The following is a 230686-nucleotide window of genomic DNA, read 5'->3' as shown; positions in this document are numbered from 1 at the left end:
AGAAGCCTACCCCATGGCGGGCCTTGTAAAGCTCCCAGCCCACCAGCAGCACCAGGGTCACAAAGTAGAGGGGGTAGACGCGGGTCAGCCGCAGCCAGAGAAAACGGCCATAGCCCAGGGTGCGGGGTGTGCGGCTGAAGGTCTCACCGTAGACGTGGGCCAGCACCAGGCCGCTCAAAATAAAGAAGAGATCGACCCAGAGGTAGCCGTTCTCGATGAGTTGGGTGTGGCCGGCGATCGACTCCATCCACTGGGGAAAGAGCAGCAATCGGGCATGGAACAGCACCACCATCAGGGCAGCTATGCCCCGCAGCGGCGTCAACAGCGGCAATGATTGATTCATATCGGGATCCCTTGCGATGTTCAGCTTGGCCTGACATCGATTTTGTTGTTGTGCTGGGGCATCGAGCCTGATGCCCCAGCAGCCTGGACTCATGCTGGCCACAGGCGGGATCACCCTACCTAAAAGAGAGTCATACGGGTGTGATTTTCGTCATAAATATGCGTTTCTTACGCAAAAATAGCCAGCTGTATGGGTGCAAGATCAGGGGCAGTCGTGGGGATCTAGACTAGGGATGTCGTCCATCTGATCGCAAGGAGCACGCCCGATGAAACTCTATGCCCATCCCTTCTCATCCTACAGCCAGAAGGTGCTGATCGCCCTCTACGAGAATGCCACTCCGTTTGACTATCAGAACCTCGAAGATCCGGCGGCCAACGCCGAGCTTGCCGCCCTCTGGCCGCTCAAGCGCTTCCCCGTGCTGCTGGATGACGGGCGCTGCATCCTAGAGAGCAGCACCATAGTCGCGCATCTGCAGGCGCACCATCCGGGCCCCATCAGCCTGATCCCGGCTGGCGATGCGGGTCTGGAGGTTCACATGCTGGATCGCGTCTTCGACAACTATGTGATGACGCCCATGCAGAAAGTGGTGTTGGATGCGCTGCGCCCGCAGGCCGAGCGCGATGGCTATGGCGTGATGGAGGCCCGTGAGCTGCTCGACCAGATCTACCCTTGGCTCGATCAGCGACTCGAAGGGCGTCGCTGGATCGCCGGCGATGGCTTCAGCCTGGCCGATTGCGCTGCCGCCCCCTCGCTCTTCTATGCCGACTGGGCCCATGAGATACCGCACTCCCACACCAGACTGAGGGCCTACCGTGCTCGCCTGCTGAGCCGGCCCTCTGTGGTGCGCGTCGTGGATGAGGCGCGGCCATTTCGGCACTATTTCCCGCTGGGGGCGCCGGCCCGTGACTGAGCCGGGTGCTTGAGCCCGACAGGTCTGCTGCCGACCCAGAGATGATGTGCAGCCGAAATGGGGGAATGGCCGGGATCAGGAGAGGGGGAAAACTGATTTATGCAGCAGAGTGATTTTCGATGCGATATATGCCGATATTTCCCCGAGGATTTTCCAATATTGGTGATTTTATTTTCATATTTTTGCATAAATAAAAGATCGGTCAGGTTCCCCTAGGTGGGCTGAGTGCCATTCCCTGGGTGGATGCTGTGAGCACAGAGCTTGGTTAAAGGGCTGGAAACGCACGCTAGAGGGATGGCAGCGGCAAGCCGAGGAGAGGGAGTGAGCGGCGTTATCTCTTTGGAGTACAGCGCAAAAAAAGGCCCGCTAGCGATAGCGGGCCTTTTGATGACTGGCTTGCCGGACCAAGCCCGGGCCTGGAACCGGGGGCAAGGGGCGGCCAACTCTGCGGCGGCTCTTAGCGAGCGCGCACTACCAGACCCTTGAGGTAGAAACCTTCCGGATAGGCTGTGCCGATCGGGTGATCGGAAGCCTGGGACAGGAGCTCCAGGATCTGGGCATCGCGACCGGCGTCCAGCGCCGCATCGGCCACTATCTTCTGGAACAGGCTCTGCTCCATCAGGCCGGAGCAGGAGTAGGTCAAGAGCACGCCACCCGGCGCCAGCAGCTGGAACGCCAGCATGTTGATGTCCTTGTAGCCACGGCAGGCACCCAGCAGCTGGGCCTTGCTCTCGGCAAACTTGGGCGGATCCAGCACTATGACGTCGAACTTCTCACCCTTCTCGCGGTATTCGCGCAGCAGCTTGAACACGTCGTGACGGATGAACTGGGTGTTGGAGATATCCAGCCCGTTCAGCTCGGCGTTCTGGCGGGCCATATCCAGCGCAGTCTGGGAGAGATCCACGTTGACCACTTCCTTGGCGCCACCCTTGAGGGCATAGATGCCAAAGCCACCTGTGTAGCTGAAGCAGTTGAGCACCCGCTTAGCCGAGGTGTATTTGGAGACAGCCTGACGGTTGTCGCGCTGATCCAGATAGAAGCCGGTCTTGTGGCCGTTGCGGATGTCCACCAGGATCTTGACGCCGTTTTCTTCGATCACCACAGGCTCGGTCGGGGTTTCGCCATGGATGACGCCGGTGCGCTCTTTCAGCCCTTCCTTCTTGCGTACCGCCACGTCGGAGCGCTCATAGATGCTGCATTCGGGGTAGAGGGTACGCAGCGCCTGAGTGATCAGCTCGCGCTGGAACTCGGCACCGGCGGAGAGGATCTGGCACACCAGGAAATCGGCATAACGGTCTATGGTCAGACCCGGCAGGCCGTCGGATTCGGCGGCGCACAGGCGATAGCCGGTGAGGCCCTGACGCTTGATCAGCGGATCCCGGGACTCCTGGGCATATTTGAGGCGACGCAGGAAGAAGTCGAGATCGACTGTCTCCTCTTTATCGAAGGTCCAGACCCGGGCACGGATCTGGGAGCTGCCTGACCAGGCACCACGGGCGAGCCATTTGCCATCGTTGGCGTAAATCTCGACGGTATCGCCGTCAACGGGGTTGCCTTCAACCCGCTCAATCCCCTTGGAGAAGATCCAGGGGTGACGGCGCAGCAGGGATTTTTCGCGGCCTTTGACGAGATAGATGAAAACGCTCATGGGTGTTTGCCGATGGTAAAAAGAAAAGGGGCCACATTCTATGTGCAATGGGGCGGCTAAGCCAGTCTTTGCTGGTATATGACGGACGTACTCAAGTTGCTCTTGGATAACGGCCGGGCATCGGTTCTGCAAGGTTTGAAGAATCTCAATGTTGGCGTTTCACACGACTTATTTTGTTGGCTTTGGTTGGTTGTGCTTGTTTTGTGTTCAATGTATTTTTTTAAATGCACAAAATATAACCAAGTTAGTGTTTTTATCTTTTCTTTGTGTGATTTTCTTTAAAGAGTCATTTGGTAATGTCGATAGAGGGGAAGACCATTTTGAATCTTTCCACTTATCGAGCTGTCCATGTCCCTCTCCATTGCCACCAATGTTTCCGCCCTCAGCGCTTCTCGCCATCTTGGTCAATCATCGAGCACACTGGACTCGGTATATCGGCGGCTCTCATCCGGATTGCGCATCAACAGCGCTGCCGATGATGCGGCCGGCTTGCAGATCAGCAATCGCCTCACCAGTGAAGTAAACGGGACCAATACGGCTATTCGCAATGCCAATGATGGGATCTCGGTGATCAACGTGGCCGATGGTGCGCTCGATGAGTCGGTGAACCTGATGCAGCGGATGCGCACCCTGGCACTGCAGTCAGGAAGTGGTGCCAACACGGCAGAGGATCGCGTGGCCTTGAATGCTGAATTCAAGCAACTGCAGTTGGAGATGGATCGGATTGCCACAGGCACCCGGTTTGCCGGACAGGATCTGCTGGCCGGGAGCTATAAAGGCATCTTCTCGGTCGGTGCTTATGCAGGACAGAATACCGTCATTACCGATATCAATGCCCAGACCAAAAACCTGGGCGAAATGGAGTGGCAGGCGCGCAGTCCGGCAGGTAGCAAGCCGGGGGCGTATGACATTGCTGATCTCAAGCTTTCATCTCAGCCTGTCACTCTCAACGGCGTGACCTTTGACAAGGATTATTCCACCCTGGAAGCATTCGTGGCAGATATCAATGGCACCACTTTCCCCAATAATCAGGGGCCGGTAAAAGCGCAACAACTGCCATTTTCAGTCGCCTCCGCAGTCGATTTATCCGCCCTGCCATCCTATATCGATGTGGCGGGTCACTCTGTGGATCTGACTACCGGCATTGATATGACGGGTTGGGATCCGGTCAATCCTACGCCCGAAAACAGCGATTTGATGAGGGAGGTGGTTCGGCGTATCAACAATACTGCGCAATCGGCAGGTCTAGGCTTTTATGTGAGTGCCTCCAACAATAGCAATCCCGCCAGTAATGCATTGACCATGTATAGCTCTCAGGGCAGCAGCCTTGCGCTTGCAAATGGCACAACGCCACCTCCGCAGCCAGCACCACCGGCGCCTCCAATTATCAGCAATCCTTCTCTGAGCACTCTGCTACCCGATGTCACCCCCACGACCTATATTGGCCAGATGGAACTGCACTCATCAGGTGACAAGTATTCCAATATCGATATGCAAGGATCTAGCTTGAATGCACTGGGTTTTTATCAAGCAGACAAGAAGAAATATACCGTTGATAATATTGATGTTTTGAATGATGAGAACGCCAGCAGAGCCATCAAGACGCTGGATGCGGGCATGAAACAGCTGGGTGTTCAGCGTTCGCGACTCGGCGCCCAGGCCAATGCGCTGGATTCACGGGTGCGCAATCTGGCCAATGCCAATGAGAACCTCGGTGCCGCCCGCTCAAGGATCCGGGATGCCGATATGGCAAGTGAGTCGGCTCGTCTGGTACGTACCCAGATTTTGCAGCAGGCCAGCTCGACCATATTGAGCCAAGCCAACAGTCGGCCCAATATGGCACTCAGCCTGCTGCAGTCATGACCATCAAGTCGACATGGATGGACTCTGCCGCTCTGCAATCAGTTCAGCGGAGTGCCGTGTGTCCATAGCAGAGCATTGTGAAGTATTGACTTGATGCTGAAACAACAGAGGCCATCCATGGGATGGCCTCTGTTGTTATTCCACGGAATGTCAGATCTTGAGCCCCTTCAATGCCTGGGCCAGCTCGGTGGCGGTGGCCTTGAGGCCGGCTGTGCCGGCCACAGAGGCGCTGGCAGATTCCTCTACCTGGCCCGCTTCGTGGCGCACCTGATCCAGGTTGCGGGAGATCTCCTCGGCGACCGAGCTCTGCTCCTCGCTGGAGGTGGCTATCTGGGTGCTCATCTCCAGCACGGCATCGCTATGGTTGCTGAGCTTGTCGATGTCGAGCCCCACTTCGCTGATCAGCGCCTGGCTGCTGGCGGCGCGGCCAACTGTCTTCTCCATGATGTCGTTGAGGGCACCTGTGCCTGCCTGCAGCTCTTCGATCATCTGCTGGATCTCCACCGTGGCTTGCTGGGTGCGGCTGGCGAGGGTGCGTACCTCGTCCGCCACAACTGCAAAGCCGCGACCCTGCTCGCCGGCGCGGGCCGCCTCGATGGCGGCGTTGAGTGCCAGCAGGTTGGTCTGCTGGGAGATGGCGTTGATGACGTTGACCACCTCGTTGATGCGATTGGCGTTGTGGGTCAGCCGCTCGACGGCGCCTGAGGCGTTGCCTATCTCGTCGGCCAGGGTGCGGATGGCGGCTATGGTGCGAGCCACCCGCTCGGCGCCGTTGGCCGCCTCTTCGCTCGACTGGCGCGTCTGCTGCAGGGTGTCGTTGGCGTTGCGGGCCACTTCACGAATGGCGGCGGACATCTGCTCCATGGCGGCGGCCAGGGAGTCCATGTGCTGGCGCTGGGAGCGGGCCATGGTTTCCCCTTCGCTGGCGTGATCGCGAAATTCGTCGGCGGCCATGGTGAGCGCCTCGGCGGATTCTTCCACTAGCTGTACTATCTTGTGCTGGCGGTCGGTGAATCTGTCTATGCTGCCCGCCAGGATGGAGAACTCGTCCCGCACCGGGAAGAAATTGAGGCGGAAGGTGAGATCCCCGTCGGCCACGGTCTGCAGTGCCTTGTTGGTGGAGTAGAGGGCGCCGGAGACAAAGGTCATCAGGTAGTGGGTGATGAGGGCCAGCAAGGCTGCCAGCACGGCGATGATGGTGAGGGTGGTGCCCTGGCCGTCCCACATGGAGTAACGCCCCGCATCCAGGCTGCCGGTCACGAAACCGGCCTGACCTGCGCTGGCGCTGAAACGGTAGTGGTCGCCCTGCTGGCTCAGGCCGGCACTGCCGGTCGGGCTGAGGATGAGATCGGCTGGCAGGGTGAGGCTGGCGTGCTGGCTTACCAGCTGGGCGCTGGTCTTGACCCTTTGCTTGAGTTGATCCAGCCGAACCTGCATCTGCTGATCATGAGCGTCGGCCAGCAGGTACCCGGTGAGCAAGGCGATGAACAACAGAGGGCACCAGAAGGTGATGAGAAATTTTTCGCTGATCGTGAGGTGAATGAGATAACGGTCAACCCACCGAAACTTTACTTCTTTCATAATGGTATTGCGTCCTGCAAGGGGAAGAGAGTGTCGCGCTCATTATCGCCTTGGGGGGAAATTTCTTAAGGGGAAGGTGTGAGAAATGGGAGAGCAATCGTTTGTCGTGCGCGTCTGGGGTCAGGTGCAAGGGGTGGGATTTCGCTACTTCACCCGGGAGCGGGCGCTGCAACTGGGACTGCGCGGCCACGCCTACAATCTGGAGGACGGATCGGTGGAGATCCTGATCTGCGGGCCCGAGCACGGGGTGCAGATGATGCTGGGCTGGCTGGAACACGGGCCGCGCACCGCCGAGGTGACCCGGATGGAGTATGAAGAGGCGCTGCCGCCCAAAGGGAGTGGCTTTCATACCAATTGAGCGGAGTGAAACCGCCATGCCACGCATAAAAACGGGAGCCATCGGGGCTCCCGTTTGTGCATGTTGGCGTCAGCCGGCCTGGGCTGCGTCGGCGATGGCCTGGGTCTTGGCCAGCACGGCCTGCAGGGCGGGGCGTTTGGCCAGACGATCCCGATAGGCGGCCAGCTTGGGGGGAATGGTCTGCTCGAAGCGGGTGGCCCACATCAGGGTATGGGCCAGCAGCAGGTCCGCTATGGTGATCTGCGCCCCCAGCAGGTAGCCCTGCTCGGGCACCCAGGACTCGGCGATGGCCGCCGCCTTGTCGAACTCCCACTTGGCGGTGGGGAAGATGGCTGGCAGGCGCTGGGGCTCCGGCAGGGCAAACTTGTGCTTGCCTATGGTCCACAGGGGTTGCTCCAGCTCGCAGGTGATGAAACTGACCCACCGGGCGTGCAGCGCCGAGGCCTGCGTCCCTCTGGCAGGCAGCCAATCCGGGCCATAGACTTCGGCCAGGTACTGCATGATGGCGGCGGATTCGGTCAGCACGAAGTCCCCGTCTTTGAGCACCGGCATCTTGCCGCTCGGGTTCAGCGCCAGAAACCAGTCGCTGCGATTCTCGCCCTTGGCGAAGTCGAGAAACTGAAATTGCCACGCCACGCCCAACTCTTCCAGTAACCAGGATATGCGCAGTGCTCGACTGACTGGGGTTCCGTATAAGGTGATCATGCTTGCTCCTTGCCTGATGGTGGGTGGGCCCATGTGCGACCCGAGGTGAACAGGCAGTCTAGGTAAATTGCGCGGTGGCAACAAGCCCATATGGGAGTGCTGACGATGGGGTGCAGCTGCCATGCCGTGGGAAAAGGGGGATAAAAAAAGAGAGGCCCGATGGCCTCTCTTTTCATGGGGGTTGCAGCCAGCGCGCTTACTTGACGCGCATGCCTGGCTGGGCTCCTTCCTGCGGCTCCAGGATCCAGAGATCCTTGCCGCCCGGGCCTGCGGCCAGCACCATGCCTTCGGACATGCCAAAGCGCATCTTGCGCGGCGCCAGGTTGGCCACCATCACGGTCAGCTTGCCTTCCAGATCTTCCGGGTTGTAGGCGGACTTGATGCCGGCGAATACCTGACGGGTTTCACCGCCCAGATCCAGTTGCAGTTTGAGCAGCTTGTCCGCTTCCGGCACGGCTTCGGCCTTCTTGATCAGCGCCACGCGCAGATCCAGCTTGGCGAAATCCTCATAGGAGATGGTTTCACTGATGGGGTCGTCTGCCAGCGGGCCTGTCACTTTCGGTGCCTGCTCCTTGGCCAGATCTTCCTTGGAGGCCTCGATCATGGCTTCAATCTTGGCGGGCTCGATGCGAGAGAACAGTGCCTTGAACGGGGTCAGCTGATGGTGGGTCAATGGCAGGGCGACGCCATCCCAGGTGAGGGTCTCGCCCAGGAAGGCCTCGGCGCGCTCGGCCAGCAGCGGCATGACCGGCTTGAGGTAGGCCATCAGTACGCGGAACAGGTTGATGCCCACGGAGCAGACTGCTTGCAGCTCGGCGTCTGCGCCTTCCTGCTTGGCCAACACCCAGGGGGCTTTCTCGTCCACGTAGCGGTTGGCCTTGTCGGCCAGCGCCATGATCTCGCGGATGGCGCGGCTGAACTCGCGCGCTTCATAGGCATCGCTGATGGAGGCGCTGGCATTGGCGAATTCGGCGTAGAGCTCGGGCTCGGCGCAGGTGGCAGCCAGCTTGCCGTCGAACCGCTTGGCGATAAAGCCGGCGTTGCGGGAGGCGAGGTTGACCAGCTTGTTGACCACGTCGGCGTTGACCCGTGCCACGAAGTCATCCAGGTTCAGGTCCAGATCGTCGATGCGGCTGTTGAGCTTGGCGGCGTAGTAGTAGCGCAGGCACTCAGGATCCAGGTGATTCAGGTAGGTGGAGGCCTTGATGAAGGTGCCCTTGGACTTGGACATCTTGGCGCCGTTGACGGTCACATAGCCGTGCACGTTGACCTTGGTCGGCTTGCGGAAACCCGCGCCTTCCAGCATGGATGGCCAGAACAGGCAGTGGAAATAGGCGATGTCCTTGCCGATGAAGTGATAGAGCTCGGCGGTGGAGTCTTTCTTCCAGTAGCTGTCGAAATCGATGTCGCCGCGCTTGTTGCACAGGTTCTTGAACGATGCCATATAGCCGATGGGGGCATCCAGCCAGACGTAGAAGTACTTGCCCGGTGCGCCCGGGATCTCGAAACCGAAGTAGGGGGCGTCGCGGGTGATGTCCCACTGCTGCAGGCCGCTCTCGAACCACTCCTGCATCTTGTTGGCCATCTCTTCTTGAATGGCGCCGGAACCGCGCACCCAGCCGGCCAGCCAGGTTTCAAACTGCGGCAGGTCGAAGAAGAAGTGCTCTGAGTCCTTCATCACAGGCGTGGCGCCCGAGACGGCAGATTTCGGATTTATGAGCTCGGTCGGGCTGTAGGTGGCGCCGCAGCTGTCGCAGTTGTCGCCGTATTGCTCCGGAGACTTGCACTTGGGGCAGGTGCCCTTGACGAAGCGATCCGGCAGGAACATGGATTTTTCCGGATCGAACAACTGAGTGATGGTGCGACCCTTGATGAAGTCACCGGCTTTCAGACGACCGTAGATCAGCTCCGCCAGCTCGCGGTTCTCGTCGCTGTGGGTGGAGTGATAGTTGTCAAAGCTGATGTTGAAGCCGGCGAAGTCGGTCTGGTGCTCTTTGGAGACGGCGGCGATCATCGCTTCCGGGGTGATCCCCAGCTGTTGTGCCTTGAGCATGATGGGGGTGCCGTGGGCATCATCGGCACAGATGAAGTGCACCTGATGGCCGCGCATTCGCTGATAACGAACCCAGATATCGGCCTGGATGTGTTCCAGCATGTGGCCAAGATGAATGGAGCCATTGGCATAGGGGAGGGCGCAGGTTACCAGCATTGTACGAGGATCAGTTGCCATATAGTCGTTCTTGATGTGCTTGTTGGGATGATACAGTGCCGTGCATGTTACCCGAATTGGGGGTAGCCTGCCTAGGGTTGTGGCGCTGTCCGCCCTGGTGCTCGCGCTGGTTGGCAAGCAGGCAAGCCACTGATTTGTGTGCGGTAACCGTTCACCTCAAGATAATGACAAGATAATGAGGAGTTAATGGTGATTGATTCAGTAAAACAGATCCTGGCCGAATTTAAGCCGACAGGGTGGGGCAAGGATCTGGTTGCGGCCGGGTTTGTGCGCAGCGCAGCGCTGCAGGGGCAAAGCCTGACCATCAGGCTGGTGTTGCCCTTTGCCGGGCGTTCCCTGTTTGAGCAGATCAAGCAGGACTTCGATGCCCGGTTGCGCAGCGCCACCGGCGCTACCCGCATCGACTGGGTGTGTGACATAGAGGTGGCCAGCCTGCCGCGGGCGCAAGGGCTGGCGGCGGTGCAGGGCATTCGCAACATCCTGGTGGTCGCCTCAGGCAAGGGCGGGGTGGGCAAGTCCACCACGGCCGTCAACCTGGCGCTGGCGCTGCAAAAGGAGGGGGCGCGAGTCGCCATTCTGGATGCGGACATCTATGGCCCCTCCATTCCGACCATGATGGGCACGGTCAAGGAGCGCCCCGTCAGCCATGACGGCAAGCTGATGGAGCCTGTGATGGCCTGCGGCCTCAAGAGCAACAGCATTGGTTATCTGGTGGACGAGCAGGATGCCACCATCTGGCGCGGCCCCATGGCGAGCAAGGCGCTGGCCCAGATCCTGCACGAGACCCGCTGGGGCGAAGTGGATTATCTGGTGGTGGACATGCCGCCAGGCACGGGTGACATCCAGCTCACCCTGGCCCAGCAGGTGCCGACCTCGGCGGCGGTGATCGTGACCACGCCGCAGGACGTGGCGCTGACGGATGCCCGCAAGGGGGTCGCCATGTTCAACAAGGTCAATGTACCCGTGCTCGGCATCATAGAAAACATGAGTTATCACGTCTGCAGCGCCTGCGGTCATCACGAGCCCCTGTTCGGTACCGGCGGCGGCCAGAAGATGGCGGAGCAGTATCATGTGGCACTGCTTGGTCAGTTGCCGCTGCACATAGATATCCGCCAGCACATGGATGATGGCTGCCCGACCGTGTTCGGCGCACCGGAAGGAAGCCTGGCTCAGGCCTATATGAAACTGGCTCGTCGAGTGGGTGCCGAGCTCTATTTCAGCGGTAAACCGATTGCGACCCCCCTTTATACGATGGCGGTGGATGAATAATCGGCTGTCGTGTGGTTGAGGTGGATTTGAGGGTGGGCATGGCTCACCCTTTTTTATATAATGGATCGGTTTAAACAATCCCCACTGCTCTTCTCTTTAGGTATTTTCAATGTCTGATACTCAACATTCGTGTGTGATCATCGGTATTGCTGGCGCATCCGCGTCCGGCAAGAGCCTCATAGCCCAAACCATTTATGAAGAGCTGGTGGCCGAACTGGGCGCGGGTCAGATTGGTGTGATCACCGAAGATTGCTACTACCGTGATCAGACCCACCTGACCATGGAAGAGCGGGTCAAGACCAACTATGACCACCCCAATGCCCTGGATCACGATCTGCTGGTACAGCACCTGAGCCAGCTGGTGAAAGGCGACGCGGTCAACATTCCCCAGTACTCCTACACAGAGCACACCCGCATGAGCGAGGTGACCCCCTTCGCCCCGCGCCGGGTGATCATTCTGGAAGGGATCCTGCTGTTGACCGACAGCCGCTTGCGGGATCTGATGGATGCCTCCATCTTCATGGATACCCCGCTGGATATCTGTCTGCTGCGCCGGCTGGTGCGTGACGTGCAAGAGCGCGGTCGTACCATGGATTCCGTGCTCAAGCAGTATCAGAAGACGGTACGTCCCATGTTCCTGCAGTTTATCGAGCCTTCCAAGCAGTACGCGGACGTAATCGTGCCACGCGGTGGCAAGAACCGCATCGCCATCGACATGCTCAAGGCGCGTATCCGCCACATGTTGATTGGTTAAGATGAAACAAGCCGGGTGATGCCCGGCTTTTTTAAATGAACATTTTGTCAGGAGAGTCGCCCAATGCGCCTTTGTGATACCGATATTGAACGTCATCTGGATGAAGGCAAGATCGTCATTGAGCCAAGACCCGGTGTTGAGCGGATCAGCGGCGTCAGCGTCGATGTGCTGCTGGGCAACGAGTTTAGAGTGTTTCGCGATCACACGGCCCCCTATATCGACTTGAGCGGCCCGAGCAGCGAGATGGCCGACGCCATTGATCGGGTGATGAGCGACGAGATCCACATCGCGGATGGGGAAGCCTTCTATCTGCACCCGGGCCAACTGGCACTGGCGGTGACTTATGAATCCGTTACTCTGCCGGCCGACATCGTTGGCTGGCTGGATGGCCGCTCCTCTCTGGCCCGTCTCGGCTTGATGGTGCACGTCACCGCTCACAGGATCGATCCGGGATGGTCCGGTCGCATCGTGCTGGAATTCTACAACGGCGGCAAGTTGCCGCTGGCGCTGCGTCCCAAGATGAAGATAGGCGCACTGAACTTCGAGATGCTCTCCGGGGCAGCGGCACGTCCCTACAACAAGCGGGAAAATGCCAAGTACAAGAGCCAGCAGGGCGCCGTTGCCAGCCGTATGAATCAGGATTGAGATCGGCGGTGCGTGATCCGGTCGACAGCGGATCCGGTTGCAATCTGTTAAACAAGAGGGCGCCACTGGCGCCCTTCGCCGTCGGATTTGGGCGGCAAGGCAAGATGGGACGGGTGTGATGGGGCAGGGGAGTGGCTTGCTTTTGCTTGCCCTTTGTACAGATGTCGCGATTCTGTCGGTCGAAAACTGACGGTGACGCCGAGCAAGATCCGGTGCCTCCGGGCGATATCGTGATGAATTGTTCCCGTTTGGAGACTGTTTTTGTCAGCTTGGATCTGTTTAATTAATCATGGACAAGCCGCATGATTGCTGGCTCTAAGCTATTTTTTGAGAGAATGCTCTTTTTTTTTCTTACTGAAATATTTCAACAACGGGTATGGCGCAACCAGCCTTCTGGCATAATCCGCCGCAACTCATAAACAGGTTCGTTTTTATGTTTGAAATGTTTAGTGGTTTGGGTTTGTTATGGTCAATCGGTTTGGTATTGGCCGTTTTTTTTGTGTTGGCCTATGAATTCATCAATGGCTTTCACGATACCGCCAACGCGGTAGCAACGGTTATCTATACCAAGGCGATGCCGGCTCACCTGGCGGTCGTCGCATCCGGGATCTTCAACTTTTTTGGCGTCATGTTCGGCGGTCTGGGCGTAGCCTATGCCATTGTCCACTTGCTGCCGATTGATTTGCTGTTGGGCATGGATTCCACCCAGGGTTTGATCATGGTGTTCTCCCTGCTGTTTTCCGCCATTGTCTGGAATCTGGGGACCTGGTTCCTGGGCATTCCGGCCTCCAGTTCTCACACGCTGATCGGTTCCATCCTGGGGGTGGGCGGTGCCTATGCCTGGCTCAACCATCAGCCGCTGACTCAGGGTATCAACGTCGCCAAAGCGATCGACATCATGCTTTCCCTGATCATCTCCCCGACCGTCGGCTTTGTCGTGGCAGCCCTGTTGCTGTTTGCCATGAAGCGAGTCTGGCTGGGCAGCAAGATCCACAAGACCCCGGAAGAGCGCCTGCTGGTGGACGGCAAGAAGCATCCGCCGTTCTGGGCTCGCCTCACTCTGGTCGCTTCCGCCATGGGCGTGAGCTTCGTGCACGGCTCCAACGATGGCCAGAAGGGCATCGGCCTGGTGATGCTGGTGCTGATCTGCATGGCACCCGCCTATTTCGCTCTGGACATGAACAGCCGCTCCTACGATCTGGATCGCACCCAGGACGCCAACCAGCGCATCATGGAGATCTATCAGCGCAACCATGAGCAGGTTGCTCATGTGGTGGACTTCAAGGTGCCTGCTCAGGCCCAGGAAGAGCTGATGACCCATTGTGCGGCGAATGGCGCACTGCAAGCCATGGCAACCCTGGACAATCGTCTCGGCCAGGTACGGACCTATGAAGAGCTGGATCTGACCGACCGTCGTGAAGTGCGCCGTCTGCTGCTGTGCATCGACGATACCGCGCGCAAGGTCTCCAAGCTGCCGTTGCCGGCCAAGGAGCTGACCGATCTGGCCAAATGGCGCAAGGATCTGACGGCGACCGCCGAATATGCCCCGACCTGGGTTATCGTCTCCATCGCACTGGCGCTGGGTTGCGGTACCATGGTGGGCTGGCGTCGCATCGTCTACACGGTCGGCGAGAAGATTGGCTCCACCGGCATGACGTACAGCCAGGGGATTGCTGCCCAGATCACGGCGGCAGCCTCCATCGGTGTTGCCAGTTTGACCGGTATGCCCGTCTCCACCACCCATATCCTCTCCTCTGCGGTAGCGGGGACCATGGTGGCGAACAAGTCAGGCCTGCAGAGCCAGACCATCAAGACCATATTGATGGCCTGGGTGCTGACCCTGCCGCTCACCATGCTGCTCTCTGGTGGCCTGTTCCTCATCAGCCACCACCTGTTTGGCGGCTGATAGCAGCGCAAACTCAGACATTGACGAAGGGCCTACGGGCCCTTTTTTCATGTCCGCAGATCCCGCGCAGCCCCGTTCTTTGGCTGGGAGAGTACAGATCATCTGGCCCGGACAGACGGGCAGGAAGAGAGTCGATGACTTGTTTCTTATGCTGTTTACTCTTTATATGCCATCAAACTTGCAATGTTAAACACATAGCAACACAGATTGAGCGAAGTGAATAATCCAGCCTACTCAACGACTGTCTACAGCAATAGCGGCGTCAAACCCGGATACTGTGCTGTTTGCTATCCGTTGCAAGACATAAGGTCTTGCTCAGTGTTTGATAGGGATTGAAGCGGGGAGGCGAGAAGGCGGCAACCTGTCATTCTGTTGTCTGTGCTTGGCGCTGCGCGCGGGAGCGTTGTCACCTGGGGCAAGCCGAGCTGATGGGATGACTAGGATATCTCTCCAGGCCAGGGCGCTATTCATTGACGGATACCGTCACAGGGCATGGACAACAAGTCTGACGGGCACACAGGGTGACTCATCAGCAGCAGGGGGATAAAGGACGAGATCTTGGCTTGGGTCACCAGTGGCTCGGATGTGACAGAGAGAGGTAACCAGGCGTTGCAGCTTATTGGGCCGTACAGAGGGCGACTCTCTTCTTGTATTGGTGGACGTGGAAGGAGAAGGAGTGGCTCTGGTGACAAGAGAAAAGCGATGGGGGAAGGCTGGGAGTCAGTGACTCGGTTAACACCCGAGCCCAAACGGAAGATAAAAAAAGAGCCACACAGTGTGTGGCTCTTTTCCATCAGGCTAGCTGGCTGGCAATCAAGGACGACCAGCCGGGCTGGTTGCCACGTTGACAGCAGCCGTGCTGCCACCATGACGACCAGAGCTTGTCACGTCATTGCGCACCAGCGGTGCCTGCTCGACAGGTGCCTGCGCAGGCAGGGCGGGTGCCGCAGCCGGCGTTGCCATCGGGGCAGAAGCCTTGCGGGCACCGGCCAGCAGACCGGCGCCTTTCTTGGCCTGGTTGACCACGGGCGCAGCGACGGCAGCGGGTGCTACCGGCTCGGCCTGGGCAACAACCACGGCTGCGACTGGCTCGGCGACCACGGCCGCAACAGGTTCAGCAACCTGGGGTGCTGGTTCAGCTGCAGGTGCGGCTTCCACGACAACGGGGGCAACAACCTCGGCAGCCGCCTCGATGACAGGGGCCACAGTCGCAACGACGTCGTCAGCAGGTGCGACAACGACGCTCGCTTCGGCAACCACGTCTGCGACAACCGGCTCGGCAGCCACAACAGGGGCAGCTTCAACAGGGGCAGCTTCAACAGGGGCTTCGGTCACGACGGGGGCGGCGATCGCCACGGCTTCGGCTTGCTCACGGGCTTCCTCGGCAACGGCTTCCACCACCACATGCTCGGTCAGTGCAGCAGAGGCTTGTACGGCGGCGGCAATGGCTTCGGCGCTCGGGATTGTGATGACGGGCACAGCCGGCTCTTCCACTTTCACCTGAGCCGCATCAGCCTGGGCTGCCGTGGTCAGGATAGGGGTGTCTGCTTGCTGCTCTTCATCATCGCGCTGACTGCGGGCATCTTCGTTGATGCGCTTGCGACGCTGACCTTCGATACGCTGGCTGCGCGGCGTACGACGGGAACGACGCTGGCCGTCGGCCTGTTCGTCACTCTGTTCCACTGTGTCAGCGGCATCGGCCACGGCAGCAACCGGCTCATCAGTCGGCTGGGCAGCAGGGTTGCTGGCCGGGACATCGGCACGGATCTGCTTGCGCAGTTGACGACGTTCGCGGCGCTCGGCGACTTTCTGCTCTTTTTCCTGCTGGGGCTCGGCACTGACGACGGCAGTTTCAACGGTTTCTACCGCTTCAACGACCAGCTCGGCACGGGGCTCACGCGGTGCACGGGGCTCACGAGCCGGACGCGGGGCGCGCGGTTCGCGTTCCTGACGAGGTTCGCGGGGCTCACGTTCCATGCGCTGTTCAGTGCGCACTTCACCGCGGGCTTCACGTTCCTGACGGGGCTCACGCTCTTGACGCGGTTCGCGTTCTTTACGCGGACGACGATTGCGGTTCTCACCACCCTCGCGATTGGCCGCGCCTTCGCGCTTCTCGCCGGCTTCCGCCGTGTTGCGGTTGCTGCGGTTGTCGTCGCGACGGGGACGCTGGCCACGGCCACGGTTTTCATCACGCTGGTGACGATGACCTTCATCCTTGCGCGCTTCCCGCGGCGCAGCCGGTTTCTCGGCAGGGGCCTTGACGTCGCTTGGAGCGGCATCGCCGGCAAACAGACCCGAGATGGCCTTGAACAGCTTGCCAAACAGGCCCGCTTCGGCGGCAACCTGCGGCTGTGCCGCGACGGGCGCAGGAGCAGCAGGGGCGGCCGGTTGAGGAGCCTGGACGAAGCCTTGCAGCAGCGGTTGCTCGCGTTCGATCACCTGAGCCTGCTTCGGCTGGTAGACCGGCTTGGCAATCTCGGTTTTCAGCTCATAGCTGGCCGCTTCCGGGATCTCGTTCTGACGAATGCGGGTCACTTCGTAGTGCGGGGTTTCCAGATGCTGGTTCGGAATGATGTACAGACGTACTTCATTACGCTGTTCCAGACTGGCGATGGAGGCGCGCTTCTCGTTGAGCAGATAGGCGGCAACATCGACCGGCACCTGAGCATGAACCTGCTCTGTGTTGTCCTTCATGGCCTCTTCTTCGATGAGACGCAGGATGGACAAGGCCAGTGATTCGTTGTCACGGATGACCCCTTGACCCTGGCAACGGGGGCAGATGTGGCTGCTTGACTCGTTGAGGGAGGGACGCAGACGCTGGCGGGACATCTCCAGCAGACCGAAACGGGAGATCCGGCCCAGCTGGATGCGGGCGCGGTCCTGATGCACGGCTTCACGCAGACGGTTTTCCACTTCGCGTTGATGGCGAACTGGTGTCATGTCGATGAAGTCGATGACGATCAGCCCCCCCAGGTCGCGCAGACGCAATTGACGGGCAATCTCGTCGGCCGCTTCCAGGTTGGTTTGCAGCGCCGTCTCTTCGATATCGCCGCCCTTGGTGGCGCGGGAGGAGTTGATATCGATGGAGGTCAGTGCTTCGGTCGGGTCTATGACTATGCTGCCGCCGGAGGGCAGGCGCACTTCGCGCTGGAAGGCCGACTCGATTTGGCTCTCAATCTGGAAGTGGTTGAACAGGGCAACTTCACCCTTGTACAGCTTCACGCGGTTGAGGAAATCGGGACGAACCAGCTCGATGTGAGCACGGGCACGTTCAAAGATGACAGGGTCGTCGATCAGGATCTCGCCGACATCGCGACGCAGGTAGTCACGAATGGCGCGCACGATCACGTTGCTTTCCTGGTGGATAAGCACGGGGGCAGTACGGTCCTGTGACGCCTTGTGGATGGAGTCCCAGTGGTTGAGCAGAACGTTGAGATCCCATTCCAGCTCTTCCGGGGATTTACCCACACCGGCGGTACGTACGATGAGACCCATGCCGTCCGGCACTGTCAGGCCGCTCAGGGCTTCTTTCAGTTCTGTCCGTTCATCACCCTCGATGCGGCGGGAGATACCACCGGCACGGGGGTTGTTCGGCATCAGCACCAGGTAGCTGCCGGCCAGGCTGATAAAGGTGGTGAGGGCTGCACCCTTGGTGCCACGCTCTTCCTTATCGATCTGGACGATCACTTCCTGGCCTTCGCGGACCACTTCTTTGATGTTGGGACGACCCTGATAGGAGTAACCGGAGGGGAAGTAATTGCGGGCGATCTCCTTCAATGGCAGGAAACCGTGACGCTCGGCGCCATAGTCGACAAAAGCAGCTTCGAGACTGGGTTCTACGCGGGTGATTTTACCCTTGTAGATGTTCGCTTTTTTCTGCTCGTGTCCCGGACTTTCAATATCCAAATCGTAGAGCTGTTGTCCGTCAACCAGCGCTACGCGCAACTCCTCTTCCTGAGTCGCGTTGATTAGCATTCTTTTCATTGAGTTCTCGTTATTTTGTCATTTTGATTTCCTCCACAGGATCCTGCCGGCGCCGGCCTCGGGTCTTCAGCATACTTGGGCAACCTCCCGGTTGGGGTATGCATGAGGCGCAAACTAAGGGCGCTCTGGTTCGGCCTTCTCGAGAAGGCATGAATTAAGGATGCCGGTGTGGAGACAAATAATCGGTTCTGTTTGTGTTCTCCATGCGCTGTACCTCGCACCCGGGAACCGTCATGTTCTTATATACACGGTGTTTCGGGATTGGGTGGCATAAATTTTGGCCACTTAGTACAAGGCTTGAACACAATGACAAAACCTTGTTTATTATCCCATTTAAACCACTTTTATAGCAAGGCGCCATTTTTCAACAAAGCATGCAGCCAAGGGCCGCCGGCAGTGTTAAAATCCGCGCCATGACACAGATACAACAACAAGTGCAGCTGCTCACCATCGAAGCTGAGCATGAAGGGCAGCGCATCGACAATTTTCTCAAGACTCAGCTAAAGGGCGTCCCCAAGAGCCTGATTTATCGCATCCTTCGAAAAGGGGAAGTGCGCGTCAACAAAAAGCGCATCAAACCGGAATACAAGCTTTGCCCAGGCGACGAGGTGCGGGTTCCTCCCGTGCGGGTTGCCGAGAAAAACGAACTGCCCTCGGCCAACCTCGGCAGCATCCAGCGTCTGGAGAGCCAGATCCTGTTTGAAGACGACGCCATGATAGTGCTCAACAAACCGTCCGGCATGGCCGTGCACGGTGGCAGCGGCTTGAGCTTCGGCGTCATCGAGGGGCTGCGCGCCTTGCGCCCGGATGCCCGCTTCCTGGAGCTGGTACACAGGCTGGATCGCGATACCTCAGGCGTACTGCTGGTTGCCAAGAAGCGCAGCGCCCTGCGCAGCCTGCACGAGCAACTGCGAGTCAAGACCATGCGCAAACAGTATCTGGCGCTGGTGCGCGGCCAATGGCAGCCCCACGTCAAGGTGGTCAATGCGCCGCTGCGCAAGAACGATCTGCAATCCGGTGAACGTGTGGTGCGGGTCAGCAGTGACGGCAAGCCATCGGAAACCCGTTTCCGCATCGCCCGTCAATTTGCCGAGGCCACCCTGGTCGAGTGCAGCCCGATCACCGGCCGTACCCACCAGATCCGGGTGCATACCCAGCATGCCGGTCATCCCATCGCCTGTGATGACAAGTATGGGGAAGCGGCCTTTGACGAGAAAATGCGCAGCCAAGGGCTGAAACGGCTGTTTTTGCATGCCTGGAAGCTGAGCTTTACCCATCCGGTCGACGGCCGCGAGATGCAGGTGGAAGCCCCGCTCGCGCCTGAACTCGACAACTTCCTGAACAAGCTGGCTCGCTGATGAAGACGGTCCGACTCGCCATTTTCGACTGGGACGGTACCCTGATGGACTCGGTGGGCCGGATTGTCGCCTGCGTCGCGGGGGCGGCTCGCGATTGCGGCGAGCCAGTGCCCACTGCGATAGAGACGCATCAGATCATAGGGCTCAGCCTGGAGGTCGGCATTCCACAGCTGTTTGCGCTGGCGCCGGGGGGCGAGCGGGCCAACGCCCTGATCGCCCGCTATCGTCACCATTATGTGCATGACGACACGCCCAGCCCGCTGTTTGTCGGGGCGAGCGAGCTGCTGCACCACTGGCACGGGCAGGGGATAGCGCTGGCAGTGGCCACCGGCAAGTCGCGCCGTGGCCTGGATCGGGTGCTGGATGATACCGGACTGCGGCCGCTGTTTGCCGCCACCCGTGGCGCGGACGAGGCCAACTCCAAACCCGATCCCTTGATGCTGACGCAAATTCTGGATGAGCTGGGCATTGCCCCTCACCAGGCGGTGATGATCGGTGATTCCATCCACGACATGGCGATGGCAGAGGCGCTGGCCATGCCGCGGATCGGGGTGAGCTGGGGCGTGCACGACAAGCACAGGTTGCAGGCACATGATCCGCTTGCCGTCGTCGATACCATGGATGAGCTCAAGCGGTTGCTGGGCTAGCCTTGCTACATGTCTGATGAAGAGATGACAAAACGGGAGCCTTGGCTCCCGTTTTTCATTGCTGGCATGTCACCCCATCAGGGCAGGGCGAGGCCATGGCGCGCCAGCAGCTCGATCAGGCCGATCAGCGGCAGGCCGATCAGGGCGTTGGGATCGCGCCCCTCCAGCCTCTTGAACAGCACTATCCCCATGCCTTCACATTTGAAACTGCCCGCGCAATCAAGGGGCAGCTCAGCCTCGACATAGCGGCGAAGGGCAGCCTCATCCAGGGTGCGAAAGTGCACGGTGAAAGGCTCCACCAGCTGCTCGGCCCGGCCGCTGGCGGCATCCAGCACGCACAGGCCGGTATGAAAGGTGACGCTGCGGCCTTGCGCGGCCATCAGTTGTTCCACCGCCTTCTCCACAGTGCCCGGCTTGCCCAGGATCTGGCCGTCGCAGACACACACCTGATCGGACCCTATGATCAGTCCCTGATCAAACCGGTCGGCAATGGCGCTTGCCTTGGCAAGGGCCAACCGCGCCACCAGCACCTCGGCCGGTTCGCCGGGCAGGGGAGACTCATCCACCTCGGGGGCCGCGCATTCAAAAGGAAGCGCGAGTTTTTCCAGCAGGGCTTTGCGATAACGGGAAGTGGAGGCGAGGATCAGCTGTGTTGGCATTGTGATGTCCTGGTTCGATGCGGTCAGGCGCAGATGGTATCGCCACGCCGTGAGCCGGGCAAATACCTGATGGGATTTTCGTATTTGGCATGATCTGCTGGTATCACAGGGTTCATCCCGTGTGGCCGCAGTGCGAAGGGCGTGCAATTGCCTCCGGTTTCCAGATTGGAAAGTGTCGCTATCGACTCATTCATCGGCCTCTTCCCTATAGTGGCAGGCTTATCCGACTGTCATGCCCTGGGTGGGCGACAGTCCCCTGCTGCTGGAGTTGTCATGCGTCCCTACCTTGTCTGCTGTTTCTTGATGATCACCCTCTACCCGGTGGGCATAGATCTCTATCTGGTCGCGCTCCCCCAGATCGGGGTCGCGCTGGAGGCCAGCGCGGCGCAGTTGCATACTGCGTTTTCAGCCTATCTGTTTGGCATGGCCGCTACCGTGCTGGCGGGCGGGCTGCTGGCCGACCGATATGGCCGCAAGCCGGTGATCCTGGGGGGCGCCCTCATCTTTGTGCTGGCCTCGCTGGCTGCCGGCGGCGCCGACTCGATCACGGCATTTCTGCTGGGTCGCATCGGTCAGGGGATAGGGGCCGGCACCCTCTATATCATGACCTTTACCGTGCTGCGGGATGTGCTGGCGCCGGCCAGGCTGGCAGCTGTCCTGTCGATGATCAACGGCGTCATCTGCGTGATCCCCGTGCTGGCGCCGCTGCTCGGTTATCTGATCCTGGCCCGCTTCGACTGGCCTGCGATCTTCCAGGCCATGGCCCTGCTCGGCGCCGTGGTGGCGCTGGTGACCCTGCTCTGGCTGCGGGAAACCCGCCCGGGGGAGGGCAGGCAGACAGTTTCCCATTCTGCCGAACGCCTTGGATTTTTGCGCACGAGACAGTATCTGTGGATGTGCGGCCTGACCAGTACCGGCATGACCTGCATCCTGACCTATGTCAGTACCTCACCCATGATATTGATGACGGGGATGGGGCTGGATACCGCAGGTTACGCCGAGATCATGATGGCGATGGCCGCGATCAGCATGATCACCTCTTTTCTCAATCCCGTGCTGATCCGCCGGTGGGGCAAGGAGAGGGTGCTGGCCTGGGCCCACGGCGCCTTGGGGGTGGCACTCTTGTTGCTGCTGGCCTCCCGGCAGGAGGCACTGTTGATGGCGCTGGCCCATGATGGTTCCTCGCCGTTGTGGGCGCTCTGGCTGATCCGTCTTGGCTTTGCCTTCGTTTGCATCGGTTTTTCCGCCAGCTTCGGCATCGCGATGGGCGAGGCCCTCGCCAGTTGCCGGCACCAGATCGCCCTGGCCAGTGCGACCCTGTGCATCATTCAGATAGCCAGCTCGGCGCTCTATATCTGGCTGATGGGCTGGCTTGGTCTTGCGCCCCTCCTGTTGCTGGCTTATTCGCTCCTCCTCGCCGTGCTACTCTATCTCGCCTTTCGCATCATGGGGCCTGTGGCCGACCAGGTGCCCTGCGATCCCCAGTCCGTGGAGAAAATCTGATCATGCGCCCCCTGGTCGAACTCGATCTCAATCTGTTGGTGGTCTTCAGGCTGTTGTTGCAAGAGCGCAGCGCGACCAAGGCGGCCAAGCGGCTCAATGTCACGGCGCCGACGGTCAGCAAGGCGCTGGCTCGCCTGCGCGACTGGTTTGATGATCCGCTCTTTATCCGTACGCAGCGGGGACTGGAGCCCACCAATCTGTCGCTGAGTCTGGAAGAGGAGCTCAAGGAGTGGTTTCAGCTGTCGGGCAACATAGCCTCCCTCTGCGGCAACGCTATACCGGAAGGGGCAGCCTTCAGACTGGTGCTGGAGTCCCCCTTTTACATCAGCTTTCTCAACAGCCTGCCCATGGTCATCTACGAGAAGTACCGCAAGTCGACCATCAAGGTGATGAATTGGGATCACCACTCCCTCAGCGACATCATCAATGGCGATGCCGATCTTGGTTTCTGTGCTCGCGAGACGCACCCCAGCTCCTTGGCCCGGGTCAACCGCCTGCCTTATTACATCGATCACGAGGTGTTGTTCGAAGACAGACCCGTGGTGTTTCTGCGCAAGGATCACCCCCTGCTGGCCCGCAAGTGGAGCCTGGACAATTTTCTCGCCTACCCCCATGTGAGCGTGGTGTGGGAGGCCAGCGATGCCTGGGCGCTCGACAGCCTGCTCGATGATGAGGGACTCAGCCGGCGGGTGCCGATCCGGGTCTCCAGCTTCGAGCAGGCGCTGCACATTGCCGCCCAATCCGCCCACGAGCTGATAGCGGTCGTGCCGTCCTATTGCGCCAGCTATGCCAGCTTGCATCACGACAACCTGATCTCCTTGCCACTGCCGCTGGAAGAAACGCTGTATCGCCAGCTCGACATCGCCTTTATCCTGCTCTGGCACAAGCGCAACAACTACAACACCAAGGTGCTTTGGCTGCGAGACGAGATAAAGAGGCTCTATCACGAACACATGGGGGAGCCCGGCTAGCCACCATCTGCCCGGGACATGTCGGCCCGCCAGCAGACAGACCGCCCTGCCAGCCGAAAAGCGGCTATAAGCATAAGCAGGATCAGGCGAGGGCATCAGATGACGAGACATGGAATATGGCTGCTGTGGCTGCTCTGTTTGCCGGCATGGGGACAAGGGTGGCAATTGCAAACGGGGGAGGCCGGCATCTTGTTATGGACCCGCGCCCACCCACCGGGGACATTTCTGGCCCTGCGCCTGGAAATGAACGTAGCGGCGCCCCCATCCGCCCTGCTGGCCGTGCTGCGCGATACTGCCCGTCATCAGGAGTGGCTGCCCCAGAGCCTGGAGGTGCGCGTGCTGGCAAAGCCGGCGCCCGATGAAGATCTGGTATATACCCGCTTGTCGGCCCCCTGGCCGGTGCAGGAGCGAGAGCTGATCACTCATTCCCGCCTGCGGCGCAGTGCCGATTGCAGCCTGAAACTGACGGTATGGGCGGCGCCCGATGCACTGCCACCCCATCCGGGGCGAGTGCGGATCCGGGCCAGTGAAGGGCGCTGGGAGGCATTGCCACAACTGAACGGCACCACCCTGGTGCGTCTTGAAACCTACACCAACCCGGGCGACAGCCTGCCGAGCTGGCTCGTCAATCCGATTGCCGCCCAGGCGGCACTGGACAGCTTTCGAGCCATTCGCCGGCTGATGGAAGCCGTGCCACCCCAACCTTGCGCTTGTGCGCGGCAACACTCTGCTGGCAAGTGGCATTCATGCCAGGTTCTTCCTTGAGGTTTGCCCTTGATGGGTATTCTCCCGGCTTAAGCCGGGGCGTTTTTAAATATTATCCTTATCAATAATCTTGCATGTGTCTTTCACTGCCAGACCATCAGGGTAAATAGTGTGTCGCTCATATCTAGGTCATGAAAAACGGTATATAGCGCCAACCTCATGATATTTATCATACTTCTTTCATTCCCCATCTTTATCTGCATTGTGTCAGACAAGTCTTTGTCAGTTGTTTTGACCGGGGCGGGAATATCACGCATGAATAAATCATTCTCGTTAATTTTCAGTTCAGGTTTTAACACCTTTTTTACCTTATCGTCATTTCTGGCACCAATATCTCCATCCGTTACAAACGAATGAAGAGCCAATGGCAAGGAGGCTAATATAGCCACCCTCAAGAAACAGGATCTTTCTTGCCGTGCTAGTCACCATCTGACCATATAAGGATATATCATGAAAAAATTACCTATATTTGCGGCCCTGCTGTGCTTGTCACTGGGCACTATGGGCGGCGTGGCGGCTGATGAGGCGCAGCCTGCGGCCGCTCCGGCGGCGATGGACGCGCTCAGTGCCGCGGCTGCGCAGACGCCAAGAGACTTTGTGAGTCTGACGCTGATGAATCAGAGTTCCCGTGCCAGTGCCTATATTGAAAGAGGGCATTTATGACACCAGAGATGTTCCTGCGGGAAGCTCCACCTTTATATCTTATCCTCGGGGGACCTATATCAGTACCCTGCGCGCCACCGATGGGGCAATAGGTTATGCCCATTGTGCCCCGGTTCTGCTGGATGCGAGTAAAACGTCATTCATGAACCTTGAAACCCACTCTTGTTATACACAGTGATGGGTATCGATGACATGTCATGCGCCAGCACTGCTGGCGTATTTAATCTAGGGTGGAGGTTCCCGATAATGTCCTGGCGTCAGCCATGACATGTAATCAGAACAGTTGATATAACATATTCCCCATTGCAGTCATATGAGGGAGTTACTTCTATTCCATCTTCACCAAATATTGACTCTGCCCTTGCTGACCGTGATAACGCCCTTATTTTCAGAAGGCTCAATATCGTTAATCGGTGGCTGGATATAAGAGCCTGCTGGTAACTACAGGGGACGTGAATGAAAAACGGTCATGACTTGGCATGAAAAGCATCTGTGAACCGACATCCTCTCGCAGTCACATCGGTGCCTCGGTCGATCGCAGGGGGTTGGAGTGAGATAGCTGAGTTGGCTTTCACGCTGAACGCTGCCGCCAGACAAACATGGCCAGTGGTCAGCAGACATTGCCTGCGGATTGCCGCGGCGAATGAAAGGGAGTGGGAGCATGTGGCGGTCATATGACGACAAGACTTCGGATTACGCACTCTTGAGGGGGCAGCAGAGACAAGGTCAGTGAGACCGCGGCACACTCGATATGTGCCGAATGCAGGCAGGATCCTGTGTAGGATCCTCAGGTTTATGGCATAATCAGCCACCGATGAGAACAAGTCCCGGCATCTCAGGGACTTGTATGGTTAAAATCATCGGCGGTAAGGACTTTTTCCTTTGACTATCAGTTGTTGGACCTATAATATTCGCGCCCTATGCAAAAGGTGAAGTTGCCCGTTAAGGTTGATCCAGTCCGTAATGCCTTGAAGCTGCTCGACTATGTCGGGATAGTGGAAAAGTCGCAGATGCCCAGGCTGGAGGCATCAACCGCAGGCTTGCAGAGTGATGTCGATGTATCACTGCACTTTGGCAAAGATGTCCAGAAGTTGACCGTTATGAAAGGCACTGCCCATGCCAAGGTTGACCTGGTTTGCCAGCGTTGTGGAGATACATTCGAACACCTTTGTGAAGCTGATTTTATCTACACTCCGCTGTTTGAAAAAACAAACGAGGAAGAACTGCCGGAAGCTTATGAGCCCATTGAGTTGGACGAAAACGGCGAGATAGATCTTCATCAAATCCTGGAGGATGAACTCATCCTCTCGTTGCCTCAGGTGGCGATGCATCCGATGGATGCTTGCCCGCGTGGTAACATGGAGATGACTTGGGGTGATATCGAACCTGCTGATGAGCGGCCGAATCCCTTTGCAGTTCTTGAAGAGCTTAAACGTAAGTGAATCTAGGAGTTAGCCTACAATGGCCGTACAACAGAACCGTAAAACCCGTGCCAAGCGTGGCATGCGTCGTTCACACGATGCGCTGACCAGTGCAGCTCTGACTGTTGATCAGACCAGTGGTGAAATTCATCGTCGTCACCACGTGACTGCCGATGGTTTCTACCGCGGTAAAAAGGTAATCGCTTAAGGATTGCCTTTGTCTACGCAAACTGTCGCGCTAGACATAATGGGGGGAGATATTGGCCCCTCGGAAACAGTGCCTGCCGCCGTGCAGGCACTGTCTCTTTTGCCCCAGTTAAAACTGATCCTGGTCGGTGATCAGCACCAGACTACCTCCTTGTTGCAGCAACATGGCTTGCTGACTCATCCTCGCGTTCGTTTCGTGCATGCATCCCAGGTGGTTGGCATGGGCGACAAGCCGATCGTGGCGCTGCGTACCCTGAAAGACTCCTCCATGCGGGTTGTGCTCAATCTGGTGAAAGCCGGTGAGGCCGATGCCTGCGTCAGTGCCGGCAATACCGGTGCCCTGATGGCCATGGCCAAGTGCGTGCTCAAATCCCTGCCCGGCGTCGACAGACCCGCGCTCATCAAGGCGCTGCCGACCTTGGGCGGCAAGCGTACCGTGATGCTGGATCTGGGGGCGAACGTGAGCTGCGATGCCGATACCCTGCTGCAATTTGCGGTGATGGGCTCAGTGGTGGCCGAGAAGGTGGAAGGCATCGCCTTTCCCCGGGTCGCCTTGCTCAACGTGGGGGAGGAGGAGATCAAGGGCAACGATCTGGTGCGTCACAGCGCAGAGCTGCTGCGTCAGTGCAGCGCGCTCAATTTCGTCGGCTTCGTCGAGGGGGATCGCATCTTCAGCGGCGAGTGCGACGTGATTGTCTGCGACGGTTTTGTCGGCAACGTTGCCCTCAAGACGGCGGAAGGTGTGGTACGGATGATGGCCCAGCTGGCCGGATATCCCCGCAAGAAACGCAGTTTTCTTGGCCGTATCGCCGGATTTATGTTCAAACGACGTTTTTCTTACCTGAACCCCGACCAGTATAACGGCGCAAGTCTGTTAGGATTGCGCGGCATTGTGGTAAAAAGCCATGGGCGGGCCGAACGGCGCGCTCTGTGTAATGCGATCCTGCTGGCCGCACAAGAGGCCAAGCATCAACTTCCATTGCAAATAGCAGATCGCCTTGAATCTGTCTTTTCCGACAGGGATCTATAAGAACTCTATGCATAGCAAAATTCTGGGTACTGGCAGTTATCTGCCGAGTTCAGTGCGTACCAACGCCGATCTCGAGCAAATGGTTGAAACCAGTGATGAGTGGATCGTGGAACGTACCGGGATCCGTGAACGCCGTATTGCCGGTGCCGACGAAACCGTCGCCACCTTGTCTCACCAGGCCGCCCTGCGCGCCCTGGATGCTGCGGGTCTGACCGCGGCCGATCTCGACATGATAGTGCTGGCCACCACCAGCGCCGAGAACGCCTTCCCGGCCGCCGCTTGCGAGTTGCAGGGGCTGCTCGGCGTGCCCGGCATCCCCGCCTTTGATGTGGCGGCCGCCTGCGCCGGTTTCACCTACGCACTCTCCATCGCCGATCAGTTCGTCAAGTCCTGCGCCGCCCGCCATGTGCTGGTCGTTGGTGCCGATGTGCTCTCCCGCATGTGCGATCCGCAAGATCGCGGCACCATCATCATTTTCGGGGATGGTGCCGGCGCCGTGGTGATTGGTGCCAGCGAGACGCCAGGGATACTGTCGACCCACCTCCATGCCGATGGCCGTTATGGCGATCTGCTCAAGCTGCCGCAACCCCGTCGTGGCATGCCGGGAGCCGAGCTCGAAGCCTACATGTATATGAAGGGCAACGATGTGTTCAAGGTGGCGGTAACCCGTCTGAGCGAGCTGGTGACCGAAACCCTGGCCGCTGCCGGTGTCGAGCCGAGCGAGCTCGACTGGCTGGTGCCGCACCAGGCCAACTTCCGCATCATCAGCGCGACCGCCAAGAAGCTCGGCATGAGCCTCGACAAGGTGGTGCTGACCCTCGACAAGCACGGCAACACCTCTGCCGCCTCCGTGCCCATCGCCTTCGATGAAGGGGTGCGCGACGGCCGGATCAAACCGGGTCAGCTGGTGCTGCTGGAGGCCTTCGGCGGTGGTTTTGCCTGGGGCTCGGCGCTGGTTCGCCTCTGATCTTCAGCGGGATGGGGTCCTGCACCATCCCGCGACCGATTTCGTTTTCGTCTTACCTTAAAGGAATCAATGATGACCCAATTTGCCATTGCCTTCCCGGGACAAGGCTCCCAAACCGTCGGCATGCTGGCCGAGCTGGCCGAGCAGCACGCCGTGATCAAGGAAACCTTCGCCGAGGCGAGCCAGGTGCTGGGTTATGACCTGTTTGCCCTGGTCATGGATGGTCCGGTTGAAGATCTGAACAAGACCTGGCGTACCCAGCCGGCGCTGCTGACAGCCTCCGTCGCTCTGTGGCGTTTGTGGCAACAGCAGGGTGGGGCAACCCCCGCCGTCATGGCCGGTCACAGCCTGGGGGAATATTCCGCCCTGGTGTGCAGCGGTGCCTTGGCCTTTGGCGACGCGGTCAAACTGGTTGAACTGCGTGGTCTGGCCATGCAGGAAGCGGTGCCGGAAGGCACAGGCGCCATGGCCGCCATCATAGGTCTGGACAACGAGGCCATCGCCGCCAACTGCGAAAAAGCGGCGCAAGGTCAGGTCGTGTCCCCGGTCAACTTCAATTCCCCGGGCCAGGTGGTGATCGCCGGTCACAAGGAAGCGGTTGAGCGCGCCAACATCTTGATGAAAGAGTCTGGTGCCAAGCGTGCGCTGCCGTTGCCGGTCTCCGTACCCTCCCACTGCGCCCTGATGAAACCGGCGGCAGAAAAACTGGCGGCTGCGCTGGACGGGATCGAGATCAAGGTTCCAACCATCGCAGTCATCAATAATGTCGACGTGTCCTGTGAACAGGATCCGGCCGCCATCAAGCAGGCCCTGGTGCGTCAGCTGTTCAGTCCGGTCCGTTGGTCCGAGACGGTGGAGCGGATGGCCAATGAGGGTGTCACCCTCGAGATCGAGATGGGGCCGGGCAAGGTATTGACCGGGTTGGCCAAGCGCATCGACAAGCGCGTGGAAGGCATTCACGCCAACGATGCCGCCTCTTTCGAGCTGGCGCTGGCCCAGTCCAAGTAAACAGGAGCAGATCATGAGTTTTACCGATAAGGTTGTGTTGGTGACAGGTGCCAGTCGTGGCATCGGCCGGGCGATTGCCGAAACATTTGCGGCCCGTGGCGCAAAAGTCGTCGGCACTGCGACCAGCGAGAGCGGCGCAGAGGCGATCAGCGCCTATCTGGGCGAGCAGGGTTGCGGCATGGCACTGAACGTGACCAGTCCGGAATCCATCGAAACTGTCTTTGCGGCCATCAAGGCACGCTTTGGCGAGATCGACATCCTGATCAACAATGCCGGCATCACCCGCGACAACCTGTTGATGCGCATGAAAGATGATGAGTGGAATGAAATCATCGACACCAATCTCACCTCACTGTACCGTCTGAGCAAGCCGGTATTGCGCGCCATGATGAAGAAGCGTCATGGCCGGATCATCAGCATAGGCTCAGTGGTCGGTACCATGGGCAATGCGGGCCAGGTCAACTATGCCGCCGCCAAGGCGGGCCTGGTTGGCTTTACCAAATCGTTGGCACGGGAAGTGGCATCCCGTGGTATCACAGTGAATGCGGTTGCGCCCGGTTTCATCGAGACCGACATGACCCGTGCCCTGAATGACGATCAACGTGCCGGCATCATGAATCAGGTGCCTGCTGCCCGTTTGGGCGATCCAAAAGAAATTGCCGCAGCTGTGGTATTCTTGGCGTCTGATGACGCCGCCTATATCACTGGCGAAACCCTGCATGTTAATGGCGGGATGTACATGGTGTAATCAATTTGTCGTGAGATCTGTTCAAATTTGCGATAGTACGCCGAAGTTTGGCGAATTTCGTGGTTTGACCAGCGGCAAGCTACTTGCAAACTCACGTCAATTGAATAAACTACCCCAACCAGACGCAATAGCGTATTTTTAAAGGAAAATTCAGGTCATGAGCAACATCGAAGAACGCGTAAAGAAAATCATCATCGAACAACTGGGTGTTAAAGAGGAAGACGTTAAAAACGCTGCCTCCTTCGTCGACGACCTGGGCGCTGACTCTTTGGATACCGTTGAACTGGTAATGGCGCTGGAAGAAGAATTCGATACCGAAATTCCTGATGAAGAAGCCGAGAAGATCACCACTGTTCAAGCGGCTATCGATTACATCACCGCTAATCAGGAATAAGTTCCTGTTCTGAAAGAAGCGGCCCAAGGGCCGCTTCTTTTATGTTTACCCCTTTCAAAATAGCTCTCGGAGACTAGCTCAGTGTCAAAACGCAGAGTCGTGGTGACCGGCCTGGGGATGCTTTCCCCGGTGGGCAACACTGCCGAATCCAGCTGGCAAGCCCTGCTCAACGGGCAGAGCGGCATTTCTCCCATCGAACACTTTGATGCCAGCGAGTTTGCGACCCGTTTCGCAGGCCAGGTCAAAGAGTTTGATCCCGAACAGTACGGCATCAACCGCAAAGAAGCCCGCAAGATGGATCCCTTCATCCAGTACGGCGTGGCGGCGGGGATCCAGGCACTGGATGACTCGGGTCTGGTGATCAACGAAGAGAACGCAGAACGGGTTGGCGTGGCCATAGGTTCCGGCATCGGCGGTCTGGGTCTGATCGAACAGAACCACAGCAGCCTGATCAACGGTGGCCCGCGCAAGCTGAGCCCCTTCTTCGTACCGTCCACCATCATCAATATGGTGTCCGGTCATCTCTCCATCATGAAGGGACTGCAAGGCCCCAACATAGCCGTGACCACAGCCTGTACTACGGGTACCCATGCCATCGGCATGGCCGGCCGCATGATCGCCTACGGTGATGCGGACGTGATGGTGGCCGGTGGTACCGAGAAAGCCTCCACCCCGATGGGGATGGGCGGTTTCGCGGCGGCCAAGGCGCTCTCTACCCGCAACGACGAGCCGCAAAAGGCAAGCCGTCCGTGGGACAAGGATCGCGACGGTTTCGTGCTGGGTGATGGCGCCGGTGTGCTGGTACTGGAAGAGTACGAACACGCCAGGGCCCGTGGCGCCAAGATCTATGCCGAGCTGGTTGGCTTTGGCATGAGTGGCGACGCCTATCACATGACGGCACCGCCCGCTGACGGCAACGGTGGCGCCCGCGCCATGAAGAACGCCATCAAGGATGCCGGCATTGCCCCCGAGCAGATTGGTTACATCAATGCTCACGGCACCTCCACCCCGCTAGGGGATGTGGCCGAGCTGCGCGGCATGAAGCAGGTGTTTGGCGAGCATGCCAGCGCCCTGATGATCAGCTCCACCAAGTCCATGACCGGCCATCTGCTGGGTGCGGCTGGTGCGATCGAAGCCATCATCACAGTGCTGGCGCTGCGTGATCAGATGGCACCGCCCACCATCAATCTGGACAACCCGGATGAAGAGTGTGATCTGGATCTGGTGCCTCACGTGGCCAAAGCCGGTCACTTTGAGTATGCGCTCTCCAATTCCTTCGGTTTTGGTGGCACCAATGGCTCACTGATCTTCAAACGCGTATAATTCGCCCCAGGGCGGACAGTATGGGCCCGATACGTCAGTATCGGGCCTTTTTTATCGGAGGGATCCTTTTGCTTATCAATGGAATGCAGACAGATGCTGTGTCCGCCAGGGATCGTGGGCTGGCCTATGGGGATGGTCATTTCACCACCATGCTGATCAAGCATGGTCAGGTTGTCTGGTGGCCGGCCCATCTGGCGCGCCTGCAGCAGGCCAGTGTCAGACTCGGGTTTGCCGAGATGGACTGGTCAACCCTGACCCGCGAGGTGGCGCAGCTTGCCGCCGGCCAGACGCAGGCTGTCGCCAAGGTGATGCTGACCCGTGGCACAGGTGGCCGAGGCTATGACGGCAGCGACTGCCAGACGCCGACCCGGATCGTCTCCCTTGCGGATTACCCGAGCCACTATCAGGGCTGGCAGCAAAACGGTATTCCACTGCTGGTTTGTCAGCAACGGCTCGGTGACGCTCCCATGCTGGCCGGACTCAAGACCCTGAACCGGCTGGAGCAGGTGTTGCTGAAAAGCGAACTTGCGGCGCGTTCGGGAGTCGAAGGTATAGTCTTGAACAGTCGCGGATTTCTGGTAGAAGGTGTCAGTGCCAATCTGTTTTGGCGCCGTGGCAAGACGGTGTTTACACCGGATCTTTCTCACTGCGGTATTGATGGCATCATGCGGCGACACGTGATGGGGATGCTAAAACAGATGAGTATTGAACTGCGTGTCGTGGAGGCTCCGTTGGAGTCACTGTGGCAGGCCGAAGAGGTATGGCTGACCAATACCCTGATGGGCATAGTGCCGGTGAGCGGCATCGGGGATACCCAGTATCCCAGCCCGGTATTGATCCGCCGTTTACAGGAGCGTTTGGTCATTGAAGTTTAATCGGCTTTACACCCTGCTCGCGGGCGCGGCACTGACAGTTGCCGTGGCCGGGGGCTATGTACATTACAAATGGCAGCAGGTGGAGACGCTCACCAACAAGGGGCCGACGCGCCTCTTTACCGTCGAGAAGGGAGCCCACGCGGCGCGTTTGATCGCCGAGCTGGGGGAGGGGGAATCCAGCCCCTGGGCGGTGCGACTCTGGCTGCGAGGCCATCCCGAGCTGGTTGCCATCAAGTCGGGCACCTATGAAATCAAGGAAGGGGCGCCACTCAAGGAGACCCTCTCCCTGTTTGCCTCCGGCAAGGAGTTTCACTTCAGCCTCACCTTCGTCGAGGGTTCCCGTTTCGAGGATTGGCTGAAGCAGCTCTCCGGCGCGCCCTATCTGGAACGGCTGACAGTGGAGCAATCTGAAGCCGACCTGGCCCAGGAGCTTGGCATCGACAATGGCAAGCTGGAGGGCTGGTTCCTGCCGGAAACTTACGCCTATACCACCCATGCCAGTGACATCTCGATCCTGCGTCGTGCCTATCAGGACATGAGAGCTTTCCTGCAACAGAGTTGGGACAATCGCCAGGCCAATCTGCCCTACAAGACCCCTTATGAGGCGCTGATCATGGCCTCCATCATCGAGAAAGAGACGGGTCAGCCAGACGAGCGGGCGCAGATCGCCTCCGTGTTCGTCAACCGCCTGCGCCTTGGCATGAAGCTGCAGACAGATCCCACCGTCATCTACGGGGTCAAGGATCGTTACGATGGCAATATCCGCCGCAGCGATCTGACGGACGTGAATCCGTACAACACCTATGTGATCGACGGCCTGCCGCCCACGCCCATCGCCATGCCGGGCAAGGCTTCCATCGAAGCAGCGCTCAACCCCAAGTCGACCGACTATCTCTATTTTGTCGCCAAGGGGGGCGGTGCCCACTATTTCTCCAAGACCCTCGATGAACACAATCGGGCGGTTCGCGAATACATATTGAAGAAGCCCTAATGTCTAAATTTATTGTGATTGAAGGACTGGAAGGGGCAGGGAAGAGCTCCGCGGTGCGTTATGTCACCGATTATCTGCAACGCCACGGCATAGACCAGATCGAATGCACCCGTGAGCCGGGGGGAACCCCGCTGGCCGAGCGGATGCGTGCCATCGTCAAGGAAGTTCACGACGAGCGCCTCACCATAGAAGCCGAGTTGCTGCTGATGTATGCCTCCCGGGTGCAACTGGTCGAAACCCGGATCAAACCGGCACTGGCTGAGGGTCGCTGGGTGGTGGGGGATCGTCACGATCTCTCCTCCCAGGCCTATCAGGGCGGCGGGCGTGGCATAGATGCGGGGCTCATCGGTGCCATCAAGCAGGCGGTGCTCGGTGACTTCAAGCCGGATCTCACCCTCTATCTCGATATCGATCCTGCCCTTGGTTTGCAGCGTGCCCGTCATCGCGGCGAGCTGGACAGGATCGAGCTCGAGCAGCTCAGCTTCTTCGAGCGCACTCGGAGCCGTTATCTCGAACTGGCCGCCAGGGATGATTCCATCCGGGTGATCGATGCCGGACAAACCCCGGATCAGGTCAAAGCGGCCATCGAGAAAGTATTGGCCCACTACCTGAAAGATGATCCCTCATGTATCCCTGGTTGATCCCGGACTGGCATGCCCTGAGCCAGACGGCCCAGGCCGGTCGGCTTGGCCATGCCTGGCTGCTGCTCGGCGATCCAGGGCTTGGCAAGGAGCAGCTTGCAGAACGATTGGCGCGCTTGCACCTCTGCCAGCAACCGGATCGGGGGGAACCCTGCGGCCAGTGCCACTCCTGCCAGCTGCTTGACAAGGGTCATCACCCGGATCTCGGCACCCTGCCTGCTGACAGCAAGACTATAGGGGTCGAGGCCATTCGCGAGATCTGTGCTCGCTTGCAGAACTCGGCCCAGCTCGGCCGTGGCAAGGTGGTGATCATCCCGGATGCGGAGCGCATGACGGAGTCAGCCGCCAACGCCTTGCTGAAAACCCTGGAGGAGCCGGCCGGCGACAGTCTCTTGTTGCTGATCGCCTCCCAGGTTTCCCGTCTGTTGCCCACCATTTTGAGTCGCTGCCACAAGCATGTCTGCCAGTTGCCGACGGAAGGTGAGACGGTTCGCTGGCTGGCCGAGCAGGGTCATCAGGCCACATTGGCCCAGGTGCGGATCTGTCAGGGGGCCCCGCTGCGGGTGCTGCGCTACATCGACGAGCAGCAGGACGGCAAACGTCGGGAATTGCTGGAGAGTTTCGTCTCCCTGTCACAGACCCCGACCCGGGCCACCCATGTCTGCAGCCAGCTGGCGGATGAAACCCAGGTCAGACTGCACTGGTTGCAGCTGTTCTTGTGCGATGCACTCAAGACTCAGGCCGGCTGTGGTCATCATCAGCTGGCGATGCCGGATCTGGCGGCCCTCAGCCAGCAGTTGGCCGAAGGCAACTCCAGCGAAAAATTGCTGGAGGCGGAGCAGCAGCTCGTGGCGCTCAAGGCCGCCTGCCAACCTGGCCAGCTCTCCAATCCCACCATTCATCTGATGAACTGGCTCAGCCGCTGGTTATAACACTGACAAGACGCAAAGGTTCTTTATGTTACTCGTTGATTCCCATTGCCACCTCGATCGCCTCAGCTATGGCAGCAAGCAGACCGACATGGCCGATGTGCTGGCCAAGGCCGCGCAGCAGGACGTGGGATACTTTCTGTGTGTGAGCGTCACCCAGGCACAATTCCCGACCATGCTGGCGGCGATCGCCCCTTATCCCCAGGTGTTTGCTTCCTGTGGCGTGCATCCGCTCAATCAGGAACCCGGTGTCGATGCCGAGCTGTTGCTGACGCAGGCCAGCGATGAAAGGGTGGTGGCCATAGGGGAAACCGGGCTCGACTACTTCTACTCGCCGGAAAACAAGGAGGTACAGCAAGCCTCCTTCCGCGAACATATCCGGGTCGCCCGCGCCTTGAACAAGCCGCTGATCATACACACCCGTGATGCCCAGCAAGATACCCTGCAGATCATGCGTGAAGAGGGCGCCGACCAGGTGGGTGGTGTGTTGCACTGTTTCACCGAATCCCTGGAGATGGCCCAGGCCGCCATGGAAATGGGCTTTTATATTTCCATTTCCGGTATAGCGACCTTCAAGAATGCGTCCGCGCTGCAAGCCGTGGTCAAGGCGTTGCCGCTGGCGCGCTTGCTGGTCGAAACGGACTCTCCCTATCTTGCCCCCGTTCCTCATCGGGGGAGGGAGAACGAACCCGCCTTCGTACGCGATGTTGCCCAATTTGTTGCCGACCTTCGCCAGATCCCGCTGGCCGAGCTGGCGGAAGCGACAAGTCACAACTTCTTCGAATTGTTCAAGTTAGCAAAAAAATAGAAGACGAGGCCCCGGATAACGGGGCCTCTTAATTTCAAATCTTCCGCATACTTCCCCTCATCAGCATTGCCTACGCCAGCTGTTATCTCTCACTCACATGAATGTCAGCGCAATGCTATGGCTGATAAACAGGCAATTAAAAATGATGTTGCTGCAGGTGATCATCGAGGTTCAAAGGGTTTAATCAAGGCCTCTATAAGTATCGATAATATTCATTATCGATACTTGATGTATATGAAGGATCCTGTAAGATCCTCCTAAACTTCATATTGAATCATAGGCTTACGTGGCTTATCCGACCCTTGCTCCCTCCGCTCATCAGTCATTACAGACTGTGTTCGATCCTCAGCTCAATAGCCGGGCGAGACGCTTCTTGCGCAGTGCCAAGGCGGATTCAACCCTCAATGCCTATCAGGCTGACACCCGTATCTTCGTGTTCTGGTGCCAGCTGCATGGGCTGGATCCACTGCAAACCACCCATCACGACATCATGAACTTTCTGGCAGATCAGGCCGATGGCATATTGGCGGACTGGGTCTGGCTGGACAAGGAAGAGGGCAAGGGGGAACTGCGCAACGGCGAGCCTCGCAAACCTGCGACCCTGGTGAGGCGACTAGCCGGGATCCGCTACGCCTTCAAGCAGAAGGGCATCCATCCCATGCCGACCGAACATGCCGAAATCAAGGAGATGATGCGCGGCATAGTGCGCCTTGGCGATAACCGCAAGCGCAAGACCGGGGCGCTGACCCTGCAACCCTTGGCCAGGGTACTCGATGAAATCGATACTTCCAGTCTGGCCGGTTTACGGGATCACACTCTGCTGCTGTTGATGTTCAGCGGGGCTCTGCGCCGCTCGGAGGCGGCCAGAATCGAGGTCAGCGATCTCAATTTTGTGGGGCAGGGGATCCGGCTTCGACTCAAGCCGAGCAAGCATCAGCTCCATGAAACCGAGATAGCGCTCATACCCGGCAAGCAATATTGCCCTGTCTCGGCGCTGCACTCCTGGCTTAAAAAAAGCCGGATCGGCGAGGGGGCGCTGTTTCGTCGCATGAACCGCTGGGGTCAGCTTATGTCGGAACCCCTCGGTCCCCAGGGGATAAACCTGATGATCAAGCGGCGCACCGGCCAGGCCATCGACGATCTCTATGTCAGTGGTCACAGCCTGCGACGGGGATTCATCACCTCGGCCGTCACCGCCGGCAAACCCATGAACAAGATCATCGAGGTGACTCGCCACAAGGATATGCGTACCCTGCAGGAGTATTTCGACGACGCCCATAAATTCTCCGATCACGCACTGGATGGATTGTTGTGACACAGGTCTTCACTGTTTCTGATGTTATGAGGATGGAGAGCCCGATGTGTTCTCCGCTGCTCTTGATGACACAAAGGAAAAGAATGTCCAGATGTTCGATATCTGGGTAAAATTAGATAGGCAGCGCATCGTCATTTTAAACATCAAAGAGTAGATATGAACATTAATGATTACATAAGTAAGGGGATGTTCAAAAACTCCTTGGGCAACCATCATACATTTCCACTTTGCATTTCGGTTTGCAAATTTGATGATTTATCCAGATTTGAAGAGGTAAATATCGAAGTAGACCAAGCGGGTTGTATCACTCAATATCGTGAACCGCGCATATTTCAAGCAGGTTCAATCAGCAAAACGATTTTTTCATTGGCCGTCATGAAGCTTGCTACTCAGGGGATTCTCAATCTGGATGCTGACGTCAATCAGTATTTACGTAATTGGCAACTTGAAGACCTGAATGATAAAAACAGCACGGCAACTATCCGTCAGATACTGAGTCATTCTGCTGGAATTTCTATCACCAGTTTCCCTGGATATAACCTGACAGCCCCACTACCAGAATTGATCAACATTCTTAATGGAGAATACCCGGCAAACACGGGAAAAGTTGGCATCATTGGTCAACCAGGACAGTCATTCCAATACTCTGGTGGTGGAACTACCATTGCACAGAAAGCCGTGATGGATCTGTTGCAACAAGATTTTCCATCATTGATGCGTGCTCTCATTCTGGAACCAACCGGAATGAATAACAGTACCTATCAACAGTCATTGCCATCCGAATTAAGCGAAAAGATGACAATAGGACATGATATTAATGGTCATCAAGTAACAGGTGGATATCATATTTACCCTGAAATGGCTGCGGCAGGGTTATGGAGCACAGCCCTGGACTTAGCTACCTTGGGTATGGAAGTGATCAACACATTACAGGGGAATCCCTCCACACTTGGCTTATCCCAAGATACACTGGAGTCAATGGTTCAACCCCAGACGCCGGATATATCCGAAGATTCATTTGTTGGCTTGGGTTGGTTTTGTAACCAAAAGAATGGCAATTTATGTCTCAGTCACGCAGGCCAAACAGAGGGATTTATTGCACAGCTGAGTTTAATCCCGAGAGAAAATAAAGGAATTTCGATTATGATTAACTCCCTCGATGGCTGGCCAATGGTCCAGCATTTGCTCACTGATTTGGGATTTAGCCCTGCATCAACCTGAATCCGCTTACATTCCCATAGGGGGGGAATTTAGCAACAGACCTTCAAGGTCAGGCCCTTGTTCAAGCCGGAATGAGCACAAAACACAGAGCCGTGATCTGGCCGGTTGCCTCATCCATAAACGTAGGTGAACACCCCTTCAAGATGGGTACAAGCAGTCATCCTTGATGATAGAGGGTAGACCTACAGCGCAACTTCAAATCAACCCAATAGGGAGATTACAATCTGGGGCTGACAGATACTGTCAAAAACTAATTGAAATGTCGTGAATTCCGTCAAATAGAAATGTCATAGAATAGAGGAAGTGCTGAGTAAAGAGTCACGACAACAGAAGTATAATGAAGGGCCACAGGAGTCTCACAATTTTGATCGCTCGCGCGGAATTTTTACAATGCAAACCAACGCTACTTGCTGTGCTAACATTTATACATTAAATTCATTTGGAACTGAGCGAGAGCAAACATGCACGAATTCATAAAGCTGATAAAATCACGTTCAGATGAACATGGCATAGCATTTTCTCGTATACATGACCTTCCTGGCTCTATGATGTCGATTCTTAGGCAGGAACTTGATTCTTTAATTAGGGTTCTTTATCTGTTATCTATATCAGATCTAGAAGAAAGAAATAGACTCATGGAATGCACCGTTAGCGGTAAGCAATGGAAAGTTTCTACACCAAAAGGGAAGCTGAGAAAAGTTACTGATGCTCAGATGGTCGAAATATCAGATAAATTTGGTGGTTGGGCTAGCTCTGTCTATCGATTTGGCTGTGCCTTTATTCATCTTTCGAACTTTCATGGCTATAATGCATCAAATCCACTTACGACTCTTACCACAGAGGAAAGACATAAAATCCTTGACCATATGCGTCGTTATCACCACGGCCCTGAATCGGATAATCCAAATTTTCAAGAGCTATCGAGTTATTTTCCTAGGGTATTTGAGAAGATCAAAGACAATTTGGAATGCTACCTAGAGCTCTTGGCTGAAGGAGCCCCGACTGAGGATGTTTTTTGAGTGTAGGAAAATATGAAAGAAGAGTTTACCCCATTCGAGCCCGCTGATTACTTGATCAGCGAAGCTGAAAGAACAGCCTATCTCAACGCAGCTATTGAGGAAGAAGACCCCTATTTACTCACTTTCGTCCTCAGTGATATAGAAGAGGCCAGAGGCAGAGATGAACCAACGTAAGTGATGAGTGATACTTACGTCGCCGCTCTTACAAAGGGCTATCGCTCTCATTTTTGTAATAGGTCTGGACTGCGGCTTCGACGTTATTAACATATCGCTGAATCTCATCAACGGTATACATCAAAAACCGTTCATTCATGAGTACATAGTTTAAGTAATTAACTGATATGCCTGCATTTTCCGCCTCAGCCCTGCGTATCGCTCGTAGTAACCTTTTCTGACGATCATTTTTCTTACTTTTTGTAGTAGATATACTTTTATAATCATAAGCAACACCATCACTATGTGCCATTACATTTCTAATAACTGTAAGATGATCTACATCTGCAATATTTTCACCACCAATGACTTCCTTTAAAATAAAGTGAGTCTTCTCAATCACCCCACCTTTCATTTCTCCTGTATATCCAGATAGTTTTTTCATAAGCTCTAAGCATTTCCCCATACGGTCTTCAAAAAGGCCAAATATAGTAAGAAATGCTGAGCGTCGAGTGAGCTGGGTGATTAAATGTATGTATTCTGATTTGACTTCATCATAGTCATGACCAATACATGAACCACATGTGTAATACGTCTGCATAAATTCGTAATTTATACCATACTCATTCGTGACTTCATCCGAATATTTCCCTTCCATGACAGCACCAGGCAACTCAGCCTCTTTAATAGCCAGTTCCACATTCCTTTCGGCCTGCTCAGCAAGCATTTTCATGATTGCAACTGACGAGGTGGTTTCCCAAAGATGGATAAAAATAGGAAATGTAAGCCTTGCCATGTCTGCATCCTTTATAAAACCATCCCAATAACGGGGTACATAATACTCTATTTTTGAGTCCGCTGTTGCCACAGACAAACAGCTGCCGCGACGGCTGGCGAAGGGGGGTCATTCCGTGGGCCGGTGATCTGTGGCCTTCCTCGTTTCCGTTTTATCAGTTTTGGAATAGCTTCATCATTCGCAATGTCTGCCAGCTCTGGCCTATCTGATTGCGCCTCCATCCGTTCACCGCTGACTTCCATCAGCGCCTTGTAATACTGCTCTTCTCCTAGCCTATTGGGTTTTACCTTATCAGGATGTGGCCCACGCCTCCGGTTCGTCGTCGGGCTGGCTGGCAAGCTGCGTGAGCGCACATCATCGCGCATGGTTTGCACTTCCTGCGCCATTTGCAGAACATGGCCAAGCCGCTTGTTATCGACAATGGCCCCCTGATTCACAGGCGCTAAATGATCATTGATGTAGTATTCCAGGAGCTCACCCTCTGGCCCACGTAACTCAACCCGATCATCGCAATAGTGGTACACCATGATTTCTCGACCGATCAGGCGGCGCTGGGCGGGGGTATCGAGCAGCAGGTATTGCACCTTGTCATACTGGGTCGTAAGCCGCTTGGATACCTGTCTCGGCTCCTTCCAGATCAGCGTGTGCTCCAGATCGTCCTGTGGGCCTAAAGGCCGATGCACATCCAACTCATGTAAAGGGGCTTTACCGAAACGCTGGTTGTAATCAACGATGAAGCCCGGTAGCCATGCGTTGGCATCGTTAATCGAGCTGATCCCCGCCAATCTCAACTCCTTGACCAACCTGTCCTGCAAGGTCAAGTGTGCTCGCTCTACGCGGCCCTTGGCCGCACTGCTGTGTGCACAGAAGCCATCGATGTTGAGATCGTTCAGAGCGCGGGCAAACTGTGTTTGTCCCTCTCCTCGTACCGATTTGTGATTGACCCTGAACACGCTGGCTTTGTCGCTGTAAAATGCCAGCGGCCTGCCGTGAGCTACCAGGTGATCGCGCAGTGTACCAAAGTAGGCGAAGGTAGACTCGGAATGTACAAAACGCAGAGCGGTGATCTGGCTGGTCGCATCGTCCACAAACACGATGGCGGTACAGGCTGGGGCCCGCTCTTCAAACCAGCGATGATCACAGCCGTCAATTTGGATAAGCTCACCAAAGCAGGCTCGCCGATAGCGAGGTTGTTGGATCCTTGGGAGACGCTGCCGACGCGGCACCCACAACCCCAGATCGATCATCATCTGGCGAACCGTGCCGATGGCCAGATGGATGCCATGTAGCTCAGCCAACTTCTCAGCGGCTAATGTTGGCCCAAAATCAGGGTAATGCTGTAAAATGAGCCGTCCGGCACGCTCCTTCACACCAACGGGCAGCTGATGATTGCTGGGCTTGCCAATATGTTGTGAACGCAGCCCCGGTGGCCCGGATAACTTATACCGATCGACTAATCGGTAAATTTGGCGAACGGATAAGTCCAACCGCTGGGCCCCGATGCTTGCTGTTAGATGGCCATCCACGATTGCTTGGATAGTCTTGAGCCGGTCGATTTCTCTCATGCTAAACCAGATCTCGTTGCGTCTCATCAGGGATGCCCTTGGCATGGTCGGTAACTAACCAGCTTAGCAACCCAGAGTGACACTTCAATTTGTCTTAAACATGACATTACTACTTAACGCTTACACACCAACCGCGCTTATGCATTTTTTATGTTAAATTTCATCTTGTTGATCTGATGATATATTTATCGCGCTTTGCCAAGATTCTCGATGAGAGGGGAGAGTCCTCTTGTTCAGGCAACAATGCGCCACAGGTTAGAGATAACAAACGTTAAAGAAGAAAATTGCAAGGTCATATGAGCCAGGAAATAAACGTGAATGAGGCCCAAGAGGCGACCCCGTACAACAATGCCGAGCGGCAGCGCCAACATGTGAAGCGTAAACAGGAAACCCACAGCCGGTTGCAGTGCTGGATCAGCAATCGTCACGCAGAGCGGCTGCAGGCGTTGGGGTTGCACCTCGAAGACAGTCAGGCTTCGCTCATCGAGCAGGCGATCGATCTGCTCTATCAACATGAGCTGTCATCCCAACCCCAGGTTGAGCAAGAGATGGCTGAGGCACTCGAGTGAGAGACGGGAAACTGAACGTGCGGACATAAAAAAAGCCAGGTACGAATTCCTTGTACCTGGCATAGGGGAATTGGCTCCTTGCAGAGCCGTGCGCTAACTGGTGTTCGGATAGCCTTAAGCTTAGACAAGGCTCAAGGCTTTTCAAGATCCGAGCAAAAGTTCAACCCGAGTGTGGGTTTTCAAGACTCGATCAGACGCGAGTCATCACGCACTCAGGCGCCGAACAGATTGTTGTCGCGCACCAACTCGCGGGGCAGGGCATTCTTGACCCGGCTGCCAACCCATTTCCCCATGCCCAGGGTATGACCCTGATAACGAACTATCACCTCACCCGAGCCGGCTTCCTGCGCTGGCCAGACATCCCGCCCCATCATGAACTCCCGTGCATTGGCGCTGTCGAGTTCGATAATTCCGAGCGTGGCCTTGTCGCCATAGGCCAGCGCCCACTCATGGGTGAGGCGATAACCCTTCTTGAAGGTCTCCGCCAGCTTGATGCCGATGCGATCGAACCGCAGCTTGCCTTGCACCTGCCCAAACAGGTGAGGGAACAGCCAGATCTCGTCATTGCGACCAAACAACTGCCCCAGGGGGGCCACACCAAAATTGGCTTCAATCTCGCGCAACATGGGCTCGGCCTCTTTGGCCGGCAGGGGCGAGAAGGGGAACTTGCCGAGTTTGCCCGGCTTGAACATGGTGTTGGGCACAGAGTGATGCTTGCGCAATCTGGCGGCGAAAAAGCCCTCACTGTCGAAGATCTGGGGCCAAACGTGCAGATATCCTTCGGGTGTACAGGCCTGCTCCGCATGGGGGAACAGGTCGGCCAGCGAGTCAACGCTCAGGGCATCGCCGAACTTGTCCAGCAAAGACTGACAGACCGCCTGGTTCTCCTGTTCGCTCAAGGTGCAAGTGGAGTAGACCAGCACGCCACCGGGCTTCAGGGCATGAAAGGCGCTCTCCAGCAGCCCTTGCTGCACGGCCGCAATCTCATCGATGCTCTCGATGCTCCAGTTGCGCAGGGCGTCTTCATCCTTGCGTACCGTTCCTTCGCCGGAGCAGGGGGCGTCGAGCAGTATGGCGTCGAAGGTCTCCGGCAACCACTGGCCAAACACCTTGGCATCGAAGTGGGTCATGCCCACATTGGTCACGCCGCAGCGCTGAATGTTGGCGCTGAGCACCTTGAGCCGGCTGCTGGAATATTCATTGGCAACCAGCATGCCCTGGTTGTTCATCAAGGCCGCGATCTGGGTAGTCTTGGAGCCGGGGGCGGCGGCGGCGTCCAGCAGCATGCCATCCCGCTTGACCTGAGCGCTGGCAAATAGCGCCGTCACCGGCAGCATGGAACTCGCTTCCTGGATATAGAAGAGGCCACTCAGGTGTTCCGCGGTATTGCCAAGGGGCACGCTCTCGTCGCTGCGACTCAGCCAGAAGCCGGTCTCGCACCAGGGTACGGGCTCAAGCTGCCAGCCCAGCGGTTGCATCTGTTCGACAAATGCGGGCACCGAAATCTTCAGGGTATTGACCCGTATGCTGCGGCGCAGTGGGCGCCGGCAGCTGGCCACGAACGCATCCATGGTGAGATGCGCCGGCATGATGGCCGCAATATGGTGCAAGAAGTGATCGGGAAGGTAGGTATTGTCGTGCACTGTGCCGTCTCGCTGACCCAAAAAGAGGGGCGACATCTTATCACAGGGCCAGGAATATTCTTAACGGCCAATGAGAAAGGGGGAAATGAACAAGCCCGACACAGGGCCGGGCTTGAAACAAGTGAGAAGATCAGGGCTGGATGCGAGGACTCCACTCCTGCCACTCCTTCTCCGCCTTGCCATACAGCGGGTAGCTGTGGCCGGCCTTGACGGTCGACCCCATCTCCCGCTCCGGGGTATTGAAGGCGATGCCGCCCGCCAGCAGGCTCTGCACTGTTTCCACCTCTATGGTGCCGCCGGTCAGGCCTATGTCGGCCTTGACGCCGGAGACATTCCAGAAGCGGGTGTTGGCCCGCACCAGATGGACATATTCCTTGTCGACATTCACCTCGATCAGCACCTCGCTGCCATCGCGCGCCAGCGCGACCCCGGTGACGCTGCCCACCACCATCTTGCGAAACAGCAAGGGGCTGCCGACACTCAGGCCATTGACCGAGGGGCTCTTGAGGGTCAAGGCCAGACCAACCGGACCACTCTGACTCAAAGGGAAGCGATCCTTGCCGGCTCCCTGACCTGGCTGAGCCTCCACGAAGGCCCCCTTGATCAGGGTGTCGAGGTGGGCGACGCCGCCCAGCCCCAGCTTGGCCTGCACCAGAGTGAAGCGGGCGCCGGATTGCAGGAATCGCTCGGCATACTGCCCCTCCAGCTCGGCCTTGAAGATAACCTGACCCAGCGACGGCTCCAGCTCGATCTGCTCAATCTTGCCGATGTCGACCCCGCGATAGCGGATCGGGCTGCCGAGGCCCAGACCCGGGTTGCTGTCGGCTACCAGGGAGAGGCTGCGCACTTTCGCCTTGGCCTGCTCCTTGCTGTCAAACAGCTGGTGACTGCTGCGGCCGGTGCCGAGTCGATCGAACTCGATGGCGCCGCGCAGCAGGGTGGCCAGATTGCCCACCTTCACCTGCACACCATCGACCCGCACCCGGGTATCCAGCGCCGGTTTTTTCCAGAACTGCGGCTGTTGTGAGAGCAGGGGGGCATAGACGCCGTCGATTTCGAGCTCGATCTCGACCCCTTCCTTGGCGGCGCGCAGCTGCTTGACCTTGCCAGCTTCCAGCCCCAGATAGAGCACGGGGGAGCCGATGCCGATGCCATCGGCCTGTTCGGCTTTCAACAACCAGCGCTGGGGCTTGGCGTCCCGGGTGCCGAGCAGAGCCAGCTCCTGACTCGGGTAGAGACGGTTGATCCGTTCGCCGCTCGCCGCCTGCACCAGCTTGATGCCGCCGCCGATCCAGGCGCTGGCCGGACTGGTCTCCACCTTGATGCCGCTGAGATCGGCATCGATCTGCAGCGGCGCCGCCCGATAGAAGCGGGCCCGTGCCAGCAGATGCTGATACTGGCTGTTGACCACCAGGGCGACGCTGGCATTGCCCCTGGCATCCAGGGTCAGCTGGCTGATCTGGCCGACCTGCAGCCCCTTGTACCAGAGCGGCGCCCCTTCATTGAGCCCCGCCAGATCGTCGGCCTGCAGAGTGACCCGGGTGCCACTGACCTGATCCTTGCTGCTCAGTGTCATGGCCTTGACCCTGTCGCCTTCCACGTAGTCGAGGCGAATGGCCGGGCCGGCCAGCAGGCGATCCGCATGCTTGAGACCGGCCGCACCGAGGGAGACAGTCTCCCAGACGAGGCGGCTGTTGCCGGTGATCCTAAATGCCTGTTCAGGGTTGATCAGCGCCGTCACCAGCCGACCCTTGTCGGTCAGACGAATGGGGTCAACCCGGCCGATTTCGATCCCTTCATAGAGGATGGGCATCCCCTCCTTGATGGGCAGATCACCGGCCACTATGTCGATCCGCTCGCCACGGGCCGCTTCGGCCAGCCCCTTGTAGAGGACAAAGGTCTGGCCTTTCTCCGGCTCGGGGGAGGCTTTGGGGGAATCAAACGCTATGCCGCCACTCAGTATGGAGGTGAGGCTGCCGGCTTCCACATTGACCCCGGCCAGGCTGAAGGAGCCCTTGATGCCGCTGATGTTCCAGAAGCGGGTGTCGGCCTTGATGAGGTGTTCAAAACGCGGCTCGATCACCAGATCCAGGATCACGTTCTGGTTGTCCTGGCCAAGGCGGGTGTTGATGACGCTGCCCACCTCGATGCCGCGGAAATAGAGCTTGGCGCCGATGCCGACCGATCCCAGCGAATCGGCGGTCAGGTGCAGCATGCGCCCCTGTGCCTGATAGCCGGGGGGAGGGCCGTCCAGCGCATCGAACTCCTCCTCCAGCGGGTTGTTGTCCCGACCGGGTTGCAGGTTGATGTAGTTGCCGGAGACCAGGGTATCCAGGCCTGAGATCTCGGTGAGCGAGGCCTTGGGGCTCACCAGCCAGAAGTCGGAGCCCTTGCGGATCAGCGGCCGGGCCCGGCTGTCAATCTTGGCCAGTACGGCTATCTTGCGACCGTCCGCGGCCAGCTCCAGCTCCTGCACCACACCGATGGCCACGCCCTGATAGCGCAACTGGGTCTTGCCCGGCAAGATACCGTTGCCCTGGGCAAAGTTGATGCGAATAAGTTGGCCACTGCTCGCAAACTGCTGGTAGATGAAGCCACCCGCCAGCAAGAGGGCGATAACGGGCAACAACCAGACTGGCGACAACCAGCGACGCTTCTCAATGACGGGTTCAGCCCCGATCATACCGACTCCTTAATTGGCTGAGATAAACAGCAGTTCAGATACATAGTCCCCCGCGCTTTGCCTTGTGACAGCGCAGGCGGTTATTCACCATTCGGGCATCCACAGACAGGCGGGATGCGTGTTCAACAGGCCATCAACGGGCCGCCTTGTCCCATAGCAAGCGGGTATCCAGCATGCGGGCCGACATCATGGTCAGTACCACCACACCGGCAAACGCCGTGGCGCCGGGCCCAGCCCGCACATTGAGCAGCACGCCGCGATCCACCAGGGCCACCATCAGCGAGATGACGAACAAATCCAGCATGGACCAGCGGCCGATGAAGTCGATGATGCGATACATGATGAGCTGGCGCTTGCGGCGCACCGGCTTGCTCCGCTGCAACTGCCAGCAGATCCAGCCCAGCCCCAAAATCTTGCCCACCGGCACTATGATGCTGGCGGTCAGCACTATGGTGGCGATCCCCGACATCTTGCTGCGATAGAGCATCATGATACCGCTGAAGATGGTGTCGGACTGCAATAATCCCTTGTTGTAGAAGTGGGTGATGGGCAGCAGATTGGCAGGCAGCAACATGAAGGTGGCCAGCGCCAGCAAACCCCAGGACCAGGCCAGGGAGTGGGGGATGCGCACCTGCAACCGGCTGTGGCAACGGGGGCAGACGCTGCCCGCCCGATAGCGCACCAGCAGGCCGCAGGTGTGGCAGCGGCACAGCCCCAGCTCACGGGCGCTGGTCTGGGACATGATCAGGCTCCTCCAGGGGTACGCGCTCCCAGTAGGGGGCGGGATCGAACAGGATCAGCAGCGTCATGTTGAGCAGCATCAGGATCCCCAGGCTCAGCAAGCCGCCGCCGAGGCGCACATCGGCGATGTCGATCAGCTTGAACAGGGCGACCAGCAGGCTGACGATGTAGACCTCCAGCATGGCCCAGTGACGAAACACCTCCACCGCCTTCAAGGTCGGCGCCAGTATGTGCCAGCGCTTGGCAAGGCCGGAGGCCAGCGCAAAGATCCCCAGCAGCAAACCCACGGGTGCCAGCACGGCGCACCAGAACACCAGTCCCGCCACCCAGAATTCGTGCTCGACCATCAGCACCAGAATGCCCTTGAGCAAGTTCGCATCCGAGTTCACCCCGGCCAGGCGCAGGTAGATGAGCGGTTCGAAGAAGGCGGACGGCAGCAGCAGGAACCCCGTGATGGTCAGCGCCATCAACTGGGAGGGGCGAAAGGCGTAGCGTCCATACAGATGCTGGTGACAGCGGGGACAGTGAGCGTGGCGGCGCAGAGGCAATAACTTGCGTTCGATCAGCAAGTCGCAAGCCGGGCAGACGATCACGGGATTGGGATCCGACATTACGATTCAACCTGTTGAAGGAATTGGTGAAATTTACCCTAAAACCCGCGTCCTGTCTTGCCTGGCGCCGTTCTGCCACGAAAGTATGATTGACGTTAACGTAAACGTGATATTAGATAGTCGAACCAGACAAATGAAAGGAGTCATGATGTCCAGCCTTACCCCCTCGGCAGGTCTGCGGTTTCGCACCGCCCTTGCCAACGAACGGCCACTGCAGATCGTCGGCACCATCAATGCCTACATGGCCCTGATGGCCGAGCGTAGCGGCTTTCAGGCTATCTACCTCTCCGGCGCCGGAGTGGCCAATGCCTCCCATGGCCTGCCGGATCTCGGCATGACCTCCCTCAACGATGTGCTGATCGACGCAGAAAGGATCACTGCGGCGACCAAGGTGCCTCTGCTGGTCGACATCGACACCGGCTGGGGCGGCGCCTTCAATATCGCCCGCACCATTCGCGCCTTCGAACGCGCCGGAGTGGCCGCCGTGCACATGGAAGATCAGGTGGCCCAGAAGCGCTGTGGTCACAGGCCCAACAAGGCGGTGGTCTCGCAGGAGGAGATGTGCGATCGCATCAAGGCGGCGGTGGATGCCCGTGAGAATGGCGAGTTCGTCATCATGGCGCGCACCGATGCACTGGCGGTGGAGGGGATAGGCCCGGCGCTGGAGCGCGCCGCCGCCTACGTGGCCGCCGGGGCCGACATGATCTTCGCCGAGGCGGTGACCGAGCTCGGTCAGTATGACAGCTTCAAGCAGGCCGCCGGGGTGCCCATCCTCGCCAACATGACAGAGTTCGGCAAGACAGATCTGTTCGACAAGGAGGCGCTCGCCGCCCACGGCGTCGACATGGTGCTCTACCCGTTAAGCGCCAGCCGGGCGGCCAATCAGGCCGCGCTCAACGTCTACCAGCACATTCGCCAGGATGGCCACCAGAGGGCCGTTGTGGACACCATGCAGACCCGGGAAGCCTTGTATGACTTTCTCGGCTATCACCATTACGAGCAGACACTGGATCGTCTGTTCACATCCAGGGATTAGGAGGCAAGGTTATGGGACAACAGAAGCCATTGGGCGGCGCCGGCCTGCGGGGTCAGAGCGCAGGGGAGACCAGCATCTGTACCGTGGGCAAGAGCGGTACCGGGCTCACCTATCGCGGCTATGACATTCAGGAGCTGGCAGACGGCGCCCAGTTCGAGGAGGTCGCCTATCTGCTGCTCAAGGGCGAGCTGCCCAGTGAACAGCAACTGCTGGACTACAAGCGCGAGCTGCGTCGCCTGCGCAGCTTGCCCAAGGCCCTGCTGGAAGTGCTTGAGCTCATTCCCGCCAATGCCCATCCCATGGATGTGCTGCGCACCGGCTGCTCCATGCTCGGCGATCTGGAGCCGGAAGAGGGCTTCGAGCACGAACATGAAGTGGCCGATCGCCTGCTGGCCGCCTTCCCTGGCATATTGATTTATTGGTACAAGTTCAGTCATGAAGGGGTGCGCATCGCGCTCGATACCGACGAGGAGTGCATCGGTGGTCACTTCCTTGCCCTCTTGCACCAGAAGGCCCCGAGCGAGCTGGAACGCCGGGTCATGCACGTCTCCCTCATTCTCTATGCCGAGCACGAGTTCAACGCCTCCACCTTCGCGGCCCGGGTCTGTGCCTCGACCCTGTCCGATCTCTTCTCCTGCGTGACCGCCGCCATCGGTACCCTGCGCGGCCCGCTGCACGGCGGCGCCAACGAGGCCGCCATGGCGATGATCGAACCCTGGCAAGATGAGGTTCAGGCCAGGGGCGAGCTGCTGGCAAAACTCGCGGCCAAGGAGAAGATCATGGGCTTTGGCCACGCCGTCTATCGCACCTCGGATCCGCGCAACGTCATCATCAAGGCGTGGTCGGCCAAGCTGGCCGAGGCGGTGGGGGACACCCGCCTCTACCGCGTCTCCTGCGAGGCGGAGAAGGTGATGTGGGAGGAGAAAGCGCTCTTCCCCAACGCCGACTTCTTCCATGCCAGCGCCTATCACTACATGGGGATCCCGACCAAGCTGTTCACCCCCATCTTCGTCTGCTCGCGGGTCACCGGCTGGTGCGCCCACGTGATGGAGCAGCGCGAGCACAACAGGATCATTCGCCCGAGCGCCGATTACATCGGCCCGGCCCCCCGTCATTTCGTCTCTTTGCAACAACGATAAGATGCAGCGCCCTGCCATCGTAGACATCCACCACGACCCGGCGCTTGCGCAAGCAGGCCTGTGTGGTCATGTGTCGGCGATGGCGGCCCAGCCGCTCGTCACCTCCTTCTATTCACAACAACGATAAGGAAATCACGATGTCCGCCAACGTCGACGTCAACCACAGACCCGAACCCGATCAGGTGCTGGTCGATATTGCCGATTATGTCTGCAGCCACCCCATCACCAGCCAGGCCGCCCTCGATACCGCCCGCTACTGCCTGATGGATACCCTGGGCTGTGGCCTCTTGGCCCTGCGCTTTCCCGAGTGCACCAAGCATCTGGGCCCCATAGTCGCGGGCACCACTGTGCCCCATGGCGCCCGGGTGCCCGGCACCCAGCTCTGCCTCGATCCGGTCAAGGCGGCCTGGGACATAGGCGCCATCATCCGCTGGCTCGATTACAACGACACCTGGCTTGCCGCCGAATGGGGCCACCCCTCCGACAACCTGGGGGGCATTCTGGCTACAGCCGACTGGCTGTCGCGCACTCGCGTGGCCGAGGGCAAGGCGCCGCTCACCATGGCCGATGTGCTGACGGCCATGGTCAAGGCTCATGAAATTCAGGGAGTGCTGGCGCTCGAGAACTCCTTCAACCGGGTCGGTCTCGATCACGTGGTGCTGGTGAAGGTCGCCAGCACCGCAGTGGTGACCCATATGTTGGGCGGGAGTCGGGATCAGGTGATCAATGCGGTCTCCCAGGCCTGGGTCGATGGCCAGAGCCTGCGCACCTATCGCCATGCGCCGAACGCCGGGTCGCGCAAGAGCTGGGCGGCCGGGGATGCCACTTCCCGCGCCGTGCGTCTGGCAATGATTACCATGAGCGGCGAGATGGGCTATCCCGGCGTATTGAGCGCACCCAAGTGGGGCTTCTACGACGTGCTGTTCAAGGGCAATCAGTTCGCCCTGCATCAGGGCTACGGCAGCTATGTGATGGAGAACGTGCTGTTCAAGATCTCTTACCCCGCCGAGTTTCATGCCCAGACCGCCGTCGAGTGCGCCATGAAACTGCATGGGGAGGTGAAAGGGCGGCTCGACGAGATCGACCGCATCGAGCTCACTACCCACGAATCGGCCATTCGCATCATCAGCAAGGTCGGCGCCCTCAACAACCCGGCGGACCGGGATCACTGCCTGCAGTACATGGTGGCCGTGCCGCTCATCTTCGGGCGCCTCATTGCCGAGGATTACGAGGATGGCATAGCGGCCGATCCCCGCATCGATGCGCTGCGCGCCAAGATGGTGGTGCAGGAAGAGAAGCGCTACAGCCGCGAATACCTGGAGGCGGACAAGCGGTCGATTGCCAATGCCATCCAGGTCTTCTTCAAGGATGGCAGCCACAGCGCCAAGGTAGAGGTGGAATACCCGGTCGGCCACCGCCGTCGTCGGGAGGAGGGAATACCGCTGCTGGTGGAAAAATTCCAGCACAACCTGGCCACCCGTTTCCCGGCCAAACGGGTACACGACATCCTCGCCCTCTGCCAGGATGGCAAGAAACTGGCCGCCACGCCGGTCCACGCCTTTATGGACTTACTGGTGATTTGACCTGTCTCTTATCGACAAACCGCGATAAACGAGAAGCGGGCCATTAGGCCCGCTTTTTCATGTCTGCATGGCTCCCGAGGTCAATCCAGCACTGTGCTGTCACCCGCCAGCAGCGCCTGCATGATGGCGCTTTCCCGGCTGGCGATGGTTTCCAGAAACTCGTTGGCCCGCCCCATCTGATGGCAGACCCGATAGCCGCGCTCGACAAACGAGAAGAGCTCGCCGAGCCCTGCCAGATGGGCCGGTCCCGAGATCAGCTTGAGAGTGGTGCCGAGGAAAGGCTTGCGGGCCAGCCTGTCCAGGGTGAGCCCCAGCTCGGTGACCAGGGTTATCTGATGGGCGCGCCGCTCGGGTTCGCCCACCTCCCGATAGGCGAGGGCATACGCCTCTGCCGTCAGCCGATGGATGGCCCCACTACGGCGCAGCGCCACCACCATCAGGTAGTCGAGCTCCTCGGAGAGGGCATCGAGCTCGATCGCCTGCGCCAGCACCTTGAGGCCGGACTCCGGCAGCAATCGCTCGGCGGTGGGCATGACCCGCATCACATCCGCATCGCGGCGGGCGCAATCCCCCGGTCCGTAGAGATCCGTCAGGAAGAACTGTGCGGCCGGCCCGTAGCGTTTGCTCTGCAGCAGATCGCCGTGGGTGCGGCCCAACCGATCCGCCTGCCACTGGCGCAAGCTGTCCCTGTCTTGTTGATCTTCCGGGTGGGTACGCATCTGTTCGCGCAGGGAGGCAACCCGGTTGAGCTGGCGATAGAGCCGCCCCAGGGTACTCTCGTCGTCAGCTTCTGGGTCATCGGCTATGTGTGTTTCTTGGGTCATATGCTGCTCTCTGGTGACCTGCACCGAATGGCCTGACGGCCAGATAAAACGAGGGCATGAACCCTGACAGGGAAGCGGAACTGCCACTCGGGTACGCCTTTGCCTGTCAGTGTAACGCGAGCGGGAATGAGGAGAAATGCATGGAGCATTTACTCAACCGGCTTTGTTAAGTGAGTCCCAATTATGTTGCAAATGGCTTTCACTTGTTTGATTCATATGTTTAATATCAATAAATATTGTCACCGCTCAGAGAGTTAGCATGTTTCTATACGATCCCCTTGTCGGCAGCAGCCTGTCGACCATCAAGGTCAACCGCCAGCATCCCCTGGGATTGGCGGGGGCACGGCTCGCCGCCGAAGCCATAGCGCAGGACATGAGCGAAGAGTACGAACTCGACTGTGAGTGGGAAGATGAGGAAGAGACCCGGCTGATGTTTCGTGGCGCCGGGGTCAATGGCTTTCTCTGCCTGACCGACAACAGCCTGCAGCTGGAGGTGCGTCTCGGCCTGATGCTGCTGCCGGTACGCAGCGTGCTGGAGCAGGAGATCCTCGAATATGTCGATCATCGTCTGCCTTGTCCCAGTCAGGGATAACCCGAGCGGGAATTCAACATTCACCCAATACAGTCGCCGAAATAGCAGGGAGTTCGTGTTCCTGTATATTAACTGAACGAAACGCATCCTCCGGATAACCATATTTCGGGAGGATGCGAGCGGGCGGATTATGTGTTCTGCGATGCAATGTTCACGGCGCTACGTGTTGTTCTGCTCCGGCAGAAAGAATTAATCGAAGCGTATTGGCACCAACATATACGACACCTGTTTGTTCGCCATCGAGTATTTGGTTTTCATGAGAAGGGCGCGGACAAATAAGCGAAACGGTAGGGAAAATACCATGTCACCCTGTGAACTTATCTCCTGTGTCGATACCGCCTGGCTGCGGATGGACAGACCCAACAATCTGATGCAGATCGTCGGTGTACTGATGTTTGACGGTCAGCTGGATGAAACCCGACTGCGAGAGAGCCTGCTGCACACAGTACGGGTACAACCGCGCTTTGGGCAGAAAGCCTGTCTGGAGGGGGGCGAATATTACTGGCGCACCGATCCCGACTTTGATCTCGACCTGCACCTCAAGCGGGTGATCCTGCCGGGCAAGGCCGGCAAGGAGGAGCTGGAGCGGCTGGTGGCCGATTTTGCCTCCACCCCGCTCAACCACCAGCGCCCCCTGTGGGAGATGCACCTGGTGGATACCTCTCTCGGCGGGCAGGCGCTGGTGGTGCGTTTCCATCACGCCATGGGGGATGGCTTCTCCCTGGTGCGAGCCATGCTGACCATGATGGACGAGAGCCCGATCTCGGCCCCCAGACCGCAACCCGAGCCGGTGGCCAACGACGACAGCGACGAGGATCACGATCATCAGGGCAGCCGCCTGCTGCGAGCCGGGCTCAAGCTGACCGGCACCCTTTGGTCCAAGTATGTCGAGGTGCTGACCCATCCCACCAAGGCGATGGATTACCTCAAAACCAGCCGGGACGTGACCGCCGAGCTCTACACCATAGCCACCCTCTCCGACGATGCCAAGACCCGGCTGAAGGGGGAGACAGGCAGCACCAAGCGGGTAGCCTGGTCTGAGCAGATCCCGCTACCGGACGTGAAGGCGGTGGGACGGGTGCTCGGCTGCTCGGTCAACGATCTGCTGATCGCCGCGACCGCAGGGGCGTTTCGCCACTATCTGCTGGCGCAGGGGGACGAGGTCGATGGCGTCGAGATCCGCGCGCTGGTGCCGGTCAACATGCGCGCGCCCGACGACAAGGGGGCCCTTGGCAACCGCTTCGGGCTGGTGGCCCTGGACCTGCCCATCGACATAGCACACCCGCTGCAGCGGCTCCATGCGGTACGGGATCGGATGCAAGCGCTCAAATCCTCCCTGCAACCGGCCGTGGTGCTCAACCTGCTGGAGGTGATGGGCATGGCCCCCAGGGCGGTGCAGCAGCAGGCCATCGACATCCTCTCGGCCAAGGCCAGCGCCGTCATCACCAATGTGCCCGGCCCCCAGCAGACCCTCTATCTGGCCGGTGCCCGCCTGCGCCAACCGCTGTTCTGGGTGCCTCAGGCCGGTGACATCGGGGTCGGCGTCTCCATCCTCTCCTATGACAACAAGGTGCAGCTCGGCCTTATCACCGACAAGAAGCGGGTACCGGACCCTGATCTCATTGCTCTGCGCTTCGCCGTGGAGTTCGAACAGCTGCTGTTGCTGGTGTTGATGGAGCCGGACTTGCTCTACGATCCCGAGATGCTGGATCAGCTGCTGCACGGCTGAACCGCTCAGGCATGCCACCTGACATGAAACAAAGAGGCCAACCCGGGGGTTGGCCTCTCTCATTGCGCAGCGCCGCCGGACTATTCGTCCTCCAGCTCCTCACGGGCGGCTTCCACGTCGAGCCGCTCCATGGCATCCAGCGGCTCGCATTCGGCCGCCTCGCCGTAGAGCGCCTCGGCGGCCGCCATCTTGCTCTTGCCATGCATCATCACCATGGCATTGGCGTACTCCATGCGAGCGATGGCGGAGTGGGGGATGATGGCCAGCGCCGCCTTGAAGTGGCGATCAGACTCCTCTTTTTTGGCGCCATAGGTGATGCCACCTATCATGGCCCCCAGCTTGTCGATGATCTCGGCGTGCCAGGCACCGAAGGCGATGTGGGCTTCCGCATGGTCGGGGGCCAGCGCCAGCGCCTTTTCCAAACTGGTCTTGATCTTGTCACCTATGCCGATGGATAACGCCTTGGAGACAGAAATCACCTGGCTGTAACGGCCCAGTGCCAGGGCGTGAAAATACCAGGCGTTGACGTTGTCGGGCTGACGCTTTTGCAACTTCTCGGCGTTGCTGGCGGCCAGCTCGAATGCTTCCCGCTTGGCATACTTGTCATCCAGCAGGTAGCTGGCGTGGATCACCAGCGCCTTGTTCGCCACGTTGAGGCCATCCTCGCCGGCGCCCAGACCCAGGGCGACGGCCCGGGCGAAATCACCGGCGTGATAGGCCCGCCAGGCTTCCTGTACCTGCTCATCTTCCGGCCAGGGTTCGGCATCCCCCTGGTGCAGGCGATCCCAATGCTGCTCAAGGCGCTCCCCGGCATAGTCATAGGCCGCCTCCGGCCAGGGGAAGGGGGTGAAGTCGGACAAGTTGGGTTGTGAAGTGGTCATATGATTCTCCCTGTTAAAAACACAATCAAAAACACAGTTCTGTTAACCCGCCGTCGTGGCGGGCTGGTAATGGGTGGCGATGGCATCCAGATGGGCGCGGGCATTTGGCCGCAGGCGAGGGGCCACCAGCTGCATCACCTGAAACACCCCCAGGGCTATGTCGGCATCCGCACGCGGGTGCAACGCCCGCTGATAGGAGATCCAGAAAGTGCCCACCAGCGCTATGTTGGCCGCCAGAGCGCCGATCTGGGCGTCGCTGCCCAGCAGCAAGCCACTGCCGGACAGGCTGTGGCAGATGGCGGCGGCAGTCAGCTCCTTGCGCCTCAGCAGAGCCGAGAAGCGCAGCTCCACCTTGTGGTTGCCACTCATCAGGGTGCTGATGTCGTAGTAAAAGAAGCGATACTTCCAGATGAGCTCGAACATCAGGTGCAAGAAGAACCAGATGTCTTCCGTCTCGTCCAGCGGGGGGGTGACAGTGTCGAGCAGATGGGCCATCTCCTGTTCGAACTCGCCGAACAGGGCGTTGACTATTTCCTCCTTGTTATGGAAGTGGTAATAGAGGTTGCCCGGACTCATCTCCAGCTCGGCCGCGATGGCGGAGGTGGTGACGGTCGGCTCCCCCAGCAGGTTGAACTGGGCGAGGGCGGTGGCCAGGATGCGATCCCGCGTCCGCCGCTTGGGTTTGCGGTCCATGCTACTCCTTCGATTGGCGACGACCCTTGCCGCCATAACGGTGGGTCAGCCAGTGCTGCAACTGGGTCAGTGAGGCATCCAGCGCCGCTACCGAGCCGGTGCCCGGGGTGAGCAGGGAGCGCTGTTCATCGGCCAGTGCACTCAGATCAAGCTCCAGACCATGCCTGGCGAGAATGGGGCCAAGCTCGGCCCGTCGCTGCCACAGATCCCGGCGGGTATGCTGGAAGGCGTGCTCGCACAGACGGCGGCGATCCCGGTAACTGAACACATTGGTGAAGAACATCTTGCTATCGGCCGGAGAGGGCTCGAACAGCAAGGCGTCGGCCTGTGGATACTGGTGCTTGTAGCGATCCATGCCCACGTGCATGCGCGAGTGGATGATGGCGCGAAAGGTCTGGGCCAGCACCACCGGCAGGCCGCTATCCACCAGGCTGGCGGGGTGTTCGCTGGCCAGCCCTGCATCAAACGGCACCAGCGGATTGATGCAGAACACCAGATCGGCCCCCTCTTGCAGCGCCACCGAGGCGTGCAGCGTCTTGATCAGGGCCCCGTCCACGTAGTAGCGACCGTTGATCAGCGACGGGGGAAACAGACCGGGCAGGGCGGCAGAGGCTTGCACCGCCGCCGAGATGGGCACCTGATCCAGCCCCGGGCTGCCAAAGGCGACCGCGCGGCCGGTATCGAGCTCGGTGGCGATGACGAACAGACGGTTCTTGAGTTCACGAAAATCGTTGCTGCGGCCCCGGCGAGAGAAGAACTGGGTCAGGATCCTGTCCACCCCGCGACTGTCGAACAAGCCGGTCGGGATCGCCTTGGACAAGCCTTGCAAGGAGCCGAGCAGGCTCTTGTGCCAGGGGGCGGAGAGGTAATCGGCCAGGCACTCCCAGGCCAGTGGCGGCAAGGAGGAGAGCCGCTTCGCGTATTCACCGAAGGCGGGGCGCAGCAGGGTGGAAGGATCGAAAAATTCACCGCTGTCATCGCTGAGCAGGATCCGCACCAGCTTGTCGGGGGAGATGCCATTGGCCAGCGCAGAGGCGATCACGGCCCCCGAGCTGACCCCCACGTAGATGTCGGCCTGCTCGAAACGCAGCCCCTTGATGCTGTCAGCCAGGGCGGCGCAGGCTCCGATCTCGTAAATCCCTCCCAGAGGTCCACCTCCGGCGAGGGCAATCGCAATCGTGCTCATGACATGGCCTCCCTTCTCAAGCAAAACCGGCCCAGCAAGAGGGCATGGGCCGGTGGGTTATGACGCAAGGCCAATCAGGCGTTGCTTGTCAGATCAGGAGAGGGCGGTCTCGCCTTTCTCCTTGACCTCTTTCACTACGCTCTCGACCTCGGTCGCCAGCGCCTTGACCTCTTCCTTCACCTTGGCGATGGGGGCGGCAGTGGCTTTCTTCACCGGTGCCTTCTTGACAACCGGTTTCTTGGCGGCAGTCGCGGCGGCGGGTTTGTGCTCCGCGGCCGGCGCGTCCTCTTCATCCTGCGCATCGATGAGTTGTTGCACCACCTCGGTCAGCTCGGCCATGCGCTTGGAGAGCTTGTCGATGTCCTTGCGGGTCGGGATGCCGAGGCTGGCGACGGCACGGGCCACGCGATCCTCGAACACTTGCTCCAGACGGCCCCAGGTACCCGTGGTCTTGTCGGTCATGGCAGCGATCTTCTCATCTGCGCTCTGACGGGTACGAGTCTGCAATGCCTCGCCTTCCTGTACCAGGGCTTCGAAGATCTTGCCCCCTTCCTCTTGCGCCTTGGCATAGGCGCCCAAGCCCGCCAGCCAGATCTGCTGGGTGGATTCCTTGATGGTCGAGGTGAGCTGGTTGTCGGTCACCGAGCTTGCCAGCGCTTTCAATTTCTTGGCCATGATTGTTTCCTTACTGGTGAGTGGGATATAGGTAATGACAACAACCTTGGTACATTCGTTGTGGCATTACTGAGCTTTCATCCTCAGTCTATGGAGAAAAAATAGAGGGTTCTACCTAATAACGGAACAGGCAGTCGTGGTAATTTTGGTCTGGGTCACGAAGATGACGTTCAAATGAATATTTCCATTTGAAGCGTGATATATCTAACAGCAACTAACAGCCCAATCAGTAAGGGAAATAAATACCATGGACTATTTCATCACGGGGGGCAGCGGTTTTATCGGCCGCCGGCTGATTAAAAAACTGCTGCAGCGCCCAAATAGCCGGGTGCATTTCTTGATGCGCGCAGCCCATCTTGAGCGGGTACCCGATCTGCTGGCCTACTGGGGGGTCGACGCGCAGCGCGCCATTCCGGTTGTCGGGGACATGACCCATCCGCAACTCGGCGTGAGTGTGGCCGAGCAGGAGCCGCTCATCGGCCGGATCGATCACTTCCTCCATCTCGCCGCCATCTATGATCTCAACGCCAAGGCAGGCATTCAGCAGCAGGTCAATGCCGAGGGTACCCGTCAGGCACTGCAACTGGCCGAGCGACTCGGCGCCCGCTGCTTCCATCACTGCAGCTCCATAGCAGTGGCCGGCCTGTTCGACGGTCTGTTCAGGGAAGACATGTTCGATGAGGCCGAACACCTCGACATGCCCTATTTCCAGACCAAGCACGAGGCCGAGGGCATAGTGCGCCAGGAGAGCACCATCCCCTGGCGCATCTACCGACCCGGGATAGTGGTGGGGGATGCCAATACCGGCGAGATGGACAAGGTGGACGGCCCCTATTACTTCTTCAAGACCATCCAGAAGCTGCGCCGCATGCTGCCGCCCTGGATGCCCGCCATCGGGGTCGAAGGGGGGCGCATCAACCTGGTGCCAGTCAACTTCGTGGTGGATGCCATCGATCACATCGCTCACCTGGAGGGGGAGGACAACAAGGCGTTCCACCTGACCGACTCCCATCCGATGCGGGTTGGCGACATGCTGAGCACCTTCTCCCGCGCAGCCCATGCGCCCGAGCCCGCCATTCGCATCAATGCGGCCCTGTTCAGCTTCATTCCCCGCCATCTGATGACCATGCTGATGGCGCTGACGCCGGTGCGGCGCATTCGCGATGCGGCGATCGCCGATCTCGGCCTGCCCAAGGACATCTTCCGGCTCATCAACTATCCCACCCGCTTCGACAACCGTGAAGCCCAGCGGGTGTTGAAAGGGACCGGCATTGAGGTGCCCCCGCTGCACAGCTATGCCTGGCGGCTGTGGGATTACTGGGAGCGTCACCTCGACCCCGAGCTGTTCATCGATCGCACCCTGCGCGGCCGGGTCGAGGGCAAGGTAGTGCTGATCACCGGCGCCACCTCCGGCATCGGCAAGGCTACCGCAAGAAAGCTGGCCGAGGCGGGCGCAACAGTGCTGACCATTGCCCGGGACGAACACAAGATTGCCGAAACCCAGGCCGAGTTTGCCGAGCAGGGCTTGACCCTGCAGGTCTATCAGGGGGATCTGGCGGATCTGGCGCAGGGGGAGGCGATCACCCGGCAGATAGTGGCCGAGCATGGCGGGGTGGACATCCTCATCAACAATGCCGGCCGCTCCATCCGCCGCGCCATAGAGGACTCTTTCGAGCGCTTCCACGATCTGGAGCGCACCATGCAGCTCAACTACTTCGGCACCCTCAAGGTGATCATGGGGGTGCTGCCCACCATGATCGAGAAGAAGAAGGGCCACATCATCAACATCTCCTCCATCGGGGTGTTGACCAATGCGCCGCGCTTCTCCGCCTACGTCGCCTCCAAGTCGGCGCTCGACGCCTGGGTGCGCACCGCGGCGTCCGAGTTTGCCGACAAGGGGGTCAACTTCTCCATCATCAACATGCCGCTGGTGAAAACCCCCATGGTGGCGCCGACCAAGGTGTATGAGCAGGTGCCCATGATGACGCCGGAAGAGGCCGCCGATCTGGTGTGCGACACCATCATCAACAAGCATGTGCGACTGGCCACCCGGCTCGGGGTGTTCGGTCAGGTGATCCATGCCCTGGCGCCGCGGGTGGCCCAGGTGATCATGAACACCAGCTTCCGCACCTTCTCGGATCCCAAAGAGGGCGGCGAGTCCAAGGCCTCTGCGGATCAGATGGCGGTATCTACCCTGATCAAGGGCATTCACTTCTGATTTGAGGAAGCATTCGATAAACCGGGGCCTGAGCAATCAGGCCCTTTTCGTTTGTGGCTGGGAGCGGGCAAGCAGGGTCAGCAGCAGGGCCGTGGTACGGCGCGAGTAGATGAGGGAGAGGTGGCCAAGGGCGGCGAGCTCTATGTCCTCCATACCCTCCATCCGCTGACGGGACTGGGGCAACACGAAGTTGTCATGGCTGGTGCGCACCGAAATCCCGGGTACGCACAGCGGCACGGCGGCGAAACGTTGCAGCCAGCCGGAGCCCGGCTCCATCTCCCGTGCGTTGTCTCCCAGGCCAAGGGTAGCCAGCTGACTACCCTGATGAGGGGTCCCCAGGGTGATGAGTTGCGCCACCTTGCCACCACCGGCCAGAGCCAGGTAGTCGCGGCACACCAGCCCGCCCATGCTGTGGCCGATCAGCACCAGCTGAGCGGCGCCGGTGGCGGCCAGCACCTCGTCGATACGCCTGGCCAGCAGGGGGACCATGTCATCGAGATGACCGAAGGGAGGAGTCAGGGTCACGGTGGCAACCACGTGGCCGGCGGCTTCCAGGCGGGCGCGCTGCAGCCGCCAGATCCCGCGACTGCAGCCGTAACCGTGTACCAGCAGCAGCGGCAGGGGGGACGGGGTGAGCCTGTCCGGCGCCATCAGCAGCCGCTCAAACGGCAGCAGCCAGGTGAAGGTGAGCAGGTAGGCGAACATCTCCCGGATCACCATGTGCAGCCAGGCACGCAGACCGATGGCGGGGACAGGGTAGAAGCGGGAGAACCCCCAGGTCAGCAATACCACCAGGCAGCGCAGCCCCAGCAGCGCCAGCACCACAAATAGCAGGGAGAGCAGGGGAGAGAGACCAATGACCAGATGAGCGATGCCCCCGAGGAGCGTCACTTCAACCAGCAGCAGTATGAGCAGTTGTCTTGTGATCGTCATGAGCCCATCATCCGACTTGCGTAAAGCGGATGTCAAATGACCCTTTCATCAATGTGATAACGGCCGCGTAATCGGCCCGACCACCATGATAAACGCCCGTTGGACAGGGTTATTTGCAATACTGTATATCCGTACATATACTTGTGGTCACTATCATGAGGAGGACGCCACTATGGCCGTTGAGATCAAATATGTTGTCGTGCGTGGGGGAGTGGAGAAGATGACCTTTGCCAGCAAGAAAGAGGCGGATGCCTATGACAAGCTGCTGGATACCGCCGATGAATTGATGACCCTGCTGGCGGGGGCACCTGTCGCCCTCGAACCCGAACAGCAGGAGAGCCTGGCCTTCTACCTGGCCGAACAGCGTGATGTACTGCAAAACGTGCTGCGCGGTGGCAAGGGGCAGGGGAGTCCCAAAGAGGAGCCCCAAAAGACGGCAGAGAAGAGCGATGCCGACAAGCCCAAGGGGAAATCCCTCAAGAGCGTAGCCTGAGGGACGGGGGAGAGGCGTCAGGTTGACATTATCCTCATGGCGCCTTCGCAAACCATTCACATATTGAGCATTAAAAATCATTTTTACGGCTATTTACTCCGAGAATTTTCCAACCATCGTGCATATCCATTGAATAATGCCATCATGTTGTGCACACAGGTTGCAACGGACGATTCAATCTCACATATACCCGGATTGTCAGTCACACAGTGATGCCGATAACCCCATTTATCGGCATCAGCTTTTGAGCGGGGCTGCCGGCCTCCATTCCATGAACCAAGCAAGCACCACCATGACCTCTATGTTACTTCCGCCCGCCATGCCGCTGTTTGATGGCCTGGCTCACCTGGAGGCGGGCAATCCCCAGGTCAACCAGTATCTGGCCAACCTCAGCCTGAACGACGTGCCCGATGCGGGTCTCGTCTACGAACTGGCGGTCGACTGGCTGCTGGAACAGCGCCACAACGAGAACAACTACAAGACCTACCGCAGCGAGTTGACGACGTTTCTGCACTGGTGTTTCAGCGAGCTGGCCATCAGCCCGAAAGATCTGACCCGGCGCATCATGATGCGCTACCTCGACTACTGCCAGGCGCCGCCAGAACCGCTGATTGCCTACCGCAACGTTGCACAGTTCATCCTCGACAAGGAGTGGGGAGAGCGGCTGCCCAATCCCTTGTGGCGACCCTTTCTCGGCAAACGGGAACTGGGCCGCGAGCTGCCATACCGTCTGAGCGAGCAGGCAATGAAGACCAAGCTCGCCATCCTGTCGGCCTTCTTCCAGTTTTTGATCCAGGAAGAGTACATGGACAGAAATCCGGCTCTGCTGCTGCAGCGAGTCAAGCGACCGGTCCAGCAGGAGCCCGATGATCAGGGCCAGGCCTTCAGCGAGTTGCAATGGTCCTACGTGATGCAAGCCGCCGACCGGCTGGCAACCGAATCACAAGATCAGCACGAGCGCAGCCGCTTCCTGATAAGCCTGATGTACGCCTGTTATCTGCGCATCTCCGAGGTGGCAGCCAGACCCGGTTTCACGCCCGTCATGGGCCAGTTTCGTCGCGACGGAAAAACCGGCGTCTGGGGGTATTACATTCCACGCAGCAAGGGTGGCAAGCGGCGCACAGTGGCGGTATCCCATGCCTTGCTGGAGGCTCTCGAACGCTATCGCATCTTTCTGGGATTGTCGCCATTGCCGGCACCCAATGAGCAGACGCCGCTCTTTGTACGCCACAAGGCCGCTGCACACGGCCGGGAACAAGGCGAACTTAATGCCAATCTCGGGATCCGCCAACTGCGTGAACTGGTCATGACGGTCATCCAGACCGCAGCGAACCTGGCTGAGCAAGACGGCTTTACCCAGGACGCCGCCGAGATGCGCAACCTGACCCCGCATTCCATTCGCCACACCGGCATTACCCACGACATCAATCTCAACGGGCGGCCGCTATCCCATGTGCAGGCCGATGCGGGCCATGACAGCATAGACACCACCTCAAAGTATCTGCACACCGGCAACAGCGAACGCCATGAAAGTGCCAACCACAAACCGCTGGATCGGTTGCACGAATGAACGGGCAATGAGTGAGAGATAACAATCAAGATGGCATGCTCAATGGCCAAACCCAATAGCGAGAATCTCCGGCCTGATAAGCCCGGACCTGGCACCTCGCTCAGCCCAATAAACCACAACCGCGCATAATGTATATTATGTTAAATATGATATCTTGTTTCCTGTTCCCACTAATTGAACTGTGTATAATGGAAACAATTGATCCTATCTCCGACCGGATGTCTTAAGTGGCTGAATTAACATCAGAACAACTAAAACCCGCTTTTGCGATTGAACAGTTACCTGCCCTCAGCGAGATCGAACCCATACCCTTCGCCGCCTTGCAACCCAGAGCCATTTCCGGCATCAAGCGTCTCGCCAGTTTTGATGGCGACTGCCCGGTCATGCTGCTCAACGGTTTCCCCGGTGCAGATTATGAAGGTGTGTGTCAGACGCTGATCGCCGCCTCCAATGGCAAGGATGGTGATCTGTTCGATCTCTGTTACACAGAAAACCTGAACAACCCGTTCAAACCTATCTGGTTGCGTCTGCAGCCCGGCAGCGGCGTCGAATTTTGTGAAATGGTTGGCGAGCTGCTCAAGCTGATGAGCCACCATCTGGATGCCGAGCGCCTGGTCACCCGCATCATGCGTAAGCAGAACAACGATCCCAAGATAGATGACTTCCTCTCCGATCTGGCGGCCCATGTGGCCCAGGGACTCGAGTTCCAGCATCCCGTGCTCATCAACCTGCTGATCCATCATGAAGAGCAGGAAGCGCCCGTGATTTATGGCCGGGATCTGAATTGGGATACCCTGTTCGGCTCCATCAATTATCAGACCGAGCAAGGCTCTGTGTATGCCAACCAGCATCTGCTGGAGCCCGGCCTGTTGCGCCAGGCCAACGGTGGCTACCTTATTCTGCAACTCGACGAGTTGCTGGATCAGCCCCACCTCTGGTTCAAGCTCAAGAACGCCATCCAGAAAGGCGAGCTGGACTGGAACGCCTATCAGGAAGGCAAGACCCTGACCCCCTTCTTCACCCCCGAAGCGACCCCTATCCGGCTGAAGCTGATCCTGGTTGGCGATCGCCTCGAAGTGGCCGAGTTCCAGATGCTGGACAGAGACATGTCCGAGCGCATCTTCCTGCGAGCGGATCTGGTGTCAGAGGTCAATATTGAGGAAGACTTGCCAGAGTTCCTGCAATACCTCGCCTGGATCCGTGAACGCTGGGCTCTGCTGGACTTCACCCCTGCCGCCATTGCGGCCATCTGCCGTCACGCCAGCCGCCTGTGTGATCATCAGGAGTGGCTCTCTTTGTCCGAGATCCAGCTTGGTGCCATCATGCGCATGGCCGACAGCCTGGCCCGCGAGATGGAAGCCGAAACCGTGACTGATGAGCATATCCGACTCGCCCTGGAAGAGCAGGACTACCGCCTCAACTACCTGGTGGAACAGTCCGATCAGGGCGTCATCGATGGTCAGATCCTGCTGCAGACCGATGGTGAAGAGATTGGCCAGATCAACGGCCTCTCCGTCATCCAGGTCTCGGGCCACCCCTATGATTTCGGTGAACCGGTGCGCCTCACCGCGACCGTGCATCTGGGTGATGGCGACGTGGCGGATATCGAGCGCAAGGCCGAGCTGGCTGGTCATATCCACGCCAAGGCGATGATGATCATCCACGGTTATCTCTCCAACAAATTTGGTGCAGAGAACCCCTCGCCGCTTTCTGCCAATCTGGTGTTCGAGCAGTCCTACCACGAGATCGATGGTGACAGCGCCTCCCTCACCGGCCTGTGTGCCCTGCTCTCCGCCCTCGCCCGCCAGCCCATCTATCAGCACTTTGCCGTCACCGGCGCCGTCGATCAGTTCGGCAATGTGCAGGCGGTGGGTGGTGTGAACGAGAAGATTGAAGGCTTCTTCCGGGTGTGCAAGATCCATGGCCTCAATGGCAAGCAAGGCATACTGCTGCCAGGCACCAATGCCCAGCAGCTCAACCTCTCCGACGAGGTGATTGCCGCCGTCGCGGCGGGTCAGTTCCACATTCATCCGGTGGATCATGTGGAAGAGGCTATCGAGTTGCTGACCGGCTGCGTGGCGGGTGAACCGGATATGCCGGATACCCTGTTCGGCCGAATTCAGCAGCGCCTGGATGAACTGAATGGCACAGCGTTCAAGGGTGGCTTGCTCCGTCGCCTGCTGGGCCGGTTGTTCAGCTTGTAATAAAAGAAGAGATCGGAGTTGTTTAGCGCACAAGTGTACGCTAAATTGGCCCGGCTTTGACCCATATGAAGGATAAACAGCGTGACCCTAGACAATACCGCCATTGATGCCCGCCTTTCCCTGTGTGAACAAGGCAAAGACTCGTTTACCCGTGAAGAGCTGCTTGCCTGCAGCCGTGGCGAATTATTTGGTGAGGGTAACAGTCAGCTGCCCGCCCCCAACATGTTGATGATGGATCGCATCGTCAAGATCAACGATAACGGTGGCGAGCATGGCAAGGGCGAGATCCTGGCAGAGCTCGACATTACGCCGGACCTCTGGTTCTTCGATTGCCACTTCCCGGGTGATCCCGTGATGCCTGGCTGCCTGGGGCTGGATGCCATGTGGCAACTGGTCGGCTTCTTCCTCGGCTGGAAGGGTGGCCCGGGCAAAGGCCGTGCACTGGGTGTAGGCGAAGTGAAATTCACCGGCCAGATCCTGCCGACCGCCAAGAAAGTGACCTACAAGATCACCTTCAAGCGCGTGATCAACCGCAAGCTGGTCATGGGGATCGCCGATGGCGTGGTGGAAGTGGATGGCCGTCCCATCTATAGCGCCACCGACCTGAAAGTGGGCCTGTTCAAAGATACCACCGCATTCTGATCGACTGATCCCGTGGTAAGACAGAGATAACGTAAAGGGGCCGCGATGGCCCCTTTCCTTTTGTAATGAGTGATGAAGTACCTATTACTTCATGAAGAGGCCTGAGCCCCGCCCTTCCATGGCGTCACGCCAACCACCAAGCCAATGCCCTCGGGCATCCAGGCATTGATACGGACACGCTTCTTTCTGTTTGCCGACCACGCCAGCCTGATAACCACGAGCACGAGCTCTTTCCAGACGGTCCCGTTTCTGTCTCTTCATCATCTACGACCCTCTTCGTGGAACAAAAAAAGCGACCAATTTTTCATCGGTCGCTTTCATCTTTACCCCACAGGGTGGGCAGGGTCAAACAAAAAATTCCATGCTATCCGGTCATTGTGACACAAGACACTGAACCGCATTAATTTTTAGTGACATGCCTTTTTATCGTTGGTAGCGGCGCAGCCAAGTAAATGGCAGAGCCAGCAGAGTCAACCAGAACAGGCTGCCACCACCGCTGCCACCATCCTGACCGGTCTGGTTGTTGACCGGTGCGTTGGCGACCACATAACCGGCAGGATCGTTGTTCTTGTAGTCGGTCACAACCGGCGCCAGCTTCACGCTGACCACGGTGGCATTGCTGCGGTTGTTGAGATCGCTCTCGCTGTTATAGCGGAAAGCCGTCGCCGCCACGGTACCATCCGTGCTGATGCCGCTGGCATAAGCGATGTGATAGTAGTAGCCGTTCTGGGCGCACTGCTTGGCACCCGCATCGTCCAGCCCGCAGATCAGGTCGTTCAGATACCAGTTGTTGCTGGTCGCCGCGTTGAGCAGGAAACCTTCCTGCATGCGGTTGGTGCCGTTGACCACAGGCTGAGTCTGATGACGGGAATCACGCCAGCCAACCACCATGTTGTGGTTGTTGATGGCGGCCGCCTCGGAACCAGAGCCGCTCAGCGGCTTGTCCTGCAGGGAAACAACGGCATTGGTGGTCGGGGTGTTGAGATTGAACACGAACATCTCGACCGGGCGGTTCTGGCCCTTGTTGATGCGATAGAGCTGGTTGCCAATCACATAACCGTTGTCATTGACCCCCACGGCCCAGCTGTGTTGCAGCTTGGCGTCATCCTTGCCCGGCTCGCCTTCGGCCAGCGGTATGATTTGGGTGGTGCCCACCTTGCTGTTATCTAGATCCAGCGTCCAGTATGCCGCCAGGTTGCGACCATCCAGGTAGTTGGTCCCTATCTCGCCGGTGGAGGAGTAACCCACCCCGTAGAGGCTGCCGTTGAATTTGCCAACGCCGAGCGCGGAGGCGGTCTGCACCACCTCGTTGCGACCACGGGCATATTCATTGGCCTGAACCAGCTTGTTGAAGGTGCCTGTGCTGTTGAGCAACCAGAAGCTGGCCTGGGTGTTGAGGCCCGGGCAGTAGCGATAGTCGCCATACTGACCATCGTTGCCGGCGAAGCACCAGTTGTAGGTCTCGGAATTGACGGCGATGTTCTTGCCGGTGGCGGCGGTGCCTGTCACCAGATACTGGCCGTTGTCCAGCTTCTTGATGCTGGTCGGCACGCTCAGGCTGTGGGTGCTGGCGCCATCCTTGAGGTTGACGCTGTTGCCTTCTTCGACGACGGCAAATGCGGTGCGCAGCTTGCCATCCATCTTGTAACCGACGCGAGTGCCCGATACGTCGCCCAAAGCGGTGACCAGACCATCGGTTTCGTTGCTGACCACAGACCCTACGTTGCTGCGCTGATCTGTTTTGGCCAGAAAGTCGACGCGCCACTGATAAGCAAAGTTGCTCTTGTCGCTCCAGAAGGTGTTGCAGACCGAGTTGGAGAGCATGCAGCCCTGCTCAAAACGGAAACGATCGACCAGGAAGTCGGCGAAACGTACGGTCGAGAAGTGCTCGGCCATGTCGTTTTTGGTGTTGATCCCGATGAGCCCGTTGCCATCGGCACTGATCCCGCTGGCATAGCCTTTGACTTCATCATCAATGATTTTGAAAAAGGGGTCTTGTGCCGCCTGGGCGTGCAGGCTGGCGCTGACCAGAATGGCCAGCATGGATAATTGCTTTTTCATCTACTTCCTTAGTCCTGATGTTTCAACGCTTCCAACTCCTCCCAACGGGAGAAGGCTTGTTCCAATGCAGCCTCTGCTGCATTCAGGGCATCCAGTTTGAGCTGGGTTTGATCGCTCGGCAGGGCGAAGAAACCGGGATGGTTTACCTCGGCCTGCAGGGCATCAAGCTCAGTCTCCAGCTGTTCCAGTCGGGCTGGCAGATTATCCAGCTCCAGCTGCAACTTGTAAGAGAGTTTTTTGGTTTTTGTGACCACCTGGCTCGCCACAGCGACAGGCTCTGGCGTTTTGGCCTGCGCCACTTTCGCCGCCTGTTGCGTGCTTTGCAAGGCACGGGTCGCCATCATATCGGCATACCCCCCCACGTAATCACTGATGCGGCCATCCCCTTCAAACAGCCAGCAACCGGTCACCGTATTGTCGATAAACCGACGATCGTGGCTCACCAGCAACAGGGTGCCAGGATAGTCTGCCAGCAGCTCTTCCAGCAGTTCCAGCGTTTCGACATCCAGGTCGTTGGTTGGTTCATCGAGGATCAGTAAATTACTGGGCTTCAAGAACAATTTGGCCAACAGTAAACGGTTTTTTTCGCCTCCTGACAAGGCTTTCACCGGGGTACGTGCCCGCTTGGGTTCAAACAGGAAGTCCTGCAGGTAACCCAGAATGTGACGGGAGCGACCACGCACCATCACTTCCTGCTTGCCCTCCCCCACGTTGTCCATCACAGTCTGCTCGGGATCGAGCTGATCACGATACTGGTCAAAATAGGCCACTTCCAGCTTGGTGCCGCCCTTGACCAGACCACGGCTGGGCTCTAGCTGACCGAGCAACAGCTTGATAAGGGTGGATTTGCCGCAACCGTTGGGCCCCACCAGGGCAATCTTGTCGCCGCGCAGCACCTGCAGATCCAGCCCCTGGAACAGGGTCCGATCGCCAAAGTCCAGCCCCAACCCTTCGGTCTCGAACACCAGCTTGCCGGAACGATTCACATCGTCCATCTGCAGCTTGGCCTTGCCCTGCAGCTCGCGACGCTGGGAACGCTCCATCCGCATCGCCTCGAGGGCACGAACGCGCCCTTCGTTGCGGGTGCGGCGCGCCTTGATCCCTTGGCGAACCCACACCTCCTCCTGCGCCAGCTTGCGATCGAACTCGGCGTTTTTCAGCTCCTCGACCCGCAGCCACTCCTCTTTACCCAGCAGGTATTGATCGTAGTTGCCAGGCCAGGAGGTGATCTCGCCACGATCCAGATCGATGATCCGGGTCGCCAGCTTGTGGATGAACTCCCGATCGTGAGAGATGAAGACGATGGCACCACGGAAATCTTTCAGGAACTCTTCCAGCCAGTTGATGGCTTCGATGTCCAGGTGGTTGGTCGGCTCATCCAGCAACAACAGATCGGGGTCACAGGCCAGCGCCCGGGCCAGGGCGACTTTGCGCAGCCAGCCACCGGAGAGGCTATCCAGGGTCGCGTCGGGATCGAGGTTCAGCAGGGTCAGCACCTGGCTGATACGGGTCTCGAACTGCCAGCCATTCTGATAATCGAGCTGTTCTTGCAGCTCGCTCATGATGCGAATGTTGGCATCGCTGGGATCGTGGGCCAGCTCCATGGAGATATGGTGATACTGCTTGAGCAGCTCGCCGACGCCGGCCAGCCCTTCGGCCGTGTAGTCGAACACGGTCAGATCGCTGGAGGCGGGCGGATCCTGCTCGAGGCGAGTCACCTTCAGATCCTGCTGCTGCACCATGCGACCGTCATCGAGCGGCAGTTCGCCGGCGATGACCTTCATCAGGGTGGACTTGCCCGCCCCGTTGCGCCCGACCAGACAGAGGCGCTCACCGCGCTCTATGCTGAGCTCGGCATTGTCGAGCAGCGGGAAATCACTGAACGACAAGCAAGCGCCGTGCAATGTTAAAAGAGCCATTTTCGTTCCTTATTTCATATGAAAAAACGGGCGACAGACTGGGTCTGCTCCCGTTTCATCGTCAAATCAGCATTCATCCTGACGTGCAACCCAGGCTTTCAACTCAACCAGGGTGAAGGGCCAGCCCAGTTCGCGACCGGCCTCATCCCGCAGCACCGGAATGCGTACCCGATAAGCGGCAAGCCACCCGGCATCGTCCATGATGTCGCTCTGGCGGGTCTGGCCAGCCAGCCCGGCCTCCTCCACCAGCCCCCATGCCTGTTCGCACAGATGGCAGCCGTCGGTGTGAAACAGGGTCAGCATCACGCCTGCGCTGGCGCCTCGGCGTGGGTGATGATCCAGCAGTTGTGGATATGCTGGTTACGCTCGAAGTCCTTCGGTCGGGTCTGCTGGGTGATGTTGCGAGCCTTGAGACCCGCGGCCTCGAGCCCGGCCAGATCCATCTTGAAGTGGCGCTTGTTGTTGGAGAACACCAGGGTGCCATCGGCCGCCAGCAGTCGCTTAAGGTGCTGCATCAGCAACAGGTGATCGCGCTGCACGTCGAAACTCTCGTCCATCCGCTTGGAGTTGGAGAAGGTGGGCGGATCGATGAAGATGAGGTCGTACTGATCGTCCGCTTCCGACAGCCACTTCAGGCAGTCGGCCTGCACAAACTTGTGCTGACGACCCACCAGCGAGTTGAGTCGCATGTTGTCCTGCGCCCAGTTCAGGTAGGTATGGGACATGTCGACCGTGGTGGTCTCGCTGGCGCCGCCAAGACCCGCGTGCACGGTGGCACTGCCGGTATAGGCGAACAGGTTCAGGAAGCGCTTGCCCCTGGCCATCTGACCCAGCATGCGACGAGTCTGACGGTGGTCGAGGAACAGGCCGGTATCCAGGTAGTCGTAGAGGTTGACCCACAGACGGGCGCCGTACTCCTGCACCTCCATCCGGTGCTGCTCTTCGGAGAGCTTCTGGTACTGCTGTTTGCCCTCCTGGCGCTCGCGCACCTTCAGGATCACCTTCTCGCCGTCCATGCCGGTCACCTTGATGGCGGCCTGAACCATATCGAGCAGACGCTGACGGGTCTTCTGGGCGGGGATGTCCTTGGGCGCGGCGTACTCCTGCACCACCAGATAATCCTGATAGCGGTCGATGGCGGCGTTGTATTCCGGCAAGTCGGCATCATAGAGGCGATAGCAGTCGATGCCCTCTTTGTTGGCCCACTTCTCCAGCGTCTTCAGATTCTTGCGCAGACGGTTTGCAAAGTCCTGTGCCACCTCTTTTTGGGAGGCCACCGAGTCGAGCGCTATCTGGTAGTTGCGCAGCTGGCACTCGAGGGCGCCGTTGAACAGGCGATATTGCTTGTCGGCGCGCAGGCGCAGACAGCTGAGCAGTTCAGGCGAGGCAGAGAGAATGGAGACTCTCCAGCCTTGGAAGCTGCGACGCAGGGCATCACCGAGAGCCTGATGCACCTCAAGCAGCGCCGGGAATTCGCCAAGACGCTCGCCATAGGGCGGGTTGGAAATCAGCATGCCGACCTGGCGGGCCTCCCCTTGACCTTCTTCCCCTTCAACAGGGGCCGGCATCGGCAACGGGTTTTCCAGCGCGGTGACATCGGCCTGCTTGAAGGTGATGAGGTGGGCCACACCGGCCGCCTTGGCGTTGTCGCGGGCCTTCAGCAGCACACGGGGGTCGGCATCGCAGCCAAACAGCTTAACCTCGCAGCGCTGCATGCCACGCTTGGCCCGCACCTGGGCTTCCATCATCAGGCTCTGCCACAGCTCGCCATCGTGCTGCAGCCAGCGATCGAAGCCGAAGCGTTCGCGGCGCAGGGCCGGCGCCATGTCGGCGGCGATGAAGGCCGCTTCAATCAGCAAGGTACCGGAGCCACACATGGGGTCCATCATGGGCTCACAGGCCCAGCCGCTACGGGCAATCATGGCGCAGGCCAGGTTCTCCTTGAGCGGCGCCTCGCCTGTGCCCTGACGATAGAAACGCTGGTGCAGCGCCGGGCCTGACAAGTCCAGCGTGATATTGGCCTTGCCTTTGCCCAGGTGCGCCATGATGCGAATATCCGGCGATTTCTTGTCCACGTCCGGGCGCACGTGACCGCGCTTGGTGAAGCGATCGACGATGGCATCCTTGATCTTCAACGCGCCGTACTGGGTATTGCGAATGGCGGGGTTGGTACCGGTAAAGTCCACCGCTATGGTGGAAGTACCGGAGAAATGCTCTTCCCAGGGGATGGTGTGGGCGCCGAGATAGAGATCCAGATCGTCGTTCATCTGGAATTCGGACAGCACCAGCACGATGCGGGAGGCAAAACGGCTCCACAGGCAGGCCTTGTAACCAATGGCCAGTTCGCCTTTGAAATGGACACCAGCGACCGTCTCACGGACCTGCTCTGCGCCCAGGGTGGTCAGCTCGTCGGCCAACAGGTTTTCCAGCCCCTTGGGGCAGGTTGCAAAAAATTCTTTCATCACGCTCACGGGGATGCCATAAAAATAGTGCCGTATTATACCTTAAGAGCCGATCCTGAGCAGCAAAAGCTTGGTGATGACGCCAGAAACAGGGCGTTTCTCTACATGTTGGCCGGCTCACCTCCCCGCCCATTCTGCCATTTCCCTTGATACCAGGATGGATGCCTTGCGCCAACTCACCTGATGAAGTGACAGGGTATCACCGCAAAATAGCGACAATCTGAACCGGGTTATATCTCCCTTGTCAGCAGGCTGAACATATTCCACATCCGTGGCGCAGCGGATCTCAACACATCATGATTGCCATATCTGACAGGCGTCAAACAAAGCTCTCTGAGTTATTATCCTTCCGACAGAGCATGTCCTTTCGTTACCCCGTGTTTTTGCCCTCCCGTTATCGTCCGAAAACAGGAGGGCTATTTTTTTACTTGCCGCGCCCCGCTATTCCATCAACTGTCAGACTGTCATATCTATCAGGTTTCAGGCTCAACCATACGTCTTAAAATAGCCGGGTGGCTGGAACAACAGCTTATTCCTCCTGTAGTGTGTGTTTGCCGCCCTCCCATCCTCTTGATGCGAGGGCATTTTTTGAGCGTTAAAAGGGGATGAGAATGGAGCAATAGGCATGAGTGAAATGAAGAGACAGAAATATCGGACGAGCCAGAACAAGCTAAATATCGTACCAAAAAATTTGAGAGTATCACCCCACCTGACGGTATTGTGTCTGGGTCGACACTCTGGCGCTCATGCGATTGTTCATTACCTTGATGACCCCGAAACGGGGCAGGATCTTGCTGGCGGTCAAAATAAGATCATCCGTCAGATTCAGACAGACGCTGGCCTGTTCACCCGCCTCGATCACCATGAACTCCCCCTTGCCATGAGGGGTATTCATGCACACCAGGGCGCCGGTCTCAGGAATAATGAAGGGATGAACTTCACCAAAGAACCAGCTTTGTGGCATCAAGGGTTTATAAAAGCGACTGACGGCGATGGCATTGAGTACCAACTGAACCTGATGGGGAGTGCTCCAGTCGAGTTCGGCAGCCTTGTCCATCAATTGATAATAGAGGGCGGCATCGTCCACGCAAAAAGGCTGGGTGGTGAAGGAACAGGGGACAAGCTGTCGCCCTTTATATTCGGTCGCGAATATCATGCGATCGGATAAATCCAGCATCAGACGATCATCATGAGCATCATAATGCCACTGCCAATTGTCATTGGGTTGGATACACATGGGGGTGCCCTTACTGGAAGTCGTTACTCGACTTTATTCCATGTCGAGAATTTCAGCAACTTTAAATAAAGGGCACCCATTTATTTCTTAAATATGGGTCACAATCTCTTTGACCAGACTCGGGCCTTTATAAATAAAGCCGCTGTAAATCTGGACCAGACTGGCTCCCGCTGCCAGCTTCTCCCGCGCCGCCATGGCGCTGTCTATGCCCCCTACCCCTATGATGGGCAGGGCGCCGTCCAGTGCCTTGGCCAGCTGGCGGATCACCTCTGTGCTCTTGTGCTGCAAGGGACGCCCACTGAGGCCACCCGCTTCACTTGCATGGGGCATGTCATAGATCATGTCGCGCGCCAGAGTGGTATTGGTGGCAATCACGCCATCGATCCCGTTTTTGATCAAGGACGCAGCTACCTGATTAATTTCATCCAGACTCAAATCCGGTGCGATTTTAACAGCGAGCGGCACGTACTTCTTATATTGGGCAGCCAGCTCCTGCTGACGAACCTTGAGCGCGGCCAGCAACTCATCGAGTGCGTCACCGTATTGCAGCTGACGCAGACCCGGGGTATTGGGGGAAGAAATATTGACGGCAATATAACCGGCATGATCATAAACCTTGTCCATGCAGATCAGATAATCATCCTTGCCCTGTTCTATCGGGGTGTCCTTGTTCTTGCCGATATTGATGCCGATGACGCCCTGGTATTTGGCTTTCTTGACCTGGGCAACCAGATGGTCGACACCCTTGTTGTTGAATCCCATCCGGTTGATGATCCCCTCTGCCGGAATAACCCGGAACAGACGAGGCTTGTCATTGCCGCTCTGGGGCTTGGGGGTCACTGTACCTACTTCAATAAAGCCAAACCCCATGGCACCAAATGCATCGATGCACTCCCCGTCCTTATCCAGACCCGCAGCCAGTCCGACCGGATTGGCAAAATAAAGCCCCATGACAGTGACGGGGCGTTTGGGCAGTGAGTGGCGGAAGAAACAATCAAGTGGCGTACCGAGAAGGCGGGGCAAATATTTGATGGAGAGATCGTGTGCCTGTTCAGGATTGAGCTTGAACAAGAAATGCCTGGCGAGGGGGTACAACATTTTTGCTCCTTAAAAAAGCCCCGGCAACTGGCCGGGGCTTTAGGGGTTATGCCGAGGTTCGGCAATTCAACTGGAGCAGGTTCAACTCTCGCAAGGCCACCGAGAACTTGGCGAACTCGTGGGTGCTCGTGGTCTTGAAGTCGGCCAACATATGGGTCCAACGGGACAAAAGTTGCTCATGCTCCGAAATCCAGTCGGCCAGTATGGTAGCGCATTCTCCCTGCTCTTTGCACCCTTCCAGTACCACAGATGTGAGGCTGCGCTGCTGCCAGTCCAGATCTTCGCGGAAGGAGGCCCGTGCCATCGCCTGCCAGTGGTTGCCCACCGGTTGATGGTTGATCTGGTCGAGGAACCAGTGCAGATCCAGCTTGGCGCCGAGGCGATAGTAGACATTGGCGGCACGCAGGATGTCGGTCTTGTGCTCCGCGGCAATCTGCGCCAGATCCAGGCTGGAGAAGAGGCTGCTCATGTGGGCCACCTGACGGGCGATGGCATCCGGCACCTGCTTGGCCACCAGCGCGGCCACTGCCTGCTGGTGCTCGGCCACCTCGCTCTCGTCCATCACCTCGTAGAGGTGGGTCCCCAGGGTCTCGAACGCCGGGCGGAAGAAGGCGATGTTCTCAGCTATGCTCCAGCTGCGATTGCGGGCACGCAGGAACCAGCGGGTGGCGCGGCGCACGATGCGGCGGCTGTAGAACATCAGCTCGAGCTGGGTCTCTGCACCCACCAGGTTGTCGCACCCTTCGATGTCGCGCCACAGGGCCCCTAAGCCAAACACCTCGCGGGCCATGGCAAAGCAGCAGGCCACTTCGGCCACGGAGGCACCTGTCTCGTCCTTCATCCGGCTGGCAAAGTTGAGCCCCATGTCGTTGACCAGCATGTTGGCCACCCGGGTCGCAATGATCTCGCCACGCAGCGGATGCTGGGCAAGCTGGGCACCGAACTGCTGCTGCAGTTTGGCCGGGAAGCTGGTGACCAGCATGTTGGCCAGGAAGGGCTCCTCGGTGATCTCCGGGCAGTTGAGTTGCTCCTTGAGCACCATCTTGCCGTAAGCCACCAGCACCGCCAGCTCGGGACGGGTCAAGCCCTGCCCTGCCGCCATCCGCTCGGACAGCTCTTCATCGGAGGGCAGGAACTCCAGCCCCCGATCCAGCTTGCCTTCGCGCTCCAGCCCCTGGATGAAGCGTTGTTGCTCCTTGAGCTGCTCGGTACCCCGGAAACTGGTGACCGAGATGGACTGGGACTGACGGTAGGCGTTGGTGATGACGATCTGCGCCACGTCGTCCGTCATCTCGTACAGCATCTGGTTGCGCTGCTTGAGGGTCAGATCGCCGGCAGCCACCAACTGGTTCAACAGGATCTTGATGTTGACCTCGTTGTCGGAACAATCCACCCCGCCCACGTTGTCGGTGAAGTCGGTGTTGATGCGACCGCCCTGGCTGGCGTACTCCACTCGGCCGAGCTGGGTAAAGCCGAGGTTGCCACCCTCGCCGACGATATGGGCACGCAGATCACGACCATTGACCCGCAGCACGTCGTTGCTGCGATCCCCTACTTCGGCATCGCTCTCGCGGGAGCTCTTCACATAGGTGCCGATACCGCCATTCCACAGCAGGTCGACGTTCAGGCAGAGCAGCGCCTTGATCAGTTCGTTCGGCGCCATGCTGGCCTTGTCGGTACCGAGCAGGGTCTGGATCTGCGGGCTCAGCTTGATGGACTTGGCCGAGCGGAGGAAGATGCCGCCCCCTGCCGAGATGAGATCACGGTTGTAGTCATCCCAGCTGGAACCCGGCAACTCGAACAGCCGCTTGCGCTCGACGAAACTCTTGGCCGCATGGGGCGTCGGGTCGATGAAGATGTGCATGTGGTTGAAGGCGCCCACCAGCTGGGTGTGCTCGGAGAGCAGCATGCCGTTGCCGAACACGTCGCCCGCCATGTCACCTATGCCCACGCAGGTGAAATCTGTGGTCTGGCAGTTGATACCGATCTCGCGAAAATGTCGTTTGACCGACTCCCAGGCGCCGCGCGCCGTGATGCCCATCTTCTTGTGGTCATAACCGACCGAGCCACCGGAGGCGAACGCATCGCCGAGCCAATGGCCATATTCCTGGCTTATCTCGTTGGCGATGTCGGAGAAGGTCGCGGTGCCCTTGTCGGCCGCCACCACCAGGTAGTAATCATCCTCGTCATGGCGTACCACGGATTTGGGCGGGATCACCTCTCCCTGGATGATGTTGTCGGTCACATCGAGCAGACCGCGGATGAACAGGCGATAGCAGGCCTTGCCCTCCTCCTGGATGACGGCGCGGGCCGCCCCCACCAGCATCTGTTTGCAATAGAAGCCGCCCTTGGCCCCCACCGGCACTATCACTGTGTTCTTCACCTGCTGCGCCTTGACCAGACCCAGCACCTCGGTGCGGAAATCTTCCTTGCGATCGGACCAGCGCAGACCGCCACGGGCCACCTTGCCCCAGCGCAGATGCACCCCTTCCACTCGCGGCGAGTAGACGAAGATCTCGAATTTCGGCAGCGGCAGCGGCATGTCGGTGATGCTGGAGGGCGCCAGTTTGAAGGAGACGTAAGGCTTGACCTGACCCTCCTTGTCCAGCTGGTAGTAGTTGGTGCGCAGGGTGGCGTCGATCATCTCCACGTAGCGGCGGATGATGCGATCGTCATCCAGGTTCGCCACCTGATCCAGCTTGGCGGCGAGTTGCTCGTGCAGCTTGGCCTGTACCTTGGCATCCTGTTTGCCCGCCGGGTCGAGGCGCTGCTCGAACAGGGTGAACAGCAGTTGGGCGATGTCGGGATAACGGGTAAGTGTCTCTTCGATGTAAGACTGACTGAAGGAGACGCCGGTCTGGCGCATGTACTTGGCGTAGGCACGCAGTACCGAGACCTGGCGGCCGGTGAGGCTGGCACCCAGTACCAGACGGTTGAAGCCGTCATCCTCCAGCTCCCGATTCCAGACGGCCGCAAACGCCTGCTGGAAGCGCTGCTGGCTCTGTTCCAGATCAAACGGCTGATCGCCACGCAGCAGCATGGAGAAGTCGAGGATCCAGAACACATCCCCCGAGGGGGTACGGACCTGATACGGGGTCTCGCCTATCACCCGCAGCCCCATGTTTTCCAGCATGGGCAGCACATCTGAGAGGTGAATGGGTTCGGTACGGTGGAACAGCTTGAGGCGGACCCTGCGATCGTTCTCCTCCTCCTGGGCACGGTAGAACAGCATGCCAAGGGGATGGGTTTCGCTCAGATTGTCCAGCTCCATGATGTCGGCCACGGCGGAGCCCGGCAGCACATCTTCCTTGTAGGCACGGGGGAAGGCGGTGCTGAAACGACGGCGCAGGGCATTGCCACGGGCCTCGCCATAGTGCGTCAGCAGCACTGAGTCGAGCCGGTCGTCCCAGCTGCGGGCCGCTTCAATCAGGTTGTTCTGCACTTCGTTCACGTCCACATCCACGTTGTTATTGTTGACCCGCACTATGTAGTGGGTCCGCGCCAGCACGCCTTCGGAGAAGTAGACGTTGAACTCCACTTCTTCGCTGCTGCCGAAATATTTCTGCAGTATCTGCTGGGTCTTGACCCGCAGCGCCGTGTTGTAGCGCTCCTTGGTGACATAGACCATGCAGGAGAAGAAACGGCCGTAGACATCGCGGCGCACGAACAGCCGCAGCATGTCGCGCTCCTGCATCTCCAGCACGCCGAGACCCGTGGCCAGCAACTCCTCTTCGCGAGCCTGGATCAGCTCGTCGCGGGGATAGGTTTCCAGCACGTTGAGCAGGGCCTTGTAGGCGTGGGAGCCCTTCTCATGACCGGACGAGGCCATGATGCGCTCGAGGCGATGGCTGATGAGCGGGATCTGGGTCGCACTGGTGTTGTAGATGGAAGAGGCGTAGAGACCGATGAAGCGATCCTCCCCCACTACCTTGCCATGTTCGTCGAAACGCTTGATGCCGATGTAATCCACATAAGCCGGGCGGTGGACCCGGGACTTGCTGTTGGACTTGGTGAGGATCAGCAAGTCGGAGCTCAGGGCCGCATGACGGGCACTGGCCGGCATGTTGCCAAGGCGCTGCCCCTCATCCTTGATGGAGTTCTTCATCAACCCCAGGCTGGAGTCCGGCAGTGGCAGGATCTCGTGATCCCCCTCCACCGCCTTGACGTCGTAGCGGCGATAGCCCATCAGGGTGAAGTTGTGAGCGGCCACCCACTTGAGGAAGGCGACACAGGAGGCGACCTCCTCCTTGCTGACCGGGTTCTTGCGCTTGGGCAGCTCGTCGATGATCTCGTTCAGACGACCCAGCATGGGCTGCCAGTCACCCACCGCCAGAGCCACTTCACCGGCGACCGAGTTGAGCTCGGCGGCCAGCGCCTCCATCTGATCGTCACCGGTCAGGTGATCGATCTCGATGAGGAAGGCGGTTTCGACCGAGGTCTGCCCGGCCGTGTTGTCGAGATCCAGAATGGCGCTGATCTTGCCTTCGTTGCCGCGAATGAGGTGCAGCGGCTGATGCAGCATCATGTGAGCCGTGATGTTGAGACGCTTGAGCGTCATGCGGATGGAGTCCACCAGGAAGGGAGAATCCTGCAGTATGATCTCGACTATGGTGTGGGGAGACTGCCAGCCGTGGCGGGTCAGCTCGGGATTGTAGACCCGGATGTAGGGCTCCGTGCTGGTACGCTGGTTGAGCGCATTCCACAGGCTGAGCGCGGCGCCGTAGAGATCGCTGTCATTGCGATCATGCAGATCTGTGCTGGCCATGTTGCCGTAGAACTTGGCAACGAAGCACTCGACCAGGGAGGCACTCTTCTTGGGCAACTTCTGATGGATCAGGCTGAGAACGTTTTCGAGCAGAACTGAGGTAGGGGCGTCTTTCAATGCCATTGCTATATTCCTTATCGGACGACATTAACCACCGACGGAAAGACATCCACCCTGGATGCCCACCGGTACAGAGTTGCTGCGAAGTGTAATGTCTTGGATCAAGGAAGGCGAGCAAAGGTGCTAACGAGATGTTAAAAACAAGGGGCAGATCACGGCTTGAGCTGTGAAAAATTTTGCCAATTTGGCAAAAAACAGAAAATCCCACTGGATGATTGCGGATTTACCGGATAGATAGTGACTGAAAGCAGATAATTACTCGGGATCCTGTTCAGATTTTGTTAATTTATGCGTTCCAGGCTGATAAAGCGATAATCGTCCTGGGTTTTCAGCCGGAAATAGCCGTATACACCATTGATAGCGACAAATGGCCGGATTTTTTCCAAGGCCAGCTCTATGGTCAGGCCCTGCTCGGTACGCACCACCAGCCGTCTGGCATGGCCCTGATACATCAGCATGATCTCGTCGCTGTTGAGCGACAGCCGGAAAGTAAACTGCTTCACTGTGACTCCTGATAAAAAGCCGCCTGTGGACGTCCCCACAAAGGTAACGCCGGTGCCTTGACCTCGTGCTCGATAAAGCAGGGCAGGAGAGCCCGCTCCCCTGCCCTGCACCACTCTTAATTACTGCTGCAACGCCTTGCTTATCTTCTCGAACAGATCCCGCGCCAGCCCGTTCAGGTTGAACAGCCGGAGCAGCTCTGCGCGGATCAGCGCCTTGCGCGCCTCATCCAGTCGCTTGAACTGGATCAGCGGTGTGATGAGGCGAGAAGCCACCTGAGGATTGACCTCGTTGAGCTCGATCAGCAGATCGGTCAGGAAGCGGTAACCACTGCCATCGACGGCGTGGAACTGCACCTGGTTGTTCATGGCAAAACTGGCTACCAGGGCGCGCAGCCGGTTCGGGTTGCGAATGCTGAAGGTGGGGTGGGCCATCGCCTGGCGCACCTCGACCAGTACATCGCTCGCCGGCTTGGCGCCGACCAGCCGTAGCCAGTTGTCCAGCACCAGTCCATCCCTGGCCCACTTGCCTTCGAAGTCTGCCAGCAGGGCGGCCCGGCATGGCAGCAAATAGCCGTTGGCCACCTGCAGCGCCGCCAGGGTGTCGGTCATATTGTCGGCTCCCTGATACTGTTCCCGCACCAGGGCATCGGCATGCTCGGTATTCAGTGCCGCCAGATAACCCAGCACCACCCCTTTGAGGGCCCGCTTGGCCATGTCGGCATGAACCACCTGATAACCTTGCAAGCGCAGGCTCTCGTAAGTGGCCGTCAGCCGGGCACCGAACGCCTGCGCCAGCGAGGCATGAATGATATCCCGCACCTGATGGATGGCATCGATATCGGCCACCTCGAACAGCTCGGCCAGGGTAGCTTCCCCCGGCAGCGCCAGGATCTCCGCCTTGAGGGCAAGATCGAGTGCTGCATCGTCCAGAATGGCGACAAAGGCCGCCAGCAGGGTCTGGGAAAGCTCGACCCCCTGCCCGTGCTGGACCCGTGCCACCCCGTCGATCACCGCCTTGTTGATCAGCATCTGGGCGGCATCCCAACGGGCGAACTCGTTGCGCGCAAAGCGCATCAAGAAGGCCAGCGCCTCCTCGCTGTAGTCATAGTGCAGCTTGACCGGCGCGGAGAAGTCCCGCAGCAGGGAGGGAACCGGCTTCACCGCCACCCGATCGAACAGGAAGGTCTGCTCTGCTTCCAGCACGTCGAGCACGTTGCCGATCGGCTTGCCCTGATATTGAAGCGCGATGGCGGCGCCGTTCTCGTCATACAACTCGATGTCGAGGGGAATATGCAGCGGCAGCTTCTGGGGCTGATCCTGGGTCGGTGGGGTGTGCTGGCTCACGTGCAGGCGATAGACACCGCTTTCGGCATCGTACTCGTCGGTCACGGTGAGTTCGGGGGTACCGGACTGGCTGTACCAGCGGCGGAAGCGGCCGAGATCCACGCCGGAGGCATCTTCCATCGCCTGCACGAAGTCATCACAGGTGACCGCCTGCCCGTCAAAGCGCTCGAAATAGAGGCGCATGCCGGCCTGGAAGGCGGCCTCGCCCAGCAGGGTGTGCAGCATGCGGATCACTTCCGAGCCCTTCTCGTAGACGGTCAGGGTGTAGAAGTTGTTCATCTCTATCACCACATCCGGGCGGATGGGGTGTGCCATGGGGCCGGCATCTTCGGCAAACTGCGGGCCACGCACGGTGCGCACGTTGTTGATGCGATTGACCCCGCGCGAACCCAGATCGGAAGAGAACTCCTGATCCCGGAACACGGTCAGCCCCTCTTTGAGGCTGAGCTGGAACCAGTCGCGGCAGGTGACGCGGTTGCCGGTCCAGTTGTGGAAGTATTCGTGGCCGATCACCCGCTCGATGCCGTGGTAGTCGCCGTCAGTGGCGGTAGCCGGGTTGGCCAGCACAAACTTGGAGTTGAAGATGTTGAGCCCCTTGTTCTCCATGGCGCCCATGTTGAAGAAGTCCACCGCGACGATCATATAGATGTCGAGGTCGTACTCGAGGCCGAAGCGCTGCTCGTCCCAGCGCATGGAGTTGACGAGACTCTCCATGGCAAAGCCGGCGCGGTCCAGATTGCCCTTGTCGACGAAGATCTCGAGAGCCACCTTGCGGCCGCTCTTGGTGACGTAATGGCTGCGTTCCACGTCGAAGTCCCCGGCCACCAGTGCAAACAGGTAGCTGGGTTTGGGGAAGGGATCCTGCCACTGCACGAAGTGGCGGCCGCCATCCAGCTCGCCGCTGTCGACCTTGTTGCCGTTGGAAAGCAGGAAAGGGAACTGGGATTTATCGGCTGTAATGCGGGTGCTGTAACGGGCCAGGATGTCGGGCCTGTCCAGGTAATAGGTGATGCGGCGAAAACCCTCGGCTTCACACTGGGTGCAATAGGCATCGCCGGACTTGTAGAGCCCCTCCAGCGCCGTGTTGGCGGCAGGATCCAGCAGGGTGACAACGGTCAGCACGCACTCGGCCGGCAGGTTGAACAGGGTCAGGCTGCTCTCCCCCAGCTCGTACTGGGCAAAGGGCACGCCATCCACGCTGACGCTGTGCAGGGAGAGCCCTTCTCCATCCAGCACCAAGGGTTCATTGTGTTCGCCATTGCGCCGCAGACGGGAGATGGCGGTAACCTGGGTCAGCGGCTCCTGCAGTTGAAAATCGAGATCGATGCTGTCGATCCAGTAGAGCGGAGCCTGATAATCCTGGCGATATTTGGCCGTCATGGCCTGGGAGTGATCGGTCATTATTGTTTGCTTCCACGCTTGTAATTGACGTGTCAGAGGCTGTCACAACCGGTTGGCAGGGTCAAATAGTTTGCATTCAGCCAAAAGAAAGGGCGACCTGAGTCGCCCTTGTATGCATGTTGTTCGTCAACCAGGGTCAGCCCTGTTTGCTGAGTCTGGCCAGATCCGCCGTGATGTTGGCAGCCTCGACCAGATACTCATCGGGGGCTTCAAAATCGGCCGGCAACTCGTCCAGGCTCTTCACCGCCGGCTTGCCAAGGCGAGCCAGACGCTCGTTGGTACGCGCCAGCGCCTTCTCGTCCTGTTTGGCCTGATCAGCCAGACGCTCCGCCTCGTTGAGGGAGACCGACTTCTTGTCCTTCTCCTCCTTGTAGTCGGCGATGTCCTGCATCACATAGGCAAACTCCGGATCCTTGTTGATCCGTGCCTCGTGGGCCGATTGCAGCTTGGGCAACAGGCTGGCGAAATTGCCGAGCTTGTCGTACTTGGCCGAGGCTATCTTGTCCCAGGGCAGCGCGTTGAACTCACGGCTCTCACCCGTCTCTTCCGGGGCGACCGCAGTGGGGAAGCCGATGTCGGGTGCAACCCCCTTGTTCTGGGTGCTGCCACCGTTGATCCGGTAGAACTTGGCGATGGTGTACTGCACGTGACCCAGCGGCTGCTCGTAGAAGTCATAGACCTTGGCGAGGCTGCGATGCTGTTGCACAGTGCCCTTGCCGAACGAGTTCTCACCCAGGATCAGGGCGCGACCATAGTCCTGCATGGCGGCGGCAAAGATCTCGGAGGCCGAGGCGCTGTAGCGGTCGATCATCACCGACATGGGGCCGCCGTAGTAAACGTTGCCATCGTCATCGCCATTGACCGTGATACGGCCCATGTGATCACGAATTTGCACCACGGGACCGCTGGCGAAGAAGAGGCCGCTCAGGGCAGAGGCTTCGGTCAGCGCACCGCCGCCGTTGCCGCGCAGATCGACGATCAGGCCTTCGATCTTCTGCTTGTTGAGGCTGGAGAGCTCCTTGATCACGTCGTCGTGCAGATTGACGTAGAAACTCGGGATCTCGAGCACCCCTATCTTCTTGCCTTCGGCGTTGATCACCTTGGACTTGGCGGCTCTGTCTTCCAGACGCACCTTGTCGCGGGTCAGCTCGATCTGCTCGGTCTTGGCGGTGGCGCCCTTGCCGCGCTGGATCTCCAGCTTCACCTTGCTGCCTTTTGGCCCCTTGATGAGTTCGACCACGTCATCGAGACGCCAGCCGATCACATCGACAATCTTGCCGTCGTCCTGCCCTACCCCGGTGATCTTGTCATCGGGCTTGAGGTGATTGGACTTGGCGGCCGGGCCACCCGGCACCAGGGAACGAATAACGGTGAAGTCATCTTCCGCCTGCAGCACGGCACCTATGCCTTCCAGCGAGAGGTTCATCTCGGTGTTGAAGCGATCGGCGCTGCGCGGGGAGAGATAACTGGTGTGCGGTTCGATGGCGCGGGCGAAGGAGTTCATGAAGAGCTGGAACACGTCCTCGCTCTCGGTCTGGGACATCCGCTTGATGGCGTTGTTGTAACGCTTGCCAAGCAGCTCCTTGATCTCGGGCCACTCCTTGCCGCTGAGCTTGAGGCTCAGGGCATCGAACTTGACCCGCTGACGCCACAACTCGTTGAGTTCTGCTTCGTCTTTGGGCCAAGCCGCCCCTTCCCGATCAAAGATGTAATTGTCGGGCTGGGTAAAATCGAAAGGAGTATCGAGCAGTTTGAGGGCGTATTCGAACCGCTCATAACGCCGCTGCTGACTCAGATTGAACATCTCGTAGGCAGGTGCCAGCCGTCCTCTTTCGAGATCGGTGTCAAAGCCGTTACGGTACTTTTCAAAGCGGCTGATATCAGAGGCCAAAAACAGGTTTCTGCTGTAGTCCAGATTCTCCAGATACTTGTCGTAAATCACGGAGGAAAAGGCATCGTCCAGCTTGAACTGCTTGTAATGCGAGCGGGTAAACAGATTGGCAATTCGCTTGCTAGCCGTAGCATGTTGGCTCTCTTGAGCCAACACAGGCAAATCACTTTCCTTGAGCACCGGCTCGATGGCCTGTGCAAGCCCGGCAAGCGCCAGGCTACAGGCAACGAGGGAAAAACGAATTACGCCATGCTTCAACATTTGTCTCCTTAGAGAACCAGATGCTCAAATTTGACCCGCAGCATCATGCCGGTCTGCAATTGGACCTGAACGTCATCCTTGGTCACTTCTTTGATGGTCGCCGGTACAGGAGACTTGCCCAGCACGACCCGAACGCCTTGATCCACTTTCAGATTGGCAGCATCAACCTTCACCAAGGGCGCATCGGCAACGGGTGCCTTGGGTGCGGCTTTGGGCTTGTCAGATTTGGCGGCAGCGTCAGCCTTGCGCGGGGCAGGACGACGGGGCTGCTTGGCCTTCTCTTCTTTAGTATTGGTACGACGGCTGGCAAAGACGCGCTCTTTGCTCTCTTTCAGGGCTTGCTTGGCGTGCTCGATGTGCTCTTCGGTGAGCAGCTCGCCCGGGTTACCGTCCAGATCGACACGGGCCTGGCCGGCTTTGAGGCCATGCAGGTAACGCCAGCTGGAGGTGTATTGACGCAGTGCAGAGCGCAGCATGGTCTTGGAGACTCTGGCGTCGTCAGCAAGACGCTCGGCCAAATCCTGGAAGATGCCAATCTTGAGCGGCTTGGCCTCTCCTTCAGCGATGAAGCAGGCCGGGAATTTCTCGACCAGGTAGGCAACGATCTCTTTACTGTTCTTCAGCTTCTCAGTGTTTTCCATGTATAACCTTGGCTTTCATATAAACGCGCGGGCACGCCCGAGCACAACAAAGGCCCCATTATAGAGAGCTTGGGGCCTTTTGCGAACCTTCAAGCAATGACTTAGAGCATGCTTTCCAAAATTTGCACCGTTTCTTCCAGCCCAATCCGGTCTTCTGCGTCAAAACGGTTAAAGATTGGACTATCGATATCCAGTACGCCAATGATCTCGCCACCACGGCGCACCGGGATCACGATTTCCGAATTGCTGGCGCCATCGCAGGCGATGTGACCTGCGAATTGGTGGACATCGTCAATGAGCTGGGTCTTGCCCTGTGCCACTGCCGTGCCACAGACCCCGCGGCCGACCGGAATGCGCACGCAGGCCGGCTTGCCCTGGAACGGACCGAGCACCAGGGTATCCCCCTGCAACAGGTAGAAACCCACCCAGTTGATGTCGGCAAGCTCCAGCGCCAACAAGGCGGAGAGGTTGGCCAGGTTGGCGATGAGATCCGGTTCCCCTTCCAGCAAGGCCTGTGCCTGCTGGTTGAGACCGCGATAAAAAGCTTGTTTTTCAATCATGATTAAATGAACTTCACTCCCTGATAATCTGTGCAAGGTAACGCCCTGCCTGAAAATTTCAAATCTATTTTCACCTTACCCCCCATCCTTTTATTCATAAAGGCAGGGATTCAACGGCTGACGGAGAGCGCCAACTGCTGGCGCTGGCCATTGCTCCACTCGATATTGAGCAGCCAGACCATCACAGCCGAAGTGCAGGAACCCACCAGAGTCGAGCCCTGCCAACCGCGCTCTGCCTGCTCGAAACTGACCGGTATGGTGCCCATGAACATGTCCCGTCCTTCCAGCCAGGCTTTCACCGGTTTGAACGCGGGATCCCCCCCCTGAAGCAGTATCACCAAGTCATGTTCGGCCCGCACCGGCAAGGAAGCGACGCTGACGGTCATCGACTTGTCCCCCAGCAGCAGGCTGCAGGAGGTGCGGGACAGATCACAAATCTGATCTTTTTCTGCGCCCGCCACCGCCGCCTGGCCCCCGTCAAACCAGGTTCGATAGGCAACCAATCCGAGCAAAATGGCCAGGACGATCGCCAAGTGGACAATTTTGCGTGAAGTGAGTCTCTCTTTCATGAAAAAACAACCTTGTAAGATGCCTTGAAAATGACATTTTCGTGATCTCGCGCAAGGTAAATAATTGAGCAGGCGAGACCCAACGGAGCCAAATATATCACTGTTTATACTGTTATTTTACCTGTCAGTTCAGTATCATTCCCATTGAATTTTCATTTAGCTACTTTTTGCTTTTCCTTTTATTAACAGTTGTTAACAAGGGGTAAGGCAGTAGCCAATGATGTCGGTCCATGTCACTGGACAAAAAATCAAACAACAGCAGCATCGGAAGCGGAATACAACGATGAGCCATACAACTAACCATCCTGAGTACAACTACACCGTTGTTCGCCAGTTCACAGTCATGACGATTGTCTGGGGAATTGTCGGCATGTCGGTTGGCGTACTGATCGCAGCCCAGTTGATCTGGCCTGCCCTCAACTTTGATACTCCCTGGCTGACTTACAGTCGCCTTCGCCCTCTGCACACCAATGCGGTCATCTTCGCATTTGGCTGTAGCGCCCTGATGGCGACCTCCTTCTATGTGGTGCAACGCACCTGTCAAACCCGACTGTTTGGTGGCAAGCTTGCCTCCTTCGTGTTCTGGGGCTGGCAGGCGATCATCCTGTCTGCCGCCATTTCGCTGCCGCTGGGATACACCACCTCCAAGGAGTACGCAGAGCTGGAATGGCCGATCGATATCGCCATCACCATCGTCTGGGTCGCCTATGCCGTGGTCTTCTTCGGCACCCTGGTCAAACGCACTACCTCCCACATCTATGTGGCGAACTGGTTCTTCGGTGCCTTCATCATCACGGTGGCCGTGCTGCACATCGTCAACAACATGGAAGTGCCGCTCTCCGGCATGAAGTCCTACTCCATGTATTCCGGTGCCATGGATGCCATGGTGCAGTGGTGGTATGGCCACAATGCGGTAGGCTTCCTGCTGACCGCCGGCTTCCTCGGCATGATGTACTACTTCGTGCCCAAGCAGGCGGGTCGTCCGGTTTACTCCTACCGCCTCTCCATCGTCCACTTCTGGGCGCTGATCTCCCTCTATATCTGGGCCGGTCCGCACCACCTGCACTATACCGCGCTGCCTGACTGGGCCCAGTCGCTGGGCATGGTGATGTCCCTGATCCTGTTCGTCCCCTCCTGGGGTGGCATGATCAACGGCATCATGACCCTCTCCGGCGCCTGGCACAAACTGCGTTATGACCCCATCTTGCGCTTCCTGATCGTGTCCCTGTCGTTCTACGGCATGTCCACCTTCGAAGGCCCCATGATGGCGATCAAGACGGTCAACGCCCTCTCCCACTACACCGACTGGACCATAGGTCACGTCCACTCAGGCGCACTGGGCTGGGTTGCCATGGTATCCATCGGCGCCGTGTATCACCTGATCCCGAACCTGTTCGACCAGGGCCGCATGTACAGCATCCGCCTGATCAACGTGCACTTCTGGCTGGCTACCGTGGGCACTGTACTCTACATAGTCGCCATGTGGATTTCCGGCGTGATGCAGGGTCTGATGTGGCGTGCGGTCAACGACGACGGCACCCTGACCTACAGCTTCGTGGAAGCGCTGCAGGCCTCTTATCCCTTCTACTTCGTGCGCTTCCTGGGTGGCTGCTTCTTCGTCACCGGCATGTTGCTGATGGCCTACAACGCCTATCGCACCATCACTGCGCCCAAGGGTTCCCTGGAACCTGTCGCACAGCCAGCATGATTGAAGAGGTCAAAGCATGAGCAACAATAACCGTCACGAGATCTTTGAAAAGAGCGTACCCATGCTGGTGGTCGGCATCATATTTGCCATCAGTCTGGGGGGCCTGGTCGAAATCACCCCGCTGTTCTTCCAGAAGCAGACCACCGAGCCGGTAGAGGGCCTCAAGCCCTACACCGCCCTGCAGATGGAAGGCCGCGACATCTTCATCCGCGAAGGCTGCACCGTCTGTCACAGCCAGATGATCCGTCCGTTCCGCGCCGAAACCGAGCGCTATGGCCACTACTCGGTCGCCGGTGAAAGCGTGTGGGAGCACCCCTTCCTGTGGGGCTCCAAGCGTACCGGTCCGGATCTGGCTCGTGTGGGCGGTCGCTATTCAGACGACTGGCACCGCGCTCACCTGATCAATCCGCGCGATGTGGTGCCCGAGTCCAACATGCCGGCCTTCCCCTGGCTCGACACCAATGTCCTGACCGGTGAACTGACCGGCAAGAAACTGGCGCTGTTCCGGGATCACTTCGGCGTGCCTTACAGCGACGCTGACATCCAGGGTGCAGGTGAAGCCGTCAAGGGCAAAACCGAACTGGATGCGCTGGTAGCCTATCTGCAATCACTGGGTCATGCCCTGAAATAAAGGAGTCAGGATATGGATTACGGCACATTTCGCGGCCTTTATACCCTGCTGTTGATGGCCATCATGATCGGCATCATCGTCTGGGCATACAGCAAGCGCCGCAAGGCCTCTTTCGACGAGGCTGCCAACCTGGTTTTTGCCGACGACGAGCAACCCGGTGCTGATAACAAGAACGCAGGAGCGAAACAATAATGAGCACTTTGTTTAGCATTTTTGTGACCGTCATCAGCCTGGGGACCATACTCGGCTGCTTCTTGCTGCTGGTGTGGTGCCTGCGCGACAAGATGGGCGTGGAAGAGGGCAAGTCCATGGGACACGCCTTCGACGGTATCGAAGAGATCAACAACCCGCTGCCGAAGTGGTGGACCTACATGTTCCTCTTCTTCATCGTCACCGGTCTGGTCTACCTGCTGGCCTTCCCGGGCCTGGGCAACTGGAAGGGTCTGCTGGGCTGGCAGAGCTCCAACCAGGACGTCCGCTCGCTGGCCGAGTCCAAGGCTGCGGTGGCCTCCGCCAAGGCCGAAGGCCGGGCGGTGGAGTACGACCGCGAACTGGTCAAGGCTGACGAGATCTACGGCGCCAAGTTCCGCGAGCTGGCCTATCAGGCCGATGGCAAGACCTATCGCGCCATCGAAGAGATCGCCGCCGATCCGGAAGCACGCAAGGTGGGTCAGCGTCTGTTCCTGCAGAACTGCTCCCAGTGTCACGGTTCCGATGCCCGCGGCGGTCGCGGTTTCCCGAACCTGACCGACAGCGAATGGCAGTGGGGCGGTCAGCCTGATCAGATCAAGACCACCATCATGGGCGGTCGTCAGGGTGTGATGGCGGCCTGGGGCGAGATCCTGGGTCAGGATGGGGTGAAAGAAGTCGCCTCCTACGTGCTGAGCCTGTCCGGTCGCAAGGTCGATCTGGTCGAGGCCAAGAAGGGCGAAGCGCGCTTCACCATCTGCGCCGCCTGTCATGGCCCGGATGCCAAGGGCGGTATCGCCTTCGGGGCACCTGACCTGACCAACAACACCTGGCTGTATGGCGGTTCCCGTCAGGTGGTCGAGCAGACCATCACCCACGGTCGTCACGGCGTCATGCCGGCCTGGAAGGATATTCTGGGTGAAGACAAGGTGCACCTGCTCGCCTCCTACGTTTATAGTTTGTCCCACAACAACAAGTAAAATAAGCAGTAACATGTGATAAGCACGTGATTACTCAGCAAAAAGCCTCGACTCTTCGAGGCTTTTTGTTATCTTGTGTTGGCTGAAAAGCCTCCATTCTGTTAATCATACGTTTCGGTAGCACTCATTATGTCCCAACCCTGGTATCGCCAATTTTGGCCCTGGTTCATCATCGCCCTCCCGGCCGCCGCCGTGATCGCCAGTATCGGCACGGCCATCATCGCCAGCAAGGATGGCGTCAATCTGGTCGCCGAGGACTATTACAAACAAGGCAAAGAGATCAATCAGGACTTGAGCAAGTTCGATCGCTCCGAAGCCCTCAACATTCGCATAGCGCTGGAAGTGAATGGCCAGGAGCTGACCCTCAAGCCTCTGTCGGGAGATATCCCCCCCGGTCAGGCCCTCTACCTCTCCCTGTTCCACCCGACCCTGGCCGGCATGGACAGCGAACACATGGTGACGGCCGACGCCAGCGGCGTCTATCGTCTGCTGCTCGACAAACCATTGAACGGGAAATGGCATATCCGGGTCGATGCCTTCAATCACGAATGGCGTCTGCAAGAGACAGTCCAGCTCCCGACCAAGGCGCCCGTCGAACTCGATCCCAAAGGACGTTAAGCCATGACAGGCGGTTTTCACCCTGGCGAGCCGGTTCCCGCCAGCACGCCCCATGCCCCGATCGTTTACTTTACCTCCCGGGGCAAGACGCCATGAAGGCTTGTTTCCATTGTGGTGAGCCGGTTCCAGCCGGCAGTCGTTATGCGCTCGAGATCAAGGGCATAGTGCAACCCATGTGCTGTCCCGGCTGTCAGGCCGTGGCAGAAACCATCATGGAGTGCGGCCTCTCCAGCTATTACGAGCACCGCACAGCGCCCGGCATCAAGGGGGAACTGGTCCCGGAAGAGCTGGCCGCCCTCACCCACTACGATCTGGCCGAGGTGCAGCAGGATTTCGTCACCGACAGCGGCACGGGCAGCCACAGGCAGCGCGAGATCCTGCTCAGCGTGGAAGGACTGACCTGCGCCGCCTGCGCCTGGCTCATCGAGCGTCATCTGACCGGCCTTGCCGGCCTGCACTACATCAACGTCAATACCACCACTCACCGCGCCCGCATCAAGTGGGATCCGGATCGGCTTGCCTTGAGCGACATCCTCAAGGGGTTCGCCAAAATAGGCTATCGAGCCTACCCGTTCCAGACCCACAACCAGGAAGCTATCTACGCCAAAGAAGTGCGCAGCTACATGTTCCGGCTGGCACTCGCTGGCCTGGGGTCAATGCAGGTGATGATGTGCGCCGTGGCGCTCTACATGGATCTCTTCATCAGCGTCGAGGATGAGTTCATGGTCTACTTCAAGTGGATCAGCCTCTTGCTCTCCACCCCCATCATGATCTACTCGGCCCAGCCGTTTTACGTGGGCGCCTGGCGCAGCCTGAAACAGGGCCACCTCTCCATGGACGTGTCGGTATCGCTGGCACTGATCGGCGCCTTCGTCGCCTCCATGTGGGCCACCGTCTTCAATACCGGTGAGGTCTATTACGACTCCATCACCATGTTCGTCTTCTTCCTGCTGCTGGGGCGTTTTCTGGAGTTGCGGGCCAGACGCAAGGCGTCAGAGTCCAGCTCCAACCTGGCGCGGCTGGTGCCCATCATGGCCACGCGCATCGATGAAGATGGCGAGCACGAGGTGGCAGCCAAGATGCTGCAGGTGGGAGACAGAATACGGGTACTGGCCGGTGCCACCCTGCCGGCCGATGGCCTCATCGTCGAGGGGCAGGCCAGCCTCAACGAATCCATGCTGACCGGTGAGCAGTTGCCGCTGCTCAAGCAGCTGGGTGACAGCGTCTATGCCGGGACCATCAACACGGATGCACCGCTCCAGATCCGGGTCAGCCACCGCATCGAGGAGTCGCGCATCGCCCAGATCATGCGGCTGCAGGATCACGCGCTGGACGACAAGCCGGCCATCGCCCAGATGGCAGACGTGCTCTCCCGCCACTTCATCCTGGTGCTGTTGATCATTGCCGCGGCTGTGTGGACCTTCTGGCACTTCCATCAGCCGGAGCAGGCCTTCTGGGTCACCCTGGCCGTGCTGGTCGCCACCTGCCCCTGCGCCCTGTCGCTGGCCACGCCGACCGCGCTCACCTCGGCCACCGCCCGCCTGACCCGATCCGGCATTCTGCTGCGCCGTGGCCATGTGCTTGACGTGCTGACCAAGGCCAACCGGATCGTAATGGACAAGACAGGCACCCTGACCACGGGCAACATCAGCCTGATCAGCACCACGGCGCTGGCCGAGCTGAGCGAGGCCCAGTGCCTCGCCATCGCTCGCGCACTGGAAGCCTACTCGGAACATCCCATCGCCCGTGCCTTTCGCAGCAAGGCGGCAGACGATGCCCTGTTGCTGGCGGCAAGCGAGGTAACCCCCGTCATAGGTCACGGCATTCAGGGCACGATCGCAGGCCGGCATTACCGCATCGGCAGCGCCCGCTGGCTGGCACTGCCTGTCGGACAGACTGCCAGCCAGGGCCTTGCCGTCTATCTGGCCGATGAGTCCAGGCTGCTGGCCCGCTTCATCCTGGCAGATACCCTGCGCCCGGATGCCAAGGCGCTGATCCAGGCCTTCAAGGCCGCCGGTCTCAAGACCACCATACTCACGGGTGACAGCTCGGCCCAGGCCGACGAGGTGGCTCGCGAGCTCGGAGTGGACGAACTGGTGAAAGGGGTCACGCCGGATGGCAAGCTGTCCTATCTCAAGGAACATGAGGCCCGCGGCGATATCAGCATCATGGTAGGGGATGGCATCAACGATGCCCCCGTGCTGGCCGGTGCCCACGCCTCCTTCGCCATGGCGGGCGGCACGGATCTGGCCAAGAACAGCGCCGATGCCATATTGCTGGCCGACGATCTCTCCCGTCTGCTGGAGGCGCGCACCCTGGCCATTCGTACCCGCAAGATCATCCAGGAGAACTTCGCCTGGTCCATCGGCTACAACCTGCTGGTGCTGCCGCTGGCGGCCAGCGGCTGGTTGCCACCCTATGTGGCGGCAGCGGGCATGTCTCTGAGTTCCCTCATAGTCGTCACCAACTCCATGCGGCTGAACCGCTGAGCCATGGCCGCATATACGCGCACGATAAAGGGAGCCCGCGTTTGCCGCGCTCCCCGCCCCACAGAATCGCCGGGCCCCTGGTCACCAACGGGTGTACCATGACCACTCTCATTGCAAGGCTTGCACCATGAACATCATCTTCGTCCTGATCCCCATCGCCATCCTGTTTGTCATCATCGCCGGCGCCGTCTTCTTCTGGGCCATTCGCTCCGAGCAGTTTGAAGATCTCGACCGCCAGGGCTCCAATATCCTGTTCGATGAGGACAAACCCGCCCAGAAACCTAGCGAGCATACCTCCGATGACCGCCAGCCTTGATCTGGTCGGGGCCCTGCTGGTGGGGCTCGCCGGCTCAGGCCACTGCATCGGCATGTGTGGCGGCGTCTCGGCCGCCCTCTCCATGGCCATTCCCCCCGAGAGGCAGCACTTCTGGGGCCGGCTCGGTTATCTGCTCAACTACAACCTGGGCCGGATCCTCAGCTACGTGGTAGCCGGTGCTCTGGTCGGGGGCCTGCTGGCCACCACCAGCGAGCTGGGCGCCGGCAAGCACGCCATCGCCGGCTTGCGGTTGATGGCGGCGCTCTTGATGATAGCGCTCGGTCTCTATCTCGCCGGCTGGTGGCAGGGCATATTGCTGCTCGAGCGCATCGGTGCCCGACTCTGGCCCCGCATCAAGCCGCTGGCGGGCAAGTTTATCCCCTTCACCTCGGCCTGGCAGGCCCTCCCCTTTGGCATGGTGTGGGGCTGGCTGCCCTGCGGTCTGGTCTATTCCATGCTGACCTGGAGTGCGGCGGCAGGATCCGCCGGTGGCGGTGCGCTCATCATGCTCAGTTTCGGCATAGGGACCCTGCCGACACTGTTTGCACTGGGAGGACTGGCAGACCGCCTGCGTTACTGGCTGACCCTGCGCAGTTTGCGCCAGGGCGGGGCTGTTTTGCTCATCGCGTATGGACTTCATACTCTCTGGATCGGGATAGCGTCCTTTTGAAACCCTATCCAAAACGGATGAGTTGATGGTAAACTTGTTTGATATAAATCAATTATTCGTATGAGCCTATGATCCCGGAAAAGAAACCTGGCAGACGTATTCAGAGCGGTGGCTGTGCAATTCATTGCCAGGATTGCAGCATCAGCCAGCTCTGCATTCCCTTCACCCTGAACGACAGCGAACTCGATCAGCTCGACAGCATCATCGAGCGAAAGAAGCCGATCCAGAAGGGTGAGGAGCTGTTCAAAGCCGGCGATGAGCTGAAATCGCTCTACGCGATCCGTTCCGGGACCATCAAGTCATACACCATCACGGAACAAGGGGATGAGCAGATCACCGCCTTCCACCTCGCCGGTGATCTGGTTGGTTTCGATGCCATTCACAAGCAGGCTCACCCCTCCTTCGCCCAGGCGCTGGAAACGGCCATGGTGTGCGAGATCCCGTTTGACGTGCTCGACGATCTCTCCGGCAAGATGCCCAAGCTGCGCCAGCAGATCATGCGACTGATGAGCAACGAAATCATGGGCGATCAGGAGATGATACTGCTGCTCTCCAAGAAGAATGCCGAAGAGCGCCTCGCCGCCTTCCTGCACAATCTGTCGGTGCGTTTCTCCGAACGCGGCTTCTCCGCCAAGGAGTTCCGCCTCTCCATGACCCGCGGTGACATCGGCAACTACCTCGGCCTCACCGTCGAGACCATCAGCCGCCTGCTTGGCCGCTTCCAGAAGTCCGAGCTCATCAGCGTCAAGGGCAAATACATCACAGTGCTGGATCACGTGGCCCTCGGCGTCATGGCTGGCGCGACCCGTCCTCCCTGCGGTTAATCCTCCTCTGTTGCCGGATCGGTTTACGCTGAAATTTGATCCGGCACACGTCTCCCCACCTCCTCCTGAGCTAAGCTGTAATGGCTAAAGGTCTGCCATCATTGGTATTTTTGCCAAGGAGGAGGAGAACATGGTCAAGTACCGAAAGATCCTGGTCGTTATCAACCCGGAAGAAGAGCGGCAAATTGCCCTCGAACGTGCGGTCAAGGTGGCTGAGCTGGATGAAGGCGCTCAACTGACCCTGTTGCTCACCATTTACGACTTCTCGTACGAGATGACCGCCATGCTGTCGGTGGACGAACGGGAAGAGATGCGCCACGGCGTGATCGCCCAGCGCCGTGAATGGCTCGACGATATTCTGAAACCCTACCGTGCCAAGGGACTGGACTGCGAGATCAAGGTGGTCTGGCACAATCGGCCCTTCGAATGCGTCATTCAGGAAGTGCTGGAAAACCGCCACGATCTGGTGGTCAAGGCAACTCACCATCACTCGTTTCTGCAAACCTTCATCTTCACCCCGACCGACTGGCACCTGCTGCGCAAGTGTCCCTGCCCCGTCCTGCTGGTCAAGGAGGGTCATTGGCAACGGGGCGGCAACATCATAGCCGCCATCAATTGTTCCAGCGACGACCAGGATCAGAAGCTGCTGAACGAGCGGATCACGGAAGAAGGGATTGCCATCGCCGAGCTGCTCGGTTCCAACCTCTACCTGGTCAACACCTATCCCGGCACCCCGGTCAACGTGGCCATCGAGCTGCCGGAGTTTGATCCCAACGCCTACAACGATGCCATTCGCAAACACCATGAGGGCCTGCTGCTGAGCCATGCCGACAAATTTGGCATCAGTCATCTGTGGACCCGGGTGGCGGAAGGCCTGCCGGAAGAGGTGCTGCCCGATCTGGCCGAAGACCTGCAAGCCACCCTGATGATCATGGGCTGCGTCGGTCGCACCGGCCTCTCCGCCGCCCTGCTCGGCAATACCGCCGAACACGTGGTGGACAGACTCGCCTGCGACATGCTGATCCTCAAACCCGCCGATTACAGCTGCCCGGTAGACAGCCGGCGCAGTCAATCATAAGACGGCTTTCATCCTGGCATCTTGCCCTCCCCCGGGACATGGCTATAATAACGCGCTTATTTGTGTCCCGGGTTTTACGAGCATGCTAGAAGAGCTGAACGCCAAAGATAAATACAGTTTCAACAAACTGCAGAAGCGCCTGCGGCGCAACGTAGGTCAGGCCATCGCCGACTTCAACATGATTGAAGAGGGCGACAAGATCATGGTGTGCCTGTCCGGTGGCAAGGACAGCTTCGCCATGCTCGACATCCTGATGAGCCTGAAGGCAAGCGCCCCCATCCATTTCGATCTGGTGGCCGTCAACCTGGATCAGAAGCAACCCGGTTTCCCCGAGCACGTGCTGCCGGAATACCTGGCCACCCTGGGAGTCGACTTCAAGATCGTCGAGGAAGACACCTACTCCATCGTCAAGGACAAGGTACCGGAAGGCAAGACCACCTGCGCCCTCTGCTCCCGTCTGCGCCGTGGCATTCTCTATCGCACCGCCCAGGAGCTGGGCTGCACCAAGATTGCCCTCGGTCATCACAGGGACGACATACTCGAGACCCTGTTCCTCAACATGTTCTACGGTGGCAAGCTCAAATCCATGCCGCCCAAGCTGGTGAGCGACGATGGCAAGAACGTGGTGATCCGCCCGCTGGCCTACTGCAAGGAGAAAGACCTGGTGCGCTATGCCGAGGTCAAGGCCTTCCCCATCATCCCGTGCAACCTGTGCGGTTCGCAGGAGAACCTGCAGCGTCAGGCCATCAAGCAGATGATGCAGGATTGGGATCGCCGCTTCCCGGGTCGTATCGAGACCATGTTCACCGCCATTCAGGACGTGATCCCGAGCCACCTGCTCGATCACAAGTTGTTTGACTTCAAGAGCATCAACCGCGACTCCGGCATCATAGATGGCGGTGACAAGGCATTTGATCCGCCTGAACTGCCCAAGGCGCCGCTGCTGGACATCGACGAGATGGACATGCTGGATGTGATTGAAGTGCGCTAAGCACGATAGACACAAGTCCACAGCAACAAAAAAGGAGCGCCAGGCGCTCCTTTTTTTATCTCACTGGCAAGCGGCTGGCTCACTCCTTGTGCAGCCAGGGGGTCAGTCGCAGTATCTCCCCCTGCAGTTGCAACTTGCCCACGGCGAAATCCGCCAGCTGGGCGTTGCTCAGCAGCAGTTGCCCTCCCTGCCAGGAGAGAGGTTGCTGGCGGGCACCATCGACCAGATAGGCGGTGCCCGTCGGTTGTACCAGGGTCACCCGCACGCCCGCCATCTCGGGCAGGAAATACTTGCCGACCATGCCGGCCAGCTTGCTCAGCAGGGCCTGCATATCCTGCTGACGCCCGGCCACATCGGCCACCTTGAGATCCCACTGGCTGCCTGACACCGGCTGCACATCGGCCATCACCTGCACCGACAGATCGCAGGCCGTGTGCGCTTCGGTCAAGCCCACCACCACGGTCGCCTTGTCCAGATTGAGATCATCGTCGTAGGGCAGCCGCAGTTCGCTGTCTACCGTCACCTCGGCGGCCACGTCCCGATCCAGGGTTGAGACCCGGGCTGAGGTGAGCAGGCAGCGCTGGCCATTTTGCTGATCGGTCAGGTAAAACCCCAGCCTGGCGTGACCGAACTCCCCCTTGGCGAAGGTCTTCATCTGGCTGTAGAAGGTACTGTACTGCAGATCCAGTGAAGGCTGCGCCAAGCCCAGGGTAGGCAACAGCAGCAAGCCTGCCGCCACGCCATGTCGAGTCCTCTTCATATGCCGTCCTTTTGCATCGCGCACTCGTCATGCGCTGAAATATGCCTGCGCCATCGTCTGGCCTCAGACTCGCTATGCGGTGAAATGTGCCTGTGCCATCACCTGACATCACCTGACATCACGCTAGCTATGCGCTGAAATGCGCCTGCGCCAGGCGTCTGGCTGCAAGCTTGTTATGCGTTGAAATGATTTGGGCCTTCGCTCACTTCCGTCACTTCGACCGCGACCCCGCACAGATCCCGATAGAGGATCCCCTTGCAGTTGAAGTAGAGAGGGGCCACCCAGACAAGGCCCAATCCCATGGGGATCAGCGCCAGGAAAAACAGCGCCAGCATGACGCCGTGCAGCAGCACTATGCTGGGCCAGCCGCGGGCAAACAGCTTGAGCGATACCAGAATGGCTTGCACCGGCGACAATCCGCGCTCCAGTACCAGCGGCACCGAGAACACCAGTCCCATGCCGATCAATGCAGACGGGATGAAGGCCAGCACCACCGGCAGTCCCACCAGTTCAAACAGGGGGCCGAACAGACTGGTGAGCATGCTGCCCAGCAGACTCAGGCTGCCGAGACGCAGGAAGTGGCGAAAGAAATCGAATACCTGGCTCGGGCGGGCACGCACACCGACCGACTGCTGCAATCCCAGCATGTCGAGGGACGAGGTCATTGGCGACATCATGATGGTAATAAGCAGGCTCAGTACCAGGGCTATGTCCATTCCCCCCTCCTGATTGAGGTAGGGGGCCAGCAGGGTATTGCTCAGCAATATCCAGATGGCCGTGACACCGACGATGGCCAGCAACAGGCCGAAACCGGTGCGCCGCGTCTGTTGCCAACTCTCCTGCAATACCCCCTTGAGGTCGAGACGATATCCCTGACTCAGGGATTGTTCGAGGGAACCACCGATCCGCATTTTATTACTCAATTGACTATCCAACATCAGAAAAACCACTATTCAGGGAGCACATTATAGCGATTTGACCCGGCATGCGTAGCCGTTTTTCCCCTTATCTGCTGACCAAAAAGTCTTTGATTTCATAAGGGCCCGTCATCGCAGTCGACGCCGCGTCCGTCCGGAACAGATTATCCACGCCAGGATCTTGCCCCCATCCGCATCCGCCGTCGGGCGTCCCCGTGGGGCTGATCTCCCTGCCTTGGCCCGCCGCGGCGATGGGCGTAGGATGCCAGAAGCCGTCACCCGTTTCTGCTCGCCGCCACCTCCCCCATCCGGATTGCCCGGTGGCGACTGCTTCACAAGGAGAATTGCATGTCTGATCTGACCCTGTATCTCGCCCCCGGCACCTGTGCCATGGCTGTGCACATAGCCCTGACCGAAGCCAAGGCCCACCATAGCATCAAGGTGCTCGACCTGGCGGCCGGGGAGCAGCGCTCCGCCGCCTACCTCGCCATCAATCCCAAAGGCCGGGTGCCGGCTCTCGTCACCGAGCGCGGCGTGCTGACCGAAACCCCGGCCTTGCTGCTCTATGTGGCGCAGCGCTTCCCTAACGCCCGGCTTGCACCGCTGGACGATCCCTTCCTGCTGGCCCGCATGCAGGAGGTGAACAGCTTCCTCGCCTCCACAGTTCACGTCTCCCATGCCCACGGTCGCCGTGGCAGCCGCTGGGCCGATGACGAGCAGGCCATCGCCGCCATGAAGGCCAAGGTGCCGCAGAACATGCGCGATGGCTTTGCCGAGATTGAACGCCACTATCTGGTCGGCCCCTGGGTGCTGGGAGAGAGTTTCAGCCTGGCCGACATCTATCTGTTCGTAGTGGCGAGCTGGCTCAAGAGCGATGGCGTGGTCATCGGCGAGTTCCCCAGGGTAGCGGCCCACTATCAACAGATGCTGGCACGCTCCGGCGTGCAGCAAGCCCTCGCCCTCTAGCCCGGTATCTGCGGGTGCCAGTGCTCTGTCTGGCACCCTTTTCCCCCTCTCCATCCCCCGCATTGAGATCGTTTTCACATTTCTGCCATCTCACTGTGGATCGCGCGGACCTTAGGGCCTATCTTTCCCACATGACGCAACCGGTTGCGTAACCGGTTGCCTAGATGAACATCAGATATGCGGACGCGAGTCTGCCGAGGTGCTGTATGAAACGAGGCAAGCTGCTCAATGCTCCCCTGAGTGCCCTGGTGGCACGGATGGGTCACACCGACGAGATCACCGTCTGCGACGCGGGCCTGCCCATTGCGGCGGGGCCGGAGCGCATCGATCTGGCGCTGATGGCGGGCACCCCCAGCCTTGCAACCGTGCTGACCGCCCTGCTCACCGATCTGGTGGTGGAGAAGGTGATCATGGCAAGTGAGATCAAGCAGATCAGCCCAGCCGCCCATCAGGCGCTGGTGGATCAGCTGGAGGCGCACGCCGCAGCCCAAGGCAAGCCCATCACCATCGAGTACTGCCTGCACGAAGCATTCAAGACCCGCTCCCGCCAGAGCAAGGCGATCGTGCGCAGCGGCGAGGTCACCCCCTACGCCAACATTATTCTCTGCGCCGGTGTGGCGTTTTAAGCCTCTTCAAGGAAGCTGCAAATGAGCACAACCTCCTCCTCGCCCATTCTGGAGCTCACCGGGATCGTCAAGACCTTCCCCGGTGTACGCGCCCTCGATGAGGCTGGCCTCAAGGTCTACCCGGGCCAGGTGATGGCCCTGCTCGGCGAAAATGGCGCCGGCAAGTCCACCCTGATGAAGGTGCTGACCGGCATCTATCAGGCCGATGCGGGCAGCGTCAGCTATCGCGGCCAGCCGGTCCATTTCAAGGGCCCCCGCGACTCCCAGGATCAGGGGATCAGCATCATTCACCAGGAGCTGAACCTGCTGCCTGAGCTGTCGATTGCCGCCAATATCTTCCTCGGCCGCGAACCGCGTACCCGTTTTGGCAGCATAGACCACCGCCAGCTGCGCGAGCGCGCCAGCGGCCTCCTGGCCCGCCTCGGCGTCAAGCACGGGCCGGATACAAGGCTTGGGGATCTCTCCATTGGCGAACAGCAGATGGTGGAGATCGCCAAGGCGCTGTCGTTCGATGCCAGCGTCATCATCATGGATGAACCCACGGATGCGCTGACCGACACCGAGACCGAGCAGCTGTTTGTGGTGATCCGCGAGCTGCGCCAGCAGGGCTGCGGCATTGTCTACATCTCCCACCGTCTCAAGGAGATCTTCCAGATCTGCGACCGGGTTACCGTGCTGCGCGATGGCAAGTGGATCGGCGAGAAGGCGGTGAACGAGCTCGATGAAGACAGGATCATCGAGATGATGGTGGGTCGGCGGCTGGAGGAGCAGTATCCCCGTCTGCAACGAGAGCTCGGCCCCGTCAGCCTGCAAGTCAAAGATCTGGCCGGCCCCGGCGTGCGCGGGGTGAGCTTCTCCCTGCGTCAGGGGGAAATTCTGGGCTTCAGCGGCCTGATGGGTTCCGGCCGTACCGAGCTGATGAAGCTTATCTACGGCGCCAGCCCCATCAGCGCAGGTGCGGTCGATGTCGATGGCAAGGTCATGGTGCCGCGCAGCCCCGCCGATGGGCTGGCTGCCGGCATCGCCTACATCTCCGAGGATCGCAAGGGCGATGGCCTGGTGCTGGAGCTGTCGGTGCGCGAAAACATGAGTCTGTGCGCCCTCGGCGAGTTCATCCGCCACGGCAAGATCGACGGCAAGGCCGAACGTCAGGCGGTGAGCGACTATGTGCGCCTGTTCAACATCAAGACGCCGAGTCAGGATCAGCTGATAAAACTGCTCTCCGGCGGCAACCAGCAGAAAGTCGCCATCGCCAAGGGACTGCTGACCCGGCCCAAGGTGTTGATCCTGGATGAGCCGACCCGCGGCGTCGACGTGGGGGCCAAGAAGGAGATCTACCAGCTCATCAACCAGTTCAAGAAGGAGGGGATGAGCATCATCCTGGTCTCCTCCGAGATGCCGGAAGTGCTCGGCATGAGCGATCGCATCATGGTGATGCACGAAGGGCGCATCAGCGCAGAATTCATGTCCGCAGACGCCAATCAGGAGAAACTGATGGCGGCGGCAGTCGGTAAACAGTGGCAATCAGAGCAAGAGGCCTCCCAATGACAACCCAAACCCTTCCCCGCCGCGGCATCATGAGCAAGGCCTGGTGGATCGAGAACAAATCCCTGGTCGCCCTCCTGGTGCTGATCGGCGTGGTCTCGGCCTTAAGCCCCAACTTCTTCACCGCCGACAACCTGCTCAACATACTGCGCCAGACCTCGGTCAACGCCATCATGGCGGTCGGCATGACGCTGGTCATCCTCACCGCCGGCATCGATCTCTCGGTCGGCTCCGTGCTGGCCCTGTGCGGCGCCCTGGCGGCAACCATGGTGGCCATGGAGCTGCCCATCTGGCTGGTGGTGCCCCTCACTCTGGGAGCCGGTGCCCTGCTTGGCGGCGTCAGCGGTCTCATCATCGCCAAGGGCAAGGTACAGGCCTTCATCGCCACCCTGGTCACCATGACGGCCCTGCGCGGTGTGACCATGGTCTATACCGAGGGGCGTCCCATCTCCACCGGTTTCAGTGACGGCGCCGATCACTTCGCCTGGCTGGGTACCGGCTACCTGCTCGGCCTGCCTGTGCCCATCTGGCTGATGGCCATCGTCTTCCTGCTGGCCTGGTTCATGCTCAACCACACTCGCCTCGGCCGTTATATCTACGCCCTGGGCGGCAACGAGTCGGCCACCCGCCTCTCCGGCATCAATGTGGCCAGGGTGAAGCTGGCGGTGTATGGTCTGTGCGGCATGCTGTCGGCACTGGCCGGGCTCATCGTCACCTCCCGCCTCTCCTCGGCCCAGCCGACCGCCGGCATGGGGTACGAGCTGGATGCCATCGCCGCCGTGGTGCTGGGGGGGACCAGCCTGATGGGGGGCAAGGGTCGCATCATGGGAACCCTGATCGGGGCTCTCATCATCGGCTTCCTCAACAACGCCCTCAACCTGCTCGACGTCTCGTCCTATTACCAGATGATCGCCAAGGCCAGCGTGATCTTGCTCGCCGTGATGATCGATAACAAAAGCAAGTAAGCACACACAAGGAATGAAATGATGAAAAAGCTCAATACCCTGCTCGCTGCCGCCATCATGTCCGTGCTGGGCACCGCCCAGGCCGCCGATCACACTCTGGCCATGGTGGTCTCCACCCTCAACAACCCCTTCTTCGTCACCATGAAAGAGGGGGCCGAAGCCAAGGCCAAGGAGCTTGGCTACGAGCTGGTGGTGCTGGACTCCCAGAATGACCCGGCCAAGGAGCTCTCCAACATGGAAGATCTCACCGTGCGCAAGGTCAATGCCATCCTGATCAACCCGACCGACTCCGAGGCCGTGGGCAACGCCATCCGCCTGGCCAACAAGGCCAACATCCCAGTGCTGACGCTGGACCGCGGTGCGGCCCAGGGTGACGTCAAGGCCCACATCGCCTCCGACAACGTGGCCGGCGGCAAGCTGGCCGGTGACTTCATCACCCAGAAACTGGGGGCCGGTGCCAAGGTCATTCAGCTGGAAGGGATCGCCGGTACCTCGGCCGCCCGCGACCGTGGCGAAGGTTTCGCCCTGGCCGTGGCCGCCAACAAGCTGGAAGTGCTGGCCTCCCAGCCCGCCGACTTTGACCGCACCAAGGGTCTGAACGTCATGGAGAACCTGCTGGCCGCCCACCCGACCGTACAGGCCGTGTTCGCCCAGAACGACGAGATGGCGCTGGGTGCCATCCGCGCCGTGCAAGCCGCCGGCAAAGAGGTGATGATCGTCGGTTTCGACGGCACTGACGATGGCAAGGCCGCCGTGGCCAAGGGTAAACTGGCCGCCACCGTGGCCCAGCAGCCGGCGCTGATCGGTGCCATCGGCGTGGAAACCGCCGACAAGGTGCTCAAGGGCCAGCCGGTGGAAAAATCCATCCCGGTCCCGCTGCAAGTGGTCAGCAAGTAAGCCGACGGGGGGAGGCGTGCCTCCCCCTTTACCTCCTGTCTTCGATTAACCGTGCCGCTTGGCTTGGGCCCACTCAAGCCAAGATGTTCCAAATCAAGGGTGATAAGAATGAATCGTCTCGTTGTTCTGGGCAGTGTCAATGCAGACCATGTGCTGCGCGTCCCCCACTTTCCTCGCCCCGGTGAAACCCTGACCGGCCACAGCTATCAAGTCGTCCCCGGTGGCAAGGGGGCCAATCAGGCGGTCGCCGCCGCGCGCCTCGGCGCTCCCGTCGCCTTTATCGCCCGCATCGGCGATGACGCCATCGGCCAGCAGATGCGCCAGGGCTTTGCCCAGGACGGCATAGACGTCAGCGCGGTGGAGCTAGACGAGCAGCTTCCCACCGGCATCGCCATCATCTATGTGAGCGACGAGGGGGAGAACAGCATAGGCATCTCCGCCGAAGCCAATGGCGCCCTCTCCCCCGCCATGGTCAAGCGCCATGAGACCCTGATTGCCGACGCCCACACCCTGCTGTTGCAGCTGGAAGTGCCGCTCAAGAGCGTGTTTGAAGCCGCCAGACTGGCTCGTGCCCACGGCACCCGGGTGGTGCTCAATCCGGCGCCCGCCCAGCCGCTCTCTAGCGAACTGCTGGCGCTGGTGGATCTCATCACCCCCAACCAGACCGAGGCCGAGCTGCTGACCGGCGTCAAGGTGACCGACGAGGCCAGCGCGGCTCAGGCGGCGGCCCGCTTCCACCAGATGGGGATCAGCGATGTGATGATCACCCTGGGCTCCCAAGGGGTCTATTGCAGCAACGCCCGGCAGCAACAACTGATCCCGGGCTTTCGGGTCGAGGCGGTGGACACCACGGCCGCAGGCGACACCTTCAACGGCGCCCTGCTGGCCGCCGAGCTGGCCGGCGCCGATTTCAAGGCCGCGGTGCGCTTTGCCCACGGCGCGGCTGCGCTCTCTGTCACCAAGTTCGGCGCCCAGAGCTCGATCCCGAGCAAGCAGGAGGTCGAGGCCTTCCTGCTCGCCCAGACTGCGCAGGGGCACTGATGGCCAATATCAAGGAGGTGGCGGCGCGGGCCCAGGTCTCTACCACCACAGTTTCCCACGTCATCAACGAGACCCGCTTCGTGGCCGAGGAGACCCGGGAGCGGGTCTTCGCCGCCATGCGCGATCTCAACTATGCCCCCAGCCTGGTGGCCCGCAGCCTCAAGGTGAAGGAGACCAACAGCATCGGCATGCTGGTCACCACCTCCAGCAACCCTTTCTTCGCCGAGGTGGTGCGCGGGGTGGAGCGCTACTGCTTCGAGCAGGGCTACAACCTGATGCTGGGCAACACCGAGGGGCAGGCCGAAACCGCCCTCTCCTACCTCAAGATGATGCTGCGCAAGCGGGTCGACGGCCTGCTTATCATGTGCAGCGAGGGGCAGCAGGAGGTGTTCAACCAGCTCGACTGGCTCAAGAGCCTGCCGGTGGTGGTGATGGACTGGGGCATGGAGAGCAAGGACGTGGATCTCATCGCCGACAACTCCCATCGCGGCGGTTACCTGGCCACCCGCCACCTGCTGACGCTGGGTCATACCGACATAGGCTGCATCACGGGCCCCCACAGCCGTGCCCCCGCCAATCAGCGCCAGTCCGGCTTCGAGCAGGCGATGCAGGAAGCGGGGCTGACCATCAATCCGGCCTGGATCCAGGAGGGCGACTTTGACTGCGCCAGTGGTTTCAGTGCCATGCAGCGGCTGCTGGTCCAACCCAAACGACCGAGCGCCCTCTTCATCTTCAACGACATGATGGCCATGGGGGCCATCAGCGCCGCCCATCAGGCGGGCTTGAACATACCGCAGGATCTCTCCATCGTCGGCTATGACAATGTGGCGCTGGCGCAATACCTGTCACCGCCGCTCACCACCATCAATCAGCCCAAGGAGGAGCTGGGTCGCCTCGCCGTCACCCGGCTGCTGGCGCGGATCAACGGGGTGGCGGTGGATAATCACCTGATCACGGTCGATCCTGACTTGGTGATCAGACAATCCTGCGCCCCCTTCCCTACCCCCTGATTTTCTAAACGCATCATGCAAAAAGGGCGACCCCTGGGTCGCCCTTTTTATCGCAGCCAGTCAGGCCTGCTGTCGCTCAGCCTGCGCAACCTGGGCCAGGCGTATCACGCCCAGTCGCTGTGCCAGCGGCGCCAGCAGACCGGCGTGAGCCGACGCCACCGGCAGCCAATAACGCAGTGGCCAGCCCGCCGCCAGCAAGTCCGGCGTACTGCTGCCAATCTCGCGGAGCGCCAGGGTACAGGCGCACTGGTTCAGCTTGGCCAGCAGGGCGGCATCCTGCTGCAGGCTTGGCAGCAGCAGTATGGGTTCGACATGGGCCAGCGCGGGCAGATAGGCCAGCACATGGGCCAGCTGAGCCTGATGCGTGAGCGCGATCAGTAGCGGCTGCGGATCACCGCCGGCAGGCTGATCATGCTCTTGCAGCAGCCGTGCGATCACGGGCCCCAGTATGCCGCCCTCCTGCAACCAGCCCATCTCGCAGGGCGTCAGCGTCTCCTGCCAGCGCAGTGACAAACCTGTCACCGCGGCGCCGCTCTCGCTGCCGAACCGCTGGGTATCGATCACCAGAGGGGAAGGCGCCACGTTTGCCAGCCAGTCCCGCAACTGGTGCAGCTGGCGCTGGGTCAGTTGCAACTGCAGCTGCATCCCGGGCTCGAACCAGGCGAGATCCCCATCGGCATCGCGCTTGGCCTGATTGAGAGCCAAAATGGCCTGATCCAGCAGCCGCTTGGGATCTGGTTCCTCCTGCACCTGGGCAACCCCCAGCCGACACGCCAGCTCGAAACTGCTCTCCCGGGTCACGAACTCGAAATGGAGCAGGCTCATCAACGCCTGGATCTGCGCCGCCATGCTCTGCCGCCCGGCGGTCAGGATCACCGCAAACTCATCCCCACCCAACCGGTAGGCATGACCGCCATGGGCGTGCTGCAGTTTGTCGGCTACCGTTTGCAGCAATCTGTCTCCCACCTGATAGCCGAGCAGATCGTTGACCTGTTTGAAGCGCTTCAGATCGAGCACCACCAGCGCCAGGGCATGGGAAGAGTCCAGCGAGCGTGCCAACTGTTCCTGCAAGGCGCGGCGATTGCCGAGCCGGGTCAGGGGATCGAGCAGGGAGAGGCGCCGGTTCTGCAAGTTGGCACGAATGAGGGCAAACACCAGCACACCACCGGTCACCAGCAGGATCAGTTGCCAGATCTGCAGCCAGAACAGGCTGCTGCGGATCTGGTTGACCGAGGCTTCCCGCTCCTGGCCGGAGAGGATCTGATCGCCAATCTGCTCAATCTGGCGGGTCTGCTCGGCAATCTGGCTCTGCAGTTGTTCGAGCTCGGCCCCTTCTCGCAGTTGCCCGGCCTGTATCTGGGGTTCGAGCCGCTTTATCTGTTCGAACAGCCCGGCCAACGCCTTGCCCAGCCCGTGACGCTCGCGCGCCTCGGCGGTTTCACTGCTGATGAGGAAGATATCCAGCCGGTTCCACAACAGATCGTAATTGAGGCTCAGGGTCTCCATCTCCAGTTGCCCGGCCCGATAGAGACGCAACTCATAGAGGAAACGCTGGGACTCCAGCATCACCTGGCTGATGTTCCAGTGGATGTTGCGATAGAAGGTATCGACCAGCTGCTCCTGGCGGTGTTGCAGATAGAGCCCGCAACCCGAGGAGAACAGAAACAGCAAGGTGATCGAGACCAGCAGCAGGTTATGGCGCTGACGACCCATCAGTCGATGATCTCGATGCGGGTCACCTGCCAGACCATGCAGTTATGAATGGGGGGAATGTCCAGCTTGGGGTGGCTGGAAAACGGGATCAGCAGCCAGAGCGGCCCCTTGTTGCGCCGGGTCAGCGGCTTGTCATCCTCGTGGCGCACCAGGGTCAGGGGCACACCGTCAAACAGGGCAAGATCCACCACCTGCTGATAGCCGTTGAGGGCCGAGACGGCAATCTTGCTGGCACTCAGAATTCCCTGCGCCGCAAGTACGGCCGCCAGGGTCGAACCACGATAATGGTGAGAGCCCTGAGTCCAGGGCGTGGTGGTGGTGAACTCGGTTTGTGGCAGGGCGGCCAGCGCCGCATCATCGAGCGTGAGCTGCTTGCCGTTGGGCAGCACCAGCGTCATCAGGGGGGGAGATGCCAATGTGCTGGCGCTGGCCAGCATCAGGAGGAAAAAAGCGATCCATTGCTTCACTGTGGTCATGATGATTTGCGCCAACTGCGTCCCATATTTGGGTTGCCAGTGTGGCGATTTCACCAGGTCATTGCAACTGTGGCATGGCACGGTTGCTCAGGATCCGCGCATCTCCATCCAGTTGTGACCGTCTATCTGTTTGGGTTGATGCACACCGCAACGTTGCAGCAACTCGTCAACGAAGGCGGGCACCAGCAGGGAGGCAGGCCCGTACCGTTTCTCGTCAAACTGGCTGCCCACCTCGCTCGGTTCCAGATTGAGCTCTATGGTATGGGCACCGTTCAACCCGGCCTCATGCACGAAACCGGCGGCGGGATAGACGGCACCCGAGGTACCGATGGAGATGAAGAGGTCACACTGGGCCAGTGCGCCGTAGATGCGATCCAGCCCCAGCGGCATCTCGCCAAACCAGACTACATGTGGGCGCAATGGCTGGGGAAACTGGCAGCAGGAGCAGAGCTCATCCTGATGCAGATCGCCGCGCCACTCGATCACCTGGCCCGACTCGGGACAGCGGGCCTTGAGCAGCTCCCCGTGCATGTGGATGAGGTTCTTGCTGCCCGCACACTCGTGCAGGTTGTCGATATTCTGGGTCACCAGGGTGACTGTGCCCGGCAGCAGGCGTTCGAGGCGAGCCAGCGCATAGTGGGCCGGGTTGGGGTGGATCTGCGGTTGTTGCAGCTGATGGCGGCGCGAGTTGTAGAAGCCTTGCACCAGGGCGGGATCCCGCGCGTACCCTTCCGGGGTCGCCACATCCTCCACCCTGTGCTCTTCCCACAGACCGTCGCAGGCCCGGAAGGTCTTGATGCCGGATTCGGCAGAGATCCCGGCGCCGGTAAGGATGACGATGTGTTTAGCTGACTGCACCATGATGGATTCCCTCTGTCCGCATACAAGGCTGACCTTAGCACAGGGTGAAAAACAGGCCTATTCGCCCTTGGTCTTATGAGGATACCCCCGTCACAGGGTATCGAGCACGCTCAGATCAAGCCGGACAAACACCAGCTCCCGCCCCGTCACCAGGGTGAGCGGCAACCCCAGCCCGCGCAGGAGTGCCAGCATGGGGCGATTCTGGGCCAGCACCTCGGCCGTCCACTCGCGGATGCCTTCGGCGCGCGCCAGCAGCGCCAGTGCCAGCAGGATACGCCGCCCCGCCCCCCTGTGCTGAAAGTGATCCGCCACCAGGCAGGAGAACTCGGCCCGATCCGGGTGCAGCCGCCGCCGGATGGACTGGGCCTGGGCCAGCGGCCGCCCCAGACCATCTGTGAGCAGCAAGCCTATCTGGGATGCTCTGGGGTAATCGAGAAAGAAGGCGAGCTGATCGGCGGTGGGGGACTGCTTGGCCCGCATGAAGCGCAAGTAAATGCTCTGCTCGCTCAACGCCTCATAAGCCGCCTTGATAGATTCGGGATCGGCCCCCGCCAGCTCTTGCAGCCGGCAGGGGACGCCCCCCACTTCCATCATCAGCGGCAAGGATGCCCGCGAGGTGGGGTGCAGCCAGCCGGCCAGGCTGCGGCGCAAGCGCGCCTCGTCGGGAGGCCAGCAGAGATAGCGAGGCACGGGTTACCAGCGCCCCGTCATGCCGCGATCGCGCCACAACTCGTTATCGAGCAGGTTGAAGGGATCATCCAGATAGAGGGCGATGCCAAGCTCCCTGGCCCGGTTGATGAAGCGCCCCAGCAGGGAGTCCGGCGTCATGGCCTCCAGCCCGGGCAGCAGGCTCTGCCCCAGCAGCAGGTGCTGCAAGGGCATCCGCTCCAGCAGATCGAATGGCATGTGCTGATCGCTGTCGAGCAGCAAGGCGAGCCTGGCGCCGGCCAGACTGGCCTGCAACACCAGGGCAAACCGCTCCGCCTGACTGAGCAGGTGGTCGCGACGGTGAATGACCAGGGTCAGCTCGCCGGCGTCTCGCCCCTGCCTGCCCAACCACTCCCGCACCAGCTCCCAGCGTGGTGGCAAGCCGGTCACCGCCAGCCAGACGGGCAGCCTGGAGGGGGGATCCGAGATAAGCCCCAGCAGCCCCTTCTCCTCCCCCTGCCAGGTACGAATGGTGCGGCGCTGGCCACTGAGCCGCTGTTGCCGCTGGGGCCCCAGATAAAGCACCTTGAGCAAGCGCAGCAGATCGTCGGTCAACAGGGGCTTGGCCAGGGCTGCCACCACGTTGAAACCGGCGTCATGCAGCAGGCGCCGGGCACCGTCTATCAGGGTCTGATCGTGCGCCGACAGCAATATGATGGGCAGGCCGCTCTGCTGGTACTGGGGCTGGCTCATCAACAAGCTGATGGCATCCTGCTCCACCAGACTGAGATCGCTGATGAGCAGTGTGACCTTCCCCTCAGCCAGCGCCTGGATACAGGCATTGCCATCCTGCACCCATTGACAGGAGAGCCCCAATCCCTGGATCTCCTGCTGAATGTGGGCCCCCTGAAAAGGGTGGTCCTCCAGCAACAAGATCCGCATCCCGGCCAGCCAGTGTTGCCACTGCTGGTAACGGCCATGCACACCAGACAGCCAGTCATCCGAGAGCCGATAGATGCCCTCCCCCTGCGCCATCAGTTGCGGCAGATAGTCGGCGCCAGCGTGCGAGGCCGGATCAAACAGGGCAATGGCACCGGCGGCAAACAACCCCTCCCAGTGCCAGCAGGCATCGGGCCTGGTGCGGCGCAGGGTCGCAAATTCGGGCAGGCTGACCGCCTGGGCCGCCCGATAGGCGACCCCATCCAGCGCATAGATGGTCACGGGATGGAAGAAACGCTCTTGCGTCTCTGCCGGATCCAGCAACGCCAATAACTCTTCATCTGTGATGATCATGTCAGACTCTCTCACCCAATCGCCGGCACACTTCATCCAGAGCGTGCCGCAGCGGGGATATCAGGGGTTGCCGTGGATCCCGTTGCCACTGCTCGATCACCTGGATAAGCGGGGTGGCCCCCACCATTTTGGCGGCCCCCTTCACCTTGTGTAAAGCCGCATCGAGCGCCATCTCATCCCCTTGTGTGATGCAGTGCTCAATGTCGGCCAGATCCTGGCGAGTGGCCTCCAGATAGAGGGTGACAAGCTCAGCGCTCAGCAGCGGCAGCATCTGGTCCAGCCATTCCGGCGCCAGGCTCTCCTCTGGTGCCTTGGGCTGCGAGGTGAGTGTGTCAGCTGAGGTCGGCAGGCTGCGCAGCAAGTTGGCCAGATCCTTAAGCAGCAGGGGCTTGTCCAGATGTCCCCGGCAACCGCAGCTGGCCAGTCGCTGCGCCGCCTGCTCGCTGAGATCGGCGGTGATCACGTAGGCCGGCAGATGCTGCCAGCGCGCCGAATCACGCAACTGCTGACACAGCTGGGCTCCATCCATCACCGGCATCTGCAGATCGGTCAACACCAGATCCACCGTCTCGTGCTGCAAGATGTCGAGCGCCAGCTGGCCATTGGCCGCACTCAGTACCTGGGCCCCCAGCTGGGTCAGTTGCATGCTGATCAACACCCGATTCACCTCGTGATCTTCGACCAGCAGCACCCGCATCCCCTGTCCCGGCAGGCTCATCGCCTCCTCGGCAGAGGACACCAGCCTGGGCTGCAACAGGCTGACCACAGCGCCTGGCACCCAGGGCTCGCCCTGCCAGTCCCAGTAACGCAGGCCCTGTTCATCTTCGGCGGCGCGCAGCAGGGGACCGGCGGGATCCTCGTTCAGGCCAAGCTCGCCAAGCCAGGGCATGAGATAGGCACGCTCCGTATCGTTCAACTGGATGTTGACGCTGGTCACTCTCGGTTGCCAGCGCGGCGCCTCGTGCAGCAGCACCAACGGCAAGGTGCAGGTGAAGCGGCTGCCCCCGAGGGGACGCGGCTCGACCCGGATCTCGCCGCCCATCTGCTCCATCAGCTGACGGCTGATGGCCAGCCCCAGTCCTGTGCCCTGAGCCCTAGGCTGGCCCTCCTCTCCTCCCTGCTCGAAGGGCAGGAACAGGCGAGGCAGCAGATCGCTACTGATGCCGGGCCCTTCATCATCCACACCGCACAGCAGGCGGTTACCTTCACGACGGGCCCACAACACCACCTCACCGACGGGGCTGAACTTGATGGCGTTGGCGAGCAGGTTATGCAGCACCTGCTGCACCCTGTGGGGATCCAGCTCCACCTGTGCGGGCAGGCGATGATCGATATCCAGCCGCAGTTGCAACCGCTTGGAACGGGCCTTGGACCAGTGCACCGCCGCCACATGCTCGCACAAATCCACCAGATCGGTCGGCTGGGGGGAGAGCGCCAACTGCCGGTTCTCGTTGCGACTGAAATCGAGCACATCGTTGAGCAGGCCGAGCAGCTCGTCCCCCGCCTGTCTGACATGGGAGAGCGCAGAGCGCTGCTCCGCCGACAGTGGGGTGTGATCGAGCCACTCCAGCAGCCCCAGTATGGCATTCATGGGGGTACGGATCTCGTGGCTCACCGCCGCGAGAAAGCGCCCCTTGGCCAGCACGGCCTGCTCGGCCCGCTCATGGGAAGCCTGCAAGGCATGCTCCTGCTCGACTCGGGCGGTCACATCCTGCACCACACCGTAAACGCGCCACCCCCCTTCCGGCTGGCTGCGACCCCGACCATAGAACTGCAGCCACCGCGTCCCCTTGTCCGGGTGGGCATAGCGCAGCGCGTAGGAGAAGGGCTGCCCCGCCTGCAACATGGCCAGCATGGGCATCCGCATCTCACGTCTGTCCTGATGCAGCAGCCGGCTGAGTGCGCTGTCGGGATCGCGGCGGATCTGCTGGCTGGCCAGCCCCAGCAGCTCGTAACTGCCGCGGCTGATGAACTCGACCTGCGCTGTACCGCCCTGCTGCAGGATGAACTGAATGACGACCCCGGGCACCGTATTGGTGAGGGCACGCAGGCGACGCTCGGCCTGGCGCAGCAAGCGGGTGCGCTCGCGCAGGGCGCTGATATCGGACAGCGCGATCAGATCCCCGGCCTGTGTCTGCTTGCCCAGTTGCAGCGGGATCTGGGCGTAGGAGAACACCTGATCTCCGAGGGACAAGGTTCCTTCCGCACCCTGCACCTGGGACGATGGCAGGCTGAGCTCGGCCAGATAACGGGCCTCCAGCCGTTTGGCCTGCTTGTTGCGCTTGATGATCTCCCCCTGATTGTCCCGCAGGAAGACAGGCACCGGCAGCGCCTGGAACAGAGACTCCCTGAACTGGCTCTCCAGCGCCAGTGTCTGCTCCATCTCCTGACGCTGACTCACCTCCCGCGCCAGCTGCTGGCGGGAGCGCCAGATCAGCCAGATGACGCCGGCGCTGATCAGCAGCGCCAGCAATACGGATCCCAGCCAGATACCGTAACTGACGCCGGCCTGCTGGGTCAGCACCAGCTGTCGCCAGCGCTGGTTGAGTTCATCGTTCTGCCTGCCGGTGAGGGTCATCAGGCTCTGTTCCATCACCCCCGCCAGTCTGGGGCTACGGGAGCCTATGGCAAAGCCGAGCCCGAAGCGAATCGGCAACTCCTTGATGTCCAGGCCATCGAGCCGGTTGTTGCGCAGCGGATACTGCAGCTGATACAACTCGGCCAGCATGGCATCGGCCTTGCCTGCCTGCACCTGTGCAAGGCCCGACTCAAGCGTCTCGCTCTTGCGCCACCCATGCTGGCCGAAACGTGCCAGCATGTCGGGGTCATAGAGGCTGGCGGGCACCACCACCTCCCCTTTGAGCGCCTCCAGCCGATCGAACGAGTGGGACTTGCGGCTGACCAGGGCGTAACGACTCACGACCATGATGCGGGTGAAGTCGAACTCTCGGGTCAGGGCCGGGGTCTCCAGCAGGCCTGCCATCATGTCCGCCTCGCCACTGCGCAGCTTGGCCAGTGCCTCCTCCCTGTCCCGGGCGGGCACCACATGGAAGTTCAGTCCGGTCTGCAGGCTCACCCGGCGCAGCACATCGGCACTCCAGCCCTTGAGCTGCCCCTTGCCGTCGATGCCGCTATAGGGCATAAGCGCAGGATCCACCACCAGCTTGATGGTGCGGGAGGTACCGACCAGCCAGGCCTGCTCCTCATCGGTGAAGTGCAGCGGGTTGATGTCCTGCTCTCCCTGTTCCAGATAGCGATCCAGATCCTTGTAGAGGCTGCCGGGGGGCATGTAGCGGATCGCCGTATCGATCAACTCCCTGAGCTCGGGCTTGTCCCGCATCATAATGCGGTAGCTGATCACCAGTTCATCGCTGCGCAGCCGGCGCAGCCGCAACCCCTCATCCGGGTATTCGCGCATCAGGTAACGCAGTTGCAGGTAATCACCGAGATAGGCTGTCCCCTTGCCGGCCACCAAAGCCGCATACCAGTTGTCGGCATCGGTCAGGACAAGCTGGGTCGCATGGGGGTAGAGCGACTTGAGCGCCTCGCTCGCCTGCCAGACGGGCGCCACCAGAAAGGTGGCGCGTTCCAGCTCGCCGCGATAGAGGATGGCGGATTCGGCCTCCAGCAGGGCGCGGCTCAGGGCCATGCCCGGCAATGCCTGCAGTGAGGGGCCGACATAGGGGATGAGATCGCAGCGCCCTGCCAGCAGCCCCTGCTGCACTGCGGACCAGTTTGGCAATTTTTCGTGCAGCAGTGGCACCGGCAGTTGCTCGGCCAGCCGCTCCAGCTGATCGATCAGCAAGCCCCCCGACTCTTCGAGATAGGGCGGCCGGATCAGGGCCGGATAGCAGATGGTCAGCGGTTTGAGCGCGTCGGCATAAGCCTGGGCAGCTGGCGACAGAGGCAGGGTCATGGCCTGCACCGGCATGGCCAGCAACAGTGTGAGTAAAAGGCGGGTTTTTATCATGCAAAAGTAAAAGCCAGGCGGCTGCCTGGCTTTTTGTCACTCGTTGGGTTCAACATTTTCTACCCTGGCCTTGAGTTTCTGGCCAGGCCGGAAGGTCACCACCCGACGGGCGCTGATAGGAATATCTTCGCCCGTCTTGGGATTACGTCCAGGACGCTGATTCTTCTCACGAAGGTCAAAGTTACCGAAGCCTGAAATCTTGACTTGTTCACCACGCTCAAGCGCCTGTCTGATTTCCTCAAAGAAGGCTTCCACCATATCTTTGGCTTCACGCTTGCTCATCCCCAGCTGGGTGAACAGGTGCTCTGCAATGTCGGCTTTGGTAAGCGCCATAGATCAATCCCTCAAGGATGCATTCAACTCTTCACCAAGGGCCCGCACGACATTGTCTACGGTCTCGGCAATCTCTTTCTCCTCCAGAGTGCGCTGGGTGTCTTGCAATACAAGACTGATGGCCAGGCTCTTCTTGTCCTCTGCCATACCAGCACCCTGGTATACGTCAAACAAGTTTATTCCAACTACCTGATTTCCGCCAACTTTTTTAATTACTGCGAGGACATCGCCAGCCAGAACCGCAACGTCGACCACCACGGCAATGTCACGACGGTTGGCAGGGAAGCGAGAAACCTCGGCTGCAACCGGCACCTTGGCAGGGGTCAGCTTGTCCAGCTCCAGTTCAAACATGACGGCGCGGCTCTTGAGACCCAGCTTCTTCTCGAGGCTCGGGTGGATCACGCCGATGTGGCCGATGACCACGCCGTTGCGCAAAATGGCTGCGCTCTGGCCCGGGTGCAGGGCACTGTGCTCGGTACGCTCGAAGCTGAAGCTGGCCCCTTCGGCGGTCAGATCCAGTACTGCTTCCAGATCCCCTTTCAAATCAAAGAAGTCGCTACCGCGGTTCTTGATGTCCCAGTGCTCATCGCTCTGGTTGCCGGTGATGATGCCGGCCAGCATGGGCTCCTGACGGATGCCGTTTTCGGCACTCTCGTCCTTGATGAAACGCAGGCCCTGCTCGAACAGACGCACCCGCGCCTGCTGACGGTTCTGGTTGTAGACCACAGCCTGTACCAGGCCAGGGAACAGCGACACCCGCATGGCGGACATCTCGACCGAAATCGGGTTCGGCAGCACGATGGCGTCGCTCTGCGGATAGAGCAGTTGCTGCGCTTTGGGATCGACGAAGCTGTAGGTGATCGCTTCCTGGAAGCCGCGATCAACCAGCAGGTCGCGCACCCGCTTGAGGGTCACCTGCCCTTCCGCCTGCTCAACCATGGCCAGAGAGGCGGCGGGTTTCAGGTTCGGGATGTTGTTGTAGCCGTAGATGCGGGCCACTTCCTCGATGAGGTCTTCCTCGATGGCGATGTCGAAACGCCAGGAGGGCGCCAGCGCGGTCCAGCCGTCAGCATCCACAGTGACCTGCATGCCGAGGCGGGTCAGGATCTCGACCACCTGGGCATCGCCTACGCTGATGCCGATCACCTTGTCGAGCTTGGTGCGACGCAGTTTGATGGGGGCAGCCTTGGGCAGATGGGCATCGGATTTGACCTCGATGACCGGACCCGCTTCGCCGCCGCAGATATCCAGCAGCAGACGGGTGGCTCTGTCCATCACCTTGGCTTGCAGCTCGGGATCGACCCCGCGCTCGAATCGGTGGGAGGAGTCGGTGTGCAGACCATAGGCACGGGCACGACCCGTGATGGAGAGCGGTGCAAAGAAGGCGCACTCCAACAGGATGTCTGTGGTGGACTCGGACACGCCGGTGCGATCGCCACCGAAGATACCGGCCATGCAGGCAGGACCTTTGGCATCGGCGATGACGAGCGTGGTCTCTTTGAGCTTCACTTCGTTGCCGTCGAGCAGGGTCATGGGCTCATCGGCCTTGGCACGGCGCACCACCAGTTCCCCTTCCAGCTTGGCCAGGTCGAAGGCGTGCATCGGCTGACCGTATTCCAGCAGCAGGAAGTTGGTGATGTCGACGATGGCGTCGATGGAGCGAATACCGCCACGGCGCAGCTTCTCCTGCATCCAGAGCGGGCTCATGGCTTGCAGGTTCAGCCCCTTGATGACGCGGCCCAGATAACGGGGGCAGTCGGCGCTTGCCTCGACCCGGATCGGGAAGGTCGCGTCTATGGTGGCAGCGGCAGGCGTCCAGCTCGGCTCGACCACGTCGACGCTGTTGAGCACGCCGATCTCGCGGGCAAGCCCTGCGATCCCGAGGCAATCGGCCCGGTTCGGGGTCAGATCCACGTCGATCGCCACGTCATTGAGATTGAGGTAGTCGCGAATGTCAGTGCCGATGGGGGCATCGGCCGGCAGCTCTATGATGCCGTCCGCTTCCACCTCGATACCCAGCTCGCTGAAGGAGCAGAGCATGCCGTGAGATGGTTGGCCACGCAGCTTGGCTTTCTTGATGGTGAAATCACCCGGCAGGGTCGCCCCTACTTTGGCCACGCACACTTTCAGGCCCTGGCGGCAGTTCGGCGCGCCACAGACGATGTCCAGCAGCTCGGCCTCGCCCACGTTGACCTTGGTCACTCGCAGCTTGTCGGCGTCCGGATGCTGGGCGCACTCGACCACTTCACCGACCACCACGTTGTTGAACTGGCCAGCCACCGCTTCCACGGCGTCCACTTCCAGACCGGCCATGGTGATCTGCTCGGCCAGTGCGTTGTCACTCAACTCGGTGCGGACCCACTCCATCACCCAGGATTTACTGAATTTCATGTTCTCTCGCCCTTACTTGAACTGCTTGAGGAAGCGCAGATCGTTTTCGAAGAAGGCACGCAGGTCATTGACCCCGTAACGCAGCATGGTCAGGCGCTCAACGCCCATGCCGAAGGCAAAACCGGAGTATTTTTCCGGATCGATGCCGACCGAACGCAGCACGTTCGGGTGCACCATGCCGCAGCCCAGCACTTCCAGCCACTTGCCGTTCTTGCCCATGACATCCACTTCGGCGCTCGGCTCGGTGAACGGGAAGTAGGAAGGACGGAAACGTATGGTGAGATCTTCCTCGAAGTAGTTGCGCAGGAAGTCGTGCAGTATCCCTTTCAGCTCGGTAAAGCTGGCATGCTCGTCAACCAGCAGGCCTTCAACCTGATGGAACATAGGCGTGTGGGTCATGTCGTAGTCGTTACGATAGACACGGCCCGGCGCTATGATGCGAATTGGCGGCTGTTGCTGCTGCATGGTGCGGATCTGCACACCCGAGGTGTGAGTACGCAGCATCAGATCGGGATTGAAGTAGAAGGTATCGTGATCGGTACGCGCCGGGTGATGAGCCGGAATATTCAGCGCATCGAAGTTGTGGAAGCCATCTTCAATCTCGGGACCACGCTCCACTTTGAAACCCATCTCGCCAAACAGCCGCTCGATGCGCTCGACGGTGCGAGTCACAGGGTGCAGACCACCGTTCTCGATACGACGGCCCGGCAGGCTGATGTCGATGGTCTCGGCAGCCAGCTTCTGGTTCAGCTCCTGCTCCACCAGTGCATCACGGCGTGCGTTCAGGGCATCCTGAACCTGCTGCTTGGCCTGGTTGATCACGGCGCCCGCAGCGGGACGCTCTTCGGCGGACAAGGCGCCCAATGTCTTCATCTGCTCGGTAAAAAAGCCTTTTTTACCCAGATATTTGACCCGGATCTCGTCGAGGGTCGCAACGTCATTGACGCCCTCAATCTCGGCCTTGGCCTGGCCGACTACTTCTTCAAGCTGTTGCATGTCTTCCTCGTCACCACTCCCGAAACAGGAGCCTGTTAGGCTAAATAAGGTCAAGAGGGGAATAATACAAAAAAAGCCCCTTGGCTGACCATAGTTATGGCGGCTTTTCTCCCTAGAAATCATTTTGTTATCAGGCAAGCAGCCAGCTCTGCCCTCTACGTTCATCAAATATGGGTAAAGAATGCTGGTTTGTTGGCATATAAAGGAGGCATGTTGCAGGGATGAAGAGCAATGGGTGAGCGCAATAACAGGATGTAAAAATGACGGGCAGCAAAAGACGGACAACAAAAAAGGAGGCCTGAGCCGCCTTGACATACCTAATAAAAACAACAACTTAGACTCAAATCAATGAGTTAGGGACTACAAGGGGTGACGCTTAGTCACCCCAGATGACCCTGTTTGGGGCAATTTGTGGACACTTCGTCATAGGGTGGGCAGCGGATTTTCCAGCGGGTTGAAGCGCACAGCATCGCTCAGGTAGTCCGGTGCAAAGTGGGCATAGGTCATGGTCTGCTGAATGTTGTGATGACCCAAAATTTTTTGCAGCGCGAGGATGTTTCCCCCGGACATCATGAAATGTGATGCAAAAGTGTGCCGAAACACATGCACCGCCTGCCCTGCAGGCAGATCCGGCGCCACTGACTTGATCACCTCACGCACAAACATATAGTTGAGGTCACGGAACAATGGGCCCCGATTTACCCCATTCGTTATCTCTTTCGTCAGATCGGCCGAGATCGGCACGGTGCGGTTCTTGCCATTCTTGGTATTGATGTAGGTTACCCGATGGGCCCGCACCTCCTCGCGGCGCAGATTGGCCGCCTCACTCCAACGCGCCCCCGTTGCCAGGCAGAGTCTGACCACCTTCAGGTTATCCTCCGATAGAGCAGCCAGCACATCGCCAATCTCTTCCTGGGTCAGGTACCCCATCGACCGCTCGACCAGCTTGACCTTCTTCATCTCCTTAAGCGGATGATCATTGTGGTAATGACCGAGCTCAATGAGCACCGAAAACACCCCACCCAGCATCTCCTGCTCACGGTTCACCGTTTTAGGCTGTCGGCCAGCGTTCAGTCGCTGCGCCCGATATTCAGAGAACAGCGCCCGCGTCACCTGCCTTGCCAACGGGTGGCGCAACGCGGCATCGATATTGTGGAGTTTCTTTCGCACCGCCTCCCCTGCTTTCAGGGTCTGGCCGTGGTAGCGCCACCAGAGTTCGATCAGCTCAGAGAGCGGGCGGTTATCTGCTGGGCGATCAACCCACTCTTTATTATGTCCGGTGGCGATCACCCAGCGTTCGAACTGCTGGGCCTCGGACTTGGTCTTGAAGCGCTTGCGGATCCGCTTGCCTTCCCTCCCCTGCGGACGGATATCGACTAGGTAGCCCTCGGGAATGGACTTGATGCTCATCGCCCCTCCTTATATATGAAAGGGTTCTCCATCATCCAGAGGCCATACAGTGACACGAATCCCAATCTCTGCTTTTGCATACCCACAACCCTCCATCAAAGCACTGTCATTTTATACAGTTATTGATGATTGCTAACAGTGTTTAATTGAGGGGGGCGCATACATAATATAGGAGAAGGGTTCTATTAAGAGAGAACTGTAGTCACCTTAATAATTGATAATATATATAAAATGCCTTAAGCAAGGCGATAACAAATATTTACTCATATCATACGACAATTTTCCAAACTAACATCACAACTCATTACATGTCATTAACAGGAGTGACTGTAAATATTTTCATCTTCAATGAAAAAATTTCATTTAGGATATTTAGATATCAATTCACAATTAACAACCTGTCGACCTATAATTTGACCATCAACGATTAATAACGTATGATGTTCAGTTCAAAAAAACATCTCATTCTTGATGGCATTGCCACCAGAGATTTAAATACCAGCTATAAATATTGGATGAAGAATGAACTTTAAATATATATTGCTACTAATTTGTTTTATTTTGGGTGGGTGTGGTGACAGTAATGGTACTGACACATCTAATCCAGATACTTCTGGACCTGACGTTTCGGCCCCTAAAAATACAATAAACATCTATGCATCAAGTGATGGTCACTTTGGTAAAGCATTTATGCTTTCCAGTGCATTTTCTAGTGATGTATCACAAACAATACTAGCAATGGGGGTAGAATCACAGCCTTATGAATATCGCTCCATAAATGGTAACTCATACAAAGTAATTGGAGTCGAAAATGATTATAACAAAATAAGTGACTTAGTGATCAACAACTCTAATAGCGAACTAAAAAGTAATTTATATCTGGGCATTATACAGGTTTCGAGCGGAGCTTTACTAACTAATGAAGCATTCAAACAACTTGATTCAATATATATTGTACCAGAGGGTACATCTTTATTAAATGCATCGAGTAGTGTAGTAGATGGTGTAATATCTTTCGCAAAAAAAGCGAAAGATAACGGCGTTAAAAACGTAAAGCTAGTTATTTGGGATAGCATTAACGAGAATATTCTTCTTAACTCTGGCGCTCAGATTGCAAGGCTTCCAGCCAATGGCGTTGGCTACGAATTTTTCAGCTTTGACGATATGGCTAAAAAAATCCATGCATTAAAAACAGATGAAGGGCTTTTGTCTGCCGCTATTTACACTGGAGCAATTAGCAATTCAATAACCAGCAATGATATTTTCATTGAAAATAAATCTTCATTCGATAAAGATAAAGATAGCATCGTTCTCATTGGTAGTTATACCAGAAACGAAATCAATACATCTAAAACAAACCAGATAGAAATACTCAAAAAACTAGAATCATTAATTGACTTTGAAAAATACAACCTTATTTTCAAGGGGCATCCAAGTGAAGTATCTGTAAACCAATGGATACAGGACAACCCAGATCTTTCATCTGCCTCATACTTCAAAAGCTTTCCATATGAAATATGGCAAGTTCTTGGTGAAGGAGAGCATCGTTATTCATATAATGATGTAAGCTATAGTTTATTTTTACCAAAAGTCCCTAGTGTAATTTACAGTGTTTTCAGTACAACTTTATATGGTGAAAACCCTGAGAAGATTAATACAATTCTTGGGTATAATAAAATAACCTTGAATGATGAAGATTACATGCTAACTGATGAAGCTGATGGTTCTTCCATTGAAGATTTCAATGAGTATACTCGCTGGTCTACCTGGACAAACAATAGTCAAGTCCCATTTAAAATGACTCATGACTGGATCAATCAAAAATAAATATCACATTCAGTGAGTACTGATAATTTAAGGTTGGTTATCACTTTTTTATTAAAATGGCCAGACATAACTGTCTGGCCATGCAATTATTGTAACTCATTAATGCGAATAATATCTCAGGTTTTTATAAGGCAATCCGAACCCAGTCTTCTTCATTTATGATCTGGATATCCTGCCCTTCTTCCTTGGCTTTGATCGCAGCCTCAATCTTGCGGCCGTGGCTGGTGAACATCCAATCTCGACTAGCAAGACTGCCAACTATCAGCACATTGACCTTTTTGGTAATCGCTTTTACTGGATCTGCACCGAGCAGTTTTGCTTGTTGCTCAAGATTATGGCGAGTATCAGAGAGGAACTTACCTGTAAAGCAGACGGTTTTGCCTTGTATGCTAATCACATTGCCATCGGCAAAGAACTCGGTAGCCATTCCCGCTGCGAGGCCAGATTCAGTAAAGCGCTGACCTGAGATCTGTTTGACCAATTCCAGCAGGTCTTTACGCTCCTCGTCATCGATCTTGCCATCAGCCAGAATATCGTTGAGGCGATTGAACAGCAGGCTACCCGGCCATGAGGCTAGAAGGTCACGATGCTTGAGCAGTAACGAGCTAAGTGCCATCACTTCTTGTTCTACGATGTTGCTATCGGCACTGATGCCTTGCAGAAAACCAAGCAACATGTTGACTAACGCATCCATGTTGTCGTGCTCAATTTCGTTGTATTGCAACACATCATTGAGCAGGTTCAGCAGATCTTCTTTTTCATCTGAAGTGATGACACCGTCTTCGAGAACGTCATGGATGAGATCTTGAATATCGAGGAAATCGCCATCTTTTTTGAACTCGGAATCCGATTTCAACCAAGTGGCCATAAAGAGTATTTCAGTGTCATTAAGGCGTTGATCGGCAGTTAGACCGCTCAAGATACCGTGGAGGCTGATCAAAGCTTTTTGCTTATTGCGCTTGTAACCAAATGACATTGGCACATCATTGAACTCTGGCATGTTTTCTCCCTAAAACGTCTCTACCGCTCAAGCATGTCGTCCAATGTTATTTTCGTCTTGGCGTGGCTATAAGCTGGCAACGAATACAAAAACAGAGCGCATTAGCGCCCTGTTTGTCTTTTTCTATAAGATCTGTGTTCTACCATCACACCGATGATCTGTATGTGTTGTCGGTCGGAGTGCATGGTGGGGTAATCATCATTGAGGGGGACCAGTTCAAACACCTCTTGGCCGTTCTCATCAATGCCGCGGGGCCGGTACTTCTTGAATGTGGCCTCGTCGCTGCCGTTCTTGGCCACGACGTAATCCCCTGGCTGGGGTGACTCATCAGGATCAACGATGATGAGATCCCCTTCCTTGAATAACGGCACCATGGAGTCACCACGTAACCACAGGCCAAATCCGTAGGGGCCGATCTCGCCACCTGCCGATACATATTCGACATTGCCATCGAAGGCAGTGGCTTGCTCGCACATCTCGCGCCAGTTGCCCGCTTGAACATAGCTCAGAATCGGGATCCGTTTACCCTGATAAATCACTGCTGGTTCGACGTTGTGATAACCAGGTATCCGTGGCTCCCCTGATGATTCAGGAGCACTCCCCTCCCCCGTCAATAGCCACTCAACGGTTACCCCCAGCGCTGCCGCCAAGTCATTGAGATAGCGGCCTTTCGGCTGGTTAAGTCCAGATTCCCACTTGCTAATTGAGACACGAGTAATCCCGATGCGCCTTGCAAGCTCATCTTGGCTCATTTTCTGCGCACGCCTGCGTGCTGCAATACGGTCATTGATTGTTTCCATAAACCTAAGTTACCACTCGGTGACGTAACTAAAGCAACGAAACAGCTTGATTTGAACCCGACCCATAAGTTACCTTTCAATTAAACCGACACTTAGGTAACAGAAAGAGAGGGCGAAATAATGCAGAAAAGTACTGTCTTAGAGCACTTTGGCACCGTAACGGCAACAGCCAAGGCTCTTGGGATCTCCCATGTAGCGGTTAGCAAATGGGATAACACCATCCCCAAAGGCCGCGCCTACCAGATCGAGGTACTCACCGGCGGAAAGTTAAAGGCCGACTCGCGCAGCACCCCGCAACAACCCACCCCTTGTGTTTGAACCCCCTAAGAAGGATTCATCATGACTACTCGAATCAAACCTATCCGCATCCCCAGTGATGTGAGCCAACTACCGCTTGATTACCCGTTTGGTGATCGGGTCAGCGAAAGCCTAGAGGAGTACGCCAAGCGCCAAGGCTTGACGATTGGAGCCGTTAAAAAGCGTGCCGACCGCGGCCAGTTGCCCATTTTGCAAGACGGCCCGGGCGCACCTCGCGAGGTCAATCTTTACGCCCTGTTCCTGAAAGCCCGTTATCAGGCTGAGCGCTACGTCACCATGACGCTCGCGTGAACCTACAGACACCATAACGGGTCAAGGAGAACTTCACATGTTTACGGATAGCCCCAACAAACATCCGCACTGGATCAGCGCATGCCAACGCTTTGCGGCCAGTCACAACATGGCCGAGATCGCCCAACTAACGGGCATGAATCCGCAGATCCTGCGCAACAAGTTAAACCCCGACCAACCTCACGAGCTGACGGTTGCTGAGTTGATTGCCATTACCCAGGCAAGTGAGGGGGATGAAACCCTGTTCGATGGCGCCCTGTTTTGCTGTGGCTTGACGGCCGTGGCCATCCCCGAGCGGGAGAAGGGCCCGAGCCTGGCTCATCAGGTGATTGACACCACGGCCAAGGTGGCAGGGCTCGGCGCGCAGGCGCTGACAGTGGTGGAGAGCGGCCGCGTCACCAAGGGGCAGCGCAATGCACTGGTCGGTGCTGCAACGGCAGCCATGGGCAACCTCGCCCTGCTGATCACCGAGATCGAGCACAAATACCAAGCCATTCCCTCTCTGTCTTGTGCGCTGGATATGGCGCGCATGGCGGCCGGGGCTTAGGAGAACCCATGAGACTGATTTGCCCCCACTGTGGTGCCCGCGCCAGCACTCGCACATCCATCCGGATGAGCCCGCTTTGCGGCATCGCCACTTATCAATGCAGCAATGTGGATTGCGGCCACACCTTCAAGGCGGGGTTCGAAATCATCGCAACCATCAGCCCTAGTGCCATGCCCAATCCGGCCATTGTGCTGCCCATTGTCCCGCGCAGGGTGAAAGAGGTGGCCCAGTGACCCCCTCACTGGCCGCCAAATTCTGCGCACAGGTGAAGGAGAAACCAGCATGCAACACACCCAACCAGAGTCCCGCAACATCGCCGGTCTGACCGCCGAGGAGCAGGTGTTGATGAATACCGCAGGCATTGCGCTGTTGCGGGAGCACCTCAACCGGGCGGGTTCAAACCTCGACGGTGATTGGCTTAATGCGCCCAAGACCAAGCGAGTCGCCATTTGCACCATCGCCCGCCAGCCATGGGATTCGCTGATGATGGCGACCCTCTCTGCCCTGCCCTATCAGCAGCGTGAGGCGATCCGCCTTGCGGTGATTGCGCTGGATTATCAGTCGCTGTTTCACAGCGGGTGCGATCCAAAAGTGTGGCACCCATCGGTGAAGGTGACGCCGGCAGAACTGGCCGAGCGGAAGAAGAGAGAACAGGCCAAACGCCAGCAACTGGATCATGCGGTGCATGTCGCTGGCCAGATTGGCCAAGAAGGCCCGCGACCTATCGGGCACTAAAAAGCCCGCTTAACGGAGCTGCAACTCCAAGCGGGCCTTTATCAACAACGTATGAGGAAGTCGACATGGCAACTTTAGCGATCCCCTGCGCACTGCGCAACCTTCGCATCCAGCAACGCAAGCTGACGGGCCGCTATGGCGCCCGTCTGAGCCAACACCCGGACGGGGTGGCGCTGCTCGAGCGTTCCACCGCACTGGCTTGGGCTTCTCTGTTCAGCCGCATCAACCCCTGCACACCTCAACAAGGAGCCTGACCATGACCGCACAACCGACCCAAATCAATCTGCTCAACCACCATGCCGCCAAGCGCCTGCGCCAGTTGCGGGAACAGTTGAAGCTGAGCCGCCCGAAGTTTGCCGACCTGCTGGGTATTCCACCCACCACGCTCAAGAACTACGAGCTGGGATACCGCGAGATTGGCGGCGGTTTGTTCCTGCTGATTGCCAACCACCCGGAGCTGAAACGGCACATCGACTGGCTGCTGACCGGCATCGCTACGCCAGAGGTGCAGGTATGAACAAGCTATTCCATCCCGTATCAGAGCAAGAGGCGCTGGCAGAGTTGCCGCGCCTTCAACAACGGCTGACCGCCAAAGCTCGCCCTGCCTCTTTTACCTATCGGGGGTCAGAGGGCAAATCCCTGTTAGTCCAGGCGCAGCAGTCATTGCGCTGGCATCAGTTGTTTCACCACCTCAACCGGAGGGCCCGCCCATGAGTGACGCCATCAAGATTGCCAACCAAGCCCCCAAGGTGATCGAGGGTCTGCTAGCCGAGATGTTTGCCGTACGCGCCGAGGATAACCGCATCGCCCTGGGCGCACTCTACTCGGGGGATGAATACATCCAGGTACAACTGGTGGTGACCAGCAAGCCTGCGGATCTGCTCGATGACGATTTGGTGATGGAGGATGAGGCATGAGTACCACGCTGTTCACCCTGGCCAGCCTGAAAGAGTGGCTAGCCCAGAACGAACCGAAACTGCTGCCGACAGCCCCGCTTTGCTGTGGTGGTGAACTCGGTATCTCAATCCGCATCGAGGCGGGCCATATCGCCATCGATGCGCCGGACTTTCAGGCAATAGATGAGGCATGCGATGAGCAACTTCGAACTGTTTGAGCTGGACGACCAACAAGAACAGAGCGAGGCCGGCCCTGCACATATGCAGCCCACCACACCGGTCAGCCAACTGACCACCCACTGGTTTGCCGCCCGCGCCGAGTTTATCGCTGCGGGCAGCGATGCCAGAGGCAACCGGGATCAGGTGGCCGAGCTGTTGGCGCTGGGCGCAATGCGCACCGTCTACTGGTTGGCCGCTGCCAATCAGGAGTTGGCACTAGCCCGGGAAATTGCCGAGTGGTGGGCCGAGTGCGCACCACTGCATGGACAGGGGGAGATCATAAAATGAGCCATGGACTGCAATGGGAGCTCACGCTCCTGCAAGATCACTGGCAAGCCACCTACCGGGAAGACGCGGCACGGCTGCGTCTTTATCAACGGGAGCTGGCCCATGCGCGCCGGCTACCTGCCCGCCCCCGCGCCAGCATCAAGCAGTTGCTGCGCCAGTGTGCGGCCGCCCGCCGATTAAAAGAGCATGCCCAAATGAGCGTTCGTGGCTGCCAGTTCCGCATCAAAGAGCTATCCGGTTATCTCTCTGCATGACCAGCAAGACCAAACGCCTGCCGCTGTCGAAAAGAACGCTGCGGCAGCGCATCGATACCCTTTGCAACTCTCTGCCCGGCGTCAACTTTGACGCCGCTTTTGCTGGTGACCGCGGTCAGTACGATCTGATCTGGGCCATGCAACTGCTCGATGGGCTCTCCACCGAGTTGACCAAGAACCTGTTCAAGCAGTACATCCGCCGCCGCAAGGATTGCAGCTTTACCCATTGCCGGGCGGCCAATATCTGGCTGCGTGAGCGAACCCGCTGGGTGCGCCAGCTGCTCCACTCCATTCCGGTCAACCCGAGGGAGATGCGCGATGAAGACGCCCGCAAGAAGGTGGCCCACCAGTTCGCCAACCAGACCGCAGCCATTTACAAGAACATCGAGCAGGACATCAAAGAAGGGGTCGAGCCGGATCTGCTGCAGACCTGGGGGCTGATGCGTCAGCCGGCCGACCAGTGGGGCTTTATCGGCAAGCTGCCCAAGTTCAAATCCGACGAGGTGCGGGATAACTGGATCCTGAGCCTGCTGGTGCGCCTGCTCTCTGCCAAGTGGTGGGAGAAGCGCGTCAACCGCTGCTGGGATCGGCTGCAGGAGCAGATCAACATTCTGCTCGGTAAGGTACGCAAGGGCGTGTCGGCTTATGTATCGAACGCCACCATGAAGGTGGTGCGCGAACGCAAGCGGGCCATGATGCGCTGGCTGGCCGAGTCGGAAGTGGTCAACGAGCAGTATGACCTGGTCGTGTCGATGAAGGATTGCTGGGAGGCCAGCAACGCCAACCCGGTGAACCGCCGCAACGAAATGATGGTGCGTGCTCGGGGATTCAATGACTATGCCGAGGAGCAGAGTCATGTGGGGGTCTTCTTCACCTGGACAGCCCCGAGCCGCTTTCATGCCTGGACACAAAAGCACAACGGCAAAGTGGTAGAGAACAAACGCTATCAAGGGGCCACGCCGCGGGAAACCTGCGCCTATCTGGCTAAACTCTGGAGCCGCGCCAGGGCCGCCCTCAAACGGTGGAACGCGCCCGTTTATGGATTTCGCGTTTGCGAGGCTCACCACGACGGCACCCCGCACTGGCATCTGCTGCTATTTATGCGCCCGGAAGATCGCAACCGGGTGATCGGCATCCTGCAACGCTATGCCTTGACCGATGACCACGAAGAGCTGGTACGGGATATCAAGGGCGCCCCACCCTTTACCGACTTCACACCCCGCTTTGACTGGAAAGAGATAGACCCGGCCAAGGGGGATGCCGCGGGCTATATCGCCAAATACATTGCCAAGAACATCGACGGCGCCTACTTGGACGATGACGAAGAGGCTGGCACCGCCGCCGATGAGGGCGCCCTGCATGCCGTGGCCTGGGCCAGTTGGTGGGGCATTCGCACCTTCCAGCAGATCGGAGGCGCTCCGGTCGGGGTATGGCGCGAGCTGCGCCGTATCAGCAACGCCAAGAAAAATGCCGATCTGGTTGGCCCACCCAAGCCAGTACTGCAAGACCCACGCTTTGAGGCCGCCCGCTTTGCCGCAGATAACGGCATCTTTCGCTGCTACCTACACGCCATGGGCGGCGCACTGGCCACCCGTGCCGAACACCCCATCAAGCTGGCCCACCTCATTGAGGAGCAAGCCAACAGCTACGGCGAAGACATCAAACGCCTGATGGGCATTACCTCCGCTCGCCTGGGCATCAAGACCCGCCTGCAAGGGTGGGAAATTGTGCCCGCCGGCACCCATGAAGCCAGGAAAGCCGCCGAGGCTGCAGCGAGGGGGGTTGGGGTTAAGACGGGCGACAGCCCGGCACCTTGGAGCTCTGACAATAACTGTACGCTACCGGATCCTGATGCCTTCGCAGACCAGATCATGAGGGAACAATGGGGGTTATCGCCCTTCTCCATCGACCGATTGCGGGCTGGTGCCAACGTCAGGGCCGATGGTTTCACCCTCTGGTTGGAGAACGGGCAGGTACAGTCGAGCCGCTTGACCCCATCGGGAGATGACGACCCACTTATCGAGTTTGAATGGTTACGGGCCATGGTTGGTGTACCAGAGCCGGACGAACAGCCCGACACCATTACCCCCGATGATGAGCATTGGCCGACACTGGTGATGGATTGCTACGAGCGGTTCAACACTTGCGGATTTGCAGCGTGCCATCAGTGGATCGCCGCGCAGCCCAATCCATATCGATGTGAACTCTGGCGAGTGCTTGATAAATTAGACTGGGCAGAGCGACACGAAGTGGAAAGCCCGCTGTTTGACGAACTGATGAGCGAGGTAGAGTTTGACTGACCTATTTTCCAAGCAGGAAACACTGCAGGGCGAACTGCCCGACACTCCCATACCTACAGGCCGTTGACGGCGCTGCAGTATGAGGCGCTGGAGAACCAAATTTAACGGATGGGGCCCCAGATTGACGGCATCCCAGCCGATGCTCCCTTTGCTCCCCGCCAATGGCCGCCCCGTGGGAAAATGTCACTTTGTGGATGGCCTAAGCGGGTTGTTGCACAATAGTTTAAGTGCTGCCAGAATGGGGCCCCAAGCGATACCACACACTATATTGACGGGAAGATAAAAATATTTATCTGTGATAAAAATATTCAAATTTCGTTATAAAAACAGTGGAATGTGACTTTTAACTTTTTATTTTCAAATCCATTTATTGAATCGCTATCATACTAGTAAAGGATATAATTGACATGGCGAATGAAAAAATATTTATCAGCCTCCCAACACCAAGTATCATAGGGATTAAAACTATCGACCATAGAAAAAACGGCGATGTTATCGAGACTCGCAGCGGCCATTTCACTCATAAGTATGTAGACTGTTTTTATGTTGTTGTTGAAGATGAACTAGCGAAGAGAGTAATAGAGTCCGTAGCTTGCGACTGTGGCCACCTACCAATGAAATTTATATTTTCAGGTGCATGGGGTAATCAGGCTGCATGTTTATTTGGTTTTTTATTATATGCCGAAAAACTTAAAGGTTCTAACATTCCGCCATTTTCTATAATTGCTATTGATGACGGTGACATATCTATAAAATCAAAAGAAAAGAGAATTGACGGCCTATTAAAAGGAAACTTTATTGGTGCCGAACTAAAAAACCTAAGAGATAGTTTATCAAATCTATTGTTATCTTTTAATTTAGATTATTTAGATAAAAACATCAAGAAAGGCATCCCGGAATATAATCATAAAAAATGGTTTGAAGAAATCACAAAGGAGATGATTATAAAGGTAGACCAGCCATCTGATTACTATGAATATGGACAGTTAGAAAGCCGCTTGGAAATTATTGAGTTTTCAAAAGGTATAGAACTTGAAGACTATCACAATTATTATGAAGAGCTTTCGAAATGCTCACCAAGAAATACTATCCACACGTTCCATGACGTGAAATACTTTGTACTAAATTCAATAAAAAAATACAACCCTATTAAATGGGAACAATATACAGGTCATATAAAAAAAGCATTAGTCGACTTAGATGCTAAGAATAGAGAAAACTTCATCGCCTCTAATGTGTATTTAGAACGATAAGAACATTATAAGCTATTACACTAGGGGGGAATCCCCCCTAGCCCTTTAGTTCCAACTACCCCTCCTCCGACATCAGTGCTCCATCAAGTTTTGCCCCCGTTGGTCCGTTGTCTTGGCCGAAAGACTTAGGATGTTGGTGCACGACAAGTGGGATGCCTAGCTATGTCGATAATCGGTATCTGTCTACTGGCAAAGATAGGTATTGCATAACTCACTTAACCACAGGCAGCTCGCCGAGCGCGGTGGTATAGCGGGGGCTTAGCTGCTCCCGCTTCATCATCCACTCTCGAGTATCCCGGCCACGGCTCGCAAAGTAGACCTTCCCCAACCGTCCCTGATTGATCATGTCGATGACCTGCATCAGCGCCTCGCTACGCGGGGATTGCTGCTGGGCGGCGAACAGGTCGCCCTGCTGCATATTGGCGGGGGTGAAGTCGGCCAACATGACGCCCCCTTTCTGGTAACGCTGCTCGTCGCGCCAGATGCGAGGGAGGAGTTCCGGGATCAGGGCCAGCAAGGCTCGGGTGTCATGGGTGGGCATCGTCAGCTTGGAGCTCACCTGATTGCCGTAATAGGTCTCCCGGTCGCTGAACGGGCTGGTGCGAATGAATAGGGTCACGTGCCGGCAGCACATCCCCTCCCCCCGCAGCTTCTCTGCGGCCCGCTCCATGTAGCCCGCCAGCGCCTGGTGCATCAGGCCGATCTGGGTGATGCGCTCGCCGAAGGAGCGCGAGCAGATGATCTGTTGCTTGGCCTGGACCTCTTGCTCCAGCTCCGCACAGGGAATACCACGCAGCTCCTGCACCGTACGCTCGACCACCACGCCATAGCGGCGCCGCAGTGCCTTGGGATCGGCGGCGACCAGCTCGGCCACGGTCTTGATGCCCTGCGCCTCCAGCTTGGCGGTGAGCCGTCGGCCAATGCCCCATATCTCATCCACCGGGGTGATCGCCATCAGCCGGGCGCGCCGCCCTTCATCCCGCAGATCAACCACACCGCCAGTGGCCGGCCACTTCTTGGCGGCGTAGTTCGCCAATTTCGCGAGCGTCTTGGTGGGGCCGATGCCGACCCCCACGGTCAGCCCCGTCCACAGCAGCACCCGCTCGCGAATCTGGCGGCCATAGGCCACCAGGTCGCCCGCCCAGGACTCGCTCAGTTCGATGAAAGCCTCGTCGATGCTGTAGACCTCCACTGCCGGGGCCATTCCCTCCAGAATGGTCATCACCCGGTTCGACATGTCGCCATAGAGTGCGTAGTTGCTGGAGAACCAAACCCCGCCCATGGCCTCGAAGAATTGGCGGATCTGGAAATAGGGAATTCCCATCTTGATGCCCAGCGCCTTGGCCTCCGCCGAACGGGCCACCACGCAGCCATCGTTGTTGGAGAGCACCACGATGGGCCGCCCCTTCAAGTCGGGGCGGAACAACCGCTCGCAACTGGCGTAGAAATTGTTCACATCGACCAGGGCGACGGCGCAGCGCTTGTTCATGGGGTATCCACCTGATGCACGACAAAAGACACCACCCCGAAGATTTCCAGCTCCTGCCCCTCACTGAATTGGATGGGCCGATATGCCGGGTTGCCAGGGAGCAGCGCCACGGTTGGCGCAAGCTGCAGCTTCTTCACCGTGAACTCGCCATCGACCGCGGCGACTACCACGCTGCCGTGCTGCGCCTTGCGGCTGCGGTCGACGACCAGCAGGTCGCCATCGCGGATCCCGTGGTCCACCATGCTGTCGCCGGCCGCCCGCACGAAGTAGGTGGCCGCCGGGTGGGCAACGCACAACAGATTGAGATCGATGGTCTGCTCGGTGTAGTCCTGCGCTGGCGACGGAAAGCCGCAGGCCACCGGGGAGAGGAACAGGGGCAGCTCCAACAAGGGGGCATCGGAAGTGGGTTGAGCAAACATGCTGACAATCTCAAAAATGCTGTATGGATAACCAGTATAACAAGGCATCAAAAACGGATCACCGTGCGGCATTTGGCTCCGCCATAATAGGCCCCCTGTGTATGTTTCCTGCCGGAACTCACTGCATTCGCTGGCGTGGCTCTGGCGCGCCGCCGATTGCATGATGGGGGCCGCCCGTCGCATCTCTCCCTTGCTCGAGGTAGCCGATGACCCTGGCCGCCGCCCAGCGCATCCTGGCCGACAAGACCCGCCATATTCAGAGCGCCACCCACGGTGACCGAGACTGGCAGCGCCTGCTCCCTCACCTGCACAGCTAACCCGCAAAAATCGGCAATGTGCCCGGTCAGGGCCTGCTGGTATGAGTACCAGCAGGCCCTTCCCCTTACCTTCTCTCTCGCTCCGCCGCCCTACATCTTGGCCAGCTACACCATGTGATAGGGGTCGCCTCGATCACAGTCCTGACTTGTTCACGATGGCGAGCCTTGGTGGATCTTTCCATTTCAGTTCTTTGAGTGTATTGTTGCACCGCTACAAAAGCGGAGCCAAAAGAGGAGTCACTGCACATGCGTTCAGCACCAGTGACAGGCTGATAAAGTCATGCTTTAAAACGAGTTTTATCGGGGCGGTTCGGAGTTATATGGAAGGCTCGATTAACGGATTAGTACCGCCTTCCATCTAATCACTGTTAGGTAATGAATGGAGAGTGCAGTGGTAAGTGTTAAGGCTAATAAGCATATTACTGCCATTTGGTATATATTCTCAAACCAGAATAAATGGAATACAGTTGAGCTTTCGGAAGTGGAAGCTCTAGCAAGCACTAAAGGCATGCTAGTAGAAAGCATTCAAGAAATTGAATTTGGTTTTATGCCTAGACAGAAAGGCGTATTACTAAAAACAAACTTAGGTACTGCGTTATATCCTAGGGAAAAACTTGAAGATCTAGACCTGTATCAGAGGAATATTGTTCCTACAAATAATTACGAAAGATTTTGGCATTCGGTTGACTGGTTTTCACCTGCGTTCATGCCACGTAACCAGATATTTGAACCTATCAATGCGTGCGGAATAGATATAATTCTGCATGAAAATTATCCAAAAGAGCTACTCCAGAAACGATTCGATGGGGCTTTAAGCTCAATTTACGATTTTAGTAATATCATTCCCATTACAGAAGATACATTAAGAAAGTCTAAGACTATATCTCAACATGTACCTTTAATACGTGAGTCTATTCTAGCCTTTTATAGCGGTATGAAAGTTATCGCAATAGCTGGCTTAATTCCTATTGTTGAAAGCATTATCTCTACCATCATTGGTAATGATGCAGAACAGTTGACTATCGTCGACAAAGTTAATAAATGTATAGATAAAGCAAGAGCCAATGTAGTAAATATGCATTTCAATTATGCTGACTGGGTACCTGAAGAATACTTAGATATTAGTGTGTTAAAAATACTCAATGAGAGAGTATTCATGTTGGAGACTATTAGGCATTGGTTATTAAAAAGTTTTTATAGTCCTACTGCCGATTACGATAACCATTCCGGCTTCAATCGGCATATTTTTGCTCACGCAAAATCTGATCTATGGCATAGTAATTCAAATTTTTTCCGTGCTTTAGGCGTAATTCAAGCAATGGCATTTGTTGAGTGCTTTGCCGTAGATGGAAGCAGTGTGAGTTTATTTGCTCCCGTACATGATGAAAATGCCGAGTCTCTTAGACAAGAAGTCTTTGCATGTATGAACTACCAACTGATAAAGAATCAATTACTCACGATGCAAAAAAGTGAACGGGGTTTACCGTTCAATCCGACTAGTTCGGATGATGGTTGGTTGACAAGGGCTGCTATTTTATCAGAAAAAATGGACAAAGAAGTGGTGCCCAACTTAAGAGATAAAGGCTGGGATTGTCACTATATATCTGATCCAATTAAAGACGGTGAATACATTACAGTTAATGCTCAAAAAGAAGATAAAGAGATAAAAGTTGCTCTGTTATTCTCTTGTGCATCAAGCAATGCGCTGTATAAGAAGCTAGATGATACGCATCAATACATTATTTATCAAGGTCATCAATACAAACAAAGTAGTTTTGCTCGCGGAGTAAAAGCACAAGTGCGTCCTTTGAGTGCTTGGATTGCGCCTAATTAATTGCCTAACAAAGCATTTAAGATTGATTCTCAACGCTTGGCATTCTTCATTCAATCGTTGAGTTCGGTGTTTACGGTGGTAAGGTTTAGTTTCGTGGTAGCGTTGCTCACACCTTAATGCCGCGTTAGCTGTAATATATGTACTCGGTGAGTGTCATTTTTCATCTTACTGATTGCCAGTGAGTAAATTTAAAAATAGGTAGTTAAATGAAAGTAATTGCTAATAAAACAGATGCTAGATTATTGGAACTCGATGACGGCGAGCAAATAAAACTATCTGCTGAGGGTGACCTAACAATCGTAGTAGTTAGCGTCACGAAGAGAATTAAAATTGGCGCCTTTGATTTCAATTTTATAGACGATGATAATGGTGGTTTTTACAAGTTAACGCATATGTTTCTTGACGAAAGTCCGGGATATACAGGCCAAGGTATTGGAAAAGAGTGTTTGAAATTCTGCCATGATCACACTGGCTCAGTAATTGTTTGTGGAAAATCTAATGGTGAAGAAGCTGATGATGGAAGCCACTTAACTGGCGGAGGCCAAGGTTTTGCAGAGCACATGATTGAGAAAGGTTTCATTTCAGGCCAAATGTAATACAGCTAACAAGCACTTTAAACGGAACAAAAACAGTTGGCTACGTTTCGCTTCGCTACACATTATAGCCAACAATTTTTGTCCGCTTAAGTGGGCGTTAGGTCTCTACGAGATCACACGAGCAATGTATGACGGTGTCGAGTGAATATGGAAAATAACTAGGGGCGCTATTGCGCCCCCAGTCCTTTCAGTACCATCTGCCGCCCTCCGGTGTCAGCGACCACATCAAGCTCAGCACCAGCTGGTTGGTGGTCTTGGCCGAGGGGCTCAGTGTGTAGGCGAACGACAAGACAGCCACTCAGCTATAACCACTCCTAGCTGTGTCCCCCCCTTCGCGCCTGAACGGATCTGATGGAAAGTGAAGGATCGCAAAAAGGATCTGCAATCCAGCACGCGGCCAGTGCTGGCGCGGGGAGCCGATACTCACCCCTAGTCTTTCATCTGCATGATTTTCAACACATAAAGCGCGCAGGCGAGGCGGGGTCCCGATTGCGCGCGCTGGATGTTGAGGGGCCTTTCGAGGCTCCGCTCATGCTCGCAGGTGCGCGTGAAGGATCTCGGGAGTGTGGTTGCGAAGGGATAGCCGGCGGTTGCCTGTAACACGACTGGTGGGCTCTGGCAGGATGGGAGTTCAGCCAAAACAAAGCCCCCTGGATAGGGGGCTTTGAATTAAATCATGGAGGAATTTGGAGGAATTCCAATTTGAAGATAGCCAAGGTTTTCAGCTTTGCACTGTCAGATCTGACAGTCGATAGGAGGTGAATCGGATTATCTCCTCCCCTGCCCACTCGTTGAACTGCGCAAAGTTCGCCTTCATGCTGTCGATCTCGTTGACGTCAAACACCTGGGCCGCCTTGGTCACATCCCCAAACCCGCCCGTGTTGTTCGGCACCACCCCCATCAGTTGCGGCGGTACCCGATGGGCCGCCAGCTGGTCATCCCGGCTCACCCCCTTGATAGACAGGAAATCATCCTTGGCCGCAATCTCGGCCACCGGGATCAGCTTCACCGAATCCGCCTTGCCACCCGGGGTGTAGAGCAGCAGGTTACGGAAGTTGCCCGGCCCCTTGCTGTTTTGCAGCGCCGTCTTGAGCGCGGTGATGTCGCCCTCGTTCTGCAGGGCATCGCTGATGTGCAGGATGAACCCCGCATGGCTGCCATTCTCGTAGTAGCGACGGCGAAACAGGGTGGCCGACTCGTTGAGCAGCGCCGAGTTCAGGCTGGCCACATAGTCGGGGATGCCGTAAATCTCCTGGTTAACGTCCGCCTCCATCACATGCCCCACATCACCGGCGGGCAACTCCACCTCATCCCCGGGCCTTGGCACCCACCAATAGCGATCCAGGTCGAGGGAGCGGCGGGTGTATTTGGCCGGCATCTGGTCATAGCGCAGCGTGCCGCCCAGCCGGTTGCGCACCCGCTGCAGGTGAGCGTTGCCGAAGATCTCGTAGTCCATCACCAGCCCGGTGAAGGCGGCCAAGCTCAGTTTCGGATGAGGGATGAAACAGCCGCGCAAGATATTGCGCTTCACCTGGATGGCCGAGGCGTGATGCACCGCCGCCCGATAGACCCGCGCCAGCCCGTGCAGGCTCAGGGGATGCTCATACCAGCGGCCGTTATGCATCGACTCCAGGTAATCGAACACCTCCCGCTGAGATAACACCGGGATAGCCTCTCCAAACGTAAACGCCTGCACACCGGCAGGCGAGTTGATCTGCTCACTCATCAGTAAATCTCCATAAAGCCGGAATTGGTGCCGGTCTGCCCCTCAAGAGGCTCATGTAACAGGGCTTGCATGGTTGCCCAGGCAATATCGGCGTGGCTGGTCTCATCAGATCGGCTGGCCTCGAAGGTGGGCAGCTTGCCGCTTTGGGTCACGGCGCGCCGTATGCTCATAAATGCCTGGGCCAAGTCGGTCCAGCCGCTGTCGAACTCCAGCCGCCCCTTGTTCATCACATCCTGTGCTTTCATCACCATCCGCATCTTCACGTTGGGGTTGTACTGAATGGCGGTCACTGCCGGATAAAACTGCTTCACCAGCTGATAGACCCCCTCCCCGATCCCGGTGGTATCGATGCCGATATAGGCGACGTTGTAGCGATCGCAGATGGCGCGAATGGATTTGGCCTGGGCGTCAAAGTCCATCCCCTGCCAGCGGTGGCGCTCCAACACCCGAAACTTGCCACCCGGCACCAGTGGCGGGGCCAGCACCGCGCAGCCGGCGCTGTCACCTTTGCCCCCCTTGGCCGGGTCATAGCCGATCCACACTGCCCGGTTGGCCAGCGGCCGCAAGGTGTGAGGCTTGTAGTCCTCCCACACCAGCCAGCTGTCGACCATGCAGCGCTGCAGCGTCGCCAGCGGAAACAGGCTCTCGGTGTCATCCATGAATTCGCACATCAGCAGGTTGCGGTATTCATCCTCGGAATACTCACTGCGCAGCTGATCCAGGTCGAACAGATTGCAGCCACCGCGCACCGCGTCCTCCACCGTGACGATCTGCCGCCACTGACCATCGGCGCACAACTTGCCGGCAGACAGGTTGGCGTGGCTCAGGTCAATCTCGACCCGGTCGGCCTTGGCCTTGCCGCGGTTAAAGTTGGCGCCAGACCAGAATCCATAAGCAGGATGGGAAAGGCTGGAGGGGGTGGAGATGTAGGTCTGGCGCCACTTCTTGTGCATCGCCATGCCGGAGGCCACCTTGCGGAACTCCAGAAAGCCGTGGATCCAGAAATACTCGTCCATGTAGATATTGCCGTGATAGCTCTGGGCGGTGCGGGCGTTGGTACCGAGGAAGTAAAGGTGCGCCCCGTTCGGCAGCACCATGGGGTCACCTTTGAGCTCGACCCCCTCCTCCTTGGCGAACTGGATGATGTACTGCTTGAACATGTGGGCCTGTGCCTTGCTGGCTGACAGGAAAATCTGGTTGCGCCCGGTCACCAGGGCATCAATGAACGCCTCGAAGGCAAAGAAGTAAGTAGCCCCAATCTGGCGCGACTTGAGCAGGTCGCGGATCCGGTACTCCTGCCCGGCCCGATACCAGACCCGCTGGTAATCGAACATGGTCGACTCAAACCGCTCGATGAGCCGCTCTTGCTGCTCGGGCTCCACCACGTTGCGCTCGGGCGCCTTCTTCGGCCCCTTGTTGCGGTTGGCGACCTTGGGGTTGAGGTCGGCCTCGTTGCCGCCGTTGCTGTACTTGTTGACCCGGGCGATGCGCTCGAGCTGGCGGCCCAGCAGATCAATCTCTTTGAAGTCGCCGCCGCTCTTGGTCTCCTTCATCACCAGCTGGATCATGCGCGCCTCGATGGCGCTATCCACACGGTCTATCGGTTTGATGTCCTCCCAGCCGTCGCGCTTCTTCCAGGTCGAGACGGTACCCTCCGGCGTTTGCAGCAACTCGGCAATGGCGCGCAGCGGGTACCCCTGAAAGAACAGGTACATGGCCTGCCGTCTGGGGTCGAGATGGGGAAAGATGATGGGTGCTGTTGTCATGGCGCCAGTCTACCCAGCCGCTACTACCCCAAACGCCCCACTGCCAGTGTGTAGCGCCACCACACACTGGCCCCGGATTGCACGATCCCGCCGCTCACCCAGACCATAACCGCGACATCACTACCCAATTACCAAAGGGATCCCAGCACATGCCTAAGTCCAAATTCTTCCGTGTCGCGGTTGAGGGGGGCACCACCGACGGGCGCGCCATCACCCGCGAATGGATTGAGCAGATGGCCCAGCGCTACAACCAGGCCACCTATGGCGCACGGGTCAATATGGAGCATATCCGGGGCCTCGACCCCAACGGCTTGTTCAAGATGTACGGCGACATCACCGCCGCCAAGACCGAAGAGGTCACCATCGAAGGGGAACAGCGGCTGGCCCTGTTCGTCCAGATTGACCCGACGCCGGAGCTGATCGCGCTGAACAAGAAGCGCCAGAAGGTCTACACCTCCATCGAGATCCACCCCAACCTGAACGAAAAAGGGGCCTACATGATGGGGCTGGCCGTCACCGACAGCCCGGCAAGCCTTGGCACCGAAATGCTGCAGTTCTGCAGCAAGGCCGCGGTCAACCCGCTGGCCGACCGCAAATACCATCCGGAATGCCTGTTTACCGAAGCCCTTGAAACCGTCATCGAGTTTGAAGATGAGCAGGAGAAAGGCCCGGGCCTGCTGGAACGGATCAGCGCCATTTTCACCAGTCACAAGCAGCAATCGACCGCCGATTTCAGCGAGGTGCATCAGGCCGTCGAAGCCGTCGCCAAAGAGGTGACCAGCCTCGATACCGACCTGCAAACCAGGTTCAACGAACTGACAGCCCGGCAAACGGCGACCGCCAACGCCCTGGCCGACCTGACCACCCAGCTCGAGCGCCAGGAAGATTTCAGCCACAAGCGCCAGCCTGCCACCGGTGACGATGGCACCAAGCCAACCAAAACCGATTTTTAAGGGACCCCGATAATGCGCAACGATACCCGTCAGCAATTCGAGCAGTACACCAGCCAACTGGCGAGCCTGAATGCCGTCAGCTCGGCCATGGTGCAATTCAGTGTCGAGCCCAGCATCCAGCAAAAGCTGGAAACCAAAATGCAGGAGTCCGTCGACTTCCTCGGCATGATCAACATCGTGCCGGTGGACGAACTCAAAGGGGAAAAGGTCGGCATCGGCATCAATGGCACCATCGCCTCTCGCACCGATACCAGTGGGGGCAAGGCTCGCGTCCCGTTCGACCCGACCGGACTGCAAAACACCAAATACGAGTGCGAAAAGACCAACTACGACACCAGCATCGGTTACGCCAAGCTTGATGCCTGGGCCAAGTTCAAAGACTTCCAGATCCGCATTCGCGATGCCATCGTCAAGCGCCAGGGCCTGGACCGCATCATGATCGGCTGGAACGGCAAACTTGCCGCGAAAGACACCGATCGCGTCCAGTTCCCCATGCTGCAGGACGTCAACATCGGCTGGATTGAGCACACCCGCCATGATGCTCCCGCCCAGGTGATGAGCGAAGGGGATGCGGGCACCGGCCATATCTACATCTACCAGCCCAACAGTGAAGCCGACACCAAAGAGGGTGATTACGGCAACCTCGACGCCCTGGTGTTCGATCTGGTCAACAGCAAGATCAAACCCTGGTACCAGGACGACACCGATCTGGTGGTGATCTGCGGCCGCAAACTGCTGGCCGACAAATACTTCCCCATCCTCAACGAGACCCGGGACAACCAGAACAAGCTGGCCGGCCAGGTGCTGGTGAGCCAGAAGCAGATCGGCGGCCTGCTGGCGATCCGCGTCCCCTTCGTCCCGGAAGACACCCTGATCGTCACCCGCCTCGACAACCTCTCCATCTACTGGCAGATCGGCGGCCGCCGTCGCCACCTGGAAGAGCAACCGAGCCTCGACCGCATCGTCAACTGGGAATCCTCCAACGATGCCTACGTGGTCGAGGATTACGACTGCATCGCCGTCGCAGAAAACATCACGCTGGGCGCCAAACCTGCGCCTGCAGGCGGTTAAGGAGCCACGATGACACCTGCACAACGACACACCGCCCGCATCATGGCCGCCCTGCAAGGGGCGGCCAATCCCGAGCAGGATCGCGCCGCCGCCAACCAGTACGAACTCCAGCTGATGCAGCTGGCCGAGCACCGCCGCACCCTCAAGGGCATTCAGAGCCTCGAGCGCAAGATTGACGCCAAACGCACCATGCTGGCCACTTACACACCTTGGATTGATGGCCTGCTGGCCGCCGATCGCGGCGGTCAGGATGACGTCATGGTGACCGTGATGCTTTGGCACCTCGACACCGGCGATCTGGCAGGCGCCCTGCCGATGGCTGATTACGTGATCCGCCACGGCCTCAATACCCCGGACCAGTACGAACGCACCGCCCCCACCCTCATCGCCGAAGAGGTGGCCGACACCGCCATCAAGCTGCAAGAGGCGGGCAATGGCCCATCCCTGCCATTGCTCAGCAGCTACATGAGCATGCTGGCTGACTGCGACATCTTCGACCAGGTACGCGCCAAGTTGCACAAGGCGGTGGGCCGCGCCTGTTATGCCGAAGGGCTTAAGGAGCAAGCGGCCGACCACTACCGCCGCGCCATCGAACTGCACGACAAGGTGGGCATCAAGCGAGAGCTGGAAGATCTGCTGCGCGAGATCAAAAAAGAGAAAGCCGCCGCCGGCCAGCCCGCCAACGAACCGGCACCGCAGCCAGGCGCTGAGCCCCAATCCGAATCACAGCCACCCGAACAGCCTGACCCCGCCCCCGGCGAGGCCAGCTAACCGAGCGAACCCCGCACCCTGGGCGGCTCGGGCCTGACGAATGCCAGCGGCATACCAGACGGTCCGACCACCGCCCAACATGCGGCGCCACCTCACATCAGGAGCACCATGAGCACCATGAGCACCATGAGCACCGGATTTTTAGCCACCAACCCGACACCGGCCGCCACAGAAGAGGGCGACATCACCAGCGCCCCCTTCTGGCCGGCGATCTCGCTCTGCGCGCTGCGCGACACCGTCCGGCTCGATGGCACCATCACCACCGCCCGCCTCACCCATGCGGTGATCGACGCCATCACCAGCGTCAACCGGGATCTGGCCCAGTGGCGCAGCACCAGAGAAAGCGAAGGTCACGCCACCCTGGCCGCCGTCCCCGCCGAGCCCATCAATGGCGAATCGGTACACCTGCACAGCTACCGACGCGCCGTCTACGCCATGACCCGCGCCAACCTGCTGGAGCGCTACACCGACTACAGCGCCACCGGTGACGGCATCAAAGGGGCCGATGCCAAAGAGATAAGTTCGGATGACCTCTACCGCGACGCCCGCTTTGCCATCCGCGACATCATCGGCACCACCCACACCACGGTGGAGCTCATCTGATGCAACTGCGCAGCCTGCAGGGTGACACCCTCGATCTCATCCTGTTTCGTCACTACGGCTACACCGCAGGCATCACCGAGCAGGTGCTCAACCTCAACCCCGGTCTGGCAGCGCTCGGCCCCATCCTGCCAACCGGCACCCTCATCAACATGCCAGCGGCCCCCACTCAGGCCGAACAGCCGCTGATCCAGCTATGGGACTGACTGTCATGCGACACAAGAGAACACCGACATGAGCCGCCTCGACGACGAACTCGAACGACTGGCCAACATCAGCGAGCAACAACTGGCTGCCCGCATCCATGCCGCCCGCATTGCTGGCACTGGCCCCCACTACTGCATCGACTGCGACGACCCGATCCCGCAGGAGCGCCGCGAGGCGATCCGGGGCTGCGAGCGCTGCGCCGACTGCCAGACCATCTACGAATTCCAACTCGCCCGCCACTGCGGCAGCAAACGATAGGAGAGCACGATGCCAGAACCGATTTCCTCCAGCGCTGCAACCAGCACCCTCACCGGTCTGGCCTTGCTGTTCACCCTGCCCGGGGTGGATCCCTCCGTCGTGCTCGGCGCACTCACCGGCGCGGTGCTGTTTATCTCGGCCGCCGAAGAGCAGGGACGTCTGCGCCGGATTGCCCTGTTTGTCGCCTCGTTTATCAGCGGCCTGCTGCTGGCCGGCTTTACCTGCCAACTGCTGGAGGTACTGCTGCCCGCCCGCGTCCAGGTCAGCAATGCGATCGGCTCGCTGATCGCCTCCGCCATGATGGTGCGCCTGCTGCAGCTCATCATGCGCAATCAAGATCGGCTACTTGAAGCCTTGTTTAACAAAAGGGGGCAACCATGATCCCGACGACTCCGACCGGTGTGTTTATCTACACCGCACTTTACGCCCTGATCTGCGCCGCCATTTTCCTGCGGGTCATGCTTTTTGACCGCAAAGGTGGCGAGTATCGCGCCCTGCCCGCCTGGATGGCGTGGCTGCTCTGCGTGCTGTCAGGCTCCATTCCGCTGCGCTTTCTGTTCGGTGGCATTCCGGTGCCAGATCCGGCCGCCTTCGGGCTCGCCCTCTTCCTGCTGTGCGCCGTGCTCAACACCCGCGGCTCGGTGCACCACCTGCTGCCCCGGGGCAAACCGTCCAGCACCGACCATGCCCGGGATATTTACCGGAGGTACCAGCCATGAGCCTGAAAAAAGGGGATACCGGCACCGCCGTGGCCGACCTGCAACGCCGCCTCACCGCCGCCGGTTATCCGGTGGCTGTCGATGGCTGGTTTGGTGAGGCAACCGAGCAGGCGCTGATCGCCTTCCAGCGGGATTACATGATCGCCGCCATCGGTCAGGCGGGCCCGCGCACCCTGGCCGCCCTGCTCGGCAGTGAACGCGGCAACCAACTGACCATCAACCACATGCAGGCCAGTGCCGATCTGCTGGCGGTACCGCTGGCCACCATGGCCACCGTTGCCCAGGTCGAGAGCATCGGCGAAGGCTTCACCCAAACCATGCGCCCGGTGGTGCTGTTCGAGCGGCATGTGTTCTACCAGCAGCTCACCAAACGCCAGGGCAAGGCGGCGGCCGACCAACTGGCCGCCCATTACCCCAACCTGGTCAACCCCAAGCGCGGCGGCTATGCAGGCGGCGCAGCCGAGTGGGAGCGGCTGCAACTGGCCATCAGCCTGCATCGGGATGCAGCCATCGAGTCGGCCAGCTGGGGCATGTTCCAGATCATGGGCTACCACTGGCAGCCGCTGGGCTTTGCCTCTGCCAGCGACTGGCAGGCGGCCATGCAGCGCAGCGAGGTCGAACACCTCACCGCCCTGTGCCGCTTTATCCAGCAAGACCCCGCCATGCACAAGGCACTGCAGGGGCGAAAGTGGGCGGATTTCGCCCGCCGCTACAACGGCCCGGCGTTTAAGGAGAACGAATACGACACCAAGCTGGCCAAGTGGTTTGCGCACTTCACCAAGGTCTATCAGGTGCAGGAGGTGGCCAATGTGGCGTGAGCTGCTGGGCTCGCCCCTCAGCTGGTTGCTGCTGGCGTTGGTTGTCGCCCTTGGTGGCTGGGGCTGGTCAGCCCGCTCGGCGGCCAAGGCCAAAGGGGACGTCACCACCCTGCAAACCAGTCTCAAGGCAGCCGAAGAGAAAACCAGAGAGGCCGAGCGGCGCGAGCAGCTTAAAGAGACCGCCATCGCCACCCTCACCCGGGAACTGACCACCCAGGCACAAGCGGCGCAGAAGCTGCAGGGCCAGCTCGACCAGCTGACGCAGGCCGCCGCTACCCGCGCCGACACCATCAAGAGGCTCAAACGTGAAAATGCCGAACTCAAGGCTTGGGCTGATCGCCCTCTGCCTGATCCTGTTATCAGGCTGCTCCAGCGCACCGCCCTCACCGGCGCCGCAGATTATCAGGCTCACCTGTCCGGCACCGAGCCGCTGCCAGCTGCCGCCGGCGGCGCCACTCAATAACGGCGACTTGCTCGACCAGCTGAGCCAGACCGAAGCCGCCTGGGCCAGTTGCGCCGCCAAGGTCGATAGCCTCATCACCTGCCAGACACGACAACAACGGAGTGAAGATGGAAAAGCCAAAACAGATCCGTGAGGTGCTGACCCGCTGCGTGCCGCACCTCAAAATCAACCCGGACAAGCTGCACATCTTTATCGCCCCGGGCAATATCGAAAGCACCGGCGCCCGCACCCTCTCGTTCGAGTGGCAATACCCCCTCACCATCGGCATTGAAGACTTTGCGGGCCACCCGGATCAGATCATGGTGCCGCTGCTGGCCTGGCTGCGCCAACACCAGCCCGAGCTGATGACCAACGACGAGCAGCGCAAGGATGGCATCACCTTCGAGGCCGAATACCTCGCGAGCGACCTGATGGATCTCATCATCACCGTCAAGCTGACCGAGCGGGTCAAGGTATGGCAGAACGAACAGGGGATTGGCTGGGAACATCTGCCAGAACCGCCGGAAGACCCTTATGACGGCATCACCTGGGAGCTCTTTATCAACGAGGAACCGCAGCCATGGCCACCGACGACCTGAACCGGCTGATCAGCTGGGCCGATGGTCTGCTGGCCAGCATGACACCAGCCGCCCGCCGCCAACTGATGGGGGAAATGGCCCGCAGCCTGCGCGCCAGTCAGAGCAAACGGATCAGGGCCAACATCCAGCCGGATGGCAGCCCCATGACCCCGCGCAAGCCGCTCAAAAAGTTGGCGAAAAAACGTGGTGCCACCCGCCGCAAGATGTTTCAGCATCTGGTCAGCCCCCGCTGGCTCAAGGCAACCAGCACAGAAAATCAGGCCGTGGTCGAGTTTGTCGGCTCGGCCAACCGCCTCGCTACCATCCACCAATATGGTTTAAAAGATCGAATCAAAGGTTTCGAGATCAATTATCCCACTAGAACACTATTAGGCTTTGGTACCAAGGATATCCAAAAAATTGAAAACATGGTGTTGATATCTTTAGCCAAATAGAAAATAGTCAGATGAAAATCTGAAATGTGAACTTGATCAATGTTCATGTTTTACCTGTAGGGAATACATAGACAAAGTAAATTTTATGCGATATTTATATAACTTTTGAACTGTGGGTAACCTCAGTATCAACAGATAATGGTTCATAGTTTCTACAATAACAGGAGACAATCATGTCTGAAGGAACGCCAATAGACCTAGGAACAATTGGAATGGGCATACCTATTATTTATCGTGATGTTGTATCCAAAATTCTCTCTTATCACATTGCGATAGAATCAGCACTAGAAATGTACATTGAGAAAAATAACATTTCTTCTGAAAAACAATTCTTCGCTCGCTTAAGATCTGTTGAAGAAAATTCCGGCAATAATGACTGGAGCATTGAAGCATGTAAAAAACTAAATAAAATTAGAAACAGTTGCGTGCATATTGACTCTAAAGAATACAAGAACCTTCAAAAACGCATAGACATACCAACGCAAGAATTCATTGATTTTGTAAGCAAATACAATGTCAGGCATTCAGCACATAAAATGTCTAATTTTGATTGGGCTTGTACTTTAACATACCAAAGAATTTATGAGATTTTAAATTTAGAATATGATGACTTAATACTTGGAGAGTTTGCAAGACTACCTAATTCATTAGCTAGAAACTTCCAACCTATATAATATGGGTTAATACTCACAACCATTGTGTAATACAACTACACACTAACCTCCCCTCGCCTTCCCGGCCATTGCCCAAAACAATGGCCCCATGCAACCGACCCCAACCGAACTCAAACGCCTGATCGACAACCTGATCCGCATTGGCACCGTCACCGCCGTGCGCTCTGGGGAGTGTCGCGTCAAAACCGGCGAGATCACCACCAACTGGCGGCCCTACACCACAGAACGGGCCGGGGCTAACCGCACCCGCCACCGCCTGAGCCTGGGCGAGCAGGTGATCCTGCTCTCCGTCAGCGGCGATCTGCGCAATGCCTATATCGTCGGCCGCCTCAATGCTGACCAGTACCCCGAACCGTTGGCCGAAAATGACAACCCGGATCTCGACCGCACCGAATACGCCGATGGTGCCGTCATCGAATACAACCCTGAAACCGGAGCACTCAACGCCACCGGCATCAAGTCCGCCACTATCTCGGCATCGGTAACCGTCAAGCTGATCACCCCGCTGGTCGAATGCACCAAGGCGCTCAAGGTTGGCACCACCATCAGCGCGGGGGGCAAGATTACCGCCCCCACCGCAACCATCGGCGGCATAGAAGTCACGACCCATAAACATAAAGACACTATGCCGGGCAACGGCACATCAGGGGGCCCTGTATGAACTGGCTCGGCATGAATGCCGCCAATGGCCGCGCCATCAGCGCCACCGACCACATCATCCAGTCGGTGCGCGACATCCTTATCACCCCGGTGGGCTCGCGGGTGATGCGCCGTGACTACGGTAGCGAGCTCTTTTACCTCATCGACATGCCCCAGCATCAAGCCACCCGCCTGCGCCTGATGGCCGCCACTGTGCAGGCCCTTATCAACTGGGAACCGCGCATCACCGTCACCCGCGTCGATGTACTGGGCAGCGGCATGGATGGCGCCTTAACCATCGAGCTCACCTGGCAGCGCAAAGATGGCGGCGTGCTGGAGTCTGCAACCATCCCCATTCCGACAGGAGCCGCCCAGTGAGCAATGTAGACCTGACCCAGCTGCCGCCACCGGAAGTCGAGGAAACCCTCGACTTCGAGGCCATCCTGGCCAAGCGCAAAGCCACCCTGATCAGCTACTACCCAGCAGACCAGCAGGCGGCCATTGCTGCCACGCTGGAACTTGAATCAGAGCCGCTCAACAAGCTGCTGCAGGAGAACGCCTACAACGAAATGATCCTGCGGGCCCGCATCAACGATGCCGCCAAGCAGACCCTGCTTGCCTTTGCCAGTGGCACGACCCTTGACCATGTGGCTGGTGAGTACGAACTCGAACGCCTGCTGGTCACCCCGGGTGACCCCAACGCCACCCCTCCCATCGAGCCGGTGTATGAATCTGATGACCGCCTGCGCCTGCGCTGCCAAATGGCTTATGAGGGCATGGCCACGGCGGGCCCGATCAATGCCTACAAGTTTCACGCCCTCTCGGCCAGTGCCGAGGTGGCCGATGTCGCCGTCGATAGCCCCACCCCGGGTACTGTCAGAGTGACCATCCTCTCACCGGCAGGCCAGCCGAGCGCCGACACCCTCAATCTGGTCGATAAAGCGCTCTCAGCCGAAGACGTGCGCCCGCTCTGCGATCTGGTGGCAGTCGAACCCGCCCAGATCAAACCCTATGCCATCGATGCCACCCTCAACGCCATCGGCCTGGGTAAAGAGCAGGCCATTGCTGCCGCGAAAGATGCCATGGCCAAAACGGCCGCCGCTTACTACCGGGTCGGGGCCACCGTCCCGCTTTCCGCCATCTATGCCGCCCTGCACCAGCCGGGGATCGATAGCGTCACCCTGCGCGCGCCGCTGACCGACGTCACCTGTAGCGCACAGCAGGCCGCCAAACTCACCTCCATCACCCTCGACTAAGGACACCACCATGGCAAACGCCCTCTATGACAAAGGCCGCGAAAAGTTTCTCACCGGCGCCATCAATGCCAGCGCCGACACCCTCAAGTGTGCCCTGCTCAAAAGCACCTATTCACCGACCCTTGCCAGCGACGAGTTCTACAGCGGAATTTCAGCCCATGTTGTCGGAACCCCGCAGACCCTGACCAGCAAAACCGTTTCCGCTGGCGTGCTCGACGCGGCTGATGTCACGTTCTCGGCAGTGCCAACCGCTAACGTCAACTACTGCGCCATCTACAAAGACACCGGCAACGCCGCGACCAGCCCGCTGATCGCCCTGTTCGACACCGCGGCGGGCCTGCCGGTCAGCACCAACGGCGGCGACATCATCATCGCCTGGGATAACGGCCCCAATAAGATCTTCAAGCTCTGATGGCAACCCTCTATCCCGTCTGGCGCGGGTCACTCACCTATCACGACGGCACTCTGTCATATGACGGGGCTGCCCTCTATCGGGGCACAGTGCAAGGCCCGGATGATCCAGCGCCAAAAGCCATTGCCGGGGTCAGAGTTGGCCTGACAGTGGCAGGGATAGAAGCAGGCCAAGTCGGGATGGCATCGCTCATTCAACGCGCCAAGCCAACCGGGATCAGCCAATTTGCCGCCGGGGCCAACAAGCTGACCAGCCGCACCAAAGCCATCGCTATCAGCGATGGCGCACAGGGCGCTCCGGCAACGACCATCCGGGCCACGGTTGCAACAATGGGCGATCTGCTCGCCATGGGGACGGCTGACATGTCAACACAGATAACCCTTGTCGGGCTTGATGCGGGGATGGTCGGCACGGCGGGAGTCAGAACCCGGCTCGCTACCGGCGGATTCCCCCCTGATGCCATCAAGGCGCCGACCATTCAGCAGCGGCTGGCTCCTGCAGGGTTCGCTCTCGGCGTCATCGGCAGCCACAAGGCCAAGGTGCGACAGACCATCGGTGATCTGACTGACGGTCAGCAAGGTGAGCCATTGCTGAAAACCAAGCTGGCGCAGGCGGCAACCGCCTTTACCGGCGCAATGGGCACACCGATCGCCAAGTACGCCCAGATCATCTACCCGATGGCGCCAGCCCTGCCAGCAGCAACCCAGCCAGCCCTGACCATCACCCTGGCACACGATGGACTTGAGCCCCCATTGGTAAGCCCGTTCACCGCCATCACTCGCTTGGCTACCCAAGGGGCCGATGCCGGTGGCATGGGGTCGCACAAGGTGCATCGCCTGCCGCTGGCAACGCCTGCCACTCGCGATCTGCTACCTCCATCGGCGAGCAGACTGGAGCACCTGACTGCCGCCGCGCTGGGCTGCAACCTGACACCAGAAGTCATTACCTCCACCCGCTTTGCCAACACCTGCCCGGCGCCGCTGCTGCCTTGGCTGGCATGGGCCCGTTCGGTGGACTGGTGGGAGCTGGCGGAATCGGAAGACCAGCAGCGGGCGCTGATCAAAGCCTCGTTCAGGTTGCATCAGCGCAAGGGCACCCCATGGGCCATCAAGGAGGCGCTGAACGTGCTGGGCTTTGGTGACAGTACCATCATCGAGCGCGCCACCGGCCGCCGCTATGACGGCACACTCAGCTACAACGGCAACGAACCCCACGGCGACCCGACCCGCTGGGCAGTCTATCGGGTCATCCTGACTCGCCCGGTCACCACCGAACAGGCCAACCGCATCAAGCGCCTGTTGGCAGAGATGGCCCCAGCCCGCTGCCACCTCTCTGCGCTCGATTACACCCGGGCGCCCGTTACCTACAACGGCGCCGCAACCTACAACGGCAACTACAACCACGGAGCCTCGTGATATGGCGAATTTACAAGAGGTCGTCAGCTGGGAGGCTGGCATCTACCAACTCGAAACCGGTGATCCGGTGCTGGGCGGCCCGGGCGGCATCTCCAACAAGCAAGCACAAGCGCTTGCCAATCGTACCGCCTACCTGAAAAAACACGTCGATGATATCGAAGGGGGCAACACGGCGGCGGGCAAGGCCAACAAGCTCAGCACCGCCCGCAATATTGCCCTGGCTGGCGATGTGACCGGTCAGGCGGCATTTGATGGCAGCGGCAACATCACCATCACCGCCACCTATAAAAACTCAGGAGTGGTGGCGGGTACCTATCGCTCGGTCACCGTCGATGCCAAGGGCAACATCACTGCCGGCAGCAACCCAACCACTCTGGCAGGCTATGGCATCACCGATGCCATTCCCAACGCACAAAAAGGCGCAGCCAATGGGGTAGCAACACTCGATGGCAGTGGCAAGGTCCCCGTTAACCAGATCCCGGCCACGGCCATCACCGACACCTTTGTCGTCAGCACCCAGGCCGCCATGCTGGCCCTGACCGCCGAGGTCGGAGATATCGCCGTACGTACCGACCTCAACAAGAGCTTCATCCTGCGGGTAGCTGGCGCCACCACCCTGGCCAACTGGCAAGAACTGCTCACCCCGACTGACTCGGTGCAATCGGTGGATGGCATGACCGGGGCGGTAACCATCGCCACCGCCAGCGAAGCCGTGAAGGGTAAGGCACAGATCGCCACCCAGGCAGAGGTGAACGCCGGTACCGATGATGCCAAATTCGTCACCGCCAAGAAGCTGTTGGCATGGGTCAAACAGGCATCAGAAACCGCTCTCGGTTTGATCAAGGTGGCAACCCAGGCACAAACCAATGCAGGAACAGCCGATGATGTGGCGGTCACCCCCAAGAAGCTGCGCAGCGGTCTTTCTGTGGGTCTGGGCCTCAATGGTTACATTGCACTACCGAGTTGGATGGGGGGCTTGATCATTCAGTGGTCATCGGTACTGTCCAACGCCACAGGCTTCGCTCCAGTAACATGGTCGGTCCCATTTCCCAATGCCTGCTTCACAGCACTACCGACGCCGTTTGTTGGCTCTGGTGGCGCGCAAAACGTCAACTTCACCCTGACCCAGCTTGGTGCGCCATCCACTACCGGACACAACTGTTCTTGCTGGGTAAATGGCGTTCAGTCCAACGCAAATGGGCAAGTCGGTGTGCGATACCTCGCCATTGGCTACTAACGAAGGAGGCAATATGTTTCGTTTTAATCCGCAAAATTGCGCGTTTTACCCGTACAGCCTGAAAAGCTGTTACATCGAAGCCGGCGCCTGGCCAGTTGATGGGATAGATGTTGGATTTGAGACGTTCAAACAATTCAGACTCGACTTGCCACCATCAGGCATGACGGTTGGTGCTGATGCTGACGGAAAACCAATCTGGGTCCCCACGCCAGAAGAGCCAACCGAAGATCCGATGCCAATAGTGAGATAACGCCACAACACCCCGCCTTGTGCGGGGTGTTTCGTTACTGCCGCCCATAACCCCATTGTCACCGCCCATCCAGTGTATCCAAGCCAGATACACTGGCCGCCGCTCGCCTGACATCCCCTGCCCCTGCATCCTGACCCTGTTCACATCACCTGCATTACCTACGCAAAGAATGCTCCGTCCGGACAACAGGAGAACCTATGGCACTGGACCAATTCCACCACGGCGTGCGCGTCGTCGAAGCGACCGAGGGTACCCGTACCATCCGCACCGTCGCCACGGCGGTGATCGGCATGGTCTGCACCAGCGAAGACGCCGACGCCACCTACTTCCCCCTCGACAAGCCTGTGCTGATCGCCAACCTGCCAGCGGCCATCGCCAAGGCAGGCAGCGAGGGGAACCTGAAACGCTCGCTGCAAACCATCTATGACACCGTCAACACCATCGTTATCGCCGTGCGCGTGGCTAAAGGCGCGGATGCAGCAGCGCTGACCAGCAACATCATCGGCACCATCAAGCCCGATGGTAGCTACACCGGCCTCAAAGCACTGGAGCGGGCCACCCCGGCTACCGGCGTCAAGCCGCGCATCCTCTGCGTGCCGGACAACTGTACCCTGCCGGTGTCCACTGCGCTGGCGGGCATGGCCAAGAAGCTGCGCGCCTTTGCTTATGTACCGACCATCGCCGAGACCGTCGAGGCTGCGCTGGCCTACCGTGAAAATTTCTCCAGCCGTGAGCTGATGCTGGTGCATGCCGACTGGACGGCGTGGGACATTGCCACCAATGCCAGCATCAAGCTCGATGCCTGCCTCAAGGCCGCAGCCATGAGGGCGCTCATCGACAAAGAGATTGGCTGGCACAAGACCCTGTCGAACGTCGGTGTGACCGGGGTCGATGGCATCACCAAAAACCTGTTCTGGGATCTGCAAGACCCCGACACCGAGGTCGGCCTGCTCAACGCCAACGAAGTCACCGCCCTGATCCGCTCTGACGGCTTTCGCTACTGGGGCAACCGCACCTGCTCAGACGATCCCCTGTTCGCCTTCGAGAACTACACCCGCACCGCCCAGATCCTGGCTGACACCATGGCAGAGGCCCACATGTGGGCCAACGACAAGCCGCTGCACCCTTCCCTGGTCAAAGACATCGTCGAAGGGATCAAGGCCAAGGGGCGCGAGCTGGTGAACGGCGGTTATCTGCTCGGGTTTGACTGCTGGTACAACGAGGAGCTCAACGACAAGGACACCCTCAAGGCGGGCAAGCTGCGCATTGATTACAACTACACCCCGGTGCCGCCGCTCGAAGACCTCGGTTTCATCCAGCGCGTCACCGACCACTACCTGATCGACTTCGGCGCCCGCGTCGCGGCCGCAGCATAAGGAGCCCCCATGGCACTGCCACGCAAACTCAAACGCCTGAACGTCTTTCTCAACGGCGAGAACTGGGTGGGTGAAGCGGAAGATTTCACCCCGGCCAAATTGACCCGCAAGTTTGAAGCCTATCGCGGCGGCGGCATGGGCGGCGCCGTCAACATCGACATGGGATTCGATGACAGCGCCCTCGATATCTCGTTCACCTTCGGCGGCTATGGCGAGCCCCTGCTGCGCTGCATGGGGGAACCCAAGGCCGATGGCACCATGGTGCGCTTTGCCGGCTCGGTGCAGGGCGACGACACCGCCGAGGTGGTACCCGTCGAGATCATCTGCCGTGGCCGCTTCAAAGAGCTCGACCGCGGCACCCTCAAGGCCGGTGACAACTCCCAGGCCAAGGTCGGCATGGTCAACACCTACTACAAGGAGACCATCAACGGTCAGGTGATCCATGAAATCGACCTCATCAACATGATTGAGATCGGCCCCGATGGCGTCGACCGCATGGCCGAGCACCGCAAAGCCCTCGGCCTCTAACCCCTTATCTCATCCAATGGGCGGCCCTTATCCAACCAATAAGTGCCGCCCTCACCACATCACCAGGAACCGACACCATGGAAAACAAAACCGTTACCCTCGACCAAGCCATCCAGCGCGGCGACACTACCCTCACCGAGATCCAGCTGCGCAAGCCCAAGGCGGGCGAAATGCGCGGCCTCAATATGACCGATGTGGTGCAGATGGACGTCAACGCCCTCACCAAACTGCTGCCCCGCATCACCACCCCCATGTTGACCGAAGCCGAGATTGGCAACATGGATCCGGCTGACCTGATGCAACTGGGCAGCGAGGTAAGCGCTTTTTTGGTACCGAAGAGAATGGCCTACCTCATTGCGTAGACGAGGTGATGGCCGATCTGGCCATCATCGCCCACTGGCCGCCGTCCGAGATGGCGGTCATGGAGATCAGCGAGCTGATGGGCTGGCACCAACGCCTCGTTGAGACTCACAACCGCATCAACGGGGCAGAACAACAATGAACCCTCTCAAACTTCAAATCCTGCTTAACGGGATCGACAAGCTCACCGCCCCCCTCAAGGCAGCCAGCGGCCAGAGCCGCATCACCGCCAAAGACCTGGTCGACACGAAAAAGCGCATCAAGGAGCTGGAAGCCCAGAGCGGCCAGATTGATGGCTATCGCACCCTCGGCCAGCAGATTGGCGCAACCCGCGCCCAGCTGACCCAAGCCCAGCGCGACGCCCAGCAGATGGCCCAGCAATTCGCCAAGGTCGAGCAACCGACCAAGGCCATGACCCGGGCTATGGAGCAAGCCAAGCAGAAGGTGCGCAACCTCTCCCAGCAAGAGCGGGAAATGGTCGCCCGTCACGGCAGCCTGAAACGGGCCATGAGCGAGGCAGGCATCAACACCAAACAGCTGGGCCAGCACCAGCGCCAGCTCAAGAGCGATCTCGCCGCCGCCAACAGCCAGCTCGACCAGCAGCGGGCCAAGCTGGGGCAACTGGCCGACCAGCAAAAGCGCCTTAACCAGATCAAAGCCAACTACGACAAAACCATGTCTATGCGCGGCACTCTGGCGGGCTATGGCGCTGCGGGCATGGCCACCGGGGCCGCCGCCATCTACAAGGGCACCAATATCGCGGGCAAGGCGATGGGCTTTGATGTCGATATGTCCAAGGTGCAGGCGATCACCCGGCTGAGCAAAGAGAGCAGCGAACTGGCCGCCCTGCGGGCCCAGGCACGGGAGCTCGGCGCCAATACCGCCTTCACGGCGGGTGAAGCGGCGCAGGGTCAGGGCTTTCTGGCCATGGCCGGTTTCACCCCCAAGGCAATCCGTGATGCCATGCCCGGGGTGCTCGATATTGCCAAAGCGGGCGGCGTCGAGATTGCTGCCGCCGCTGACATCGGATCCAACATCCTGACCGGCTTCAAGCTGCCGGCCAACCAGATGACCCGCTTGGGGGATGTGATGGTCGGCACCTTCACCCGCGCCAACGTCGACTTGCAGATGCTGGGCGAAACCATGAAATACGTGGGGCCGGTAGCCGCAGGGCTCGGGGTCGACCTTGAAACCGCCTCTGCCATGGCGGGCAAGCTGGGAGATGCGGGTATTCAGGGCAGCATGGGCGGGACTGCCATCCGCGCCATTCTCGGCCGTTTGGCCTCCCCGCCCAAGGCCGCGAATGATGCGCTGGCCGCCCTCAACGTCAAGACCGCCGATGCGGCGGGCAACCTGCGCTCGCTGCCAGATATCCTGGACGAGCTCTACAAGAAAACCAGCAAGATGGGGGACGCCACCCGCTCGGGCTACTTCAAGGCCATCGCCGGCGAAGAGGCATTTGCCGCCCTGACCGTGCTGACCGAGCAGGCTGGTTCCGGCAAGCTGCAGGAGCTGATCGCCACCTTGAAGCAAACGCAGGGGGAAGCGGGCAAGGTCGCCAAGGTGATGGCCGATAACGCCATCGGCGACCTGGACAACCTCACCTCCGCCTGGGACGACGTAGGGATCCAGATGATGGAGACCGAAAACGGCCCACTGCGCGGCATTATCCAGCGCGTCACCGAGATCATCCAGGTCACTGGCGACTGGATGCGGGCCAACCCCGAGCTGACTTCGACCCTGACTCGTATCGCGGCGGTCACCGCCGTAACGGCTGCCGCTGGCGGATCGCTGCTGCTGATTGTGGCCGGGCTGCTGGGGCCACTGGCCGCCATCAAGATGGGGCTTTCAACCCTGCTGGTTTATGGCGGCCCGCTGCTGACCTTCATCAAGGCGCTGACCATGGGCATGGTCAGGCTCGGGATTGCCATGCTTACCACCCCGATCGGCTGGTTCATCATGGGGATTGTGGCAATCGCGGCCGGGGCCTACCTGCTCTACAAACATTGGGATGGGGTCACCAAGTGGTTCAGCGACCTATGGGCCCAGTGCAAGGCCCCTGCTCTCGCCTTCTGGGAACTCCTGAAAGAGCTCTTCTCATGGACCCCCATCGGCATGCTGATCATGCACTGGGACGAAATCTGGGCCTTCTTCGATACCCTGCCTGCGGGCGCCACCAACAAGGGTAAGGCCATCATCGACGGCCTGATTGGCGGCATCAGTGCCAAGTGGGAGAGCTTGAAGAACAAGATCAAAGCCCTCACCGACCTGCTGCCGGACTGGATGACGGGGGGCGGCTCGGTCACCGCCAACGTCAATCCGTCCGGCTACCTCACCGGCAACTACAACACCCCAGCCATGGCGGGCGGTTCGGGATACGGCCCGCGCATCGTCACCCAGGTGCGACCTGTGGCCAGAGGCAACAGCACCACCCAGATCCACACCCCGATCAGTATCACCCAGCAGCCGGGACAATCAGCCACCGATGTGGCGCAAGAGGTGCGCCGCGAACTGGACCGACGCGAACGCCAGGCTGCCGCCAGTGGCCGCGCCTCCCTGACCGACCGCAACTAAGGAGCAACCACCATGATGATGACCCTGGGCTGGTTCGTGTTTATGCGCTCGACCGTGGCCCCGCAATCCCAACAAGACGAACGCGCATGGCGCCACCCGGGCAATAACCGGGTCGGCGCCCGACCCTCTTATCAGTACCTCGGGCCAGATGACGAACTCAGTCACTTAAGCGGGGTGCTCTATCCAGAGCTCACTGGCGGGCCCGTCTCCCTCGATATGCTCAATAGCATGGGTGACAGCGGCCAAGCCTTCCCCCTGATCCAAGGGGATGGCGTGATGCGTGGCTCGTTCGTGATAGAGGGGATCAGCACCACCCGCAGCGAGTTCTTCCAGGATGGCAGCGCCAGAAAAATCGAGTTCATCATCAAGCTCAAGCGGGTCGATGACAACGCCAGCTCCCTCGGCAATACCCTACTCGGCCGCACCGCGGGCAACCTGCTCGGTAGATTGGGCGTCGGCAAGCTGCTGAACACCGTAGGCGGCAAACTCGGGGGGCTGCTCTGATGGAGGCATTCGACCAGTTCGGTACCCGTTTGGCTGAAAACCTTGGCATCACCAGCCAACTGGATGCCCTGCGCCAACAACATCCGGCGCCCGCCTATCAGGTGCGGGTCGATGGTCGCGATGTCTCGGGCACCCTGCGCCCACGCCTGATGCACATGACCATCACCGATAACCGGGGCTTTTCGGCCGACACCATCGAGATCGCCCTCGATGACAGCGATGGCAAGCTGGCCATGCCGCGCCGTGGGGCCACCCTGCAAGCCAGCATCGGTTGGCAAGGCGGCCCCCTGGTCGATAAAGGCACCTTCAAAATTGACGAGGTGGAACACGGCGGCGCGCCGGATGTGCTCACCATCAGGGGCAAGTCGGCAGACCTGCGCGGGGGCATGAATAAACTGCGCGAGCGCAGCTGGCACTTCGAGACCATCGGCGCCATCGTTGAGCAGCTTGCCGCCCGCTATGGCCTGACACCGAGCGTTGGCGACGCCTTCAAGGGGATGGTGATCGACCACATCGACCAGACCAACGAGAGCGATCTGGCCTTTCTCACCCGCTTGGCCACCGAGCAGGATGCCATCACCACCGTCAAATCTGGCCGTCTGATGTTCATCAAGGCGGGCAACGGTACCACCGCCAGCGGCAAGGCACTCCCTGCCATCACCATCACCCGCCAGGACGGCGATCAGCACCAGTTCTCGGTGGCAGACCGCGACGCCTACACCGGTGTCATCGCCTACTGGCAAGACAACAAGGCCGCCGAGAAGAAGAAAATCGAGGTGAAGCGCAAACGGAAGACCAAACCGAAAGAGGAACGGCCATTACCGCCTGGAGTGGTGGTCAACAAGAAGGAAAACGAGCTGCTGGTTGGTGACAGTGAGAACGTCAAGGAACTGCGCCACGTTTACGCCAGCCAGAGCAACGCCATGCTGGCCGCCCGGGCAGAGTGGGAAAAGCTGCAGCGCGGCGTGGCCGAGTTTCAGATCACCCTGGCCAAAGGCCGCCCCGAACTTTACCCGGAGCAACCCACCACGGTCAGGGGCTTCAAACCGCAAATCGACGAAGCAGACTGGCTACTCACCCAGGTCATCCACGACCTCACCGATCAGGGCTACACCAACCGCTTGCAACTCGAAGTGAAACTGGAAGAACTGCCTGAGTGACCACATAGATAAAAAAGCGTGGACATAATGTGGACATAAGAAAGGAAAAACTTATGTAAAACAAAGAGTTACAGATACAAAAAAGGAGGCCTGAGCCTCCTTTTATCTTTCATAACAGAACCGGATTAAACCAGCGCTGCTTTAGCCTTTTCAACCAGGGCGGTGAAAGCCAACTTGTCGTGAACGGCGATATCGGACAGGATCTTGCGATCGATCTCGATAGAAGCCTTCTTCAGACCGTTGATCAGACGGCTGTAGGACAGACCGTTCTGACGGGCTGCAGCGTTGATACGCGCAATCCACAGCTGACGGAACTGACGCTTTTTCTGGCGACGGTCACGGTAGGCATACTGACCAGCTTTAGTTACCGCTTGTACCGCTACGCGGTAAACTCGGGAACGGGCGCCGTAGTAACCTTTGGCGGCTTTCATTACTTTCTTGTGACGAGCGCGAGCAGTCACACCACGTTTAACTCTTGGCATTTTTCACATCCCCCTTATGCGTACGGCAGACAAGCGACAACACGTTTGTGGTCGGCAGCAGAAACCATGAACTTCGGCCCCAGCTTGCGCTTACGCTTGCTGCTCTTCTTGGTCAGGATGTGACGCAGGTGGTTGTGCTTGCACTTGAAGCGACCCGAGCCAGTCTTCTTGAAGCGCTTTGCAGCACCCCGGTTGGTTTTCATCTTCGGCATTTCATACTCCGCATTGTGAGTGACAACAAAATCGCAAGGCGAACCGACTCATGGGGCGAACCCATGAGTCAATTTCTTGTGGGCCTTAAGATTTCTTCTTGGGTGCGAGGACCATCACAGCTTGACGGCCTTCGACTTTCGGGAACGACTCCACTACGGCCAACTCTTCCAGATCGTTCTTGACGCGCTCCAGAACCTTGATACCAAGATCCTGGTGAGCCATTTCACGACCACGGAAGCGCAGGGTGACCTTAGCCTTGTCCCCGTCTTCTAGAAAGCGAACCAGGTTGCGTAGTTTTACCTGATAGTCGCCTTCGTCAGTACCAGGACGGAATTTGATTTCCTTGACCTGGACGACTTTCTGCTTTTTCTTCTGTTCTTTGGTTGTTTTGCTCTTTTCGTAGAGGAATTTGCCGTAATCCATGATCCGGCAAACGGGCGGTTCAGCGTTAGGGCTGATCTCGACCAGATCCACTCCAGCTTCAACGGCTAAGTTCAATGCATCTTGGATAGCAACGACGCCCAAAGGCTCTCCGTCAATACCAGTCAGACGAACTTCTTTCAGACGAATCTCGGTATTGATCCGGTGAGCGCGGGCTTGCGGTTGCTTGCCCAGTTTTTTTCCGCCTTTTATAGCTTATTCCTCCACTTTCTTTTGTCCGCGGGTCTGAACTTCCTGGGTCAACAGAGCAACTAGCTCTTCAACAGGATAAGTGCCCAGGTCAGCCCCTTTACGAGTCCGTACTGCAATCTTACCGGCTTCAACTTCTTTATCGCCGCAGACCAGCATGAAAGGTACTCGCTTCAAAGTATGCTCGCGGATTTTAAAGCCAATCTTCTCATTTCTCAAGTCCGCTTTTGCGCGAAGACCCGCATCATTCAATGCTTTGGCTACTTTTACCGCATAATCGGCCTGATTATCTGTGATATTCATGACCACAGCCTGAGTCGGAGCCAACCAAGTCGGGAACAATCCGGCGTACTCTTCGGTCAGAATACCGATGAAACGCTCGAGTGAACCCAGAATGGCCCGGTGGATCATCACCGGTACGTGGCGTTCGTTGTCTTCACCCACATAAGTGGCACCCAGACGTCCAGGCAGGGCGAAGTCGAGCTGCACGGTACCACACTGCCAAGCACGATCAAGGCAATCATGCAGGGTAAATTCGATCTTGGGACCGTAGAAGGCGCCCTCACCCGGCTGCAGATCGTACTTCAGACCATTCAGCACCAGGGCTTCGGCCAGCGCCGCCTCGGCGCGATCCCAGGCCTCATCGGAGCCGATGCGCTGCTCGGGACGAGTCGAGAGCTTGACCACGATATTTTCGAAGCCAAAGGTGCCGTAGACGTCATAGACCATACGGATACAGGCGGACACCTCTTCCATGATCTGCTCTTCGGTACAGAAGATGTGAGCGTCATCCTGGGTAAAACCACGCACCCGCATCAGACCGTGCAGGGAACCGGACGGCTCGTTGCGGTGGCAGGAGCCGAACTCGGCCATGCGCAGCGGCAGATCGCGGTAGGACTTCAGACCCTGGTTGAAGATCTGCACGTGACCCGGGCAGTTCATCGGCTTGATGGCGTACTCGCGGTTTTCGGACTGGGTGGTGAACATGGCCTGGGCATACTTCTCCCAGTGGCCAGAACGCTCCCACAGCACGCGATCCATCATGAAGGGACCCTTCACTTCCTGGTAGTCGTACTCTTTGAGCTTGCCGCGGATGAAGGTTTCCAGCTCACGGAAGATGGTCCAGCCATCGTTGTGCCAGAACACCATGCCAGGGGCTTCTTCCTGCATGTGATACAGGTCGAGCTGCTTGCCTATCTTGCGGTGGTCGCGCTTGGACGCCTCTTCCAGACGCTGCAGGTAGCCTTTGAGCTGCTTCTTGTCAGCCCAAGCAGTGCCGTAGATGCGCTGCAGCATCTTGTTGTTGGAATCGCCACGCCAGTAGGCGCCGGACATCTTCTGCAACTTGAAGTGGTGGCAGTGACGCATGTTGGGCACGTGCGGGCCGCGACACATGTCGACATACTCTTCGTGATGATACAGACCAGGCTGGTCATCACGGGCAATATTCTGATCCAGGATCTCGACCTTGTAGGTCTCGCCACGGGCTTCGAACACGTCGCGTGCTTCCTGCCAGGAGACTCTCTTCTTGATGACGTCGTAATCCTTGGCGGCCAGCGCCAGCATGCGCTCTTCCAGGGCAGCCAGATCCTCGTCGGTCAGGGTACGATCCAGATCGATGTCGTAGTAGAAACCGTTGTCGATGACGGGACCTATGGCCATCTTGGTCTGGGGCCAGAGTTGCTTGATGGCATGACCCAGCAGGTGAGCACAGGAGTGGCGCAGTATGTCCAGACCTTCTTCGTCTTTGGCGGTGATGATGGCCAGGGAGGCATCGGCTTCGATCAGCTCGCAGGCATCCACCAGTTCACCGTTTACCCGACCGGCAATGCACGCCTTGGCGAGACCCGGACCTATGTCCGCGGCCACGTCCATGACGGAAACGGAGTGGGCAAATTGACGTTGGCTGCCGTCAGGCAGAGTAATGATTGGCATTGTGTGTTTCCTTGTACAGTGGTGCCCCCTACCAAAGGGCACATGCGGGATGGAAAAAAATCATTCAAAAAAGGGTGATGTTCTGGCTCTCCACAGCACTTTGCGAAGACACCCAGTGCCGCAAACAGCTTGCGTGACGGCACAAGGCAAACCAAAAACCGGACCATGCTACCAGAAGTAGGCGGGGCTGTATCGGGTTGGATGAGATTTTCTACAACCAAATGAGGTGCTTGCCGGTTAGTCACCCAACAGGGGTTGCCAGTTGAAATCGAAGGTACTGCTCCCCTCCTCGGCCAGTGCGATCTCCTCCAACACCTTCAATGCAAGCTTGTTGCCCTTTTGCGAGGCCTGATAGAGCCACTGCTTGGCCTGAGCCAGATCGACCCGGCCACTCACCCCCATCAGGTGCAGCACGCCGACTTTCAGCATGGCGGGTACGTCACCGTTGCGGGCCGCCAGCTCCATCCAGTGAAATGCCTGCCGCAGATCCCGTTTCACCCCGGCGCCGCGCAGATAGACCTCCGCCAGCCGGTACTGGCCGAAGGCATCCCCCGCCTGCGCCGACTGACGATAGAGGCTGATGGCCTGCTCCATGTCCTGATCTGTGCCCTGCCCCACTTCATGACTCCAGCCCATCAGCGCCTGCGCGCGCGGGATCCCCTGCTCGGCCAGCGGTTGCCAGATCCTGGTTGCCGTTTCGAACTGGCCGCTGCGCCAGGCCCGGTTGGCCGATGCCAGCTCCTGCTCGGTCGAGAGCGGGATCAGCCGCCAGATGACCAGACCAAGCACTCCGATAAACAGCCAGCGGCAGGTGATGGGTTTCATGATGATTTCCGTGATCCAGTTCGCATTTTGTCTATGTAAACGAAATGTAGCGCAGTGATCAAGCAGGAGATCCCGTTGACATGCTTTTTATGGCGGTATGAGTTGGCAGGGCTTGCATTTGGCAATGAGGGTCAGCATGATAACTGTATATATAAACAGTGTCAGTGCGAGACGATGGCAGCACGAGGCAGCACCCACAATATCGAGCATCGTTTCAGCGGCCCGCTGGTCGAGGCTGTCGACGATGGCTGGGCCCAAACCGAGTGGGAGGCAGCATTTGCCGCCAGTGCTCCCCGCACCGAGGTGAAGGAGATAACGGCGCGCAGCATCATCAGCTACAACCGCTCACCGGATGTGCCATTTGGTCGCTCCATCAACCCCTATCAGGGCTGCGAACATGGCTGCATCTACTGCTATGCCAGACCCAGTCACGCCTACCTGGAGCTCTCTCCCGGCCTCGACTTCGAGACCAGGCTGTTTGCCAAGCTCAATGCCGCCGAGCTGTTGCGCCGGGAGTTTGCCAAGCCAAGCTATCAGCCAGAGACCATAGTACTCGGCGCCAATACAGATCCTTATCAGCCCATCGAGCATCACTATCGCCTCACCCGCGCCTTGCTGGAGGTGATGCTGGCCCATCGTCACCCGGTGGGCATCATCACCAAGAGCGCCATGATATTGCGCGATCTCGATCTGCTCGCCGAGCTGGCCCGGGAGGGGCTCTGCCAGGTGATGGTGTCGGTGACGACCTTGAATGAAACCCTGCGGCGACAGCTGGAGCCCAGAGCCAGCACAGGTGCGGGTCGGCTCAAGGTGGTCGAGAAGCTGGCACAGGTCGGTGTGCCGGTCGGCGTGCTGGCGGCCCCCATGATCCCGCGCCTCAACGAGCCCGAGCTGGAGCAGATCATCAAGGCGGCGGCCGAGGCCGGTGCCCACTGCGCCGACTACATACTGCTGCGATTGCCCCACGAGCTGACCACCCTGTTCAGCGACTGGCTGGAGGAACACTACCCCGGCCAGAAGGAGGCCATCCTGAACCAGCTACGGGCCAGTCGGGATGGCGGGCTCAACAGCCCCGCCTTTGGCACCCGCATGCGCGGTGAAGGCCAGTTTGCCGACTTGCTCGCCCAGCGCTTTCGGCTCATCAGCAAGCGCCTGGGCTTGGGCAAGCGCCATCTTCAGCTGCGGCGGGACGGCTTCATTCGCCCGGGCGAACAACTGCGGCTGTTCTGATCGCCCCGACAGCGTCAACCGCACTCATAACGCCTCCCCTTCGCCGGTACACCACAAACCATGCCGACGAGCAGGGCCTCACCCCCTTGGCCGAGGCGAGTGCGTGGCCTTGCCCTGGGCGATCAATTCGGCGGGCAGTCGTGCCGGCTCATGGGCCACTTCGTCCTCATGCTCCCCTGCCAGCGACGCTGGTTGATGTTCGCCCCATACCCGGCTCCACCAGATCTCCCACATTACCCAGCTAGTCATAAGGTGCTCCTGTTTGATGGCTGCGCGTCGCAGTCTGTTGAGTGCGACAGGGGCAAGCTTGGCCGCATCCCATGACAGGGGGATGACGCAGGCATGATGAATTGAGGACAAGGAGGAGTACGGCAATGCTCGCGGTGCGAGTGATCAGCAACGCGTGCGGCAACAGGATCAGGCTGACCCATCAGGCTGGGGGCGCGCTACCTGGGGCAAACGGCAGCAACAAAAAGAGCGACCCTGGGGTCGCTCTTTTTCATGGAGGCAGACGCGCGATTATTCGTCGCTCGCTGCACCCTCGTCAGTGGATCCTGCATCGGCAGAGCCGGCATCTGGCGCGGTATCTGTGCCTTCGGACACCTCACCGTCAACGGCCACGATGTCGTTCTCTTCCTCGTCGCTCTCGGCGATACGCTGCAGGCCGACGACTGTCTCGTCTTCACCGGTACGGATCAGACGCACACCGCCGGTGTTACGGCCTATGACGCTCACCTCGGCGACGCGAGTACGGACCAGGGTGCCGCCATTGGTGATCAGCATGATCTGGTCGGTATCTTCGACCTGGATCGCATCGATCACCTTGCCGTTACGCTCGTCCACCTTGATGGAGCGAACGCCCTGGGTACCACGGCTCTTGGTCGGGTACTCGGTCAGCGCGGTACGCTTGCCGTAACCGTTCTCGGTGGCGGTCAGGATGGCACCCTCGCCACGGGGGACGATCAGGGACACCACCTTGTCACCGTTGAGCAGGCGGATACCACGAACCCCACCGGCGGTACGGCCCATGGGACGTACGCCCTTGAAGGTACCCTTGCTTTCGGTGCCTTCGCCGTTGTCGCTGCCATCGTCGTCGTTGCCGGCGTCAATGACACTCTCGTCATCCCCGTCGACATCATCGCTGGCATCGGCATCGGCTGCATCGGCGCGGCCGCTGCCTTCATTGAAACGAACCACCTTGCCCGCATCGGAGAACAGCATGATCTCGTTGCTGCCATCTGTGATATCCACCCCGATCAGCTCATCACCCTCTTTGAGGTTGATGGCACGAATACCGGAGGAGAGCGGACGGCTGAACGCAGACAGGCTGGTTTTCTTCACGGTACCGTCGGCGGTGGCGAAGAAGACATACTTGTCGTCGGCATACTCTTTGACCGGCAGGATGGCGGTGATGCGCTCACCCTCTTCCAGCGGCAGCAAGTTGATGATCGGACGACCACGGGCGCCACGGGACGCCTCCGGCAGCTGATACACCTTGAGCCAGTAGACCTTGCCACGGGTGGAGAAGCACAGAATGGTGTCGTGGGTGTTGGCCACCAGCAGACGTTCCACAAAGTCCTCTTCCTTGATCCGGGTAGCCGACTTGCCACGACCACCGCGGCGCTGGGCCTCGTAGTCGGTCAGCGGCTGGTACTTCACATAACCCTGGTGAGACAGGGTCACGACCACGTCTTCCGGGGTGATCAGATCTTCGATGTTGATCTCGGCGCTGGAGGCGCTGATCTCGGTGCGACGCGCGTCGCCATACTGCTCGCGCACGGCCAACAGCTCATCGCGGATCACTTCCATCAGCCGTTCCGGGCTTGCCAGAATGAACAGCAGCTCGGCGATCAGATCCAGCAGAGATTGGTACTCTTCCAGGATCTTCTCGTGCTCGAGACCGGTCAGCTTGTGCAGACGCAGATCCAGGATGGCCTGGGCCTGCTGTTCGGTCAGGAAGTATTGACCTTCACGGATGCCGAACTCCGGCTCCAGCCACTCGGGGCGGGCCGCGTCGTCGCCTGCCTTTTCCAGCATGCCGGCCACGTTGCCGAGTTCCCAACCGCGGGCAACCAGCTTGGCCTTGGCGTCAGCCGGGGTATCGGAGTGACGGATCAGCTCTATGATGGGGTCTATGTTGGCCAGCGCGACCGCCAGACCTTCCAGGATGTGGGCCCGATCCCGCGCCTTGCGCAGTTCGAACACGGTCCGGCGGGTCACTACCTCACGGCGGTGCAGCAGGAACGCATCCAGAATGTCTTTAAGGTTCATCACCTTGGGCTGGTTGTTATCGAGCGCCACCATGTTGATGCCGAACGTGGTCTGCAGCTGGGTGTGCTTGTAGAGATTGTTCAGCACAATCTCGCCAGACTCGCCACGTTTGATCTCGATAACGATGCGCATGCCGTCCTTGTCGGACTCATCGCGCAGGGCACTGATGCCCTCGACTTTCTTCTCTTTGACCAGCTCGGCGATCTTCTCGATCAGCCGCGCCTTGTTCACCTGATAAGGCAGCTCGTGAACCAGGATGGTCTCGCGACCCGTCTTGTCGTCCACTTCCACTTCGGCCTTGGCGCGCACGTAGACGGAGCCACGACCGGTGCGGTAAGCCTGCACTATGCCGGCGCGACCGTTGATGATGGCGCCAGTGGGGAAATCAGGCCCTGTGATATAGGTCATCAACTCATCGATGGTGAGATCGCTATTTTCGATCAGCGCCAGACAGCCGTTGACTATCTCGGTGAGGTTGTGAGGAGGAATGTTGGTCGCCATGCCCACCGCGATACCGGATGAGCCGTTGACCAGCAGGTTGGGCACCTTGGTGGGCATGACAGCCGGGATCATCTCGGTACCGTCGTAGTTCGGTACCCAGTCCACTGTCTCTTTGTCCAGATCGGCCAGCAGCTCGTGGGAGATGCGGGCCATCCGCACTTCGGTGTAACGCATGGCGGCGGCGCTGTCGCCGTCGACCGAACCGAAGTTGCCCTGACCGTCGACCAGCATGTAGCGCATGGAGAAATCCTGCGCCAAGCGGACAATGGTGTCATACACGGCACTGTCGCCGTGCGGGTGGTATTTACCAATTACGTCACCGACCACACGGGCCGATTTTTTATAGGGCTTGTTCCAGTCGTTCCCCAACTCGTTCATAGCAAACAGAACGCGGCGGTGAACCGGTTTCAAGCCATCACGCACATCCGGCAGAGCTCGTCCTACGATCACGCTCATGGCGTAATCAAGATAGGAACTCTTGAGCTCTTCTTCGATGTTGATCGGCGTGATCTCTCTGGCCAGATCGCTCATAGAAAGCCTTAATCCCTAATTAGTTGTTCTTTGGCTTAAACAGCGCGCCATGGTAACACACTGAGCCAAATACCTTAAGCCACAAATCCGGGTAACAAGTCGGGCTGGTGTGACAAAGTGTGTCCGTTATAATGCCCGCCAGGACAATAGATTGCGCCCAAGTCTTGCTACCTGCGCGCCCTGCCACAGGATCATCAAAACATGAATAGTGATGCCAATGTCGATCTGACAGAAATCGCCAAATTTGAAGCCATCGCCTCCCGCTGGTGGGACATGGAGGGCGAATTCAAGCCACTGCATCAAATCAATCCGGTGCGCCTTGACTGGATCACCGACAAGAGCGGCGGCCTGTTTGGCAAGCACATCCTCGACATCGGCTGCGGGGGCGGCATTCTCTCCGAGAGCATGGCCCGGCGCGGTGCCCACGTCACCGGCATCGACATGGGCAAGGAGCCCCTCGGCGTCGCCCGCCTGCACGCCCTCGAGCAGGGGGTGGAGCTCCAGTACCAGCAGATGACGGCAGAGGAGCACGCCGGCCAGGCCCCTAGCCAGTATGACGTGGTCACCTGCATGGAAATGCTGGAGCATGTGCCGGATCCGGCTTCTGTGCTGCGCGCCATCGCCACCCTGGTGCGCCCGGGCGGACGAGTGTTCGTCTCCACCATCAACCGCAACCCGAAAGCCTACCTGATGATGATCCTGGGGGCCGAATACCTGATGAAGATGGTCCCCAAGGGTACCCATGATCACAAGAAGTTCATCACCCCAGCCGAACTGTGTCGCATGGGTGAAGCGGCGGGCCTGCTGGTGCGGGACATGAGCGGCGTGCACTATTCGCCGCTGACCGGCCAGTTCAAGCTCGGCAAGAACGTCGACGTCAACTACATGGTGGAGTTCATCCGCCCGGAGCAAGGCTGATGAGCGACTCTCACCCTGTGCCGCTGCGCTGCGTGCTGTTCGATCTCGACGGCACATTGCTCGACACGGCTCCCGATCTGGGTGCCGCCGTCAACCATGTGCTGGTGAGCGAAGGCTTTGCCCCGCTCTCCGAGGCCATCATCCGCCAGACCACCTCCCATGGCGCGCTCGGGCTGCTCAGAGCCGGACTTGGCGATGAGTTGCTCGAGGAGCTGGGTGCCACGCGCCTGCGCACCGCCCTGCTCGACTTCTACGCCGCCCACCTGTGCGTCGGCACCCGCCCCTATGAGGGCATGGTGGATCTCATCGAGTGGCTGGACGAACGGGCCCTGCCCTGGGGCATAGTCACCAACAAGCCCGGCTTTCTGACCGAGCCGTTGCTGGCGGCCCTGCCCGAGCTTGCCAGTTGCGGCGTCACCGTCAGTGCCGATACCCTGCCGGTGCGCAAGCCAGACCCTGCCCCCATGTACTTTGCCTGCGAGCAACTGGGCGTCGACGCCGCCCATTGCCTCTACGTGGGGGATCACGTGCGTGACATAGAGGCCGGCCGCAATGCGGGCATGCGCACTGCCGTCGCGGGTTGGGGTTATCTGAGCGATGACGAGGATCCCGCCGACTGGGGCGCGGATCTGCACTTCGATACCGTGCAGGCTCTGCACCACTGGCTGCGTTACGAGGTAGCCTGACCCCATGATCCACCGGGTCACAGGCATTGATGGATCATAAAGGCAGCTTTGTTGCCAAACGGTGCCCATATGAACACCAACATATGGATGTTCGTGGGTACGCCAGGATGCGATGGGAGATCAGGAGTGATCTCCCGTTTTTGCCGTTTGACAACCGCTAACACACTGGGACAGGACACCTTTTGACCCTTGCTGCACAAGGGATAACCAGACTGAATTTGCTAGTAAAAACACCCCATTTTCGCAAGCAAAAAAAGTTATTTAAATTTTCCATGTTCGATCATCAGACTTGCATTTACCGGATCGGACGCATGAAAACCCACTCACTGTGAGCATCCACTAACCTGGGTCGCGACACCCACAATTTATCCACAGCTAATGCCTTATCCACAGATTGCAAAGCCGGGTAGACCTCACTATCTTGTAGCTCGAACTTAAAATAACACTATATCTTGTGATTCATCGCACAATACGTCCCCACCTCCCGCAGCCGATCACGGCCAGGAGGTCAAGGCCGTGCGATGGTTTTTCGGGAATCAACTAAAGGTCATCAGCCAATGAACTTGTTTGTGACGAAGCGTAACGGCCACAAAGAACCCATCGATCTGGATAAAATTCACCGCGTGCTGGATTGGGCCGCCGAGGGACTCGACAACGTGTCTGTCTCCCAGGTGGAACTCAAGTCCCACATCCAGTTCTATGACGGCATCCGTACCGCCGATATCCACGAAACCGTCATCAAGGCCGCTGCTGACCTGATCTCCGAGCAAAGCCCGGATTACCAGTACATGGCCGCCCGTTTGGCCATCTTCCACCTGCGCAAGAAAGCCTACGGCCAGTTCGAGCCGCCCCACCTTTACCAGCACGTCGCCCGTCTGGTAGACATGGGCAAGTACGACAAGCACCTGCTGACCGACTACACCCAGGCCGAATTCGAGGAACTCAACGAGCACCTGGATCACTGGCGTGACATGGACTTCTCCTACGCCGCAGTCAAGCAGCTGGAAGGCAAATACCTGGTGCAGAACCGCGTCACCGGCGAGATCTACGAGAGCCCGCAGTTCCTCTATATCCTGGTGGCGGCCTGCCTCTTCTCCAAGTATCCGAAAGATACCCGTCTGGACTACATCAAGCGTTTCTACGATGCGGTCTCGACCTTCAAGATCTCCCTGCCGACGCCCATCATGAGCGGCGTGCGCACCCCGACCCGCCAGTTCAGCTCCTGCGTGCTGATCGAGTGCGATGACAGCCTGGATTCCATCAATGCCACCGCCAGCGCCATCGTGCGCTACGTCTCCCAGCGCGCCGGCATAGGCATCAACGCCGGGCGCATCCGTGGTCTGGGCAGCCCCATTCGTGGCGGTGAAGCCTTCCACACCGGCTGCATCCCCTTCTACAAGTACTTCCAGACCGCGGTCAAGTGCTGCTCCCAGGGCGGCGTGCGCGGCGGTGCGGCCACCCTGTTCTACCCGCTGTGGCACACAGAAGTGGAGAGCCTGCTGGTCCTGAAAAACAACCGCGGCGTGGAAGAGAACCGGGTCCGTCACATGGACTACGGCGTGCAGATCAACAAGCTGATGTACCAGCGCCTGATCAAGGGCGGCGACATCACCCTGTTCTCCCCGTCCGATGCCCCCGGCCTGTACGACGCCTTCTTCGCGGATCAGGACAAGTTCGAGCAGCTCTACGTCAAGTACGAGCAGGATCCGGCCATTCGCAAGAAGACCCTCAAGGCAGTCGATCTCTTCTCCCTGATGATGCAGGAGCGCGCCGGCACCGGTCGCATCTACATCCAGAACGTGGATCACTGCAACACCCACAGCCCGTTCGATCCGAGCGTGGCGCCGGTACGCCAGTCCAACCTCTGCCTCGAAATCGCGCTGCCCACCAAGCCGCTCAACAACGTGGATGACGAAGAGGGCGAGATTGCCCTGTGCACCCTGTCTGCCTTCAACCTGGGTGCCATCGAGAAGCTGGAAGATCTGGAAGAGATGGCGGATCTCGCCGTGCGCGCTCTGGATGCCCTGCTCGACTATCAGGACTACCCGCTCAAGGCCGCCCAGAAAGGCAGCATGAACCGTCGCACCCTGGGGATAGGCGTCATCAACTACGCCTACTACCTGGCCAAGAACGGCGCCCGTTACTCCGACGGTTCCGGTCTGGCGCTGACCCACCGCACCTTCGAGGCGATCCAGTTCTACCTGCTGAAGGCCTCCGTGCAGCTGGCCCGCGAGTTCGGCCCCTGCCCGGCCTTCAACGAGACCACCTATGCCCAGGGCATTCTGCCCATCGATACCTATAAAAAGGATCTCGACAACCTGTGCAACGAGCCGCTGCACCTGGACTGGGAAACCTTGCGTGAAGAGATAAAGACTGTGGGTCTGCGCAACTCCACCCTGACCGCCCTGATGCCGAGCGAGACCTCCAGCCAGATCTCCAACGCCACCAACGGCATAGAGCCGCCGCGCGGCCTGGTGTCGGTCAAGGCCTCCAAGGACGGCATTCTCAAACAGGTGGTGCCCGAGTATCATCGCCTGAAAGATCAATACGAACTGCTCTGGAAGCAACCGAGCGTCGATGGCTATCTGCAGCTGGTCGGTATCATGCAGAAGTTTGTGGATCAGGCGATCTCCGCCAACACCAACTACGACCCCGCCCGTTTCGAAGGCAACAAGGTACCGATGAAGCAGCTGCTCAAGGATCTGCTGACCGCTTACAAATACGGCCTCAAGACCCTCTACTATCACAACACCCGTGATGGTGCGGATGACGCACAAGCCGATATGCTGGATGACGGTTGTGCCGGTGGCGCCTGCAAGATCTGATTAACCGGGCGGGAGCGACAAGCTCCCGCTCTCCTGTTTTATCCATTCAATACATTCTGGTAACCATGGCCTATTCAACTTTCTGCCAAACCCAAAACGACCAGCTCAAAGAGCCGATGTTTTTTGGCCAATCGGTCAATGTGGCCCGTTATGATCAACAAAAACACGAAGTCTTTGAACGGCTGATCGAGAAACAGCTCTCCTTCTTCTGGCGCCCGGAAGAGGTGGATGTCTCCCACGACCGCATCGACTATCAGGCGCTGCCGCCCCACGAGCAGCACATCTTCATCTCCAACCTGAAGTACCAGACCCTGCTGGATTCCATCCAGGGCCGCAGCCCGAACGTGGCGCTGCTGCCGCTGGTCTCCATTCCGGAGCTGGAAACCTGGATCGAGACCTGGGCCTTCTCGGAGACCATCCACTCTCGCTCCTACACCCACATCATTCGCAATATCGTCAACACCCCGGCCCAGGTGTTCGACGATATCGTGACCAACGAGCAGATCTTGAAGCGCGCCGGCTCCATCAGCTGCTTCTACGATGACCTGATTGAAGCGACCGCGCTCTACAACCTGCACGGTGAAGGGACCCACAGCGTCGCCGGACAGATGCGCACCATCACACTGCGCGAGCTGAAGAAGAAGCTCTACCTGTGCCTGATGAGCGTCAATGCGCTGGAGGCGATCCGCTTCTACGTCAGCTTCGCCTGCTCCTTCGCCTTCGCCGAGCGCGAGCTGATGGAAGGCAACGCCAAGATCATCAAGATGATCGCCCGCGACGAAGCGCTGCACCTGACTGGCACCCAGCATATGCTGAACCTGATGCGCACCGGCCAGGACGACCCCGAGATGGCCGAGATTGCCGCCGAGTGCGAGCAGGCCTGCTTCGAGATCTTCAAGGAAGCCGCCATTCAGGAGAAGGAGTGGGCCGAGTACCTGTTCCAGGACGGCTCCATGATAGGCCTGAACAAGGACATCCTCTGCCAGTACGTGGAGTACATCACCAACCTGCGCATGAATGCGGTCGGTCTGCAGCCAGCCTTTGCCGGGGCCAAGCAAAACCCGATTCCCTGGATCAACACCTGGCTGTCGTCCGACAACGTGCAGGTCGCCCCCCAGGAAGTGGAAGTGAGCTCCTACCTGGTCGGCCAGATCGACAGTGAAGTGCACGCCGATGACTTGGGTGATTTCGAGCTGTGATGAGGTTTACCCTGATGGCCTCGGTGACGTCGCGCGGTGAGTGACACCGTCAAGATGCAGGCCCCTGCCCCGCAGCCTGCAACACGGCAGGAGGCCCCACAGGCGCCGCTGGTGCATACCCGCGACGGCGCCCTGCTCGCCCATCCCGGCGAGAGCCTGTTGGAGACCCTGGAGCGCCACGGCCATCATCTGGAGTTCCAGTGCCGCAGCGGTTATTGCGGCGCCTGCCGCACGCCCTTGCTGGCAGGCTCTGTGCACTACCCCAATGTGCCGCTGGCATTCGTCTCCCCAGGCGAATGCCTGCCCTGCTGCTGCAAACCGGTCGGTGCCATCCGGCTGGACATCAAGAAAGGCTGACGCAGCAAGCACCACACACTTCGCCAAACAAAAAGCCGCCGGATTGCTCCGGCGGCTTTTTTATCGCTCGTCTTTTTATCGCTCGTCTCTGGCTTGGGGCCCTGACCCGTCAGAGCCCCTTGATTGACTTCAAAGCCAGGGCGCTGCGGTCGGTCCCTGGTGCAGGCCCAGCTTCCAGACCCGACCAAAGTGCTTGTAGTGACCGGCGGCCACGCCAGCCTTCTCACCCATGCCATGGTAGAGATCCAGGTGTCCCTTCTTCACGGCGCCCCCCACATCCAGCGCTATCAAGAGCCGCAGCTGGTGTTTGCCGGTCCAGTTGCCCGCCTTGTCGAGCAGGGGCACTTCCGCCAGGATGGGGGTGCCCATCGGCAGCAGTGTCTTGTCTGCCGCCACGGCCGCCAGCGGCAGCAACGGAATGCCGGCGGCGCCGATCACGTCATTGGTGGGGCGACGCTCGAAGAAGACATAGGAGGGATTCTGCTCCACCAGCTCCTTGACGCTCTCCTCCGGTTTGCTGTTGGCCCAATCCTTGATGGCCTTCATGGACATCTGCTCCTTGGGCACTTCGCCGCGATCGATCAGCACACGGCCGATACTCACGTAGCCGTGACCGTTCTTGCCGCTGTAACCCAGGTATTGCAGCCGATCGTCATCCCCGTAGTGGACAAAGCCCGAGCCCTGTACGTCCATCAGGAAGTTGTCGATGAGGGATTTGCTGTAACCCAGCTCCAGCCCCCGGTTGGCCAGCGCCCCCTGATGGATCTCGGCCCGGCTCGGGCAGCGGCCACCGCACTTGGGCATGGCATAGATGGGGTACTTGTACTTGGCATCCGGGCGATGACGCACCTCCAGTACCGGCGAGTAGTAACCGGTAAACAGCACGTTGCCCATGCGATCGGCACCGCCCAGCTGGGCCAGGCTGATGCCGTACCGGGTGATCTGGGCCGGGTTGCCGCCATTGGCGACCCAGCGGGAGAGCTGGCGATAGAGCTCGCCATAGCGGCGGGTCATCTTGCCGGAGCGCTCCAGCACCAGTCGGCTCTGGGGACCGAACTTGCTGTAGTCGGCGCGCTGGCGACTGTTGACGCGTTCTACCCGTACCAGATCATCCGGCAGGGGGCCGTCCAGATACTGCTTGCCCAGATTTTCCGGCACCTCGCAGTTGAGAAAACATCTGGCCTCGGGTTTCTTCTTGGGCACCTGTGCTTGATCAGAGTTGCCCGCACAACCGGCCAGCCCCAGCACTGCGGCGGTCAGCCAGTACGCGTGTTTATTCATATGTCCTCATATAACACCAAGCCTCATGCTTGGCGGGGAAGATGCCAAATTTGCAGGGGGAAAGCAAACGCCATCAGCCCCTTGGCAGTGGATTTCTCCAAAGGGGATCTTCTGGGTTATAACAAGGTAACAAGGTGTGAGAGGCCATGGATGGAACAGCTCGAGATCTTCCCGCTGCAGAGCCCCTGCATAGGGGTATGCGAAGTGAACAACAAGGGCTACTGCAAGGGCTGCCTGCGCAATAGGGATGAGCGCTTCAACTGGCTCACCATGACCCCCGCCGAGCAGCAGGAGGTGATGCGCCTGTGCCGCAACCGCAAGGCCCGGGTCGACGCCGCCCGTCGCAAGGCGCAAGAAGCCATCCAGGCCAGTGAGCAAGCGCAGGCCGGCTGGGATTTCTAACCCCCCATGCACCATCCTATTCTCTGTTACCTACCCCCGCGACCCGAGCCAGTTCGCTAAACGCCACAAACAGATGATAAAGGGTGCTGGCTGGTGCATAGGAGGTCAGCGGTTTCCCCTCGCTATCCACTTGATCAATCCACTGTCCGGGCTGAGCTGGCGACAGGTAATAATGGAAGATACGCCCGACCGACGCCTCAATCTGGCGGGCTGTGTTGGCATCGCCTCTCGGCTCATAGGCCGCCAATAGTGCTTTCAAGTGCTCGGTCTGGCACCAAAGCCGGCTGGTGTCGCGATGGGGTTGCCCATCATCGGTCAGTTCATCGAGCACCAGCCCGGTTTGCCCGTGACCATGGCGGATGGCAAAGCGGGTCAATATCCCGATCGCCTCGTCAATCTCGGCGCTGGTTGGCCGATTTTCCCATCTGCAGGCAAGCGTCCGGTAGCGCGCCAGCAACCAGCACCACTCGTAGTGATGACCCGGGTCGATTAGACGGGAGTCTGGATGGCGCGCCAGCAGCGCCTCGTCGAAAAACTCGCGCAATAACCCTGGCTCCAGAAAACGTTGACAAAACAACCGATATAACCCGTTTGCCCGCTGCTGCCATATCACATCATCAAAGCTCTCAGCCGCCACCAGCAACGCCTCGAACAGATGCATATGGGGATTTTGACTGCGTGGCGCACTGGGTGGCCAACTGGAGTGAAATCCGCCGTGCTGCGGGTCAGCAAAGAGTTGCTCGATGGCCTGATAGCGCGACTCAGCCTGTTGCTGCCAGATTTGATCGCCACTCAGACGATAGAGCCAGCATTCGGCCAGCAGGGCAAACGCGTATTCATAGCTGCAGACTGACGCATCAGCAATCGAATCGTCCCGGTTAATGGAAAAAACGCCGTGCCCTGCCCCATCGTCAAAGTGGCCCATACCGACCCGCGCAGATCGCTCGGCAAGGGTGCGCCCGTCATACCAACCGAGCAGAGTGGCATGACTGAACACATAGATCTGGCGGCTTTGTACCCGAAAACGGGTCGGCTGCCATAAAGGCTGGCCAGCACTGTCCAATCCCTCGGCAAACACCCTGCGTTCGCGGTCAAAGCCCTGCGATCCCCAATGAGGCAGCGCCTCGGACACCAGCCAGCGATGACAGCGCTGCGCCGCCTTAATCATCTCGATATGCATAAACTCCCCCTCGCAACAGCCATAAAAGGGGAGAGCCAGGCTCTCCCATTGTTGAGCAAATGATCCTTACCCCTTCAAAACAGCCCGATGGCGACACCGACAAAAGCCAGCACCAGTAGCCCGAGCATCGCCTTGACCGGAGATACGTTGCGCTTGGCCATCAGATACCAGGTACCTAGCACCACCAGCAGCGGCATCAGTTTGGGGAAGATGCCATCCAGCATGGCCTGCACCTGGATATTGACTCCATCCGAGGTGACGAAATCGAGTCCGGTTGAGAGATTGACATAACTGGCCGCCACTCCACCCATCACGAAGACGCCGAGCAGGGAGAGCGCTTCGCGCAGCTTGGCCGACTCGGCACTCACCAGTGATTCCACCGATCCAGTGCCAAGCTTGTAGCCCTTCATAAACAACATGTAGGAGCCGGTAATGGCGATGGCGTTGAAGCTGATGATATAAAACAGCGGCCCCAGCACACTCCCCCCTGCCGCCAGCGCCATGCCGATACTGAGCAAAATGGGCACCAGCATACCGGGGATCATGGAATCACCTATGCCAGCGATGGGGCCCATCAAACCCACCTTGAGGGTATTGATGGTCTCACCGTCGATCTTCTCACCATTGGCCTTCTTCTCTTCAAGCCCGACCGCCAGCCCGTTGATAATGGCGCCGATCTGGGGCTCGGTATTGTAGAAGGAGGCATGACGCTTCATCGCTTCCATTCGCTCGGCTTTGCCGGGATAGAGCTTCTTCAGCGCCGGCATCATGCCGAGACAAAAACCGAACGATTCGAGTCGCTCAAAGCTCATTGACGAGAGGTTGTACATCATCCACGAACGCCAGCAGGCGCGCAGATCCCGTGAGGTAAGCATGACCGGTTGCTTGGCCGCCGGCTCCCCTGATTGCAGCTCTGTGTTCATCAGAATTCATCCTCGTCATCGGCAGGCACGGCACCGCGGGCGGCCACCGCTTGCCTGGGTTCGGGTTTGTAGCTGTAGTGAATCAGCGCCAGCAGGGCCCCAATCATCACCAGCCCCACCATATTGAGCTTGAGAAAAACGATGCCGACAAAGCCGACCAGGAAGTAGATCAGCATGCTGTTCTGCTTGATAATCTGCTTGAGCAGGATGGCAATGCCGACCGCAGGCAGAATGCCACCCACCACCGTCATGGTGCGGATAACCAGCTCCGGCAGGCTATTCATGAACCCTTCGATATACTGGTTGCCGAAATAGACGGCGATGAACGTCGGTACGAAACGCAGCACAAAGTTGCTGGCCTGAGGGAAGATGGCGCTGTTGAGGTAAACCCCCTGTTCATCTCCCTGCTCAAGCGCCACATCGGCCCTGTGGTTCCAGTAGGAGTTGAAAACCATCATGAAGTTGAAGAGGATGGTACCGGCGATGCCAATCGTAGCGGCAATGGCCACGGCAACCGAAGGCTCCTTGCCAGACATGATGCCCAGCGCTATGGCCGGAAAGGCGACGAAATTGAGATCCGCCGGCATGGAGCCACCCGGCGTCACCATGGCGATATAGACGGCCTGCACCGCCACCCCGATCAGGATCCCAGTCTGCATGTCCCCCAGAATGGCGCCGACCAGCATGCCGGATACCAGCGGGCGGGTAATGGTATACCAACCACCGGTCAAGCCCAGCAGCCAGGGGCTGCTGAGGGCACCGAGATAACAGAGTATCCCGATGAGTGTTGCTTCAAAAAACATGATGGCCTCCCCTTATTTCAGCTTTTTCTGGGCATCCGCCCAGCTGTAGTGACTGGCATCCGGCACCAGTCGAAAATCGATCTCATAGCCCAGGCTTGCTAGGTAATCAAAGGCGGCTATCTCCTGCGCGGTCACCGATTGATTGGGCCCTATGGTCGTGGTCTGCTCTCTGGCACTCATGGGGCCGACGTTGATTTTGCCGTTGAGATTATCAAGGGAGATCCCGGCGGCGCAGAGCCGCTGCAGAGTGACCGGCGATTTGCCAATCACGAAGTAGCGCTTGTCGCTGGCAATCACCTTGGGCAACTTGGCAATGGCGGTCGCCACATCGAACAGCCACACCCTAGTGTCCGATACGGCACCCGTCATCACCTGAGAGAGCAACGGGTCGGCCGCCACCTCATCATCGATCGCCACTATGCCATCGCAGGGCAACTCCCTGGCCCAGCGGGTAACCAGTTGACCGTGAATCACCCGGTCATCAATCCGTATAAATGAAATGGCCATCATGCTCTCCTAGAAGTTGTCATCGTGCTGATGGGTCGCCGCAGGCGCGGCGATCACCATGGATTCCAGTGCCTGTGCCAGTAGCTGGCGGGCAGCCTCATGCACATCCGTTGCCGCCAGCCAGTCGGCGCTCATCAGCAGCATGGGAAAATTGACGCCGGTCACGATGGCAACCGGCTGTGGCCATTCGGGGTCGAATGCGAAGCGGCACGCCACGTTGTAGGGGGTGCCACACTCCATGTCGCACAGCACCAGTACCCCGGCAGACCCTGCGCCGTGTTGGCGCAGGGTCTGCTCAAACTCGGCACGAAAGGCCTCGATGCCTCCTTCTTCGGTGAGAGAAACGGTCGCTACGGCAGGCATCTCGCCGTAGACCATGCTGGCGCTGGCCAGCAGGGCCGGCGCCAATGAACCATGGGTTGCGATAAGGATCCTCAGCATCTCGGTTACCCCCTCACATAGGCTTTGATGGTGGCGATGGTCCGTCCTTCGCTCGCGCCACTCGGACGGATGCGGTAACGGCCCACCGATGCCGGAACGATAAAGGTTTCGGCGTAGTGCACCACGAACGGGGCGAAGGCGTTGTCCGGGCTCTCCACCGTGGCTTCCAGACCTTCCACTAGGTTGAGCACCTGCACTGTACCGCCGGTATCATGCTCTACCGGCACGCTGAACCAGTGGCGACGAGTTTCAATGAATTCCCGCTCGTGCAGACCGGTGCGCTCCTCACGCCAGCCCTTGCCCTCTGCAATCAACTCGATGCGATTGACCAGGTTTTTGCGGGTCCAGTCAGCATCGCGATTCCACTGGATCACCTTGCTGCCGTGCTCGAGATGGATAGGGCGCGGGATGCCATCGAGCCCGACCCGGCCCCAGTCCCACAACTTGAAGGTGAAGATGAAAGGGGTGGCGCTGATCTCAAGCACCATGGCACCCTCCCCTGAGCAGTGGACGGTACCGGCCGGGATCAGAAAGTGGTCGTGCTTGCGGGCCGGGAAGCGGTTGATAAAGCGCTCGTCATCGAAGGACTTCTCACCGCGCTGGGCAGCAGCGAGATCCGCCAGCATATCTTTCGGGTCGATGCCGTTGCGGGTACCGAGATAGACGCAGGAATCGGGCGCCGCGTCGAGCATGTAGTAGCTCTCATCCTGGGTGTAGTGCATACCGAACTCCTGCTGTATGTATTCGGTCAGCGGGTGCACCTGCAGGCTGAGGGGTTGCCCCTTCACCGTATCGAGAAAATCGAAGCGGATGGGGAACTCGGCACCAAAGCGGGCGTGTACCCGCTCGCCCAGCAGCGACCCGGGCTCGCACAGCACCAGATTTTGCGAAGGGATCTCGACCCGGACCGAACCAAAGCGCAGATAGAGGCTGTTCTCCTCAGGCACGCAGTCAAAGCACCAGGCGTAATTGGCTGGCGCAGGGTCGAGATCACACACCTGTTTCATCCACTGCCCACCCCAGACACCGGGGTCAAAGAAGGGAACTACCCGAAACGGTTGGCGGGCGGCCTGATGCAGTGCGGCATGCAGAGCATCTCCCGTCACCAGTGTCGGCTTGCCCTTGACATTGGTGTCGAGCAAGAAGTCGATCGTCGGCAGTTGCGCCAGCTTGTGACGATCAAATACCCGCCACTCGATGAAGAAGGCGCGCTTGTAACGGCGAAGAATGTCCTCTTCCTCGTTGTCAGCGCCCCAGTTGCCAATCTCTTTGCGGCGCAGACGCTGCTGGATCTCCCAACGGGCCAGGTCGGCGTAGACACGCACATCCCCCTCTGCGACCAGCGAGGCTCCACTGCCCATCACCACCACCAGTCCTTGCTGGATGGCGCTTGTCTCTGCCTGTAAACGGGCAAGGGCGGCGGGATCAAAAAATTCTAGCATCTTGTGGGGAGCCACCACCCCGAACACCCTGTCGTCGGTGATGAAGCGATCCAGCATCTCGAGGATCCGGGGCTCTGGCCAACGGGCCTGCTCCGTATCGATCAGGGTCAGTTCCCCGAGTTGCTCCAGCAAAAACGCGCGCAATTCTCTCTGATCAACCCCGTGATAACAGTCAATAACCAGTACCACTTTTCTGTTGGCTTGTTCGGCCAGCGTGATCTGTAACCGCCGGACGATGGCATCCCACCCCTCACAGGCGGCATCTTCATATCCGGCGACTGCAATCTCGGGATACTTGTCGTAATTGGAAACATAACTCGAATGGATCATTGGTCTGCTCTCTCGCTGATATCTGCAAGAAAGATAAATCGATTAACCTATTAACCCCAACCTGATAAACAAGATTAACCTCAAACAATCGACTATTCGCTCACCACTTGTCGGGTTATTTGTGATCTATGTATCATTTTTATTAATGTCAAATCAATCACAAAGGTTAATCGATATATCTTTACTGCCATTACCATGACAGGAGACACCTCATGAGCAATGTGACCGTTGCCGATATTGCCCGCCATCTAGGGGTATCTACCGCCACCGTCTCCATGACCCTGCGCAACAAGGGGCGAATTTCGGAACATACCCGTCAGCGGGTACTCAAGGCGATCGATGAACTCGGCTACGTCTACAACCAGACCGCCGCCAATCTGCGCAACAAGAGCAGCAACCAGGTAGGCCTGCTGCTGCACGACATCACCAACCCCTTCTATGCGGAGATGACAGCGGGCCTGAGCCGGGAGATGGAGCATCACGATCTGATGCTGTTTCTTGCCAACAGCGAGGAGTCAGCGGCAAGACAACAACAATTCATGGACTCGCTACAACGCAACAGCGCCGCAGGCATGGTGATCTGCGCAGCCCAGCCTACCCCGCACAGCTTTTTTGAGAGCCTGCAACGCCGCCACATGCCCACCATTCTGGTGGTGCGGCCCGTGCCGGATGTGGCGATCGACTTCGTGGGCACCGACAACTTTCTGGGTTGCCAGCTGGCAACCGAACATCTGATCCGCCTCGGCCACCGCCACATAGCGTTTATTGGGGGGGCAACCACCTCCATCAGTCGCGCCCAGCGTCTCGGCGGCTACATGAGCAAGTTGCTCGAGCACGGCATAACAGCAAGACCGGAGTGGATCATCAGCTGCGGCGCCAGCCGGGTGGAAGGCACTCTCGCGATGACGACGCTGCTGGAGCAGTATCCTGAGGTCACCGCCGCCGTCTGTTATCAAGACATAGTGGCACTCGGCGCCATGTTGGCCTTGCGCAAGCAGGAACGACGGATCGGCCAGGATTTTGCACTGGTGGGATTTGACGATATTCCGGAAACCGCGCTGGTAGAACCCGCCCTGACGACGGTGTCAGTGGCGGCGCGAGAGATTGGCCGCAAGGCGGGTGAGCTGCTGCTAGAGCGCATTGCCGGCAATGATGAACCGGCCAAGAGCATTATCTTGCCCCCCGCCCTGGTGGTGCGCCAATCCTGCGGCAGCCGCTAACGGGGCCACTTACAACCCCGCCGGGCTGATTGCTATTTCATTGAGGAGTCCACTACCTGGGGTGCGCCATCCTCCCCCGTAAGGATCCTCAAGCCAAACCCCCGCTCTGCCATCAGCTTGTAGTCGTGGCCGGCGATGGTGGGCCAGACCGCCAACGCAGAGAGCCGAGTCTCGCCTGTATTGATGAGCCGGTGGGCCACGTGACCCGAGATATGGTGGACACTGCCAGGAAAAACCTGCTCAAGCCGACAGACGCCAGCCATATCCTGCAACAGCAGCATGCCCGTCCCGCACAACCCGAAGTAGTACTCCGCCTGTTCGGCCCGGGCATGCATATGACCACGGGTCATGAAAAACTCGCTCCCTATCCTGCCAGCCTCGAGATGGGTGACACCCATGTTGAGATCCCCCTCCACGCCACTGCCGGGCAACATGACCACTCGATAGAGCACAGTTTGCGAGTCAACCTCAGCGTCAGCAACAGGATCGGCAAACAAGCCATGCAGATCGGCCAAGGTCGTACTTTTCTCCAACAGCTCGGCACCACAGAGCCGGCCGGTCGCAAAATCCAGAATGGGGGGGATCATCGGCGTCATCATCTACTCCTTTGTGAATCTCTGAATCAAGGCGCAGCTGCGCTCTGGTCAAAATACGCTAAATGGTTAATCCATTAACCACAAGCAACATTGAGCCATGACTGCCCCTTTTTGCCATAAAAAAAGCGGCCCGCAGGCCGCCTTGTCACTCATGGTTGTTAGCTTGTCACGCCGTTGCCAGCTTGGCCTGTGCTTCGCCGCGCTTGAGCATGGCGTAGCCAACCCCGGTCACCAGGGAGCCTGCCGCTATGGCCAGTATGTACATGAACACATGGCTGATGGCGTTCGGGATGAAGAGCACGAACAGACCACCGTGAGGGGCAACCAGCTCGCAGCCGAACAGCATGGAGAGCGCACCCGTCAGGGCACCACCCGCCATGCAGGCCGGGATGACGCGCATCGGATCCTTGGCGGCAAACGGAATGGCCCCCTCGGAGATGAAGCACAGACCCAGTACGAAGGAGGCCTTGCCCGCTTCCTGCTCCGCCTTGATGAACTTGGCGCGGGCCAGGAAGGTGGCGATCCCCATCCCCAGCGCCGGCACCATGCCGGCGGCCATCACGGCAGCCATGGGAGCGTAAGTTTTGGAGGCCAGCAGGCCCACCCCGAAGGCGTAAGCGGCCTTGTTGACCGGGCCACCCATGTCGAAGCACATCATGGCACCTATGATGACACCCAGCAGCACGGCGTTGGCAGAGCCCATGTTGTTGAGGAAGGTGGTCATGGCACTCATGATGCCGGCCACCGGACCGCCCACCACGTAGATCATCACCAGACCGGTAAACAGGCTGGCAACCAGCGGAATGATGAGGATGGGCTTGAGCGCTTCCAGGGTCACCGGCAGGCGCACCTTGTCACTCAGGTACTTGGCACTGTAACCGGCCAGGAAACCGGCGACGATACCGCCAAGGAAGCCGGCACCGAGGGAGCTTGCCAGCATACCGCCTATCATGCCGGGCGCCAGACCAGGACGGTCGGCGATGGAGTAGGCAATGTAACCGGCCAGTACCGGGATCATCAGGGCGAAGGCCGAGCCACCGCCGATCTTCATCAGGGCGGCGGCGAGAGTTCCCTCAACCTTGAACGCCTCGATCCCGAAGATGAAGGAGATGGCGATGATGAGGCCACCGGCCACCACCATGGGCAGCATGAAGGAGACACCGGTCAGCAGGTGCTTGTAAGGGCCTGCCTTCTCCTCTTTCTTCGGCTGGCTGGCGCCGCTGTGACGATAGGTTTTCGCCTCGTTCCATGCCTTGTCGAGCTCGGCACGGGTCTTCTTGAGCGCAGCGCCCGTGCTGGTGCGATAGACGGGCTTGCCATCGAAGCGGGCCATGTCCACTTCGATGTCGGTGGCGAGGAACACCAGATCGGCGGCGGCAATCTCATCCGCAGTCAGGGCATTCTGGGCACCGACCGAGCCTTGGGTCTCGACGCGGATCTGGTGGCCCAGCTGCTTGGCCATGGTCTCCAGTGCTTCCGCCGACATGAAGGTGTGTGCCACCCCGGTCGGACAGGCGGTGACGGCAACGATGCGCTTGGCACCCGCCGGTTTGGCGGCGACGACCGGCGCCGCCTGATGACGATAGACGCTGGCACCGCTGGTGGCGGCGTCAAGCACGGCGGCCGGATCCTGCAGCGCCAGATCCATGCTCCCCTGATAGACCCGCTTGCCGTCATAGGCGGCGAGATCCACCGGGGCGCTTGCTATCACCAGCACCAAGTCGGCGGCGGCAATCTGCTCCTTGCTCGGCACCTGACGAGGTTGCACGCTGGAGCCGACATCGAGGGTGAGCTCCCAGCCCGCCAGTTTGGCCTGCTGTTCTATCCGTTTTGCAGCGAGAAAGCTGGTGGCAATGCCCGCCGGGCAAGCCGTAACCAGAATTGCTTTCATTGGGCATCTCCTGAGTTTTCCATTGAGGGGGTATTGAGTCGGCTCGGGGCAAGGTCATCCAGACGTTGCACACGCACCTGCTCGAGTAAGGGTGTCAGCACATCGATATCACTAAAACCGACCGCGATCTGACTGACCGCCAGCGCCGAGACGGCGGTGGCCAGACGCAGGGTCTGCTCCGGCGCCCAGCCCAGGCTGAGGCCATGGGCCAGTCCCGCCACCAGGGAGTCGCCGGCACCGACTGTGCTGACGACCTGCATGCGCGGCGGTATGGCCTGCCAGACGGCATCCGGACCAAACCAGACCAGGCCGTCGGCACCGTTGGAGATCACCACATGGGCTATCCCCTGGGCCTGCAACGCGCGGGCACATTCGGCCTGCTCGCTCAGAGTCTTGATGGGGCGACCGGCCCACTGGCTGAGCTCTTCCAGATTGGGTTTGATCAGGGTCGGCGCGGCCTTGATGCCTTCGCTCAGGGCCAGGCCGCTGCAATCGAAGATCACCTGCTTGCCCTTGGCCTTGAGCAGGCGAATGAGGCGGGCACAGTAATCGGGGGCAACCCCCTTGGGCAGACTGCCGGCCAGCACAAACCAGTCGGCCTGTGGCGCCAGCTCGTCGATGGCCGTCTCAAGGGCCGCCACTTCCCCCTCATGGATGGTGAGCCCAGGCAGGTTGAGATCCGTGACCCGACCCGATTGCTCGGAGATCTTGACGTTGATGCGGGTGCTGCCCGCCACGCGCACGAAGTGATCGGCCAGGGCCCGCTCGGCAAACAGGGCAACGAAGCTCTGCTGGTTGTCCGCGCCGAGCCAGCCGGTCAGTCCCACGTCACGGCCCAAGTCTTTGAGCACCATGGCGACGTTGATCCCCTTGCCCGCGGCGCGCAAATTGGCGTCGCTCACCAGATTCACCTCGCCCAGGGTCATGGCCTCGAGGCGGGCGGTGAGATCCAGCGCTGGGTTGAGGGTGATGGTCACTATGTCCATCAGTGCGCCCCCTCGCCCAGCCCGGCAGCGATGGCCGCGCCTATGCCCTTGAGGGCCGCTTCGGCATCCGCCCCTTCGGCGCGAAACGCCAGGCGATGGCCGCACTTGACGCCAAGGCCAATCACCTTCATCAGGCTCTTGGCGGAGACGGCTTCACCGCTGCCATCCAGATTCGCCACCCGGATGTCGGACTCGAACTCCTTGGCCACCTTGACCAGCATGGCGCCCGGACGGGCGTGCAGGCCATGGGGGTTGATGATGGTGAAGGTCTCGGAAAGACCGCTCGCCGGCCCCGCCTGCAGCATGGCCAGCCCTTCGCTGCCAGTCAGGGTGGCAAGCTGACCTGCGGCGGCCAGCTTGGCCAGATTCTCCAGCTGCGGTAGATGGCCGGCATCGGCGGCGCACAGCAACAGCAGGGCACTGACCGGCAGATCCCCTGCACTCAGCGCGCTGCTTGGGGTCGCCACGACCCAGCCGGTCTGGGCCGCGGGTGTACGGGCCAGCCAGACGCCATCGCCCAGATAGGCGGGCTCGCTTGCCAGCAGGGAAGTGACCATGGCGGCCTCCCCCCAACCGGCTGATTTGGCGCGGGCGGCGGCGCCCAGCAGCAGCTGGTCGCGATCGTCGGCCGGGAAGTCGGCCAGGGTCAGGAACTGCACCTCTTTGGCGGTTGTGGCCCCGGTCAGAATATTGATGATGGTGTCGGCATCGGTGGCATTTTTAAGGGCCTCGGCCGCCTGCTCGTCGCCCAGCACGTGGGTGAGCTGGCGCAAGATGCCCAGATGCTCGTCGGATTTGGCGGCGATGCCGATGGCCACATAGGCAATCTGCCCCTGGTCCCACTCAATACCCTGAGGGAATTGGGCCACCATGACACCGGTGCTTTTCACCAGATGACGGGTATCCGTGGTGCCGTGGGGAATGGCGATGCCGCTGCCGAGGTAGGTGGCGTGCTGTGCTTCCCGCGCCAGCATGCCGTCCACATAACCTGCTTCCACCAGACCCGCTTCGGTCAGTTTGCCTGCCAGCAGGGCGATGGCATCCGCCTTGGTCGCCACCGATTGCCCCAGCAAGATCTGCTGCTGCGCCAACTTCAACATAGAGATTCTCCATCAGGTTCCGGGCTGGCCGTGCGGCTCGCCGGATCAACACCATTAAAAAATGTGGATCATTCGCCTGCTGACAATAGACCTGATTGCATCCCTTCGGGAGCCGCCGGGGTTTTCATCCCCGGTCATCGATTGTCTGCTGACAAGCTGAATCGTTTCACTTACACTCAGACTGAATCGTTTCAGCCAATTGATCAAGTACCCACAAAGAGTGCTTTTCAATGATATGATCCCGCGCACACTTTTCGGTGCCCTCACCTGGCAGTGACCGTGGGCCTTGCAACTCAAACAGAGCCAATATGATGAAACTGGATGAAATCGCCGCCCTCGCCGGTGTCTCGCGCACCACGGCCAGCTATGTGATCAATGGCAAGGCCGATCAGTACCGCATCAGTCAGGCGACCCGTGACAAGGTGATGGCCGTGGTCACGGCCCACAACTACCAGCCGGACAGCCGCGCCGCCTCCCTGCGCGGCGGCCAGACCAAGACCCTCGGCTTTATCCTGCCCGACCTTGAGAACGCCAGTTACGCCAAGCTCGCCAAGCGCCTCGAACAGGGTGCCCGGGCCCAGGGCTATCAGCTGCTGATCGTCTGCTCGGAAGATGAACCGGCCACAGAGAAGGAGCTGGCCGAGATGCTGGCCAGCCGTCATGTGGATGCCCTGCTGGTGGCCAGCTGCCTGCCACCGGACGATCCCTTCTATCCGCGCCAACAGGCGCGCGGCATCCATGTGCTGGCCATCGACCGGGCCATGGCCGCCGACAAGTTCGTGACCGTCGCCAGTGAAAACCAGAAGGCGAGCTTTGATCTCACCGCCTCCCTGCTCACCCCGGCGCTCAAGCATATTGCCTTGATCACCGCGCTGCCGGTGCTCACGATCAGCCAGGAGCGAAAAGCGGGCTTCGAGCAGGCCGTCGCCAGCCACAACGCCACGCGCCATCTGTGCGAGGGGGCCCACTTCTCCCGCGCCGAGGGCTATCGCCTGATCAAGGAGTTGCACCAGCGACTCGGCCAGTTGCCCGAGGCTCTGGTCGCCACCTCCTACATATTGATGGAAGGGGTGCTGGACTACCTGCTGGAGCAGGAGACCGACATGAACCGGCTCGCCATGGCCACCTTCGGGGACGATCGCCTGCTCGACTTCCTCCCCTTTGGCATCAACTCCCTGCCCCAGCAGCACGATGCCCTGGCCAGCCAGGCACTGGAGCTCGCCCTCAAGGCGATCAACGGCGAATACCTGTGCGGGCTGCACTACGTGAGCCGGACCCTCAAGCGTCGCCGCTGACATCTCCCTTCACGCGTCGACGCTCTCCACGCCGGCGCGTTTTTCCACCAGTCAACGCCCCTTTCTGTCATCTTTTATTTCCACCTATTGCCACCTTCCAGTACAAAATCCGCCTTTACAGGCTTGTTTCCACTATTTTGATCCGTTAACGTGGCAACCATCTTTTACAACCCGCAGGTTTTTCGTAACGATGCGTCCACTCCGATATCGCTAGCCTCCGGTCCTGACCCCGGAGGCGCCTTGCCAGCACAGCCACTGGCACTCTTTTTTGAATACGCAGTTTCTCGATCTGGATGGACACCATGAACACCAAGACCCTGGGTTGTACCCTGTTGATTGCCGGCACCACCATAGGCGCCGGCATGCTGGCCCTGCCGCTGGCCTCCTCTTCCCTCGGCGGACCCGCTACTCTGCTGCTGATGGTCGGGCTCTGGGCCCTGATGGCCTTCACCGCCATGTTGCAGGTGGAAGCCAGCCTCAATACCGGCAAGTGGTACCTGCACCAGCTGGCGGATCACCTGCTCGGCCCCTGGGGCAAGCGCATCGCCTCCTTCTGCATCCTGATGCTGTTCTACTCGCTGGCCTCCGCCTACATCAGCGGCGGCAGCAGCCTGCTGGCCCAGGCACTGGCCGATGCGGGCATGACCCTCAGCCAGGAGCAGGCGGCCTGGGCCTTTACCCTGCTGTTTGGCGGCATGGTCTGCGTTGGTACCAAGCAGGTGGATTACCTCAACCGGCTGATGTTCACCGTCAAATTGGTGATCATGGTGGGGGTGCTGGCGCTGCTGCTGCCGCGCGCCGAGGGGCAGCACCTGCTCTCCATGCCACTCGGCCAGGGTTTGCTGCTGGCAGGGCTGCCGGTGATCTTCACCTCGTTCGGCTTCCACGGCTCCATCCCGAGCGTCATGCTCTACCTGGGCGATTGCCCCAAGCGGCTGCGCCGGGTGTTCGTGTGGGGCTCGGCCTTGCCGCTCATCCTCTACGTGCTGTGGCAGGTGGCCATCCTGGGGCTGCTCGGTCAACAGACCCTGATCCAGACCGGCGGCGCGCTCGACAGCCTCTTGGCCAGCGTCGGCAATCTGGTCAGCTGGCCCGCCTTCAATCAGGCGATGCATCTGTTCGCCGATCTGGCGCTCGCCACCTCCTTCCTCGGGGTGACGCTGGGGCTGTTTGACTTCATGGCCAAGGTGACCCGCCGCAAGGACAACTGGCAGGGCCGCAGCCAGACCGGCCTCATCACCTTCGTGCCGCCCCTGCTGTTTGCTCTCTACTTCCCGCAGGGCTTCATCATGGCGCTGGGTTACGCGGCCATCGCGCTGGCGGTGCTGGCGGTGCTGCTGCCGGTGACCCTGGTGTGGCAGAGCCGCAAACGGGCCGAGGCGCACCACTACCGCGCCCCGGGCGGCGTGCTGGCCCTGGGTCTGGCCGGCGCCATGGGGGTGCTGATCGTGGGCGTGCAGGTCAGTGTCAGCCTCGGCTACTTGCCCGCGCTGTAAGCGTCCCGCTCCTCTCATACCAATGAAAAGCCCCGCCAATCTGGCGGGGCTTTTCATTGGGCAGCATCCATGGAGACAGCCCTAAGCCACAGGCTTAGGGCTGCTCTGCGACTGCGGCTTAACGAGCCGAGACTGTGATGCCGGCCAGGTCGATCAGGTTGACCGCTCCGCCCTGCCCACCGGCATCGTTGTAGGTCGCGTTCGCTTTCAGATAGCTCATGTTATAGAAGTCACTCACCTGGATGTCGTACTGCCCCGCCTGCACCGAGACGATGACGGGGGTAGAGTCGCGCAGCGGCTTGAGGTCGCCATCCTGCATCACGTGGGGCATCTGCACCATGCCGCTCGCGACCACCTTGCCATTGCTGAGCACGGATACCCGTTTCACCCCGTTGGTCACCCCCAGGTTGATGGCGTGCTGGGCATTGCTGTATTGCAGGCGAATGGCACGCTTGCCATCCAGGGTGACGCCCCGCACCAGCAGGGTATCTTCCGGGCGGCCCCAATCCTTCAGATAGGGCACGGGAATGGCCGCATCGGCCGCCGTGAGGGTGCCACTATGCGAGACCGCGTCGGCATCGACCGCGATGCGCTGGAGCTCGGGCTGGTAGCACACAGGCTTGGCGTGATGGGAGCGGTTGCCAGACTCGGGGTAGATGGCCTCCGCGCTGTAGCAATAGGCCATGCCCGGTTGCGGCGCCAGATTGTCGACCCAATCCCTCGCCGCATCCAGCCCGGTGGCCACCAGCTTGCCATCCCGATAGATGTTGTAGCTGAGCGCCCCCTGGTTGACGCTGTCTTGCAAGGCGACGACTAGCTTGCCCCCTTGCTCGGTGACTCCCGATAGGGTGGGCTCGGTCGGGGCGAACACCTTGCGGTTCTCCACATCCAGCGGCGCCACGTCCTCGATCAGGCGGATCCCCTGTTCATCGGCCACCCCGGCGCCCAGCTGGACCTCGATCAGGTTGCTGGCCGCCAGCATCTCCTCGGTGATCAGCTCACCCACGGGGGCGCCATTGAGCGTGATGCCCCGCACCGGGTAGTAACTGCCCCCCTCCCCGACGTCGGGGAGCAGCAACTTGATCTCGATCTGCTTGCCGCGGTAGTTCAGCCCCTTGAGCGCCGCTTCCGGCTTGGCCCCCATCAGCTTGTGCAGGTGCGCGGTGACGAAGGGCGAGACCCGGATCCCCTGCTCCTCAATGTGGTAACCGAATAGTGTGCTGGTCACCATGCCAAGATAGCCACCCACGGACCAGAGCTGGCGCTGAGAGTTGATAACCGGGCCCGTCAGGTCGGGATGGGTCAGATCCATCAGGGAGGGCTGACCGGAGAGCCACTCCAGGTTCTCCATGTTGGAGAGGTTGAGCGCGGCCCCGCGCATCAGGGAGTCGACATGGCGGTCGGCCACGGCCACGTTCTGCACCCTGGCGGCGGCTTTCAGCCCATAGGCGGAGACAAAGGGCCAGATGGCGCGGTTATGGTAGACCGGCATGTCGGGCTGCTGCGGGAAATAAACCGGGGCGCCATAAGGCCCCATGGGATAACGGCTGACGATCTCTCTGGCCTGCTCCTCATCGGCAATGCCCGCCAGTATGGCAAGGGACTCCCCGAGCAGGTCGAACTTGTAGGCCGGGCTCGGATCCGTATTGGTGTTGATCAGGCTGGCATACATCTTCTCATCCGCCAGCCAGAAGCCGTGATTGATGGCCTGCTTGAGCTCGGCCGCCCATTGGCTGTAGCGGGTCACCAGTTCATCCTGGCCCAGCTCGGTGGCCAGACGCGCCGCCAGCCTCAACCCCTGATAATGGAGCACGTTGGTGGAGAGGGACTTGCTCATGCCGATGTGGGCTATGTCTGCGGTGATCCACTTGGCATAGGTCTGATCACGCCAGTCGAGGAAGGATTGCTCCCCGCCATAGAGGCCATCGCCCTTATCGAAGGCCGCCAGGCGATCGCTCTCTATGGTATTGCGCAACCCCTCGAACGCCTCGGGCAGGAAGGCACTGCGCTCCCCGGCAGGCAAGGCCGCCAGCACCTGCTCGGCCGCCAGCGCCCAGCCCATGCGGTCTGTGCTGATGGGCCAGCTGCCCCCCGTCCCCGTATCCTGGATGATCTGGCGTCCCTGCGGGATCAGGCCGTCGAGGCCCTGCTTCAGCTCGGCTCTGAAATCGGAGAGCTTGAACTGCAAGGAGTTTCGCGCCCGTTGCGGATCCAGGACCCCCAGCCCCAGATCGGTGGCGTAGGAGAGATCCCGCGTCCAGACATAATGCCACTTGGCACCGGTTTCGAAGCAGTCACAGGGGATCGCCTGACCGCCGCCGTAACTGCCATCCTTGACCTGGGCCACGCTGTTTTGCCGCATCTCGTGCATCGCCAGCGCAAACAGGGCGTCAAACACCATGTCGCCCGAGCGCAGTCGGGGCAGATCGGCCTGCTCCTGATACGTGGTGAAGCTATCCCCCGGATCCCGCAACTCCTGGGTCGTCGACTGGGCATAGTCACGATAGTCGGCCCCGACCTGCTTGACCGAGAAGGTGGCCACCTCCTTGACCCCGGGTTTATGGGTCTGGTACTCCAGCTTCTCGATAAGATCATGCCCTTCATGAGGGTTGATCATGCCAAGATCCTCGTCGGTCGCCGCACTGACCAACAGCCAGGGAGCCTGCTCATCCTGACTCGCATCGAGGACAAACTTGTAATATCCCGCCTGCGACACCGACAGGGACGCCAGCTGGCAGCCGCTGTCACAACGCTGCATCCTGACGTTCTCATTCAATGAGATGGCGCCGCCAGGCGCAAAGCCGATCCCATCCTGCGCGGACGCCATCTTTATCTTGTGCTCCCCCGGGGTCAGCTTGGCGACCACTACATAGCGCTTGTCACCCTGATAAACCATCTGCAAGAGAGGTTCGAGGTTGCCATCTACGCCCTTCAGGTAGAGGCTCTCGCCGTAATTGGGGTCATCACGCACCATGACAAATTCGATGACGGGCGCCGCCAGATCGGCATTGATCACCTTGACCTGAATATCGAGCAGCCCTTTTTCGGTCACGACCAGACGGTTGTTCTGGCCGTTATTCTGGTAATACATGGGGTAACGCTGTTCGGGAAAAATACTGGTCTCTTTGCGGCTGTCGGCAGAAAAATCGGGATATTTGGTCCACTCCGGCCCCCCTACCTTGAAGGGTGACATGCCTGAATTCATCTTCAGGTTATCCAACCGATAGACCCCATCTTTGAAGACCAGCTTGAATTTGTCCGCACGATCCCAGCCGCTGAATTCCCCGACCAGATAGAGATCGAAATCCCAGGGGACCTTCACCTCTGGTTTGACCGTTTTGTCATTATTGGAAGATGAGCCGTTATCGTTACAGCCGGACAAGATGACGCCGCCGCATAATAATGCCACGGATAAAGCCAATGGATTTATTTTCATATATTCCCTTCGTTACTTTATTTTTTGTTATTTGAATGACAACAATAAAAATTGTTTTCACAGCTTACACCCGCATGCCAGGAAGGAAACATAGATGAGCTGACTGGCGAGATAGATGTGCTCTATAACGGCATGAAATTGCGTGATCGTACGCACTAAAATGGCGCTATTGCCGGCCAAAACGAATGGAAAACAACGTGAAGAGACACACATAAAAACCATTTCTGGCGATACGGTGGCGATTGACAGTCTCGCATGCTTGCACTAGCGTTGCGCTCCGCCTGACCCTGAACGGACGCCGTTTTCCGTGGACAAACATCTAAGACAATTCATCGAGGTCGCGACCCACAAGAGTGTGAGTCTGGCAGCCAGACATATGGGGCTGAGCCAACCGACGCTGACCCACAACATGAAGAAACTCGAAGAGAGCCTGGGCACGACCCTGCTGATCAGGCACGCCGGCGGCGTGACGCTGACCGCCGCCGGGGAGCTGCTGCTGACACAAGCCCGCGTGATGCAGCGGATCTATGATGATACCCTCAGGCGGCTCGCCATTCTTCGCGAGCGAGCGGCCCTGCCACTGAGAGTGGGTACCGGCCATGCCTGGTGGCAGCATGTGCTGCAACCTGTCACTCTGCACTATCGAGCAGCCAATCCATCCTGTGCCATCAATATCGAGGTCGGCAATCACCTGCGGCTATTGGATCTGCTCCTTGGCAATCATATCGACCTGTTTCTGGGACATGAGATCCATGGTCTGGATAAACATTACAGCCTGATATTCATCCCGTTATTTACCTCCAGCGATGCCATATTTGTCAGGGCCGGGCATCCCCTCCTGAGGAAAGTATGCAGCAAGCAGGAACTGGTAAATTACCCCAGCCTGTTGATCACCACGGATGAGCCGAAATATCTTCACCTGGTCGAGGACCTGGCAAGAAAAAAGCAAGATCAGGCAGCTATGCAGCTCAATGACAAAATAATTTATACCTGCAATTCGCTGATGGCCGGTATTGACATGGCAAATACCAGCAATGCCGTCATGCCCTATCCAGGCAGCATGGCGAGTTATTTCGCCCAATTCGGCATAGTCCCGCTCGACATGGATGAGGAATATAACAAAGGGGTTATCGGCATCTATATTTCTCGTGAGAAAATGGATGAGCCCCATATTCACACCCTGTGCCAACAGATCCAGACGCAAGTCAGCAAGCATGACAACTTGATTGCCAGCTGCTGAAACCTGGATAGGCTCTCTCTACCCTGGGCGGCAACCCCAGCCACCGGGGATGGCGGTGAACGACAGACATAAAAAAGCCCTGCCGGATTGGCGGGGCTTTTTATTTCAACCGAGTGGGCGGGGATGACAGTCCCCAGCCGCTTACTGGTTGTGGGTAGCGCGACGGGGGCGACGGGCCTGGGCCGGTTTGCCGGCGCCATCGGCCGGACGCTGTCCGCCCTGCGGCTTGGGCTTGCCACTGTTACCGGTGCGGGCACCGCCGGCGTTGCCGCCATTGGCGGAGCGACCGGCGCCCTGACGCTGGCCCTGACCCTGCGGACGCGGCGGCGTACGGCGCTGCTCGCTCGGATCACGGGGCTCTTTGCGCAGGGGCGCGCCTATACCACGGGCAATGTTGTCCAGGGTTTCACGGGAGGCTTCGAAACCGGCCACCTGCTCGCACGGGATGTTCTGCTTGGTCAGACGCTCGATGGCCTTGATAAGCTTGCCTTCATCGGCCGCGACCAGGGAGATGGCGTGACCGGCGGCACCGGCACGACCGGTACGACCGATACGGTGTACATAGTCTTCCGCCACGTTGGGCAGCTCGAAGTTGACCACTTGCGGCAACTTGTCGATGTCCAGACCGCGGGCGGCGATGTCGGTCGCCACCAGCACCTTGACGCTACCTTCCTTGAAACCGGCCAGGGCACGGGTACGGGCACCCTGGCTCTTGTTGCCGTGGATGGCGGCGGCGCTGACGCCGTTCTTGTCGAGGGTCTCGGCAACACGGTTGGCCATGTGCTTGGTACGGGTGAACACCAGCACCTGCTGCCAGTCGTTGCTGGTGACCAGATGGCTCAGCAGACCGATCTTGTTGGCCTTGTCGCACGGGTGAACCAGCTGCTCGATACGCTCGGCCGTGCTGTTGCGCGGCGCCACTTCGATCACGGCCGGGTTGTTGAGCAGGCCGGTGGCCAGCTCGCGAATTTCGTCGGCGAAGGTCGCGGAGAAGAGCAGGTTCTGACGCTGCTTGGGCATCAGGGCCAGGATCTTGCGGATGTCGCGGATGAAGCCCATGTCGAGCATGCGGTCCGCTTCGTCCAACACCAGGATCTCGACTTCGTCGAACTTGACGGCGTTCTGGTTGTAGAGGTCCATCAGGCGGCCCGGGCAGGCAACCAGCACGTCCAGACCACGGCGAGTCGCCATCATCTGCGGGTTGATGCTGACACCGCCGAAGACCACGTGGCTGCGCATCGGCAGATGTTTGCCGTAGTTGCGCACGCTCTCGCCCACCTGGGCGGCCAGCTCACGAGTCGGGGTCAGTACCAGGGCGCGGATCCGGTTGGGAGAAACTTTACGCTTGCTCTCCATCAGACGCTGCAGCATCGGCAGGGTAAAGCCTGCGGTCTTGCCGGTCCCTGTTTGGGCCGCCGCCATCAGGTCGCGGCCAGCCAGAACGGCGGGGATCGCTTGCAGCTGAATGGGAGACGGGGTGTCGTAGCCTTGCTCGGCAACGGCACGCAACAAGGGTTCGGCCAGACCGAGGGAAGAAAAACTCATAATTACCTGCTAGGGATAGTGGCGCCGGGGATTTGTGGTGGGGCTCCTCTGCTGAGCCGATGCCATCTCACAAGTTCTGGGCCTATTGAGAAAACAACGATTTCCCCGGGGAGCAGAGCAAAGGGGAAAGAATAGAGGCGCAGTCTAACGGAGTTGCCGTGGATAAACGAGAGAAATGTGATGTTCATCCCAGCGCGAACCGAAAAAGTGGGTCACCTTCCCGCTCGCAGATCCTGCCTCAGAACTCATTCGAATCAGGCTATGCTTGATGCCAGCAACAGACGACCATCATTTCAGTCCCCGAACAAGGAGGTTCAGGCTCATGGCTGCACATATCACAAGCAAGTGTCGTCGCTGGCGTCAGGCAGGCCTGCTGCTGCTGGCACTGGGGCTGAGCCTGCCGCTCGGGGCCAAGACCAGGCTGTCGGTAGCCTGGGGCCACTGGCCGCCCTTTAGCTACATCAACCCTCAAGGCTCGCTGGATGGGCTGGATGTGACCCTGACCCGCCAGATCCTGAGCCAGGCCGGGCTGGAGGCGCGCTTTCGCAACCTGCCCTGGGCCCGTGCCCTGCACCTGATCAAGCAGCAACAGCTGGATCTGGCCATGGGAGCGCTCGATACCCCGGATCGGCGCGAGTTCGCCCGCTTCTCGGCCCCCTATCGGCGCAGTACCTTCGTGCTGCTGAGCCACAACCCCATTCCGGGCCATGCCGATCCCTGGCAAGACATACAGAGCCTCCCCGCCCTGTGCCAGCAGACGCAACTGCATCTGGGCAAGCTGCGTGGCACCCTCCCCACCCAGCGGATGGCACACTGCCAAGCCCTCAAGGGCGCCAACGACTACAACACCGACGACAGGTTGATCGAACTGCTGCTGGCTCGTCGCCTGGATGGGGTCATCATGGAGTGGCAATACGCGCGCTATCGGCTGCAACAGCTGGGGGCGGACGGCTTCATCCGCTGCCAGTTGTTGCTGCACCATCAGCCGGTCAGCCTGATGTTTGCCAAAGAGGCGGTGAGCGAGGCAGAGCTCGCCCGGGTCAATGATGCCATCGCCGCCCTCCCCTCGCCCGGCAGCGGCTTTGCCCCGCCTCCATGCCGGTTTGACAATCCAGAGGGGGAGGAAGCCGCGCCCCGACCAGACACGGCCCAGACCCGTCAGCCCTAGGCGGCGAGATCCATAAAAAAGGCGACCCTGGGGTCGCCTTTTTGCGCTGCCTGTGACTGCGCCATTGCGGTATTTTTCTGCGCCACCGCTCGATCAGTTGGCGGGGTAGGCAGGCCGATCAGCGCAACTGGGGCGTATGGGTCAGCACGCCCTGATTCTGGGCACGATGGCGCAGCAGGTGATCCATCAACACCAGCGCCAGCATGGCTTCGGCGATGGGCACGGCGCGGATGCCGACACAAGGATCGTGACGACCCTTGGTGATCATCTCGATAGCCTCGCCCTCGGTATTGATGGTCTTGCCCGGCACTGTGATGCTGGAGGTGGGTTTGAGCGCCATGCTCACCACGATATCCTGACCGGACGAAATCCCGCCCAGAATGCCACCCGCATGGTTGCTGGCAAAGCCGGCCGGGGTCATCTCGTCGCGATGTTCGGAGCCTTTTTGCTCCACCACGGCAAAGCCGTCGCCTATCTCCACCCCTTTCACGGCATTGATACCCATCATGGCGTGGGCTATGTCGGCATCGAGCCGGTCGAACACCGGCTCGCCGAGGCCCACCGGCACCTTGCTGGCAATGACCTGTACCTTGGCACCGACACTGTTGCCCTCTTTTTTCAGGTCACGCATGTACTGATCGAGCGCCTCCAGCTTGCCCGCATCGGGGAAAAAGAAGGGGTTCTGCTCAATCTGCGCCGCGTCGAACGCCTCGGCCTTGATGGGGCCGAGCTGGGAGAGGAAGCCGGTGATCTCGATGCCGTGCATCTGCTTGAGGTACTTCTTGGCGATGGCGCCCGCCGCCACCCGCATGGCGGTCTCACGGGCGGAGGAGCGACCACCGCCCCGATAATCCCGCTGACCATATTTCTGGTGGTAGGTGTAATCGGCATGGCCCGGGCGGAACACATCCTTGATGTCGGAGTAATCCTTGGAGCGCTGATCGGTATTCTCGATGAGCAGCCCGATGGAGGTGCCCGTGGTCTTGCCCTCGAACACCCCGGAGAGGATCTTCACCTCATCCGGTTCACGGCGTGGCGTGGTGTAACGGGAGGTGCCAGGCTTGCGCCGATCCAGATCTCCCTGCAGATCCGCTTCGCTTATCTCGAGCCCGGGCGGACAGCCGTCGACCACGGCGCCCAGCGCCAGGCCGTGGCTCTCGCCAAAGGTGGTGACCCGAAAGAGTTGGCCAAAACTGTTCCCTGCCATGGGTGCTCCTTGCTGCTTAGCTCTTGTAAATCGCGAAATGGTCCCGGTATTGCTCCAGCTCGGCCCTGGTCATCACGAACACGCCGTGACCACCGTTCTCGAACTCGACCCAGGTAAAGGGCACTTCCGGGAACTGGGCTTCCAGGTGGATCATGCTGTTGCCCACCTCGACCACCAGCACGCCGTCATCCTTGAGGAAGTCGGCGGCATTGGCCAGCAGGCGCTTGGTGAGCTTGAGGCCGTCCGAGCCGGAGGCCAGCGCCAGTTCCGGCTCGTGACGAAACTCCTCCGGCAAGTCCGACATGTCTTCGGAGTCCACATAGGGCGGGTTGGAGACGATGAGATCGTACTTGTCACCGGCGGGCAGATCGCGCATCAGATCGGAGCGGATCGGAATGACCTGCTGCTCCAGACCGTGATCGGTGATGTTGCGCTCGGCCACGTTCAGCGCATCCACGCTGATGTCGATGGCGTCCACTTCCGCACCCGGGAATTCGTGGGCCATGATGATGGCGATGCAACCGGAACCGGTACAGAGATCCATGATCCGGGTCGGCTCATGCTTGAGGAAGGGGGCGAAGCGGTTGGCCACCATCTCGGCGATGGGAGAGCGCGGGATCAGCACCCGCTCGTCCACGTAGAACTCCCAACCGGCATACCAGGCCTTGTTGGTCAGGTAGGCGGCCGGCACGCGTTCCTGCACGCGGCGAATGATGAGCTCGGCGATGCGATGACGCTCGCTGGTGGTCAGACGGGAGTGGCGCATGCCCGGATCCGCGTCCGGCGGCAGATGTAGCGCGGGCAGTACCAGCTGCACGGCCTCATCCCAGGCGTTGTCGGTACCATGTCCGTAGAAGATCCCGGCGTCGTTGAAACGACTCATGGCCCAGCGCAACATGTCCTGGATGGTGTGCATCTCGGCAACCACCTCATCGATAAATATCTTGTCCAAATCCACCTCCAAGTCGAGTAATATCCGGCCCGAGAAACCTATATAGCGAGCAAGACGAGTACCTGATGAAAAAAACGCCCTCACCGACGATCGAGGAAAGCCTGCTGTTTCGCGATGCTGTCAAAGGTACCCGGAAAATTAAGCAAGATACCATAAGGGCCGACCTGCGCCCGGTCAAGCAGAAACGCGAACTGCGTGAAAGCCGCGAAAAGCTTGGGGTTGGCCACTTTTTCAGCGACGAGTACCAGCCCCATCTGGACGAGGATGGCCCGACCCGTTACGTGCGTGACGATGTGTCAAAATTCGAGCTGAAGAAGCTCAAACGCGGCATCTACCCGCCGGAGATTTATCTGGATCTGCACGGCATGAACCAGAACCAGGCAAAGCAGGAGCTGGCCGCACTGCTCACTCTCTGCCAGAAAGAGAACATCCACGTCGCCTCCGTGATGCACGGCATCGGCAAACACATCCTCAAGCAGCGGATCCCGAGCTGGCTGGCCCAGCACCCCAATGTGCGCGCCTTTCATCAGGCCCCTCGTGAATGGGGCGGCGACAGCGCCATCCTGGTGCTGCTGGATATAGAAGAGTAAACGGCCACAGACAAAGGGTGACAACACCCCTGCCGATAGCGCCACCTTGATGCCCCTTGCCATCAGTGCCTGCCGCCCGCATCACACACCTGGGCTCATGTCCCAATAAAAAACCACCGCTGCCCGCCGGTGGTTTTTTATTGGCCTGGCCGGATCTGCGTCAGCCCGCCGCCTCCACGTAGCGTTTGAAGTTGTTCAAAATGCCCTGCCAGCCCGCTTGCTGCTGTTCACGGCTATGCGCGGACTCAGCGTCAAAGTCCAGGCTCACCAGGGTGGCGCCTTGCTCCTCGACGAAGCGCACATCCACAGCCCGTCCGTCATCCATCACATAGGCAAGCCGGGTCGGTGCCTCGACCAGGGTGAAGGTGCCCTCGAAATCGAAGGCGGCACTGCCATCCCTGGCCGCCATGTGATGACAGAAACGACCACCCACCACCAGATCGACCCGGCTGCGCGTGGTGTGCCACTCATCGGAGGCGGCATTCCATTTGACGACACAGTCCGGGTCATTCCAGGCCCACCAGACGGCGTCTATCTCCTGCTCGATACGCGCATCAATGCTGATCTTCATCCCTCTCTCCTTGCCTCGATTGACATCCCTTGCCAGCGCTGGCCTCGACACCGAGACCGCCTCTCCAAACACAGCTGGCGACGTGTGCGATACCCAAGTCAACAGAGTAAAGCCCAGCCACGCCCCCTGAGCCAGTCACCCCCGCCACGGCTTGACTCACGCCATGGCGGATCCTGACGCATGGCATGATTGGTGGAAAAACGCCCACACCGTACTGAATATCAACGTGTTATTCGCAGTGGAGGTTGCATGTTCACACAGGGCTCCCATGCCGACATCAAGTCGTCTCTCGATGCCATCGGTGCCGCTTCGATGAGCTGGTGAAGCGCTCAATCTTGCAGGCTCGGACGACTGAAACATATCAGTGGCCCGCTCGATGCGTGCACCACGACCAAGCTGTCACCATTAGGCAATTGCCAGTCGAAAAAATCGGAAAATCCCGTGGTCGTGAGGGCGCGGATCACTTTTGCCACCACCCCGTGCGCCACCAGCAAGACCCGCTCGCCCTGCGCCTCCTCGGCAAGCCTGGTCAACCCCAGTGACACCCGCGCAATCACGGCATCCAGCGACTCCCCTTCCGGGGGCGCTGCTGTCCAGCGCCGGGTAATATTGCGCGCCCACAGCGCGGGATAACGCTCCCTCGCCTCTGCCTGGGTCAGCCCTTCAAATACCCCCACATGACGTTCACGAAAGGCGGGCACTATCCGGGCAGGCAGCGCCAGCGTGTGCGAGACAAGTTCGGCACTCTGCCTTGCCCGCAGCAGAGGCGAGGTCAGCAATCGCTGAAACGGCGCCTCCGTCGCCACAAGCAGCTGCGCCAATCTGGTGACTTGCGCAACTCCCGTGTCATTCAGCCCGACATCCAGCGCCCCCAGATAACGCCTCTCGGCATTGGCCTGGGTCTCACCATGGCGGATCACCACCAGTTCCATCATTTGTCCTTGTCTGTCAACGTCATCGCATCAGCACCTTTCTCATCAGGGCTTGGGCGCAAACTGCTCGAACACCTGCTGGCCGGTCAGGGTGGGCGTCTCGTTCTTCAACTCGTAGAAGTCTGGCTTCTCATCGATGAAGATCTGGCTCGCCAGCTGAAAATCGTCCCGCTGGAAGAGGCCAGCCGGCACTATGTATTCATCCGTCGGCAGCAGGTGATAGAAGAGGTGGGTGCCGCAGGTGGGGCAAAAGCCGCGCTCCGCCCACTCGGAGGAGCGATAGGTGGCAGGCGCCATCCCGCTGAAACGCACATCCTTGCCGCAGTGCACCGCAAACAGGGGACCGCCGGACCAGCGCCGGCAGGTGGTGCAGTGGCAGAGGTTGACCTCCTGGTGATCCCCGCTCGACACCAGGATCCCGCCGCACAAACAATGTCCTTGCATAACGCCTCCCTGACAAGATGGATCCAAGCCGTTCTTCGGCCATATTTCGCATCAGATGAGTACCACACCTGTCGCGCCCTCGCCATTAACTGCCTCACAAAACACGGCACGGATCCAGCCAGTTCACCGCATCTGGGGGGGCGCGGCCTCTCCCTGTCGGCCAAGGAGGGACGCGCGCGCCACGGCCTGCTCGTTACCCATCATCTCGCAAGCATTTTTTGAAACGCATCTCTCCCTCCTCCTGAATGCCATCCTCCATCCAGCCAAGATGGCGATAAAAACCGTTGGCCCTGACCCGGAGATCCGCATCGGTCAGCAGCCACACCTCGGTGCACCCTTCGGCACTGAGCCAGCATTCGGCAGCCTGCATCAAGCGGCGCCCCAGCCCCCTGCCCTCATGACTCTGGCGCACAAACATGGCAAATATGGTGGCGTCACCGGCCTCTGCCATCGCAAACGCCACCACCTGGTCCCCGTCACAGGCCACCCAGCCTCGCCCGCTTCCGGTGAGCATGCCGGGCAAGGTGGCGGGGGTGATCCCCACTGCGGCCAGCTCCAGGAGGGACATCTGGTTCTCTCGCACACTGGTACGCACCTCGAACATCGCCGGGACATCCACCGGGGTAGCAATACGTATCGTCATAACACCTGCTTGTCTGTGTCGAGCCGGGCCCCGTTTGGCCTGCCCAGCATGAATGAATGTTTGCGTCAGCGTCTGGCCGTTTCCTGCAGGGCGATCCGGTTGCCCTCGGGATCCTGAAATTCAGCCACCCTGATGGTGTCGCCAACCCGGGTAACGGGATACAGACTGTTGGCACCGGCCAGCAAGGCGCTGGCCATCACCTGCTCGATATCGGTCACCGCCAGATAAATCCGCGTGCCATCCAGGCTCGGAACATATGTCTCTCCCCTGGCCAGGGCACCGGAACACCCCTCTCCCCCCTCCGAGAGCGGGAACAACGCCATCTCGTTGCCATCTATCTCCGCTCGCTCGAACGTGATGCCAAATACGCGGGAGTAAAACCCGATGGCTCGCGTCATATCCGTCACCGGAATTTCAAAATGCATGGCGATATTCATTGTGTGGCCCCTCCTTGTTTATCCCGATTCAGCCATCATCAAGGCCCATGTCCGATATGGCCACCTGTCTCTCAAAACACAGAGTGAGAGGCTGGCACACGACAAGATCACGCCATTATGCCGCGCCATATAGAAAAATGGATATTTTCCCAGGCGCAGTGTGCCAAACGAAACAACCATGAAAATAGGCTTGACGACGGTGGAGATAAATTCCCCTGCCCCAGGTCACTGAGTGTTGGCGCGCGATAACAAGAGGCCGGTATGATGGCTTCCAGCCATCGCATCACGCTGGATGAGCAGCCGTTCGCCAATATTTATGGCATACAACCTACATCGCCAGACCAGCAAACGGCTTTTCGCCGCACATATATCGCCAACAGGGAGCACCATAAGATACCGGATATGAACAGAGGATAAATAAACCGTCTTCTTCAGGGCGAAGTCATCTCTTGATAAGTGGGAGGTGCAAGCATGGCAATTCATCTTCTGCCTAGATGAATAAATGGCCTCTATAAGATGCAAGGGGGAGGCAATAAGCCTCCCCCTTTCCTTTTCGTTCAGCCAGATATATGAAGGGGCCGTGGTACAAATCTCGTTAGCCCAGGTGATGGAGCCAAGCCCTCCTTACCTGGCTGGCACCAGCGCCCAGGGATCGCCCTTGCCGGGTTCATTGCCCTGAGTCCACCACTTTGCCTGATAAACGGCGCCCTTGTAGCTGGCCTTGGCCCCCGCCGTATAGACGGTGGTCGCGCTCCAGGCCGGCGCGTCCCCGATCGGCGGATCGACCGGATCCACGGGGGCCGGATCCAGCTTGGCCACCACCCGCACCTTGGGCCAGTTGGCATGGGAGCCGTAGAAGTTGGTCACACACTTCTCGTAATCCCCCGGCACCAGGGCCGAATAGGCGGTCTGAAAACCCACCAGCTCACATTCAAAGGAGTAACCGCCGGGTCTGTCCGGGTAGTACTTCCAGTTGCCATCCCAGTTGGTATAAAGCACATCGGTGGCGCCGTTCAGATTCAGGCTGCCATAAGGGGTCTGCTGCCAGCAGGTGTTCTTCTCGTCGGCCTTGACGGGGATCTGGTAATGCTCGGCCAGCCCCTCCCAATAACGGATCCGGTTGACCGGTTGGCCCTTGTCCTTGTTCTGTTCACCACACTCTATGCCACCGTTGATGACGTTGATGGTGGTGCCAAAGCCGTAGCCGATGCCCGCCGCTATCTCGCGCTGGGAAGGCACCCAGGTGCGGTCTATCACGTGCAGCATGGCAGGCTTGGGGGCCTGGGGGGTGAGGAAGAACCAGATGGCGGAGGCCAGATTCAGCCAGGAGTCGGCGACCCGCCCCGGATCGCTCAGCAGCACCGAGGCATCACCCGCAAACATGGCCTCGGAGAAGGCGCCGTAGTTGAAGTGATAAGAGAGCTGCTTTGCGCCGCGTCCGAAATAGCCCTGCCCCGTGCTGCAGGGCCACTTCTTGTTCTGCCAGTCATTCTGGCCGCAACCCGTGGTGTAACCCGCCTGCCCCTCTGACCACCCCATCTCGCGCACATGCACCAGCGCCTGTTGCCACTCCTCCAGCGCCAGCGGATTGTCGGATATATTGTTCTTGCTGATATGCCCGCCCGTCTCCTGGGCAAAATGGGCGAAGGCCGTCACTATGGATTTTTTGCAGATGGCATCCGAATCCCGGCCATCGGTATATTCACCACAAAAAGCCGGGAATTTACCTATGGCCCGCAAGAAGCGTTCATAGGTATATTCAGGTGCCGCCATCTGGGTTAAATATTCCCAGTCCGATTCCGTGAATACCCGCTCGACCCGTTTGACGTTATCCGGGTTGCTGGCCGCTCTTGGTATGATGGCATCGACAATATTATTGGGCCGTGTCGCCAATGCTTTTGACCAGACCCCGTACATGGGATTGGCTGTCTTTGATTTTTCAACTGCCGCCAGATCCGGTGCGGCAATCACATATCCACCGGTATTTTGTGGATCGGGCTGAATATTCATGGCGGCATAGCTTGGAAATGCGCAGGCAGCAGCAACCAGCCAGGCACATTGCGTGGGTTTGAACATGGGGCACAGTCCTTGTCTCGGAAAAGTTCATCCCGAGAATAGGCTTTTTCATAACTAAATTCTCATCAAAAATTAAGAAATAAAACGGATCTGTGAGCCATTTCACTCTCTGGGCGAAACGCCATAAAATGCATAAAAAACAGATGTTCCGACTGATGCAAAGGGCACTGTGATATGCCTTGTAAAAGCTGATGAAAAATAATAGCAACCCGCATCTTGCCGTGGCCCATCCCATGATGGGCCACATCACACACCTATGGGGTCAATCACCCGGCAGGATAGGAACTGCCCGGCTGGCAGCCGGGCATTCCAGAGGGATGTCACTCATGCCTGTGCAGAGCGCACGGCACGGATCAAGATATTGCGGGGGGTCATGGGTTTGTCGCAAAACTCGCCCACCTCCACCCGGTAGCCCTGCTCTTGCAGGAAGAGCGCCCGATCGAGCGCCAACCAGATCTCGAGCGGTCGGCGGAACAGATGACGCACCAGCTCCATGCGGGCGACATCGCCATAACGGGCCTCCCCCATGGCCAGAAAAGCGGCAAGATCCATTCCCGCCGGCAGGGCTATCCCCTTGCGCTCGGCCGCCCATTCACAAAATGCCTCGAAGCTGCCAGTGAGCAGGCTTTTTTGCATATTGGGCACCGGCAAGTATTCGTTCACCCCGCGCACCTGGCGCTGCAGGCAGTCAAACCCGAGCCGCCACACCACCTCCAGCTCGCGCAGGCGCGAGATGCGGGCCCCGGCGGTCACCGTCTCCTGCAGCGGCAACCGCAGATCCGCCTTGGCCAGCTGCAGATCGCTGGCCCGGGCGGCGGTGGACAAGGGGGCATAGTGAGTACCGCGGATCAGGTGATAGCAGCAAGGGGATATGGTCACCCCCTGGGCGCCGCGCTCGGCCACCAGCGCCAGCAGATGGGTATGCAGCTCGCCGCAGGCGTGCAGCGCCATGGCGTGGTGTTCGGTAGCGAGCAGCTGGCCGGCATCGGCCGCAAAGGCGTCCGCCTGCACAAACTGCATGCGGGCCCCGTCACGGGCCGCCAGCCGACGCCCCTCCTCACAGAGCGGACCTTGCAGCTCCAGGCTCAGGATCTCTGCCCGGCGATGCAGGGAGACCAGCCGCCCCAGGTGCCCCTTGCCCGCGCACCACTCCAGATAGGGGCCTTGATGAGGTGGCAGGCAGCCGGTAAAGGCCTCTATCTGCGCCTGCTTGCGACCCGGCATGTGCATCGCCATCTCCTTGGCGCACTGGATGGGCTCGGGGCTAAATAGCGCGAGCTCACTCAGGGCATGCAGCGTCTTCCCCGCCGGGATCCAGGGAGCGAGCAGGTCGCACAATGCCCCCATGTCGCCATCGAGTCGATTGATCTGTTCAAGGGGCATGACGTTGAGCTGTGCGGCCAGCGCGGGGGCCTCGTCGGCGAAGGCCAGGTTCAGGTGATGATAGGGTTGGTATTGCCACCAGCGCCGGGTCTCGGTCAGCAATCCATCCAGTTGTTGAAAACGTTGAGCCAGCACGCTTGCCCCTGCCTTGCAGTCAAAAAAGAGGCTTATTCTAGCGATCCCTCCCCAAAAAGCACTCGCCAATGCGGGTCGGCCGCCATAAGGCCGGACTCCGGCCTGACTGGCGGTCATACACCCAGGCTTGGCCCCGGCAAGCCGCCGTTAGCGCAAGTGTCAACCTGGCAAACGACCCGGAGCCCGGGTGTTGGCCTGACAAAGAGAGGGGTTTTATGCTATATTCCGCCCCCTCTTTACCCTGGTTCGCTCAAGGCGGGCCATTTTACCAACATGAATGGAACCAAAACATGACCATCAATGCCATCCTGCAAGCGCGCGCGGGCGCCAAGTGTGAACTGTGCGGCGCCGAACAGGCACTGTCTGCCTTCGCTGTGCCCCACTCACCGGCCAGCGATGATGATCACAGCCTTGCCCTGTGTGACACATGCCGTGGCCAGCTGGAGCAGCCGGACACCACAGTGGTCAATCACTGGCGTTGCCTGGGCGACAGCATGTGGAGCCAGGTTCCCGCCGTGCAGGTCATGGCGTGGCGTCAGCTGAAAGCCCTGTCCGGCCAGGGCGAAGTGTGGGCTCAGGACATGCTGGACATGATGTACATGGAAGACGAGACCAAGGCCTGGGCCGAAGCCGGCCAGGCTGGCGATGATGACGACAACGTACCTACTCTGGATTCCAACGGCGCCGTGCTGGTCGAAGGTGACTCGGTCACCTTGATCAAGGATCTGGACGTCAAGGGCGGCGGCTTCACCGCCAAGCGCGGCACCCTGGTCAAGGGCATCCGCCTGACCAACAACCCGCTGCACATCGAAGGCAAGGTCAACGGCGTGCAGATAGTGCTGGTCGCCGCCTACCTGAAAAAAGCCTGATAGAGTCAGGTTTGCCAGTGATACCAAGAGCGCCCCAAGGGGCGCTTTTTGGTGGCCGCGATATGCCGCACAAGCCTTCTGCTAGTCGCCCAACCTTGTTTGATGCCTACTGCTACCGAGCTCACTCGTAGCTAGCCCCCCTGTTTTTCCTCGGCACCCCGGTTGAAATGTGCTGTTTTCTTCGACAGAGGATTGGCTCAGACGGCAACCCTGTGGCACTCTGGGACGTCGATGGACAGACTCACGGACACTCGAGGTGTCCCCACTGCAAAAGGAGCAACACAGATGGCCAAAGCCAGCAAGAAAGATATCAAGAAGAAGATCGCCGCACGCCTTGAGAAAATTGCCAAGCACGAAGGCAAGATCAAGAAGCTGAAAAAAGCCCTGAAATAAGGGCCGGCATGATAAAAAAGCCGCCATCAGGCGGTTTTTTTATGGCTCCATTAGTCGCAAGCCGCCCCCAATGGCCATGACTGCCAGCGTCTGGCCAGCACCAGCACCTCTTGCTCCAGCCACAACCCGTGTGCGATCAGATGCGTGAGTGCCTCTGCCAGCAGCTCCCCAGGCCTGCCTGCCGTGGGAGCGGCGCCCCAGGGGATCTTGCCTCTGCTAGCCTGTTGCCCCTCAAGCTGACGGGTCAGAGGACGGGCATAGTGATGGATATACGCCATCAGCATCTCGGGCAACCAGAGTGCCAAGGGCCGATGGATGGCCCCAGCCAGCTCGCTGGCAATGTCCAATCCCCGCTGATCCAGATCGCCAAAATGAGCCCAGGGCACAGCCGCCGGCAACAGCGGGATCACTTGCCGTGCCAGCCTGGTATTGCGGCCAGGCACATAGAGCAGCAGGTCCCCCGCTTGCAATGGGTAATCCACGAAGGCGCCCTTGTTCTCCACCGTGACTATCTGCCGCCCTTGCCACTCGATGCCCTGCAGCCTGGCCAGGCTGCGCTCCGGCAAGGCCAGCTCTCCCAAGAGTGCCATCGGCGCCCTCATCTCGTGGCGCTGGCCATCCTGATCGATGAGTGACAACGGGCTCAGGGTACGCAGTCGGATCACCTCATCCTGCGTCAATGCTATGTCCATGGCAGCTTGATCCGGGTCTGTGTCACTGCGTGGATGCTTGCTGTCCCCATGCCAAAGGGCATGAAAACTGGCCTGATTGAGGCGCGAAGGCAAGCTCACCCCGAGGGCCTGCACACTGCCGCGCATGTCCGGCATCTGAGGTGTTGTGTGTGCCAGCTGCTTGGCAAGATAGTCGTGCCCCGCGGGGGTCAAGGTATGGCGAGCGCTGCGCCCCACCGGCTTGACACCGCTCACCGCCTGCAACAGGGCAAGCAGCTCGCGGCCATGCTTGCTATCGAGTGAATACCCCTTCTCATCGGTGCCCTCCAGCAAGCGGGCACAGAGATCCTGTACCCTGCGCTCATCAAACAGTGACATCTTCGCCTCCCCTATTACGGTGCCATATGACCAAGTAGAGAGGTTTTTGCTGCCCGTTACCGTGACCCACCTCGCGCCAGGGGAAACGCACTCCCGCGGCACCCCGTGCAGCAAGGGGCCCTGCCCCGCAGGATCTGCCAGCGGCTTCACTGGTAAACCCGAGGCAAACACGGCAAGCTGGATGGGTCTGTGCCAGTCAGCACGCACCCAGTGGGTGCAAGTCTGCTTGCTGACACCATCTCCCTGAGGGCGACCCCATGACCCAGTCGACAGAGCAGCAGCCGGTTTCCTCCTGGCATCTTTCCGATATCCGCGAGCTGGCCCGCTTGCTCACCCAGGCCCTGCCTGCTGCCGTGCAGATCACCGAAGCCGTCCATCAGGCGGTGTTGAGTGGCATGGGGATCAGGGGCAAGGCCCAGGGTCAGACCCGGGGGATCACGGGTCTGGTCTACCAGAGGGTGCACGGCGCCGCCCATACCCTGAGCGGTGGCATCCATGCTTTGCTCACCCGCTTGCCGCCAACGCCTCCCTTGCACCAGATCCCCGAGACGCCCAGGCGCGCCGCCCTGCTCGCCACCCTCAATGGTGTGATGGGGGACAAGCTGGTCGAGAGCCACAATGCCCTCGCTACCCCCATGACACTGCGCCATGGTGGCCAGCCGCTGGACTGGCACGCCATGCCGTCGAGTCTGCCCGCCGGGGGGCGGGTGCTGCTGATGGTGCATGGTCTGTGCATGAACGATCTGCAGTGGCAGACCCAAACCAGGGGGAAGGACAAAGAAAAAACGCTCAACCATGGAGAGATGCTGGCCGGCGAGCTGGGCTATGTGCCCGTCTATGTGCGCTACAACTCGGGCCTGCCCGTTGCGCAAAACGGACGGGAGCTGGCCCGTCAGCTGGAACGACTGGCAACCCACTGGCCAGGCGGCATCGACGAGGTCAGCGTGCTGGCCTACAGCATGGGGGGACTGGTGATCCGCAGCGCCTGTCATCATGCCAGCCAGAGTGAGATGGGCTGGCCCGGCGTCCTGAAAAACATGGTGTTTCTCGGCACGCCCCATCATGGCGCGCCCCTTGAACACGCAGGTCACTGGCTGGAGCAGCTGCTGCCTGCCACCGCCTATACCCAACCCTTCGTCAGGCTGGCACAACTGCGCAGCGCCGGCATCAAGGATCTGCGCCACGGCAAGGTGATTGACTCGCCGCCCCCGCAGGGCGAACCGCACGCCTTGCCCGATCCTCGCCCCCCCTTGCCCCTGCCCGCCGAAGTGGCCTGCTTCACCATAGCGGCCACCACGGCGGCCAAGCGCGGTCTGCTGGCTGATAGGCTGATCGGCGATGGACTTGTGCCCCTGCGCAGCGCCCTCGGCCAGCATGACGAGGCGCACCACCAGCTGGCATTCCCCCCTTCCCACTGCTGGATTGCCTATCGCACCAGCCATATGGCCCTGCTCGGCAGCCCGCAGGTAAGTCGTCAGCTGCTGCACTGGCTCACCGTTCACGAAGAGTGCAGCCCATCTGGGGAGCATGACCAGAGCGCATAGTGGGCGCAATATGCCGAGAAACACGCTTGAGTTCGCTCCTGCACAAAGGAAAAAACCGCCAGTTGGCGGTTTTTTCATTGCGTGTCGCTCACATCAGGCGGGCCCGGCCGAACACCCTGATTGAGCTGCCGGGTGCGGCCGGGATCTCGGCGTGCAGATGTGACGCCATCCCCATGTCCTCCCCCTGAAAGAGATCTATGATGCCGCCGTGGGGCCAATGGATATCGCGCAGGTAACCGGCAAAGGCGGCGGTGGCTGCGCCTGTGGCGGGATCCTCATAGACGCCGCCATAGGCGAAGGGGTTGCGGGTATGAAACAACTGATCCCGGGCGGCATGAGCCAGCAGTATGGTGACCAGCCCTTCCCTTTGCATCAGGGTTCGCCCCTGCGCCAGTTCGTAGTGCATGGCCGAGAGCGCAGCCCGACTGTTCAGGGCCAGCACCAGATGATCGGCGCCGCCATGGATAAGTGCCGGCGGAATGCGGGGATCCAGATCTGCTGACGTGTAACCAAACAGCGTCAGCGCGGCACTCACCAACTCGGCCGGGGCCGGCTTGCTGCGGGTCGGCGGCGATTGCAGCGCCGCCTGCCACTGCCCCTCCTCATCCTGCCAGCCCGATACCTTGATCTCGGTCTGATTGAGGTGCAATGCATACTCCCCTTCTCCAAAGCGCCGCGCCAGCGCCACACCCAGGGCTATGGTGGCATGGCCGCAGAAGGGCACCTCGGCCTCGGGGGAGAAGTAACGCACCCGCCACTCCCCAGACTCGGCGGTTTGCCGGGCGGTCGCAGCCCCCCAGGGTGAGCCTGGTGGCCCGAGTGGCGACAAGGGCGCGGCGAAGGCCGTTTCCGAAAATCCCACCTGAGCGGCGATGCGTTGCATCTCCTCTGCCGCGGGCAAGCGAGACCCTAGCCAGACACCGGCAGGATTCCCTCCTTGCTGCCCGTCAGAAAACGCGGCAATCCGCACCAACTCAGGCTCCAACGGGGAGGCTAGCTCCTTCATGACCACTCCTTGCTTGCGTGCTGAAAACCACTCTGGCGCCTGTTATGGGGGCCCCAAGCGAGGGACACTGGCAAATGCAGGCCATGCCCCCATATAAGATAAGCAGACCCAGCTTACCCGTTAAATTAAATGCCGCACAGGTGCCGCTTGGGCGCCGCGGATACGGACGATGGCAACTAGCCTTGTGATGCGTGTCTGTATACGGTCCTGCAGTGGAGAACCCTATGTATTCGTACACCCTCACCTTCAAGGAGGAGGTCGACAAGCTGACCGCCCCCGAACAGGAGATCAGCCTGCAGAGCCCCGCCCAGGCAGGCGACTTTATTATCCTCTCCGACGGCAGCCGCCATCAGGTGATGTTTGTCACCCACCGCGCCCACTACAGCAGCCTCTATCTCGACAAGGGGGTCAGGGTACCGCAGGGCTAGCGAAAGCCATCAGCCCCTTGCAGATAACAAAAGCGCGGCCCTTGGCCGCGCTTTGAACGTTTCGGGCAGATTAAGGGATATCAGAGCACTTTGATCACCGGCTGGTGCATGATGGCAACCTCGTTTTGATAGACGACCAGCTCACCGGTTGGTGCGCCCCGCTCACCCAGCACTGTCACGACACACTCGTAGCGGTAGGGGCCGCTCTTGAATTGATAGGTATGGTTGCCCCCCGTCCCCTCCACCCTGACGGTGCCATTGCTGAGCACCAAATCCGGCTTGTCGCTGAGCGTCTTTCCCTTCGCCCAGGAGGCATAGCGATAGTGGCCATCATCCATGTTGTCGATGCGAATGGTAAATTTCTCGGTCTGCCACATCAGTTCGGGGCGCTGGTACTCCCGCAGACCGGGATGCAGGCCGCTTTTCTGCCTGGCGATAAGCCTGGCTTTAAGCTCCGCGGCCTGCGCCGTCTGATGATTGATAGCTATCACCTTGCCATCAAAATCCAGCCACACCTCGCCACTGCCGAGCATGATGCCGCGCCAGCCCATGGTCTGCCAATCCTGCCCGATCCGGGAAGTGGCGATACTCTTGAGAATGGCGTCATCAAACACCTCATCGAAACGGGCCACCATCTCGGGCGAGTTCTTGATGATCGGGATGGGATACTCCTGCTTGAAGGGGTACTTCATCTGGTTAGCAAGCGCCTGATGATCCCGCGCCTTGGCGGCATCGATCACCTTCTGTACCAGAGGGCGATACTCGGCGCCGAGCTGCGGCTCCTCGGCATGGGCCGGCGCCATGGCCAACAGCCAGCCCAGCGACATCAGCACAAGCACCGCCCATCTGCGCGCACTCTTTGGCGACCGAGCGACGTTCAAGGGAACCCACCACTGCATCTTGCTCATGCCACCTCCTCAATCAGCTTGGCCATCATATATTCATCGACATATGCCCCATCGACTCTCATCGTATTGCGTTTGACGCCTTCTACCTCGAACCCGCAGACCCGATATAGCGCGCAAGCCCGGGCATTGTGGCACATGACGCCCAACTCCATACGGGTAAAGCCGTGCGCCCTGGCCCAGGCCTCCAGCGCAGACATCATTTTTTTGCCAAAGCCCTGTCCAGCTACTGAGTGTTGAATACCGATAACGCAATACAGTACATGTTTGTTGCGATTTGCCGGTTGACCGATGCCGACAATAAAACCTGCAATCTCGTCCTGCTCCGACAGTACCAGCATGACTTTATTATTTGCATCGACAAACGAGGCCAATATTTGAGCTTGCTCGACCTCTGTCGTGGTGCGCTCACCCGGCTCATAGAGCATAAAAGTTGTTTCATTGTCGAGTCTGTTCATCAGGGCCAGTACGCTATCTGCATCCGATACCCGGACTTGTCTCACTTCCATATATTTTCCCCCTCCATGGGACTTTTTTTCCCCGTTCAAATACGGCTACTGATTACGTCGGATCCGACAACCAATATTCATAAAAATCTGTTTCGGCATGCTTGGGGTTTGGCCCCAGGTATTGCCACCCGCAGCGCTGATAGAAACGCAGCGCGCGCTGGTTGAGACGGCTGACCGACAGCACAACCCGCCGGCAACCGGCCTGCCGCAGTGTGCGACCAATATACCGGAGCAGTAATTCGGCCAACCCTTGCCCCCGAGCCTGTGGCGTCAAATAGATCAGGTATATGTAGCCGGTATCCGGTTCGGATGAGAAAGTGCAAAACTCCAGCTGCCCCACTATCTCGCCCCCCTGCCAGACATGCAGATAATGCCACTCCTTGCTGGCCAGCCTCGTCGCCATCCGCTCCCGATAGCCCGCCAGAAACTCGTCAAATCCGTCGTCGCGATGGAAGCTGCAAACATAGGCATCCCGGCGGGCGGTCACACAAAACTCATAGTCACGCGCCAGATTTATTTTTTTGAATTCGAGGTGCATGTGCCATCCTGTTTCATTGGGCAGACAGGCTATGGGTCCAGACAGATATAAACAGTGAGCAATGGCATCAGTCGAATGACTCTTCAGCCTCTCTGATAGTGGAGGAGATCAGCTGTTCGAAGATATCCATTTGTCCGGCAGGAATAAGCTGAGATTGCATCAATCTACGTTTTTCCGGACCAAAACACCGTTCGGCCACCCAGCCAATCAAATAAACCAGTGAGAGGCAGCCGCCTGCCGTTGCAATATTTCCTTGCACGACCAGAGGAAAGTCCTGAACATCACCCCCCATCTCCAGCAACTGGGCTTTGGCTGCAGGGTTGGTTGTTAATTTCTTCCCCTTCAGCAAGCCCAGTTCATGCAATATGAATGAACCAGCACAAATTGATCCAATCAGCTGCCGCTGTGGGTCCAGCCGCAATGTGGACATGAACTCATGGTCTTGCAGCGCGGCAGGGATACCACGCTGCCCACTGGTGATCAGCACCACATCCTGATCACGTGCTTCCGCCACATCTCCATCCGTCTTTACGTTGATACCAAGTGCAGAAACATGCTCAGGCTTGGTTCCCAGTATTTTCACCGACCAGCTCTCTTTGCTTCTCCCAAGCAGGTCATACATCAAGAAAAAATCCACATCGGTGAAATCATCAAATAAAACAATACCAACCTTGTACATGGCTACCCCGTTCTCCTGTGCAGATAATCAAATGGATATGTAATGCGCCGCATGAAATATCACGTCATGTCGCCTTGAGGTGCTTTTTCACCTTCTTCAACGCCATCTTGCGCTTTAGCGGCGAGAGATAATCGATAAACACCCTGCCCTGCAGGTGATCGATCTCATGCTGCATCACGATGGCCAGGAAATCGCAGCTCTTTACCGTGATAGGCACGCCATGGCGATCCAGTGCCGACACCACTACCGAGCCATAACGCTCAACATCGGCATAATAATCCGGCACGGAGAGACACCCCTCTTGCCCAAGCGCCGGTTCAGTACCGCTTGTCACTTGCGGATTGATCAACACTAGCGGCTGATCCCGTTTTTCCGACAGGTCGATGATGACGATGGCCTCCTTGCGCCCCACTTGCGTGGCGGCCAGACCAATACCATTGTCGGTGGCATAGAGGGTCTCCAGCATGTCATCGATCAGGCCTTGCACGGCCGCAATATCCTCAACCTGCTCGGCATTGATGCTCAATCGGGGGTCGGGGACCGTTAAAATCTCTAGCATTGCCATTAGGGCTCTCCGCCAACCATTAGTACTTACGACTCTTCTCTCGTCACCGGCCGGGACAAGAAGACGAATGCTGGCTCTTCCGCCACCGCCTGGTAACCGAGGCGCCGATAAAATTCTATTGCCCTCTGATTGGCGGTAAAGCTCGACAGGGTCACCCGACTTTTCCCCTCACGCTCCGCCTCGCGATACAGCCGGTCCATGACGGCCGAGCCCAACTGCCGACCCTGATACTGCGGGAAGATGATCAGCAGATGAATGTGCAGCGCATCGTCGTATGGCTTGCAGCAGAGCAGACCGACTCGCTCGCCCCCCAGCAGGATCCACGAAAACCACTGCGGTTGGTATTCACTGCTCAACCGCTCGCGCTGAAAGTCGTCATCCCAGCCAAAGACCGCCTCAACATAGGGAAAAATCCCCTGTTTGACGGCAGCAAAGCGCTGTTCGAACTCACTGTCCGGCACATCCGCCAACGCGATCTCCATCTCGTCCCCCCGTTAAAGCCATATCGGCCCTCCTGGATAGCCAGTCGTGTCGTTAAGCAGACATGGCCTGCCACGGTTTTTATCTAGAGCACTAGGCTTAGCGCAAATTTGATTTTCATTTGGATATCTTACCGACCAGCGGGGAGATGAAAAGGCTATTGGGCAGAAATAGGGGGAACCAGTGTAATGCAACATCCCTAACGGGTGTCGTGAAGATGCAAGCTGGCGGATCATCGACACCAAGGAATAGCGGGAAAGCGTCTGGGCTGGGCACTTGGCATATGGGGGAAAATTGGGCCAGCAGCAGGCCCAATTCGCTTATGGATGGCTCACCTCCGCCATAAAAATCAGCCGCAGCGGCTCTGCCAACAATGTATCGGTCTGATTGGCAAAGGCCTGAAAATAGTCGGTCGCACAATGGGCATCCAGCGCAGCCTGACTGACAAAGGCTTCGCGCATATAGAAGGTGCCCGGTTCGTCGCGCAATTCAAACAGTACATAATCCAGATTGCCCGGCTCTCGCCGCGTCGGCGCAATGAGTTTGAGCAACTCACGGCGCAGCGGATCTCTCATGCCGGCGCGGGCTTTCAGTACGGCGATGGACACCCGTTTCTCTTCACTCATCTTTATCTGCTCCATTTTCAGGGGTATGCAAAGGGGCTCCGGTCTGGGAGCCACCTTTGAGCGAAGGAGCAGTGTAAAAGGGAGTACCCGGCGGGATATAGCCGGGCAGATTGGACACTCTGTTCGTGCCATTGAACGAGTCGGCGACTAGAGCACCTCTATCTTCACCTTGATAAGGCCGGATCTTGTGCTGCCGATGCTGCTAAAAGCCGATTTGGAGAGATCGATTATACGCCCGTTTTTAAAGGCGCCGCGGTCATTGACCCTGACCACCACGCTCTTGCCATTGGCGAGGTTGGTGACCCGCACCATGGCGCCAAAGGGCAATTCCATATGGGCGGCGCTATTGAGGTTGTTGCGATAGCGCTCGCCGCTGGCGGTCTTTTTGCCGTGATAGCGGTCGGCATAATAGGAGGCGAGCCCGGTGTCGGTATAACCGCGCCAACTGCCGCCGTGGCTGTCGTCATATCGGCTGCTGCAAGCTGCCAGCAGCAGACAAAGCGATAACAGCAGCCCTTTTTGTACGTCTTGCATCTTTCCCTTCATGTCAGCCATGGGCTTTGTCCTTGCTCCCCTTGCCGGGATAAGCGGTTCTGTCGTGCCGTAAAAATGACCACCCAGGGATGACCAATCGCGCGTTCCATGCCGCATCACGTCTTTCAAGCAACGAGACCGGAGTGCCCATTTTCCCATATTTTCCATATAAAACGGGAGGCCTCAGCCTCCCGTTTGTGTGTTCACCCGTCAACCTGTGTCAGGCGATCAGCTTGTCATCGGCAAAACCAAAGCCCCGCAGACCCACCACGTGCACGTGCTCGTGCTTGCCCTGCACCTTGCGGATGAGCTTGTAGGTGGTGCCCTTCTCCGGACTGATGTTCTCGGGTGCGGCGATCAAGAGCTGCATGTCCTGGCGCTCGCACAGCTCGAACAGGGTGGCGATGGATTTGCCATCCAGACGGGCCGCTTCGTCGAGGAACAGCAGGCGGCAGGGAGCGATATCCTTGCCGCGCAGACGGCGGGACTCCTCCTCCCAGCTGATCAGCACCATCAGCAGGATGGCCTGACCGGTACCGATCGCCTCGCCGGTGGAAAGCGCGCCGCTCTCGGCCCGCAGCCAGCCATCGGCGCCACGCTGCACCTCGATCTCCAGCTCCAGGTAGTTGCGATAGTCGAGCAAGACATCGCCCATCACCTGATAGCTGCGATCCCCCTGCTCGGTCTGCGGGTTGAGACGCTGGAACAGCTTGGCCATGGCCTCGGAGAAGCTGAGCTCCTTGTCGGCGAACAGATCGTTGTGCATGGCACTCTGATCCGCCAGCGCGGTCAACAAGCGAGTGTGAGCCTCGCGGATATTGACGTTGAGGCGCACCCCGCGCACCAGACCGAAGGCGATGTTCTGCAAGCCCTGGTTGAGCACCCGGATGCGGTTCTGCTCGCGACGTATGATGTTGGTGATCTTGGCCGCCACCTCGTGAGAGGAGAGCGACAGGTGGTTTTCCCGCTGCTTGAGCTCGTCGGCCAAGCGCGCCAGCTCGATCTCCATCTCCTCGATCGCCTCCACAGGATCATCGGATCGGATGATGTCGTTGCGGATACGGTCTTTGAGGTAACGGTAGACCTGCACGTAGAAGGCGACCTTCTGCTCGGTGCTGCGGTTGCCTTCCGACAGACGCAGCGCATCGCGCAGCGCTTCGTCGTGAGCCACGGCGACGCGCAGGGCGCCGAGCGCCTTGTCCGACATGGATCTCAGCTCGTCGCTGTCCAAGTACGCCAGCTCGCGCTTGTTCAGACGCTTCTCGACGTCTGTGTCCCGTGCCAGACGCACCACCCGCGACCAGCTCGCCTTGTGGCCCACCAGGGATTTACGGGCGCTGTAGTAATCCTTGCCTTCCAGCTTGAGGCGCCCGCCAAGGGATTCAATCTCGCGCTTGGTCACCTGCAACTGGGCCTCGGCGCTGGTGCGACGGGAACGGGTGCGGATGAGCAGCTCTTCGATCTCTTTCTTGTGGGCGCGAGATTTCTCTTCCATGTCGTCCGACAGGGTCAGCCCCATGGCGGCCAGCTCCTGCTCGAACTCGGTCAGGGTCTGGCGCTTGGCCGAGGCGCTGGAATCGAGCGCGGTGCGCAGTTGCAACGCCTCTGTGTGGCGCTGGGCAATCTGCTTGTGCTGCTCCCCTGCGGTGCGGGCGGCCAGCTCGGCCGCTTTGAGCTTCTCTTTGAGTCGCTCGCTCATCTCGGACGCCTTGCCAAGCAGGTCTTGTGCATCCTGATAGGCGAAGTGCGGCAGACGGGCCACCAGCTGATCGAGGGCATAACAGCGGCGCTTCTGCTCGGCCAGCAATTCGCTCGTCTCGTCGAACGCGGCCTGCAGGGCGGCGAGATCCTGCGGATCCTGGCGCAGCACCTGCACCAGGGTCTCGAGCTTCTCCAGCGCCTTGCCGTGCTGGGCGATAAAGGCTTCGGCTGTTTTAAGTGCCTCGACGTCGGCGTGGGCCGCCTCGAGACGGGCGGCCAAGTCGACCTCCGCAAACAGATGGCCAAAGGGCAGCATCCCCTGCACCAGCTGGATATATCGGGTCAGCTGGGCAGCAATGGCCTTGGATTCGCCAAGCTGCTTGTCGCACTCGGCTATGGCCCCCTGCAAGGTGCGCAGTTCGGCCTGCTTGGTCTGCACCTCGGCTTCGGGGTCGGGGCGGAAGGCGATGTCCAGATGCTGGCCGATAAAGTCGCGAAAATGTCCGTAGAGACGGTGGAACTTCTGCTGCTCGAAGGCGGCCTTGGCGTAGCCCTCGATCAGATTTTCCCGCTCGAGATCAAGCTGCTCGATCCGTTTTTCCCGGGCGGCGCGACCAAACAGCGGCAGCTCGGGGTAGCGGGAGAAGCGCACCTGACGCTTGCTGGTGCGCACCAGCACGGCGTCCCCCAGCTCGTCCGCTTCCACCAGATCCTCGTCAAAGGAGTCGGGGTTGCCCTGGATGAGGTAGATATCTTCCGGGCAATCTTCCAGTTTTTTCAGCCGCTCTATGGCCCCTTCCAGATCCAGCACCACCAGGGCACTGCGAGCCGGACCGTAGAGCGCGGAGTAGTAAGGAGCATCGTCGATGGAGATGTCGTCATAGACATCGGAGAGCAGCACGCCCCCCACCTGCTCGGCGATGCGGGCCAGACGCGGATCCGCCTCGCCAGCACCCAGCTGCAGGTTGCGAATTTGCAGCTCCAGCGCCTGCTTCTGCGCCGCGATGCGATTGCTCTCCTGCTCGAACTCGCGCTCCTTGTCGAGCACGGTCTGCATGCCAGCCGAAAGCGCCTCGGCGGTGGCGAGCGGCAGCCCGCTCTGCTCGCGCAGCTGCTCGAGCTTTTCAAAGGATTTGAGCCAGCGCGGGGCCAGCTTGGTGAGCTCGCCGATATCACGGCCCAGCTGTGCACCCTGATGCTCCAGGCTGGCACGGCGCTGGTTCAGATCGCTCTGCTGATCGGCCAGCTCTTCCTGACGGGTACGCTGGGCTTCGAGGAAGAGCTCGAGCTCGTCCTGGCTCGCGATCTGCTGGCCACTGGCTTGATGCAGCTCGTCACGCAACTTGAACAAGGCCTTCTGGCTCTCGCTCTCTTTTTCCAGGCGAGTCAGGGCTGAGCGCAGCCCCTGCCCCTGCGCAATGCGGGCCTTGTCTTCGATATGGCGCTTGAGCAGCGCCTGCGCCGTGGGCCAGGCGGCCTCGCGGGCGGTTTCGGGGGCAATAGTCAACAGCAGCGTCAGCGCGGCCTGATGTTCGGCTACCGCCGCCTTGGCCAGTGCCAGCTGCTGCTCGGCCCCCAGCATACGACTGGTGAGGCTCTGCTCGGCGCTGCGGAACTGGTGCAGGGTGTCGCTCGCCTGTTCGGCGGTCAGCCCCGGCAGCTCGCACTGCACGCGGGCGTTCTCCAGCGCCTGCACCGCCTGACGGTACTGGATGGCGCGGGTCTGCTGAATATCAAGCGCCTGCTGGTAGTCGGCCAGCTGGGTCTTGAGACTGTCTACTTCGGCCTGCGCCAGCTCCTTGCGCTCCTCCACCTCCAGCAGTTGGCCGTGGATCTCCTCGACGATCGCTTGCTGTTGCTCCAGCTTGTCGCACAGATCCGCCAGATCGGCGCGGTACATCTCGATCTTCTTTTGCAGTGCAACGGCAGCCAACACTTTTGCCAAGTGATCGGCGGCAGACTCAGCTTCAGCAGTCAGCAATTTCTCGCGGTTGGTGAGTTGCTCCACCTCGTCGGCCAGATAAATGGCGCGCTGGCGCTCTTCGGCCAAGATGCGGCGTTTCTCCGCCAGCTCCTGACGCGCCTTAAGGGCCAGCTCGGAGAGGCGGTTCTTCTCGGCGGCGTTGCGCACATAATCCGCCGCCACATAGTGGGTGGTCTCGGTGATCAGGTTCTTGAACAGATCCCGCTGACCTTGCGTCTCCTTGATCGCTTCCAGGGTGCGGCGGTTCTCATAGATGGCCGCCTCCATGTCCTGGAATGCCTTGCGCACGCCCGAGTTCTCCGGCAGCAGATATTCACGCAGGGAGCGGCTGATCGAAGAAGAGATGCCGCCGTAGAGGGAGGCTTCGATCAGGCGATAGAACTTGCCGCGATCTTTTTGATCACGCAGCTTTTTCGGGGTGATGCCGAACTCGAACATGAAGTTGTGATAGTCGGTCACCGTATTGAACTTGGCGACCTTCAGCGCCCCCAGCTCGGCGGCGGCCCCTTTCAGATCGGCAAAGGCACGAATGCGGCCCTTGCCGCCCTCGAGTTTCTCCAGCAGCAGATCCGTGGGTGACAGGTTTTCTGGCACATCCACCAGCGCAAACGGGGTGATGTTGACCTTGTTGTCACGGTTCTGGATCTGCTCCAGGTGCACGCCGACCCAGATCCGCTGCTCGCGGCTGTTCATCACCTCCAGCACTGAGTAACAGGAACCCCGTTGCAGCTTGCCGTAGAGCCCCTTGTCGCGGGACGCACTGGAGGAACCCGCTTCCGTGGTGTTGCGAAAATGCAGCAGAGACTGGTCAGGAATAAGCGCCGCGATGAAGGCCGCCATTGTGGTGGACTTGCCCGCCCCGTTGCCGCCGGAGAGCGTCGTCACCAGCTGGTCGAGATCGAAGGTGCGGGCGAAGAAGCCGTTCCAGTTGACCATGGTCAGGGATTTGAATTTGCCTCTCACGCCGCACTCTCCATCAAAGTAAAGGGCTCCATCAGGGCCTGGGATTTAACGCTGCAGGTCATCTTCAACCTCCAGTTCAAGCTGTTCTTCATCGAGATCCGCTTCAATGTCTTCAAACAGCGAGTCGCTGCTCGGCATCTCGTCGTCGTGGAAGATGGCCTCGCCCTCCTGGATCATCCGCAGTTGCACGGCGCGCGGATCTTCATCGGAGCGCACATCGGCGGCAAAGCGGAACACGGATTCGTTGACCCGGAATTTGTCGCTGTTGCCAAGGGCGGTGATCATGCCGAGACGCCGCAGCCGGCGCATGGAGGTACGGATCTTCTCCAAGAGCTTCTTCTTGTCCAGATCGGTGCCGCCGGAGCGGCTGTTGACCATGCGCAGCAGCTGCTTCTCGTCGGCCAGGCTCAGCACCTCTTCTTGCAGCTCTCCCATGGCGAACACCCCTTCCGAGGCGAGCCTGTCCGGGCTCAAGTACAGGTAACAGAGCACCTTGCCCACCAGCATGTCGAGCTCGGAGAGCACGGTCGTGCCGATGTCGGCGCTGGGGCGCGGACGCAGGTAAAAGAAGCCCTCCGGCGCCTTGATGAGTTCCACCTGATAGCGGCCGTAGAAGATCTCCAGCTCGTTGTGGTACTCCACCAGCGCCGAATGCTGTTCGAAATCGTCGGCACTGATGTGGCGGCCCGAGCGCAAGGCGGTGTCGATGCGCGGAAACAAGGGGTTGGCAATGGCCTCTGCGAGCCGCAGCGGCAAGGGAAACTCAGTATTGATCAATGACATAGGCCTGAACCTTGGATCCAGCTTGGTTAATGGGTTTCCATGCGGGTTGGTGGTGCAGCTCGCGCTCACCGCTGGCATGGCCCAGGCGCACGGCCTGGTCGATCAGGAGACGCGCCACATCGAAATGGGCGTGAGCCGGGTAATCCAGCAGGTATTCCCGCAGCACATCGGCCACATCCAGCTGATGGCCCTGCTCGGGGTAGCGGGCCAGGTAGCGCTCGATGCGCTCAGCCAGCTCCTGGTTGATGTCCACCATCTCCATGTACTCCATCTCGAGGGGCACCTCGCCGGTGACCTCTTCATCGTGGATGGCGATGGTTTCATCCCGCAGCTCCAGCAGACGGGGCTCCTCAGCCACCCTCAGCAAGAAGTTGTGCTGCTCGAAATTGCGGATGGAGTCGCGCAGCCGCTGGCTGAAGGCGCGGTTCTTGTCCATGTCGATGGCGTTGCGGATAAATTTGTGGACGTGCCGATCGTAACGAGACCAGAGCTCGATGCACTGCTGGCCCCAGCTGGTGATGACGTCAAGCCGCCCCTGCAGGGCGTGGGTCAGCTCCTCGACATGGAACAGATCGTCGCGCCCCTGGGCCACTTCCTGAATGTTGAGCAGCCCCGCCTGCAGGCGGTGGCCGGCGGCGTCCAGGGTATCTTGCAGCTCGCGCAGGGTCTGGCCTGTCTCGTGCAGCAGTTTTTCGCAGCTGTGGATGGCATCGACCCAGTTCTGGGTCAGCAGGGCCGCTATCTCGCTCTTGACCTGATTCTGCTGCTCGTCCATGGCGCGCTGGGTCAGATCGATGCGCCCCAGCGTCTCTTCCAGCGAGAAGGTGAGCCGTGGCAGCACCTCTGCATCCCACTGCTCGCGAGTGTTGGTCTCAAGCGCCGCCTTGCGGGCGGTGTCGAGCTCGGCCGCCAGGTGTTCAAGCAGGATGGAGAGCTTGATGGAGTCGACCTGGCGCTGATCCATGAAGAAGTCGACGATCCCCATCCCCAGCCGCGACAGGCGATAGAGGCTCTCCCCCGCCACCATATCGGTGGTGAAGCGCGACAGCAGCTGCTGTCGAATGAGATCGTTGATGGCGTTGTTGGCGCGACCTGTGAGGGTCTCGTCCATCTGGCCAAAGGCGTTGCTGACATAGCCGAAGGCATCGTGCAGCGCCGCTTCCGACAGGTCCGACTCATCTTCGGACAGGGTCTTGATTGCAATCAGAAAGGCCAGCCGGTCGGTCGGCAGGCTCAGCGCCAACCCCTCCTGCCTGACCCATCCCACCATCTCGGGCAGGGTACGGGATGTACTCATCATGACGTCATCATCTCGTTGTTATCCATTTGGATGGCCTCATCATGAAAATCTGACCATCTCGTTGTTATGCATTTGGATGGCCTCATCATGAAAATCTGACCACCTCGTTGTTATGCATTTGGATGGCCTCATCATGAAAATCTGACCATCTCGTTGTTATGCATTTGGATGGCCTCATCATGAAAATCTGACCATCTCGTTGTTATCCATTTGGATGGCCTCATCACGAAAATCTGACCATCTCGTTGTTATTACAAGGCTGCTAGACAGACTGCTGGTCAGCTTGACGGTTTCTGCGCCATCACATGGATATAGCGACCCAGGGAGATAAAGGGTTCCTGGCGGCAATATTGCTGCTCCATGGCCAGCAGATCATCGAACTTCTCGACCTGATCCTGCTTGTGGCGCATGTAGTCGTGGATGACGCGCACCCCCGTCTTGCCGATGATCTTGAGCCCCCCTCGCCCAATCCAGTCGTATACCTGCTCCGGCAACTGCGGATTGGTGGGGGTCAAGGCGGTCTGGCGCTTCTTGCGCAGGCCGAGGCGCACATAGTCAAAATTGCCTACCACCAGGCTCTGAAACAGCAGGCCATGACGGTTGTAAAAAAGCAGCGACAGTATGCCCCCTGCCTTGACGAAAGGGAACAGACCGAGCAAGGTCTGGCGCGGCTCGGCGAGCCATTCCAGCACGGCGTGGCAGAGCACCAAATCAAAGGTGCCGGTCACCTGGCTCTTGAGATCCTGAATGGGGCACTGGATGAGACGAATTCTGTCTTCCAGCCCCTTTTCGGCGATCTGGACCCGTGCAAGTTCAAGCATTTCGGCGGAAAGATCGCACAGTTCCACCTGATGACCCATGGCCGCCAGCTTCTGGGCAAAGTAGCCAAATCCGCCCCCCGCATCCAGGATGCGCAGGGGTCGGTTGCCAAGGCGCGCCAGGCAGGCTTCTATGTCGCTCCACACCACTGTGGTGCGAATGCGCCCCTTGGTGGAGTCATAAATGTTGCGGGCGAACTTGTCGGCGCGCCCGTCAAAACTCTGATCTTGCTTCAAGACACACTCAACTTTTGGCCGCAGGGTTGGGCCTGACGAAAAAAGAGGGGTATTCTGTCACATCCCGAATTTGCTGAAAACTCAAGGACTACATCCCAGTGTTTGAGCTCAACCTGTTTGCCGCCAACTTGTTTGTTATCAAGAAGTGGCTAGGCCAATTGCTGATGCCGCTGCCCTTCTCCCTCTCCCTGCTGCTGCTGGCGCTCTTGCTGCTCTGGTTCACCCGTTTTCAAAAAGCCGGCAAGCTGCTGGCGACCCTCTCCTTGCTGGTCGTCGCCCTGATGGGTATGCGACCGATAAGCTACGAGCTGGCCCGCCCGCTGGAGCAGACCTTTCCGCCCTTTGAGATAAACCAGCACCCGGATATAGCGGCTATCGTGGTGCTGGGCAACGGCCACGTGAGCGATCCGGCCGTGCCCGAGCGCGCCTGGCAGAACAACATATCGCTCGCTAGAACGCTGGAGGGGGTGCGCCTCGCCCAGGCTTACCCGCAAGCAGAGCTCATCTTCTCCGGTTATGTGTCCGGGGATCCCCTCTCCAACGCCGAGGTCAATGCCCGCATGGCGACGAGTCTGGGCATACCCCGCTCACGGATGACGTTGTTTGAAAACAACAAAGACACCCATGACGAGGCCGTCAGCATCAGCCGTTATCTCAAGGGCAAGCGAGTGGCGCTGGTCAGTTCGGCCACCCACCTGCCGCGAGCCATGGCGCTCTATCAGGGACAGGGACTCGATGCGGTGCCGGCCCCCACCGACTACACAGCCAAGCAGAGCCTGGTGGCGCAACCCCTCTACAGCTACCTACCGAAGGGGCGTTATCTGATGTATTCCGAGGCTGCCATTCACGAATGGATTGGGGTATGGTGGGCCCGTTTGCGAGGGCAGGTTAACGATTGAGCAATCGAGCCTTGCATTCCTGATTTGGATCAGGAAAGCGAAAAAAAATTACGTCATTTGCCGCCGGGTCAGCTATCTTGGGCTCGGTTCAATTCATATAATGTCGCGCAATCAAATGCCTAGGAGAGTTACAAGATGAGACAGCACCTGGTAATGGGTAACTGGAAACTGAACGGCACCAAAGCTTCTGTCGAAGCTCTGATCAAAGGACTGACTCCGGCTGCTGCCGCTCATCCTTCTGTGCAAGTCGCCGTCTGCCCGCCGGTTATCTTTTTGGGTCTGGTTGAGCAGCTGACCGCTGGCAGCAAGATCGCCTACGGCGCCCAGAATGCCGACCTTCACGAATCCGGCGCCTTCACCGGTGAAAACGCCCCCTCCATGCTCAAAGCCTTCGGTTGCACCTACTCCCTGGTCGGTCACAGCGAGCGTCGTACCCTGCACGCAGAGAGCGACGATGTGGTTGCCGCCAAGTACGAAGTCATCCAGAAAGCTGGCCTGGTGCCGGTACTGTGCATCGGTGAGACGCTGGAACAGTTCGAAGCCGGCGTGACCAAGAACGTGGTTGAGACCCAGCTGAAAGCCGTCATCGACCGTTGTGGCATCGCCTCCTTCAGCAACGCCGTGGTTGCCTACGAGCCGGTATGGGCCATCGGCACCGGCAAGACTGCCACGCCGGAAATCGCCCAGTCCGTCCACGCTCACATCCGTCAGTACCTGGCCGGGTTTGACGGCGCCGTGGCTGCCAAGGTACAGATCCTGTACGGCGGCTCCGTCACTGGCGCAACCGCAGCCGATCTGTTCGGTCAGCCGGACATCGACGGTGGCCTGGTGGGTGGTGCGTCCCTGAAAGTGGACGACTTCTCCCAGATCATCGCTGGCGCAGCCAAGTAAGCTGTTGCCCAGGAGGGGGCGCTTGCCCCCTCCTGCATATCGCTTTTCCTATGGCGGCCCCCGCATCCCATACGAAAGCCGATATAGTCAATGTGGCTTATCTCATTTTCAAAACTTCGTATTAGACAACTCAGATCCAGAGGCACTCATGACCAAACAAATCAAACGTATTGGTGTTTTGACCAGTGGTGGTGACGCACCGGGTATGAACGCAGCCATCCGCGCCGTGGTGCGCGCCGGTCTGCATCATGGCCTGGAAGTTTACGGCATCTATGATGGCTACCTCGGTCTGCATCAGGACAGGATCGTCAAGCTGGAGCGTCACAGCGTCTCCGACGTGGTCAACCGCGGCGGCACCTTCCTGGGTTCCGCCCGTTTCCCCGCTTTCAAAGACCCGAAAGTGCGCGCCGAAGCGATCGAAAATCTGAAAAAACACGGTATCGACGCCCTGGTGGTGATCGGTGGTGATGGCTCCTACATGGGTGCCAAGAAGCTGACCGAGGAGGGTTTCCCCTGCATCGGCCTGCCGGGCACCATAGACAACGACATCGCCGGCACCGACTTCACCATCGGCTTTGATACCGCCCTGAACGTGGTGGTTGACGCCATTGACCGCCTGCGCGACACCTGCAGCTCCCACCACCGCATCTCCGTGGTCGAGATCATGGGTCGCCACTGCGGCGATCTGGCCATGTCTGCCGCCGTTGCCGGTGGCGCCGAGTACGTGATAGTGCCGGAAGTGACCTTCGACAAGGACAAGCTGCTGCAACAGATCAAGGAAGGCGAAGCCAAAGGCAAGAAGCACGCCATCATCACCATCTGTGAGCACGTCACCGACGTGAATGCCCTGGCCAAGGACATCGAAGCCATGACAGGCCGCGAGACCCGCGCCACCATTCTGGGCCACATCCAGCGTGGCGGCTCGCCGACTGCGCGCGATCGCATCATGTCCAGCCGCATGGGTGCCTTCGCCGTTGAACAGCTGCTGGCCGGTCAGGGTGGCCGCTGCGTCGGGATCCAGGGCAACGAGATGGTGCACCACGACATCATCGACTGCATCGAGAACCTCAAGCGCCCGTTCGATCAGGAGCTGTACGATCTCTCCACCACCCTGTTCTAAGCGCCTGTCGCTTGCTCAGCCTGTTGTGACAAAAAACCCTCCGCTGGAGGGTTTTTTTATGCACGTCGTGTGCCCGGCAACGGGTGGAACCGGCAACCGTACAAGGGCCCTCTCTCTTGCTGCGCCATCTGCTGCACTGTTGTCCAAATCTTGCCCCATGCCCGCCATACCGGCGAGCGGAGCGCCTCCCTGGCCCCTGGATAGTCAACGACAGCCCTCTCGCCATCGACGAATGGGCGCTACTTCCTTGCCAAGGTTTGGCGGCTCACGACATCCCGGGTATGCCGGCTGGCGGGATGGCCTTTTCTGCATCGGACGCAGGATCAGCCCCAAGCTCTCCTCCCATCACCACAGGCCGCCGGTGGCGTCGGCCACACTCATCGCTAGCACAGAGCCTTGTATCGTCATCCCGGGGGTGTTGAGAGCCTCTCCTCAATGCCGTCGCACCGGGACACACAGACGCATGGCATAAGAAAAAGGTGAGCCCAGCGCAGGAGCCGTCATTCGTGCCCCCTCAATGGCAAGCCCCTCATCATGTTCACCATTTTTGCGTACTGACTGAGAAGCGGGTGCCGCGCCCGCTTCCTGAAAGAGGCGCCCTGTCAGGCTTCAAGGCACAATATGCGACAAAAAATGGATGCACTCTTCAAATTCAGCCAAGGGACAAGCCAACCGGCTTTCGACGACATTTTCAGACGCCACAGAGGGGCTTGAAAGCGGATCAAATTTCAAGAAAACCAGAAAAGCCCCATACAAAACCCACTGAAAAATTGACACGAACAAAACATAACATAATGAATTTTATAAATTTATACCACATACACAGAGTGCGCATCGGCATCACAAAGAAGGCCAGATGATAAAACAGACGCTAAAATGTAAAAACAAGGCTTTAGATGCTTCAAGCCCATAATTTGCCACATAAATACATTTTACTATTGTTTTACCGCACAATTGTGGTATCTTGGTCCCATCAACAGTCAGCCAAGGGAGACAAAATATGAAAGAGTTTGTTGTTACTGCCGTTTTTACCGTGTTTTTCACTCTGGTTGCCGTCTCTCTGCCGTCGCTGTCACAGCTTTGAGCCGGTTAGTCATCCAGAATTGTGTATTGCTGAATGACAGCCATAGCCCAGGCGCTGACTAATTCACCACTCTCTGTCTTTTTTGGCTATTTCACCCAGCGTGATACCGAAAGCCTTATTTAGAACTGGTTGATGCACACTATATAAGCTGCATGTCACTGCCACCGTCCACAAGGGGAGCCTCATCGCTCCCCTTGTTGCATTTGCGCTCCGGGATTTACTCTTGCTCCCCTGCCCGTCACAATATCCGCTGGACTCGCCATGCAGGAATTACCATGACCCAAGATGCTCTACGCCAATGGCGTCGTGATCTTCATCATCTGCCCGAAGCGGCCTGGTGTGAATTTCGCACCAGCTCCCTCATCGCTCACCACCTCTCAAAACTCGGATTTGAAGTCATGCTGGGGGACAAGCTGCTGGCCAGCAACCTCATCATGGGACGGGAGGTAGACGTACAAGCCCAGAAGGAGCGCGCCCTGCGCCAGGGTGCACATCCCGACTGGCTGGCCCGCATCGAAGAGATAACGGGTGTGATGGGCGTGTGGGACAGCGGTCGTCCCGGCCCAACCCTGGCCTTTCGCTTCGATATCGATGCGGTAGAAGTTAATGAGAGCCAGGATGAGCTGCATCCCCCCAGTCAGGAAGGGTGGCAGTCTCGCAATGCCGGCTGGATGCACGCCTGTGCCCACGACGGACATACCGCCATCGGGCTGGTGCTGGCCGAGCGGATCGCAGCCCTCGCCGATCGGTTGAACGGCCGTATCAAGTTGTTCTTCCAGCCCGCCGAAGAGGGCTGCCGTGGCGGCAAGGCGCTGGCGGCGGGCGGCCAGCTCGACGATGTGGATGCCCTGCTGGCGCTGCACATCGGCATTCATGCCAACAGTGGCGAGCTGGTGGTCAATCCCACCGAGTTTCTCTGCTCCACCAAGTTCGACGTGGAGTTTCTGGGGCGCGCCGCCCACGCGGGGCTTGAGCCCAACGCGGGCAGCAATGCGCTGGCGGCAGCCTGCACGGCGACCACCGCCATGCTCGGCATTGCCCGCCACCGCGATGGCATGACCCGCATCAACGTGGGCCAGCTCAGCGGTGGCAGCGGTCGCAACGTGATCCCGGGCCATGCCCGCCTGCAAGGGGAAACCCGTGGTGCCACCCCGGCGCTTAACGACTACATGTTCGGCCAGGTGCAGCAGATAGTGGAAGGGGCCGCCATGATGCAGGGCGCCACCTACCTCATTCGCAAGCAGGGGGAAGCCATCGGCATCGAGAACAGCCCGGCCCTGCTCGAGGAGATAGTGCCGCTTGCAAAGGCGCTCAAGCTTGAGACCATCCACACTCGCCGCTTTGGTGCCAGCGAGGATGCGGGCTTTCTCATCGAGCGGGTGCAGCGAAACGGCGGTCAGGCCGCCTATCTGATCCTGGGGGCCAATCTGGCGGCGCCTCATCACCATCCGGAATTCGACTTCGACGAGACCGTGCTGGAACACGGGGTCGCCCTGCTCGAATCCTGGCTGCTCAGTCGCTTGGGTACCTGATAGATGACAAGATGACAAGATGACAAAAGGCAGCCCAAGGGCTGCCTTTTTTGTTGCTGGCGAGCGGCTCGCCGCTTGGCTTACTGCCCCAGCACTATGGTGGAGAGGTGGGCAAAGTGGTGGATCTCGTGGGTCGCCTCGCACTCGGTGTCGTGACGGTCCGGGTTGTACCAGCAGGTAGCCAGCCCCTGCGCCGCGGCACCGGCGATGTCGGTCTTGGGGTTGTCCCCCACCATCAACACCCGCGCCGGGCTCGGCTGCCCCATCAAGGCCAGGGTATGCTGGAAAATGGCGGCGGCCGGCTTGGTCACCTGTACCTCGTCCGAGATGACCAGCGGCTCGAACCAGTCGCTCCAGCCCAGCTTGCTGAGGCGACCCCGTTGCGGCAGGCTGAAGCCATTGGTGATGATCCCCATCCGCACCCGGCCTTTGAGGGCCTGCAGTGTCTCCAGCACCCCCTCCAGCGGCACGCTCAGGGCGATGATCTGCTGCAAGAAGGTGTCGTTCATCGCCATGGGTGCCACGTCCACCTGCTCGGCAAACAGGGAAAAACGGGTCTGCTGCAGGTGGGCCGCATCTATCTCGCCCGAGTTGTACTGCTGCCACAGACTGTGGTTCAGAGCATGATACTCCGCCATCTTGGGGGGAGTCGGCGTCACGCCGTAGAGCTGCAGAGTCTGCTCCAGGGCCTGGGCGACCGGGAAATCGAGCAGAGTTTCGTCCAGATCGAACAACACCCAGTCATAACTTGGTACTTTCACGGGATCCCTTACTGTTCTTGTTCATCGAGTTCATGGCGGCGGCCCAGCGGGCTGGCGAGCAAGTCCAGCGTCAGCCTGACCCCGAATCCGGTCACTTCACTGCTGACCACGCCATTGCCCCCCTTGCTGCGAAAACCGC

The 230686-nt window shown here is 59.0% G+C and carries 219 protein-coding genes and 2 pseudogenes (2 of these 221 cut by a window edge); 123 read left to right on the top strand and 98 right to left on the bottom strand.

Translation table 11 applies throughout. The features are described 5' to 3' along the window. Positions 1 to 343: the start of an acyltransferase family protein gene (locus IU367_RS11230; RefSeq protein ID WP_274451897.1), read on the bottom strand. Its footprint begins 842 nt before the window's first position; the window shows 343 of its 1185 coding nt (coding positions 1–343); its start codon is at positions 341 to 343; the stop codon falls past the left edge of the window. Positions 344 to 608: 265 nt separating this feature from the next. Between IU367_RS11230 and IU367_RS11225 the strand changes: the two genes are divergently transcribed. Continuing rightward, a complete protein-coding gene (locus IU367_RS11225; RefSeq protein WP_274451896.1) occupies positions 609 to 1253 on the top strand; it encodes a glutathione S-transferase family protein in 645 nt (214 codons plus the stop codon). 457 nt (positions 1254 to 1710) lie between these two features. Here IU367_RS11225 and IU367_RS11220 read toward each other — a convergent pair whose 3' ends face one another. Continuing rightward, a complete protein-coding gene (locus IU367_RS11220) occupies positions 1711 to 2901 on the bottom strand; it encodes a class I SAM-dependent methyltransferase (RefSeq protein ID WP_274451895.1) in 1191 nt (396 codons plus the stop codon). A 348-nt stretch (positions 2902 to 3249) separates the two neighbouring features. Between IU367_RS11220 and IU367_RS11215 the strand changes: the two genes are divergently transcribed. Further along, entirely contained in the window at positions 3250 to 4764 is a 1515-nt protein-coding gene (locus tag IU367_RS11215; RefSeq protein WP_274451894.1) for a flagellin N-terminal helical domain-containing protein, read from the top strand. Positions 4765 to 4914: 150 nt separating this feature from the next. On the opposite strand, the gene IU367_RS11210 is transcribed toward IU367_RS11215, so the two are convergent. After that, the gene (locus tag IU367_RS11210) at positions 4915 to 6345 is read right to left on the bottom strand and encodes a methyl-accepting chemotaxis protein (protein WP_274451893.1); all 1431 of its coding nucleotides are present in this window, start codon (positions 6343 to 6345) and stop codon (positions 4915 to 4917) included. A gap of 85 nt (positions 6346 to 6430) precedes the next feature. On the opposite strand from IU367_RS11210, the gene IU367_RS11205 reads away from it, so the two are divergent. Beyond that, positions 6431 to 6703: an acylphosphatase gene (locus IU367_RS11205; protein ID WP_043134832.1), complete on the top strand. Its 273-nt coding sequence runs from the start codon at positions 6431 to 6433 to the stop codon at positions 6701 to 6703. Positions 6704 to 6772: 69 nt separating this feature from the next. Here IU367_RS11205 and IU367_RS11200 read toward each other — a convergent pair whose 3' ends face one another. Then, on the bottom strand, positions 6773 to 7408 hold the full coding sequence (locus tag IU367_RS11200; RefSeq protein ID WP_274451892.1) for a glutathione S-transferase family protein: 636 nt from the start codon (positions 7406 to 7408) through the stop codon (positions 6773 to 6775). A gap of 196 nt (positions 7409 to 7604) precedes the next feature. Continuing rightward, complete coding sequence (gene metG / locus IU367_RS11195) at positions 7605 to 9638, bottom strand: methionine--tRNA ligase (RefSeq protein WP_274451891.1); 2034 nt, start codon at positions 9636 to 9638, stop codon at positions 7605 to 7607. A 186-nt stretch (positions 9639 to 9824) separates the two neighbouring features. On the opposite strand from metG, the gene apbC reads away from it, so the two are divergent. The 4 genes from apbC to IU367_RS11175 all read left to right on the top strand — a co-directional run bounded on the left by apbC (position 9825) and on the right by IU367_RS11175 (position 14212). After that, the gene (apbC, locus tag IU367_RS11190; RefSeq protein ID WP_098984069.1) at positions 9825 to 10907 is read left to right on the top strand and encodes an iron-sulfur cluster carrier protein ApbC; all 1083 of its coding nucleotides are present in this window, start codon (positions 9825 to 9827) and stop codon (positions 10905 to 10907) included. 109 nt (positions 10908 to 11016) lie between these two features. After that, on the top strand, positions 11017 to 11661 hold the full coding sequence (gene udk, locus IU367_RS11185) for a uridine kinase (RefSeq protein WP_042866357.1): 645 nt from the start codon (positions 11017 to 11019) through the stop codon (positions 11659 to 11661). Positions 11662 to 11724: 63 nt separating this feature from the next. Continuing rightward, a complete protein-coding gene (dcd, locus tag IU367_RS11180; protein ID WP_043134827.1) occupies positions 11725 to 12306 on the top strand; it encodes a dCTP deaminase in 582 nt (193 codons plus the stop codon). A gap of 433 nt (positions 12307 to 12739) precedes the next feature. Further along, positions 12740 to 14212, top strand: a complete 1473-nt coding sequence (locus IU367_RS11175) for an inorganic phosphate transporter (protein ID WP_042866360.1) — start codon at positions 12740 to 12742, stop codon at positions 14210 to 14212. An 813-nt stretch (positions 14213 to 15025) separates the two neighbouring features. Here the strand turns inward: IU367_RS11175 and rne are convergent. Continuing rightward, complete coding sequence (gene rne / locus IU367_RS11170; RefSeq protein ID WP_274451890.1) at positions 15026 to 18196, bottom strand: ribonuclease E; 3171 nt, start codon at positions 18194 to 18196, stop codon at positions 15026 to 15028. Between the two features lie 413 nt (positions 18197 to 18609). Between rne and rluC the strand changes: the two genes are divergently transcribed. Together rluC and IU367_RS11160 are read left to right on the top strand one after the other, a co-directional pair. Then, a complete protein-coding gene (rluC, locus tag IU367_RS11165) occupies positions 18610 to 19554 on the top strand; it encodes a 23S rRNA pseudouridine(955/2504/2580) synthase RluC (protein ID WP_216640157.1) in 945 nt (314 codons plus the stop codon). Beyond that, a complete protein-coding gene (locus IU367_RS11160) occupies positions 19554 to 20201 on the top strand; it encodes an HAD family hydrolase (RefSeq protein WP_274451889.1) in 648 nt (215 codons plus the stop codon). Before rluC ends, IU367_RS11160 begins: the two co-directional genes overlap by 1 nt. Positions 20202 to 20278: 77 nt before the next feature. On the opposite strand, the gene IU367_RS11155 is transcribed toward IU367_RS11160, so the two are convergent. Then, positions 20279 to 20860: a Maf family protein gene (locus IU367_RS11155; protein WP_274451888.1), complete on the bottom strand. Its 582-nt coding sequence runs from the start codon at positions 20858 to 20860 to the stop codon at positions 20279 to 20281. 273 nt (positions 20861 to 21133) lie between these two features. On the opposite strand from IU367_RS11155, the gene IU367_RS11150 reads away from it, so the two are divergent. The 3 genes from IU367_RS11150 (at position 21134) to IU367_RS11140 (ending at position 24099) form a co-directional block, all read left to right on the top strand. Further along, entirely contained in the window at positions 21134 to 22363 is a 1230-nt protein-coding gene (locus IU367_RS11150) for an MdtL family multidrug efflux MFS transporter (protein ID WP_274451887.1), read from the top strand. A gap of 2 nt (positions 22364 to 22365) precedes the next feature. After that, on the top strand, positions 22366 to 23334 hold the full coding sequence (gene yidZ / locus IU367_RS11145) for an HTH-type transcriptional regulator YidZ (protein ID WP_043134819.1): 969 nt from the start codon (positions 22366 to 22368) through the stop codon (positions 23332 to 23334). Positions 23335 to 23433: 99 nt separating this feature from the next. Then, the gene (locus IU367_RS11140; protein WP_274451886.1) at positions 23434 to 24099 is read left to right on the top strand and encodes an START domain-containing protein; all 666 of its coding nucleotides are present in this window, start codon (positions 23434 to 23436) and stop codon (positions 24097 to 24099) included. Positions 24100 to 24182: 83 nt separating this feature from the next. Here IU367_RS11140 and IU367_RS11135 read toward each other — a convergent pair whose 3' ends face one another. Further along, on the bottom strand, positions 24183 to 24488 hold the full coding sequence (locus IU367_RS11135) for a hypothetical protein (protein ID WP_274451885.1): 306 nt from the start codon (positions 24486 to 24488) through the stop codon (positions 24183 to 24185). A gap of 61 nt (positions 24489 to 24549) precedes the next feature. Here IU367_RS11135 and IU367_RS11130 point away from each other — a divergent pair, with 61 nt between their 5' ends. The 18 genes from IU367_RS11130 (at position 24550) to IU367_RS11045 (ending at position 39833) form a co-directional block, all read left to right on the top strand. Further along, on the top strand, positions 24550 to 24762 hold the full coding sequence (locus IU367_RS11130) for a hypothetical protein (protein ID WP_274451884.1): 213 nt from the start codon (positions 24550 to 24552) through the stop codon (positions 24760 to 24762). A 920-nt stretch (positions 24763 to 25682) separates the two neighbouring features. Next, positions 25683 to 26204: a 23S rRNA accumulation protein YceD gene (yceD, locus tag IU367_RS11125; RefSeq protein ID WP_042866373.1), complete on the top strand. Its 522-nt coding sequence runs from the start codon at positions 25683 to 25685 to the stop codon at positions 26202 to 26204. A 19-nt stretch (positions 26205 to 26223) separates the two neighbouring features. Then, a complete protein-coding gene (gene rpmF, locus IU367_RS11120; RefSeq protein ID WP_005311492.1) occupies positions 26224 to 26391 on the top strand; it encodes a 50S ribosomal protein L32 in 168 nt (55 codons plus the stop codon). Positions 26392 to 26400: 9 nt separating this feature from the next. After that, positions 26401 to 27420, top strand: a complete 1020-nt coding sequence (gene plsX / locus IU367_RS11115) for a phosphate acyltransferase PlsX (protein WP_098984060.1) — start codon at positions 26401 to 26403, stop codon at positions 27418 to 27420. Positions 27421 to 27427: 7 nt separating this feature from the next. Beyond that, positions 27428 to 28387 carry a beta-ketoacyl-ACP synthase III gene (locus IU367_RS11110; protein ID WP_274451883.1) on the top strand — a complete coding sequence of 320 codons (960 nt, stop codon included), beginning with the start codon at positions 27428 to 27430 and terminating at the stop codon, positions 28385 to 28387. Positions 28388 to 28459: 72 nt separating this feature from the next. Beyond that, positions 28460 to 29395, top strand: a complete 936-nt coding sequence (gene fabD / locus IU367_RS11105) for an ACP S-malonyltransferase (RefSeq protein WP_274451882.1) — start codon at positions 28460 to 28462, stop codon at positions 29393 to 29395. A gap of 13 nt (positions 29396 to 29408) precedes the next feature. Beyond that, a complete protein-coding gene (gene fabG / locus IU367_RS11100) occupies positions 29409 to 30143 on the top strand; it encodes a 3-oxoacyl-ACP reductase FabG (RefSeq protein WP_043555697.1) in 735 nt (244 codons plus the stop codon). A gap of 157 nt (positions 30144 to 30300) precedes the next feature. Beyond that, positions 30301 to 30537 (top strand): acyl carrier protein, encoded by a 237-nt coding sequence (gene acpP / locus IU367_RS11095; protein ID WP_005300909.1) that lies wholly within the window; start codon positions 30301 to 30303, stop codon positions 30535 to 30537. An 81-nt stretch (positions 30538 to 30618) separates the two neighbouring features. Then, positions 30619 to 31860 carry a beta-ketoacyl-ACP synthase II gene (gene fabF / locus IU367_RS11090; RefSeq protein WP_241324953.1) on the top strand — a complete coding sequence of 414 codons (1242 nt, stop codon included), beginning with the start codon at positions 30619 to 30621 and terminating at the stop codon, positions 31858 to 31860. Between the two features lie 20 nt (positions 31861 to 31880). Continuing rightward, positions 31881 to 32735: an aminodeoxychorismate lyase gene (gene pabC / locus IU367_RS11085; RefSeq protein ID WP_274451881.1), complete on the top strand. Its 855-nt coding sequence runs from the start codon at positions 31881 to 31883 to the stop codon at positions 32733 to 32735. Beyond that, a complete protein-coding gene (gene mltG / locus IU367_RS11080) occupies positions 32725 to 33726 on the top strand; it encodes an endolytic transglycosylase MltG (protein WP_043555702.1) in 1002 nt (333 codons plus the stop codon). The genes pabC and mltG overlap by 11 nt, the downstream gene beginning before the upstream one ends. Beyond that, positions 33726 to 34367, top strand: coding sequence for a dTMP kinase (gene tmk / locus IU367_RS11075; RefSeq protein ID WP_274454331.1), 642 nt, complete (start codon positions 33726 to 33728; stop codon positions 34365 to 34367). Before mltG ends, tmk begins: the two co-directional genes overlap by 1 nt. After that, positions 34352 to 35299 (top strand): DNA polymerase III subunit delta', encoded by a 948-nt coding sequence (gene holB, locus IU367_RS11070; RefSeq protein ID WP_274454330.1) that lies wholly within the window; start codon positions 34352 to 34354, stop codon positions 35297 to 35299. The genes tmk and holB overlap by 16 nt, the downstream gene beginning before the upstream one ends. A gap of 25 nt (positions 35300 to 35324) precedes the next feature. Then, complete coding sequence (locus IU367_RS11065) at positions 35325 to 36104, top strand: TatD family hydrolase (RefSeq protein WP_274454328.1); 780 nt, start codon at positions 35325 to 35327, stop codon at positions 36102 to 36104. A 373-nt stretch (positions 36105 to 36477) separates the two neighbouring features. Continuing rightward, positions 36478 to 37419, top strand: a complete 942-nt coding sequence (locus IU367_RS11060; RefSeq protein ID WP_274454327.1) for a site-specific integrase — start codon at positions 36478 to 36480, stop codon at positions 37417 to 37419. Between the two features lie 156 nt (positions 37420 to 37575). Next, positions 37576 to 38640, top strand: a complete 1065-nt coding sequence (locus tag IU367_RS11055; RefSeq protein ID WP_274454326.1) for a serine hydrolase domain-containing protein — start codon at positions 37576 to 37578, stop codon at positions 38638 to 38640. 461 nt (positions 38641 to 39101) lie between these two features. Next, on the top strand, positions 39102 to 39659 hold the full coding sequence (locus IU367_RS11050) for a hypothetical protein (RefSeq protein WP_274454325.1): 558 nt from the start codon (positions 39102 to 39104) through the stop codon (positions 39657 to 39659). Between the two features lie 12 nt (positions 39660 to 39671). Further along, positions 39672 to 39833 (top strand): helix-turn-helix domain-containing transcriptional regulator, encoded by a 162-nt coding sequence (locus IU367_RS11045; protein ID WP_274454324.1) that lies wholly within the window; start codon positions 39672 to 39674, stop codon positions 39831 to 39833. Between the two features lie 28 nt (positions 39834 to 39861). Here the strand turns inward: IU367_RS11045 and IU367_RS11040 are convergent, their stop codons facing one another. Then, on the bottom strand, positions 39862 to 40608 hold the full coding sequence (locus IU367_RS11040) for a hypothetical protein (protein WP_274454322.1): 747 nt from the start codon (positions 40606 to 40608) through the stop codon (positions 39862 to 39864). Between the two features lie 233 nt (positions 40609 to 40841). After that, positions 40842 to 42200 (bottom strand): annotated as a pseudogene (locus IU367_RS11035) (ISNCY family transposase); the annotation flags it as partial. Between the two features lie 269 nt (positions 42201 to 42469). Between IU367_RS11035 and IU367_RS11030 the strand changes: the two are divergent. Further along, complete coding sequence (locus tag IU367_RS11030; RefSeq protein ID WP_274454320.1) at positions 42470 to 42742, top strand: RepB family protein; 273 nt, start codon at positions 42470 to 42472, stop codon at positions 42740 to 42742. 212 nt (positions 42743 to 42954) lie between these two features. Here IU367_RS11030 and rsmF read toward each other — a convergent pair whose 3' ends face one another. The 4 genes from rsmF to IU367_RS11010 all read right to left on the bottom strand — a co-directional run bounded on the left by rsmF (position 42955) and on the right by IU367_RS11010 (position 48420). Further along, positions 42955 to 44385, bottom strand: a complete 1431-nt coding sequence (rsmF, locus tag IU367_RS11025; RefSeq protein WP_274454376.1) for a 16S rRNA (cytosine(1407)-C(5))-methyltransferase RsmF — start codon at positions 44383 to 44385, stop codon at positions 42955 to 42957. Between the two features lie 130 nt (positions 44386 to 44515). Continuing rightward, on the bottom strand, positions 44516 to 47068 hold the full coding sequence (locus tag IU367_RS11020; RefSeq protein ID WP_241278744.1) for an MlaD family protein: 2553 nt from the start codon (positions 47066 to 47068) through the stop codon (positions 44516 to 44518). Positions 47069 to 47201: 133 nt separating this feature from the next. Next, positions 47202 to 47810, bottom strand: coding sequence for a paraquat-inducible protein A (locus IU367_RS11015; protein ID WP_043134796.1), 609 nt, complete (start codon positions 47808 to 47810; stop codon positions 47202 to 47204). Next, positions 47788 to 48420 carry a paraquat-inducible protein A gene (locus IU367_RS11010; protein WP_043134795.1) on the bottom strand — a complete coding sequence of 211 codons (633 nt, stop codon included), beginning with the start codon at positions 48418 to 48420 and terminating at the stop codon, positions 47788 to 47790. The genes IU367_RS11015 and IU367_RS11010 overlap by 23 nt, the downstream gene beginning before the upstream one ends. A 148-nt stretch (positions 48421 to 48568) precedes the next feature. Between IU367_RS11010 and prpB the strand changes: the two genes are divergently transcribed. The 3 genes from prpB (at position 48569) to IU367_RS10995 (ending at position 52178) form a co-directional block, all read left to right on the top strand. Continuing rightward, a complete protein-coding gene (gene prpB / locus IU367_RS11005) occupies positions 48569 to 49456 on the top strand; it encodes a methylisocitrate lyase (RefSeq protein WP_264303598.1) in 888 nt (295 codons plus the stop codon). Between the two features lie 11 nt (positions 49457 to 49467). Next, a complete protein-coding gene (gene prpC, locus IU367_RS11000) occupies positions 49468 to 50595 on the top strand; it encodes a bifunctional 2-methylcitrate synthase/citrate synthase (protein WP_274454319.1) in 1128 nt (375 codons plus the stop codon). A gap of 137 nt (positions 50596 to 50732) precedes the next feature. After that, positions 50733 to 52178, top strand: a complete 1446-nt coding sequence (locus IU367_RS10995) for a bifunctional 2-methylcitrate dehydratase/aconitate hydratase (RefSeq protein WP_274454318.1) — start codon at positions 50733 to 50735, stop codon at positions 52176 to 52178. 80 nt (positions 52179 to 52258) lie between these two features. On the opposite strand, the gene IU367_RS10990 is transcribed toward IU367_RS10995, so the two are convergent. After that, on the bottom strand, positions 52259 to 53002 hold the full coding sequence (locus IU367_RS10990) for a DUF8198 family protein (protein ID WP_043134788.1): 744 nt from the start codon (positions 53000 to 53002) through the stop codon (positions 52259 to 52261). 259 nt (positions 53003 to 53261) lie between these two features. On the opposite strand from IU367_RS10990, the gene IU367_RS10985 reads away from it, so the two are divergent. Together IU367_RS10985 and IU367_RS10980 are read left to right on the top strand one after the other, a co-directional pair. Then, on the top strand, positions 53262 to 53594 hold the full coding sequence (locus IU367_RS10985; protein ID WP_043555719.1) for a polyhydroxyalkanoic acid system family protein: 333 nt from the start codon (positions 53262 to 53264) through the stop codon (positions 53592 to 53594). A 301-nt stretch (positions 53595 to 53895) separates the two neighbouring features. Next, positions 53896 to 55323 carry a wax ester/triacylglycerol synthase family O-acyltransferase gene (locus IU367_RS10980; RefSeq protein WP_241324960.1) on the top strand — a complete coding sequence of 476 codons (1428 nt, stop codon included), beginning with the start codon at positions 53896 to 53898 and terminating at the stop codon, positions 55321 to 55323. Positions 55324 to 55403: 80 nt separating this feature from the next. On the opposite strand, the gene IU367_RS10975 is transcribed toward IU367_RS10980, so the two are convergent. The 4 genes from IU367_RS10975 to IU367_RS10960 form a co-directional block, all read right to left on the bottom strand. Beyond that, on the bottom strand, positions 55404 to 56204 hold the full coding sequence (locus IU367_RS10975; RefSeq protein ID WP_274454317.1) for a tetratricopeptide repeat protein: 801 nt from the start codon (positions 56202 to 56204) through the stop codon (positions 55404 to 55406). A gap of 42 nt (positions 56205 to 56246) precedes the next feature. Further along, on the bottom strand, positions 56247 to 56897 hold the full coding sequence (locus IU367_RS10970; RefSeq protein ID WP_274454316.1) for a TetR/AcrR family transcriptional regulator: 651 nt from the start codon (positions 56895 to 56897) through the stop codon (positions 56247 to 56249). Between the two features lies 1 nt (position 56898). Continuing rightward, the gene (locus IU367_RS10965; protein ID WP_274454315.1) at positions 56899 to 58083 is read right to left on the bottom strand and encodes a patatin-like phospholipase family protein; all 1185 of its coding nucleotides are present in this window, start codon (positions 58081 to 58083) and stop codon (positions 56899 to 56901) included. Between the two features lie 93 nt (positions 58084 to 58176). After that, a complete protein-coding gene (locus tag IU367_RS10960) occupies positions 58177 to 58758 on the bottom strand; it encodes a phasin family protein (protein ID WP_274454314.1) in 582 nt (193 codons plus the stop codon). Positions 58759 to 59005: 247 nt separating this feature from the next. Here IU367_RS10960 and IU367_RS10955 point away from each other — a divergent pair, with 247 nt between their 5' ends. After that, positions 59006 to 60976 carry an SDR family oxidoreductase gene (locus tag IU367_RS10955; RefSeq protein ID WP_098984041.1) on the top strand — a complete coding sequence of 657 codons (1971 nt, stop codon included), beginning with the start codon at positions 59006 to 59008 and terminating at the stop codon, positions 60974 to 60976. 36 nt (positions 60977 to 61012) lie between these two features. Here the strand turns inward: IU367_RS10955 and IU367_RS10950 are convergent, their stop codons facing one another. Then, positions 61013 to 61909, bottom strand: coding sequence for an esterase/lipase family protein (locus tag IU367_RS10950; protein ID WP_274454313.1), 897 nt, complete (start codon positions 61907 to 61909; stop codon positions 61013 to 61015). A gap of 172 nt (positions 61910 to 62081) precedes the next feature. Here IU367_RS10950 and IU367_RS10945 point away from each other — a divergent pair, with 172 nt between their 5' ends. The 4 genes from IU367_RS10945 to fabA all read left to right on the top strand — a co-directional run bounded on the left by IU367_RS10945 (position 62082) and on the right by fabA (position 66818). Beyond that, the gene (locus IU367_RS10945) at positions 62082 to 62402 is read left to right on the top strand and encodes a YebG family protein (RefSeq protein WP_043135339.1); all 321 of its coding nucleotides are present in this window, start codon (positions 62082 to 62084) and stop codon (positions 62400 to 62402) included. A 292-nt stretch (positions 62403 to 62694) separates the two neighbouring features. Further along, on the top strand, positions 62695 to 63972 hold the full coding sequence (locus IU367_RS10940) for a tyrosine-type recombinase/integrase (RefSeq protein WP_274454312.1): 1278 nt from the start codon (positions 62695 to 62697) through the stop codon (positions 63970 to 63972). 227 nt (positions 63973 to 64199) lie between these two features. Beyond that, on the top strand, positions 64200 to 66176 hold the full coding sequence (locus IU367_RS10935; RefSeq protein WP_274454311.1) for a Lon protease family protein: 1977 nt from the start codon (positions 64200 to 64202) through the stop codon (positions 66174 to 66176). A gap of 81 nt (positions 66177 to 66257) precedes the next feature. Then, positions 66258 to 66818: a 3-hydroxyacyl-[acyl-carrier-protein] dehydratase FabA gene (gene fabA, locus IU367_RS10930; RefSeq protein WP_042037785.1), complete on the top strand. Its 561-nt coding sequence runs from the start codon at positions 66258 to 66260 to the stop codon at positions 66816 to 66818. An 84-nt stretch (positions 66819 to 66902) separates the two neighbouring features. Here fabA and rmf read toward each other — a convergent pair whose 3' ends face one another. The 14 genes from rmf to IU367_RS10860 form a co-directional block, all read right to left on the bottom strand. Then, the gene (rmf, locus tag IU367_RS10925; protein ID WP_005315693.1) at positions 66903 to 67082 is read right to left on the bottom strand and encodes a ribosome modulation factor; all 180 of its coding nucleotides are present in this window, start codon (positions 67080 to 67082) and stop codon (positions 66903 to 66905) included. A gap of 159 nt (positions 67083 to 67241) precedes the next feature. Continuing rightward, positions 67242 to 68879: a DUF3466 family protein gene (locus IU367_RS10920; RefSeq protein WP_274454310.1), complete on the bottom strand. Its 1638-nt coding sequence runs from the start codon at positions 68877 to 68879 to the stop codon at positions 67242 to 67244. 8 nt (positions 68880 to 68887) lie between these two features. Beyond that, positions 68888 to 70798: an ATP-binding cassette ATPase Uup gene (gene uup, locus IU367_RS10915; RefSeq protein ID WP_274454309.1), complete on the bottom strand. Its 1911-nt coding sequence runs from the start codon at positions 70796 to 70798 to the stop codon at positions 68888 to 68890. 66 nt (positions 70799 to 70864) lie between these two features. After that, positions 70865 to 71101, bottom strand: coding sequence for a glutaredoxin family protein (locus IU367_RS10910; protein ID WP_274454308.1), 237 nt, complete (start codon positions 71099 to 71101; stop codon positions 70865 to 70867). Further along, on the bottom strand, positions 71101 to 73296 hold the full coding sequence (gene rlmKL, locus IU367_RS10905) for a bifunctional 23S rRNA (guanine(2069)-N(7))-methyltransferase RlmK/23S rRNA (guanine(2445)-N(2))-methyltransferase RlmL (protein WP_274454375.1): 2196 nt from the start codon (positions 73294 to 73296) through the stop codon (positions 71101 to 71103). Before rlmKL ends, IU367_RS10910 begins: the two co-directional genes overlap by 1 nt. A 664-nt stretch (positions 73297 to 73960) precedes the next feature. Beyond that, entirely contained in the window at positions 73961 to 74497 is a 537-nt protein-coding gene (locus tag IU367_RS10900; protein ID WP_043555773.1) for a cell division protein ZapC, read from the bottom strand. A gap of 87 nt (positions 74498 to 74584) precedes the next feature. After that, on the bottom strand, positions 74585 to 75595 hold the full coding sequence (gene pyrD / locus IU367_RS10895) for a quinone-dependent dihydroorotate dehydrogenase (RefSeq protein ID WP_274454307.1): 1011 nt from the start codon (positions 75593 to 75595) through the stop codon (positions 74585 to 74587). A 46-nt stretch (positions 75596 to 75641) separates the two neighbouring features. Continuing rightward, on the bottom strand, positions 75642 to 80483 hold the full coding sequence (locus IU367_RS10890; protein ID WP_274454306.1) for an NAD-glutamate dehydrogenase: 4842 nt from the start codon (positions 80481 to 80483) through the stop codon (positions 75642 to 75644). A gap of 278 nt (positions 80484 to 80761) precedes the next feature. Beyond that, the gene (locus IU367_RS10885) at positions 80762 to 80983 is read right to left on the bottom strand and encodes a DUF2835 family protein (protein WP_043555777.1); all 222 of its coding nucleotides are present in this window, start codon (positions 80981 to 80983) and stop codon (positions 80762 to 80764) included. Positions 80984 to 81103: 120 nt separating this feature from the next. Then, on the bottom strand, positions 81104 to 83728 hold the full coding sequence (gene pepN / locus IU367_RS10880; RefSeq protein ID WP_274454304.1) for an aminopeptidase N: 2625 nt from the start codon (positions 83726 to 83728) through the stop codon (positions 81104 to 81106). Between the two features lie 136 nt (positions 83729 to 83864). After that, positions 83865 to 85880, bottom strand: a complete 2016-nt coding sequence (gene prc / locus IU367_RS10875) for a carboxy terminal-processing peptidase (RefSeq protein ID WP_042866428.1) — start codon at positions 85878 to 85880, stop codon at positions 83865 to 83867. 8 nt (positions 85881 to 85888) lie between these two features. Then, positions 85889 to 86521 carry an RNA chaperone ProQ gene (gene proQ, locus IU367_RS10870; protein ID WP_043135353.1) on the bottom strand — a complete coding sequence of 211 codons (633 nt, stop codon included), beginning with the start codon at positions 86519 to 86521 and terminating at the stop codon, positions 85889 to 85891. Positions 86522 to 86622: 101 nt separating this feature from the next. Next, positions 86623 to 87081, bottom strand: coding sequence for a GAF domain-containing protein (locus IU367_RS10865; protein ID WP_274454303.1), 459 nt, complete (start codon positions 87079 to 87081; stop codon positions 86623 to 86625). 110 nt (positions 87082 to 87191) lie between these two features. Further along, positions 87192 to 87650, bottom strand: a complete 459-nt coding sequence (locus tag IU367_RS10860) for a hypothetical protein (RefSeq protein ID WP_274454302.1) — start codon at positions 87648 to 87650, stop codon at positions 87192 to 87194. A gap of 283 nt (positions 87651 to 87933) precedes the next feature. Here IU367_RS10860 and ccoN point away from each other — a divergent pair, with 283 nt between their 5' ends. The 11 genes from ccoN (at position 87934) to ttcA (ending at position 98144) form a co-directional block, all read left to right on the top strand. After that, positions 87934 to 89358: a cytochrome-c oxidase, cbb3-type subunit I gene (gene ccoN / locus IU367_RS10855; protein WP_043135357.1), complete on the top strand. Its 1425-nt coding sequence runs from the start codon at positions 87934 to 87936 to the stop codon at positions 89356 to 89358. Between the two features lie 16 nt (positions 89359 to 89374). Further along, on the top strand, positions 89375 to 89989 hold the full coding sequence (gene ccoO, locus IU367_RS10850) for a cytochrome-c oxidase, cbb3-type subunit II (RefSeq protein WP_042866433.1): 615 nt from the start codon (positions 89375 to 89377) through the stop codon (positions 89987 to 89989). Between the two features lie 12 nt (positions 89990 to 90001). Further along, positions 90002 to 90181, top strand: coding sequence for a CcoQ/FixQ family Cbb3-type cytochrome c oxidase assembly chaperone (locus IU367_RS10845; RefSeq protein WP_005315611.1), 180 nt, complete (start codon positions 90002 to 90004; stop codon positions 90179 to 90181). Continuing rightward, on the top strand, positions 90181 to 91158 hold the full coding sequence (ccoP, locus tag IU367_RS10840; RefSeq protein WP_043135358.1) for a cytochrome-c oxidase, cbb3-type subunit III: 978 nt from the start codon (positions 90181 to 90183) through the stop codon (positions 91156 to 91158). Before IU367_RS10845 ends, ccoP begins: the two co-directional genes overlap by 1 nt. A gap of 129 nt (positions 91159 to 91287) precedes the next feature. After that, entirely contained in the window at positions 91288 to 91776 is a 489-nt protein-coding gene (locus IU367_RS10835; protein ID WP_098984028.1) for a FixH family protein, read from the top strand. A 92-nt stretch (positions 91777 to 91868) separates the two neighbouring features. Beyond that, positions 91869 to 94265, top strand: a complete 2397-nt coding sequence (locus tag IU367_RS10830; protein WP_274454300.1) for a heavy metal translocating P-type ATPase — start codon at positions 91869 to 91871, stop codon at positions 94263 to 94265. 127 nt (positions 94266 to 94392) lie between these two features. Beyond that, on the top strand, positions 94393 to 94581 hold the full coding sequence (gene ccoS, locus IU367_RS10825) for a cbb3-type cytochrome oxidase assembly protein CcoS (protein WP_043135361.1): 189 nt from the start codon (positions 94393 to 94395) through the stop codon (positions 94579 to 94581). Further along, complete coding sequence (locus tag IU367_RS10820) at positions 94565 to 95251, top strand: sulfite exporter TauE/SafE family protein (protein WP_274454299.1); 687 nt, start codon at positions 94565 to 94567, stop codon at positions 95249 to 95251. The genes ccoS and IU367_RS10820 overlap by 17 nt, the downstream gene beginning before the upstream one ends. Before the next feature lie 68 nt (positions 95252 to 95319). Next, positions 95320 to 96075, top strand: coding sequence for an FNR family transcription factor (locus IU367_RS10815; RefSeq protein WP_042866440.1), 756 nt, complete (start codon positions 95320 to 95322; stop codon positions 96073 to 96075). A gap of 130 nt (positions 96076 to 96205) precedes the next feature. Next, the gene (gene uspE / locus IU367_RS10810; RefSeq protein ID WP_043135363.1) at positions 96206 to 97153 is read left to right on the top strand and encodes a universal stress protein UspE; all 948 of its coding nucleotides are present in this window, start codon (positions 96206 to 96208) and stop codon (positions 97151 to 97153) included. 82 nt (positions 97154 to 97235) lie between these two features. Then, a complete protein-coding gene (gene ttcA, locus IU367_RS10805) occupies positions 97236 to 98144 on the top strand; it encodes a tRNA 2-thiocytidine(32) synthetase TtcA (RefSeq protein ID WP_042037821.1) in 909 nt (302 codons plus the stop codon). A 79-nt stretch (positions 98145 to 98223) separates the two neighbouring features. Here the strand turns inward: ttcA and IU367_RS10800 are convergent, their stop codons facing one another. Both IU367_RS10800 and IU367_RS10795 read right to left on the bottom strand, forming a co-directional pair. Beyond that, on the bottom strand, positions 98224 to 98904 hold the full coding sequence (locus IU367_RS10800; RefSeq protein WP_274454298.1) for a DUF2987 domain-containing protein: 681 nt from the start codon (positions 98902 to 98904) through the stop codon (positions 98224 to 98226). A 173-nt stretch (positions 98905 to 99077) separates the two neighbouring features. Further along, positions 99078 to 99815, bottom strand: coding sequence for a DUF2189 domain-containing protein (locus IU367_RS10795; protein ID WP_052159041.1), 738 nt, complete (start codon positions 99813 to 99815; stop codon positions 99078 to 99080). A 354-nt stretch (positions 99816 to 100169) separates the two neighbouring features. Here IU367_RS10795 and IU367_RS10790 point away from each other — a divergent pair, with 354 nt between their 5' ends. The 7 genes from IU367_RS10790 (at position 100170) to IU367_RS10760 (ending at position 106871) form a co-directional block, all read left to right on the top strand. Beyond that, positions 100170 to 100787 carry a glutathione S-transferase family protein gene (locus IU367_RS10790; protein ID WP_274454297.1) on the top strand — a complete coding sequence of 206 codons (618 nt, stop codon included), beginning with the start codon at positions 100170 to 100172 and terminating at the stop codon, positions 100785 to 100787. A gap of 206 nt (positions 100788 to 100993) precedes the next feature. Next, positions 100994 to 101413: a D-ribose pyranase gene (gene rbsD, locus IU367_RS10785; RefSeq protein WP_274454296.1), complete on the top strand. Its 420-nt coding sequence runs from the start codon at positions 100994 to 100996 to the stop codon at positions 101411 to 101413. Between the two features lie 21 nt (positions 101414 to 101434). Beyond that, positions 101435 to 102961 carry a ribose ABC transporter ATP-binding protein RbsA gene (rbsA, locus tag IU367_RS10780; protein WP_274454295.1) on the top strand — a complete coding sequence of 509 codons (1527 nt, stop codon included), beginning with the start codon at positions 101435 to 101437 and terminating at the stop codon, positions 102959 to 102961. Then, on the top strand, positions 102958 to 103923 hold the full coding sequence (gene rbsC, locus IU367_RS10775; RefSeq protein ID WP_043555793.1) for a ribose ABC transporter permease: 966 nt from the start codon (positions 102958 to 102960) through the stop codon (positions 103921 to 103923). Before rbsA ends, rbsC begins: the two co-directional genes overlap by 4 nt. A gap of 21 nt (positions 103924 to 103944) precedes the next feature. Continuing rightward, a complete protein-coding gene (gene rbsB / locus IU367_RS10770; protein ID WP_043555794.1) occupies positions 103945 to 104820 on the top strand; it encodes a ribose ABC transporter substrate-binding protein RbsB in 876 nt (291 codons plus the stop codon). 108 nt (positions 104821 to 104928) lie between these two features. Beyond that, positions 104929 to 105861 (top strand): ribokinase, encoded by a 933-nt coding sequence (gene rbsK / locus IU367_RS10765; RefSeq protein WP_274454294.1) that lies wholly within the window; start codon positions 104929 to 104931, stop codon positions 105859 to 105861. Then, positions 105861 to 106871: a substrate-binding domain-containing protein gene (locus tag IU367_RS10760; RefSeq protein WP_098984020.1), complete on the top strand. Its 1011-nt coding sequence runs from the start codon at positions 105861 to 105863 to the stop codon at positions 106869 to 106871. Before rbsK ends, IU367_RS10760 begins: the two co-directional genes overlap by 1 nt. Positions 106872 to 106931: 60 nt before the next feature. Here IU367_RS10760 and IU367_RS10755 read toward each other — a convergent pair whose 3' ends face one another. From IU367_RS10755 to IU367_RS10710, 10 genes are all read right to left on the bottom strand, one after another. Beyond that, a complete protein-coding gene (locus IU367_RS10755; protein WP_274454292.1) occupies positions 106932 to 108584 on the bottom strand; it encodes a GGDEF domain-containing protein in 1653 nt (550 codons plus the stop codon). Continuing rightward, entirely contained in the window at positions 108584 to 109060 is a 477-nt protein-coding gene (locus tag IU367_RS10750; protein WP_274454291.1) for a putative pterin-binding protein, read from the bottom strand. Before IU367_RS10750 ends, IU367_RS10755 begins: the two co-directional genes overlap by 1 nt. 87 nt (positions 109061 to 109147) lie before the next feature. After that, positions 109148 to 109921, bottom strand: coding sequence for a Sir2 family NAD+-dependent deacetylase (gene cobB, locus IU367_RS10745; RefSeq protein ID WP_043135373.1), 774 nt, complete (start codon positions 109919 to 109921; stop codon positions 109148 to 109150). Between the two features lie 90 nt (positions 109922 to 110011). Next, complete coding sequence (locus tag IU367_RS10740) at positions 110012 to 110611, bottom strand: GNAT family N-acetyltransferase (protein ID WP_274454290.1); 600 nt, start codon at positions 110609 to 110611, stop codon at positions 110012 to 110014. 3 nt (positions 110612 to 110614) lie between these two features. Beyond that, a complete protein-coding gene (locus tag IU367_RS10735) occupies positions 110615 to 111862 on the bottom strand; it encodes a response regulator (protein WP_274454289.1) in 1248 nt (415 codons plus the stop codon). 1 nt (position 111863) lies between these two features. Next, the gene (locus IU367_RS10730) at positions 111864 to 115832 is read right to left on the bottom strand and encodes an ATP-binding protein (protein ID WP_274454287.1); all 3969 of its coding nucleotides are present in this window, start codon (positions 115830 to 115832) and stop codon (positions 111864 to 111866) included. A gap of 36 nt (positions 115833 to 115868) precedes the next feature. After that, on the bottom strand, positions 115869 to 116165 hold the full coding sequence (ihfA, locus tag IU367_RS10725) for an integration host factor subunit alpha (protein WP_005300715.1): 297 nt from the start codon (positions 116163 to 116165) through the stop codon (positions 115869 to 115871). Between the two features lie 3 nt (positions 116166 to 116168). Beyond that, on the bottom strand, positions 116169 to 118556 hold the full coding sequence (gene pheT, locus IU367_RS10720; protein WP_274454286.1) for a phenylalanine--tRNA ligase subunit beta: 2388 nt from the start codon (positions 118554 to 118556) through the stop codon (positions 116169 to 116171). Positions 118557 to 118568: 12 nt separating this feature from the next. Beyond that, entirely contained in the window at positions 118569 to 119552 is a 984-nt protein-coding gene (gene pheS / locus IU367_RS10715) for a phenylalanine--tRNA ligase subunit alpha (RefSeq protein ID WP_042866463.1), read from the bottom strand. A 423-nt stretch (positions 119553 to 119975) separates the two neighbouring features. Beyond that, a complete protein-coding gene (locus IU367_RS10710; RefSeq protein WP_274454284.1) occupies positions 119976 to 120962 on the bottom strand; it encodes a phage integrase in 987 nt (328 codons plus the stop codon). A 522-nt stretch (positions 120963 to 121484) separates the two neighbouring features. On the opposite strand from IU367_RS10710, the gene IU367_RS10705 reads away from it, so the two are divergent. Then, complete coding sequence (locus IU367_RS10705; RefSeq protein WP_274454283.1) at positions 121485 to 122789, top strand: hypothetical protein; 1305 nt, start codon at positions 121485 to 121487, stop codon at positions 122787 to 122789. Positions 122790 to 122913: 124 nt separating this feature from the next. Here the strand turns inward: IU367_RS10705 and IU367_RS10700 are convergent, their stop codons facing one another. Continuing rightward, the gene (locus IU367_RS10700) at positions 122914 to 123789 is read right to left on the bottom strand and encodes a BRCT domain-containing protein (RefSeq protein ID WP_274454282.1); all 876 of its coding nucleotides are present in this window, start codon (positions 123787 to 123789) and stop codon (positions 122914 to 122916) included. Between the two features lie 101 nt (positions 123790 to 123890). After that, positions 123891 to 124589: a LexA family protein gene (locus IU367_RS10695; protein ID WP_274454281.1), complete on the bottom strand. Its 699-nt coding sequence runs from the start codon at positions 124587 to 124589 to the stop codon at positions 123891 to 123893. A 120-nt stretch (positions 124590 to 124709) separates the two neighbouring features. Between IU367_RS10695 and IU367_RS10690 the strand changes: the two genes are divergently transcribed. From IU367_RS10690 to IU367_RS10630, 13 genes are all read left to right on the top strand, one after another. After that, the gene (locus tag IU367_RS10690) at positions 124710 to 124907 is read left to right on the top strand and encodes a Cro/CI family transcriptional regulator (protein ID WP_201929702.1); all 198 of its coding nucleotides are present in this window, start codon (positions 124710 to 124712) and stop codon (positions 124905 to 124907) included. A 21-nt stretch (positions 124908 to 124928) separates the two neighbouring features. Continuing rightward, the gene (locus IU367_RS10685) at positions 124929 to 125198 is read left to right on the top strand and encodes a DNA-binding protein (protein ID WP_213387180.1); all 270 of its coding nucleotides are present in this window, start codon (positions 124929 to 124931) and stop codon (positions 125196 to 125198) included. A gap of 37 nt (positions 125199 to 125235) precedes the next feature. Further along, positions 125236 to 125745, top strand: coding sequence for a phage regulatory CII family protein (locus IU367_RS10680; protein WP_274454280.1), 510 nt, complete (start codon positions 125236 to 125238; stop codon positions 125743 to 125745). A gap of 8 nt (positions 125746 to 125753) precedes the next feature. Continuing rightward, on the top strand, positions 125754 to 125978 hold the full coding sequence (locus IU367_RS10675) for an Ogr/Delta-like zinc finger protein (protein ID WP_005351998.1): 225 nt from the start codon (positions 125754 to 125756) through the stop codon (positions 125976 to 125978). Between the two features lie 49 nt (positions 125979 to 126027). Continuing rightward, entirely contained in the window at positions 126028 to 126480 is a 453-nt protein-coding gene (locus tag IU367_RS10670; protein ID WP_274454279.1) for a hypothetical protein, read from the top strand. Positions 126481 to 126545: 65 nt separating this feature from the next. Continuing rightward, positions 126546 to 126734 (top strand): hypothetical protein, encoded by a 189-nt coding sequence (locus tag IU367_RS10665; RefSeq protein WP_058056131.1) that lies wholly within the window; start codon positions 126546 to 126548, stop codon positions 126732 to 126734. Between the two features lie 2 nt (positions 126735 to 126736). Next, the gene (locus IU367_RS10660; RefSeq protein ID WP_019445395.1) at positions 126737 to 126997 is read left to right on the top strand and encodes a helix-turn-helix domain-containing protein; all 261 of its coding nucleotides are present in this window, start codon (positions 126737 to 126739) and stop codon (positions 126995 to 126997) included. Between the two features lie 193 nt (positions 126998 to 127190). Continuing rightward, positions 127191 to 127397, top strand: coding sequence for a hypothetical protein (locus IU367_RS10655; RefSeq protein ID WP_058056129.1), 207 nt, complete (start codon positions 127191 to 127193; stop codon positions 127395 to 127397). Continuing rightward, positions 127394 to 127594, top strand: coding sequence for a hypothetical protein (locus IU367_RS10650; RefSeq protein WP_111809537.1), 201 nt, complete (start codon positions 127394 to 127396; stop codon positions 127592 to 127594). Before IU367_RS10655 ends, IU367_RS10650 begins: the two co-directional genes overlap by 4 nt. Continuing rightward, the gene (locus tag IU367_RS10645) at positions 127572 to 127883 is read left to right on the top strand and encodes a hypothetical protein (protein ID WP_274454278.1); all 312 of its coding nucleotides are present in this window, start codon (positions 127572 to 127574) and stop codon (positions 127881 to 127883) included. The genes IU367_RS10650 and IU367_RS10645 overlap by 23 nt, the downstream gene beginning before the upstream one ends. Beyond that, positions 127880 to 128137, top strand: coding sequence for a hypothetical protein (locus IU367_RS10640; protein WP_274454277.1), 258 nt, complete (start codon positions 127880 to 127882; stop codon positions 128135 to 128137). The genes IU367_RS10645 and IU367_RS10640 overlap by 4 nt, the downstream gene beginning before the upstream one ends. Continuing rightward, positions 128134 to 130437: a replication endonuclease gene (locus tag IU367_RS10635; RefSeq protein ID WP_274454276.1), complete on the top strand. Its 2304-nt coding sequence runs from the start codon at positions 128134 to 128136 to the stop codon at positions 130435 to 130437. The genes IU367_RS10640 and IU367_RS10635 overlap by 4 nt, the downstream gene beginning before the upstream one ends. Before the next feature lie 407 nt (positions 130438 to 130844). Beyond that, the gene (locus IU367_RS10630; protein ID WP_274454275.1) at positions 130845 to 131690 is read left to right on the top strand and encodes a hypothetical protein; all 846 of its coding nucleotides are present in this window, start codon (positions 130845 to 130847) and stop codon (positions 131688 to 131690) included. A gap of 211 nt (positions 131691 to 131901) precedes the next feature. Here IU367_RS10630 and umuC read toward each other — a convergent pair whose 3' ends face one another. After that, entirely contained in the window at positions 131902 to 133179 is a 1278-nt protein-coding gene (gene umuC, locus IU367_RS10625) for a translesion error-prone DNA polymerase V subunit UmuC (protein ID WP_274454274.1), read from the bottom strand. Continuing rightward, on the bottom strand, positions 133176 to 133598 hold the full coding sequence (gene umuD / locus IU367_RS10620) for a translesion error-prone DNA polymerase V autoproteolytic subunit (RefSeq protein ID WP_274454273.1): 423 nt from the start codon (positions 133596 to 133598) through the stop codon (positions 133176 to 133178). The genes umuC and umuD overlap by 4 nt, the downstream gene beginning before the upstream one ends. Before the next feature lie 708 nt (positions 133599 to 134306). On the opposite strand from umuD, the gene IU367_RS10615 reads away from it, so the two are divergent. Together IU367_RS10615 and IU367_RS10610 are read left to right on the top strand one after the other, a co-directional pair. Continuing rightward, entirely contained in the window at positions 134307 to 135749 is a 1443-nt protein-coding gene (locus IU367_RS10615) for a hypothetical protein (protein WP_274454272.1), read from the top strand. 206 nt (positions 135750 to 135955) lie between these two features. Beyond that, on the top strand, positions 135956 to 136345 hold the full coding sequence (locus IU367_RS10610) for a hypothetical protein (RefSeq protein ID WP_274454271.1): 390 nt from the start codon (positions 135956 to 135958) through the stop codon (positions 136343 to 136345). A 167-nt stretch (positions 136346 to 136512) separates the two neighbouring features. On the opposite strand, the pseudogene IU367_RS10605 reads toward IU367_RS10610, so the two are convergent. The 3 genes and pseudogenes from IU367_RS10605 to IU367_RS10595 all read right to left on the bottom strand — a co-directional run. Continuing rightward, positions 136513 to 136643 (bottom strand): annotated as a pseudogene (locus IU367_RS10605) (transcriptional regulator); the annotation flags it as partial. Between the two features lie 423 nt (positions 136644 to 137066). Then, positions 137067 to 138071, bottom strand: coding sequence for a phage portal protein (locus IU367_RS10600; RefSeq protein WP_013723865.1), 1005 nt, complete (start codon positions 138069 to 138071; stop codon positions 137067 to 137069). Continuing rightward, positions 138071 to 139837: a terminase ATPase subunit family protein gene (locus IU367_RS10595; RefSeq protein ID WP_274454270.1), complete on the bottom strand. Its 1767-nt coding sequence runs from the start codon at positions 139835 to 139837 to the stop codon at positions 138071 to 138073. The genes IU367_RS10600 and IU367_RS10595 overlap by 1 nt, the downstream gene beginning before the upstream one ends. 149 nt (positions 139838 to 139986) lie before the next feature. Between IU367_RS10595 and IU367_RS10590 the strand changes: the two genes are divergently transcribed. The 28 genes from IU367_RS10590 (at position 139987) to IU367_RS10455 (ending at position 159094) form a co-directional block, all read left to right on the top strand. Continuing rightward, positions 139987 to 140790 carry a GPO family capsid scaffolding protein gene (locus tag IU367_RS10590; RefSeq protein WP_274454269.1) on the top strand — a complete coding sequence of 268 codons (804 nt, stop codon included), beginning with the start codon at positions 139987 to 139989 and terminating at the stop codon, positions 140788 to 140790. Between the two features lie 12 nt (positions 140791 to 140802). Then, positions 140803 to 141861, top strand: coding sequence for a phage major capsid protein, P2 family (locus IU367_RS10585; RefSeq protein ID WP_216994499.1), 1059 nt, complete (start codon positions 140803 to 140805; stop codon positions 141859 to 141861). Between the two features lie 9 nt (positions 141862 to 141870). Continuing rightward, on the top strand, positions 141871 to 142632 hold the full coding sequence (gene gpM / locus IU367_RS10580; RefSeq protein WP_274454268.1) for a phage terminase small subunit: 762 nt from the start codon (positions 141871 to 141873) through the stop codon (positions 142630 to 142632). A 126-nt stretch (positions 142633 to 142758) separates the two neighbouring features. Beyond that, the gene (locus IU367_RS10575) at positions 142759 to 143235 is read left to right on the top strand and encodes a head completion/stabilization protein (protein ID WP_337999350.1); all 477 of its coding nucleotides are present in this window, start codon (positions 142759 to 142761) and stop codon (positions 143233 to 143235) included. Beyond that, positions 143235 to 143438, top strand: a complete 204-nt coding sequence (locus tag IU367_RS10570; protein ID WP_005352059.1) for a tail protein X — start codon at positions 143235 to 143237, stop codon at positions 143436 to 143438. The genes IU367_RS10575 and IU367_RS10570 overlap by 1 nt, the downstream gene beginning before the upstream one ends. A 28-nt stretch (positions 143439 to 143466) precedes the next feature. Further along, positions 143467 to 143697, top strand: coding sequence for a TraR/DksA C4-type zinc finger protein (locus IU367_RS10565; RefSeq protein ID WP_274454266.1), 231 nt, complete (start codon positions 143467 to 143469; stop codon positions 143695 to 143697). Between the two features lie 9 nt (positions 143698 to 143706). Further along, the gene (locus tag IU367_RS10560) at positions 143707 to 144078 is read left to right on the top strand and encodes a putative holin (protein ID WP_274454265.1); all 372 of its coding nucleotides are present in this window, start codon (positions 143707 to 143709) and stop codon (positions 144076 to 144078) included. After that, the gene (locus tag IU367_RS10555; protein ID WP_013723873.1) at positions 144075 to 144416 is read left to right on the top strand and encodes a phage holin family protein; all 342 of its coding nucleotides are present in this window, start codon (positions 144075 to 144077) and stop codon (positions 144414 to 144416) included. The genes IU367_RS10560 and IU367_RS10555 overlap by 4 nt, the downstream gene beginning before the upstream one ends. Then, complete coding sequence (locus tag IU367_RS10550) at positions 144413 to 145234, top strand: N-acetylmuramidase family protein (protein WP_274454264.1); 822 nt, start codon at positions 144413 to 144415, stop codon at positions 145232 to 145234. Before IU367_RS10555 ends, IU367_RS10550 begins: the two co-directional genes overlap by 4 nt. Beyond that, complete coding sequence (lysB, locus tag IU367_RS10545) at positions 145224 to 145697, top strand: Rz-like lysis system protein LysB (RefSeq protein WP_274454263.1); 474 nt, start codon at positions 145224 to 145226, stop codon at positions 145695 to 145697. Before IU367_RS10550 ends, lysB begins: the two co-directional genes overlap by 11 nt. After that, positions 145582 to 145830 carry an Rz1-like lysis system protein LysC gene (lysC, locus tag IU367_RS10540; protein ID WP_274454372.1) on the top strand — a complete coding sequence of 83 codons (249 nt, stop codon included), beginning with the start codon at positions 145582 to 145584 and terminating at the stop codon, positions 145828 to 145830. The genes lysB and lysC overlap by 116 nt, the downstream gene beginning before the upstream one ends. Continuing rightward, entirely contained in the window at positions 145805 to 146275 is a 471-nt protein-coding gene (locus IU367_RS10535; protein WP_274454262.1) for a phage tail protein, read from the top strand. Before lysC ends, IU367_RS10535 begins: the two co-directional genes overlap by 26 nt. Next, complete coding sequence (locus IU367_RS10530; RefSeq protein WP_274454260.1) at positions 146257 to 146709, top strand: phage virion morphogenesis protein; 453 nt, start codon at positions 146257 to 146259, stop codon at positions 146707 to 146709. Before IU367_RS10535 ends, IU367_RS10530 begins: the two co-directional genes overlap by 19 nt. Positions 146710 to 146882: 173 nt before the next feature. Beyond that, entirely contained in the window at positions 146883 to 147383 is a 501-nt protein-coding gene (locus tag IU367_RS10525) for a hypothetical protein (protein ID WP_143241702.1), read from the top strand. Between the two features lie 88 nt (positions 147384 to 147471). Next, positions 147472 to 148044, top strand: coding sequence for a phage baseplate assembly protein V (locus tag IU367_RS10520; protein WP_274454259.1), 573 nt, complete (start codon positions 147472 to 147474; stop codon positions 148042 to 148044). Then, positions 148041 to 148400: a GPW/gp25 family protein gene (locus IU367_RS10515; RefSeq protein WP_274454257.1), complete on the top strand. Its 360-nt coding sequence runs from the start codon at positions 148041 to 148043 to the stop codon at positions 148398 to 148400. Before IU367_RS10520 ends, IU367_RS10515 begins: the two co-directional genes overlap by 4 nt. Then, positions 148397 to 149278 carry a baseplate assembly protein gene (locus IU367_RS10510; protein WP_274454256.1) on the top strand — a complete coding sequence of 294 codons (882 nt, stop codon included), beginning with the start codon at positions 148397 to 148399 and terminating at the stop codon, positions 149276 to 149278. The genes IU367_RS10515 and IU367_RS10510 overlap by 4 nt, the downstream gene beginning before the upstream one ends. Positions 149279 to 149288: 10 nt before the next feature. Then, a complete protein-coding gene (locus IU367_RS10505; protein ID WP_274454255.1) occupies positions 149289 to 149690 on the top strand; it encodes a hypothetical protein in 402 nt (133 codons plus the stop codon). Positions 149691 to 149869: 179 nt separating this feature from the next. Further along, the gene (locus IU367_RS10500; protein ID WP_274454254.1) at positions 149870 to 151105 is read left to right on the top strand and encodes a phage tail protein I; all 1236 of its coding nucleotides are present in this window, start codon (positions 149870 to 149872) and stop codon (positions 151103 to 151105) included. A gap of 1 nt (position 151106) precedes the next feature. Continuing rightward, the gene (locus IU367_RS10495; RefSeq protein WP_274454253.1) at positions 151107 to 152342 is read left to right on the top strand and encodes a gp53-like domain-containing protein; all 1236 of its coding nucleotides are present in this window, start codon (positions 151107 to 151109) and stop codon (positions 152340 to 152342) included. A 13-nt stretch (positions 152343 to 152355) separates the two neighbouring features. Further along, positions 152356 to 152592: a tail fiber assembly protein gene (locus IU367_RS10490; RefSeq protein ID WP_274454252.1), complete on the top strand. Its 237-nt coding sequence runs from the start codon at positions 152356 to 152358 to the stop codon at positions 152590 to 152592. A 197-nt stretch (positions 152593 to 152789) separates the two neighbouring features. Further along, positions 152790 to 153968, top strand: coding sequence for a phage tail sheath protein (locus tag IU367_RS10485; protein ID WP_274454251.1), 1179 nt, complete (start codon positions 152790 to 152792; stop codon positions 153966 to 153968). Positions 153969 to 153977: 9 nt separating this feature from the next. Then, positions 153978 to 154496: a phage major tail tube protein gene (locus IU367_RS10480; protein WP_139411940.1), complete on the top strand. Its 519-nt coding sequence runs from the start codon at positions 153978 to 153980 to the stop codon at positions 154494 to 154496. Positions 154497 to 154573: 77 nt separating this feature from the next. After that, complete coding sequence (locus tag IU367_RS10475; protein ID WP_019445430.1) at positions 154574 to 154858, top strand: phage tail assembly protein; 285 nt, start codon at positions 154574 to 154576, stop codon at positions 154856 to 154858. An 8-nt stretch (positions 154859 to 154866) separates the two neighbouring features. Next, positions 154867 to 154998 (top strand): GpE family phage tail protein, encoded by a 132-nt coding sequence (locus IU367_RS10470; protein ID WP_041202707.1) that lies wholly within the window; start codon positions 154867 to 154869, stop codon positions 154996 to 154998. Then, complete coding sequence (locus tag IU367_RS10465) at positions 154995 to 157430, top strand: phage tail tape measure protein (protein ID WP_274454250.1); 2436 nt, start codon at positions 154995 to 154997, stop codon at positions 157428 to 157430. The genes IU367_RS10470 and IU367_RS10465 overlap by 4 nt, the downstream gene beginning before the upstream one ends. Before the next feature lie 12 nt (positions 157431 to 157442). Further along, complete coding sequence (locus IU367_RS10460) at positions 157443 to 157934, top strand: phage tail protein (protein ID WP_274454249.1); 492 nt, start codon at positions 157443 to 157445, stop codon at positions 157932 to 157934. After that, positions 157934 to 159094 (top strand): phage late control D family protein, encoded by a 1161-nt coding sequence (locus IU367_RS10455; protein WP_274454247.1) that lies wholly within the window; start codon positions 157934 to 157936, stop codon positions 159092 to 159094. Before IU367_RS10460 ends, IU367_RS10455 begins: the two co-directional genes overlap by 1 nt. Before the next feature lie 125 nt (positions 159095 to 159219). On the opposite strand, the gene rplT is transcribed toward IU367_RS10455, so the two are convergent. The 5 genes from rplT to IU367_RS10430 all read right to left on the bottom strand — a co-directional run bounded on the left by rplT (position 159220) and on the right by IU367_RS10430 (position 163179). Next, on the bottom strand, positions 159220 to 159576 hold the full coding sequence (rplT, locus tag IU367_RS10450; RefSeq protein ID WP_005300683.1) for a 50S ribosomal protein L20: 357 nt from the start codon (positions 159574 to 159576) through the stop codon (positions 159220 to 159222). Between the two features lie 14 nt (positions 159577 to 159590). Beyond that, positions 159591 to 159788: a 50S ribosomal protein L35 gene (gene rpmI / locus IU367_RS10445; protein ID WP_005315535.1), complete on the bottom strand. Its 198-nt coding sequence runs from the start codon at positions 159786 to 159788 to the stop codon at positions 159591 to 159593. Between the two features lie 85 nt (positions 159789 to 159873). Further along, entirely contained in the window at positions 159874 to 160404 is a 531-nt protein-coding gene (gene infC / locus IU367_RS10440) for a translation initiation factor IF-3 (protein ID WP_274454371.1), read from the bottom strand. Positions 160405 to 160425: 21 nt separating this feature from the next. Then, positions 160426 to 162354, bottom strand: a complete 1929-nt coding sequence (gene thrS, locus IU367_RS10435; protein ID WP_043135382.1) for a threonine--tRNA ligase — start codon at positions 162352 to 162354, stop codon at positions 160426 to 160428. A gap of 237 nt (positions 162355 to 162591) precedes the next feature. Beyond that, on the bottom strand, positions 162592 to 163179 hold the full coding sequence (locus tag IU367_RS10430; RefSeq protein ID WP_274454246.1) for a tetratricopeptide repeat protein: 588 nt from the start codon (positions 163177 to 163179) through the stop codon (positions 162592 to 162594). Between the two features lie 174 nt (positions 163180 to 163353). Here IU367_RS10430 and IU367_RS10425 point away from each other — a divergent pair, with 174 nt between their 5' ends. Then, a complete protein-coding gene (locus IU367_RS10425; RefSeq protein WP_274454245.1) occupies positions 163354 to 164409 on the top strand; it encodes a PA0069 family radical SAM protein in 1056 nt (351 codons plus the stop codon). A gap of 78 nt (positions 164410 to 164487) precedes the next feature. Here the strand turns inward: IU367_RS10425 and IU367_RS10420 are convergent, their stop codons facing one another. Beyond that, positions 164488 to 164658 (bottom strand): hypothetical protein, encoded by a 171-nt coding sequence (locus IU367_RS10420; protein ID WP_167336105.1) that lies wholly within the window; start codon positions 164656 to 164658, stop codon positions 164488 to 164490. A gap of 270 nt (positions 164659 to 164928) precedes the next feature. Beyond that, positions 164929 to 167712: a DNA topoisomerase (ATP-hydrolyzing) subunit A gene (gene gyrA / locus IU367_RS10415; protein WP_274454244.1), complete on the bottom strand. Its 2784-nt coding sequence runs from the start codon at positions 167710 to 167712 to the stop codon at positions 164929 to 164931. Positions 167713 to 167913: 201 nt separating this feature from the next. On the opposite strand from gyrA, the gene ubiG reads away from it, so the two are divergent. From ubiG to yfaE, 5 genes are all read left to right on the top strand, one after another. Next, positions 167914 to 168630 carry a bifunctional 2-polyprenyl-6-hydroxyphenol methylase/3-demethylubiquinol 3-O-methyltransferase UbiG gene (gene ubiG, locus IU367_RS10410; RefSeq protein WP_274454243.1) on the top strand — a complete coding sequence of 239 codons (717 nt, stop codon included), beginning with the start codon at positions 167914 to 167916 and terminating at the stop codon, positions 168628 to 168630. After that, positions 168630 to 169316 (top strand): HAD family hydrolase, encoded by a 687-nt coding sequence (locus IU367_RS10405; RefSeq protein WP_274454242.1) that lies wholly within the window; start codon positions 168630 to 168632, stop codon positions 169314 to 169316. The genes ubiG and IU367_RS10405 overlap by 1 nt, the downstream gene beginning before the upstream one ends. Before the next feature lie 557 nt (positions 169317 to 169873). Further along, positions 169874 to 172141 carry a class 1a ribonucleoside-diphosphate reductase subunit alpha gene (gene nrdA, locus IU367_RS10400; RefSeq protein WP_172955343.1) on the top strand — a complete coding sequence of 756 codons (2268 nt, stop codon included), beginning with the start codon at positions 169874 to 169876 and terminating at the stop codon, positions 172139 to 172141. Positions 172142 to 172206: 65 nt separating this feature from the next. Continuing rightward, the gene (nrdB, locus tag IU367_RS10395; protein ID WP_043135401.1) at positions 172207 to 173340 is read left to right on the top strand and encodes a class Ia ribonucleoside-diphosphate reductase subunit beta; all 1134 of its coding nucleotides are present in this window, start codon (positions 172207 to 172209) and stop codon (positions 173338 to 173340) included. Between the two features lie 54 nt (positions 173341 to 173394). Then, positions 173395 to 173697 (top strand): class I ribonucleotide reductase maintenance protein YfaE, encoded by a 303-nt coding sequence (yfaE, locus tag IU367_RS10390; protein ID WP_241278848.1) that lies wholly within the window; start codon positions 173395 to 173397, stop codon positions 173695 to 173697. A gap of 129 nt (positions 173698 to 173826) precedes the next feature. Here yfaE and mltA read toward each other — a convergent pair whose 3' ends face one another. Beyond that, a complete protein-coding gene (gene mltA / locus IU367_RS10385) occupies positions 173827 to 174978 on the bottom strand; it encodes a murein transglycosylase A (protein ID WP_098984008.1) in 1152 nt (383 codons plus the stop codon). A gap of 150 nt (positions 174979 to 175128) precedes the next feature. Here mltA and IU367_RS10380 point away from each other — a divergent pair, with 150 nt between their 5' ends. Next, complete coding sequence (locus IU367_RS10380; protein WP_274454241.1) at positions 175129 to 175380, top strand: DUF1289 domain-containing protein; 252 nt, start codon at positions 175129 to 175131, stop codon at positions 175378 to 175380. A gap of 16 nt (positions 175381 to 175396) precedes the next feature. Here IU367_RS10380 and IU367_RS10375 read toward each other — a convergent pair whose 3' ends face one another. From IU367_RS10375 to IU367_RS10350, 6 genes are all read right to left on the bottom strand, one after another. After that, a complete protein-coding gene (locus IU367_RS10375; RefSeq protein WP_274454240.1) occupies positions 175397 to 176560 on the bottom strand; it encodes an AGE family epimerase/isomerase in 1164 nt (387 codons plus the stop codon). A gap of 74 nt (positions 176561 to 176634) precedes the next feature. Further along, positions 176635 to 177483 carry a PTS system mannose/fructose/sorbose family transporter subunit IID gene (locus tag IU367_RS10370; protein ID WP_274454239.1) on the bottom strand — a complete coding sequence of 283 codons (849 nt, stop codon included), beginning with the start codon at positions 177481 to 177483 and terminating at the stop codon, positions 176635 to 176637. Then, positions 177483 to 178286: a PTS mannose/fructose/sorbose/N-acetylgalactosamine transporter subunit IIC gene (locus IU367_RS10365; RefSeq protein WP_274454238.1), complete on the bottom strand. Its 804-nt coding sequence runs from the start codon at positions 178284 to 178286 to the stop codon at positions 177483 to 177485. The genes IU367_RS10370 and IU367_RS10365 overlap by 1 nt, the downstream gene beginning before the upstream one ends. A gap of 12 nt (positions 178287 to 178298) precedes the next feature. Beyond that, a complete protein-coding gene (locus IU367_RS10360) occupies positions 178299 to 178793 on the bottom strand; it encodes a PTS sugar transporter subunit IIB (protein WP_274454237.1) in 495 nt (164 codons plus the stop codon). A gap of 9 nt (positions 178794 to 178802) precedes the next feature. After that, positions 178803 to 179234: a PTS sugar transporter subunit IIA gene (locus tag IU367_RS10355; RefSeq protein WP_274454236.1), complete on the bottom strand. Its 432-nt coding sequence runs from the start codon at positions 179232 to 179234 to the stop codon at positions 178803 to 178805. Between the two features lie 5 nt (positions 179235 to 179239). Further along, positions 179240 to 181006 carry a class I mannose-6-phosphate isomerase gene (locus IU367_RS10350; protein WP_274454235.1) on the bottom strand — a complete coding sequence of 589 codons (1767 nt, stop codon included), beginning with the start codon at positions 181004 to 181006 and terminating at the stop codon, positions 179240 to 179242. A 212-nt stretch (positions 181007 to 181218) separates the two neighbouring features. On the opposite strand from IU367_RS10350, the gene IU367_RS10345 reads away from it, so the two are divergent. Continuing rightward, on the top strand, positions 181219 to 182226 hold the full coding sequence (locus IU367_RS10345) for a LacI family DNA-binding transcriptional regulator (RefSeq protein ID WP_274454234.1): 1008 nt from the start codon (positions 181219 to 181221) through the stop codon (positions 182224 to 182226). A 32-nt stretch (positions 182227 to 182258) separates the two neighbouring features. Here the strand turns inward: IU367_RS10345 and IU367_RS10340 are convergent, their stop codons facing one another. The 4 genes from IU367_RS10340 to fruB all read right to left on the bottom strand — a co-directional run bounded on the left by IU367_RS10340 (position 182259) and on the right by fruB (position 186799). Further along, a complete protein-coding gene (locus IU367_RS10340) occupies positions 182259 to 182822 on the bottom strand; it encodes a glucose-6-phosphate isomerase family protein (RefSeq protein ID WP_274454233.1) in 564 nt (187 codons plus the stop codon). 166 nt (positions 182823 to 182988) lie between these two features. Then, positions 182989 to 184713 (bottom strand): PTS fructose transporter subunit IIBC, encoded by a 1725-nt coding sequence (gene fruA, locus IU367_RS10335; protein WP_274454232.1) that lies wholly within the window; start codon positions 184711 to 184713, stop codon positions 182989 to 182991. After that, positions 184710 to 185699, bottom strand: coding sequence for a 1-phosphofructokinase (pfkB, locus tag IU367_RS10330; protein ID WP_274454231.1), 990 nt, complete (start codon positions 185697 to 185699; stop codon positions 184710 to 184712). Before pfkB ends, fruA begins: the two co-directional genes overlap by 4 nt. Continuing rightward, entirely contained in the window at positions 185699 to 186799 is a 1101-nt protein-coding gene (gene fruB, locus IU367_RS10325) for a fused PTS fructose transporter subunit IIA/HPr protein (protein ID WP_274454230.1), read from the bottom strand. The genes pfkB and fruB overlap by 1 nt, the downstream gene beginning before the upstream one ends. Positions 186800 to 187107: 308 nt before the next feature. Between fruB and cra the strand changes: the two genes are divergently transcribed. Together cra and IU367_RS10315 are read left to right on the top strand one after the other, a co-directional pair. Then, positions 187108 to 188094 (top strand): catabolite repressor/activator, encoded by a 987-nt coding sequence (cra, locus tag IU367_RS10320; RefSeq protein WP_274454229.1) that lies wholly within the window; start codon positions 187108 to 187110, stop codon positions 188092 to 188094. 302 nt (positions 188095 to 188396) lie between these two features. Next, positions 188397 to 189590, top strand: coding sequence for an aromatic amino acid transport family protein (locus IU367_RS10315; protein WP_098984003.1), 1194 nt, complete (start codon positions 188397 to 188399; stop codon positions 189588 to 189590). Between the two features lie 118 nt (positions 189591 to 189708). Here IU367_RS10315 and IU367_RS10310 read toward each other — a convergent pair whose 3' ends face one another. Then, positions 189709 to 192810, bottom strand: coding sequence for an MGH1-like glycoside hydrolase domain-containing protein (locus IU367_RS10310; RefSeq protein ID WP_337999348.1), 3102 nt, complete (start codon positions 192808 to 192810; stop codon positions 189709 to 189711). Between the two features lie 523 nt (positions 192811 to 193333). On the opposite strand from IU367_RS10310, the gene IU367_RS10305 reads away from it, so the two are divergent. After that, a complete protein-coding gene (locus tag IU367_RS10305; RefSeq protein WP_274454227.1) occupies positions 193334 to 194266 on the top strand; it encodes a LysR family transcriptional regulator in 933 nt (310 codons plus the stop codon). Between the two features lie 141 nt (positions 194267 to 194407). Here IU367_RS10305 and IU367_RS10300 read toward each other — a convergent pair whose 3' ends face one another. Further along, entirely contained in the window at positions 194408 to 195811 is a 1404-nt protein-coding gene (locus tag IU367_RS10300; protein WP_274454226.1) for a DEAD/DEAH box helicase, read from the bottom strand. Between the two features lie 322 nt (positions 195812 to 196133). On the opposite strand from IU367_RS10300, the gene IU367_RS10295 reads away from it, so the two are divergent. Next, on the top strand, positions 196134 to 196979 hold the full coding sequence (locus IU367_RS10295) for a substrate-binding periplasmic protein (RefSeq protein ID WP_274454225.1): 846 nt from the start codon (positions 196134 to 196136) through the stop codon (positions 196977 to 196979). Positions 196980 to 197097: 118 nt separating this feature from the next. Here the strand turns inward: IU367_RS10295 and aroC are convergent, their stop codons facing one another. Both aroC and prmB read right to left on the bottom strand, forming a co-directional pair. After that, positions 197098 to 198186 carry a chorismate synthase gene (gene aroC / locus IU367_RS10290; RefSeq protein ID WP_043555824.1) on the bottom strand — a complete coding sequence of 363 codons (1089 nt, stop codon included), beginning with the start codon at positions 198184 to 198186 and terminating at the stop codon, positions 197098 to 197100. A 16-nt stretch (positions 198187 to 198202) separates the two neighbouring features. Next, positions 198203 to 199138: a 50S ribosomal protein L3 N(5)-glutamine methyltransferase gene (prmB, locus tag IU367_RS10285; RefSeq protein WP_274454224.1), complete on the bottom strand. Its 936-nt coding sequence runs from the start codon at positions 199136 to 199138 to the stop codon at positions 198203 to 198205. A 65-nt stretch (positions 199139 to 199203) separates the two neighbouring features. Here prmB and smrB point away from each other — a divergent pair, with 65 nt between their 5' ends. Beyond that, positions 199204 to 199728 carry an endonuclease SmrB gene (gene smrB, locus IU367_RS10280; RefSeq protein ID WP_005315464.1) on the top strand — a complete coding sequence of 175 codons (525 nt, stop codon included), beginning with the start codon at positions 199204 to 199206 and terminating at the stop codon, positions 199726 to 199728. A gap of 160 nt (positions 199729 to 199888) precedes the next feature. Here the strand turns inward: smrB and IU367_RS10275 are convergent, their stop codons facing one another. The 7 genes from IU367_RS10275 to IU367_RS10245 form a co-directional block, all read right to left on the bottom strand. Further along, a complete protein-coding gene (locus IU367_RS10275) occupies positions 199889 to 200299 on the bottom strand; it encodes an SRPBCC domain-containing protein (protein ID WP_043141921.1) in 411 nt (136 codons plus the stop codon). Positions 200300 to 200628: 329 nt separating this feature from the next. Further along, positions 200629 to 201231 (bottom strand): histidine phosphatase family protein, encoded by a 603-nt coding sequence (locus tag IU367_RS10270; protein WP_274454223.1) that lies wholly within the window; start codon positions 201229 to 201231, stop codon positions 200629 to 200631. Positions 201232 to 201276: 45 nt separating this feature from the next. Then, positions 201277 to 201675 (bottom strand): GFA family protein, encoded by a 399-nt coding sequence (locus IU367_RS10265; RefSeq protein ID WP_264304152.1) that lies wholly within the window; start codon positions 201673 to 201675, stop codon positions 201277 to 201279. Between the two features lie 193 nt (positions 201676 to 201868). Beyond that, on the bottom strand, positions 201869 to 202318 hold the full coding sequence (locus IU367_RS10260; RefSeq protein ID WP_274454222.1) for a GNAT family N-acetyltransferase: 450 nt from the start codon (positions 202316 to 202318) through the stop codon (positions 201869 to 201871). Between the two features lie 65 nt (positions 202319 to 202383). Further along, the gene (locus tag IU367_RS10255; protein ID WP_274454221.1) at positions 202384 to 202755 is read right to left on the bottom strand and encodes a VOC family protein; all 372 of its coding nucleotides are present in this window, start codon (positions 202753 to 202755) and stop codon (positions 202384 to 202386) included. 624 nt (positions 202756 to 203379) lie between these two features. After that, complete coding sequence (locus IU367_RS10250) at positions 203380 to 204831, bottom strand: chitinase (protein ID WP_274454220.1); 1452 nt, start codon at positions 204829 to 204831, stop codon at positions 203380 to 203382. 324 nt (positions 204832 to 205155) lie between these two features. Then, positions 205156 to 206385, bottom strand: coding sequence for a methyltransferase (locus IU367_RS10245; RefSeq protein WP_274454369.1), 1230 nt, complete (start codon positions 206383 to 206385; stop codon positions 205156 to 205158). 254 nt (positions 206386 to 206639) lie between these two features. Between IU367_RS10245 and IU367_RS10240 the strand changes: the two genes are divergently transcribed. Further along, complete coding sequence (locus IU367_RS10240; protein ID WP_043141929.1) at positions 206640 to 207218, top strand: PhnA domain-containing protein; 579 nt, start codon at positions 206640 to 206642, stop codon at positions 207216 to 207218. A gap of 443 nt (positions 207219 to 207661) precedes the next feature. Here IU367_RS10240 and IU367_RS10235 read toward each other — a convergent pair whose 3' ends face one another. Next, on the bottom strand, positions 207662 to 208660 hold the full coding sequence (locus IU367_RS10235; protein WP_274454219.1) for a Wadjet anti-phage system protein JetD domain-containing protein: 999 nt from the start codon (positions 208658 to 208660) through the stop codon (positions 207662 to 207664). Between the two features lie 257 nt (positions 208661 to 208917). Between IU367_RS10235 and IU367_RS10230 the strand changes: the two genes are divergently transcribed. Beyond that, positions 208918 to 210204 carry a lipase family alpha/beta hydrolase gene (locus tag IU367_RS10230; RefSeq protein ID WP_274454218.1) on the top strand — a complete coding sequence of 429 codons (1287 nt, stop codon included), beginning with the start codon at positions 208918 to 208920 and terminating at the stop codon, positions 210202 to 210204. 88 nt (positions 210205 to 210292) lie between these two features. On the opposite strand, the gene IU367_RS10225 is transcribed toward IU367_RS10230, so the two are convergent. Continuing rightward, on the bottom strand, positions 210293 to 211210 hold the full coding sequence (locus tag IU367_RS10225; RefSeq protein ID WP_274454217.1) for a PhzF family phenazine biosynthesis protein: 918 nt from the start codon (positions 211208 to 211210) through the stop codon (positions 210293 to 210295). Positions 211211 to 211434: 224 nt separating this feature from the next. Between IU367_RS10225 and IU367_RS10220 the strand changes: the two genes are divergently transcribed. After that, the gene (locus IU367_RS10220) at positions 211435 to 211638 is read left to right on the top strand and encodes a hypothetical protein (protein WP_042867481.1); all 204 of its coding nucleotides are present in this window, start codon (positions 211435 to 211437) and stop codon (positions 211636 to 211638) included. 80 nt (positions 211639 to 211718) lie between these two features. On the opposite strand, the gene IU367_RS10215 is transcribed toward IU367_RS10220, so the two are convergent. The 12 genes from IU367_RS10215 to cmoM all read right to left on the bottom strand — a co-directional run bounded on the left by IU367_RS10215 (position 211719) and on the right by cmoM (position 224260). Next, the gene (locus IU367_RS10215) at positions 211719 to 212546 is read right to left on the bottom strand and encodes a hypothetical protein (protein ID WP_098983992.1); all 828 of its coding nucleotides are present in this window, start codon (positions 212544 to 212546) and stop codon (positions 211719 to 211721) included. Beyond that, the gene (locus tag IU367_RS10210; protein ID WP_274454216.1) at positions 212543 to 213052 is read right to left on the bottom strand and encodes a GNAT family N-acetyltransferase; all 510 of its coding nucleotides are present in this window, start codon (positions 213050 to 213052) and stop codon (positions 212543 to 212545) included. The genes IU367_RS10215 and IU367_RS10210 overlap by 4 nt, the downstream gene beginning before the upstream one ends. 52 nt (positions 213053 to 213104) lie before the next feature. Next, positions 213105 to 213590, bottom strand: a complete 486-nt coding sequence (locus tag IU367_RS10205) for a GNAT family N-acetyltransferase (protein WP_098983990.1) — start codon at positions 213588 to 213590, stop codon at positions 213105 to 213107. 67 nt (positions 213591 to 213657) lie between these two features. After that, on the bottom strand, positions 213658 to 214269 hold the full coding sequence (locus tag IU367_RS10200; RefSeq protein WP_098983989.1) for a DJ-1/PfpI family protein: 612 nt from the start codon (positions 214267 to 214269) through the stop codon (positions 213658 to 213660). Between the two features lie 64 nt (positions 214270 to 214333). Beyond that, entirely contained in the window at positions 214334 to 214834 is a 501-nt protein-coding gene (def, locus tag IU367_RS10195; RefSeq protein WP_098983988.1) for a peptide deformylase, read from the bottom strand. Positions 214835 to 214860: 26 nt separating this feature from the next. Further along, a complete protein-coding gene (locus tag IU367_RS10190; protein ID WP_098983987.1) occupies positions 214861 to 215316 on the bottom strand; it encodes a GNAT family N-acetyltransferase in 456 nt (151 codons plus the stop codon). 318 nt (positions 215317 to 215634) lie between these two features. Beyond that, positions 215635 to 215940, bottom strand: coding sequence for a putative quinol monooxygenase (locus IU367_RS10185; protein ID WP_416015284.1), 306 nt, complete (start codon positions 215938 to 215940; stop codon positions 215635 to 215637). A gap of 147 nt (positions 215941 to 216087) precedes the next feature. After that, the gene (locus tag IU367_RS10180) at positions 216088 to 216474 is read right to left on the bottom strand and encodes a septal ring lytic transglycosylase RlpA family protein (protein WP_098985123.1); all 387 of its coding nucleotides are present in this window, start codon (positions 216472 to 216474) and stop codon (positions 216088 to 216090) included. A gap of 220 nt (positions 216475 to 216694) precedes the next feature. Continuing rightward, a complete protein-coding gene (gene mukB / locus IU367_RS10175; RefSeq protein ID WP_274454215.1) occupies positions 216695 to 221122 on the bottom strand; it encodes a chromosome partition protein MukB in 4428 nt (1475 codons plus the stop codon). 45 nt (positions 221123 to 221167) lie between these two features. Further along, on the bottom strand, positions 221168 to 221905 hold the full coding sequence (gene mukE / locus IU367_RS10170; protein WP_021140832.1) for a chromosome partition protein MukE: 738 nt from the start codon (positions 221903 to 221905) through the stop codon (positions 221168 to 221170). Then, positions 221886 to 223205 (bottom strand): chromosome partition protein MukF, encoded by a 1320-nt coding sequence (mukF, locus tag IU367_RS10165; protein WP_098983984.1) that lies wholly within the window; start codon positions 223203 to 223205, stop codon positions 221886 to 221888. Before mukF ends, mukE begins: the two co-directional genes overlap by 20 nt. Before the next feature lie 278 nt (positions 223206 to 223483). Continuing rightward, positions 223484 to 224260, bottom strand: a complete 777-nt coding sequence (gene cmoM, locus IU367_RS10160; protein ID WP_098983983.1) for a tRNA uridine 5-oxyacetic acid(34) methyltransferase CmoM — start codon at positions 224258 to 224260, stop codon at positions 223484 to 223486. A gap of 128 nt (positions 224261 to 224388) precedes the next feature. Between cmoM and elyC the strand changes: the two genes are divergently transcribed. The 4 genes from elyC (at position 224389) to IU367_RS10140 (ending at position 229786) form a co-directional block, all read left to right on the top strand. Further along, positions 224389 to 225159 carry an envelope biogenesis factor ElyC gene (elyC, locus tag IU367_RS10155; RefSeq protein ID WP_274454368.1) on the top strand — a complete coding sequence of 257 codons (771 nt, stop codon included), beginning with the start codon at positions 224389 to 224391 and terminating at the stop codon, positions 225157 to 225159. A 135-nt stretch (positions 225160 to 225294) separates the two neighbouring features. Next, the gene (tpiA, locus tag IU367_RS10150) at positions 225295 to 226050 is read left to right on the top strand and encodes a triose-phosphate isomerase (RefSeq protein WP_043141977.1); all 756 of its coding nucleotides are present in this window, start codon (positions 225295 to 225297) and stop codon (positions 226048 to 226050) included. A gap of 148 nt (positions 226051 to 226198) precedes the next feature. Continuing rightward, positions 226199 to 227170: a 6-phosphofructokinase gene (gene pfkA / locus IU367_RS10145; RefSeq protein ID WP_042652255.1), complete on the top strand. Its 972-nt coding sequence runs from the start codon at positions 226199 to 226201 to the stop codon at positions 227168 to 227170. Between the two features lie 1359 nt (positions 227171 to 228529). Beyond that, entirely contained in the window at positions 228530 to 229786 is a 1257-nt protein-coding gene (locus IU367_RS10140; protein WP_274454214.1) for an amidohydrolase, read from the top strand. A gap of 80 nt (positions 229787 to 229866) precedes the next feature. Here the strand turns inward: IU367_RS10140 and yjjG are convergent, their stop codons facing one another. Together yjjG and IU367_RS10130 are read right to left on the bottom strand one after the other, a co-directional pair. Next, the gene (gene yjjG / locus IU367_RS10135) at positions 229867 to 230547 is read right to left on the bottom strand and encodes a pyrimidine 5'-nucleotidase (protein ID WP_241278673.1); all 681 of its coding nucleotides are present in this window, start codon (positions 230545 to 230547) and stop codon (positions 229867 to 229869) included. Positions 230548 to 230555: 8 nt separating this feature from the next. Beyond that, on the bottom strand, positions 230556 to 230686 hold the 3' end of the coding sequence (locus IU367_RS10130; protein WP_274454213.1) for a M17 family metallopeptidase. It continues 1366 nt past the right edge of the window; 131 of the gene's 1497 nt are visible here — the last part of the coding sequence; the start codon falls outside the window, past its right edge; the stop codon is at positions 230556 to 230558.

This window comes from Aeromonas bestiarum, from assembly GCF_028751155.1.
Lineage (GTDB): Bacteria > Pseudomonadota > Gammaproteobacteria > Enterobacterales > Aeromonadaceae > Aeromonas > Aeromonas bestiarum.
This window is presented reverse-complemented; position numbering and strand designations above follow the sequence as displayed.

Excerpts from the sequence above, each read along its gene's own strand:
- tpiA (WP_043141977.1), top strand. The coding sequence starts at position 225,295 with ATGAGACAGCACCTGGTAATGGGTAACTGGAAACTGAACGGCACCAAA.
- IU367_RS10975 (WP_274454317.1), bottom strand. The coding sequence starts at position 56,204 with ATGACCACTTCACAACCCAACTTGTCCGACTTCACCCCCTTCCCCTGG.
- IU367_RS10800 (WP_274454298.1), bottom strand. The coding sequence starts at position 98,904 with ATGAAGAGGACTCGACATGGCGTGGCGGCAGGCTTGCTGCTGTTGCCT.
- IU367_RS10680 (WP_274454280.1), top strand. The coding sequence starts at position 125,236 with ATGTTTACGGATAGCCCCAACAAACATCCGCACTGGATCAGCGCATGC.
- IU367_RS11055 (WP_274454326.1), top strand. The coding sequence starts at position 37,576 with ATGAACATTAATGATTACATAAGTAAGGGGATGTTCAAAAACTCCTTG.
- IU367_RS10835 (WP_098984028.1), top strand. The coding sequence starts at position 91,288 with ATGTCCCAACCCTGGTATCGCCAATTTTGGCCCTGGTTCATCATCGCC.
- pyrD (WP_274454307.1), bottom strand. The coding sequence starts at position 75,595 with ATGTTGTACCCCCTCGCCAGGCATTTCTTGTTCAAGCTCAATCCTGAA.
- IU367_RS11225 (WP_274451896.1), top strand. The coding sequence starts at position 609 with ATGAAACTCTATGCCCATCCCTTCTCATCCTACAGCCAGAAGGTGCTG.
- IU367_RS10380 (WP_274454241.1), top strand. The coding sequence starts at position 175,129 with ATGGAACAGCTCGAGATCTTCCCGCTGCAGAGCCCCTGCATAGGGGTA.
- tmk (WP_274454331.1), top strand. The coding sequence starts at position 33,726 with ATGTCTAAATTTATTGTGATTGAAGGACTGGAAGGGGCAGGGAAGAGC.
- yceD (WP_042866373.1), top strand. The coding sequence starts at position 25,683 with ATGCAAAAGGTGAAGTTGCCCGTTAAGGTTGATCCAGTCCGTAATGCC.
- IU367_RS10990 (WP_043134788.1), bottom strand. The coding sequence starts at position 53,002 with ATGACCCAAGAAACACACATAGCCGATGACCCAGAAGCTGACGACGAG.
- IU367_RS10920 (WP_274454310.1), bottom strand. The coding sequence starts at position 68,879 with ATGAAAAAGCAATTATCCATGCTGGCCATTCTGGTCAGCGCCAGCCTG.
- IU367_RS10630 (WP_274454275.1), top strand. The coding sequence starts at position 130,845 with ATGGCGAATGAAAAAATATTTATCAGCCTCCCAACACCAAGTATCATA.
- pepN (WP_274454304.1), bottom strand. The coding sequence starts at position 83,728 with ATGACCGATCACTCCCAGGCCATGACGGCCAAATATCGCCAGGATTAT.
- IU367_RS11220 (WP_274451895.1), bottom strand. The coding sequence starts at position 2,901 with ATGAGCGTTTTCATCTATCTCGTCAAAGGCCGCGAAAAATCCCTGCTG.
- IU367_RS10520 (WP_274454259.1), top strand. The coding sequence starts at position 147,472 with ATGCAACCGACCCCAACCGAACTCAAACGCCTGATCGACAACCTGATC.
- uspE (WP_043135363.1), top strand. The coding sequence starts at position 96,206 with ATGGTCAAGTACCGAAAGATCCTGGTCGTTATCAACCCGGAAGAAGAG.
- aroC (WP_043555824.1), bottom strand. The coding sequence starts at position 198,186 with ATGGCAGGGAACAGTTTTGGCCAACTCTTTCGGGTCACCACCTTTGGC.
- IU367_RS10180 (WP_098985123.1), bottom strand. The coding sequence starts at position 216,474 with ATGCAAGACGTACAAAAAGGGCTGCTGTTATCGCTTTGTCTGCTGCTG.
- IU367_RS10265 (WP_264304152.1), bottom strand. The coding sequence starts at position 201,675 with ATGCAAGGACATTGTTTGTGCGGCGGGATCCTGGTGTCGAGCGGGGAT.
- ccoP (WP_043135358.1), top strand. The coding sequence starts at position 90,181 with ATGAGCACTTTGTTTAGCATTTTTGTGACCGTCATCAGCCTGGGGACC.
- IU367_RS10225 (WP_274454217.1), bottom strand. The coding sequence starts at position 211,210 with ATGAAGGAGCTAGCCTCCCCGTTGGAGCCTGAGTTGGTGCGGATTGCC.
- IU367_RS10240 (WP_043141929.1), top strand. The coding sequence starts at position 206,640 with ATGACCATCAATGCCATCCTGCAAGCGCGCGCGGGCGCCAAGTGTGAA.
- dcd (WP_043134827.1), top strand. The coding sequence starts at position 11,725 with ATGCGCCTTTGTGATACCGATATTGAACGTCATCTGGATGAAGGCAAG.
- gpM (WP_274454268.1), top strand. The coding sequence starts at position 141,871 with ATGACACCTGCACAACGACACACCGCCCGCATCATGGCCGCCCTGCAA.
- IU367_RS10250 (WP_274454220.1), bottom strand. The coding sequence starts at position 204,831 with ATGTTCAAACCCACGCAATGTGCCTGGCTGGTTGCTGCTGCCTGCGCA.
- IU367_RS10235 (WP_274454219.1), bottom strand. The coding sequence starts at position 208,660 with ATGTCACTGTTTGATGAGCGCAGGGTACAGGATCTCTGTGCCCGCTTG.
- IU367_RS11210 (WP_274451893.1), bottom strand. The coding sequence starts at position 6,345 with ATGAAAGAAGTAAAGTTTCGGTGGGTTGACCGTTATCTCATTCACCTC.
- IU367_RS11040 (WP_274454322.1), bottom strand. The coding sequence starts at position 40,608 with ATGGCAAGGCTTACATTTCCTATTTTTATCCATCTTTGGGAAACCACC.
- IU367_RS10585 (WP_216994499.1), top strand. The coding sequence starts at position 140,803 with ATGCGCAACGATACCCGTCAGCAATTCGAGCAGTACACCAGCCAACTG.
- IU367_RS10500 (WP_274454254.1), top strand. The coding sequence starts at position 149,870 with ATGGCATCGCTCATTCAACGCGCCAAGCCAACCGGGATCAGCCAATTT.
- IU367_RS10260 (WP_274454222.1), bottom strand. The coding sequence starts at position 202,318 with ATGACGATACGTATTGCTACCCCGGTGGATGTCCCGGCGATGTTCGAG.
- IU367_RS10650 (WP_111809537.1), top strand. The coding sequence starts at position 127,394 with ATGAGTACCACGCTGTTCACCCTGGCCAGCCTGAAAGAGTGGCTAGCC.
- IU367_RS10480 (WP_139411940.1), top strand. The coding sequence starts at position 153,978 with ATGGCACTGCCACGCAAACTCAAACGCCTGAACGTCTTTCTCAACGGC.
- IU367_RS10735 (WP_274454289.1), bottom strand. The coding sequence starts at position 111,862 with ATGATCATCACAGATGAAGAGTTATTGGCGTTGCTGGATCCGGCAGAG.
- nrdA (WP_172955343.1), top strand. The coding sequence starts at position 169,874 with ATGAACTTGTTTGTGACGAAGCGTAACGGCCACAAAGAACCCATCGAT.
- IU367_RS10700 (WP_274454282.1), bottom strand. The coding sequence starts at position 123,789 with ATGCCAGAGTTCAATGATGTGCCAATGTCATTTGGTTACAAGCGCAAT.
- IU367_RS10300 (WP_274454226.1), bottom strand. The coding sequence starts at position 195,811 with ATGAGTTTTTCTTCCCTCGGTCTGGCCGAACCCTTGTTGCGTGCCGTT.
- IU367_RS10795 (WP_052159041.1), bottom strand. The coding sequence starts at position 99,815 with ATGCGGATCGGTGGTTCCCTCGAACAATCCCTGAGTCAGGGATATCGT.
- IU367_RS10505 (WP_274454255.1), top strand. The coding sequence starts at position 149,289 with ATGGCAAACGCCCTCTATGACAAAGGCCGCGAAAAGTTTCTCACCGGC.
- IU367_RS10695 (WP_274454281.1), bottom strand. The coding sequence starts at position 124,589 with ATGGAAACAATCAATGACCGTATTGCAGCACGCAGGCGTGCGCAGAAA.
- pfkB (WP_274454231.1), bottom strand. The coding sequence starts at position 185,699 with ATGGACATAGTGACCATCACCCTCAACCCAGCGCTGGATCTCACCGCC.
- IU367_RS11050 (WP_274454325.1), top strand. The coding sequence starts at position 39,102 with ATGCACGAATTCATAAAGCTGATAAAATCACGTTCAGATGAACATGGC.
- IU367_RS10430 (WP_274454246.1), bottom strand. The coding sequence starts at position 163,179 with ATGAAACCCATCACCTGCCGCTGGCTGTTTATCGGAGTGCTTGGTCTG.
- IU367_RS10910 (WP_274454308.1), bottom strand. The coding sequence starts at position 71,101 with ATGCTGACCCTGTTTCACACCGACGGCTGCCATCTGTGCGAACAGGCA.
- IU367_RS10210 (WP_274454216.1), bottom strand. The coding sequence starts at position 213,052 with ATGGAAGTGAGACAAGTCCGGGTATCGGATGCAGATAGCGTACTGGCC.
- IU367_RS10515 (WP_274454257.1), top strand. The coding sequence starts at position 148,041 with ATGAACTGGCTCGGCATGAATGCCGCCAATGGCCGCGCCATCAGCGCC.
- IU367_RS10345 (WP_274454234.1), top strand. The coding sequence starts at position 181,219 with ATGAGCAATGTGACCGTTGCCGATATTGCCCGCCATCTAGGGGTATCT.
- IU367_RS11015 (WP_043134796.1), bottom strand. The coding sequence starts at position 47,810 with ATGTCCCAGACCAGCGCCCGTGAGCTGGGGCTGTGCCGCTGCCACACC.
- IU367_RS10660 (WP_019445395.1), top strand. The coding sequence starts at position 126,737 with ATGACCGCACAACCGACCCAAATCAATCTGCTCAACCACCATGCCGCC.
- IU367_RS10470 (WP_041202707.1), top strand. The coding sequence starts at position 154,867 with ATGGCCGATCTGGCCATCATCGCCCACTGGCCGCCGTCCGAGATGGCG.
- pfkA (WP_042652255.1), top strand. The coding sequence starts at position 226,199 with ATGACCAAACAAATCAAACGTATTGGTGTTTTGACCAGTGGTGGTGAC.
- IU367_RS11200 (WP_274451892.1), bottom strand. The coding sequence starts at position 7,408 with ATGATCACCTTATACGGAACCCCAGTCAGTCGAGCACTGCGCATATCC.
- umuD (WP_274454273.1), bottom strand. The coding sequence starts at position 133,598 with ATGTTTGCTCAACCCACTTCCGATGCCCCCTTGTTGGAGCTGCCCCTG.
- IU367_RS11010 (WP_043134795.1), bottom strand. The coding sequence starts at position 48,420 with ATGTCGGATCCCAATCCCGTGATCGTCTGCCCGGCTTGCGACTTGCTG.
- rne (WP_274451890.1), bottom strand. The coding sequence starts at position 18,196 with ATGAAAAGAATGCTAATCAACGCGACTCAGGAAGAGGAGTTGCGCGTA.
- IU367_RS10475 (WP_019445430.1), top strand. The coding sequence starts at position 154,574 with ATGGAAAACAAAACCGTTACCCTCGACCAAGCCATCCAGCGCGGCGAC.
- IU367_RS10670 (WP_274454279.1), top strand. The coding sequence starts at position 126,028 with ATGCAACACACCCAACCAGAGTCCCGCAACATCGCCGGTCTGACCGCC.
- umuC (WP_274454274.1), bottom strand. The coding sequence starts at position 133,179 with ATGAACAAGCGCTGCGCCGTCGCCCTGGTCGATGTGAACAATTTCTAC.
- IU367_RS10485 (WP_274454251.1), top strand. The coding sequence starts at position 152,790 with ATGGCACTGGACCAATTCCACCACGGCGTGCGCGTCGTCGAAGCGACC.
- IU367_RS10815 (WP_042866440.1), top strand. The coding sequence starts at position 95,320 with ATGATCCCGGAAAAGAAACCTGGCAGACGTATTCAGAGCGGTGGCTGT.
- IU367_RS10955 (WP_098984041.1), top strand. The coding sequence starts at position 59,006 with ATGGACTATTTCATCACGGGGGGCAGCGGTTTTATCGGCCGCCGGCTG.
- IU367_RS10575 (WP_337999350.1), top strand. The coding sequence starts at position 142,759 with ATGAGCACCGGATTTTTAGCCACCAACCCGACACCGGCCGCCACAGAA.
- IU367_RS10495 (WP_274454253.1), top strand. The coding sequence starts at position 151,107 with ATGGCGAATTTACAAGAGGTCGTCAGCTGGGAGGCTGGCATCTACCAA.
- IU367_RS11205 (WP_043134832.1), top strand. The coding sequence starts at position 6,431 with ATGGGAGAGCAATCGTTTGTCGTGCGCGTCTGGGGTCAGGTGCAAGGG.
- fabD (WP_274451882.1), top strand. The coding sequence starts at position 28,460 with ATGACCCAATTTGCCATTGCCTTCCCGGGACAAGGCTCCCAAACCGTC.
- IU367_RS10640 (WP_274454277.1), top strand. The coding sequence starts at position 127,880 with ATGAGCCATGGACTGCAATGGGAGCTCACGCTCCTGCAAGATCACTGG.
- IU367_RS10950 (WP_274454313.1), bottom strand. The coding sequence starts at position 61,909 with ATGACGATCACAAGACAACTGCTCATACTGCTGCTGGTTGAAGTGACG.
- fruA (WP_274454232.1), bottom strand. The coding sequence starts at position 184,713 with ATGAAAGCAATTCTGGTTACGGCTTGCCCGGCGGGCATTGCCACCAGC.
- rbsA (WP_274454295.1), top strand. The coding sequence starts at position 101,435 with ATGAGCACAACCTCCTCCTCGCCCATTCTGGAGCTCACCGGGATCGTC.
- IU367_RS11160 (WP_274451889.1), top strand. The coding sequence starts at position 19,554 with ATGAAGACGGTCCGACTCGCCATTTTCGACTGGGACGGTACCCTGATG.
- smrB (WP_005315464.1), top strand. The coding sequence starts at position 199,204 with ATGAAAAAAACGCCCTCACCGACGATCGAGGAAAGCCTGCTGTTTCGC.
- IU367_RS10560 (WP_274454265.1), top strand. The coding sequence starts at position 143,707 with ATGCCAGAACCGATTTCCTCCAGCGCTGCAACCAGCACCCTCACCGGT.
- IU367_RS10220 (WP_042867481.1), top strand. The coding sequence starts at position 211,435 with ATGTATTCGTACACCCTCACCTTCAAGGAGGAGGTCGACAAGCTGACC.
- IU367_RS10190 (WP_098983987.1), bottom strand. The coding sequence starts at position 215,316 with ATGGAGATCGCGTTGGCGGATGTGCCGGACAGTGAGTTCGAACAGCGC.
- IU367_RS10360 (WP_274454237.1), bottom strand. The coding sequence starts at position 178,793 with ATGGCCATTTCATTTATACGGATTGATGACCGGGTGATTCACGGTCAA.
- IU367_RS10205 (WP_098983990.1), bottom strand. The coding sequence starts at position 213,590 with ATGCACCTCGAATTCAAAAAAATAAATCTGGCGCGTGACTATGAGTTT.
- IU367_RS10750 (WP_274454291.1), bottom strand. The coding sequence starts at position 109,060 with ATGACCACAGTGAAGCAATGGATCGCTTTTTTCCTCCTGATGCTGGCC.
- acpP (WP_005300909.1), top strand. The coding sequence starts at position 30,301 with ATGAGCAACATCGAAGAACGCGTAAAGAAAATCATCATCGAACAACTG.
- rmf (WP_005315693.1), bottom strand. The coding sequence starts at position 67,082 with ATGATGAAGAGACAGAAACGGGACCGTCTGGAAAGAGCTCGTGCTCGT.
- IU367_RS10525 (WP_143241702.1), top strand. The coding sequence starts at position 146,883 with ATGTCTGAAGGAACGCCAATAGACCTAGGAACAATTGGAATGGGCATA.
- mukF (WP_098983984.1), bottom strand. The coding sequence starts at position 223,205 with ATGATGAGTACATCCCGTACCCTGCCCGAGATGGTGGGATGGGTCAGG.
- IU367_RS10420 (WP_167336105.1), bottom strand. The coding sequence starts at position 164,658 with ATGACTAGCTGGGTAATGTGGGAGATCTGGTGGAGCCGGGTATGGGGC.
- IU367_RS11140 (WP_274451886.1), top strand. The coding sequence starts at position 23,434 with ATGACGAGACATGGAATATGGCTGCTGTGGCTGCTCTGTTTGCCGGCA.
- ccoS (WP_043135361.1), top strand. The coding sequence starts at position 94,393 with ATGAACATCATCTTCGTCCTGATCCCCATCGCCATCCTGTTTGTCATC.
- IU367_RS10140 (WP_274454214.1), top strand. The coding sequence starts at position 228,530 with ATGACCCAAGATGCTCTACGCCAATGGCGTCGTGATCTTCATCATCTG.
- apbC (WP_098984069.1), top strand. The coding sequence starts at position 9,825 with ATGGTGATTGATTCAGTAAAACAGATCCTGGCCGAATTTAAGCCGACA.
- IU367_RS10595 (WP_274454270.1), bottom strand. The coding sequence starts at position 139,837 with ATGACAACAGCACCCATCATCTTTCCCCATCTCGACCCCAGACGGCAG.
- IU367_RS10295 (WP_274454225.1), top strand. The coding sequence starts at position 196,134 with ATGGCTGCACATATCACAAGCAAGTGTCGTCGCTGGCGTCAGGCAGGC.
- IU367_RS10465 (WP_274454250.1), top strand. The coding sequence starts at position 154,995 with ATGAACCCTCTCAAACTTCAAATCCTGCTTAACGGGATCGACAAGCTC.
- IU367_RS10760 (WP_098984020.1), top strand. The coding sequence starts at position 105,861 with ATGGCCAATATCAAGGAGGTGGCGGCGCGGGCCCAGGTCTCTACCACC.
- mukE (WP_021140832.1), bottom strand. The coding sequence starts at position 221,905 with ATGTCATTGATCAATACTGAGTTTCCCTTGCCGCTGCGGCTCGCAGAG.
- IU367_RS11110 (WP_274451883.1), top strand. The coding sequence starts at position 27,428 with ATGCATAGCAAAATTCTGGGTACTGGCAGTTATCTGCCGAGTTCAGTG.
- IU367_RS10690 (WP_201929702.1), top strand. The coding sequence starts at position 124,710 with ATGCAGAAAAGTACTGTCTTAGAGCACTTTGGCACCGTAACGGCAACA.
- lysB (WP_274454263.1), top strand. The coding sequence starts at position 145,224 with ATGTGGCGTGAGCTGCTGGGCTCGCCCCTCAGCTGGTTGCTGCTGGCG.
- IU367_RS10185 (WP_416015284.1), bottom strand. The coding sequence starts at position 215,940 with ATGAGTGAAGAGAAACGGGTGTCCATCGCCGTACTGAAAGCCCGCGCC.
- IU367_RS11045 (WP_274454324.1), top strand. The coding sequence starts at position 39,672 with ATGAAAGAAGAGTTTACCCCATTCGAGCCCGCTGATTACTTGATCAGC.
- IU367_RS10600 (WP_013723865.1), bottom strand. The coding sequence starts at position 138,071 with ATGAGTGAGCAGATCAACTCGCCTGCCGGTGTGCAGGCGTTTACGTTT.
- IU367_RS10675 (WP_005351998.1), top strand. The coding sequence starts at position 125,754 with ATGAGACTGATTTGCCCCCACTGTGGTGCCCGCGCCAGCACTCGCACA.
- IU367_RS10865 (WP_274454303.1), bottom strand. The coding sequence starts at position 87,081 with ATGATTGAAAAACAAGCTTTTTATCGCGGTCTCAACCAGCAGGCACAG.
- IU367_RS10370 (WP_274454239.1), bottom strand. The coding sequence starts at position 177,483 with ATGAACACAGAGCTGCAATCAGGGGAGCCGGCGGCCAAGCAACCGGTC.
- ccoN (WP_043135357.1), top strand. The coding sequence starts at position 87,934 with ATGAGCCATACAACTAACCATCCTGAGTACAACTACACCGTTGTTCGC.
- fruB (WP_274454230.1), bottom strand. The coding sequence starts at position 186,799 with ATGTTGAAGTTGGCGCAGCAGCAGATCTTGCTGGGGCAATCGGTGGCG.
- IU367_RS10945 (WP_043135339.1), top strand. The coding sequence starts at position 62,082 with ATGGCCGTTGAGATCAAATATGTTGTCGTGCGTGGGGGAGTGGAGAAG.
- IU367_RS10530 (WP_274454260.1), top strand. The coding sequence starts at position 146,257 with ATGGCCACCGACGACCTGAACCGGCTGATCAGCTGGGCCGATGGTCTG.
- rpmI (WP_005315535.1), bottom strand. The coding sequence starts at position 159,788 with ATGCCGAAGATGAAAACCAACCGGGGTGCTGCAAAGCGCTTCAAGAAG.
- rpmF (WP_005311492.1), top strand. The coding sequence starts at position 26,224 with ATGGCCGTACAACAGAACCGTAAAACCCGTGCCAAGCGTGGCATGCGT.
- IU367_RS10275 (WP_043141921.1), bottom strand. The coding sequence starts at position 200,299 with ATGAAGATCAGCATTGATGCGCGTATCGAGCAGGAGATAGACGCCGTC.
- ccoO (WP_042866433.1), top strand. The coding sequence starts at position 89,375 with ATGAGCAACAATAACCGTCACGAGATCTTTGAAAAGAGCGTACCCATG.
- proQ (WP_043135353.1), bottom strand. The coding sequence starts at position 86,521 with ATGGAAAACACTGAGAAGCTGAAGAACAGTAAAGAGATCGTTGCCTAC.
- IU367_RS10995 (WP_274454318.1), top strand. The coding sequence starts at position 50,733 with ATGTCCGCCAACGTCGACGTCAACCACAGACCCGAACCCGATCAGGTG.
- IU367_RS10200 (WP_098983989.1), bottom strand. The coding sequence starts at position 214,269 with ATGTACAAGGTTGGTATTGTTTTATTTGATGATTTCACCGATGTGGAT.
- metG (WP_274451891.1), bottom strand. The coding sequence starts at position 9,638 with ATGGCAACTGATCCTCGTACAATGCTGGTAACCTGCGCCCTCCCCTAT.
- IU367_RS10535 (WP_274454262.1), top strand. The coding sequence starts at position 145,805 with ATGGAAAAGCCAAAACAGATCCGTGAGGTGCTGACCCGCTGCGTGCCG.
- IU367_RS10940 (WP_274454312.1), top strand. The coding sequence starts at position 62,695 with ATGACCTCTATGTTACTTCCGCCCGCCATGCCGCTGTTTGATGGCCTG.
- rluC (WP_216640157.1), top strand. The coding sequence starts at position 18,610 with ATGACACAGATACAACAACAAGTGCAGCTGCTCACCATCGAAGCTGAG.
- yidZ (WP_043134819.1), top strand. The coding sequence starts at position 22,366 with ATGCGCCCCCTGGTCGAACTCGATCTCAATCTGTTGGTGGTCTTCAGG.
- yfaE (WP_241278848.1), top strand. The coding sequence starts at position 173,395 with ATGCAGGCCCCTGCCCCGCAGCCTGCAACACGGCAGGAGGCCCCACAG.
- IU367_RS10215 (WP_098983992.1), bottom strand. The coding sequence starts at position 212,546 with ATGAGCAAGATGCAGTGGTGGGTTCCCTTGAACGTCGCTCGGTCGCCA.
- rbsC (WP_043555793.1), top strand. The coding sequence starts at position 102,958 with ATGACAACCCAAACCCTTCCCCGCCGCGGCATCATGAGCAAGGCCTGG.
- IU367_RS10845 (WP_005315611.1), top strand. The coding sequence starts at position 90,002 with ATGGATTACGGCACATTTCGCGGCCTTTATACCCTGCTGTTGATGGCC.
- IU367_RS10960 (WP_274454314.1), bottom strand. The coding sequence starts at position 58,758 with ATGGCCAAGAAATTGAAAGCGCTGGCAAGCTCGGTGACCGACAACCAG.
- IU367_RS10965 (WP_274454315.1), bottom strand. The coding sequence starts at position 58,083 with ATGAGCACGATTGCGATTGCCCTCGCCGGAGGTGGACCTCTGGGAGGG.
- IU367_RS10355 (WP_274454236.1), bottom strand. The coding sequence starts at position 179,234 with ATGCTGAGGATCCTTATCGCAACCCATGGTTCATTGGCGCCGGCCCTG.
- cobB (WP_043135373.1), bottom strand. The coding sequence starts at position 109,921 with ATGGTGCAGTCAGCTAAACACATCGTCATCCTTACCGGCGCCGGGATC.
- IU367_RS11020 (WP_241278744.1), bottom strand. The coding sequence starts at position 47,068 with ATGATCGGGGCTGAACCCGTCATTGAGAAGCGTCGCTGGTTGTCGCCA.
- IU367_RS10730 (WP_274454287.1), bottom strand. The coding sequence starts at position 115,832 with ATGATAAAAACCCGCCTTTTACTCACACTGTTGCTGGCCATGCCGGTG.
- IU367_RS10970 (WP_274454316.1), bottom strand. The coding sequence starts at position 56,897 with ATGGACCGCAAACCCAAGCGGCGGACGCGGGATCGCATCCTGGCCACC.
- IU367_RS10655 (WP_058056129.1), top strand. The coding sequence starts at position 127,191 with ATGAGTGACGCCATCAAGATTGCCAACCAAGCCCCCAAGGTGATCGAG.
- IU367_RS10425 (WP_274454245.1), top strand. The coding sequence starts at position 163,354 with ATGGCAGCACGAGGCAGCACCCACAATATCGAGCATCGTTTCAGCGGC.
- pheT (WP_274454286.1), bottom strand. The coding sequence starts at position 118,556 with ATGAAATTCAGTAAATCCTGGGTGATGGAGTGGGTCCGCACCGAGTTG.
- rbsB (WP_043555794.1), top strand. The coding sequence starts at position 103,945 with ATGAAAAAGCTCAATACCCTGCTCGCTGCCGCCATCATGTCCGTGCTG.
- IU367_RS10455 (WP_274454247.1), top strand. The coding sequence starts at position 157,934 with ATGGAGGCATTCGACCAGTTCGGTACCCGTTTGGCTGAAAACCTTGGC.
- IU367_RS11150 (WP_274451887.1), top strand. The coding sequence starts at position 21,134 with ATGCGTCCCTACCTTGTCTGCTGTTTCTTGATGATCACCCTCTACCCG.
- IU367_RS11030 (WP_274454320.1), top strand. The coding sequence starts at position 42,470 with ATGAGCCAGGAAATAAACGTGAATGAGGCCCAAGAGGCGACCCCGTAC.
- IU367_RS11065 (WP_274454328.1), top strand. The coding sequence starts at position 35,325 with ATGTTACTCGTTGATTCCCATTGCCACCTCGATCGCCTCAGCTATGGC.
- pabC (WP_274451881.1), top strand. The coding sequence starts at position 31,881 with ATGGGCCCGATACGTCAGTATCGGGCCTTTTTTATCGGAGGGATCCTT.
- IU367_RS10555 (WP_013723873.1), top strand. The coding sequence starts at position 144,075 with ATGATCCCGACGACTCCGACCGGTGTGTTTATCTACACCGCACTTTAC.
- nrdB (WP_043135401.1), top strand. The coding sequence starts at position 172,207 with ATGGCCTATTCAACTTTCTGCCAAACCCAAAACGACCAGCTCAAAGAG.
- IU367_RS10365 (WP_274454238.1), bottom strand. The coding sequence starts at position 178,286 with ATGTTTTTTGAAGCAACACTCATCGGGATACTCTGTTATCTCGGTGCC.
- prpB (WP_264303598.1), top strand. The coding sequence starts at position 48,569 with ATGTCCAGCCTTACCCCCTCGGCAGGTCTGCGGTTTCGCACCGCCCTT.
- IU367_RS10255 (WP_274454221.1), bottom strand. The coding sequence starts at position 202,755 with ATGAATATCGCCATGCATTTTGAAATTCCGGTGACGGATATGACGCGA.
- ubiG (WP_274454243.1), top strand. The coding sequence starts at position 167,914 with ATGAATAGTGATGCCAATGTCGATCTGACAGAAATCGCCAAATTTGAA.
- uup (WP_274454309.1), bottom strand. The coding sequence starts at position 70,798 with ATGGCTCTTTTAACATTGCACGGCGCTTGCTTGTCGTTCAGTGATTTC.
- IU367_RS10550 (WP_274454264.1), top strand. The coding sequence starts at position 144,413 with ATGAGCCTGAAAAAAGGGGATACCGGCACCGCCGTGGCCGACCTGCAA.
- mltA (WP_098984008.1), bottom strand. The coding sequence starts at position 174,978 with ATGAATAAACACGCGTACTGGCTGACCGCCGCAGTGCTGGGGCTGGCC.
- IU367_RS10790 (WP_274454297.1), top strand. The coding sequence starts at position 100,170 with ATGTCTGATCTGACCCTGTATCTCGCCCCCGGCACCTGTGCCATGGCT.
- IU367_RS10405 (WP_274454242.1), top strand. The coding sequence starts at position 168,630 with ATGAGCGACTCTCACCCTGTGCCGCTGCGCTGCGTGCTGTTCGATCTC.
- IU367_RS10705 (WP_274454283.1), top strand. The coding sequence starts at position 121,485 with ATGAACTTTAAATATATATTGCTACTAATTTGTTTTATTTTGGGTGGG.
- IU367_RS11155 (WP_274451888.1), bottom strand. The coding sequence starts at position 20,860 with ATGCCAACACAGCTGATCCTCGCCTCCACTTCCCGTTATCGCAAAGCC.
- IU367_RS10980 (WP_241324960.1), top strand. The coding sequence starts at position 53,896 with ATGTCACCCTGTGAACTTATCTCCTGTGTCGATACCGCCTGGCTGCGG.
- cra (WP_274454229.1), top strand. The coding sequence starts at position 187,108 with ATGATGAAACTGGATGAAATCGCCGCCCTCGCCGGTGTCTCGCGCACC.
- IU367_RS10565 (WP_274454266.1), top strand. The coding sequence starts at position 143,467 with ATGAGCCGCCTCGACGACGAACTCGAACGACTGGCCAACATCAGCGAG.
- IU367_RS10645 (WP_274454278.1), top strand. The coding sequence starts at position 127,572 with ATGAGCAACTTCGAACTGTTTGAGCTGGACGACCAACAAGAACAGAGC.
- thrS (WP_043135382.1), bottom strand. The coding sequence starts at position 162,354 with ATGCCAATCATTACTCTGCCTGACGGCAGCCAACGTCAATTTGCCCAC.
- IU367_RS10710 (WP_274454284.1), bottom strand. The coding sequence starts at position 120,962 with ATGAGCATCAAGTCCATTCCCGAGGGCTACCTAGTCGATATCCGTCCG.
- IU367_RS10755 (WP_274454292.1), bottom strand. The coding sequence starts at position 108,584 with ATGGGTCGTCAGCGCCATAACCTGCTGCTGGTCTCGATCACCTTGCTG.
- holB (WP_274454330.1), top strand. The coding sequence starts at position 34,352 with ATGTATCCCTGGTTGATCCCGGACTGGCATGCCCTGAGCCAGACGGCC.
- IU367_RS10830 (WP_274454300.1), top strand. The coding sequence starts at position 91,869 with ATGAAGGCTTGTTTCCATTGTGGTGAGCCGGTTCCAGCCGGCAGTCGT.
- IU367_RS10635 (WP_274454276.1), top strand. The coding sequence starts at position 128,134 with ATGACCAGCAAGACCAAACGCCTGCCGCTGTCGAAAAGAACGCTGCGG.
- ttcA (WP_042037821.1), top strand. The coding sequence starts at position 97,236 with ATGCTAGAAGAGCTGAACGCCAAAGATAAATACAGTTTCAACAAACTG.
- IU367_RS10665 (WP_058056131.1), top strand. The coding sequence starts at position 126,546 with ATGGCAACTTTAGCGATCCCCTGCGCACTGCGCAACCTTCGCATCCAG.
- IU367_RS10230 (WP_274454218.1), top strand. The coding sequence starts at position 208,918 with ATGACCCAGTCGACAGAGCAGCAGCCGGTTTCCTCCTGGCATCTTTCC.
- rbsD (WP_274454296.1), top strand. The coding sequence starts at position 100,994 with ATGAAACGAGGCAAGCTGCTCAATGCTCCCCTGAGTGCCCTGGTGGCA.
- IU367_RS10610 (WP_274454271.1), top strand. The coding sequence starts at position 135,956 with ATGAAAGTAATTGCTAATAAAACAGATGCTAGATTATTGGAACTCGAT.
- IU367_RS10375 (WP_274454240.1), bottom strand. The coding sequence starts at position 176,560 with ATGCATATCGAGATGATTAAGGCGGCGCAGCGCTGTCATCGCTGGCTG.
- IU367_RS10270 (WP_274454223.1), bottom strand. The coding sequence starts at position 201,231 with ATGGAACTGGTGGTGATCCGCCATGGTGAGACCCAGGCCAATGCCGAG.
- IU367_RS10900 (WP_043555773.1), bottom strand. The coding sequence starts at position 74,497 with ATGTGTATCCAACCCAATGACAATTGGCAGTGGCATTATGATGCTCAT.
- IU367_RS10350 (WP_274454235.1), bottom strand. The coding sequence starts at position 181,006 with ATGATCCATTCGAGTTATGTTTCCAATTACGACAAGTATCCCGAGATT.
- IU367_RS10685 (WP_213387180.1), top strand. The coding sequence starts at position 124,929 with ATGACTACTCGAATCAAACCTATCCGCATCCCCAGTGATGTGAGCCAA.
- pheS (WP_042866463.1), bottom strand. The coding sequence starts at position 119,552 with ATGCAACAGCTTGAAGAAGTAGTCGGCCAGGCCAAGGCCGAGATTGAG.
- IU367_RS10490 (WP_274454252.1), top strand. The coding sequence starts at position 152,356 with ATGTTTCGTTTTAATCCGCAAAATTGCGCGTTTTACCCGTACAGCCTG.
- fabG (WP_043555697.1), top strand. The coding sequence starts at position 29,409 with ATGAGTTTTACCGATAAGGTTGTGTTGGTGACAGGTGCCAGTCGTGGC.
- rplT (WP_005300683.1), bottom strand. The coding sequence starts at position 159,576 with ATGCCAAGAGTTAAACGTGGTGTGACTGCTCGCGCTCGTCACAAGAAA.
- ihfA (WP_005300715.1), bottom strand. The coding sequence starts at position 116,165 with ATGGCGCTTACCAAAGCCGACATTGCAGAGCACCTGTTCACCCAGCTG.
- udk (WP_042866357.1), top strand. The coding sequence starts at position 11,017 with ATGTCTGATACTCAACATTCGTGTGTGATCATCGGTATTGCTGGCGCA.
- IU367_RS11130 (WP_274451884.1), top strand. The coding sequence starts at position 24,550 with ATGAAAAAATTACCTATATTTGCGGCCCTGCTGTGCTTGTCACTGGGC.
- IU367_RS11175 (WP_042866360.1), top strand. The coding sequence starts at position 12,740 with ATGTTTGAAATGTTTAGTGGTTTGGGTTTGTTATGGTCAATCGGTTTG.
- IU367_RS10460 (WP_274454249.1), top strand. The coding sequence starts at position 157,443 with ATGATGATGACCCTGGGCTGGTTCGTGTTTATGCGCTCGACCGTGGCC.
- IU367_RS10890 (WP_274454306.1), bottom strand. The coding sequence starts at position 80,483 with ATGGCATTGAAAGACGCCCCTACCTCAGTTCTGCTCGAAAACGTTCTC.
- IU367_RS10340 (WP_274454233.1), bottom strand. The coding sequence starts at position 182,822 with ATGACGCCGATGATCCCCCCCATTCTGGATTTTGCGACCGGCCGGCTC.
- rbsK (WP_274454294.1), top strand. The coding sequence starts at position 104,929 with ATGAATCGTCTCGTTGTTCTGGGCAGTGTCAATGCAGACCATGTGCTG.
- def (WP_098983988.1), bottom strand. The coding sequence starts at position 214,834 with ATGGCAATGCTAGAGATTTTAACGGTCCCCGACCCCCGATTGAGCATC.
- IU367_RS10820 (WP_274454299.1), top strand. The coding sequence starts at position 94,565 with ATGACCGCCAGCCTTGATCTGGTCGGGGCCCTGCTGGTGGGGCTCGCC.
- gyrA (WP_274454244.1), bottom strand. The coding sequence starts at position 167,712 with ATGAGCGATCTGGCCAGAGAGATCACGCCGATCAACATCGAAGAAGAG.
- IU367_RS10590 (WP_274454269.1), top strand. The coding sequence starts at position 139,987 with ATGCCTAAGTCCAAATTCTTCCGTGTCGCGGTTGAGGGGGGCACCACC.
- IU367_RS10570 (WP_005352059.1), top strand. The coding sequence starts at position 143,235 with ATGCAACTGCGCAGCCTGCAGGGTGACACCCTCGATCTCATCCTGTTT.
- IU367_RS10315 (WP_098984003.1), top strand. The coding sequence starts at position 188,397 with ATGAACACCAAGACCCTGGGTTGTACCCTGTTGATTGCCGGCACCACC.
- IU367_RS11215 (WP_274451894.1), top strand. The coding sequence starts at position 3,250 with ATGTCCCTCTCCATTGCCACCAATGTTTCCGCCCTCAGCGCTTCTCGC.
- IU367_RS10860 (WP_274454302.1), bottom strand. The coding sequence starts at position 87,650 with ATGAAAGAGAGACTCACTTCACGCAAAATTGTCCACTTGGCGATCGTC.
- prpC (WP_274454319.1), top strand. The coding sequence starts at position 49,468 with ATGGGACAACAGAAGCCATTGGGCGGCGCCGGCCTGCGGGGTCAGAGC.
- prc (WP_042866428.1), bottom strand. The coding sequence starts at position 85,880 with ATGTTGAAGCATGGCGTAATTCGTTTTTCCCTCGTTGCCTGTAGCCTG.
- IU367_RS10985 (WP_043555719.1), top strand. The coding sequence starts at position 53,262 with ATGTTTCTATACGATCCCCTTGTCGGCAGCAGCCTGTCGACCATCAAG.